This is a genomic window from Bariatricus massiliensis, from assembly GCF_900086725.1.
In the GTDB taxonomy this organism is placed as follows: domain Bacteria; phylum Bacillota; class Clostridia; order Lachnospirales; family Lachnospiraceae; genus Allocoprococcus; species Allocoprococcus massiliensis.
The window spans coordinates 2,501-233,186 of the sequence record NZ_LT574835.1; the positions used below are offsets into that span (position 1 = coordinate 2,501).

213 protein-coding genes, 1 tRNA gene, 3 pseudogenes, 1 riboswitch and 1 other annotated feature (1 of these 219 only partly in view) are annotated in these 230,686 nt (G+C 44.3%); of the genes and pseudogenes, 41 read left to right on the plus strand and 176 right to left on the minus strand.

The window, feature by feature from the left end:
- Nucleotides 1-341 precede the first annotated feature (341 nt).
- The 13 genes from BN6465_RS00405 to allE form a co-directional block, all read right to left on the minus strand.
- A complete protein-coding gene (locus tag BN6465_RS00405; protein ID WP_066730633.1) occupies nucleotides 342-866 on the minus strand; it encodes a nitroreductase family protein in 525 nt (174 codons plus the stop codon).
- A gap of 100 nt (nucleotides 867-966) precedes the next feature.
- The gene (locus tag BN6465_RS00410) at nucleotides 967-1,947 is read right to left on the minus strand and encodes an electron transfer flavoprotein subunit alpha/FixB family protein (protein ID WP_066730634.1); all 981 of its coding nucleotides are present in this window, start codon (nucleotides 1,945-1,947) and stop codon (nucleotides 967-969) included.
- Entirely contained in the window at nucleotides 1,947-2,741 is a 795-nt protein-coding gene (locus BN6465_RS00415; protein WP_066730635.1) for an electron transfer flavoprotein subunit beta/FixA family protein, read from the minus strand. Before BN6465_RS00415 ends, BN6465_RS00410 begins: the two co-directional genes overlap by 1 nt.
- Before the next feature lie 28 nt (nucleotides 2,742-2,769).
- On the minus strand, nucleotides 2,770-3,930 hold the full coding sequence (locus BN6465_RS00420; RefSeq protein ID WP_066731090.1) for an NAD(P)/FAD-dependent oxidoreductase: 1,161 nt from the start codon (nucleotides 3,928-3,930) through the stop codon (nucleotides 2,770-2,772).
- A gap of 8 nt (nucleotides 3,931-3,938) precedes the next feature.
- Nucleotides 3,939-5,201, minus strand: a complete 1,263-nt coding sequence (locus BN6465_RS00425; RefSeq protein ID WP_066730636.1) for a Zn-dependent hydrolase — start codon at nucleotides 5,199-5,201, stop codon at nucleotides 3,939-3,941.
- Nucleotides 5,202-5,346: 145 nt separating this feature from the next.
- Nucleotides 5,347-7,017, minus strand: coding sequence for a PucR family transcriptional regulator (locus BN6465_RS00430; RefSeq protein ID WP_066730637.1), 1,671 nt, complete (start codon nucleotides 7,015-7,017; stop codon nucleotides 5,347-5,349).
- A gap of 140 nt (nucleotides 7,018-7,157) precedes the next feature.
- Nucleotides 7,158-8,399: a M20 family metallo-hydrolase gene (locus BN6465_RS00435; RefSeq protein ID WP_066730638.1), complete on the minus strand. Its 1,242-nt coding sequence runs from the start codon at nucleotides 8,397-8,399 to the stop codon at nucleotides 7,158-7,160.
- A gap of 23 nt (nucleotides 8,400-8,422) precedes the next feature.
- Nucleotides 8,423-8,629, minus strand: coding sequence for a hypothetical protein (locus BN6465_RS00440; protein ID WP_066730641.1), 207 nt, complete (start codon nucleotides 8,627-8,629; stop codon nucleotides 8,423-8,425).
- A gap of 18 nt (nucleotides 8,630-8,647) precedes the next feature.
- Nucleotides 8,648-10,261 carry an L-lactate permease gene (locus tag BN6465_RS00445; RefSeq protein WP_066730643.1) on the minus strand — a complete coding sequence of 538 codons (1,614 nt, stop codon included), beginning with the start codon at nucleotides 10,259-10,261 and terminating at the stop codon, nucleotides 8,648-8,650.
- Nucleotides 10,262-10,295: 34 nt separating this feature from the next.
- Complete coding sequence (gene arcC / locus BN6465_RS00450; RefSeq protein WP_066730644.1) at nucleotides 10,296-11,231, minus strand: carbamate kinase; 936 nt, start codon at nucleotides 11,229-11,231, stop codon at nucleotides 10,296-10,298.
- 22 nt (nucleotides 11,232-11,253) lie between these two features.
- Entirely contained in the window at nucleotides 11,254-14,259 is a 3,006-nt protein-coding gene (gene fdrA / locus BN6465_RS20050) for a bifunctional FdrA/YlbE family protein (protein WP_074017749.1), read from the minus strand.
- 12 nt (nucleotides 14,260-14,271) lie between these two features.
- Nucleotides 14,272-15,324, minus strand: coding sequence for an ureidoglycolate dehydrogenase (gene allD / locus BN6465_RS00460; RefSeq protein WP_066730646.1), 1,053 nt, complete (start codon nucleotides 15,322-15,324; stop codon nucleotides 14,272-14,274).
- A gap of 503 nt (nucleotides 15,325-15,827) precedes the next feature.
- Nucleotides 15,828-16,616 (minus strand): (S)-ureidoglycine aminohydrolase, encoded by a 789-nt coding sequence (gene allE, locus BN6465_RS00470; RefSeq protein WP_066730649.1) that lies wholly within the window; start codon nucleotides 16,614-16,616, stop codon nucleotides 15,828-15,830.
- Nucleotides 16,617-16,872: 256 nt separating this feature from the next.
- Between allE and BN6465_RS00475 the strand changes: the two genes are divergently transcribed.
- Nucleotides 16,873-17,751 carry an alpha/beta hydrolase gene (locus BN6465_RS00475; RefSeq protein ID WP_066730651.1) on the plus strand — a complete coding sequence of 293 codons (879 nt, stop codon included), beginning with the start codon at nucleotides 16,873-16,875 and terminating at the stop codon, nucleotides 17,749-17,751.
- A gap of 60 nt (nucleotides 17,752-17,811) precedes the next feature.
- Here the strand turns inward: BN6465_RS00475 and BN6465_RS00480 are convergent, their stop codons facing one another.
- The 5 genes from BN6465_RS00480 to allB (BN6465_RS00500) all read right to left on the minus strand — a co-directional run bounded on the left by BN6465_RS00480 (nucleotide 17,812) and on the right by allB (BN6465_RS00500) (nucleotide 23,958).
- Nucleotides 17,812-18,042 carry a hypothetical protein gene (locus BN6465_RS00480; RefSeq protein ID WP_066730653.1) on the minus strand — a complete coding sequence of 77 codons (231 nt, stop codon included), beginning with the start codon at nucleotides 18,040-18,042 and terminating at the stop codon, nucleotides 17,812-17,814.
- Between the two features lie 347 nt (nucleotides 18,043-18,389).
- Nucleotides 18,390-19,757: an NCS1 family transporter gene (locus BN6465_RS00485; RefSeq protein ID WP_066730654.1), complete on the minus strand. Its 1,368-nt coding sequence runs from the start codon at nucleotides 19,755-19,757 to the stop codon at nucleotides 18,390-18,392.
- 32 nt (nucleotides 19,758-19,789) lie between these two features.
- A complete protein-coding gene (allB, locus tag BN6465_RS00490) occupies nucleotides 19,790-21,163 on the minus strand; it encodes an allantoinase AllB (protein ID WP_066730655.1) in 1,374 nt (457 codons plus the stop codon).
- 13 nt (nucleotides 21,164-21,176) lie between these two features.
- A complete protein-coding gene (locus tag BN6465_RS00495; RefSeq protein WP_066730656.1) occupies nucleotides 21,177-22,526 on the minus strand; it encodes an NCS1 family transporter in 1,350 nt (449 codons plus the stop codon).
- 28 nt (nucleotides 22,527-22,554) lie between these two features.
- Nucleotides 22,555-23,958 carry an allantoinase AllB gene (allB, locus tag BN6465_RS00500; protein ID WP_066730657.1) on the minus strand — a complete coding sequence of 468 codons (1,404 nt, stop codon included), beginning with the start codon at nucleotides 23,956-23,958 and terminating at the stop codon, nucleotides 22,555-22,557.
- Between the two features lie 207 nt (nucleotides 23,959-24,165).
- Between allB (BN6465_RS00500) and BN6465_RS00505 the strand changes: the two genes are divergently transcribed.
- Complete coding sequence (locus BN6465_RS00505) at nucleotides 24,166-24,981, plus strand: DUF2877 domain-containing protein (protein WP_066730658.1); 816 nt, start codon at nucleotides 24,166-24,168, stop codon at nucleotides 24,979-24,981.
- A 91-nt stretch (nucleotides 24,982-25,072) separates the two neighbouring features.
- Here BN6465_RS00505 and radA read toward each other — a convergent pair whose 3' ends face one another.
- The 5 genes from radA to ald all read right to left on the minus strand — a co-directional run bounded on the left by radA (nucleotide 25,073) and on the right by ald (nucleotide 31,125).
- Complete coding sequence (radA, locus tag BN6465_RS00510) at nucleotides 25,073-26,428, minus strand: DNA repair protein RadA (RefSeq protein WP_066730660.1); 1,356 nt, start codon at nucleotides 26,426-26,428, stop codon at nucleotides 25,073-25,075.
- A 65-nt stretch (nucleotides 26,429-26,493) separates the two neighbouring features.
- Nucleotides 26,494-26,904, minus strand: coding sequence for an endosialidase (locus BN6465_RS00515; RefSeq protein WP_066730662.1), 411 nt, complete (start codon nucleotides 26,902-26,904; stop codon nucleotides 26,494-26,496).
- A gap of 84 nt (nucleotides 26,905-26,988) precedes the next feature.
- Entirely contained in the window at nucleotides 26,989-29,436 is a 2,448-nt protein-coding gene (locus tag BN6465_RS00520; protein WP_066730664.1) for an ATP-dependent Clp protease ATP-binding subunit, read from the minus strand.
- 37 nt (nucleotides 29,437-29,473) lie between these two features.
- Nucleotides 29,474-29,848: a GntR family transcriptional regulator gene (locus tag BN6465_RS00525; protein ID WP_066731094.1), complete on the minus strand. Its 375-nt coding sequence runs from the start codon at nucleotides 29,846-29,848 to the stop codon at nucleotides 29,474-29,476.
- A gap of 164 nt (nucleotides 29,849-30,012) precedes the next feature.
- Nucleotides 30,013-31,125, minus strand: coding sequence for an alanine dehydrogenase (ald, locus tag BN6465_RS00530; protein WP_066730666.1), 1,113 nt, complete (start codon nucleotides 31,123-31,125; stop codon nucleotides 30,013-30,015).
- Between the two features lie 272 nt (nucleotides 31,126-31,397).
- Here ald and BN6465_RS00535 point away from each other — a divergent pair, with 272 nt between their 5' ends.
- Together BN6465_RS00535 and BN6465_RS00540 are read left to right on the plus strand one after the other, a co-directional pair.
- Nucleotides 31,398-32,255 (plus strand): MurR/RpiR family transcriptional regulator, encoded by an 858-nt coding sequence (locus tag BN6465_RS00535; RefSeq protein ID WP_066730668.1) that lies wholly within the window; start codon nucleotides 31,398-31,400, stop codon nucleotides 32,253-32,255.
- A gap of 117 nt (nucleotides 32,256-32,372) precedes the next feature.
- Nucleotides 32,373-32,720: a helix-turn-helix domain-containing protein gene (locus BN6465_RS00540; protein WP_066730670.1), complete on the plus strand. Its 348-nt coding sequence runs from the start codon at nucleotides 32,373-32,375 to the stop codon at nucleotides 32,718-32,720.
- A gap of 152 nt (nucleotides 32,721-32,872) precedes the next feature.
- Here BN6465_RS00540 and glmM read toward each other — a convergent pair whose 3' ends face one another.
- The 6 genes from glmM to BN6465_RS00570 all read right to left on the minus strand — a co-directional run bounded on the left by glmM (nucleotide 32,873) and on the right by BN6465_RS00570 (nucleotide 39,404).
- A complete protein-coding gene (gene glmM / locus BN6465_RS00545; protein ID WP_066730672.1) occupies nucleotides 32,873-34,219 on the minus strand; it encodes a phosphoglucosamine mutase in 1,347 nt (448 codons plus the stop codon).
- Nucleotides 34,220-34,382: 163 nt separating this feature from the next.
- Nucleotides 34,383-35,471 carry a tryptophan--tRNA ligase gene (gene trpS / locus BN6465_RS00550; RefSeq protein WP_066731096.1) on the minus strand — a complete coding sequence of 363 codons (1,089 nt, stop codon included), beginning with the start codon at nucleotides 35,469-35,471 and terminating at the stop codon, nucleotides 34,383-34,385.
- A 285-nt stretch (nucleotides 35,472-35,756) separates the two neighbouring features.
- Nucleotides 35,757-36,614: a putative manganese transporter gene (locus BN6465_RS00555; protein WP_066730674.1), complete on the minus strand. Its 858-nt coding sequence runs from the start codon at nucleotides 36,612-36,614 to the stop codon at nucleotides 35,757-35,759.
- 122 nt (nucleotides 36,615-36,736) lie between these two features.
- The gene (gene amrS, locus BN6465_RS00560) at nucleotides 36,737-37,570 is read right to left on the minus strand and encodes an AmmeMemoRadiSam system radical SAM enzyme (protein ID WP_066730675.1); all 834 of its coding nucleotides are present in this window, start codon (nucleotides 37,568-37,570) and stop codon (nucleotides 36,737-36,739) included.
- Between the two features lie 51 nt (nucleotides 37,571-37,621).
- Nucleotides 37,622-38,968 carry an AmmeMemoRadiSam system protein A gene (gene amrA / locus BN6465_RS00565; RefSeq protein WP_066730676.1) on the minus strand — a complete coding sequence of 449 codons (1,347 nt, stop codon included), beginning with the start codon at nucleotides 38,966-38,968 and terminating at the stop codon, nucleotides 37,622-37,624.
- Nucleotides 38,969-39,053: 85 nt separating this feature from the next.
- A complete protein-coding gene (locus BN6465_RS00570; protein WP_066730678.1) occupies nucleotides 39,054-39,404 on the minus strand; it encodes a PadR family transcriptional regulator in 351 nt (116 codons plus the stop codon).
- A gap of 171 nt (nucleotides 39,405-39,575) precedes the next feature.
- On the opposite strand from BN6465_RS00570, the gene BN6465_RS00575 reads away from it, so the two are divergent.
- Nucleotides 39,576-40,808 carry a fibronectin type III domain-containing protein gene (locus BN6465_RS00575; protein WP_066730680.1) on the plus strand — a complete coding sequence of 411 codons (1,233 nt, stop codon included), beginning with the start codon at nucleotides 39,576-39,578 and terminating at the stop codon, nucleotides 40,806-40,808.
- A 92-nt stretch (nucleotides 40,809-40,900) separates the two neighbouring features.
- Here BN6465_RS00575 and BN6465_RS00580 read toward each other — a convergent pair whose 3' ends face one another.
- From BN6465_RS00580 to BN6465_RS00655, 16 genes are all read right to left on the minus strand, one after another.
- Complete coding sequence (locus BN6465_RS00580; protein ID WP_066730682.1) at nucleotides 40,901-42,769, minus strand: heavy metal translocating P-type ATPase; 1,869 nt, start codon at nucleotides 42,767-42,769, stop codon at nucleotides 40,901-40,903.
- Between the two features lie 71 nt (nucleotides 42,770-42,840).
- Nucleotides 42,841-43,059 (minus strand): cation transporter, encoded by a 219-nt coding sequence (locus BN6465_RS00585; RefSeq protein WP_066730683.1) that lies wholly within the window; start codon nucleotides 43,057-43,059, stop codon nucleotides 42,841-42,843.
- A gap of 168 nt (nucleotides 43,060-43,227) precedes the next feature.
- On the minus strand, nucleotides 43,228-44,220 hold the full coding sequence (locus BN6465_RS00590; protein ID WP_066730685.1) for a LacI family DNA-binding transcriptional regulator: 993 nt from the start codon (nucleotides 44,218-44,220) through the stop codon (nucleotides 43,228-43,230).
- A 78-nt stretch (nucleotides 44,221-44,298) separates the two neighbouring features.
- Entirely contained in the window at nucleotides 44,299-44,934 is a 636-nt protein-coding gene (locus tag BN6465_RS00595) for a dihydroxyacetone kinase family protein (RefSeq protein WP_256278631.1), read from the minus strand.
- A 13-nt stretch (nucleotides 44,935-44,947) separates the two neighbouring features.
- The gene (locus BN6465_RS00600) at nucleotides 44,948-45,958 is read right to left on the minus strand and encodes a dihydroxyacetone kinase subunit DhaK (RefSeq protein ID WP_066730687.1); all 1,011 of its coding nucleotides are present in this window, start codon (nucleotides 45,956-45,958) and stop codon (nucleotides 44,948-44,950) included.
- Nucleotides 45,959-45,970: 12 nt separating this feature from the next.
- The gene (locus BN6465_RS00605) at nucleotides 45,971-46,453 is read right to left on the minus strand and encodes an ureidoglycolate lyase (RefSeq protein ID WP_066730689.1); all 483 of its coding nucleotides are present in this window, start codon (nucleotides 46,451-46,453) and stop codon (nucleotides 45,971-45,973) included.
- Nucleotide 46,454: 1 nt separating this feature from the next.
- Nucleotides 46,455-47,435 carry an ABC transporter permease gene (locus tag BN6465_RS00610; RefSeq protein WP_066730691.1) on the minus strand — a complete coding sequence of 327 codons (981 nt, stop codon included), beginning with the start codon at nucleotides 47,433-47,435 and terminating at the stop codon, nucleotides 46,455-46,457.
- A 12-nt stretch (nucleotides 47,436-47,447) separates the two neighbouring features.
- Nucleotides 47,448-48,446 (minus strand): ABC transporter permease, encoded by a 999-nt coding sequence (locus tag BN6465_RS00615; protein ID WP_066730692.1) that lies wholly within the window; start codon nucleotides 48,444-48,446, stop codon nucleotides 47,448-47,450.
- On the minus strand, nucleotides 48,436-49,941 hold the full coding sequence (locus tag BN6465_RS00620; RefSeq protein WP_066730694.1) for a sugar ABC transporter ATP-binding protein: 1,506 nt from the start codon (nucleotides 49,939-49,941) through the stop codon (nucleotides 48,436-48,438). Before BN6465_RS00620 ends, BN6465_RS00615 begins: the two co-directional genes overlap by 11 nt.
- Before the next feature lie 153 nt (nucleotides 49,942-50,094).
- Nucleotides 50,095-51,135: an autoinducer 2 ABC transporter substrate-binding protein gene (locus BN6465_RS00625; RefSeq protein ID WP_154670167.1), complete on the minus strand. Its 1,041-nt coding sequence runs from the start codon at nucleotides 51,133-51,135 to the stop codon at nucleotides 50,095-50,097.
- 371 nt (nucleotides 51,136-51,506) lie between these two features.
- Nucleotides 51,507-52,898 (minus strand): NAD(P)/FAD-dependent oxidoreductase, encoded by a 1,392-nt coding sequence (locus BN6465_RS00630; RefSeq protein WP_066730698.1) that lies wholly within the window; start codon nucleotides 52,896-52,898, stop codon nucleotides 51,507-51,509.
- Between the two features lie 167 nt (nucleotides 52,899-53,065).
- Complete coding sequence (locus BN6465_RS00635) at nucleotides 53,066-53,626, minus strand: TetR family transcriptional regulator (RefSeq protein WP_066730700.1); 561 nt, start codon at nucleotides 53,624-53,626, stop codon at nucleotides 53,066-53,068.
- Between the two features lie 68 nt (nucleotides 53,627-53,694).
- A complete protein-coding gene (locus BN6465_RS00640) occupies nucleotides 53,695-56,757 on the minus strand; it encodes a glycoside hydrolase family 2 (protein ID WP_066730702.1) in 3,063 nt (1,020 codons plus the stop codon).
- 119 nt (nucleotides 56,758-56,876) lie between these two features.
- The gene (locus BN6465_RS00645) at nucleotides 56,877-58,055 is read right to left on the minus strand and encodes a phosphoribosylaminoimidazolecarboxamide formyltransferase (RefSeq protein WP_066730704.1); all 1,179 of its coding nucleotides are present in this window, start codon (nucleotides 58,053-58,055) and stop codon (nucleotides 56,877-56,879) included.
- 16 nt (nucleotides 58,056-58,071) lie between these two features.
- Nucleotides 58,072-58,785, minus strand: coding sequence for an IMP cyclohydrolase (locus BN6465_RS00650; RefSeq protein WP_066730706.1), 714 nt, complete (start codon nucleotides 58,783-58,785; stop codon nucleotides 58,072-58,074).
- Nucleotides 58,786-58,859: 74 nt separating this feature from the next.
- Nucleotides 58,860-59,366 (minus strand): YitT family protein, encoded by a 507-nt coding sequence (locus tag BN6465_RS00655; RefSeq protein WP_082891547.1) that lies wholly within the window; start codon nucleotides 59,364-59,366, stop codon nucleotides 58,860-58,862.
- 209 nt (nucleotides 59,367-59,575) lie between these two features.
- Between BN6465_RS00655 and BN6465_RS00660 the strand changes: the two genes are divergently transcribed.
- From BN6465_RS00660 to BN6465_RS00685, 6 genes are all read left to right on the plus strand, one after another.
- A complete protein-coding gene (locus BN6465_RS00660; RefSeq protein ID WP_066730708.1) occupies nucleotides 59,576-60,937 on the plus strand; it encodes an MATE family efflux transporter in 1,362 nt (453 codons plus the stop codon).
- Nucleotides 60,938-60,961: 24 nt separating this feature from the next.
- Entirely contained in the window at nucleotides 60,962-61,684 is a 723-nt protein-coding gene (locus BN6465_RS00665; RefSeq protein WP_066730712.1) for an AzlC family ABC transporter permease, read from the plus strand.
- Nucleotides 61,674-61,985 (plus strand): AzlD domain-containing protein, encoded by a 312-nt coding sequence (locus tag BN6465_RS00670; protein ID WP_066730714.1) that lies wholly within the window; start codon nucleotides 61,674-61,676, stop codon nucleotides 61,983-61,985. Before BN6465_RS00665 ends, BN6465_RS00670 begins: the two co-directional genes overlap by 11 nt.
- 13 nt (nucleotides 61,986-61,998) lie before the next feature.
- Nucleotides 61,999-63,264 carry a sensor histidine kinase gene (locus tag BN6465_RS21115; RefSeq protein WP_066730716.1) on the plus strand — a complete coding sequence of 422 codons (1,266 nt, stop codon included), beginning with the start codon at nucleotides 61,999-62,001 and terminating at the stop codon, nucleotides 63,262-63,264.
- Complete coding sequence (locus tag BN6465_RS00680; protein WP_066730718.1) at nucleotides 63,264-64,121, plus strand: response regulator; 858 nt, start codon at nucleotides 63,264-63,266, stop codon at nucleotides 64,119-64,121. The genes BN6465_RS21115 and BN6465_RS00680 overlap by 1 nt, the downstream gene beginning before the upstream one ends.
- A gap of 158 nt (nucleotides 64,122-64,279) precedes the next feature.
- Nucleotides 64,280-65,314 carry a PTS sugar transporter subunit IIC gene (locus BN6465_RS00685; RefSeq protein ID WP_066730720.1) on the plus strand — a complete coding sequence of 345 codons (1,035 nt, stop codon included), beginning with the start codon at nucleotides 64,280-64,282 and terminating at the stop codon, nucleotides 65,312-65,314.
- Between the two features lie 113 nt (nucleotides 65,315-65,427).
- Here BN6465_RS00685 and BN6465_RS00690 read toward each other — a convergent pair whose 3' ends face one another.
- From BN6465_RS00690 to BN6465_RS00900, 46 genes and pseudogenes are all read right to left on the minus strand, one after another.
- Complete coding sequence (locus BN6465_RS00690) at nucleotides 65,428-65,925, minus strand: CarD family transcriptional regulator (RefSeq protein WP_066730722.1); 498 nt, start codon at nucleotides 65,923-65,925, stop codon at nucleotides 65,428-65,430.
- A 351-nt stretch (nucleotides 65,926-66,276) separates the two neighbouring features.
- Nucleotides 66,277-67,335, minus strand: a complete 1,059-nt coding sequence (locus BN6465_RS21120; protein WP_066730724.1) for a GH25 family lysozyme — start codon at nucleotides 67,333-67,335, stop codon at nucleotides 66,277-66,279.
- 2 nt (nucleotides 67,336-67,337) lie between these two features.
- Nucleotides 67,338-67,754, minus strand: a complete 417-nt coding sequence (locus BN6465_RS00700) for a phage holin family protein (protein ID WP_066730726.1) — start codon at nucleotides 67,752-67,754, stop codon at nucleotides 67,338-67,340.
- 85 nt (nucleotides 67,755-67,839) lie between these two features.
- A complete protein-coding gene (locus tag BN6465_RS00705; protein WP_066730728.1) occupies nucleotides 67,840-68,025 on the minus strand; it encodes a CD1375 family protein in 186 nt (61 codons plus the stop codon).
- Nucleotides 68,025-68,153 (minus strand): CD1375 family protein, encoded by a 129-nt coding sequence (locus BN6465_RS21310; protein ID WP_275539634.1) that lies wholly within the window; start codon nucleotides 68,151-68,153, stop codon nucleotides 68,025-68,027. The genes BN6465_RS00705 and BN6465_RS21310 overlap by 1 nt, the downstream gene beginning before the upstream one ends.
- 21 nt (nucleotides 68,154-68,174) lie before the next feature.
- The gene (locus tag BN6465_RS00710) at nucleotides 68,175-68,435 is read right to left on the minus strand and encodes a hypothetical protein (RefSeq protein ID WP_066730730.1); all 261 of its coding nucleotides are present in this window, start codon (nucleotides 68,433-68,435) and stop codon (nucleotides 68,175-68,177) included.
- Nucleotides 68,432-69,505, minus strand: a complete 1,074-nt coding sequence (locus BN6465_RS00715; protein WP_066730731.1) for an RNA-directed DNA polymerase — start codon at nucleotides 69,503-69,505, stop codon at nucleotides 68,432-68,434. The genes BN6465_RS00710 and BN6465_RS00715 overlap by 4 nt, the downstream gene beginning before the upstream one ends.
- 386 nt (nucleotides 69,506-69,891) lie before the next feature.
- Entirely contained in the window at nucleotides 69,892-71,973 is a 2,082-nt protein-coding gene (locus tag BN6465_RS00720) for a hypothetical protein (protein WP_066730732.1), read from the minus strand.
- Nucleotides 71,973-72,212: a hypothetical protein gene (locus tag BN6465_RS00725; protein WP_154670168.1), complete on the minus strand. Its 240-nt coding sequence runs from the start codon at nucleotides 72,210-72,212 to the stop codon at nucleotides 71,973-71,975. The genes BN6465_RS00720 and BN6465_RS00725 overlap by 1 nt, the downstream gene beginning before the upstream one ends.
- A gap of 5 nt (nucleotides 72,213-72,217) precedes the next feature.
- Entirely contained in the window at nucleotides 72,218-72,376 is a 159-nt protein-coding gene (locus BN6465_RS20610; RefSeq protein WP_154670169.1) for a hypothetical protein, read from the minus strand.
- Nucleotides 72,377-72,393: 17 nt separating this feature from the next.
- On the minus strand, nucleotides 72,394-75,024 hold the full coding sequence (locus BN6465_RS00730; protein WP_066730735.1) for a phage tail spike protein: 2,631 nt from the start codon (nucleotides 75,022-75,024) through the stop codon (nucleotides 72,394-72,396).
- The gene (locus BN6465_RS00735; protein ID WP_066730737.1) at nucleotides 75,024-75,716 is read right to left on the minus strand and encodes a hypothetical protein; all 693 of its coding nucleotides are present in this window, start codon (nucleotides 75,714-75,716) and stop codon (nucleotides 75,024-75,026) included. Before BN6465_RS00735 ends, BN6465_RS00730 begins: the two co-directional genes overlap by 1 nt.
- A complete protein-coding gene (locus BN6465_RS00740) occupies nucleotides 75,716-78,010 on the minus strand; it encodes a phage tail protein (protein WP_066730738.1) in 2,295 nt (764 codons plus the stop codon). The genes BN6465_RS00735 and BN6465_RS00740 overlap by 1 nt, the downstream gene beginning before the upstream one ends.
- Before the next feature lie 17 nt (nucleotides 78,011-78,027).
- Nucleotides 78,028-78,327, minus strand: coding sequence for a hypothetical protein (locus BN6465_RS00745; RefSeq protein ID WP_066730740.1), 300 nt, complete (start codon nucleotides 78,325-78,327; stop codon nucleotides 78,028-78,030).
- Between the two features lie 11 nt (nucleotides 78,328-78,338).
- Nucleotides 78,339-78,746 carry a hypothetical protein gene (locus BN6465_RS00750; RefSeq protein WP_066730742.1) on the minus strand — a complete coding sequence of 136 codons (408 nt, stop codon included), beginning with the start codon at nucleotides 78,744-78,746 and terminating at the stop codon, nucleotides 78,339-78,341.
- A 2-nt stretch (nucleotides 78,747-78,748) separates the two neighbouring features.
- Nucleotides 78,749-78,931, minus strand: coding sequence for a hypothetical protein (locus BN6465_RS00755; RefSeq protein WP_066730743.1), 183 nt, complete (start codon nucleotides 78,929-78,931; stop codon nucleotides 78,749-78,751).
- A gap of 16 nt (nucleotides 78,932-78,947) precedes the next feature.
- Nucleotides 78,948-79,532: a hypothetical protein gene (locus tag BN6465_RS00760; RefSeq protein ID WP_066730744.1), complete on the minus strand. Its 585-nt coding sequence runs from the start codon at nucleotides 79,530-79,532 to the stop codon at nucleotides 78,948-78,950.
- A 3-nt stretch (nucleotides 79,533-79,535) separates the two neighbouring features.
- Nucleotides 79,536-79,910: a hypothetical protein gene (locus BN6465_RS00765; protein ID WP_066730746.1), complete on the minus strand. Its 375-nt coding sequence runs from the start codon at nucleotides 79,908-79,910 to the stop codon at nucleotides 79,536-79,538.
- Nucleotides 79,907-80,323: an HK97 gp10 family phage protein gene (locus tag BN6465_RS00770; RefSeq protein WP_066730747.1), complete on the minus strand. Its 417-nt coding sequence runs from the start codon at nucleotides 80,321-80,323 to the stop codon at nucleotides 79,907-79,909. The genes BN6465_RS00765 and BN6465_RS00770 overlap by 4 nt, the downstream gene beginning before the upstream one ends.
- A complete protein-coding gene (locus tag BN6465_RS00775) occupies nucleotides 80,316-80,741 on the minus strand; it encodes a hypothetical protein (RefSeq protein ID WP_066730750.1) in 426 nt (141 codons plus the stop codon). The genes BN6465_RS00770 and BN6465_RS00775 overlap by 8 nt, the downstream gene beginning before the upstream one ends.
- On the minus strand, nucleotides 80,741-81,268 hold the full coding sequence (locus BN6465_RS00780) for a hypothetical protein (protein ID WP_066730752.1): 528 nt from the start codon (nucleotides 81,266-81,268) through the stop codon (nucleotides 80,741-80,743). The genes BN6465_RS00775 and BN6465_RS00780 overlap by 1 nt, the downstream gene beginning before the upstream one ends.
- 32 nt (nucleotides 81,269-81,300) lie before the next feature.
- Complete coding sequence (locus tag BN6465_RS00785; RefSeq protein ID WP_066730756.1) at nucleotides 81,301-82,203, minus strand: N4-gp56 family major capsid protein; 903 nt, start codon at nucleotides 82,201-82,203, stop codon at nucleotides 81,301-81,303.
- A gap of 24 nt (nucleotides 82,204-82,227) precedes the next feature.
- Nucleotides 82,228-82,854 carry a phage scaffolding protein gene (locus BN6465_RS00790; RefSeq protein WP_066730758.1) on the minus strand — a complete coding sequence of 209 codons (627 nt, stop codon included), beginning with the start codon at nucleotides 82,852-82,854 and terminating at the stop codon, nucleotides 82,228-82,230.
- Nucleotides 82,855-83,005: 151 nt separating this feature from the next.
- Complete coding sequence (locus BN6465_RS00795) at nucleotides 83,006-83,929, minus strand: phage minor head protein (RefSeq protein ID WP_066730760.1); 924 nt, start codon at nucleotides 83,927-83,929, stop codon at nucleotides 83,006-83,008.
- Complete coding sequence (locus tag BN6465_RS00800; protein WP_066730762.1) at nucleotides 83,922-85,388, minus strand: phage portal protein; 1,467 nt, start codon at nucleotides 85,386-85,388, stop codon at nucleotides 83,922-83,924. Before BN6465_RS00800 ends, BN6465_RS00795 begins: the two co-directional genes overlap by 8 nt.
- A 2-nt stretch (nucleotides 85,389-85,390) precedes the next feature.
- Nucleotides 85,391-85,702, minus strand: coding sequence for a hypothetical protein (locus BN6465_RS00805; protein ID WP_066730764.1), 312 nt, complete (start codon nucleotides 85,700-85,702; stop codon nucleotides 85,391-85,393).
- A 17-nt stretch (nucleotides 85,703-85,719) separates the two neighbouring features.
- Nucleotides 85,720-86,985 (minus strand): PBSX family phage terminase large subunit, encoded by a 1,266-nt coding sequence (locus tag BN6465_RS00810; protein WP_066730766.1) that lies wholly within the window; start codon nucleotides 86,983-86,985, stop codon nucleotides 85,720-85,722.
- Nucleotides 86,957-87,217 carry a hypothetical protein gene (locus tag BN6465_RS00815; RefSeq protein ID WP_066730768.1) on the minus strand — a complete coding sequence of 87 codons (261 nt, stop codon included), beginning with the start codon at nucleotides 87,215-87,217 and terminating at the stop codon, nucleotides 86,957-86,959. The genes BN6465_RS00810 and BN6465_RS00815 overlap by 29 nt, the downstream gene beginning before the upstream one ends.
- Nucleotides 87,207-87,638: a terminase small subunit gene (locus BN6465_RS00820; RefSeq protein WP_066730770.1), complete on the minus strand. Its 432-nt coding sequence runs from the start codon at nucleotides 87,636-87,638 to the stop codon at nucleotides 87,207-87,209. Before BN6465_RS00820 ends, BN6465_RS00815 begins: the two co-directional genes overlap by 11 nt.
- A 132-nt stretch (nucleotides 87,639-87,770) precedes the next feature.
- On the minus strand, nucleotides 87,771-88,148 hold the full coding sequence (locus BN6465_RS00825) for a DUF1492 domain-containing protein (RefSeq protein WP_242868054.1): 378 nt from the start codon (nucleotides 88,146-88,148) through the stop codon (nucleotides 87,771-87,773).
- 431 nt (nucleotides 88,149-88,579) lie between these two features.
- Nucleotides 88,580-88,987 carry a hypothetical protein gene (locus BN6465_RS00830; protein ID WP_154670170.1) on the minus strand — a complete coding sequence of 136 codons (408 nt, stop codon included), beginning with the start codon at nucleotides 88,985-88,987 and terminating at the stop codon, nucleotides 88,580-88,582.
- Nucleotides 88,988-89,026: 39 nt separating this feature from the next.
- A complete protein-coding gene (locus BN6465_RS21100) occupies nucleotides 89,027-89,170 on the minus strand; it encodes a hypothetical protein (RefSeq protein ID WP_180958621.1) in 144 nt (47 codons plus the stop codon).
- Nucleotides 89,170-89,505, minus strand: coding sequence for a nucleoside triphosphate pyrophosphohydrolase family protein (locus BN6465_RS00835; RefSeq protein WP_066730772.1), 336 nt, complete (start codon nucleotides 89,503-89,505; stop codon nucleotides 89,170-89,172). Before BN6465_RS00835 ends, BN6465_RS21100 begins: the two co-directional genes overlap by 1 nt.
- 2 nt (nucleotides 89,506-89,507) lie before the next feature.
- Nucleotides 89,508-91,409, minus strand: a complete 1,902-nt coding sequence (locus BN6465_RS00840; RefSeq protein ID WP_066730774.1) for a DNA primase family protein — start codon at nucleotides 91,407-91,409, stop codon at nucleotides 89,508-89,510.
- A 28-nt stretch (nucleotides 91,410-91,437) separates the two neighbouring features.
- Nucleotides 91,438-93,240: a hypothetical protein gene (locus BN6465_RS00845; protein ID WP_066730776.1), complete on the minus strand. Its 1,803-nt coding sequence runs from the start codon at nucleotides 93,238-93,240 to the stop codon at nucleotides 91,438-91,440.
- A gap of 19 nt (nucleotides 93,241-93,259) precedes the next feature.
- Nucleotides 93,260-93,715, minus strand: coding sequence for a DUF669 domain-containing protein (locus BN6465_RS00850; RefSeq protein WP_066730778.1), 456 nt, complete (start codon nucleotides 93,713-93,715; stop codon nucleotides 93,260-93,262).
- Nucleotides 93,716-93,735: 20 nt separating this feature from the next.
- A complete protein-coding gene (locus tag BN6465_RS00855) occupies nucleotides 93,736-94,062 on the minus strand; it encodes a hypothetical protein (RefSeq protein ID WP_066730780.1) in 327 nt (108 codons plus the stop codon).
- Entirely contained in the window at nucleotides 94,062-95,807 is a 1,746-nt protein-coding gene (locus tag BN6465_RS00860; RefSeq protein WP_074017750.1) for an AAA family ATPase, read from the minus strand. Before BN6465_RS00860 ends, BN6465_RS00855 begins: the two co-directional genes overlap by 1 nt.
- Nucleotides 95,808-95,888: 81 nt before the next feature.
- Nucleotides 95,889-96,260: a hypothetical protein gene (locus BN6465_RS00865; protein ID WP_066730781.1), complete on the minus strand. Its 372-nt coding sequence runs from the start codon at nucleotides 96,258-96,260 to the stop codon at nucleotides 95,889-95,891.
- Between the two features lie 4 nt (nucleotides 96,261-96,264).
- Entirely contained in the window at nucleotides 96,265-96,729 is a 465-nt protein-coding gene (locus BN6465_RS00870) for a hypothetical protein (protein WP_066730783.1), read from the minus strand.
- Between the two features lie 23 nt (nucleotides 96,730-96,752).
- On the minus strand, nucleotides 96,753-98,039 hold the full coding sequence (locus BN6465_RS00875) for an SNF2-related protein (RefSeq protein ID WP_082891549.1): 1,287 nt from the start codon (nucleotides 98,037-98,039) through the stop codon (nucleotides 96,753-96,755).
- Complete coding sequence (locus BN6465_RS21125) at nucleotides 98,032-98,337, minus strand: hypothetical protein (RefSeq protein WP_242868055.1); 306 nt, start codon at nucleotides 98,335-98,337, stop codon at nucleotides 98,032-98,034. Before BN6465_RS21125 ends, BN6465_RS00875 begins: the two co-directional genes overlap by 8 nt.
- Nucleotides 98,338-98,463: 126 nt before the next feature.
- Nucleotides 98,464-99,096, minus strand: a pseudogene (locus BN6465_RS21680) (DUF7666 domain-containing protein); the annotation flags it as partial.
- 15 nt (nucleotides 99,097-99,111) lie between these two features.
- Nucleotides 99,112-99,291 carry a hypothetical protein gene (locus BN6465_RS00890; RefSeq protein ID WP_066730790.1) on the minus strand — a complete coding sequence of 60 codons (180 nt, stop codon included), beginning with the start codon at nucleotides 99,289-99,291 and terminating at the stop codon, nucleotides 99,112-99,114.
- Entirely contained in the window at nucleotides 99,288-99,479 is a 192-nt protein-coding gene (locus BN6465_RS00895; protein WP_066730792.1) for a helix-turn-helix domain-containing protein, read from the minus strand. Before BN6465_RS00895 ends, BN6465_RS00890 begins: the two co-directional genes overlap by 4 nt.
- Nucleotides 99,480-99,483: 4 nt before the next feature.
- On the minus strand, nucleotides 99,484-100,296 hold the full coding sequence (locus BN6465_RS00900; RefSeq protein WP_066730794.1) for a phosphoadenosine phosphosulfate reductase domain-containing protein: 813 nt from the start codon (nucleotides 100,294-100,296) through the stop codon (nucleotides 99,484-99,486).
- Nucleotides 100,297-100,552: 256 nt separating this feature from the next.
- Here BN6465_RS00900 and BN6465_RS00905 point away from each other — a divergent pair, with 256 nt between their 5' ends.
- The 4 genes from BN6465_RS00905 to BN6465_RS00920 all read left to right on the plus strand — a co-directional run bounded on the left by BN6465_RS00905 (nucleotide 100,553) and on the right by BN6465_RS00920 (nucleotide 103,770).
- Nucleotides 100,553-101,230, plus strand: a complete 678-nt coding sequence (locus tag BN6465_RS00905; protein ID WP_066730796.1) for a LexA family protein — start codon at nucleotides 100,553-100,555, stop codon at nucleotides 101,228-101,230.
- A complete protein-coding gene (locus tag BN6465_RS00910; RefSeq protein WP_066730798.1) occupies nucleotides 101,230-101,964 on the plus strand; it encodes an ion transporter in 735 nt (244 codons plus the stop codon). Before BN6465_RS00905 ends, BN6465_RS00910 begins: the two co-directional genes overlap by 1 nt.
- Nucleotides 101,965-102,346: 382 nt before the next feature.
- Nucleotides 102,347-103,399, plus strand: coding sequence for a tyrosine-type recombinase/integrase (locus tag BN6465_RS00915; protein ID WP_066730799.1), 1,053 nt, complete (start codon nucleotides 102,347-102,349; stop codon nucleotides 103,397-103,399).
- An 11-nt stretch (nucleotides 103,400-103,410) separates the two neighbouring features.
- Nucleotides 103,411-103,770, plus strand: coding sequence for a hypothetical protein (locus tag BN6465_RS00920; protein WP_242868056.1), 360 nt, complete (start codon nucleotides 103,411-103,413; stop codon nucleotides 103,768-103,770).
- Between the two features lie 149 nt (nucleotides 103,771-103,919).
- Here the strand turns inward: BN6465_RS00920 and rpsI are convergent, their stop codons facing one another.
- From rpsI to BN6465_RS00940, 4 genes are all read right to left on the minus strand, one after another.
- Nucleotides 103,920-104,312, minus strand: coding sequence for a 30S ribosomal protein S9 (gene rpsI, locus BN6465_RS00925; protein WP_066730804.1), 393 nt, complete (start codon nucleotides 104,310-104,312; stop codon nucleotides 103,920-103,922).
- A gap of 27 nt (nucleotides 104,313-104,339) precedes the next feature.
- A complete protein-coding gene (rplM, locus tag BN6465_RS00930; RefSeq protein ID WP_066730806.1) occupies nucleotides 104,340-104,768 on the minus strand; it encodes a 50S ribosomal protein L13 in 429 nt (142 codons plus the stop codon).
- Between the two features lie 234 nt (nucleotides 104,769-105,002).
- Nucleotides 105,003-106,364: an alanine/glycine:cation symporter family protein gene (locus tag BN6465_RS00935; RefSeq protein ID WP_066730808.1), complete on the minus strand. Its 1,362-nt coding sequence runs from the start codon at nucleotides 106,362-106,364 to the stop codon at nucleotides 105,003-105,005.
- A 29-nt stretch (nucleotides 106,365-106,393) separates the two neighbouring features.
- Nucleotides 106,394-106,816 (minus strand): hypothetical protein, encoded by a 423-nt coding sequence (locus BN6465_RS00940; protein ID WP_066730810.1) that lies wholly within the window; start codon nucleotides 106,814-106,816, stop codon nucleotides 106,394-106,396.
- A 156-nt stretch (nucleotides 106,817-106,972) separates the two neighbouring features.
- Here BN6465_RS00940 and BN6465_RS00945 point away from each other — a divergent pair, with 156 nt between their 5' ends.
- Complete coding sequence (locus BN6465_RS00945; protein WP_066730812.1) at nucleotides 106,973-108,283, plus strand: alpha-amylase family glycosyl hydrolase; 1,311 nt, start codon at nucleotides 106,973-106,975, stop codon at nucleotides 108,281-108,283.
- A gap of 44 nt (nucleotides 108,284-108,327) precedes the next feature.
- Here the strand turns inward: BN6465_RS00945 and BN6465_RS00950 are convergent, their stop codons facing one another.
- From BN6465_RS00950 to BN6465_RS01010, 13 genes and pseudogenes are all read right to left on the minus strand, one after another.
- A complete protein-coding gene (locus BN6465_RS00950; protein WP_066731108.1) occupies nucleotides 108,328-108,936 on the minus strand; it encodes a Maf family protein in 609 nt (202 codons plus the stop codon).
- Between the two features lie 65 nt (nucleotides 108,937-109,001).
- Entirely contained in the window at nucleotides 109,002-109,508 is a 507-nt protein-coding gene (locus BN6465_RS00955) for a flavin reductase family protein (RefSeq protein WP_066730814.1), read from the minus strand.
- Between the two features lie 63 nt (nucleotides 109,509-109,571).
- Complete coding sequence (gene tyrS, locus BN6465_RS00960) at nucleotides 109,572-110,792, minus strand: tyrosine--tRNA ligase (protein WP_066730816.1); 1,221 nt, start codon at nucleotides 110,790-110,792, stop codon at nucleotides 109,572-109,574.
- A gap of 102 nt (nucleotides 110,793-110,894) precedes the next feature.
- Entirely contained in the window at nucleotides 110,895-111,512 is a 618-nt protein-coding gene (locus BN6465_RS00965) for a DUF3267 domain-containing protein (RefSeq protein WP_066730819.1), read from the minus strand.
- Entirely contained in the window at nucleotides 111,490-111,735 is a 246-nt protein-coding gene (locus BN6465_RS00970) for a hypothetical protein (protein WP_066730821.1), read from the minus strand. The genes BN6465_RS00965 and BN6465_RS00970 overlap by 23 nt, the downstream gene beginning before the upstream one ends.
- Nucleotides 111,736-111,837: 102 nt before the next feature.
- Nucleotides 111,838-112,088 (minus strand) — a binding site (T-box leader).
- A 613-nt stretch (nucleotides 112,089-112,701) separates the two neighbouring features.
- Nucleotides 112,702-113,433 (minus strand): annotated as a pseudogene (truA, locus tag BN6465_RS21540) (tRNA pseudouridine(38-40) synthase TruA); the annotation flags it as partial.
- Between the two features lie 9 nt (nucleotides 113,434-113,442).
- Nucleotides 113,443-114,267 (minus strand): energy-coupling factor transporter transmembrane component T family protein, encoded by an 825-nt coding sequence (locus BN6465_RS00980; RefSeq protein WP_066730823.1) that lies wholly within the window; start codon nucleotides 114,265-114,267, stop codon nucleotides 113,443-113,445.
- Nucleotides 114,264-115,133, minus strand: coding sequence for an energy-coupling factor transporter ATPase (locus BN6465_RS00985; RefSeq protein ID WP_066730825.1), 870 nt, complete (start codon nucleotides 115,131-115,133; stop codon nucleotides 114,264-114,266). The genes BN6465_RS00980 and BN6465_RS00985 overlap by 4 nt, the downstream gene beginning before the upstream one ends.
- Nucleotides 115,118-115,969 carry an energy-coupling factor transporter ATPase gene (locus BN6465_RS00990; RefSeq protein WP_066730827.1) on the minus strand — a complete coding sequence of 284 codons (852 nt, stop codon included), beginning with the start codon at nucleotides 115,967-115,969 and terminating at the stop codon, nucleotides 115,118-115,120. The genes BN6465_RS00985 and BN6465_RS00990 overlap by 16 nt, the downstream gene beginning before the upstream one ends.
- 109 nt (nucleotides 115,970-116,078) lie before the next feature.
- Nucleotides 116,079-116,263, minus strand: a riboswitch (FMN riboswitch).
- A gap of 63 nt (nucleotides 116,264-116,326) precedes the next feature.
- Nucleotides 116,327-117,145: a hypothetical protein gene (locus tag BN6465_RS00995; protein ID WP_066730828.1), complete on the minus strand. Its 819-nt coding sequence runs from the start codon at nucleotides 117,143-117,145 to the stop codon at nucleotides 116,327-116,329.
- Nucleotides 117,146-117,341: 196 nt separating this feature from the next.
- Entirely contained in the window at nucleotides 117,342-118,727 is a 1,386-nt protein-coding gene (locus BN6465_RS01000; protein WP_066730832.1) for an aminopeptidase, read from the minus strand.
- A gap of 19 nt (nucleotides 118,728-118,746) precedes the next feature.
- Nucleotides 118,747-119,904 (minus strand): DUF819 family protein, encoded by a 1,158-nt coding sequence (locus tag BN6465_RS01005; protein ID WP_066730834.1) that lies wholly within the window; start codon nucleotides 119,902-119,904, stop codon nucleotides 118,747-118,749.
- An 18-nt stretch (nucleotides 119,905-119,922) separates the two neighbouring features.
- The gene (locus tag BN6465_RS01010; RefSeq protein ID WP_066730838.1) at nucleotides 119,923-120,603 is read right to left on the minus strand and encodes a cysteine hydrolase family protein; all 681 of its coding nucleotides are present in this window, start codon (nucleotides 120,601-120,603) and stop codon (nucleotides 119,923-119,925) included.
- A 191-nt stretch (nucleotides 120,604-120,794) separates the two neighbouring features.
- Here BN6465_RS01010 and BN6465_RS01015 point away from each other — a divergent pair, with 191 nt between their 5' ends.
- Both BN6465_RS01015 and BN6465_RS01020 read left to right on the plus strand, forming a co-directional pair.
- Entirely contained in the window at nucleotides 120,795-121,538 is a 744-nt protein-coding gene (locus tag BN6465_RS01015) for a response regulator transcription factor (RefSeq protein WP_066730840.1), read from the plus strand.
- Nucleotides 121,525-122,739 carry a sensor histidine kinase gene (locus tag BN6465_RS01020; protein ID WP_066730842.1) on the plus strand — a complete coding sequence of 405 codons (1,215 nt, stop codon included), beginning with the start codon at nucleotides 121,525-121,527 and terminating at the stop codon, nucleotides 122,737-122,739. The genes BN6465_RS01015 and BN6465_RS01020 overlap by 14 nt, the downstream gene beginning before the upstream one ends.
- 62 nt (nucleotides 122,740-122,801) lie before the next feature.
- On the opposite strand, the gene BN6465_RS01025 is transcribed toward BN6465_RS01020, so the two are convergent.
- Nucleotides 122,802-123,578 (minus strand): SDR family NAD(P)-dependent oxidoreductase, encoded by a 777-nt coding sequence (locus BN6465_RS01025; protein WP_082891551.1) that lies wholly within the window; start codon nucleotides 123,576-123,578, stop codon nucleotides 122,802-122,804.
- A 21-nt stretch (nucleotides 123,579-123,599) separates the two neighbouring features.
- Nucleotides 123,600-126,203 (minus strand): oxidoreductase, encoded by a 2,604-nt coding sequence (locus BN6465_RS01030; RefSeq protein WP_242868057.1) that lies wholly within the window; start codon nucleotides 126,201-126,203, stop codon nucleotides 123,600-123,602.
- A gap of 308 nt (nucleotides 126,204-126,511) precedes the next feature.
- Here BN6465_RS01030 and BN6465_RS01035 point away from each other — a divergent pair, with 308 nt between their 5' ends.
- Nucleotides 126,512-128,041, plus strand: coding sequence for a PucR family transcriptional regulator (locus tag BN6465_RS01035; protein ID WP_066730844.1), 1,530 nt, complete (start codon nucleotides 126,512-126,514; stop codon nucleotides 128,039-128,041).
- A 245-nt stretch (nucleotides 128,042-128,286) separates the two neighbouring features.
- Here the strand turns inward: BN6465_RS01035 and BN6465_RS01040 are convergent, their stop codons facing one another.
- The 7 genes from BN6465_RS01040 to proC form a co-directional block, all read right to left on the minus strand.
- Entirely contained in the window at nucleotides 128,287-128,805 is a 519-nt protein-coding gene (locus BN6465_RS01040; RefSeq protein WP_066730846.1) for a peptidylprolyl isomerase, read from the minus strand.
- Between the two features lie 83 nt (nucleotides 128,806-128,888).
- A complete protein-coding gene (locus BN6465_RS01045; protein ID WP_066730847.1) occupies nucleotides 128,889-130,004 on the minus strand; it encodes a 4-hydroxybutyrate dehydrogenase in 1,116 nt (371 codons plus the stop codon).
- Nucleotides 129,979-130,638, minus strand: coding sequence for a hypothetical protein (locus BN6465_RS01050; protein WP_066730848.1), 660 nt, complete (start codon nucleotides 130,636-130,638; stop codon nucleotides 129,979-129,981). Before BN6465_RS01050 ends, BN6465_RS01045 begins: the two co-directional genes overlap by 26 nt.
- A gap of 15 nt (nucleotides 130,639-130,653) precedes the next feature.
- Nucleotides 130,654-131,532 carry a DMT family transporter gene (locus tag BN6465_RS01055; protein WP_066730849.1) on the minus strand — a complete coding sequence of 293 codons (879 nt, stop codon included), beginning with the start codon at nucleotides 131,530-131,532 and terminating at the stop codon, nucleotides 130,654-130,656.
- 9 nt (nucleotides 131,533-131,541) lie between these two features.
- Nucleotides 131,542-132,453 (minus strand): DMT family transporter, encoded by a 912-nt coding sequence (locus BN6465_RS01060; RefSeq protein WP_066730850.1) that lies wholly within the window; start codon nucleotides 132,451-132,453, stop codon nucleotides 131,542-131,544.
- 52 nt (nucleotides 132,454-132,505) lie between these two features.
- Entirely contained in the window at nucleotides 132,506-133,087 is a 582-nt protein-coding gene (locus BN6465_RS01065) for a TetR/AcrR family transcriptional regulator (protein WP_066730854.1), read from the minus strand.
- 133 nt (nucleotides 133,088-133,220) lie between these two features.
- Nucleotides 133,221-134,015, minus strand: a complete 795-nt coding sequence (gene proC / locus BN6465_RS01070; RefSeq protein ID WP_066730856.1) for a pyrroline-5-carboxylate reductase — start codon at nucleotides 134,013-134,015, stop codon at nucleotides 133,221-133,223.
- A gap of 287 nt (nucleotides 134,016-134,302) precedes the next feature.
- On the opposite strand from proC, the gene BN6465_RS01075 reads away from it, so the two are divergent.
- Complete coding sequence (locus tag BN6465_RS01075) at nucleotides 134,303-134,944, plus strand: GntR family transcriptional regulator (protein ID WP_066730860.1); 642 nt, start codon at nucleotides 134,303-134,305, stop codon at nucleotides 134,942-134,944.
- Between the two features lie 129 nt (nucleotides 134,945-135,073).
- On the opposite strand, the pseudogene BN6465_RS01080 reads toward BN6465_RS01075, so the two are convergent.
- Together BN6465_RS01080 and BN6465_RS01085 are read right to left on the minus strand one after the other, a co-directional pair.
- A pseudogene (locus BN6465_RS01080) lies at nucleotides 135,074-137,155 on the minus strand (ribonucleoside triphosphate reductase); the annotation flags it as partial.
- Between the two features lie 168 nt (nucleotides 137,156-137,323).
- Entirely contained in the window at nucleotides 137,324-138,046 is a 723-nt protein-coding gene (locus tag BN6465_RS01085) for an anaerobic ribonucleoside-triphosphate reductase activating protein (RefSeq protein ID WP_066730862.1), read from the minus strand.
- A gap of 108 nt (nucleotides 138,047-138,154) precedes the next feature.
- On the opposite strand from BN6465_RS01085, the gene BN6465_RS01090 reads away from it, so the two are divergent.
- The gene (locus tag BN6465_RS01090) at nucleotides 138,155-139,036 is read left to right on the plus strand and encodes a YitT family protein (RefSeq protein ID WP_066730864.1); all 882 of its coding nucleotides are present in this window, start codon (nucleotides 138,155-138,157) and stop codon (nucleotides 139,034-139,036) included.
- A gap of 1 nt (nucleotide 139,037) precedes the next feature.
- On the opposite strand, the gene BN6465_RS01095 is transcribed toward BN6465_RS01090, so the two are convergent.
- The 4 genes from BN6465_RS01095 to BN6465_RS01110 form a co-directional block, all read right to left on the minus strand.
- Nucleotides 139,038-139,766 carry an ABC transporter ATP-binding protein gene (locus BN6465_RS01095; protein ID WP_066730865.1) on the minus strand — a complete coding sequence of 243 codons (729 nt, stop codon included), beginning with the start codon at nucleotides 139,764-139,766 and terminating at the stop codon, nucleotides 139,038-139,040.
- A 17-nt stretch (nucleotides 139,767-139,783) separates the two neighbouring features.
- On the minus strand, nucleotides 139,784-140,329 hold the full coding sequence (locus BN6465_RS01100) for an FtsX-like permease family protein (RefSeq protein WP_066730867.1): 546 nt from the start codon (nucleotides 140,327-140,329) through the stop codon (nucleotides 139,784-139,786).
- Between the two features lie 2 nt (nucleotides 140,330-140,331).
- A complete protein-coding gene (locus tag BN6465_RS01105; RefSeq protein ID WP_066730868.1) occupies nucleotides 140,332-143,073 on the minus strand; it encodes an ATP-binding cassette domain-containing protein in 2,742 nt (913 codons plus the stop codon).
- Nucleotides 143,074-143,253: 180 nt separating this feature from the next.
- Nucleotides 143,254-144,156 (minus strand): LysR family transcriptional regulator, encoded by a 903-nt coding sequence (locus BN6465_RS01110; protein ID WP_066730872.1) that lies wholly within the window; start codon nucleotides 144,154-144,156, stop codon nucleotides 143,254-143,256.
- A 213-nt stretch (nucleotides 144,157-144,369) separates the two neighbouring features.
- Here BN6465_RS01110 and speB point away from each other — a divergent pair, with 213 nt between their 5' ends.
- Entirely contained in the window at nucleotides 144,370-145,320 is a 951-nt protein-coding gene (gene speB, locus BN6465_RS01115) for an agmatinase (RefSeq protein WP_066730876.1), read from the plus strand.
- A gap of 32 nt (nucleotides 145,321-145,352) precedes the next feature.
- On the plus strand, nucleotides 145,353-146,804 hold the full coding sequence (locus BN6465_RS01120) for a YjiH family protein (RefSeq protein WP_066730878.1): 1,452 nt from the start codon (nucleotides 145,353-145,355) through the stop codon (nucleotides 146,802-146,804).
- Nucleotides 146,805-146,868: 64 nt separating this feature from the next.
- Here BN6465_RS01120 and BN6465_RS01125 read toward each other — a convergent pair whose 3' ends face one another.
- The 4 genes from BN6465_RS01125 to BN6465_RS01140 all read right to left on the minus strand — a co-directional run bounded on the left by BN6465_RS01125 (nucleotide 146,869) and on the right by BN6465_RS01140 (nucleotide 152,985).
- Complete coding sequence (locus BN6465_RS01125; RefSeq protein WP_066730883.1) at nucleotides 146,869-148,110, minus strand: aminopeptidase P family protein; 1,242 nt, start codon at nucleotides 148,108-148,110, stop codon at nucleotides 146,869-146,871.
- Nucleotides 148,111-148,254: 144 nt separating this feature from the next.
- Complete coding sequence (gene hypD, locus BN6465_RS01130) at nucleotides 148,255-150,630, minus strand: trans-4-hydroxy-L-proline dehydratase (RefSeq protein WP_066730885.1); 2,376 nt, start codon at nucleotides 150,628-150,630, stop codon at nucleotides 148,255-148,257.
- 4 nt (nucleotides 150,631-150,634) lie between these two features.
- Nucleotides 150,635-151,543, minus strand: a complete 909-nt coding sequence (locus BN6465_RS01135) for a trans-4-hydroxy-L-proline dehydratase activase (RefSeq protein WP_066730887.1) — start codon at nucleotides 151,541-151,543, stop codon at nucleotides 150,635-150,637.
- 167 nt (nucleotides 151,544-151,710) lie between these two features.
- On the minus strand, nucleotides 151,711-152,985 hold the full coding sequence (locus BN6465_RS01140) for a glycosyl hydrolase family 18 protein (protein ID WP_074017752.1): 1,275 nt from the start codon (nucleotides 152,983-152,985) through the stop codon (nucleotides 151,711-151,713).
- Between the two features lie 208 nt (nucleotides 152,986-153,193).
- Here BN6465_RS01140 and BN6465_RS01145 point away from each other — a divergent pair, with 208 nt between their 5' ends.
- The 4 genes from BN6465_RS01145 (at nucleotide 153,194) to hydF (ending at nucleotide 157,291) form a co-directional block, all read left to right on the plus strand.
- Nucleotides 153,194-153,451: a TM1266 family iron-only hydrogenase system putative regulator gene (locus BN6465_RS01145; RefSeq protein ID WP_066730890.1), complete on the plus strand. Its 258-nt coding sequence runs from the start codon at nucleotides 153,194-153,196 to the stop codon at nucleotides 153,449-153,451.
- A 15-nt stretch (nucleotides 153,452-153,466) separates the two neighbouring features.
- Nucleotides 153,467-154,516 (plus strand): [FeFe] hydrogenase H-cluster radical SAM maturase HydE, encoded by a 1,050-nt coding sequence (gene hydE, locus BN6465_RS01150; protein WP_066730892.1) that lies wholly within the window; start codon nucleotides 153,467-153,469, stop codon nucleotides 154,514-154,516.
- 21 nt (nucleotides 154,517-154,537) lie between these two features.
- Nucleotides 154,538-155,959: a [FeFe] hydrogenase H-cluster radical SAM maturase HydG gene (hydG, locus tag BN6465_RS01155; RefSeq protein WP_066730894.1), complete on the plus strand. Its 1,422-nt coding sequence runs from the start codon at nucleotides 154,538-154,540 to the stop codon at nucleotides 155,957-155,959.
- Nucleotides 155,960-156,061: 102 nt separating this feature from the next.
- A complete protein-coding gene (gene hydF, locus BN6465_RS01160) occupies nucleotides 156,062-157,291 on the plus strand; it encodes a [FeFe] hydrogenase H-cluster maturation GTPase HydF (protein WP_066730895.1) in 1,230 nt (409 codons plus the stop codon).
- Nucleotides 157,292-157,306: 15 nt separating this feature from the next.
- Here the strand turns inward: hydF and BN6465_RS01165 are convergent, their stop codons facing one another.
- From BN6465_RS01165 to eno, 3 genes are all read right to left on the minus strand, one after another.
- Nucleotides 157,307-158,398 carry a KamA family radical SAM protein gene (locus tag BN6465_RS01165; protein WP_066730898.1) on the minus strand — a complete coding sequence of 364 codons (1,092 nt, stop codon included), beginning with the start codon at nucleotides 158,396-158,398 and terminating at the stop codon, nucleotides 157,307-157,309.
- A 97-nt stretch (nucleotides 158,399-158,495) separates the two neighbouring features.
- A complete protein-coding gene (gene glf, locus BN6465_RS01170) occupies nucleotides 158,496-159,614 on the minus strand; it encodes a UDP-galactopyranose mutase (RefSeq protein ID WP_066730900.1) in 1,119 nt (372 codons plus the stop codon).
- A gap of 82 nt (nucleotides 159,615-159,696) precedes the next feature.
- Complete coding sequence (gene eno, locus BN6465_RS01175; RefSeq protein WP_066730902.1) at nucleotides 159,697-161,004, minus strand: phosphopyruvate hydratase; 1,308 nt, start codon at nucleotides 161,002-161,004, stop codon at nucleotides 159,697-159,699.
- A gap of 207 nt (nucleotides 161,005-161,211) precedes the next feature.
- Between eno and BN6465_RS01180 the strand changes: the two genes are divergently transcribed.
- Nucleotides 161,212-162,054 (plus strand): YitT family protein, encoded by an 843-nt coding sequence (locus BN6465_RS01180; RefSeq protein ID WP_066730904.1) that lies wholly within the window; start codon nucleotides 161,212-161,214, stop codon nucleotides 162,052-162,054.
- A gap of 445 nt (nucleotides 162,055-162,499) precedes the next feature.
- On the opposite strand, the gene BN6465_RS01185 is transcribed toward BN6465_RS01180, so the two are convergent.
- From BN6465_RS01185 to BN6465_RS01260, 16 genes are all read right to left on the minus strand, one after another.
- Nucleotides 162,500-163,900, minus strand: coding sequence for a lipopolysaccharide biosynthesis protein (locus BN6465_RS01185; RefSeq protein ID WP_066730907.1), 1,401 nt, complete (start codon nucleotides 163,898-163,900; stop codon nucleotides 162,500-162,502).
- 53 nt (nucleotides 163,901-163,953) lie between these two features.
- Nucleotides 163,954-165,036 carry a polysaccharide pyruvyl transferase family protein gene (locus BN6465_RS01190; RefSeq protein WP_082891554.1) on the minus strand — a complete coding sequence of 361 codons (1,083 nt, stop codon included), beginning with the start codon at nucleotides 165,034-165,036 and terminating at the stop codon, nucleotides 163,954-163,956.
- Between the two features lie 26 nt (nucleotides 165,037-165,062).
- Nucleotides 165,063-165,347 (minus strand): glycosyltransferase, encoded by a 285-nt coding sequence (locus tag BN6465_RS01195; protein ID WP_066730908.1) that lies wholly within the window; start codon nucleotides 165,345-165,347, stop codon nucleotides 165,063-165,065.
- Nucleotides 165,313-165,717: a hypothetical protein gene (locus BN6465_RS01200; RefSeq protein ID WP_066730909.1), complete on the minus strand. Its 405-nt coding sequence runs from the start codon at nucleotides 165,715-165,717 to the stop codon at nucleotides 165,313-165,315. The genes BN6465_RS01195 and BN6465_RS01200 overlap by 35 nt, the downstream gene beginning before the upstream one ends.
- A gap of 468 nt (nucleotides 165,718-166,185) precedes the next feature.
- A complete protein-coding gene (locus BN6465_RS01205; RefSeq protein WP_066730911.1) occupies nucleotides 166,186-167,322 on the minus strand; it encodes an acyltransferase family protein in 1,137 nt (378 codons plus the stop codon).
- Entirely contained in the window at nucleotides 167,306-168,532 is a 1,227-nt protein-coding gene (locus BN6465_RS01210) for a glycosyltransferase (protein WP_066730913.1), read from the minus strand. The genes BN6465_RS01205 and BN6465_RS01210 overlap by 17 nt, the downstream gene beginning before the upstream one ends.
- Nucleotides 168,533-168,548: 16 nt before the next feature.
- A complete protein-coding gene (locus BN6465_RS01215; protein ID WP_066730915.1) occupies nucleotides 168,549-169,760 on the minus strand; it encodes a hypothetical protein in 1,212 nt (403 codons plus the stop codon).
- 35 nt (nucleotides 169,761-169,795) lie between these two features.
- Nucleotides 169,796-170,629: a glycosyltransferase family 2 protein gene (locus BN6465_RS01220; RefSeq protein WP_066730919.1), complete on the minus strand. Its 834-nt coding sequence runs from the start codon at nucleotides 170,627-170,629 to the stop codon at nucleotides 169,796-169,798.
- A gap of 12 nt (nucleotides 170,630-170,641) precedes the next feature.
- On the minus strand, nucleotides 170,642-171,361 hold the full coding sequence (locus BN6465_RS01225) for a glycosyltransferase family 4 protein (protein ID WP_242868058.1): 720 nt from the start codon (nucleotides 171,359-171,361) through the stop codon (nucleotides 170,642-170,644).
- Between the two features lie 351 nt (nucleotides 171,362-171,712).
- Nucleotides 171,713-172,687 (minus strand): GDP-mannose 4,6-dehydratase, encoded by a 975-nt coding sequence (locus BN6465_RS01230; RefSeq protein ID WP_066730922.1) that lies wholly within the window; start codon nucleotides 172,685-172,687, stop codon nucleotides 171,713-171,715.
- Nucleotides 172,688-172,691: 4 nt separating this feature from the next.
- Nucleotides 172,692-173,351: a D-sedoheptulose-7-phosphate isomerase gene (locus BN6465_RS01235; RefSeq protein ID WP_066730923.1), complete on the minus strand. Its 660-nt coding sequence runs from the start codon at nucleotides 173,349-173,351 to the stop codon at nucleotides 172,692-172,694.
- A complete protein-coding gene (gmhB, locus tag BN6465_RS01240) occupies nucleotides 173,348-174,688 on the minus strand; it encodes a D-glycero-beta-D-manno-heptose 1,7-bisphosphate 7-phosphatase (protein WP_330384710.1) in 1,341 nt (446 codons plus the stop codon). Before gmhB ends, BN6465_RS01235 begins: the two co-directional genes overlap by 4 nt.
- Nucleotides 174,689-174,694: 6 nt before the next feature.
- On the minus strand, nucleotides 174,695-175,702 hold the full coding sequence (locus tag BN6465_RS01245) for a GHMP family kinase ATP-binding protein (protein WP_066730925.1): 1,008 nt from the start codon (nucleotides 175,700-175,702) through the stop codon (nucleotides 174,695-174,697).
- A gap of 15 nt (nucleotides 175,703-175,717) precedes the next feature.
- Complete coding sequence (locus tag BN6465_RS01250) at nucleotides 175,718-176,722, minus strand: NAD-dependent epimerase/dehydratase family protein (protein ID WP_066731117.1); 1,005 nt, start codon at nucleotides 176,720-176,722, stop codon at nucleotides 175,718-175,720.
- Between the two features lie 189 nt (nucleotides 176,723-176,911).
- Complete coding sequence (locus tag BN6465_RS01255; RefSeq protein WP_066730927.1) at nucleotides 176,912-178,102, minus strand: zinc ribbon domain-containing protein; 1,191 nt, start codon at nucleotides 178,100-178,102, stop codon at nucleotides 176,912-176,914.
- Between the two features lie 251 nt (nucleotides 178,103-178,353).
- Nucleotides 178,354-179,184, minus strand: coding sequence for an MBL fold metallo-hydrolase (locus tag BN6465_RS01260; protein WP_066730930.1), 831 nt, complete (start codon nucleotides 179,182-179,184; stop codon nucleotides 178,354-178,356).
- Nucleotides 179,185-179,377: 193 nt separating this feature from the next.
- On the opposite strand from BN6465_RS01260, the gene BN6465_RS01265 reads away from it, so the two are divergent.
- Complete coding sequence (locus tag BN6465_RS01265; RefSeq protein ID WP_082891563.1) at nucleotides 179,378-180,133, plus strand: GTP pyrophosphokinase; 756 nt, start codon at nucleotides 179,378-179,380, stop codon at nucleotides 180,131-180,133.
- Between the two features lie 45 nt (nucleotides 180,134-180,178).
- Here the strand turns inward: BN6465_RS01265 and BN6465_RS01270 are convergent, their stop codons facing one another.
- Nucleotides 180,179-181,210, minus strand: a complete 1,032-nt coding sequence (locus BN6465_RS01270; RefSeq protein ID WP_066730932.1) for an asparaginase — start codon at nucleotides 181,208-181,210, stop codon at nucleotides 180,179-180,181.
- A gap of 193 nt (nucleotides 181,211-181,403) precedes the next feature.
- Between BN6465_RS01270 and BN6465_RS01275 the strand changes: the two genes are divergently transcribed.
- Nucleotides 181,404-182,768: an MATE family efflux transporter gene (locus BN6465_RS01275; RefSeq protein WP_066730934.1), complete on the plus strand. Its 1,365-nt coding sequence runs from the start codon at nucleotides 181,404-181,406 to the stop codon at nucleotides 182,766-182,768.
- A gap of 81 nt (nucleotides 182,769-182,849) precedes the next feature.
- On the opposite strand, the gene BN6465_RS01280 is transcribed toward BN6465_RS01275, so the two are convergent.
- The gene (locus BN6465_RS01280; RefSeq protein ID WP_066730936.1) at nucleotides 182,850-183,386 is read right to left on the minus strand and encodes an HD domain-containing protein; all 537 of its coding nucleotides are present in this window, start codon (nucleotides 183,384-183,386) and stop codon (nucleotides 182,850-182,852) included.
- Between the two features lie 125 nt (nucleotides 183,387-183,511).
- On the opposite strand from BN6465_RS01280, the gene BN6465_RS01285 reads away from it, so the two are divergent.
- Nucleotides 183,512-184,246 carry an SDR family NAD(P)-dependent oxidoreductase gene (locus tag BN6465_RS01285; RefSeq protein WP_066730938.1) on the plus strand — a complete coding sequence of 245 codons (735 nt, stop codon included), beginning with the start codon at nucleotides 183,512-183,514 and terminating at the stop codon, nucleotides 184,244-184,246.
- Here BN6465_RS01285 and BN6465_RS01290 read toward each other — a convergent pair.
- Nucleotides 184,243-184,992, minus strand: a complete 750-nt coding sequence (locus BN6465_RS01290; RefSeq protein WP_066730940.1) for an InlB B-repeat-containing protein — start codon at nucleotides 184,990-184,992, stop codon at nucleotides 184,243-184,245. The two genes, BN6465_RS01285 and BN6465_RS01290, sit on opposite strands and share 4 nt — an antisense overlap.
- A 157-nt stretch (nucleotides 184,993-185,149) precedes the next feature.
- Between BN6465_RS01290 and BN6465_RS01295 the strand changes: the two genes are divergently transcribed.
- Nucleotides 185,150-185,809: a VanZ family protein gene (locus tag BN6465_RS01295; RefSeq protein ID WP_066730942.1), complete on the plus strand. Its 660-nt coding sequence runs from the start codon at nucleotides 185,150-185,152 to the stop codon at nucleotides 185,807-185,809.
- Nucleotides 185,810-185,830: 21 nt separating this feature from the next.
- Here BN6465_RS01295 and BN6465_RS01300 read toward each other — a convergent pair whose 3' ends face one another.
- Both BN6465_RS01300 and truA (BN6465_RS01305) read right to left on the minus strand, forming a co-directional pair.
- Nucleotides 185,831-186,583, minus strand: coding sequence for an exodeoxyribonuclease III (locus BN6465_RS01300; RefSeq protein ID WP_066730943.1), 753 nt, complete (start codon nucleotides 186,581-186,583; stop codon nucleotides 185,831-185,833).
- Nucleotides 186,580-187,335, minus strand: coding sequence for a tRNA pseudouridine(38-40) synthase TruA (truA, locus tag BN6465_RS01305; protein WP_066730946.1), 756 nt, complete (start codon nucleotides 187,333-187,335; stop codon nucleotides 186,580-186,582). Before truA (BN6465_RS01305) ends, BN6465_RS01300 begins: the two co-directional genes overlap by 4 nt.
- A 147-nt stretch (nucleotides 187,336-187,482) precedes the next feature.
- Between truA (BN6465_RS01305) and BN6465_RS01310 the strand changes: the two genes are divergently transcribed.
- Nucleotides 187,483-188,223 carry a 3-oxoacyl-ACP reductase family protein gene (locus BN6465_RS01310; protein WP_066730949.1) on the plus strand — a complete coding sequence of 247 codons (741 nt, stop codon included), beginning with the start codon at nucleotides 187,483-187,485 and terminating at the stop codon, nucleotides 188,221-188,223.
- A 102-nt stretch (nucleotides 188,224-188,325) separates the two neighbouring features.
- A tRNA-Ala gene (locus BN6465_RS01315) sits at nucleotides 188,326-188,398 on the plus strand.
- 62 nt (nucleotides 188,399-188,460) lie between these two features.
- On the opposite strand, the gene BN6465_RS01320 is transcribed toward BN6465_RS01315, so the two are convergent.
- The 7 genes from BN6465_RS01320 to BN6465_RS01350 form a co-directional block, all read right to left on the minus strand.
- Nucleotides 188,461-189,060 carry a cytidylate kinase-like family protein gene (locus BN6465_RS01320; protein ID WP_066730951.1) on the minus strand — a complete coding sequence of 200 codons (600 nt, stop codon included), beginning with the start codon at nucleotides 189,058-189,060 and terminating at the stop codon, nucleotides 188,461-188,463.
- Nucleotides 189,050-191,455 (minus strand): hybrid sensor histidine kinase/response regulator, encoded by a 2,406-nt coding sequence (locus BN6465_RS01325; RefSeq protein WP_066730953.1) that lies wholly within the window; start codon nucleotides 191,453-191,455, stop codon nucleotides 189,050-189,052. The genes BN6465_RS01320 and BN6465_RS01325 overlap by 11 nt, the downstream gene beginning before the upstream one ends.
- A gap of 143 nt (nucleotides 191,456-191,598) precedes the next feature.
- Nucleotides 191,599-192,363 (minus strand): type III pantothenate kinase, encoded by a 765-nt coding sequence (locus BN6465_RS01330; protein ID WP_066730954.1) that lies wholly within the window; start codon nucleotides 192,361-192,363, stop codon nucleotides 191,599-191,601.
- Nucleotides 192,364-192,366: 3 nt separating this feature from the next.
- Nucleotides 192,367-193,038, minus strand: coding sequence for an ECF transporter S component (locus tag BN6465_RS01335; RefSeq protein WP_066730957.1), 672 nt, complete (start codon nucleotides 193,036-193,038; stop codon nucleotides 192,367-192,369).
- Nucleotides 193,039-193,096: 58 nt separating this feature from the next.
- Nucleotides 193,097-194,296 carry a bifunctional phosphopantothenoylcysteine decarboxylase/phosphopantothenate--cysteine ligase CoaBC gene (coaBC, locus tag BN6465_RS01340; protein WP_066730960.1) on the minus strand — a complete coding sequence of 400 codons (1,200 nt, stop codon included), beginning with the start codon at nucleotides 194,294-194,296 and terminating at the stop codon, nucleotides 193,097-193,099.
- 54 nt (nucleotides 194,297-194,350) lie between these two features.
- A complete protein-coding gene (gene nrdR / locus BN6465_RS01345) occupies nucleotides 194,351-194,800 on the minus strand; it encodes a transcriptional regulator NrdR (RefSeq protein WP_066730962.1) in 450 nt (149 codons plus the stop codon).
- A 116-nt stretch (nucleotides 194,801-194,916) separates the two neighbouring features.
- A complete protein-coding gene (locus BN6465_RS01350; protein ID WP_066731119.1) occupies nucleotides 194,917-195,189 on the minus strand; it encodes a PRC-barrel domain-containing protein in 273 nt (90 codons plus the stop codon).
- Between the two features lie 191 nt (nucleotides 195,190-195,380).
- On the opposite strand from BN6465_RS01350, the gene BN6465_RS01355 reads away from it, so the two are divergent.
- The 3 genes from BN6465_RS01355 (at nucleotide 195,381) to arcC (BN6465_RS01365) (ending at nucleotide 198,197) form a co-directional block, all read left to right on the plus strand.
- Nucleotides 195,381-195,932, plus strand: coding sequence for a prolyl-tRNA synthetase associated domain-containing protein (locus BN6465_RS01355; RefSeq protein WP_066730966.1), 552 nt, complete (start codon nucleotides 195,381-195,383; stop codon nucleotides 195,930-195,932).
- Nucleotides 195,933-195,948: 16 nt separating this feature from the next.
- Nucleotides 195,949-197,157: a metallophosphoesterase gene (locus BN6465_RS01360; RefSeq protein WP_066730968.1), complete on the plus strand. Its 1,209-nt coding sequence runs from the start codon at nucleotides 195,949-195,951 to the stop codon at nucleotides 197,155-197,157.
- A 110-nt stretch (nucleotides 197,158-197,267) separates the two neighbouring features.
- Nucleotides 197,268-198,197 carry a carbamate kinase gene (arcC, locus tag BN6465_RS01365; protein WP_066730970.1) on the plus strand — a complete coding sequence of 310 codons (930 nt, stop codon included), beginning with the start codon at nucleotides 197,268-197,270 and terminating at the stop codon, nucleotides 198,195-198,197.
- Nucleotides 198,198-198,261: 64 nt separating this feature from the next.
- On the opposite strand, the gene BN6465_RS01370 is transcribed toward arcC (BN6465_RS01365), so the two are convergent.
- The 10 genes from BN6465_RS01370 to BN6465_RS01415 all read right to left on the minus strand — a co-directional run bounded on the left by BN6465_RS01370 (nucleotide 198,262) and on the right by BN6465_RS01415 (nucleotide 206,611).
- Nucleotides 198,262-198,681 (minus strand): DUF3788 domain-containing protein, encoded by a 420-nt coding sequence (locus BN6465_RS01370; RefSeq protein ID WP_066730975.1) that lies wholly within the window; start codon nucleotides 198,679-198,681, stop codon nucleotides 198,262-198,264.
- Nucleotides 198,682-198,786: 105 nt separating this feature from the next.
- Nucleotides 198,787-199,446 carry a hypothetical protein gene (locus tag BN6465_RS01375; RefSeq protein ID WP_154670171.1) on the minus strand — a complete coding sequence of 220 codons (660 nt, stop codon included), beginning with the start codon at nucleotides 199,444-199,446 and terminating at the stop codon, nucleotides 198,787-198,789.
- A gap of 117 nt (nucleotides 199,447-199,563) precedes the next feature.
- Nucleotides 199,564-200,169, minus strand: a complete 606-nt coding sequence (locus tag BN6465_RS01380) for a sugar O-acetyltransferase (protein WP_066730978.1) — start codon at nucleotides 200,167-200,169, stop codon at nucleotides 199,564-199,566.
- A 186-nt stretch (nucleotides 200,170-200,355) separates the two neighbouring features.
- Complete coding sequence (locus BN6465_RS01385; protein ID WP_066730980.1) at nucleotides 200,356-200,946, minus strand: HD domain-containing protein; 591 nt, start codon at nucleotides 200,944-200,946, stop codon at nucleotides 200,356-200,358.
- 16 nt (nucleotides 200,947-200,962) lie between these two features.
- Complete coding sequence (locus BN6465_RS01390; protein ID WP_330384713.1) at nucleotides 200,963-201,451, minus strand: GNAT family N-acetyltransferase; 489 nt, start codon at nucleotides 201,449-201,451, stop codon at nucleotides 200,963-200,965.
- Nucleotides 201,452-201,454: 3 nt separating this feature from the next.
- The gene (locus tag BN6465_RS01395; protein WP_066730982.1) at nucleotides 201,455-202,606 is read right to left on the minus strand and encodes a toxic anion resistance protein; all 1,152 of its coding nucleotides are present in this window, start codon (nucleotides 202,604-202,606) and stop codon (nucleotides 201,455-201,457) included.
- A gap of 14 nt (nucleotides 202,607-202,620) precedes the next feature.
- The gene (locus tag BN6465_RS01400) at nucleotides 202,621-203,895 is read right to left on the minus strand and encodes a 5-bromo-4-chloroindolyl phosphate hydrolysis family protein (RefSeq protein ID WP_066730984.1); all 1,275 of its coding nucleotides are present in this window, start codon (nucleotides 203,893-203,895) and stop codon (nucleotides 202,621-202,623) included.
- Between the two features lie 43 nt (nucleotides 203,896-203,938).
- Nucleotides 203,939-204,490: a nucleotidyl transferase family protein gene (locus BN6465_RS01405; RefSeq protein WP_066730986.1), complete on the minus strand. Its 552-nt coding sequence runs from the start codon at nucleotides 204,488-204,490 to the stop codon at nucleotides 203,939-203,941.
- A 94-nt stretch (nucleotides 204,491-204,584) separates the two neighbouring features.
- Nucleotides 204,585-205,871 (minus strand): sensor histidine kinase, encoded by a 1,287-nt coding sequence (locus tag BN6465_RS01410; RefSeq protein ID WP_066730990.1) that lies wholly within the window; start codon nucleotides 205,869-205,871, stop codon nucleotides 204,585-204,587.
- A gap of 2 nt (nucleotides 205,872-205,873) precedes the next feature.
- A complete protein-coding gene (locus tag BN6465_RS01415; protein ID WP_066730992.1) occupies nucleotides 205,874-206,611 on the minus strand; it encodes a LytR/AlgR family response regulator transcription factor in 738 nt (245 codons plus the stop codon).
- A 276-nt stretch (nucleotides 206,612-206,887) separates the two neighbouring features.
- Between BN6465_RS01415 and BN6465_RS01420 the strand changes: the two genes are divergently transcribed.
- Entirely contained in the window at nucleotides 206,888-215,050 is an 8,163-nt protein-coding gene (locus tag BN6465_RS01420; RefSeq protein WP_066730994.1) for a cadherin-like beta sandwich domain-containing protein, read from the plus strand.
- 137 nt (nucleotides 215,051-215,187) lie between these two features.
- On the opposite strand, the gene BN6465_RS01425 is transcribed toward BN6465_RS01420, so the two are convergent.
- Nucleotides 215,188-216,936 (minus strand): S8 family peptidase, encoded by a 1,749-nt coding sequence (locus tag BN6465_RS01425; protein ID WP_066730996.1) that lies wholly within the window; start codon nucleotides 216,934-216,936, stop codon nucleotides 215,188-215,190.
- Nucleotides 216,936-217,952 carry a glycosyltransferase family 2 protein gene (locus BN6465_RS01430; protein ID WP_066730999.1) on the minus strand — a complete coding sequence of 339 codons (1,017 nt, stop codon included), beginning with the start codon at nucleotides 217,950-217,952 and terminating at the stop codon, nucleotides 216,936-216,938. The genes BN6465_RS01425 and BN6465_RS01430 overlap by 1 nt, the downstream gene beginning before the upstream one ends.
- A 163-nt stretch (nucleotides 217,953-218,115) precedes the next feature.
- On the opposite strand from BN6465_RS01430, the gene BN6465_RS01435 reads away from it, so the two are divergent.
- From BN6465_RS01435 to BN6465_RS01445, 3 genes are all read left to right on the plus strand, one after another.
- Entirely contained in the window at nucleotides 218,116-219,336 is a 1,221-nt protein-coding gene (locus BN6465_RS01435) for a 6-phosphofructokinase (RefSeq protein ID WP_066731001.1), read from the plus strand.
- Nucleotides 219,337-219,537: 201 nt separating this feature from the next.
- Nucleotides 219,538-221,892, plus strand: a complete 2,355-nt coding sequence (locus tag BN6465_RS01440) for a PAS domain-containing hybrid sensor histidine kinase/response regulator (RefSeq protein WP_066731006.1) — start codon at nucleotides 219,538-219,540, stop codon at nucleotides 221,890-221,892.
- 13 nt (nucleotides 221,893-221,905) lie between these two features.
- Nucleotides 221,906-223,360, plus strand: a complete 1,455-nt coding sequence (locus tag BN6465_RS01445) for a GntR family transcriptional regulator (RefSeq protein WP_066731009.1) — start codon at nucleotides 221,906-221,908, stop codon at nucleotides 223,358-223,360.
- A gap of 205 nt (nucleotides 223,361-223,565) precedes the next feature.
- Here BN6465_RS01445 and BN6465_RS01450 read toward each other — a convergent pair whose 3' ends face one another.
- From BN6465_RS01450 to BN6465_RS01475, 6 genes are all read right to left on the minus strand, one after another.
- Complete coding sequence (locus BN6465_RS01450) at nucleotides 223,566-225,344, minus strand: Ig-like domain repeat protein (RefSeq protein WP_066731011.1); 1,779 nt, start codon at nucleotides 225,342-225,344, stop codon at nucleotides 223,566-223,568.
- A complete protein-coding gene (locus BN6465_RS01455) occupies nucleotides 225,329-226,885 on the minus strand; it encodes a hypothetical protein (RefSeq protein WP_066731014.1) in 1,557 nt (518 codons plus the stop codon). Before BN6465_RS01455 ends, BN6465_RS01450 begins: the two co-directional genes overlap by 16 nt.
- 326 nt (nucleotides 226,886-227,211) lie before the next feature.
- Nucleotides 227,212-228,468 carry a 6-phosphofructokinase gene (locus tag BN6465_RS01460; protein WP_066731015.1) on the minus strand — a complete coding sequence of 419 codons (1,257 nt, stop codon included), beginning with the start codon at nucleotides 228,466-228,468 and terminating at the stop codon, nucleotides 227,212-227,214.
- Between the two features lie 81 nt (nucleotides 228,469-228,549).
- Entirely contained in the window at nucleotides 228,550-228,915 is a 366-nt protein-coding gene (locus BN6465_RS01465) for a DUF1667 domain-containing protein (RefSeq protein ID WP_066731018.1), read from the minus strand.
- 2 nt (nucleotides 228,916-228,917) lie between these two features.
- Complete coding sequence (locus BN6465_RS01470) at nucleotides 228,918-230,189, minus strand: NAD(P)/FAD-dependent oxidoreductase (RefSeq protein WP_066731020.1); 1,272 nt, start codon at nucleotides 230,187-230,189, stop codon at nucleotides 228,918-228,920.
- On the minus strand, nucleotides 230,190-230,686 hold the 3' end of the coding sequence (locus BN6465_RS01475) for an NAD(P)/FAD-dependent oxidoreductase (protein WP_066731022.1). 955 nt of this gene lie beyond the right edge of the window; 497 of the gene's 1,452 nt are visible here — the last part of the coding sequence; its start codon lies beyond the right edge, outside the window; it ends in the stop codon at nucleotides 230,190-230,192. It abuts the gene before it with no gap.

A 230,686-nucleotide genomic window follows, 5' to 3' on the forward strand; every position in this document is an offset into this window, starting at 1 on the left:
TACGCTGTCAGAACTATATCTGGAATTTCAGGGTTGTTGTCTATTATTTAATTATCAAAGTTCTTTGTCCTGTCTCAGCGACAGCTCATTTATATTACCATAATTCGCCAGCATCTGTCAACAGTTTTTTTATTTTTCTTTTGCTGCCCCGGCGGCCTGTTTCCTGTCCCCGCGGTCAACGAATGTTATCTTACCATCTGGGATATGAATTGTCAACATTATTTTTATTTTTTATTTTATTCGTACAATTTTGACAATTTAGTCAGGAAAACCCTGCCGTTTTCTTCCTTTTTGTCGACAGGGTTTTTACTTGACACATATGCTTACATTATTTCAAAAAATTAAAAGCTTTCCTGATGTACCTTTTCCATGGGCAGCTTATCCAATTCATAAGCTTCTTTTTCTTCATTTGGCACTCCTATCGTAAGGATTGCCTGAAGTTTATAGTTTTCTGGGTAATTTAAGATATTTCTTACATATTCTTCCGCAGTTCTTCCATCCTCTGCTGTCCGCAGCCTGCCCTGTACCCAGCAGCTGCCAAGACCAAGGCTATGTGCCATCAAGTGCATGTTAGCCATTGCAACAGAGCAGTCTTCCGTCCATACATCTGTCGCGTCTTCATTTCCCAAGACCACAATCGCACATGCTGCTTCTTTGAGCATCTTTACTGAGCCGGCGCGGCAGCCTGCCATTTTCTCAAGCGTATCTTTGTTTTTCACAACAACAAAATCCCACGGGCGGATAGCCTTTCCTGACGCGGAAAGCAGACCTGCTTCAACAATTTTAGTAATATCTTCTTCCTGCAGGCTGTCCGGCTTGTAACTTCTGATACTACGTCTCGTTCTCATTACTTCTAATAAATCCATTCTTCTTCCTCCTTTACAAATCTCCACGGCAGAAAAGATACCCAAAGCGGATATCTCTTCATACCATATATTTTAAATTGTGATGGGGCATTCGTCAATCTTACAATGCCAGATAATTTTCCAAAACTTCTCTCAAATCAGCTACCATCCCATAATCAGCCACATTATAAATAGCCGCATGTTCATCTGTATTGATGGCGACAAAAAGTTTTGTGTCCTTCAATCCTTCGGTGTGCTGGATTGCGCCTGATACTCCGAGCGATATACAAATCCTTGGACGAATCGTATAACCGGTCTGTCCAATCTGATGGTCAAATGGAATCAGCTCCGAATCAACCATGGGCCTTGTACCGCCGATTGCCGCTCCTATTTTATCTGCAAACTGCTTTACCAGTTCAAAGTTATCATTTTCTACTGCGCCTCTTCCTCCTACTACCACGACTTCCGCCGAAAGTATACTGTCAGTTTCATCCTCTGAGGGCAGTACTTCCAGTACCTCAATCTGTGAATCCGGAACTTTTATGTCATTCATATAGATTACTTCGGCGGACGCCTCCTGCATCTCCGGCATAGTATATACACCGGGACGTACCGTCATCATCTGAGGATAACATCCTTCTTTTGTAACGATGGTGACAAACACATTTTCCCCGAATGATGGTTTATTCTGTTTAATATAGTAGGAACCGTCTTCTCTTGTCCCGACTAAAAGCTCTGTACAATCTGCTGTCAATCCACATTCCAGCTTCATGGCAACCCGTGAGAACAGAGAGCGTCCGACAGGCGTGGCCGGAATCAGAACGCTGGAAGGCTCAATTACTTTCAGCATATCTGCCAAAATCTGGCTTCCCGCATCGTCCTGAAGCAGAATGTCTTTCTCTGTTTTCACAACGTAGATTTTGTTTACGCCTAAGCATGTAAGTTCATCCACGATTGCATCACAGTCCTTTGCCATAACCACAGCGCTGATGTCTTCGCCTGTGGTTTCCCGGATAAGCTGTGCCGCAGTGACCAGCTCCGCGGCCGCCGGTTCTAATTTACCATGATAATTTTCTGCAAAAACACAAATTCCCTGCGCCATTATACCTTTCCTTTCTCCTCATCAATCAAGTTCTTCAGCATCTGCGCCAGTTCCGCTCCACTTCCGGTCAGCATCTGCGCCTTTCTTCCGTTCTCCGGCTCGAAGGAATCAATAACTTCCGTCGGTGAACCTGCAATTCCAACCTGATCGGCCGGCAGCGCAAGCTCTGCATTCGTGTAGGTCACAAGCGGTTTTGATTTAGCCGCACGTTTCGTCCTGAGTGTGGCAAGACGAGGGGTGTTACTTCCAAAATTCACGGAAACTACCGCCGGGAGAGTACATCCGACACGGATTTTGTCTTCGTGCATTTTTTTAACAACTTCAATTTTGCCAGCGAGGTTCTCGTCATATTTAATGCTCTGAATCTCCGAGACATGTGGAAGCCCTAACCTTTCCGCCACCATAGCGCCCACTTGTCCAGTAGCGCCGTCGGCAGAAAGTGCCCCGCTTAAGATAATATCGAATTGACCGTACATTTTTATGGCTTCGGCCAATACTTTTGCCGTGGCGATGGTGTCGCCGCCGGCTACCTGACGGTCCGTAATCAGACAGCTTTCATCACATCCCAGCGCCATCGCGTCCCGCAGCGCTTTTTCTGCGTCCGGAGGCCCCATGGTAAATACTACGACCTTACCTTCTGTCTGTTCTTTCAACACCATAGCTTCCTCAATTGCATTCAAATCCGCCGGATTGATCATCCCCTCCGAAGACGCACGCACAAGGGCATGGGTCTTCGGATCTACAGAGACATCATTGGATACCGGCACCTGTTTTATAAGAACCGCTATATTCATCTTTTCCTCCTAAATTCTACGTTGCCGATTAGCCCAACAGACGCTTGAACGCCCAATCCTCCAACAGCGGTGTGGACTCGCCTCTCATAATAAGTTTCGCAAGATCCCTGCTGGCTGCCGGTGCCTCGATAACGCCGTTTCCGCCGTAGCCTGTCGCCAGCATATAGCCTTCCATCGGAGTCTCGCCGAGAAGAGGAAGGAAGTCCTTCGGTTCTGCACGGTAGGACAGCCATGAGGAAACAAGTCCGCTGTCAACAATTCCGGGAACTTTCATCTCCAACTGCTCTAACAGGAAATCGATAAAGTAATCGTCCGTTCCGCCTGTTGCTGGAAGTTTGTCTGGATCCCACTGGCCTGCATGCATAGGATTGTTCAAGTCCATGGATAAGTGGGACTTACAGATGAAGATATTATCCCCTGCTCTAAGTCCATAGAATTCTGGGTATTTTAATACCGGGAATGTATAGTCAAGCTTCTTTCCCGGAGGAGACAGGAAGAATGCTTCCGCCTTTGTATGCCAAATCGGCACATCCATTCCAACCATTTCACCGGTGAACTTGCTCCACGGTCCGGTGCAGTCTACTACATAGTCAAATTCGTAGTCCTCTCCCTCGCTTGTCTTTAAGCCTGTCACTTTATTATTGTCAACTTTAATTTCCGTGACCTTCACACCTGTCTTAAGTGTACCACCGTTTTTCTGCATCTTCTTAGCGTAGGTATTGGAAATCATTGTCCCGTCAAAGAATCCATCATCCTGTGTATAGCCTGCCCCAAGAATATTTTCCGTAGAAATGTCCGGCAGAATCTCTTTAATCCTGTCTTTGTCTGTTATGTATTCCCCTGTGTATCCTGCTGCTTTTGTAAGCGCGATTCCAGTTTTGATAGTTGCTTCCACCGCCTCATTTGTAGCGACAACCAATGTTCCTGTCTTATCAAAGCCTGCGGAACCTTTTTCTTCTGCTTCCATCTTCAGATAAGACTCAAAGCCATAGAGCCTCACATCCCAGTATCTGTTTCTCAGTGAATCGTCAAACAGACATACTGTCCCTGCTGATTTTGCTGTAGAAGCACCACCTACCGTATCTTTTTCAAATACAACAACCTCTGCGTTGTCATAAAGACTCAGATGATATCCAAGACATGTTCCTGAAATACCTCCACCGATAATACCAATTTTCTTTTTCTCCATAACTTTACCTACCTTTCTTTTTTCAAACATGGTATCTCCATGCTGTCTACCTCTAAAACTGTATCCAATAATACGCTGCAGCCTCGCTTGATATCTTCCTCCATTGTCAGTTCATATCTGGAGTGGCTGATTCCTTCCACACTGGGGACAAATATCATCCCGGTGGGAAATACTTCTGTCATGAGCAGAGAATCATGGAATGCTCCGCTTGGAATTACCGTATACTCTGCCTTTTGCTTTGCCACCGCTTTTTCTATGGCCTGCTTCACCTGTGGGGACATAGGCGCCGGCGCGTGATAGGAGAGATGGATCCAAGTGAGTTCTTCTTCCATCTCGCCACAGATTGTCTCCAATTCTGCTTTTAACTTTTCTTCTATCAGTTTCATGACCTCTGCGCTCTGATCCCGGATTTCCAAAAGGAATTCACAATTTCCCGGGATAACATTGACTGAATTAGGCGTAACTTTCATGGTTCCTACGGTTGCCACGGTAAATTCATTGCCGTTTTCGGCAACAATCTTGGGCACGGCCGCGATAAATCTTGCGGCGGCCACAAGTGCGTCATGCCGGTCTTCCATTCTCGTGCTCCCCGCATGGTTGGCCTGACCTTTTACTTGTATTTCATAGCGGCTCACTCCCGCGATGGAGGAAACGATTCCCACGGGAATTTTATGTTTGTACAGAGAGACTCCCTGCTCTACGTGAAGCTCCAAGAAACAATGTACCGTTTCTGGATTACGTTTTGCCTTTGCTACATCAGAAACTTTGATTCCATATTTCTCGAACACTTCTTTTCTTGTCTGCCCGTACATATCTAAATCGGACTCTTGAATATGCAGGTCTTCCCCGCAGATTGCACCACTTCCCAGAAGCCCGTTTCCGAAGCGGAAGCCTTCCTCATCAGTGAATACGATGACTTCCAGCGGGTGTTTCAGCCGCTTTTTATTGGCAGCCAACATCTCGCAGACTTCAAGTCCCGCCACACATCCCAGAACTCCGTCGTACTTGCCTCCGTCCGGCACCGTGTCAAGATGAGAACCGATCAAGATAGCAGGAAGATCTTTGTTTTCGCCTTCCAGCCTTGCAATCATATTTCCGGCTTCATCCAGTCTTACAGGAATTCCAAGTTTTTCGAAATATCCCCTGAACTTCTGCCGGCCCTTGATATCTTCGTCTGAATAGGCCATTCTGGTAAATGTTCCGTCTTCTTTTTGTCCGCATAAATAGAGTTCTTCCAGACGGGTGATAATTCTCTTTATATCTACCTCCACCAAATCCCTCCTTTTTCTTTATCCATACCTCAATTCAACTGTATGGCTACATTATAGATATTTTTTTAACAATTTTCATCGGAGTATCAAGACAAAAAAAGGAAGACGGTTTATCCATAATGGATAAACCGTCTTCTGAACCATTTTATAGCCCTCTTTTATTATAATTTTCAATCATTTTATAGACCACAAGCCCTATCCGCACGGCCAGCATTTCATTGGCATTATCGAAATCCATTCCGGTAATCTTTGCAATCTTCTCAATCCTATAGGCTGCCGTCTTGTAATGCATGAACAAGTCTTGTGCCGTCTTGGACAGATTCTGGTTGCGCTCCAGATAAGTCTTGAGCGTTGTAATCAAATCCTCCCTCTGAGGTTTCTTGTAATCATACAGCTTCTGCAGTGATTCCGGTACATATTCTAAAAGCTGTTCCGGGTCGTCCAGCTGGCACAGGAGCTTAAAGATTCCCAAATCGGAAAACAGCATAATCTGAGAGCCGCCATCCTCCGCAATGTCTCCCGCAATATCAGCGAAAGCAAATGCGTCATTTGCCTCTTTATATGTCTCTGGAAGATGCAGTATGCCTTGAACCACTTTGCCGGCCCCGGCCTTTGCCTTCAGATATTTGTTCTGCTTCTCTATGTAAGACTGTACCCGCTCCAGCATCTCTTTTAGCTGCCCGCGCTGCTCTATCTGCGTGAAATCCGGATTCACCTCCTGAACCACCACCACCTTGTCAAGTTCTTTGTGGATTTTCACATCTCTTATCTGCCGCTCCAGCGCCTCTTCCAGAAGATTAATATGGCGGATCTTCTCATTGATATCCTTCTTTTTCTTTCCCTCATTGGTGACCCCGAACACCAGCACCCGATAGTAGCCGTCAATGTCAATCCCCAGCAGGCTCGTACTTTTCTTCAGCTCTTCAGCAGAGCTTACCTTGCCGCTTAATATATTGCACAGAATATCATTCTGGAACTTTTTCTCCAGCTCGGACACTGCAAATTTTCTAGAAAACTCATATTGAAGCGCCACTATTGCACTTTCCACGGCGATGCAGTCCATAAGGTTAAACGTAGACACTTTCTCTGTAATAACAAGATACATCTTCACACCTACATTGAGATGTATCTGAACAATATACTGGACATGCTCCCCTTTTTGGCGCATATATCTGTAATTAGTAAAAATACCCGGCTCATACTTTTTCACATTATCCAGCAGTTCAAATTCTGTAATCTCCTCGCTGCTCGTCCCACAGCAGGACATATTCTGATTAAAAAGCGCTACCGGATTGCGGATCAGCTTGTCCAGCATGTCCAAAATATCCGCAACAGGATTAGTTCTCGTATCACCCGAGAGGGACAGCGCCATAAAGTTATCGTGGGTCGTCTTATAATATTTCAGCTGCGTAACTTCTTCATTAAATAACCGCTCCATAATCAGGCACATGATAGCCTGAAATGAAATCTCAAAGGGCACTTCAAACACTGGTATGGCGTTGGCCTCCGCGAATTCTTCCAACAGGGCAATCTTGTCGTCCACCTGCTCGACCACTCTTCCCCTCTTCAGAACAAGACCACTGATTTTCTTTTTCTCCAGCTCATAAATATATCCCCTGAATTCATCGACCGTACAGGACTTGAACGCATACAGCCCGGTCAGCAGCAATTCTCCCCCATTGATGAATTTCACAATATCCGGAGCTTCAATAATCGTTACCCCTTTAATCTCATTATTCAGGCCCTTTTCCCCACACAGCAGAGTCATCTTCTCAAATTCTTCTGTCTGCAAAAGCTCTTTTACGGTAAATCCCATCTTTTCACCTCGTCCGTACATTTGTTAAAATCAATACTATTGTATCATAAACAAATAAGACCGTGCCATAACATTTTGTTATGGCACGGTCTTATTCATTATAATTGTGTTAATTCACACCTTTGTAAACTTATGATACTCTATTCCGTCACTAATTTTTCTGCAAGCTCTGCCGCAAGGACGGATGCCTTTGCAAAATCACTGTACTTAGAAAATTCAACCGGACAATGGCTTCGTCCGTCTTTGCTCGGCACAAAAAGCATGGCGGTAGGAATGGTCTGGCCGATTTCTAACGCATCGTGCCCGGCTCCGCTCGGCAGATATTTATAACTGATTTCGTGCTCCTGACAACTCTTCTCCATCACTTTCAGCATATCCATAGATAGCTGTACCGGTGTGATAGTCAGTTTGTTGTCCATCTCGTAGCTTCCGCCCATCTGCTTCACCTCGCGGTCCAGCGCCGCCCGGATGCGTCTTGTGATGTCGTTGATATTGTCATTATTTTTAGAGCGGATATCTACGGTGAACTCGCACTTTTCGGCAACAATATTCATTCCTCCCGGAACTGTGTTGATATATCCAATCGTGGCTACTGTCCCGTCTGCTTTTTCTCTCGCCCAGTCCGGAATCTTGGAAATGACTTTAGTTGCTGCATCCACGGCATCCATACGCATATCCATAGGGGTCGTTCCTGCATGGTCTGCTCTTCCGTATACGGTTACCATATAGCGCTGGATTCCTACGATACAGTCCACAAGTCCGATTTCAACGCCCTCTGCATCCAAAACCGGGCCCTGCTCAATATGTACTTCTAAAAAGTGTCCGATAGAGCCTTCTTTCCATTTTGCGTCCCCGATTTTTTCCGGATCCAGTCCGTACCCCTTCATGGCCTCATAGATAGAGATTCCATCTGTGTCCTTGAACTTTCTACAATACTCTACGTCACGGTCTCCCAGCATGGCGCCGGAACCAAAGTATCCTGTCCCAAAACGCATTCCTTCTTCGTCACAGAATCCCACTGCCGCAAAATTACGTTTTGGTGTAACACCCTTTTCCTTCAGCTGTCTCGCCACTTCGATGGCACAGACCGCTCCTGCGATTCCGTCAAAATCTCCGCCGTTTACAACAGAATCATAATGGGAACCCATCATTACACATGGCGCCTCTTGATCCTCCCCTTTCAAAATGCCGATGACATTTCCCGCCGCATCCTCGTGAACCTCGAGCCCGGCTTCCTCCATCAGGCTTCTTAAATATTCCACCGCTTCTTTCGCTTCTTTGGTGAACGGCAGCCTTGTGCACCCCTCTCCCGGCGTTGCGGTATATTTTTTCAAGTGCTCTAAATCTCTCGCAACTCTTCCAATAACTTCTTCAATAGCCATATATCTTTCCTCTTTCTTAACGATTATTTATTCTTTTTCAAACGGTCGAACACATACACTTTAAACGGCGAATAAAGCATCGCGATAACGATAATGGCAAATCCAATCAGACACAGCATATTATTAGCGCTGCCAAGTCCGGCCATAATTATGGCGAATGCGATGATAATTGCGATAAAAGCAACCGTCAGTCCGCCTTCTTTTGTCTGAAAAAAGCTTTTCTTTTCCATTTTTCTCATCTCCCGCTTTTACTGAATTCCGATAATAATGAACGTAATCAGGCCGATAACAATGGTGACCGGAACAGTTACGGACATGATTTTTTTCAATACTTTTCCTTCGCTGCCTAAGATATTGGCAGTCGTTGTCCCTAATATGATTTTACTTGGACTGACCGCGCTTCCAATTGCGCCTCCTGCAGACTGTGCCCCTAAAATCACAGAAGGATCTACATTCAACAGATTGGCAGTTGTCATCTGGAATCCTCCGAAAAGAATATTAGAACTCATATTACTTCCTGTCATAAAGGTTCCAAGCAGGCCCACAAACGGCGCCAGAACTACGTAAATCTTTCCCAGCACATTGGCGATTCCATTGGCCAGAACTACCGTCTGTCCTGTCCCGTCCATAATCTTTGACATAATCACAAGCCCGATGACCGCAATTCCTGAAGGCATGGTCATGGCTACAGATTTCGCAAATACCCGCTTTATGCCGCCTTCTTTAATCCATCCATGTTTTTTGTAGTATACAAGTCCAATCAAGGATGCCGCCAGCAGGAACATACTGGCATGGGTAAACGGCGCCAGCGGCGAAAAACTTTCACTTGCCGCATTGACATATCCGTATCCCGTGGACGTCTCGGGAAATGCAAATCCGAACTTGAACTGCCCGAGAAATTGATTGATTGGCTTCACGACCAGCACAATCATCGTGATTGCAGACAATAGAAAATAAGGTACGAACGCCTGTATCAGCGTCATATCTTCCGGCACATCGACAGCGGCGTCCTCGGTGAAACTGTGCTCCATAATACCACTGTCTTTCAGGCTCCATTCGTCTCTGTAAAGCTTCGTTCTTCCGAGGAGCAGCACCACGACCAGCGAAATACAAGATGGCACAAAACAGGAAATCGTGGTGTTTACCTGCGTGAGCAGAAGCTGCCCGCCGCCTTGAATCACCGACATGATAAGCACTGCTGCCAATCCTTTTTTGACCGCTCTTCCTTTACCATAGAACCAGCAGAGCGCTATGCCGCTGATTGCATTCCACATCCAGATAAATACAGCCGTCCACAGGGCAGTTGCCAGATATTCCTTACTGCCGACGGCCAGATTGGTACTCATTGCCAGCGAATCCCACGCCGCGCCCAAGGTGCCGAACGTATTGCCCCACGCCTGGCCAAACAGCGGGATAATGACAGCCCACATAGGTTTCACACCGATTCCCATCAACAAGGGAGCACCCACCGCAACCGGCACGCCGAACCCTGTAATACCTTGAAGAAAGCTCTCGAAAATCCAGCCCATCGCAAGTACCAAGAGAAGTTCGTTGGGCAGAAGCTTTCTCATGCCGTTTCGTATCACCAGAAAGGCCTTTGCCTCGTCGCCTACCTGATACATCAAGATAGCAGTCCACACTATCAGCAAAATGATAAACGCATTCCAGATTCCCTTCGCGCTCTCTGCCGCAATCAGCTTGATATCCGCCTTAAACAGCACAACTCCCGTTATAACGGTAATCAAGAGCCCTATCGGCGCGGCTTCTGTCGCTCCCCACTGGAACTTAATCATCAGCACCAGCAGTACGACAATCGGCAGAAATGCCATTGCCCACATAAACAGATTAATTGGTATATTCATGTCTTATCTCTTCTCGCTTTCCTTTAGGTTGTTATTAATAATGGATAACAGTCCCTGTCTCCCCTGCAATTCCTGCCGCAGCTTTATCCAGCAGCGTGATTAAAGTCTTCCGTCCTTCGCCCGACTCCGCAAACCGGATAGCCGCCTCGATTTTCGGAAGCATAGAGCCTTTTGCGAACTGATTTTCCTCAATATATTGCTTGGCCTGTTCCACCGTGAGGTCTGAGAGCCATTCCTGATTCTCTTTGCCGAAATTGATAGCCACCTTCTCCACGGCTGTCAGTATAATTAAATAGTCGGCTCCCAGCTGTGCCGCCAGAAGGCTGCTGGCGTTATCCTTGTCGATAACCGCGTTGACTCCCTGCAGTCTGCCGTCTCTGTCGACAACGGGGATGCCGCCGCCTCCACAGGTAATCACAATATGTCCCGCTTCCACCAGCGTGCGGATAGTTCCAAGCTCCCGGATTCTCTTTGGCATCGGGGACGCCACCGCCACGCGGTAACCTCTTCCCGCATCCTCCATAACGTGGACGCCGCCTGCCTCCATCTTTTTAGCCTCTTCTTCTGTGAGGAAGCGGCCGATTGGCTTTGTCGGGTTTTCAAATGCTTTGTCCGCCGCGTCTACCTCCACCTGAGATAAGATGGTAGATACTTTTCGGTCCATGTTTCGTTTATATAACTCATACTTGATTGCATTTTGCAGATCGATGCCAATATAGCCCTGACTCATTGCCACACTTGTAGGAAGCGGAATCTGCTTGAAGTTCTCATATTTGACCATGAGATTATCCATGGCGTCCTGTATCATCCCTACCTGCGGTCCGTTACCGTGGGTGATAATCATATCCGCCCCCTGCTCCGCCAGATCGACAATAACCTTCGCTGTCTTTTCTACCGCCTCTTTCTGCTCTTCTACGTCTTTGCCGAGGGCGTTTCCGCCCAGAGCAATGACAATCTTTTTCTTTTCCATGATACACTCCTGTTCTCTCTGTCTACAGAGTGAATCCCAGCTTCTTCGCATAGGCAGCAACCGCTTTTTCAAAGCATTCTACCGGCGGATGTACCGTACCTGCGCCAATCTGTCCATATCCCGCTATCTTATGAGCAATTCCTGTGTTGATGACCGGGGTGATTCCCTTTTCTACAACAAGTCTCGCATCGATTCCAAGGCAGATTCCCTGAAAATTCCAGTTGGGAACGATAAAGTTCGGATTACGGTCAATCGTAATCTCCGTCATCTCCGTGCTGGTGCGCAGCGCGTCTTCATAGCCGCCTGCTCCTACGAATCTCGTTACAGCCGGAGCCGCTATCATCGCCATCCCGCCTACGCCGAAAGTCTCCGTGATGGCGCTGTCGCCCATATCCGGGCAGGCATCCTCGCCGTCATAGCCTGTAAAGTAAAGTCCCTGCGGAACATTAACCGGGCCTGTGAACCACTCATCTCCCATTCCAGCGATACGGATACCGAATTCCACGCCGTTTCTGCACATTGCCGTGACAATGGTTCCCTCGGTGAGTGTTCTCGCTCCGTCCATGACAGCCTTCCCTGACGCCATCATGATATTCAAGAAGAACTGGTCTGTATCGGAAAGGAACTTGATTACGTCGTAACGGTCCTTTTCATCCATCTCAAGCTTGGTGATAACCGGAGCCACTTCCTTTAAAAATGCAAGAGACGCCGCAATATTTCTCTGGTGGAACTCGTCGCCCATGGCGATTGCCTTTGCCACCAGCGGATTGACATTGATGCCGCCCAGCTCCTGAATCGCTCTTCCAAGTGTAGGTCCAAGGATATCCCGCATCCAGCGCAGTCTCTCCACAACTTCCTCGGAATATGCACCGAAACGCAGTACTTTTCCGATTCCTTCGTTCATTGTACAGTAAGCCTCGTTGCCGTCCGTCACATTTTCCACCACGAACACAGCCATATTTGCAGACGTAATACCACCCATAGGTCCGACTGCCTTCACATGGTGGCAAGGGATGAACTTCACTTCCCCTGACTCCAGAAGCTTTCTTGCATCCGCTTCGTTGTCTGCCCATTCTTCAAAAAGAACAGCTCCCACACAGGAACCCTGTACCGGGTCAGGCATATTCTTATATTCAATCGGCGGGCCTGCGTGAAGGATTACCTTTCCTTCATTCAGCTCTTTAATCACTGTTTTCGCCAAAACTACATTCTTGATGACCGGCTGGCTCGCAACTACCTTTGCAATCACGGCGCGGTTCGCCTCATCAATATCAAATCCCTCATAATTTCTCAGGAAATTCAAGGTCTTAATCAGCTCTACATTTCCTCCTGCCGGCGGCATCCAGTCATACTGCACCGCCTCGCAGCCAAACTGCTCTGCCACTTCCGCAAAACTCTTCAGCCCGATGTTGATGATTTTCGGTTTCTCGGACAACATCTTAAGCAGCTTTTCGGACGGTGTTCCCGGAGTCACATCTGCCGCCTGTTTCGGGCGGATTTCTTTCTTCGGCTCGGTAAAATCAAGCCCAATCGCCTGAATTGCCGTGCGTACCGCAAGCTTATTTGTCTCGCACACGATAACGCCTGCCGCCTTCATCTTATTGACCGCCTCGTCATAACCCTGATAGTCTCTTCTCGTACCACAGACCGTTGCCACAAAGAATATCTTTCTTCCCTCTGCTTTTGCCTTCTCCTGAAGTTCCTCAATCGCCGGAAGCAGCGCGCCTGCCATATCCTCGTGAGAGCCGTAGCCCAGCATAATGTCTAATAACACAACACCGGTAGAAGCATCGTCCATCGCCTCTCTCATACATTCGATACGCTTTGCCGGATCGATCATCGGATGAGGCTTGCCCTGTGTATATACATCATCGCCCAAATCTACTACGATATGGCCGTCTGTGTTAAGCATAAAGCCTTCTGCCTTCTGAGGCGGAACCTTCATATCAAGCGCTTCTTTTATCAGCATGGCGGCCTCCCCCGCCAGTGTACCACCGGAGTAATAAGCCTTAATCGTCTTCTTCGCCTCAGCCGGATAGAATTCAGATTTATCTACCTCGACCTCGCCTTCCTTCACTTCCTCGCCCCGCACGAGACTTACCGCAAGACGCGCAGCCTCGTCCAAAGTGTAAGTGTGGTAGAAGTTTTCCTCGTGATATTCCGGCTTTTCTCCTAAGAACAATGTGATGACCGGCTTTTTGAAGACGCTAAGTCTCGCGGAAATCTTCTCTCTGACTTCCTTTGCCGGCGGCTTGGAGATAACTATCAGCACCTTGACAGAGTCATCCCCCTCCATGGCGTCGATCATATCCAGCATGGTGATTCCGCCCACTTCCTTTGACAGGTCACGCCCGCCAGTTCCGATGGCGTTCTTTACACCCTCGCCGAGACGGTCGATGATTGTGGTAAGCTCCTGTATTCCAGTTCCGGACGCCCCGATGATACCGATAGAGCCGGGTGTAACATTGTTGGTAAACGCAACCGGTACGCCCTGAATAATACTGGTTCCACAGTCAGGCCCCATCACTGCAAGGCCTTTTTTATGTGCTTTTTCTTTTAAGCTTTTCTCATCTTCAATTGAGACATTGTCGCTGAACATAAAGACATTCATTCCTTCATCCAGCGCGCGGTCCGCCTCAAGCGCCGCATAGGCTCCCGGAATAGAGATAACTGCCAAATCCGCATCCGGCATCTTTGCCAGCGCTTTATCCCATGACTTCACGCTCTCTGCGCCTTTCTTGCCTTCGTTTGCAGTAGACTGTTTCTTAAAGAACTCATCCACCTCTGTCATAATCGTATCTAACAGACTGTCATCGTTGACATCCGCAACCACGACCATATCGTTTGCCGTCGATTCCATCAGTTCTTCTGTGTCCAGTCCGCTCTGTTTGAAAATATCTTTATTGGCCGGTGTAGCCATCATGATGGACACCTTATTTACGCCTTCAATTGTTGAAATCTGATTTGTCAGAAGCATCAATACGACCGAGTCATGATAGCTCCCTTTTTTTACAACTGTCTTTAACATTTTCTTTTCTCCTTAATCTGCAAATCTATTTTTGTGGTCATATCTGTTGTAGTGAATATCATCGCTTTTCAAATACTCATAGATATCGTCCACAATCTCGACACCGCCTGTCGCATAAGTTTTTTCCTTGCGGAGAACTGCTCTCTCTCCCGGATAGTATACCTTGTCGTATCCCGGAGCCGTAGGCATGGCATTCAGCTCATCGCAAGACTGAGACATACTCTTCTTGAACTGCTCAATCCCCACAAAACGATTCGGATCCATAACGATGTGCATCTGTCCAAGCTCTCTTCCCTTGGAACAGTCATGATACATAGAGCTTACGTGTTTGCCGAAAGGAACCCCGGTAAGAATCCCGGAAAATACGTCCACCATCATCATAAGTCCGTATCCCTTTGCCCCGGCAATCGGTACCAGCGCATTTACCAGACTCGGGTCAGTGACCGGATTCCCCGCTGCGTCCACCGCCCATGTATCAGGAATAGATTCTCCTTTTGACCTCTTATCCAAAATCTTGCCCCACGCCTGAACGGTCGTAGCCATATCAAAGACTACCTTTCTGCCGTCAGCTGTCGGCGCCGCAAAAGAAATCGGGTTGGTTCCGTAATACGGCTCTGTTCCGCCTGTCGGCACCGCCATCGGGTCTGACTGGCAGAAAGAAATTGCCACCATATCTTCATCCGCAGCCATCTCCGTGTAATAGCCCAGAGAGCCACTGTGAGAAATATTTCTCAAACCTACCACCGCGATTCCGTTTTTCTTCGCCATCTCAATCGCTTTTTCCATAGCCAGCTTTGCAGCCACATAACCACATCCATTATCCCCCTCGAAAATAGCGGAACAGGGGCCAGTCTCCTTGAACTCAAATTTAGGGGCCACCGTGATTCCCCCTTTTGAAATCCTCTCACAATAATACTCTACACGAACTGCTCCGTGAGAATGATATCCCCTTTCATCCGACCACGTCAGCACTTCCGATGTGATATCAGCATGCTCCTCGCTGAGTCCTGCCTGCATCAGTTTGTTCTGCATCAGGCTTTTCAATTCTGTTCTTGAAAGCTTCATGTTTCTTACCATCCTTTTTGTCTGAATCAGACTGTTAATTAGTTTTAAAAAAATATGTGTGTCAACCAGTTTTATAGGTTAATTATCACAATTTACACCTGTTTTTTCAACCACAAGACTAGATAAATGAGGTACGGTTTTTTATCCTTTTTTTTCACTATTGTCAATTTTTTCACGGACAGTGACAACAAAGTGTGCGGCTGCGGAGCAGCTTTCCTCTGCACATTGTGTGCATCCCCCCGAAGGGGTCTTCATAACATAGGAAACGAGGACTCCTATGTCATAACAAAGTGGACAAGGCCACTTCAGCTCCCTATATCCTTCACTCATGAGGGACTTGTACACTTTGCGCGCCAATGTGCGGCTGCGGAGCAGCTTTCCTATGCACATTGTGTGCATCCCCCCGGAGGGGTCTTCATAACATAGGAGACGAAGCCTCCTATGTTATGAAGAAAAATCCGTCACATGGAGGGCATATGACGGATTCTTCTTGTTAACCTATTTTATAGTTTTACATCTCTGTTGCAGTCTTTGGAATAAATGTAGGTGAGGTCTTCATCTTTTCCTACTGCATAGCACGCCTGCGGGCAATATGCATCCAAAAATACATAATCGCCTTTTTTTACCGGAACCCAATCGCTGTCCAGTCTGTACATGCCCTTGCCTGTGAGGAAATACATTCCATGTTCCTGTATGTGTGTCTCAATATATCCATGGGAAGCTCCCAGATGGAATTTTAAGATGTGGAAATTCATGTCAAAACCGAAGTCTCCCGCCGCTGGAAGGAAATCCTTGATGTAACAGTTCTCCATACCTTCGTAGGCAATCCACGGAAGGTCGTCGGCATTTCCCATAACAGTGTGGGCACTGTATCCCTCAATCGCTTCATATCTGCGCTTGTAAATATATAACTTGGCATCGCCTTCTCCCACGTTCGTGAAAGAAACCGTATTGCTTACCGGTGAGTAGATATAACCGCCCTCTGTAAGTGTTGCCTCGCTGTCAGCATTCTTCACCGCAACCTGTCCTTCCAAAATATAAACAAAAGTCTCCAGACCTTCTCCTCCAAAGGCTTCATTCTTTCCACCCTTATGAGCTGTAACAATGTAATCCGCAAAAGACGCGCCCAGCTCCGGAGAACCAAGAATTGTCACATCACAGTCTACATATCCCGGAATCGCATTTTTCACAATTCCATCCGGCTCCAGCAATACATAATTTTCCTTTTTAACAACGGAACGTGTTTCCAGCAAATCTTCTCTGTATCCTATCTGTCCATTCAAATAACTCATTTTTAACTCTCCTTTTTTACTGTTAATTATTTCTATCAGCCAACCAGTTTTATAATACATATTATCCTTGCTCATGTCCTTTTTTGCAATCGGAATTTTGGATAAATGAGCAGATAATTTTTATCCACTTTTACCCCCATATCCCCCCGCCCCTTTCATGATATAATGAGTGCAACGGACACTGAGGGGCGTAAGTCCCGAAGTGGGCGTTCGTCGCGGAAGAGAACGTGAATTATGACAAAGGAGATACCTACTTATGACAGAACAAAAAAATATAATTCTAGGGCGGGAGCCATATTTTAAACAGGCCACTATTTATTCCAACCCTCAGATTTCCCCAAAGGCCTGTATTCTTTATTTTCACGGCGGAGGCCTGCTTTACGGTTCAAGGGAGGATTTGCCAAGGCTGCATATAAATATGTTCACGGACGCGGGATTTCTCATTATTGCTTTTGATTATCCGCTGGCTCCCGCCGCAAAGTTAGAATTCATTCTCTCTGATGTCGTAGGCTCTATCAACGATTATATTCAGTCCTGTGAAAAATATTGCAGAGTTAAGCTTCCCTATTTTCTCTGGGGACGGTCGGCCGGAGCCTATCTGTGCCTGCTCGCCGCCGCGTGTGAAAAAGTTGCCCAACCGCCGCTCGGAATCCTCTCTTACTACGGATACGGCTTCCTTGACGGTAACTGGTTCAATATGCCCAGCAACTATTATTGCTCCCTTCCAAGTGTAAGTCCCTCCTGCTTGACTGCACTTCCTCCGGAGATTCATGCCACAGGAGACCTTGACACCCACTACAGCGCCTACGTCTACGGCCGGCAAAGCGGGACATGGAAATCACTTTTTTACGAAGGAAGAGAAAAATATTTTTTTCTAGACTATTCCCTTCGAACATGCAATATGCTTCCCTGCCCCCTATTCTGCGCGCACAGCATCAACGACACGGATGTACCTTACTCCGAATTTTTAGAGTTATGTTGCAAATACAATGCACAACGGTTCGTGGCCTCAAGAGATACCCACGATTTTGACCGCTTTGAAAAAGACTCCGTTACTTTGCAGCTTTTGCAGAACAGCATAGAATTTATGGAAAGTCATTTAGACAGGCAAACTGTTTCTCATCCCAAAATATAGCCTTGCATAAAATCCCCCGCTTCATACAAAGCGGGGGATTCAAAAATATTTCTTTTATTTCTATTTCTTTTCTTCTGCAAGTTCCCTTGCAAGAGTTTGTACAAGCTCTAACGGTTCCTCCAATATGTCAGCAATCTCCTCCGGAGTATTTCCCTTAGCGAGCTTTTTACCAATAAGCTCTTTTAATTTCTGCTCTATTCCCTGTTGAAGCCCCTCTTCCCATCCATCCTCACGGGCCTCTTCACGCATCATACGCATGACTTTTTCTTCATCATATTCATATATGCTCACTTTTTTCGCCTCCGTTCTATTTTTCTGATAAGTGGTTTTTCCATAAAGTGTCCTCCTTATTCAATAAATGTCGTTTGCAGGAGGTATTCTTTCGTTCACTTATCTAACGGGAACCTCTCTGCTGTTAATGGATGAAATAAAGCATTGAGATTCCTGAATCGTTTATATAGAAATGATAAACAGTATGGGGGGTGCCCCTTAGAATTTTAGAATAATAATGCTTTTCAATATTTTACCACACAATCCGGAGCTGTTGCAGTAATAAAGAAATTCTTAACAGAACAACGTTTACTATGTTATGAAAAAATGAGGCCTCGTTGTGCGTAGGCCTCATTTTCATGTTATCATTATTTCTCTGTAAATACGGTCCCTGTCCGGAATGATTTTGCGCTCTTCATATATTTCATGAGCAAGTAATATATGATTCCTGTCGGAATAAGGCTCACATACCATGACAGATCCACCACGACAAGAGAGCAAAGGGAACCTGCTATAATAGCAATTACTGCCGCCCAGTTAATACCTTTAAATGGCCCCTGCTTATCATACATATGGTTGATATCCAGCTTTTTCTTACGCAATATGTAATAGTCCACGACCATGACCGCGAAAATCGGCCCTAAAAAGGCGGAATATACTTTCGTGAACAGGGATAGCCCTGCCGCAGAGTCTGAGGTTACAAGTTTCCACGGGAAGCAGCACACGGAGAGAAGTCCGACCGCGATTGTACTATGTGACCATTTCAGATGGAAAGATTCCATCAAAACATAAGCCGGCGGAACAATATTGTTCAATACGTTAGTCGTCACCTGTGCAAACGCGATGAACAGAAGCGTTACAACCGTCAATACCTTACTGCCCATAGTTGTTGAAAATACTACTACCGGATCGCTGTTGCCCGTGGCCGCAGTTACCAGAAGTCCAATCAGTCCCATAAAAAGTGTAACAGGAAGTATCGCCACTGTATAAAGACTTCCCGTCATCGTCGGCCCCACTTTTTCCTTCACGTTACGGGAATAATCGGAAGCATTGATAATCATGGTCGAATAAATGCCCAAGAAGGACGTTGTAGCTGCCCAGAAAGGCAGTCCCCATGAACCTTTTACGTCTGCGAATACCGCTCCGATTTCCACCGCGAACTGTGTCTTAACAACATACAGCATGTATATCAAAATGCCGATGATAAACACGCATGAAATATTTTCCAGCCATTTGATAGAACTGAATCCTTTGATTGCCAGCGCCACCTGCAATATAGTGAATAATGCATAAATCACTGGAAGATTGTCAAAACCAAATAAAATCTTCAGACAGCTGTTTATCGCTCCGGCGCCTACCCAGCTCTGATAGCCGAACCAGATAATAGCCGGGATACCTCTTAAGAATCCGGGCAGCTTTACTCCGGTTGTGCCAAAACTACTGCGGAGCTGCACGGTGTATGGAATTCCATATTTGTGGCCACAGTTGCCAATCAACACCAATGCCACCGCGATAACTAGGCATCCGATTACCATCGCAAGAATCGCCTGCGGTACCGTCAGTATCCCGATGAGACTGGCGCCCATAGAAAAAGTCCCGATGGATACACAGCCGCCCATAAAGCTGGCCGCATAAGAAAGTGGGTCCATGATTCTCTGTTTGGTAGGCTGAAGGTCTGGGTCTACATTTTTTACAAGTTCCTGATCTAATATCTGATTATCTATTATATTACTCATATCTACTCCTTTCGGTCATGTCAAAGACTGGTTTAATTCAATCGTTCAACGAAACTTCCATATCCCTTTTCACCGGTTACCCTGCCGTCTTCGGCGACAACGGTTCCCCGGATAATCGTACATACCGGGAATCCTTTGCCTTTCATACCTACAAAAGCAGATATTTTATTGACATAATATAAGGAGTCTTCCGTAATCTCCCATTCTCTGTCCGGGTCGACAATCACGACATCGGCGTCAAATCCCGGTCTGATATCCCCTTTTCTCCCGTAGATTCCAAATGCCTGTGCAGGCTGCTTTGCCATCGCATTTGCCAGAATGGTCGGGCAGATTCCTCTTTTTACACAGCCTTCGTGGAACGCTACTTGAAAGCCGCTCTGGATTCCGCTGATTCCGCCCCACACGTCGAATACATTATCAATTTTCGTTCCCAGAATCTCATTGAATTTTTCATCATAGGAGCAGGGAGAGTGATCGCTGGCAATCCCGCTGAAAGTTCCGTCTTCCACATAGGACCACAGTCTGTCGACCTCCTCCTGAGAGCGCAGAGGCGGCGCACATTTGAACAATGGTCCGTTTGCGATCACATCCTTGTCGGTCAGGCTCAAATAGTGAGAACAAGTTTCCGCAGTAATGTCATACCCCTCCTGCTGAGCCTCTTTTATCTTCTGAGCCACGTCCGGGCTGCTGACATGGCATATATGGACCTTGCATCCGGTTGCCTTTGCAAGCTCGATCATATCAACCGTTGCAAGCATCTCTGCCGCCACCGGGCGGGAATCGAGGAATCCCTGCCAGTCAAGGCGGCCTTCCTTCTTCATGCGCTGCTCCTGCCATTTAATCATGGAGAAATCCTCGCAGTGGAAGCCTGCCCGTCCGTCAAACTCTTTTATTCTTTCCATAGCTTCATACGCCTGCCCATAATTGAGCGAGCTATAATCCGGTGAGACCGGACCGATAAAGGACTTAAAGGCCACACATCCCTTGTCGTGGAGTCCTTTCAAATCATCAAAATTATCCGGCACAAGACCTCCCCAGAAGCAGTAATCTACATATGCGTTTGCGTCCACGGCATCTATCTTTTTATCGAAAATATCTGCGTTGGTGAGCGCCGGCTCATTCTGAAGCGGCATATCAATAATGGTCGTGTAACCTCCTGCCGCCGCTGCTGCCGTGCCATGTGCGTAATCCTCACGCCATGTATACCCCGGATCGTTCAAGTGTGCATGGGTGTCAATGGCACCCGGAAATACATAATTCCCTTTTGCGTCAATCACCTTTGCCGCCTCCGGCTCGATGTCCTTCGCCAGTACTGCCGCAATTTTACCGTCTTTTACGGCAATATTTCCATCTGCGACCGTCTCTGCGGTCACAATCTTTCCATTTTTAATCAATAAATCATACATAAGCCTTCTCCTTCTATTCTAAAATAGTTCCTTTTCTAAACCGTTTACATGAAGGTATAAATTTCATACACAAATAATATACTAAAGCCGTCGGAATCGTCGCAGTCAAGAAAGAAATATCCACGTTGAACAATCCAATAACCGCGCCCACAAGTATGGCGATAATGGCAGCCCAATTGACTCCCTTGTACGGTCCGTTCTCATCATAGAGCAGCTCGATAGCCACCTTCCGTTTCCGCATAATATAATAGTCCATAATAAGTACTGCGAAAATCGGTCCAAAGAACGCCGTGTATATCAGAACAAACAAATCAAGTCCTGCAGCAGATTTGTCATTTGACAGAATCCACGGACAGCTGCAGACCGCCAGAACTCCAACGATGATTGCCGCTGTTTTGTGTTTAATCTTAAATGCGTCCATCAGCGCATATGCCGGCGGAATTACATTGCTTGCAAGATTTGTCGTCATCTGTGCGAACAAAATAAACGCCAGTGTGATTACGACAAGGAACTTGTTGTCCACCGCCTGTGAAAAGGCGTTGATTGGGTTTGCAATTCCTGTAGCCGTAGAAATCATAAGTCCGATAAGTCCCATAAGTACGGTCGCCGGAACCATGGCGATAAAATATGCAACACCTCGTTTCGGGGTACTGTAACCTGACCTTAATTCACGCGCATAGTCGCCTGAATTCAGCATTACCGTGATGTTTACTCCAAAAAACGCTACAATCGCACTGACAAACGGCATGCCCCATGTCCCTTCAATGTTCAGCAGCTTTTCACCGATAACATTTCCGTACTGTGACACACATACATAAAGCATGTAGAACAGTGCAATTACGATAACGCAGGCCCCGATATTTTCCACCCACTTAATTCCGTGGAATCCAGTGGTAGAAATGATAATCTGAAGCAGCTGAAACACGATAAAGAACAGCACTACATTGTCATACCCGAACAATGTAATTGAAATCTGGTTGATCGCATTTCCTCCAAGCCAGCTCTGTACTCCGTACCATACAATAGCCGGAAGGCCACGCAGCATGGAGGGAAGTACATTGCCCTTCAGTCCGAACGCACTTTTCAATTGTACCGCATATGGCGCTCCTGTCTTATAGCTGAACTGGTCATTCAGGCAAAGGCACACTATCAATATCAGGGAGCCAATCAACATGGCTGCAAAAGCCTGCACAAGGTTCAGACCTTTTTCAATCTGACCGGAACCAAGTGTAAATGTCCCAATTGAGATACAGCCGCCGAGCCACATGGCAAGATACGATTTCCAATTCATGGAACGCTCACTGTCAGACAGTGGCCGCAGCGAGCCTGATTCTTTTTTTACCTCACTATTCACTTCACTCATTTTTTACTCTCCTATTCTCTTACCCTCGTTATTTGACAGGTCTCACGAACTCTCCATAACCGATAGCTTCTTCTTTATACATACCGTCCTCGGCCACTACCTTGCCTCTAATGACAGTACATACGGGTGCTCCCTTTCCTTCTTCCTTGTCGAAGCAGGAAACATGTCCTTTGGTAAGCAGCTCTTCCTGACTGCATTTCCACGGTCTTTCTGGGTCCACAATAACGATGTCTCCGTCAAACCCAAGTTCAAAAGCGCCTTTTTTTCCGTACAGGCCAAATACTTTCGCCGGATTATAATCCATTACTTTCGCAATCAGGCTCGGGCTCAAACCTTTTTTATGTACGACCATATCAAACATCATAGGCAGGAAAAATTGGATAGAATTCAGGCCGCCCCATGCCTGCCAAATGTCTTTTGTCTCGTTGTCTTTCTCTTCGTCCGCTGCTGGAGAGTGGTCGCTTCCCACACAGGACAAAGTACCGTCGAGGACATAATCCCAAAGCTTCTCCATGTCTTCTTTACGGCGCATCGGCGGCGTACATTTAGCCGGCGCTCCTTTTTCAAACACGAAATCTTCTGTGTAGCCAAGATAATGAGGACAAGTCTCTGCCGTAATCGAAAGTCCCTCATGAATCGCGTCCTTCACAACCTGCGCCACCATCGGATGGCTTACATGGCAGATATGTACTCTTCCACCGGTTGCCCTGACCATATCGATTACATTTTTTGTCGCTACATACTCCGTCCATACATCATGAGAGTCAAGGAAATCCCGAATCTTTTCTTCCTTCGTCCTATTTTCTTTCGCTTTTGCTTCTTTTTCCCTCTCTAATACTTGCCCGAATTCTTCGCAGTGAAAACCGCACAATGCATTGTAAGGCTTCAAGATCTCCAGCGCTTTTCTCACATTGCCCATGTTGACTGTGGGGAACAGATCGCCGTTAGGGCATGTAAATCCTTTGAACGCTGCCACTCCACAGTTATGCAGATCCACAAGATCCTTCATATTATTTTTTACAGAACCCGGCTGGCTGTCATAATCGCCTACTATCCCGCCCCATAATGCAAAGTCAACCGCAGAATGTTTGCTGATAAGCCCCATTTTCATATCAAATATTTCTTTGTTCATCAGGGATGGATCATTGTTCAGCGGCATATCAATCAAAGTGGTACATCCGGCTGCTGCCGCGGCACGGGAGCCTGTGGCAAAATCCTCACGGTATTCAAATCCCGGCTCATTTAAGTGTGCGTGGCAGTCGATGATTCCCGGAAATACATAATTGCCTTTGGCGTCAATTATTTCTTTAGCCGGAGCATCGGAACCTGCCTGCAGAAACGCTGCATATACACCGTCTGTTATGGCAATGTCGGCTTCATAAATTCGGTCAGGAGTTACGAGCTTTCCATTCTTTATTACCAAATCGTACATCATTTTTCCTCCTTAAAACTAAACTGGCGACTCATATTTTTACCTAATATTAGATAATATTTCCTTTAAAAACAATGCAAAATAATGCAAAAACATTTTTTAATTTTTGTCCACTATGTATAATTTTGTTAATTTCAATTGTGTTTTTTTCTTACTTTTGGTAAAATTCACGATATACGAATATTTGAAGAAAGGACGGTTCGACTCATGCACTTTCCTATTACAATAATGTCTGATTACGCTGCAAAAATACTGGATTCAAACGTTAGTGGGAGCGTACATTCTATCTACCGCAAGACCGTAAACCTGCAGTTCGGCAGCTGTCTGTTATCCCTGCAGACAACCGGTTCTCCCCTGTCCCCGGTCAGCCTGATCACTCCTCTTAATCAGGCGGACATGGAGGCCTTGAAATTTGAAGCCGGCCAGCCTGTTGTGGCAGAACAGAATTCTATTGTCTTATCCGGACCTGAATCTTCCTATTCCTTTTCGTTTGCAGACACTCGTATCATAACTTTAGAGCTCAGGCATCCATTCCCACAGGTACAAAAAGCACTGATTGCGGAGGCTCTCAGACGCTCCCGCATCCGCGGCTTCGGAAATCAAGAACTGATACTCTCCGCCGCACGCCTGAGAACCGCCAACTGCGCACAATATTTCAGACAGGGTTCATACAAAATGGCGGCACAGGAACTGGCCCTTTTACTCGGACTCGGAATCGGCCTTACTCCAAGCGGCGATGATTTTCTCTGCGGTGTACTGGCCGGTCTCAATTTCACCGGAAATCATTGGCATCCTTTCTCCCGTGCTCTTCAAAGCACACTGCGCGCCCACTTGTCCGACACCAACGATATCAGCCGGACATTTCTCAGCTGCGCGCTCCATTCTTATTTCAGCTATGCCGTGATTACGCTTCCACAGGCCGCTTCACCGGAAGAAATACTAACTGCCTTCGAGGCCATCGGACATTCTTCAGGTATAGACACCTTGTGCGGAATTTACTACGGTATTTCACTCTTTTCATAATAGATTTATAGGATTTATATGGAACAAAAAAGCGGCGGAACTGGTTGACAGCTCCGTCGCTTTTCGTACTTTTATAAGGTATCTATTTCTTTTAAATCTGCTGAATTGCCTCGTTAATATTTCTCACCCCGATTATCTTGATTCCCTTTATATTTTTCACACTTTCACGGGAAACTTCCGGGATGATACATGTCTGAAAGCCAAGCTTCTTTGCCTCGGCAACCCTCTGCTCCGGCATATTTACGGCGCGTACTTCCCCGCTTAAGCCTACCTCCCCGAATACCATCGTGTCCTCGCTGACAGGCCGGTTCTTATAGCTCGAAACAATGGCCATAACAATCCCAAGATCTACGGCCGGTTCATTAATTTTAATACCCCCGGCAATATTGACATAGGCATCGTAATTGCCCAGATGATAACCGATTCGCTTCTCCAGAACCGCCATCAACAGGTTCACACGGTTATAGTCAGTCCCGGCAGCGGTTCTTCTAGGCATTCCAAAGTTGCTCTCACAGACCAGCGCCTGAATTTCTAATAAAATGGGCCTTGTCCCTTCCATGGAACAGGCGACCACCGAGCCGGAGGCATGCTCCGGTCTCCCGTCGAGCATGAACTCAGAAGGATTCTTCACCTCACGCAGCCCGTTCTCCCTCATCTCAAAGACGCCGATTTCATTGGTCGAGCCGAACCGGTTCTTTACTCCACGTAAAATGCGGTAGGATGCATGACGGTCTCCTTCAAAATAGAGTACCGTGTCGACCATATGCTCCAGAACTCTTGGGCCTGCCACCGTCCCTTCTTTCGTCACATGTCCCACGATAAAAATGGTGACGCAGAGTCCTTTGGCCAGCTGCATCAGCGTATTTGTCGCCTCCCTGACCTGCGATACACTGCCCGGCGCGGAGGTCACGTCCTCACTGTACATTGTCTGAATGGAATCAATCACGACGGTATCGGGCCTCTCTTTTTCTATGACGCTTCGGATTATGTCGAGATTGGTCTCGCAGAGCAGAAGAAGCCTGTCACTGAACTCCCCCATCCGCTGCGCTCTCAGCTTAATCTGGCGCAGCGACTCTTCACCGGAAATATACAGCACCTTCTTTTCAGCCTTCTCCAGCTGCTGGCACACCTGCAGTAAAAGCGTCGATTTTCCAATCCCCGGATCGCCGCCCACCAAAATTAACGAGCCGGGAACAATCCCCCCGCCCAAAACCCGGTTAAGCTCCTCAATATTCGTACTAATGCGTTCCTCATTTTCCATCTTGACTGCCGACAAGGGGACAACCTGCGATTCTTTTACTGATTTGGTCGAGGATGTCTTCGCCACCGTGACCTTCTCCTCCACAAAAGTATTCCACTCTTTGCACATGGGACACTGCCCCAGCCACTTGCTCTCCTCATGCCCACAGTTCTGACAGAAAAATACCGATTTTTTAGCCTTTGCCATATCCGCTCCTTAGCAAAGGGGACAGGTCCCAACGCGTTGGGACCTGTCCCCTTTGAATATGTAACTTATTTTTTCACAATCTTTACAGCCACTTTTTCCTTGCCAAGCTCAGCGCTTAAACTGAGCTTGGCACTTAAGTTCGTAGACATATCTCCCACATTCACATCATTCATATAAACCGTATATTCGCTGTCCGCCTCCAGCTCCAGCGTAATCTGTGCGTCTTCCGGACCAGATACTTCAAAAGATACGCTGTCTTCAGTAACTTCAAAATGCTCTACAGCAGTTCCCGGTACAGATTCATATACAAACATCCCATTCCGCTCCAGCTTGGTAATCTCCTTAAATGTCTTTACTTTATATAAATCTCCCTGATATTCAAACCCATCCAACTTGGTCTTGGAATCCAGTGTGTAATCCCCAAAACTTAATGTTCCATCTGCTTCACTTTTGATAAGCTCTTTGACTGCTGTCATTTTTTTTACTCCTCCTAATGGTATTTCTCATCTGAGTATCCTCAAATTTGTTGTTTTCATTATATAATAAAACCTGCTCTTTTGCTAGTCGTTTATTCCCTTTGTGACAAATTTTATTTCTTTTTTAGAAATACCAGCCTCTACTTTTTCTCCCCTTTTTATCTCACCGCTCAGAAGCGCCTCGGCAAGCTTATCCTCCAACTGATTCTGTACCGCGCGGCGCAGAGGGCGTGCTCCGTACTTCTTATCCGTTCCGGTCTCCACAATATGTTTCTTTACAGAATCCCGTATGACCAGTGTAATATCCAGCTGTTCCTTGGCCCTCACGACCACTTCCCTGCACATCAGTCCTACAATCTTCTTCATGTCCTCATTATTCAGCGGATGGAATACGAGTATCTCATCTATACGGTTCAAGAATTCCGGTCTGAAAAGCTGCTTTACCTCATCCATAACGTTGCTCTTCATACGGTTATAATCCCCCGCCACATCTTCCACTCTCGTAAATCCCAGCTTCTTCGGCTCAATGATCGCCTTAGCCCCCGCATTGGAGGTCATGATAATCACCGTGTTACGGAAATCCACCTTTCTTCCTTGTGAATCCGTAATGTGGCCATCGTCCAGAACCTGCAGCAGTATATTAAACACATCCGGATGCGCTTTCTCAATCTCGTCAAATAAAATAACCGAATACGGATTGCGCCTGACTTTCTCACTGAGCTGTCCTCCGTCCTCATGTCCTACATATCCCGGAGGGGAGCCAATCATCTTTGCCACGCTGTGCTTTTCCATATATTCCGACATATCGACGCGGATCATGGACTCTTCATTACCGAATAAAGCCTCGGCAAGCGCCTTGGAAAGCTCTGTCTTTCCGACACCTGTAGGCCCGAGGAACAGGAAGGAACCGATTGGGCGGGTGGGATCTTTTAACCCGACCCTTCCTCTCTTCACCGCCTTGGCAAGCGCACGCACTGCGTCCTCCTGCCCGATGACCCGTTTGTGCAGCGTCTTCTCAAGATTCCGGAGACGTACGCCTTCCGACTCATTCAGACGGCTCACCGGGATTTTCGTCCACGCGGAAATGACCTCCGCCACATCCTCCTCCGATACGGAGACTTTCTTCCCGGCATTGTTTTTTTCGAAACGCTTTCTGGCTCCGTCAAGCTTCTTCTGTGCCTCCTGCTGTTCCTTATGGAGAAGAGATGCCTCTTCCAGATTTGCTGTTCTAAGAGCCTCCTCTTTCTTGACAGACAGCTCGTGTATCAGAGACTCCAGTTTCATAATATTCTCCGGCACTTTGAACCCACGCAGATGCACACGGGAACAGCTTTCATCCAGCACATCAATGGCCTTGTCCGGCAGAAACCGGTCATTGATATAACGGCACGATAAATGTACCGCCGCCTGAAGCGCTTCATCATCCACAGATACATTGTGGTGCGCCTCATATTTAGGCCGCAGCCCTTCCAAAATCTTCAGGCATTTCTCTTCATCAGGCTCCTCTACCGTCACTGGCTGGAACCTGCGCTCAAGGGCCGCATCTTTTTCAATATATTTACGGTATTCCACAATTGTAGTCGCACCGATCAGCTGCATTTCCCCTCGTGCAAGAGACGGCTTCAGGATGTTGGATGCATCGATAGCGCCTTCCGCTCCTCCCGCCCCGATAATCGTATGGAGCTCATCCAAGAACAAGATTACGTTTCCCGACGCTTTCACTTCACGTATCAGCCTTTTCATGCGGTCCTCGAACTCTCCCCGGTATTTGGAGCCGGCAATCATTCCCGGCAGATCCAGCACAAGAATCCGCTTATCCTTCATGCTGTCCGGCACGATTCCCTGTGCGATTTGAATCGCGAGTCCTTCTACAATCGCAGTTTTTCCAACCCCCGGCTCCCCTACAAGACAAGGGTTGTTCTTCGTCCGGCGGCTTAATATCTGCATGATTCGGTAAATCTCTTCGTCTCTTCCAATTACAGGATCCAGCTTGCCCTCTCTGGCCTCTTCCGTCAAGTCCGTACTGTACTGCTCCATGATGCCGCCCTGAGCGTCGCTGTCCTTCTGATTCTCGGCATATTCTTTTGGATCCACGCCCATAGCGGTCAAAAGATCCTGCATAATCTTTTGAATATTGATATTTAATGTCATTAACATTCTGGCCGCCACACAGTCAACGTCCTTCAACATGGCAATCAGCATATGTTCCGTCCCAATTTTTTTAGATTTAAACCGGGCCGCTTCGTTCCTGCTCTCTTCTAATATATAATTAAGCCTCGGACTTCTCTCGACCGGCTTTTTCTTCGGCACATCTGTCTCAGGCATAGATACAAGCGCATCCATTGTGCGGCGTATCTCAGCCTCATCTACCTTATTCATATCAAGCACCTGCCCCGCCACACCGGTAAATATCCGCTTAAGTCCCAGCAAGAGATGCTCCGTCCCAATATAAGGATGATTCAGCTCCTCAGCTATCTTTCTTGCCATATTCAGCGCTTCCTGCGCTTGTCTGGTATATTGATTCTCCGCCATATTCTAATAAGTCTCCTTTAAGTCTGATTTTCCTGCATTATCTGCCTTCATAAACGGCATATATTTCATCTACCAAGTTGTGCACTTCCTCCTTGGTAATATTCTTGCAGCGCCCTTTCGCAAGCAGCACCGTCATCTGTTCCTTCATATCCTCCAGCGCCTGCAGCTTATCCACATCGATACAGATAACCGCTCCCCTTCTCCTGTCCAGCTGGAGAAAGCCTTCCTGACGCAGTACATTGTATGCCTTATTCACTGTATGCATGTTAATGCCGATATTATCTGCCAATTGTCTGACCGACGGCAGCGTATCCCCTTCTTGAATGGAAGAAGTGGCAATCCCCATGATAATCTGATTCCTCAACTGTATATATATTGCTTCATCACTGTTAAAATCAATCTCAATGAACATAAAAACACCTCTTTTTTCTTTCGCCGTCTTTGTTATATACATGTTAGCACAGATGCGCCGCTTTGTAAAGGAGGCTTTCGCCCCTCTCCCCGCCACTTCCGGACGCTAAAGCAGCCCCGTACGAGACTGCCTTCTCTCATACGGGGCTGCTTGCAGTACTTCTTCTAGAACATTTCCTTAATATCACTATATTCTATCCCGAAGCTGTCTGCCACATTCTTACAGGTCAATTTTCCATCGTAGGTATTAATCGCGGAATAAATCACGTCATTTTCCCGACAGGCTCTTTCCAGACCTTTGCCAGCAATCTCAAGACCATACTTCAAAGTCGCATTGGTCAACGCGATGGTAGAGGTGCGTGGAACCGCTCCCGGCATATTTCCTACGCAGTAATGAATAATTCCGTCTACTTCGTAAATCGGATCGTCATGATAAGTTACCTTTGTCGTCTCACAGCATCCACCCTGATCAACGGCAACATCTACAATGACGGCTCCCGGCTTCATTTCCTTCAAATACTTAGCTTTCACAAGCTTTGGCGCCGCAAGTCCAGGTATCAGTACACTACCGATTACCAAATCCGCCTCTTTCACAGCATTTTCAATATTAACGTCGGTAGAGTACAGAGTCTGGATTCTGGCGCCGAAGATATCGTCCAGATACGCCAGTCTCTGGATATTCATATCAATTACCGTGACATTAGCTCCCATGCCGACTGCAATCTTGCACGCATTGGTTCCCACACTGCCGCCGCCAATGATCACGACATTAGCCTTCGGGGTTCCCGGCACACCGGAAAGCAGGACACCACGGCCCCCAAAAATCTTCTCCAAATATTTAGCGCCCTCCTGCACGGACAAACGGCCGGCAATCTGGCTCATCGGCGCCAACAGAGGCAGGCTTCCATTTCTCTCCACAAGTGTCTCGTACGCAACTCCCTTGACCTTCTTGCTCAGCAGGGCGTCGGTCTGCGGCCGGTCTGCCGCAAGATGTAGGTAAGTATAAATAATCAGTCCTTCATGGAATAATTCATATTCTGCTTCCAAGGGTTCCTTAACTTTGACCATCATATCTACGGTATCCCACACTTCTTTTGCCGTGTCAAGAATCGTGGCTCCCGCTTTTTCATATTCCTCCGTTGTAAATGCTGACCCAAGTCCTGCATCACGCTCCACATATACCTCATGCCCTGCGTTTACATAGCTTTTTACATTATCTGGTGTCAGTCCAATACGATACTCGTACTTTTTAATTTCCTTGACAGTTCCAACTTTCATTTTCTAATACCTCCTAATTGCTTTGGCGTTTCCCCAATTTTCTTATTGAATATTTTTCTTCTTTATTTTCGTTCTGTGAAGAATATTATTCATTTATCTGTTTTAATGGTAACATAGCTCTATACGCATTTCAACAAAAGATATTTTTTTAACAAAACTTTTAATTTAAGCACATTTTCTTTTATTGTATTTACAATTACCGGTTGCTTTTTATAGTTTTTCATGCTTAAATAAACTTATGAATAAGTAGCGAAATAGCTTCGGAGGTAGTTATGAAAGAATTACGTGACTTGATTGCGGGGTCAACTTTAACAAAGACTCAGACTCTTATTGCAGATTATGTTCTGGATCATGCCGCAGACGCATGCTTTATGACATCTACCGATTTGGCGATCACCATCGGTGTCAGCGAGTCTTCTATTATCCGTTTTACCCGTACACTTGGTTTTGATGGATTCATGGATTTTCAAAAAGCTCTGCGGGAAGGTTACCAGCGGAATGTACTAAATATCTCAAGTCAGATAACCGTGCCGTCCCAGCGCGTCCTGAAGCGCTCTAAGCTGAAGTCCGATTCTGACTATATCAACAATCATTTTCAAAATGTAGTCAGCAATCTGGAACAGGCTCTCCTAAACAATCCACCTGAAACCTATGAGTCTGCCGCAGAACTGCTTGTGAAAAGCCGGCGCAAATTCATCGTTGCCTCGCGTGGAAACGCCGGACTTGGCGCGTATCTGCTTCTCTATCTGTCGCAGATGCTTCCGAGCGTGAGCGCTACCGACTTTATCAGCACGGCCCCCATGGATCACATGTGCCACCTGTCAAAGGAGGACTGTATTATTTTTGTCAGCCTCCCCAGATATTCATCTTTGGACAAGCTGTCTGCAGATATGGCCAAAAAAAGCGGCGCCCAGATTATCGTGATAACAGATAAGCCAAGCGCCCTGCTGGCAGGATATGCTGACATTTTATTTACAGTGCCTGTAGATAACAATAACTTTTTTAATTCTCTTGTAGGCGCCCAATTTATAGTGGAAGAATTGTGCGAGACACTGAGCCACAAGGTAAAGGGGCTGGAAAAGCGGCTGCAAAATATAGACCGTTATATCAGTGAGCTGGGGATTTACTAAAGTCCCTCCTAGTTCTCCAGCCTTATATATTGCGTATTAGTAAAGTAAACTTGCGTTTCTATGAATTCAATTTAAACTTAATACCTGTTAAAATTTATACCAACAGGAGGAGTTCATATGGACGCTTTATTGAATGAAAAAATCGGAGCACGGATTCGTACAGTCCGTCAGTCAAAAAAATTAACGCAGGAGAAGCTTGCAGAAGAGGCGGACCTTTCTCCAAGTTATATCAGCCGGGTGGAAAATGGAGACAGCGCCGCAAGTCTGGACTCCCTCTATCATATTGCTCTTGCGATGAATGTCGGCATTGAAGTTTTGATTTGTGATTTATTTCTTACCTCTCCCAAAAATGAGACAATTAAAGAAATCAATATCACGGCATCGTCTTTGACACCCAAAAAGCAAAAAATTGCACTACACTATCTGCAGTATTTATCATCTTCAGATTTAGATTTAGACGAATAAAGAACGTGCCTTGGCACATTTTTGCGTCGAGCACGCATCCGCCGGAGGGCTTGCTATTTCATTGGACGAGCTTTCCTAAAAAGTAACAAAAACGCATCTGTCCTCAGAACTGATTGTTCTCCTCAACAGATGCGTTTTATTATTTTAAATCTTTAACCTACAATCAAGCCCTGTTGTTCCATGACATCTATCACCTGATTTACATATTTCGCGCAGAGCTCATCCGTGGAAGCCTCTACCATTACTCGAATGACCGGTTCCGTGCCGCTTTCACGTACAAGAATCCGTCCGTCATCTCCCAGACACTCTCCAACCGTTTCCACAGCTTTCACTACTTCCGGGTTTTCTCTCGCCGTCTTCTTATCAGATACACGTACATTTTTCAAGAGCTGAGGATAGATTTTTACCTCTTCCGCCAATTTGCTCAAGGTCTGCTTTTTCTCCATGATTACTTCCATGATCATCAGCGATGTAAGGATTCCGTCTCCCGTTGTGGCGTGTTTACTGAAAATAATATGGCCGGACTGTTCTCCGCCTAATGAGAAGTTGTTCTGAACCATATTTTCATATACATATTTGTCGCCAACTTTTGTTTTCTCATACTTGATGCCCGCTTTATCACACGCTTTATAGAGTCCCAAATTGGACATAATCGTTGTGACAATCGTGTCCCCGTTCAGGCGGCCCTGCTCTTTCAAATATTTTCCGCAGATGTAGAGCACCAAATCACCGTCTATAACATTTCCCTTATCATCCACTGCTATGCACCGGTCCGCGTCACCGTCATAGGCAAATCCTACGTCCAAACCCTTTTCTTTTACAAACTCTTGAAGCACATGAATGTGCGTAGAACCACAGTCTGTATTGATATTGATACCGTTCGGCTCATTGTTGATAACATATGTCTTCGCACCCAGCGCGTCGTAGACACTTTTCGCAATCGCGAACGCACTTCCGTTTGAGCAGTCCAGACCAATTTTCATATCCTTAAACGAGCGGGTTGCCAGAGAAATCAGATGCCCGATATAGCGGTTTCTTCCTGCGGCATAATCTATAGTCCGGCCGATATTTTCCTTCTGGGCCAGAGGCAGTTCTTCGATAAGGCCATCAATATACGCTTCGATCTTATCCTCTACCTCCGCCTCAATCTTGTGTCCTTTTCCGTTAATTAGTTTGATTCCATTATCATAGAACGGATTATGGCTCGCAGAGATCATGATGCCACAATCAAAATCCTCTGTTCTTGTCACATACGAAACACTCGGCGTTGTGGTAACATGCAGAAGATAAGCGTCAGCCCCCGAAGCAGTAAGCCCGGACGCCAGCGCATACTCAAACATATAACTACTCCTTCTTGTATCTTTTCCGATGACAATCCTCGCCTTGTGCTCCTGACCATAATACCATCCAAGATAACGTCCAACCTTAAAAGCATGCTCTACAGTTAAATTCACATTAGCTTCCCCACGGAAACCGTCTGTACCAAAATATTTACCCATTTTTATTGTCTCCTTTTATGTCCTTTTGACATTTCGACCGTTTTTTTTGCACTATCAGTCTATTAACGGATATATTATATCGGTTTTTTAGTATTTTCGCAATACCTTTTTATGCAATGGGGACAGGTCCCAACGCGTTGGGACCTGTCCCCCTCTACAATTTTTAAAGTTGTCTGAATCTTTCAGCCTGTTCTTGAATCAGTTCCATATCATCAAAATAATTGATTTTCATTGCGGCTTTCACCTCTGCCAATGTTTCAGCGGCCGCTTCTTTCGCAACGATGCTGCCCTTGCGGAGAATCTCATATATCTCTGGAATCTGTTTTTCTAATTCTTTTCTTCGTGCGCGGATCGGCGCAAGTTCTTCCTGAATTACAGAGTTGAGGAATCGCTTTACCTTAACGTCGCCAAGCCCACCTCTGGAATAGTGTGCTTTCAGTTCATCTAAATTCTTATAGTCCGGTAAATATCTCTCAAAATGTTCATCCTTACAGAATGCGTCTAGGTAAATGAATACCGGATTCCCTTCCACTTCACCCGGGTCGGAGACTTTCAGGTGGTTCGGGTCGGTAAACATGCTCATAATCTTTTTCTGAACCTCTTCTTCGCTGTCTGAAAGGTATATACAATTGCCCAGAGATTTGCTCATCTTGGCCTTTCCGTCTGTTCCGGGAAGCCTGCAGCAGCTTTCATTTTCCGGAATCAAGGCCTTTGGCATCACCAGTGTATCACCGTAAACGCTGTTGAATTTGTGCACGATTTCCCGGCACTGCTCAATCATCGGGAGCTGATCGTCGCCGACCGGCACCGTCGTAGCCTTAAATGCCGTGATATCCGCCGCCTGACTGATTGGGTATGTGAAGAATCCAACCGGTATGCTGGCCTCGAAATTCCGCATCTGAATCTCAGACTTCACGGTCGGATTCCTTTGAAGACGAGATACTGTGACCAAATTCATATAGAAGAAACTGAGTTCTGTCAGCTCCGGTACCTGAGACTGGATAAACAATGTTGACTTTTCCGGATCCAGACCACATGACAGATAATCTAAAGCCACCTCTATTATATTCTGACGCACCTTCTCCGGATTATCTGCATTATCCGTCAATGCCTGCGCGTCCGCAATCATTATAAATATCTTATCATATTCACCGGAATTCTGTAATTCGACCCTGCGCCTTAAAGAACCTACATAGTGTCCCACATGGAGACGTCCGGTAGGTCTGTCACCTGTTAAAATAATCTTTTCCATATTAGTCTTCCTCTCTGAGTTTTGGCTGATTTTACATATAGATATAGTATAGACAGAGCTTTTGCCGCTGTCAAGAAGAACGGTAACATTCGCATACATCAGAAAAAATGAAACAAAAAAGAGAAGGTACATATGCCGTCGGGAACATATCTACATTCTCTTTTTTAATTATCTCTGTATGGGAGGTCAGAGATGACTTATGCAAATGCATTGTCAATACTATATTAAATTTTTATAGTCCCTTGTTCAACACTTTTACCATTATCGGGAAATTTCTACCAACATTTAAAACAGAATCTGTGCTATGATTCCCCCTGCCACACTAACCCCATATAAAGAGGCTAAAATCATTGCATTCTTCTTCCAATCCCTGTTCGTGCGGAACAGGACCAAAAGCCCGATACCGGCACACGCCAGCAAGCCAGCAAACATACAGCCGACACTGAGCACCCCTTCCAAGTACAGCTTGGTGATTGTAACAGAAGCTGCGCAGTTAGGAATCAAACCAATCAAACCGGCCACAAAAATGCTAAAAACAGGGTATCTTGATACCGTGCTGACCAGTTCTTCCATACCAATGAACTCCACCGCAATATTCAATAATAGCGAGATTAAAAATATAAAACCTATAATCTCAATAGAATGCGAAAAAGCAGAACGCAGGATACTGCCCTCCTCGCAGTGGCAATGTTCACGCTCACACATCTCGTGAATGTGCAATTCTCTCTTTTTACTACTGCCCACGATGCGGACCACCATATCTGCCAAAATTCCGGCAGCCACACCTACCACAATCTTGGCTCCAAGAATTATGACGACCGTCTCTGCCTTAGCCCGTTCCGATATGAGGATAGGAAGCATCTCATCCGATGTGGAAAGAAAAACTGCCAGCAATGTTCCCACGGTAATAACACCGCCAGAATAAAGATTGGCCGCCGCTGCCGAGAAGCCGCACTGGGGAAACACCCCCAAAATTCCACCGATGACAGGCCCCTTCTTGCCTGCATTGAGTAACATATCAACGGTTTTCTCCCCCGCCTTGTTCTCCAGATACTCCATCGCCAGATAAGTCAAAAATAGAAATGGAATAAGTTTCACAGTGTCTGTCGTTGTATCTAGTAAAATATCTAAAAACAAATCCATGTACCTGTCTCCTTTTATTCCGTATAGTACTACTGTTCGGCGTTTAAATCAAGGGGTTATTTTTGTCGAACTTTCCCGCTGCCGAGAGTAAGGAAAATGTCAGGCTCCTACATCTTCATCTACTAACAGTTACCGGTATATACATATTCTAAATACTTTTCTGCAATTTCTGCAAGACGGTATACATCCTCCACCTTCGTCGGCGCCCTGTCACTCATCTTCCTTCTCGGGAAAAAGCGTGTCACATGCAAGGGAATCTTCCTGCTCAAACTGGCTATCCATCCCGCCAGCTCCCTCATCTCATCCGGCGCATCATTTTCTCCCGGCACAATCAAAGTCGTCAGCTCCACATGGCAACGCCCCGCAGCAGCGGCTATAAAGCGCTTGACCGTCTCCAAGTCCCCTCCCAGCTTACGATAATACTCTTTCGAAAAGCCTTTTAAATCAATATTCATCGCATCTACATAAGGCCCTATTTCCGCCAGTACTTCTTCCATGAACGAGCCATTTGTAACCACGATATTTTTCATTCCGGCTTCATGAACCAGCTTCGCTGTATCCCTCACATATTCCCAGCCGGCCAGCGGCTCATTGTAAGTATAAGCAACACCTATATTTCCCCGGATTTTCAGCTCTTCGGCCCTCCTGCACAGCTCCTGTGGAGATACATACACAGCATTTTGCTTTCCCTTCTCCTCCGCTGTCATTGATATCTCATGATTTTGACAGAAAGGACAGCTCAGATTACATCCAAAGCTCCCGACCGACAGAACCATATTTCCAGCCATAAACCTCCTGAGAGGCTTCTTTTCCACCGAGTCCAGCGCCATAGAGGTAACCCATCCATAATTCCCACAGATGATATCACCCTGCTGATTTTTTCTGGCACCGCATCTTCCGATCTGCCCCTCTTCCAATATACAGCGGTGCATACACGTCGTACATACTTTCTTCATACTGCCACCTGCTTTCTATGCCCCTTTGGCTTTTCTCACCTACAGCATCGATTATTGATGTCTTATCACCTCGAAGCGCTCCAAGGTCATTCCCTGCGCATCCCATATCCCTGCTTTCTGCATAGCGATTGCCACCTGTTCTTCTACCGTGTCTATCCCTTCCAGATTGGGTAAGAGCAGCCCTCTGCGATATCCTTTGGTCACTATCACACCATACCGCTTCACATCAAGCTGCTCCGGCCCGGCAATGCGCTCTGCCTCGCCCAGCACATCAACACTATAGACAAGTTCCGGCAATTCCTCTTCTACGACCGGCGCAAATCTCGGGTCATATACTCCAGCGCTGACTGCATTCTCCATAATCTCCTCCGCAAGGTTACGCTGCACTCCTTGAATCGTTCCGATGCACCCCCGCAATTTACCCTCTTTTTTTAGGGAGACGAAAGCCCCCGCTCTTTGGGTCAACATTTCTTCCGGAAGTTTGGCTTCCAGCTCCTCGGTGAGTTTTAACTTTTTTCCAGAACGAACATATGTCTCTAATGACAATTTTGCCAGCGCGGTATAGTCATCCCGATAAGCAGACGCAGCATCATCTCCCGCCGCTGTTCCAAAGGTACAGACCCCATATCCTACGCCGAACGTTCCCTCATAAGATAGTTTCTCCGCCCTCACCTTACTGTCCCTCAGCACACCGGCCAGCATGGCAAATGTCCGATGTCCACATTCCGCTGCGTCTGTCAGCATATCTTCTTTAAAATCAAAAATCTGTTCAAATGCACCTTCCCCCATAATCTTCATGATTTTACTGTCATACTCCGGTCCGGAAGGATGATATCCATAGGGACCGTCCTCCCTCAGGCGGTGGGACAAATCCCCGCTGGCAATGAATGCTATCCGCCTGTCAAGCTTCTTGGCTGCCTGTCGGATATAGTCTCCCAGCCTTTCATGCTCTCTCAAGGATAACCCCGAGATTCCGATACGCACCACCTTGTAATTATGACAATACTTATTTAAAAAATATAGTGGTATCATCGTACCGTAATCCAGATTCGGATTCCGCTCCCCCGCTGTACCCGCTGGGAACTGTTCTGCTGCGCAAATTCTGCACAGCTCCTCAACAAGCTCTGTGTCATAATTTGACTGGATACACACATTCTCTGCCCCGAACTGTCCAAAATCCCCCTCAGCATATTCTCCCGGCGAAATGTGAAAATAATCTGCATACATGATGCTGTGAGGGGTGGCGACCACAACGCTTTCTGGCTGCCACAACGCAAGCTGTCTGGCCGCCTCCTCATAGGCCCTAATCGTCAGCGATATCTCCTTTTCTTTTCCACGTCCCACCTCCGGAATAATCAACGGCGGGTGAGGAACCATGATTGCCCCTGCTATTGACATAATAAATCACCTCCTGTTTTTTTCACCAAGTGTCACTTCTTGTCCACTATTTTCTACAGCCAACGCAATCCCCAGCCTTTCTTCCCTACTCAGCCTCTTCATGCTTCTTTCCTCCTTCCCTTTTAAAAATGCAATCCATCGCAGCCTCCACCTGCTCCCAGCACAGTATAAATTCTTTTAAATACTGTTCTCCTTCCACCGTAATTTCATAGTATTTTCTACTTGGTCCTAACGGCGACGGACGGAACTCCGATATGATATAGCCTTTCTTTTCCAGCCGTACTAAAAGAGGGTATATCGTCCCTTCTCTAATATCCTGAAAGCCGTACATGGTCAGCCTTGATACAATCTCATACCCGTACGTCACCTCTTCTGAAAGTATTTTCAAAATGCATCCTTCCAATGTCCCTCTCATTAATTGAGATTTGTCATACATAAGCTCACCTACTTTGCGTTGTATAGTAGTTCTTTACTATATTGTTTCACATAGTAGTTAGTTTGTAAAGACCTTTTTATCATCTATTCACACCAGCCAATGACCAACTGAATTTGGGAGACATATACTGTTATGAAGACTACTTATAGCCTTTACGAAAGGAGCAATACTATGGAAGAACAAGAAAATAGCAAGATTGGCGTTACAGCCATTACAGATGCGCCTGCAAATGTAACCGCAGGCACAATAGATACTTCGAACATTCAAATTACGTGGGATATGGTGACTGGCGCAGCCGGCTACTATGTATTTCGCGGCGTTACAGAAAATGGGCTCTACGCACAGGTCGGCGATACTCCCAACACTTGGTTCACCGATACACACTTGGCGCCTAATACCACTTATTATTACAAAGTGGCGGCGTACAACGGGGATGATACCGGCCCACTGTCAGCGTCAGTCCACGCCACAACGGCCTCGGCTCCTGATGCGCCGCAGAATTTGAGGGCGGAAGCCGCAGGCCCGATACAGATCAATACAGTATGGGATTCGGTAAACGGTGCAGAACGGTACAATGTATACCGCAGCACCTCCCCCTCTGGCCCTTACGAATTAGTCGGCCTGACGGCATCGCCTTCCTATATTGATGTAGGGCTGACGCCAAACACCGTCTACTATTATCTGGTGACCGCAGTAGCGGAAGGAGCGGAAAGCGCGCATAGCAATGTCGCATCTGCCGTGACGGCCCCCGACATCCCGATGCCGGCTAACGTGACAGCAACTGCAGTAAGCCCCACTCAGATTAACACGGCGTGGGACACTTTGCCAAACGCCACTGCCTACATGGTCTACCGCAGTACAACTCCGGACGGGACATATCAGTACGTCGGTACAACGAACGATTCCGTCTATAGTGATATGGGCCTGATGCCTAACACCACCTACTATTACAAAGTGAGCGCCATTGTTGGAGGTGTGGAGGGAAGCCCGAGTGCTTATGCCGCTGCAACAACATTTCCGGTACTCCCCGTGCCGCAGGCTCCGGAAAATGTGCGTGCACAGGTGTTAAGCTGTACAGAAATCCTTGTCACATGGGATTTATCCGCTGGTGCGGAGGGATACCAAGTGTACCGCAGTAAGACGACTGACGGTCCCTACCAGCTTGTGGGAATAACCACTACTGTTCCTTATATTGACACTGGCCTATCTCCATGCACCACCTATTACTATTTTGTGCAGGCATACGCCGCCGGACAGTTCAGCGCACAGAGCACACGCGTCAGTGCAGTGACTCCTTCATGTGGAGCGCCCGTTCCACCATGTCAAAATTGCTGCTGCCCCCGCTGCGGCTGTCATCCATGCTGCTGCCACAGGTCACTCAGCACGCCCCGCAGTTGTAAGTAAGCAGGGAAATGTTCACGAAAATTAAAAACGGGGCGTCAGATATGATGTTATCTGGCGCCCCGCCTTTTAATGAAATTCAGTATTAACTTCTCCTACTTAGCACGCAGGGTCCGCATTGCATTTAATATGGCAATCACCGATACCCCGACATCGGCAAAAACAGCTTCCCACATGTTGGCCATTCCTATCGCTCCGAGAAGAAGAACAAGGACCTTCACTGCAAGTGCGAAGACAATATTTTGCTTCACTATCTGCAGTGTCATTCTGGCAATGCGCATCGTATGTGATATCTTTGTGGTGTCGTCATCCATTAAAACAATGTCGGCAGCTTCAATGGCAGCGTCGGAGCCCATGCTTCCCATCGCAATTCCGATATCAGCGCGTGTAAGTACCGGAGCGTCATTGATTCCGTCCCCGACGAATCCAAGTCTGCCCTTGCCTTTTACCTCTTCCAGAAGAGCTTCCACTTTATCCACCTTATCTCCCGGAAGCAAATCTGTATAGACCTGATCTATTCCCAGTTCCTTAGCCACTGCTTCCCCTACAGCTTTACGGTCCCCGGTCAGCATAACTGTTTTTGTCACGCCATTTTCTTTCAGCTCCTTAATTGCATTCTTCGCTTCCGGTTTCACTGTATCAGATATTACGATAGAGCCAAGATACAAATCTTCTTTTGCCAGATAGACTACCGTTCCGATATCATGATTTTCCTCAAACCAGATACCCTCTTTTTCCATCAACTTTGCATTTCCGGCATAGACCGTCGCGCCATCTACCGTCGCCTTGATGCCATGCCCCGGAATTTCCTGCGTGTCTGTGACCCGCTCCATTTCCAGTTCCTTTTTATAAGCTGCTTTTAAAGCCCCTGCAACTGGATGTGCAGAATACCCCTCCGCCAGCGCCGCTATTTCCAAAAGTTCCTTTTCACCGACTCCATTGGGATATAGCTTAGATACCGTGAATTCTCCCTTTGTCAATGTCCCTGTCTTATCAAATACGATTGTTTTCATCTCTGACATCACTTCTAGGTAATTGCTGCCCTTGACTAGTACCCCTTGTCTGGATGCAGCCCCGATTCCTCCAAAAAATCCGAGTGGCACAGAAATAACAAGAGCACACGGGCAGGAAATAACCAGAAAAATACATGCACGGGCAACCCATTTTGAAAAAGGTTCTCCAATAAGAAGGGGTGGTATGACTGCAAGCAGTGCAGCCGCGCACACCACGATGGGTGTATAGTATTTAGCGAATTTAGTTATAAAATTCTCCACCTTTGCTTTTTTGCTGCTGGCATTCTCCACAAGCTCTAAAATCTTTGCCACTGTAGAGTCTTCGAATTCTTTCGTAACCCTCACTTTGAGAAGACCGCTTCCATTTACACATCCACTGATAATATCAGAACCTTCTCCTACTTCTCTAGGTACAGATTCCCCTGTCAGTGCAGATGTATCTATAAAAGAGCTGCCTGAAATCACCACGCCATCCAGCGGGATACGCTCTCCAGCCTTAATAACAATAATATCTCCAATATTTATCTCATCTGGGTCGACCTGCACAAGCTGCCCGTCTTGTTCTATGTTCGCATATTCAGGGCATATGTCCATCATATCGCTGATTGACTGCCGGGAACGGCTGACCGCATAGCTCTGGAACAGCTCTCCCACCTGATAGAACAGCATGACCGCCACCGACTCAGAATACTGCTTTACGCCGATTGCCCCAAAGGTGGCGATGCACATCAGAAAGTTTTCATCAAATACCTGCCCATGGCTGATATTTCTGATGGCACGGTATATGATATCCCATCCTATTATAACATATGGTATCATGAACAACAAAAAACGGACGGGAACCTGCGTGTCAAATTCCAGCATTTCTTTGTGGTCCATAACAAAAAGCGGTATATAAACTATAGCTGCAAGAATAATACGGTATAACATCGTTTTCTGTTTTTTTGTCATAATCCACCTCTCAGATTTATATGTAAAATTAACGACTCACCTCTGCCCCCTCAGGCATCTGCTTTTATCTATTACATTTGAATAACACAGTCCGGCTCTACCTTCTTACATACAGCTACTACTTCTTTCATAATTTCTTCGAACCTGCTCTCCTCGGCCTCAATCGTCAACTTCTGAGTCATAAAACTTACAGTCGCATCACCAACTCCATCAATCTTTTTGATAGCTTCCTCCATCTTAGCCGCACAGTTCGCACAATCCAAATCTACCATTTTAAATTTTTTCTTCATATTGAATTCCTCCTTGAACTCTTCTTGTTCATTCACTTTTTCATATGAACGATTGTTCATATGTTTATATTACAACCCACTTTCAAAGATGTCAATAGGAATTGTCAAAATTTTTTCAGAATTGTAGATGGGGACAGGTCCCAACGCGTTGGGACCTGTCCCCATCTGCTATTTCTGAGTGCTGTGGCGAATAATAAGTTCTCCGCCCACCCTAGTTTTTTGAATAGCGTCAATGTCATTATTTATTTTCATCAAAAGCTGTCTCAAGGCCAAAGAGCCTATTGCTTTTTTGGGCACTCTCATGGTCGAGAGTGTAGGCGAATTGATAGCTGCGAAGGGAATATCGTCAAATCCAATCACCGCAATGTCTTCCGGTATCCGGTATCCCGCCTTTTTCAATGCCTTCATGGCGCCTATCGCTATCGTATCATTATCTGCGAAGACGCAGGCAGGCAGTCTGGGGTTATCCCGAAGATAATCCGTCATAGATTGGAAGGAGCCAAGCAGTGTCGGCACCATTTTAAATTCATGAACCTTCTCAAATGAAAAACCAAATCTACCAGAATATTTGTAAAACGCATCCGCACGCTCAATGAAGTTCTGAATTCTTATATTGCTGCGAAAATACGCAATCTCCTTGTATCCTAATTCTTTCAAGTGTGACAGAGCGCCATAGACAATCTCAAAATTATCAATTGCAATTGCGGAACAGTCAAAATGAGGCATCACGTTATCCACTACCACATACGGAATCGGAATCTCGTTCAACAGAGGATATGTGTTCTCATCCAATTCTGTCCCTAAAAATATAATTCCGTAAAAATTATCGTAGTCTATCTCAGAAAGTGTTTTCTCCAGTTGGTTCTCCGAAAGCACAATACTCAAGGTATACCCCTGCGCCCGGCAGTCATTCTCAATCGAATCCATGATAGTGGAAATAAATCCTGCATTTTCCTCAACAATCATTCCATGCTTAATATATTTTAAAAATAAAATATTTTTCGCTTTCTTTGTAGATGACATTCCTTTGTAATTCAGCTCTTCCGCCAGCTTCATGACTCGAGCCCGTGTCTCTTCTCCCACACCTGGTTTTTCATTCAGTACAAGCGATACCGTAGCCGGAGATACCCCCGCCGCCTCGGCCAATTCTCTTATATTCACCTGTGCACACCCTTTCTGCAGCCTCTATTTGTTCCCCCTGCTATCTAAATTGTATCATGTATTTTTGCAGAAGCAAAGTTAAAAAAGTGATTCTGCCGCTTTGGCAAATGCCTGCATCATCAGCATGGCAACTGCCGCTCCGGGGTCCTCAAGTGTGCGTGACGCCTCTCCCCGTGTGGCTGCTCTGCCGTGCACCGCGATCATTGTCGTCGTCCGTCTAAATCCCTCCTCCGCAGCTTTTTCAGCCTTCTGTGCCGCAAGCAAAAGGCTGTCTCCATTTTCCAAAGAATGGCTCAGCTTTACGACAGCCGGATCCATTCCATCCAGAAATGTCTTATCACCTACTTCGGCTTTCCCCCGCTTCCGCACACCCTCTTCATAGGCCGCAAAAAGTTCTGCTATATCACCGTCCGCGAGCTCCGTTTTACCTTTCAAGACTTTCCCCGCCTGCATAAATCCTGATGCCATAAGCGTGCCCATAGTGGACGGTACTTTTATGGACATTGCTTTTCCGGCGCTGTAAAGCAGCTTTCCGGTATCCGTCTCCCCGCTGTCCCTGACCGCCTCATATGCGGCCGTAAATCCGTCCCCCATAGTGAGGCCAAGGTCTCCGTCGCCCACCACACTGTCAAGTTCTATGAGATACTCCCTTTTATCATTCATCACTTTCTGCAGTTCATTAAGAAAGCAAATTAAAAATTGATTATCCATCATCCGTTCCCCCTCCCTACAGCTGTACAAAGAATGGGGTCTGTGCCGGTGCGTCCAGATACCCTTTCAGTTCATCGTCCAGCTTTAACAGAGAAATCGAAAAACCGGCCATCTCGATAGATGTAGCATATTCCCCCACATAATAACGGTGTACCTTGATTCCCTTTTCTTTTAAATAAGAATCTATTTTTCTTGTTACGATGTACTGTTCGTCCAGCGGTGTCGCGCCAAGTCCGTTCACAAGTACTGCCACCTCATCCCCATTTACGTATGGAAGATCCGCTACAATTTTATCCATCATCTCTTCCACAATCTGGTCCGCCGGCTCCAGCTTTCCACGACGGATGCCCGTCTCTCCATGGATGCCCATACCGATTTCCATCTCGTCGTCACCGATCTCAAATCCCGGCTTTCCAACCCTCGGGACCGTACATGGTGTCAAGGCCACTCCCATAGTCCTTACATTTGCGGCAGCTTTTTCCGCCACCCGTTTTACTTCATCAAGACTTAGCATAGCGTCCGCAGCCGCCCCTGCACACTTATAAATAAATATAATACCTGCAACACCTCTTCTGGTGTTCTTTTCTCCCGGTGCAGCCGGGCCTGCGCTGGCAACATCTTCACCTGCAACTACGCTTTCCACCTTGATATCTTCCTCAAAATCTGCCTGCTCCGCCGCCATATCAAAATTAAAAATATCTCCATTATAGTTCCCATAAATATAGAGCACTCCCGCACCGGAATCAATCTCCTTGGTGACCTTAAGCATCTGGTCCGGACTCGGTGACTGGAATACATCGCCTACAGAACATCCGTCCAGCATTCCTTTTCCCACGTATCCTAAGAACAACGGCAGATGCCCACTTCCTCCTCCTGTCGCGATTCCAACTTTACCCGGTTTTTTATTTACAGATACCAGACAATGCACATCGTCCCCTGTGTAAGTAATCAAATCCGGATGAGCGATATACAGTCCCTCCATCATCTCTTTCACGTAATCTTCCGGTTTGTTAATAATTTTTTTCATGTTATATCCTCCTTATAATTGAATTTCTATCCAGTCCTCTTCCTTATATTCCACAACAATACAATCATTTACATACGTTCTTTCCGGAAGCAAAATCATCACCTGCGCTTCTGCCTCATGAACCGGGAGCGCCGCCAGATGCCACACACCCGGATTTAGGCGGATAAATGTCCCCTTCGGTACATAGAACGCTTCTGTCAACTCCGGAACCGGCACGTCGGAGGCCGGCGCAACATGAATCACTACATCGTCATTCAGACAGCATATCCCCTCGCTGGTTTTATTGTGGTACTCTGCTTTTGTCACCCGCATAGGCTCTATTCTTTCTGATTTAAGAGCGCTTATTCCAAGGGCCATCTCTCCTGAGACAGGAAAACCTACACGGTCCGGGTAAAAACCTCCAAGCCCGTAACCATTAGGCGACGTAACATCCGTGTAGCTCCCATATTTTTCAAATTCATCCTTTGAGAGTTGTTTTGCTTTGATTATTCTCATTTCACTGGCTCCTCCGTTCTTTTTTATTCTCAAGCAATTTCATGGATACCATGACTGCCAAAAGAATCATTCCCCATACAAACGTCTTAATAAATGCATTGATTCTTAAAATATTAAATGCACTGCTGACCAGTTGCAACACAATAATGGAAAGGGTAACCCCCGCAACTTTTCCGCGTCCTCCGTCAGGGTTCGTCCCGCCGAGCACTACGATTAAGAGAGTCAGCAATGTATAAGATGAACCATAGTCAGATTTAGCTGAATTATAATGGGATGCCATCAGGATACCTCCAACGCCTCCCAAGATTCCCGAAATCCCGTAAGTCATCATTGTTATTTTCAAATTCTGTATACCGGAATATCTGGATGCCGTAGCATTCGTTCCCATAAACCGCACATGCTGTCCGTACACCGACGAACGCAGCAGAAAGCTCACGCCTAACACCACAAGTGCAAAGACTATAACGGCTATCGGTATCAACGCCACAGTTCCGCCCGCTATCATGTTAAATGCTGGCGGCAGGTCCGTAAGCGCCGGTCCTTTTGTGACTACAAGACCTAACCCAGTAAACAGCTGAAGACCACACAGTGTCACCAACATTGGCGGGATTCTTAAATACCCAATCATAAATCCGTTGAAAAGTCCGCAAATACCGCCCACAGCCAGCGCTGCCAGCACGCCCGCTATGATAGAAGCATTACTGCTGCCAAGCTTAATCATAACGGCTGCCCCTGCAATACTAGCAAAATTTGCAATACCAACGAGAGACAGGTCTATTCCGCCCGAAATCATGGCAAGCATCATGCCAAATGCCAGCACACCAAACTCAGCAAACTGTATGCACATTCCTTGAAGATTCGTGATTCCGAGAAATGATTTGGGAGCAAGTATCCCCATAGCTACAAATATAAGGATTGCTATCCCCAAAAGTGCCGTAATGTTTTTATCTGCATTTTTGATTGATTTTTTCATCTTTTCCATCTTCCCGCCTCCTTAGACCTTCGCACTGTTGGATATTTTCTTAGCCCGCAGGGAAGTGATAGACGTACCGATAACAATGATAAGCCCCACTACGAACGTCTGAAAATGGGTCGGCACTCCAAGCATAATCAGGTTATTCTGCACCAGTGCAATCAGGATGACGCCGAACACGGTTCCAAGCACACTGCCATGCCCGCCGGTAATCCGCGTTCCTCCCATAACCACCGCGGCTATAACCATCATTTCACTTCCCATAAGTACAGACGGGTCGGCCTGCCTCATCAGTATCATGTATGCTATACTTGCGATTCCTGCAATGCTTCCGGCAGACATATAGACAATAAATTGTATTTTTTTGACGTTAAATCCTGCAATCCGGGCTGCGTTGGCATCGCCGCCCACCGCGTAGATTCCTCTGCCAAGCATAGTAAATTTCAGCATAAAAAATGCAAGCAGGCATACTGCTATAGGTATCAAAATCAATATGGTGAGGGAAAAGCTCATTCCATCTTTTGTGGTGAATGTAAATAAATACATTCTGGATACCGCATCTATTTTATCGGGTATATTGGAAATGACGTTCGTTCCCAAGAACGCCAGTGTAGCGCCATTCGCCACACTGCTGACTCCAAGAGTGGCAATCAGCGGGGGCAGCCGGAAAATTGCAATCAGGACTGCATTCAACGTGCCAAACATAAGGCCAATCACCGCAGCAATCAGGAATACGACAAACACATTATCGATATTGAATGCAAGCGCAATTTTCAAGGTCGCATACATACAGATACTGGCTACGGCCGGAAATGATACGTCGATTCCTCCTGAGATAATAACAATCATTTCACAGATTGCAAAGGTAAGCGTCACCAAAATTGCCCTCGAGAGTGTCACTACTGTGGAAACGCTGAAAAAGGAATGGTTCACTATACCTATCAGCAAGGACAATCCGATTATAATGTAGACAACAATGGCTTCGTTCGATGCCAGAGTATTTTTTATTTTACTGTTCATGCTCTGCCTCCTCACTGCCGCTCAACAGTCCGGCAAGCTGTGTCTCATCGAGTTCCTCCGCCCTAATCATCCCGGAAGAGCGGCCGTTTTTCATAATCACTATCTTGTTGCAGTTCTGAATCAGTTCCGATAAGTCGTCAGAAATGACAATGACCCCTACACCCTTTCCTGCCAATTCGTGTAGAATTGCATGGATATCTGATTTGGAACCCACATCCACACCGACTGTAGGGCCGTTTAATATCAGTAGCTTTGGGTCTGTATTGAGCCATTTTGCGATGACCATCTTTTGTGCGTTTCCACCTGACAGAGTGCGGATATTCGGCTCTGGAGAAGGTGCATTACAGCCAATCTTCTCAATCCAGTCTTCCGTCACCCGATACATTTCTGTATAGTCCAGTCTGCCTCGATGGAGATATTTAGGGATGGATGCCGCCACTGTGTTGTCTTGTATAGAGCGGTCAAGGAACAGCCCCTGTGTCAGACGGTCCTCAGGTACATACCCAATCCCCGCTTTCATAGCTTCTGACACTGAATTAATCTTAATCTGTTCTCCGTTCAGCCACACCGTGCCTCCCTGCGCAGGAGCAAGTCCAAACAGGGCATCTCCGATTTCTCCCCGCCCGGAGCCAAGTAATCCGGTGATTCCAAGCACATCACCCTTGTTCATGGAAAAGCAGACTTTTTGGAACGCACCGTTTCTCGTATAATCTTCTACCCTTAGAATCTCCTCATCCGAAGCCTCGGGCCGGTAGTATTCTTCGCTGATACTTCTTCCCGTCAGCGCTTTGATAAACCGTTCCCTGTCAAATTCCTCTATCATACCGTGAGCCACTGTCTCACCGTTTCGCAGTACAGTCAACGTATCGGCGATGGCATAGATTTCGTCCAGTTTATGATTTACGATTACAACCGCCATGCCTTTTTCTTTTAACCGCCGCAGCACCTCGTTTAACTTATGTACCTCTTTTGCCGTCAACGCTGTGGTCGGTTCGTCTAATATGAGGAGCTTCGCATCGGTGATAATCGCCCTGCATATTGCCACCATCTGCTTATTCGCCACAGACAGCCGTTCTACAGGTAAATCGGGATCCATGTGCGCCCCTATCTGGTCCATTGCTTCTACGGCTATCTTCTTTGCCTCTTTCCACTTCATCCGCTTTGCGCCGATCAGAAGAGACTTGTTCATGGCAATATTCTCGGCCACGCTTAAGTTGGGAAATACTGCAAAATCTTGATAAATCACTTGGATTCCCATATGGATTGCATCGATGGGCTGGATTTTTCCTACTTTTTTGCCCTCTACGAATACTTCTCCTTCTGTGGCGTCGTGTACACCGGATATTATTTTAATCAGGGTAGATTTTCCACAGCCGTTTTCTCCGGCCAAGGCGTGTATTTCACCGCGTTTCACTTCTAGCTCCACGCCTTTCAAGGCCTGAACACCGCCAAAGGACTTTTTAATCCCTTTTAATTTTAAAAACGCCTCTGACATATTTTTCTCCTTTCATCTGGGGACCGCAAACTGTAGCATTATCGCCGGCAGCCGCTGTCCATAACGCAGGCAGGCCCCGCCGGACCTCTCCTTGGGAGGCTCAGGCGGGGTCTGCCTGTATGTAAGTGTAGAGATTGTTACTTCTCTTGCTGCCTAGAAATTATATGCCTCATCGTCTACATTCTCTTTTGTGACATCAATCCATGCTTTTCCTGTAAGGACTTTTCCATCCATCGTCAATTCTTCATAACCTTCTTCTTCCAGATTGAGTCCTGATTCTATTTTTTCGCCGTCAAGTACGTTCTTAGCCAGCTTAATCATCGCTTTTCCTGCGATTGCCGGATCCCAGAAGGAAATCATATCGATTGTTCCGTCTTTGACATATTTTCCGGAAACGGATACCAGTGAAGTTCCAACGATTTCAACTTTGCCTGCAAGTCCCAGTTCCTGTGCCGCTAAAGCCGCACCTGCAACGTCTGCCATGGCAGAGCCCTGAATTCCTTTAATTTCCGGATTAGCGGTCAGAGCTTCTTTTACCTTGTCATAAGAAACCGACTGGTCGTCTTTTGTTTCAATCTTATCGCCGTACTGACTCATATTCGGGAACTTTTCTTCCTGAACTCCCTTAGATGCGTCTACCCACTGATTATGGGATGCACTGGTAAGGGCTCCTACTTCAAGGATATATTCTCCTTCTCCGCCAATCTTTTCGCCCATTCGCTCCATGAAATGTTTGCCATATTCTTCGTTGTCGAATGCTTCGATATCATAGTCAATATTTTCCATGCCTGCCGCCTCGTGTGATATTACAACGATGCCTGCCTCTCTCGCCTTCTTAAGAACCGGCTCCAGCGATTCTGTAGAAAACGGAACTACGCATATCGCGTCGACCTTCTGTGAAATCAAATCCTCTATTACCTGTGCCTGTAGAGCTCCGTCGCCTTCAGACGGACCGGTGTAAAATACATCTTCCCCCGTCTCCTTCGCGTATTCCTTTACGCCGACTTCCATTCTCTGGAACCAAGCGATACTTGTCATTTTGGGAACTACCGCAATCGTATAGCCGTCTTTTTTGTCCTCTGTCTTTTTTGTGTCTTCCTTCTTTTCGTTATTCTGCTTATCAACAGAACCACAAGCTGCAAGCGAAAATACCATCATTGCCGCCATCAATGTTGCCAAAAATCTTTTTTTCATATTTCTCCTCCTTCTTTGACAGTTGTTTAGTAATTGTTTAGTAACTTCAAACTGTCTTTTAATTTTTAGTGTTTTTCTTTAAACATATATTAACATTTTTTAAGTATAAGGTCAATTTATTTTGTATATTTCGTATGTTTTGCACTAATTATAATTTATTATTATGTGCATTAATTATATTTTTGAATGATTTTAAGGTTTTCTTGTTAACTAAATTCTACTAAACATTTTATTTGAAACCTCAATGGGGACAGGTCCCAACGCGTTGGGACCTGTCCCCATCGACAATTCCTGCCATATTCAGATAGTTCCTAAAATAATAAAAGGGACATCCCTGGAGTATGAGGATTGTCCCTTTTAAACCTTATAATTTAACTTAAAATACTTCTTGCCACAGCTATTCCGTTAGCGCTGGCCTGTTGGAGGCCTCTTGTTACCGAAGCACCATCTCCCATAGCACGAAGTCCCGGAATGTTTGTTTTAAATTCTTTATCTACCACGACTTTATTAGAATAGAATTTTACTTCCACTCCGTATAACAATGTCTCGTCACTGGCAATCCCCGGCGTCACTTTATCAAGCGCCCTTATCATCTCATCGATAGCGACCATAATTCTATGTGGAAATACCAAGGACAAATCCCCCGGAACTGCATCTTTTAAAGTAGGAACGATGTTGTTCCGCACCAGACGTTCTTCGGTGGTACGGCGCCCTCTATTAAAATCTCCATAGCGCTGCACTAATATCTTCCCGTCGCAGAGCATGTTGCCGAGCTGTGCAATCTGCTTCCCATATTCTATCGGTGATTTAAACGGCTCCGTAAAGTTTTTGGATACCAATAACGCAAAATTGGTATTATGCGTCTTCATGTCCTTTGATTTATATGCATGCCCGTTCACCACGGCCAGCCCGCCGTCATAGTATTCAGTTGCTACTTCCCCTGACGGATTTGTACAGAAAACGCGTACTTTATCGTCAAAAGTCGGCGTGTAATAAACAAGCTTCGCCTCGTAAAGTTTCTCATTTAACTCTTTCATTATCTCATCGCGGACTTCCACCCGGACACCGACGTCCACAGTACCATTTCTTGTCTCCACGCCATGCTCTTTGCAAATCCCCGAAAACCATTCAGACCCTTCCCGGCCTACCCCCGACACGATTTCCGGCGCATAGTACCTCTCACCCTTCTCGGTGACAATGCCTTTTGCCGCGCCGTCTTCTATAATGATATCCTTCACCATAGTCATGAATTTAATCTTTACCCCCTTCTCCAGAAGATATTCCTGAAGGCGGGTATAGATTTTATAGCCCTCTTCCGTTCCCAAATGCCGAATCGGACATTCAATCAATTTCAAGTTTGCGCGGATGGCCTTCGCCCGGATATTTTCTATCGCTTCCTGATCCTCAATGCCGTACACTTTTTTATCTGCCCCGAATTTCAGATAAATGTCATCGGCCTCCTTTAACAGAGCTGTTGTCTCTTCATATCCCAGTATTTCAGGCAGATTGCCCCCTACGTCCGGCGATAAAGAAAGTTTTCCGTCCGAAAATGCTCCCGCTCCGGCAAATCCTGTCGTAATCGAACACGGCTTACATCCTACACAAACCTTTGTCTTTCGCTTTGGACAGGCACGTTTCTCAATGGAACGCCCTTTTTCCACTATCAGCACCTTCATATCCGGCCTCTTCTCTATCAGCTCATGCGCACAGAAAATGCCCGACGGCCCGGCTCCTATTATAATCACATCATAATTATTTTCCATAATCATCCCTCGCTTTCGGGCATTTTACATCAATGCCCACAAAGTTAATCATAGCATTTAGACGCTGTCTTTTCAAGAATACCATTAGAGATTCTTTTTAAGTTTTATAACCTTTTCTAATAAATACAGGCAGATTATAAGAAATAATTTTAATTTCCTATATCTGCCTATTTAATAATATCAAGCAGTGAGTTGGACATTAAAAATACATAAAATTCCATAGCCTCATCCGCACTTAAATTGTGCTCTTTATCCATTATCCAATGTCGCAGTCCCCCTACAACAGTCAAGGCCTGAAATTCTACAAACACTTTTCTGTTCACAGGCCCCGGATACTTATCCACACTAAAATCATGATTTTTCAGGATTCCTTCCGCCAGCCGCTTTACCTGTTTGGTAAGAATTTCTTCAAAACCATTTTGTCCCCCTACTTCAAACGCTTTCTGATAATACAACCGGTCTTTCTCCATCTTTTTAAATACTACGTGAATCGCTTCTTTCTCCATCCCATTTTCCGCAAGCTCCATCACATTGCCAAAAATTTCCTCTTCCAGAAGCCATTCCATCACCTCATATTTATCCTGAAAATAGTGATAGAAAGTGGGACGGATCACCCCCGCTCCGTCAGTAATCATTTTAATTGTAATCTTATCAAAAGTTCCCCTTTTCAGAAGCTCTTTAAAACTCTCCCCCAATAGGTTCCTCGTCGATTCCCTTTTTCTCTCCATACACCTCACCTTACATCAATGGGGACAGGTCCCGATGCGTTGGGACCTGTCCCCATCGACAATTATAGCTATTTTCTGTCAATTGGTACTATTTGGAAGCGAAATGTTTTATCTTCGCTCCCCCTTACAATATAAGCATCGTGGGCCCATGCCCCCCAGCTATTGTCGCCGCCTACTCCCGTCTGTTCTGCGTTCAAGCGAAGTACGGAAGCGTACGGGCGTGGGAGTTCGTACAAGTGTCTTGCCTGCTCTAATTCGTGGCAGGTATAGGGCAGTACCGAAAATTCAAAGGGCTTTTCCGATTCTATCCTGATTCCGACGCCTTGTTCATCGGTAATCTCAAGCCATCTTACTGCCGTATGATTTCCACATTCCTGCGGAACCACATACCCCGGGAGCCCGGCTTCCGCCGTGGTCTCATAGACTCCCATGCGTCCACCGCACATCCGGTCTTGATATGTCTCTTCCGGCCCAAGTCCATACCAGCGCACGTGAGAAAACTCTCGTGGAAGCTTCCATGCCATTCCAAAGCAAGGCATATCTGGCAAACCTTCTTTTCCGGTAAAGCGCTCCTCCACCTGCATCACACCACTGCCGTTCACTTGATAATCCAGCTCACAGACGGCCCCGTCGCCAAGGCTATAAGCGGCACTGATACACGCTCCGCCTTCTACCGTTTTTTGTGAAGTTTCCAGAAGCTGGGGATACAAAGATGCCGTCTTCCACATCGCACAGCGCTCCGCCATATGATTTCCTTCATCATTGTCCGTTGGAGCTCTCCAGAAATTCGGAAGCAAGGTATTTTTTATGTCGTACACCAGCTCCCTGCCGCCAATTTTATAAGAAGAAAGTCTGCCCGTCAGCTTTTGAAACTGTACCTTATTTTCATCGCATACTATCGAAAAATTGCTGTCCCCATCAATGATGCAATTACTCTGTTCAAATTCCGCTCCGGTATTCCTTACACCTTGTCCTTTCACTTCCGACATCACGATATCCTGTCCAAAGCACAATTCCCAGTTCGCTTCGCCATATTCATTTTGCTCCGCTAGTACAAGGGCCGCCGTCCTTACATATTCTCCCGGCTCGGCTGGACATGCCAAATCGCATGCAAAAAATGCTTCTTTGCCCGGCGCAAGCTCGAACGGCATACTGCCGCTGCGAATAGTCTCACCTTCCCGCTCCAGCGACCAATTCAGCCGAAGATAGTTCCCCGTTGAGAACAACATCCTGCTCTCCACTCGTACACCTTGCTCTTCCGGGTACAGACGGTAAGGCTGATAAAGGTATTTGACCTCCTGCACCTTGGGCGATATTCCCCGGTCACCGTACACAAGCCCGTCTGTACAAAAGTTGTAATTTGTCGGCCGGTCCCCAAAATCTCCGCCATATGCCAGATACTCTTCCCCAAATACATCCTTCTTAAAAAGGGATTGATCGATATAGTCCCAGATAAACCCACCACAATACTGAGGATACTTGTCCAAAAGTTCCACATACTCATGGAGATTTCCACAAGAATTCCCCATGGCGTGCGAATACTCACATAGTATATATGGCTTTTCAGGATTATGCTTCAAATATGTCTCTGCCGCTTCCGGCGACGCGTACATATGGCTCTCGAAATCCGTAGTACCCGCCCACCTGCGGTCATGGCACACATTTTCATAGTGCACCGGACGGGACGCGTCCCTGCCGCGAAAATATTCACTCATGTCATACAGATTCTGGCCGCTCCAAGACTCATTCCCCACGCTCCACGAAAAGATACAAGGGTGGTTCTTATCCCGCTCCAGCATAGCCTCCGCACGGCTCAGACACGCCTCCCGCCATTCGGGGTAGTCCCCGGGAAGTGTATGCTCAAAGTTTTTCACATGCCACGTCCCGTGCGTCTCCAAATTTGCCTCATCCATCACGTAAATCCCATAGCGGTCGCACAGCTCGTACCAATATCTCTGGTTCGGATAATGACTCGTCCGCACCGCATTGAAATTATACTTTTTCAAGAAACAGATGTCCCACTCCATCTCTTCATTTCCGATGGCACGGCCCTTTCTGGCCGAAAACTCATGCCGGTTCACACCGTTTAAAATTAATCGTTTTCCATTTATATAAAGTACCGCGTCCTTAATTTCCACTTTTCGGAATCCAATGCCCTGCGTCACAGCCTCCACTACGCCGCCATTTTTATCAAGCACAGACAAAAGCAGCCGGTATAAGTTCGGTTCTTCCGCGCTCCACAACTCTGCATGCGGAACTTCACAGGACAGTGCAAACTGGTTTGTGTTGACAGAATCTGTCTCCACCCGTTCACAGAACCCGCTTAAAATTTCTTTGCCTTTCGGATTGTATAGGCTCCACCCCAGACTGCTCTGGTTCGCACCCGCTCCGTCCAGCATAATTTTCGCATTCAATATCCCTTTTGTATAAGACGCCTCCACATCTACCACAGCGTCAATATCTCGAATATGTACTTCGGGCAGGGCTGTCACTTTTACAGAGCGAATGATTCCTCCCATACGCCAAAAATCCTGATCCTCAAGCCAGCTGCCCGAAGAAAACCGATACACTTCTACCGCAAGCTTATTACGGCCCGCTTTGACGTACTCTGTTATGTCAAATACAGCCGGTGTATAACTATCCTCGCTATACCCTACATATTCACCGTTCAGCCAGCAGTGAAACGCGGTTTCCACCCCTTCAAAGTGGAGCTGCAGCCGTTTTCCTTCCATATGCCTCGGAATAGAAAAATACCGTACATAACATCCGGTTGGATTCTTCTCCTTTGGAATCTTATGCGGTTCTAACGCCTCATTTCCGTCCCACGGATAATCCGTATCCGTATACTGCGGATACCCATTCCCACATAACTCCATCTGCGCCGGAACAGGGATTTCCTCCCATCCCGTACAGGAATAGTCTTCTCGCTCGAATCCAGCGGGCGCCGCCTCCGGATTTGGTACATAAACAAATTTCCACGTCCCATCAAGACTTTTCGAAAGACTCATCCCCTTGTCCGCAAGAGCCTCATCCACAGATTCATACCAACGGTGATCCGAGACAGGCCTTAAGCGGTTTTCCGCAAAAAATTCCGGGTTCTCCAGATTCCACAGTTTTTTCTTTATATCCATATTGCCTACTCCTTATTTATACTTGACGCTTTATACAACTCACACAAATTGTCTGAATTGCGTCAGAATTGTAGAAGGGGACGGGTCCCAACGCGTTGGGACCTGTCCCCTTTAACCTTTTAATGGTGGAATAATCTGATTCCGGTAAATGCCATCGCCATGCCATACTTGTTGCAGGCAGCAATTACATTATCATCTCTCACAGAGCCCCCGGGCTGTGCCACATATTTTACACCGCTCTTATGTGCGCGTTCAATGTTATCACCAAAGGGGAAGAAAGCGTCTGAGCCGAGCGCCACATCTGTCATCTTGTCCAGCCATGCGCGTTTCTCTTCTCGTGTAAACACTTCCGGCTTTTCTTCAAATGTGTTCTCCCACACGCCGTCAGCCAGCACATCCATATATTCTTCACCGATATAAAGGTCAATGGCATTATCTCTGTCGGCACGTCCGATACCTTCTTTGAACTTCAAGCCAAGAACCTTCGGATTCTGGCGGAGCCACCAATTGTCTGCTTTCTGGCCGGCGAGGCGTGTACAGTGGATACGGGACTGCTGTCCTGCACCGATACCGATTGCCTGTCCGCCTTTTACATAGCACACGGAATTGGACTGGGTATATTTGAGTGTTATCATAGAGATTGCCAAATCAATTCTGGCCCCCTCCGGTATCTCTTTATTCTCAGTTACGATATTAGAGAAGAACTCCTCGTCTATCTTCAATTCGTTTCTCCCCTGCTCAAAGGTGATGCCAAACACATCCTTATGCTCCAGTGGAGCCGGTACATAATCCGGATCGATCTGAATCACATTATAGTTTCCTTTTTTCTTCTGCTTTAATATCTCCAGCGCTTCCGGCTCATACCCCGGAGCGATTACGCCGTCTGATACTTCTCTTTTAATGAGCTTCGCAGTGTCCACATCGCAGACATCAGACAGGGAAATGAAATCCCCGAAAGAAGACATTCTGTCCGCTCCTCTCGCTCTGGCATACGCACAAGCCAGAGGGGAAAGTTCTCCTAAATCGTCTACCCAGTATATCTTAGCCAGCGTATCTGTCAGCGGAAGCCCCACTGCCGCTCCGGCCGGGGAAACATGCTTGAAAGAAGTGGCGGCTGGAAGCCCTGTAGCCTTTTTCAGCTCACTCACGAGAAGCCAGCCGTTAAACGCGTCAAGGAAGTTAATATATCCCGGGCGTCCGCAGAGTACCTGAATCGGCAGGTCACTTCCATCCTGCATATAAATCCTAGATGGTTTTTGATTAGGGTTACATCCATACTTTAATTCTAATTCTTTCATCTTCCAGACTGCTCCTTTATTTGTTCTTATTGACAATTTTTGTCTCGTATTTACCAGTTGCAATATCGATATAGCGCACGAACAGTGATACCTTATTATCCGCGTTCAGACTGTTCCACAATGTGCCGGTAAACGCGTCCATATCGTCGGGTATGCCTATTACCTTAGGCTCCCCCTCAAAACTCGGAAGTGGATTGCCGTCGCACATATATGTATGGATAAAACGCCCTTCCCCTGCTTTAGGGCTCTCATAAGCATATGTAAAACGATTGCAGGAGGACGGATCACCGTTGTTACTCTTTAAAATAGACATTGCATAATTATAAGTTCCGTTCTCAATATGAAGAATTCCAGATATCCGAGGAGTATAATTTGGCCCGTCCGGCTCGAACTCCCGGCTTCTCAGCGACTGCTCGAATGTCATCTGCTTATCCATGCCTTCATAAATCGTATCCGTCTGGTCCCCATTTGTTACAATTGTCTTGTTGCCCAGCACTCTGACCGGTGCATAGATGATTAAACTTGGATCGGTGAGCTTGGATTCATCGAAAGCCTGTGTACGGATTCCTTCCCCGTCTTCTACAAATACACGGTTACGGCTGTTCTCACTTCTTCCCATGATAAAATAGGCGGTCACCGCCTTAGTACCGTCGGCTGACTTTCCAATAATAATTCCTCTTCCAGGATAAGAGTTGCCCTTAAGCTCTTGTTCAATTGATAACATTTCCATGCCTGATTCTCCTTTTATAATTTATCGCTTTTGATATTATAACCCGATTCTATGACATATTTCCAGTCTTTCTCCTAATTTTTTCTCAATTTACGCGAAAGCTGTCGTTTCAGCAGTGCATTTAATACAAATGACTGTACCGCCGAAAATGCGATACCAAGTATGACCGACCATACTCCGTATTGAAATATTCCAAGCAGCAGCACACTGGTGTTGATTCCGAACATCACCGCCGCCACATTGATGCGCTCATTTTTTTCGTGCAGAATCAGCGCCACTGTGTCAAAGCTCACCGCGGTCGCCCCTTGACTGATACAGAGATAGTACCCACATCCCACCATCACCGCCGCCAGTAGTGCTGCGGCCGGGCGAAATAGCGGCAAGTCCATTCCAAGTGCATGGAATCCACTAAAAAACACCATGTAGCAGATGCCGCCCACAATGGTGCCTTTGAAATATTCTTTTCCCAGAAAAACATAGCAGAGTATCAACATCAAAATAGTTATCAAATCAGCTATCACCGCAGTATCCCAGCCAATAAGCGGGGCCACGATCATAGAAAAACTGGTCACCCCCTCCATTCACAATCTTCTGCGGCACCGTAAGAAATGCATAGGCCGACGTCATAAGAAGATTTCCCATGATTATTTTCACATACCTCATCCTCTGTTCCCCCTGTTTTTTCTCTTCCCCTATTATACACGATTCAACGCTCTTTTTCACCACATTCTTGCTGTTAGGCCGAAGGCATGATAAAATGGTAAAGATATCAAAAAGGAAGTGAAGAGATTTGCATACAAATCAAGTAGACTTTTCCGGCGAAAATATCCGCCATAGCATCCTGTCCGTGGCCGCTCCCATGCTGACCGCGCAGGTGCTGAATCTGTTGTATAATATTATAGACCGCATATATATCGGAAAGATTCCGGGGGAGGGCACCATCGCGCTGGCAGGTCTGGGCTTGTGTTTTCCTATCATCACCATGGTCACCGCATTCGCCAATCTATTCGGCCTCGGCGGGGCGCCGCTGTGCTCCATAGCCCGTGGGCAGAACGACCTCCCATTAGCCAGAAAGATTATGACAAACGCATATTTTATGTTACTTACATGCGGGGTCCTGCTTACCGCTCTTGGAATCATTTTCCACAGGCCTCTGCTGTATTTATTCGGAGCCAGCGCCTCCACCTATCCTTATGCCTCCGGTTACATGGTTATCTACCTGCTGGGTACCATATTTGTCATGACATCTCTGGGGCTGAACCCCTACATTAACAGTCAGGGATTTGCCAAAATAGGAATGCTGACAGTCCTTCTTGGCGCAGTATCCAATATCATTTTAGACCCTATTTTTATTTTTGTCTTTCACCTCGGGGTGAAGGGCGCCGCAATTGCAACGGTTATCTCACAGCTCCTATCTGCCGTCTGGGTACTTGGTTTCCTGCGCGGAGAAAAGGCAGAACTGAGACTTCATTTCTCCGGATTTAGACCGGACTTTAAGTGCATCGGCCAGATTGCGGCACTCGGTACAGCCAGCTTCGTGATGTCCTGCACAGACAGCCTTGTGCAAATCGTGTGCAACGCGACACTTTCCATTTATGGAGGGGACATTTATATCAGTGCGATGACGGTAATCAACAGCGTACGCCAGATTGCCCAGACACCCGTCATGGCAATCAGCGACGGTGCCTCCCCTGTCATCAGCTACAATTACGGTGCAGGAGCCTACCAGCGGGTACGAAAGGCAATCCGCTTCATGACGCAGCTGGGCTTCGGCTACACCCTAATATTCTGGGGGCTTTTGTCGGCGTTTCCCGCTTTTTTTATCCGGATTTTCAACCGGGACGCTGGGCTGCTTGCAGTATCCGTCCCTGCCCTGCACATATATTTCTTCGGCTTTTTTATGATGGCTTTCCAATTTTCCGGGCAGAGCGTATTCAAATCTTTGAACAAGGCAAAGCATGCCGTTTTCTTCTCCATACTGCGAAAAGCTATCATCGTCATTCCACTGACATTACTGCTCCCCCGCCTTGGAAATCTGGGTGTGAACGGGGTATTTTTAGCAGAGCCGATTTCAAATTTTATAGGCGGCCTTGCCTGTTACATAACAATGCGTGCGACCGTCATGCCAGAATTAAGGCATCCCCATTCGTAAAACAACTATACAGGAGAGGTATTTATGGAGAACACTAGAAAAGATTATTTTACTGCCGGCATTCGTGACGGAATCCCCATCTGTCTGGGCTATATCGCTGTTTCTTTTACATTTGGCATTATGGCAAAAAATTCGGGCCTGTCAGCATGGGAAGCCGTGTTGATTTCCGCCTCCAACTTGACCAGCGCCGGGCAGTTCGCCGGCATATCGCTGATCACCGCACAGGCCGCTTATCTGGAGATGGCCTTCACCCAGCTGATCATCAACCTTCGGTACTGTCTTATGTCTTGTGCTTTATCGCAAAAATTAGACAGCCGTGCCCCCTTCTTCCACAGATTTTTTATTTCCTACGGTATAACCGATGAAATCTTTGGCGTTTCCGTATGTAAAGGCGGCAGTTTGAGTCCATTTTATAACTATGGGCTAATCAGCGTGGCTGCTCCCGGATGGGTGCTGGGTACATTTCTTGGTATCGTATCCGGCAATATACTTCCAGCAAGAATTATCAGCGCGTTAAGTGTATCGCTGTATGGTATGTTCATCGCAGTCATCATTCCTCCCGCAAGGGAAAATAAAGTAATAGCAGGCATTATCATAGTATCCATGATCCTAAGCCTAATGTTCACCAAGATTCCGGTACTGAATTCTGTTTCCCCGGGTTTTCGCATTATCCTTTTAACACTTTTAATCGCGGGGATAGCCGCTGCATTATTTCCTGTAAAGGAGGCCGAAACCGATGAGGCATAATATATACATTTATATTTTTATTATGGCAGGAGTCACTTATTTAATCCGCCTGTTGCCCTTAACATTGATACGAAAAGAAATCAAAAGCAATTACATTCGTTCTTTTCTGTATTATGTACCTTACGTCACATTGGCTGTTATGACTTTTCCAGCTATCCTCAGCGCAACAGCAAATATCTGGTCGGCGGCGGCCGGCTTTACTACGGCCCTCATACTCGCTTACCACCGGAGAAGCCTGATAACCGTATCACTGGTCTCGAGTGTCTGTGTCTTTCTCGCAGAACTGTTTACCGGACTGTAAAGGGGAGGTCTCTATGCAGAAAAGACATCAAACTACAACATTATTGTTCAGTATCATCATTGTGCTTGCCGCCCAAGTGAATATGAATTTGTTTATTAGTAACTTTAAAATTTCTATCGGTATTATCATGTTTTCAGTTTTCTTGTTGCTGACGGGAAAATATCCCATAATTCCCGTTACCCTACTGTCCGCTGCAGGCGTTTACGCCTCGAGAATTGCCGTGTATTGGTTTCAGCACGCTGCACTAGGCACTTCTCTGCAAAATTATTTTCCCGAGATGGTTTTCTATCTTGTCTACGGAATAAGTTTTTGGCTGTATTGCCGAAGTCAAGATTATGAATGGAGCCGTTTTGCGTTCCCTGTATTTTTTCTCTTTGACTATTTTTCTAACTTGACGGAGCTCCTTCTCAGATTGGGAGCCGGAGCATTTACCAGCAAAAATCAACTCAGCATCATACTGGTGGCCGCCATCCGTACTGTCATCATCTGGTGCCTTTATCTTGTACTGCGCTACTACAAGTTCAGCCTGCTAAAAAGAGAACATTCGCAGAGATACCAGCGTCTGCTCCTTTTAATCTCCAAACTGAACGGGGAAGTACTGTGGATGAAGAAAAATACGGGACTGATCGAAGAGACCATGAACATATCCTACAGGCTCTATCAGGATATGACGGAACAGGGTATCGACGAGGCCCTGTCAAAAAAAGCGCTTATAGTAGCGAAGGATATACACGAAATCAAAAAGGAATATGCATTGATTCTGCGCGGCCTGTCGGATGCCATGGACTTAAATCTAAACGACGAAGGAATGTATCTGGAAGATATCTTTCAAGTTCTGAAAAACAGTCTTACCGAATTTGAGGCGTCCGCCAACAGGAAACTGGATTTGGACATACGTCTGGAAGAGAATCTTTATACAGAAAACCACTATTTTCTTATGTCTATCTTCCGTAATCTCCTCACCAACGCCATGGAGGCTTCCTGCAAGGACACTGTATCTGTGAAAATACGGCAAGTTTCGGACAAAGACAATTGGCTCTTTACGGTTGCCGACGACGGGCCCGGCATCGCCTCAGAAGATTTGGAAGAAATATTCCAACCGGGTTTTTCCACGAAAATCAACTATGAAACTGGAGAAATCAACCGGGGGCTGGGTCTTAATCTGGTACAAGATTTAATTGAAAATCAGTGGAAAGGATGTATCCGTGCTGAGTCCCGTCCCGGCGAGACTGTATTTTCTATATGGATACCAAAAGAACAATGGAAGGGAACAAAATAATGAAACTATATGTAGTCGATGATGATAAAAATATTCAAAATATACTAAAAATGATTATTCGTGACAGGGCGCTGGGAACACTTTGCGGTATCGCCTCCAATGGGGCAGACGCCCTCGAAGATATGCCTGTCCTAAAGCCAGACATTGTCATTGTGGATTTGCTGATGCCGGAAATGGATGGCATTACTTTTGTCAAAAAAGCGCGTACGCTTCTGCCCTCCACCGCCTTTATCATGCTTTCGCAGGTGGCCTCCAAAGATATGATTGCGGGAGCCTATGAAAGCGGCATTGAATTCTACATTCAGAAACCGATCAACAGTGTGGAGGTGGAGACCGTAGTCCGAAAAGTTGGGCAGTCACTCAGCGCACAGCGGACGCTGATGCAGGTTCAGAATCTTTTCACCTCGCAGCAGCCTGCCGGAATCCAGCCTGCCTCCCCCTCCTCCCTTTCACAGGAACGCCCTCACATTGTGCGTCTGAAGGGCATTCTGCAGAAATTAGGTATCATCGGCGAACGCGGCAGCCGGGACATTATCCAGCTGGTCGATTATCTGGTGGAGCACAATATCAATATAGGAGAGGCGACCTTGACAGAACTCTGCAGTAATTTCAGCGACAATCCAAAGTCCGTCGAGCAGCGTATCCGAAGGAGCGCCAGCGCCGGCATGGTCAACCTAGCCAATCTTGGACTGGAAGACTATTCCAACGATACCTTCACCACTTATGCCAACACCCTCTATAATTTTGAACAAGTACGCCGGGAAATGGACTATATCCGCGGAAAGGGTTCTCGGCATGGCAATGTGAAAATCAAAAGTTTTTTAAACGCGCTCATGGTCGCATGTCTGGAGCCTTAAAGCCGGGGCATATTGCATAAGAAATAACAATACTTTTTGTAGTATACGTAGATTTTCCAGAGATTTTTGATACCATTTGTATCTTTCTGAAACCTCTTTGTTAAATTTTAATCAGTTAAATAACGTTGATGAAACGATTAAAATTTAAGGAGGGTTACATGTTAACAATTATCTCTGGAGTTGGACTTTTACTTTTAACACTGGCAGGCTTTTCTCTTTTTAGTCTCAAAATGCCCAAAGGACAGGCCGCAATGTCAGGCATGGCCAATGCGGCGATTGCAACATTTTTAGTAGAAGCTGTGCACCGTTATATAACCGGCGATCTTCTCAGCCTTTCATTCTTTCAGGAATTGGGCACCACCGCCGGAAGCCTCGGCGGAGTCGCAGCCGCTATAACTGTTCCGATTAGCATGGGGGCAAATCCGGTTTTTGCAGTTGTGGCCGGTGTAGCCGTTGGCGGTTATGGGATTCTTCCCGGATTTATCGCAGGCTATCTGGTAGGTCTCGTCGCCCCAGTAATTGAACAGAAACTTCCTGAAGGACTCAATATGATTGCAGGCGCCCTTATCATCGCGCCATTTGCGCGTATGATTGCACTGCTCGTCAATCCGGTAGTCAATTCTACCCTTGTCCGCATCGGTCAGACTATCTCTGCCGCCGCTGACCAGTCTCCTCTTGTAATGGGACTTCTTCTCGGCGGAATTATGAAAATGATATGTACTTCCCCTTTAAGTTCCATGGCTCTCACCGCCATGCTAGGTCTCGACGGCCTCGCCATGGGAATTGCCTCCATAGCCTGTGTAGGCGGTTCTTTCACAAACGGACTGATTTTCAGCCGTCTAAAGCTGGGGGACAAGAGTAATGTTATTGCCGTTATGCTGGAGCCCTTGACTCAGGCTAATATAATTACCGCAAACCCGATTCCCATTTTCTGCTCTAATTTTGTCGGCGGCGGACTGGCCGGAATGGCTGCCGCAGCGTTTGGCATTATAAACAATGCACCGGGAACCGCCTCTCCCATTCCGGGACTTCTGGCGCCGTTCGCATTCAATTCTCCTGTCAAAGTAGTATGTGCTCTGGCTCTAGGTATTGCGGGCGGGTGCATTGCAGGATATTTAGGTTCCGCTATTTTTAAAAGACGTTTCACAAAACCAGAGACAGCCCCTTTCCCGAAGGATGCTGTACTGGAATAATTCCGATACCCATCACACCCTTTCATTAGGAAAAGAAGTGCCGCAGAACAGTATCTTTCATCTGATCTGCGGCACTTCTTTTATAGTTTTTTAAGCCTTTTATCGGCGCTGTTTTAAACATTGTCCTGCGCCATCAGGACCTTCTCCACCTGCTCTGTGGCCTCATCTTTTGAGATACCGAGCGCTGCTGAAAATTCGGAGCCTACAAGTCCCTCTACACGGCTGAGAAACCTCTTATCACTTTCTTTCAAATGCTTTCCTTCCGTACTTCTTCTTGTCCGCTCAGAACAGATTCCCTTAAGCATCTCAAGCCAATTCTCCAGCTCACAAGAATTGACCATCTCTCGGAATTCCCGTTCTCTGACCTTATAGTCTTTGTGGTAACATGATTTAATCTTATACTGCCCCTTCAAAAAACCACCAGCCTGCTCTGCCGAAATAATCCGCCTCATGGACGGGCCGACCTTCACATAGACAATACTTCCTTCATAGACAAGAGAGCGAAGCTTGTAATAGTCCTCCCCGGTGTTCATAAATGCAGGAGTTCCAATTTCTTCTACCCGGCACACGCCGCCATTTTTATACACAACAATATCGTTTACATTATACATCCAATTACCTGCACTTTCTCTGTTTGACCAAAAGGGACATTTCCATTATAGCACAATTTGCATAAATAATCAGTATATTGTTCAATACTCTTTAATTATACGAGAAACAAAATACTTTTTCATAGGCGCCACCGCCATATCGCTATTTTTTCAAGTCAGTTTATTTCCTTAAAAATCACTTCAAAAAACCCACAAACATAGTGCTTGTGGGTTTCCATGCAATAAAAATATGCAATTGATTATCTCTTTGAGAATTCCAAAGGTTCATTTTATGCGGTTTTCAGTGCTGTTTGTTTCTATCCTGTTTCTAATGGACAAATCTTGAAAACAGTCTAAAATCAAACTTTGGACTTATTTTGAAAGCATTTCATTGACTTTCTTCTGAACAGCAGTTGCATCATAGCCTGCATTTTTCAGGCGGTTGATTCTATCCTGACCATTTCCCCACTTGCCCTGAATAACTTCTTTTGCAATGGTGTCAATGGATTTCTTGGAAGAAGATGAACCTGAAAGAAGACTGTTGACCTTTGCTTGAACAGCATTGTAATCATATCCTGCATCAGTCAATGCTTTCTTTCTTGCATCACCATTTCCCCATTTTCCATTGATGACTTCTTTTGCAATTTCATCAACAGATTTCTTTGCAGGTGCTTTATTTTCTGAAACAATATTGTTCACAATCTTCTGAATTTCAGAATAATTATAACCTGCATTGGTCAGTTTTGTTTTTCTGTCTTCACCATTTCCCCAAAGACCTTGAACAACTTCTTTTGCAATTTCTGAATTAGATTTCTTGGAAGAAGATGTTTCTGCATTACCAAAATACCAATCCATGTCAACATTCCCATTGATACCATTGACTTTTCCTGTGCTTCCGTACTGCTGAAAAGCACAAGCATATGCAGGTGTTCCTGATGTATAATGTGCCAACCAAAAGACATATTTGGAAATCAGGCTTGCATCATACATGTTTTTATAATAATCAATGTTGGAATAAATTCCTGCTTTATAACCAAGCTGTGTTACTTTTTCGCAAAATGCTTTTGTAAAAGCAATACATTCATTTTTACCAAGGGAAATTCCTTTTTTCTTTGCATAGTTTACTGTATCATATTCAAAATCAAAGAATACAATACAATTGTTTCCAAGACCTGCTTTTTTCATCTGTTCAATACAGAAAATAGCTTCTTGCTTTGCCTGTTCTGCATTAAGTGCATAACTAAAATGATATACACCTTTGATTTCAATTCCATTTGCTTTGCATCCTTTGACATAATCAAAGAATTTTCCATCAACGCTTGTTCCATAACCTTCACGAAGAATAGCAAATTGAATTCCATCTGCTTTTACCTTTTTAAAATCAACATTTCCTTGCCAATAAGAAATGTCTATTCCTTTAATTTTAGACATAATTATTCACCATCTTTCTTCTGTGTCAAAATATCAATTGCTTTACTGATAACAGCAGGAAGTGGAATTCCCATCAGACCTGCATTTTCCACAATACTGATTGTTTCATTTGCAATGAATCCAATAATGACTGCATCTCTGATGTAATTTGAACCAATTACAAGGTCAAGTCTATATGCGATAAGAACAAACAGAAGTGTCATTCCTTTTCTGCAAAGACCTTTCCAACCTGCCCTTGATTCCAAAGTTCCTGATTCAGTTTTCTTGCTGTTGTGAAATACACCTGCAACCAAAAGACCGCTGATGTAATCAATTGCCATAAAAATAATCAATGTCATCAAACCTGCATCCCAACCCCCAAATAAGGAAGCAATGAATGCACCAACAACACCAATACTTGTGCAGATTCCTTCTTTCATTTATCTGTACCATCCTTTCTGAAATAAGAATCCCCACAAGGTTATGATGAACCTGTGGGGACTGTGTATTGATTGCTTTTTTCCTTTACTGTGCATCTTCTGCAAGTTCAGGAAGGTCAAGGTCAATCAGAACCTGCTTCACCTGTTCCCTGATTCGTTCAGGAACATCACCAATGGTCTTTTTGCCTTTGATGATAAGTGTTGCATATACAACTGCCATTTCCATCACATCCTTTCCAAACAATATTCTGTATATGATAAACTGAAACATCAGTCATCACCTTCTGTTGCAATGCCCCAATTATTCAAAATCTGAATAACATCATCTTTCAACTTTGCAGGGACATCATCAATTTTCTTCACACCTTTTCTGATAAGGTCTGCATAAATCTTTGCCATAACTGTTCACCTGTCCTTTCATCAAGCAAGCATTTCATAAACATCACACAATGCAAGCTGTGTGTCTGTCATCTGCTGTTCAAGTTCTTCATTCTTTTCAGAAATAATCTTGATATATTCATCCTTGTCATATTCCACAAGGTTGAACTGATATTCCTGAACTTCCTGTTCATCCATGGTCACAGTGACCTGTTCAATGTCTGTTGCAACAAAGACCTTGCTTTCTGTGATTTCAACCGCCTTTGGTTCAACAGCACTTCTTTGAAGTCCATAATTTTTCATGATTGACAAACCGCCTTTCTTTTTGTTTTTATATTTGTTTCATAATATTTTTCAGCATGTGGAATCAATGGTTGAATATATTTCTGTTGCAATCTGAATGAATCACAGTGAATCAACCAACCTTTATATGAATTGATTGAACACCATTCAGAATAATTCATCATGTTTCCATTGCTGACTTTCTTCCTGATGTCTGTCATCTTCCTTTTCATCTGCTTGCATGTAGATTTGCGAAGCAGAATATAATTCATAAAAATTCTATATCCAAGGAAGTCAACACCCCTGACATATGTTGGGAACACCTGCCAATTGTCCTTTACTGTCAAATGAAGTTTTTCTTTGAAGTAAACATCAATTTCTTTCAATAATTGATGAAGTTCTTCCTTTGTTTCACCAAAAATCACAATGTCATCCATATATCTGTGATAATGCTTGACATGCTTTTCTTCCTTCAACCAATGGTCAAAAGATGAAAAATAGAAGTTGCCTGAATACTGTGAAAGATAATTCCCAATTGGAACACCTGTGTTTCCTTCTGTGGAATCAATAATTTCATAAAGCAACCACAACAAATCTTTGTCTTTGAAAAGTCTTGCATATTTTGCTTTCAGAATGTCATGGTCAATGGAAGGATAATATTTTCTTGCATCTAACTTCAAACAATACTGACACCCCTTGACATCTGTCTGCATATCATGCTGAACTCTTTTCAGTCCAAAGTGAATTCCCCTGTTTGGTATTGCTGAATAGGTGTCAATTGTCAGGTTTTTAATCAGTATAGGTTCAATCACCTGCAAGATTGCCCATTGACAAATCCTGTCAGGGAAATATGGAAGTTTATATATTTCCCTTTCTTTTCCGCTGTCATTCTTGATGAATGTTTCATATGGTGATGTGTGATAGGTTTTATATTTCAGTTGATTTTGAAGCAATCCCAAATAATAATCAGGATTTTCATTGACCATTAAAACTTCTTGATACCACCCTTTGCCCTTTCTTGCATTTTGGTGTGCTAATCTCAAATTATCCATGTCATAGATTCGTTCATATAAATTCCCAAATCTTTTCATGTTTTGATATTCTCTTTTCTGTATGCATTAAAGTCAAGTTTTCGCATCACAGAACACTGTGACCTACTAACACAACTTCCCTTTATGCCTGATTGGAAATCAGGACTTTTGTGTTTTGCCAAGTGGCAGGGTCAGACAATTCAGACTATATGAAAACAGGGACAACCGCCTTGGAAGTCCCTGTTTTTGATGAATTTAATGCATTTACTAACTGACTGCTGATATTCCGATTACGATTCCTGACACTATTATTCAAATTCCAATAGAAACTGCCTGCATTACTGCCATTATTCCAATTACTGCCTAATTGAGCAATCTTTTTAATGTTTGCTGTTGCAGGTAGTCACAACAGGCGAAAATCAACATTGTCTGACCCATATATTCAATTATGCGGTTGCAGTAGGAACATACACCAACCGACCGCCGATATGCCGATAACGAAACCCGACACCAGCATTCAAATACCAATAGAAACCGCCCGCATGACCGCCATCACTCCAAATACCGCCCAATAGAGCAAGCCTATATCCATTCAGGTTCTGTGTTACCCAATGATAATCACCAACAGGAAGGGAACTGTTTCCAAGACATTCAGAAGCCATGAATAACCAATCACAAGCTGTGGAATATCCCATTGCTGAAATATAACCACCTGCATTTGTGACAGTGAAACCTGCACCCTTGTAGTTGTCTGTTTTCTTATTTTCTGCAAAATTGAAATCATCACAATAGAATGGTTCACCACCACCCATTGCACCATTTCCCCAAATATTAGGGTCAATGATAAATTTCCAAATATTGCCCCAATCATTTTCAACACCACGATAAGACACAGAAGTCTTTCCATCTGCTGTTTCAGTAGTTTGAACACCACCTTTTTCATTGATGGTTTCAGTTGCCCTTCCTGTGCCATTTCCAAGGCTTGCAGTCGAACCTGTCAAAGATGCACAGTTGTATGAACTATTGTCTGAAATGCTAACAACACCCTGACCAATAGCAGTCTGAAAGTTCATTGTTCCCATTTCAATCATACAAAGAAGCTGTTCCATAGAAGCAATTTTTGAATTTTCAAGATGCCAATTTGAACCCCTGTTTTGTGCCATTGTTTCAATGTTTGGTCTTGTTAGATTTTGTGTCAGACCGCTTGCAGGTTTTACACCTGCAATAGAACAGAACTTGTCTTCACCAACAGTCATAACCTGTTCATCAAGAAGCAAATATGCACTTTCAGAAGTGTCATAAATAGAACCTTCATATGCACCAATAAGGATATAATCAAGTTCATTTCCATTTGCATCATAGAATGCAGGGTGAAGTCTAAATCCTGCCCTTGCTTTTTCACTGACATAATAGTTTGCTTTTCGCAGGTGATAACCAATTCCTGTGTCAATTGGGTCATATACAACAGGACATACAAGATAATAGAATTTCGGTTGATACACCATAACCTGACCATTTGAACCATCTTCTGCATAGTTATCATCACCATAATATGCTGTGATAGTTCCATCATCAGAAACATTGCATCTTTTTCTTCCACCATACATTTTGAACTTGTCAAAATCTGCACCTGCTGTCAGATTGACTGCACCTGCAATTCTTGTGAAGGTCTTATTTTTATAATCAACCTGCAATCCAAGAATGTCATCATCAGTCAAACCAAGATATGCACGAAGGTCAGCAACACCTGCAAGAATTTCCTGACTGTTGAAGTTTTCACTTCTTAATTCTTCAAGATTGGAACTTGCAGATGCATTTTCATTCTGTAAAGACTGATAAACACCATTTGCAGTTGCAACAGAAGAATCAAGATTTGATTTTGCTGTGTTTGCAGACACAATCACAGAAGACAAATCTGATTTGATTGAATCTGCATTAGAAATCACAGTTTCAAGCTGACTTTTCGCTGTGGTTGCGTTACTGATTGCAGTTTCAAGATTGGTCTTTGCAGTCTGACCTGTCTTTGTGGAAGTGTCCAAATTGGATTTTGCTGTGTTTGCATTGCCGATTGCAGTTTCCAAATTGGATTTTGCTGTGTTTGCTGTTGCTATGGATGCATCAAGATTTGTCTTTGCAGTTTCAGCATTAGTCTTTGCTGTGTTTGCGTTACTTGTTGCGGTTTCCAAATTACTTTTTGCTGTGTTCGCTGTGCTTGTAGCATTAGTTAAATTGGTCTTTGCTGTGTTTGCTGTGGAAGTTGCAGAAGTCAACTGTGACTTTGCTGTGTTTGCTGTTGCTGTTGCATTTTCCAATGCGGTTGTTACAGACTGTGCAGAAGCAACCTTTGCATCAAAATTTGCAACCTGTTCATCAACATCATCTTTTGCCTGAACAATTTCATTCTTGATGTCCTGATAACTGTTATTGTCATCATTGACTTTGTTCAGTGCATTGATAATGGAAGACCTGACTTCTTCACCATAAACTGCTTGTGCAATTTGGTCTGTGTACTGTTTAATATCTGCCATTATTCTTCATCCTGCCTTTCTTCTTTTTTCAGTTCTTCAAGATACATATTGAAATCATTTATCATTTCAATTTTTGCCTGTGATGTAACCTGTGAATGAATGTCTGCAATAATTCCTTCCATGATGAAATTTGGAATTCCACATTCCTGTTTTGCTTTATTGACCGCTGTCAGAATCATTCCTTTTGCGGTTTCCAATTCCATTGTCAAAGGTCTTGGTTTTTCTTCATCAAATTTCATAGCCATCATTCTTTTTCTTCCCTTTTCTGATTCTGTACTTGTGCAAGCATTGCAAGCACTTCTTCCTGTGTATATGTTTTTTGTTCAGAAGCCTGAACCAATTCAGATTGTTCAGGCTTCTTTTCTTCTGTTTCTGCATTGTTTCCATTGATATATATAGCCATTGACATCAATCCTTTCTTTATCCTGAATACCAAGTTCCTGAAATAAGAATTCCATTTTTGAATTGTAATTTACAATTATTTGACCAAGATGAAAGTTTTCCATCACTACTAATACCAAGAACCTGAACAAATGTCATTGTTCCTGTTATTCCACCACCTTCAAAGGAAGGATTCTTCAAAGTCCAACCATGCATGTCAATGTTACATCCTGCATGAAGTTCACCTGCTGTGTAATTTCCCCAACCTTTATTCTTCTGAACATATGTCCATTTCATTGTATAAACATTTGTAGAAGAAGAATCTTTGGAAGCCCATGTCATATATGAACCATTATATTCAAGGTCAAAATTTAATCCTTTTTTTGATGAATCACTTTGAAGGTTGTTTGTTCCGATTTTTCCAACATAATAATCATCACGATAAAAATGACAACCATTATAATTGAATTTTGAAACAAGTTTTTGTGATGATGTTACTGCACTGTCATAAATGCGAAGTTCACCACTTTCAAACTGAATATATTTGCTGATGTTATTCCATGCAACTTTCACAGAAGTTGCATTCTGCTGAATCTTGGTTGAAAATTCAGAAGCATTCAACTTCTTGTTAACTTCTGATGTGATTGCATCAGTTGTCACCTTAATTTGTGCAGATGTTGAATAATTTTTCAGTTTGTTGTCTGTGTATGCTGTTGCTGTTTCTTTTGCTGAAAGAAGGACAGCATCACCTGTGTTTTTGATTGCAGTTTCAACTTCTGTCTTTGTCCAATATGCTTTCAGTTGGTCATCAGTGTAACCTTCTGCATTGTCCTGTGCATCAGAAATTTTCTTTTCAACTGATGTTTTGTATGAAACATCAAGTTTTTCAGCAGAAACAGAACCACCAACAAGTCTGTCACCAACAATCTGTCCATCCATTGTGATTGCAGTTGCATATTGTCCATTGTAGCCTGTGGAACTATAACCAAGACCATTCAGATTCCACCGCCAAACCTTTCTTGCGGTTTCAATATCATCAGTGTCCATGATTAGAAGTTCATCAGCATTTTCTGTGATGACAACATGTCCATTCAATGCAGAATGAATCAATGATGTTGCATTGTCCACTGCCTGTTTCACTATGCTGTCAGAAGAAGGAATTTCATTGATTTTCTTCATGATTTCAGCATTAGCAGAAGAAGCTGAACCTGTCATTCCATTTGAAACACTTTGTCCAAGGGTGATTGTGTTCTTGGAAGGTGAATCAATATATATTGTCATCTTGGTGACAGGGAAGAACCTGTCAAGTCCATTTGGTTCAGATACAACCCTGATTTCATCCAACATTTTGATTCTTTCAATGTCCACATCCATCATGTGCAAGTCAACAGCTTTGACTTCAAGTGTGACATTTTCAAATTGAATGTCTTTCAGGTATTCTTCACCTTTGGTTTTCAGATTTGCAGGAACATTGACATCATCAAATGTTACTGTCCTATAAATCCAACCATATGTGTTGACCGCTGATTCTGAATAGATGAAATCACAGTCATTATTCACACTTTTGATTGTCAGTCTTTCTTCAAGACCTTCAATGGAACTTTCTTCAAGTCTTGCACCAAGTGGGATGACAGCAGTTACAATGTCAGTTGCATCAATGTCTTTTGTAAAATCAAGAAGATTCTGACCAAATTCAATGACCTGTGTGTTGGTGTTTGGATAATCTTGCAAATAATCAAGATACCTGATTCCATCTACTTTTCTAATTCGTAAATGTCCACCATAAGTGTCAAGCAGGTCTGACTTAATAACTGACATTGTGGTTTCCCAATTTGTATATTTATAAAGGGAATCATTGTTGTCAACAACTGTGACTGTTCCAAGTACAAACATCTTTCCAACTGTATAATTGGAAGGAATGGTGTGTGCATAATGCCAAAGAAGATTGCTTCCATTTTCATATGGATTGTGTGCAGTTTCAATGTCTGTTACATTTGACACATCCTGTGCTGTGTAATTTGGAAGGCTTGCTTTGCTTCCAATGATTGCTGTTGCATCTGTGATTTCAACTGAATCAATAGCAAGACCAAAATAATTGTTCACACTGCTATCTGTATGCCAATACAGATAGAATTCTGTTGAAGGAATAACAAATGTCTTTCCTGCAAGGTCATTTGCCCTTTTCCTTGAAAATGCAGAATAAATCTGATTATTCTTTACATAATACAAAGAAGCATAATCAAAAGAAGCGGATTCACCTGCACATTCTGCATTGAATTTGATTCCAAGATGAAGTTCTGCAATCTGTGCATTATGGACATTTATCAATGTTTGTAAATATCCCCTGACTGTTTGATTGTGATAAACAGCAGGTCTTTGAATAGAATCATTGAAATATCCAAGTTCACCTTCACAAGTTATCTTTTTTCTGTTACGAAAATCAACAGATTCATCAATCACCCTTCCACAAAAGATTTCATCTTCATTGTCCATCACCTGAATGACAGATTTCATTTTTTGAATCTTGTCATAATAGGGATGTGTTGGAAAGATGGTGAATTCAAAAGAACCTGCATTGTTTTCCTTCAAATCAACTTTTGGGGAATTCAACACAAGTTCTTCATCACGCAAATCAAACAATGGAAGGTTGTCACATAATACTTGATACATTATAGACTTCCCCCCTTATAATCAATTGTTATTGTTCCATTTCCTGTGAATGTCACAAAGTTGTCACCTTCTTGAAGCCTGATTCCAAGAACTGTTGTTGTTCCTTTTGGAAGGTCATATGTGACACCATTATGATTCACTTTCATGTTTGCGGTTGTGGTGAAAGTAGGGGACACAATCTTTCTTCTGTTCAGAAGATTGACTGTTGCTGAACCGCTGACTGTCACTGTGTTCAGATAGATGATTCCATCAATGAAACTGAAAGTGTCCCAAATCCAAGGTGTTGAACTTGAATTCACTTCAAGTTTGTATGGGTCAACTTCTGCATCAACCACAATTGTTGCAAGTCTTTTGTTCGTTTTGAACTGATTGACCTTGCATCTTCCTTCATAATAATAGTTTTTGTCCCAATCAAGCAGAATCCGAAGTCTTCTTCCATGAACATAATTTGTCACTTCTGAAAGTGTTGCAGACCATGCATTGATTGGGTCAATAACTGTAAAAGTGAATTGCAGTTTCCGCTGTTTATATTTGATGTCATCAGTCAAGACTTCTGTCAGGTCAATAACACCATCAGCACCTGTCAAATCCACTGTTTCTGTTTTCGGTTCAGGAAGACCAATGTCTTTTGAAGTCAGAATCAGTCCAAAATCTCTATATGAATTTTTTGTTCCAAAAGTGACTGTGTTCATTATTGTCTTCCTTTCCTCTTGAATATCTTTCCAAGTTCTTCATCCATCTGTGGTGCAGTTTCAGCAACCAATGCACCTGTGTCAAGAACAAGGTCATATCCCATATTTTCAAGAACCTGTGGGAAGAAATCTTCAAGCAGTGCAATCAGTTTTGTGAAGAACTGAATCAGGATACTGTTTTCACTGTTGACTGCTGTCTGAATCATTTCCATCAGATTCTGTGTTCCAACTACTGTTTCACTTCCTGCTTCACCACCTGCAAGGAAATTCTGTGATGCAGAATCATAACCAAAGATTGTTGGTTGATTCATAATCATTCCCTTGTCCATAGCTTTTGCATACCATTCAATTCCAAGTTTAGGAATAGAACCTTTTAACAAGTCCCCAATCTGCCATCCTGAAGGACTGATTCCGAAGTGTGGAAGTTTGATTTTAGGAAGTTCAACTTTGAATTGGAAGAATCCCTTGATTTTATCAATAGCACCCTTCACAACATTTTTTACATTTTCAAAAATGTTACTGAAAGAATTCTTGATTCCATTCAGCACATTTGTCACAACATTCTTTGCACCATTCAGACCATTGGAAATTCCTGTCTTTATACCATTGATGACATTTGTGACAGTAGTTTTGATTCCATTCCAAACATTGCTGAAAGTTGTTTTCACACCATTCAAAATATTGCTGATTGTTGTTTTTATAGCATTGAAAACATTGGAAATTGTTGTTTTTATACCATTTACAACATTTGAAACTGTTGTCTTGATTCCATTCCATACATTTGAAATGAATGTCTTGACCGCATTGAATACAGTTTCAATCACTGTCTTAATTGCATTTATTACTGTGCTAACAGTGTTCTTGATTCCATTCCATACATTTGAAATGGTGGTTTTAATACCATTCATCAAGTTTGACAGGAATGTTTTGATGCCATTCCACACTGTTTCAGCAACAGACTTGATTGCATTCCAAACTGTTGTCAGAATGTTCTTCAATCCTGACCAATCACCGCTGATTGCATCAACAACCGCTTTCACAACTGTTCCAATTGCTTTGAAAGCAACACCAAGAACATCACCAAGGACTGTTGCAAGTGCTTCAATGACAGGTTGCAGGACACCAACAATGACCTGAACAACTGCTGTGATGACCTGAATCAATGGTGGAAGAATCAAGTTCAGAAGTTCAATCAAAGGTTCAAGAAGAACCATCAACAAATCAATCAGCGGTTGCAATAATTCAAGAATAGGTTGCAACAGTGGAAGAAGTGCTGTGATAAGCTGAACCAATATTGGAAGCACCATTTGCACAATCTGAACTATTGGTGGAAGCAACATCTGAATCAACTGCACTATGATTGGAAGTATAGCCTGAACAATTTGTGTCACAGGTGGAATCAACTGTTCAATCAAGTCCATCAGAATTGGAAAAATAGTTGATGCCAAATCCATCAAAGGTGGAAGCAGACTGTCCAACAGGCTTGTAATAATTGGTGACAATCTCTGAATCAATGCTTGAATTGAAGGAAGTGCTTGCTGAATATAATCAGAAGCCTGTTCCACAATAGGCATCAAAGAAGCACCAAGCTGTGTTCCTATGCTCTGAAATGCTCTTTTTGTTTGGTCAAGTGAATCTGTCAAATTCACACCATTGTCAATCAATTCATCATCAAGAACAAGACCAAGGTCATGTGCTTGTTTTTTCATTTCTTCAATAGAACCTGCTTCACCATTCAGAAGTGGCATAAGTTCAGTTCCTGACCTTCCAAAAAGTTCAGTTGCAAGTCTTGCTTTTTCTGTTTGGTCTTCCATTCCCTGCAATGCTGAAAGTGTGTCCCACATCACATCTTCCTGACTTCTGAAAGTTCCATCAGAATTTGTGACAGCAACACCAAGTCTTTCAAACTGTTCCACATTTGCTTTTGTGCCTGACTTTGCACCATCCATTGCAGATGTCAATGATTTCATTCCTGCTTGCAGGGTATCAACAGAAGTTCCGCTTTGTGAACATATGAAATCAAGTTCCTGATAGGCTTGTCTTGAAATACCAATCTTCTGTGACATCTTGTCAATGTTGTCTGCTGTGGATGCAGATTTTGTTGCAAATCCAACCAATGCAGTTCCTGCAACAGTTGCACCGCCAACAATAGCAGTTCCCCATTTTGCAACAGTTCCAATTCCTGATGACAGTTTGGAACTGAATGTGGATGCTTTTTCAGTTGTTCCTTCAATCTGACTGTTTGCTTCTGAATTGTTTATTGCTATTGTTCCAACAAGTTTGAACAAATCCATGTGTCAGTTCCCCCTTTCTAATCAGGAATAAAATTTTCCATCATGGAATATGATTCTTGAATGGTTGTTTCAATGTCTGACCTATTCCATGATGCTGTGTTCATCAGTTCAACAGTTGTCTGTTCCTGATTTTTATATTCTTCAAGGTAGTCAGACCAAGATTTTTCATATATCTTGTGCAACCAATGTTCCCACTGAACCTTTTCTTTGTGTGATTCAAGGAATTGGTCAATCCAATCAGTGAACCTTCCTGATGCAATGACAGCATCAAGCAAAGAAAATGGACTTGCATATTCTCTGAACAGCAAGTCCATCATCTTCATATCACCTAATTGAACAATTTTGAAACAACCCCAATAAAATCCTTGAATTCATCCTTCTTGAAGAATGCAACAATCATTTCAGTGAAGGTCACCATGTCAAGTTCTGCAATTTCCTTTTCAGTCATTCCGCTGACCTGTGCAAGTAAAGAATAAATTTCCTTTTTGCAGGAAGGAAGATTGCAAATAACAATCTGTGCAAGGTCAAGAATGACACTGAATCCAATAGAATAAATCAGGTCATCACCTTTTACACCTTCATTATCTGCTTTGAATGCAGTTGCAATCTTTCCAAGTGTTGCAGGGTCAAGACTTTCCTTGATTTCCTTCAATCCAATTTTGCTGATAATTTTGAACATAGGGAAAACATCATCAGATTTGAGTTTCCGAAGTTCAAAAGTGGTTGTTTCACTCATAATCATTCACCTTTCTTTGTTTCCTGCACCTTCTTTGGTGCATCCTTTTCAATAACTGTGACAAGTCTTCTTCTGTTGGACTGAATTTCTTTCAGTCTTGCTTCATCACATTCAAAAACTTCACCGACTTCATGAATTTTGGAAGTGTGCTTGTCTGTGAATTTATTGATAACTTTTACTTTCATAAACAATCACCTTCCTTTATGCGGTCACCTTTGGATAATAAATGTGATAGGGAAGGGTGTCCAAATCACTTTCAAGGTCTGCATGACATTCAAATGTATATTTGCCAACAGCACCTTCTTTGTTCTTTCCTTCTGCTTCAAAACCGCTTGTGCAAAGTGCATTGTCCATGATGACAATGATGTTCCTTCCTGCAAGATTCTTTCCTACAAAGGCAATATTGTCATAATAATCACCTTCTGCAAGGTCAGCCCTGCTTTCAATAAGGTCAAAGTTTGTGTCTTCTGATACACCATCTTTTGCAATAAGTGCATCCTTGATGATTTCTTCTGTTAATTCAAGAAGATTGATTTCCATGGATGCAGTTTCACCTGTCTTGACCTTCAAGCCTTTAACAAGAACCAATGCACCATCAGCTTCAACATCAGTGAATTCAGGTGTAATGGTTATTTTTGAACCACCCTGTGTTGCACCAATGCAAGATTCCACAAAGTTCCAACTTTTACTTGAAGAATCATAAGCAAGACCTTTGTGAATAGTACCTGCACCGAACATGATATTTTTTGGTGTGTCTTTGCTGACACCTGTTTTTCCTGTTTTCATGTGTTAAACTCTCCATTCTTTGATATTCAGGTTTATTTGAATTCTATTCAGTCCCTGTTCACCTGTTGGAACAGGAAAAGCTGTGGAAAATGAAACAGCAATCCCTGAACCACTTTCAAGAATTGCTGTTTTTCCATCAGAAGGAAAGAATTCTTTTAATTTTTCCTTGATAGATTCAAGTGTTATATAGTTTTTATTTGTTGTGCCTGTCAGAATCAATGTTCCTTGTTCCATTCCATCTTCATCAGGTGATTCAACTTCTGTGTATTCACCTATAAAATACGGAAAAGACAGGTCTTTTGTCCATTGCATAAATTCATAAGGAATGGACAAGGATTCCATGCAGTCATTTATATAACCTAATGCTTCACTTGTCATCCTAATCCACCAAACCTTTCTTCTGCTATCTGTTGAATTTTAGATTGCAAGGATTGAAATGCATTCCACAACATCCGCTTTGGATGTTTACCAAAAGTGACATGTTTTTCACCTTGTTCATCATAATATGTCCAAGGAACATCTTTTCTTCCATCACCATTTACTGCATAGATGCCTGTTCCAAATTCTTCCCAAATAGCATTTTCATAATCTGAACCAACAGCAACTGTCAATGAACTTTCATCAACTGAATGCTGAAATGAACCTTTTGTTTTTCCTGACAAAACAGCACAATTCCTTTTGGTCTGTGCTTTAAGTTCACCACCTGCTTCTTCAAGAAATGCAAGTGCTGTGTCCTTGATTGCAGTCTTGACCTGAATTGAATAATCATTGAACTGAACACCATTAGACACCAAGACCACCCCCAACATATTTCAAATATATTTCAAGGTGTTTGTGCATCCGCATTGGGTCATCAATCAATAGAATGTCATAAATGTTTCCATCTATAACCATTCTTGCATTTTCTGATGTCAAATCAACTTTTTCATCCTGTGATGTTGACTTGATGACACCATTGATGAAATTAAAAGGATTGCAAACCCATTTCTTTGAAAGTTGCTTGCAATTCTGAAAACCGCAAATGAAAACATGTGTGGTTTCCTGAACCTTTGCATCATAAGTGGAATATGAATTTTGACCGCCCTGATAATCTAACCAACCAAGAAAGTCAATCACATCAGTCCATTCATGTTCCCTTTCACCAATAGCATTTTTCTTTCCTTCATCTTTCACCTGAATCAATGCTGTGACATTTCCACCAATCATCATCAGAACCTTGCTTTCTTGTATGTTTCCAAGAACCCAAGCAGGGACACAGGAAATCCCATGACTTGATTGTTTTTGTCTTGGTCAAAGTAGGTCACTGAATGCCTTGAAAGTGTTTCTGATTTGATTCCAATTCTGTTCATGCTTTCCACTTCCCACTGTAACATTTTGATGACACCCTGCTGAACATCAACAGGATATTCAACTTTTGTCACAAGATTGTGGTCAACAGGGAACAGTTCTGAATTCACCCTGATGAAATCATCACCAATTTCTGTGATGACATATAAACCATCATTGACATTACTTTCAGAAATCTGAATGGTGTCATCCACCCTGATGAATGGATGACACCCTTTGATTCTGTTTCCAAGGCTTGAAGCGGAAAACCTAATGTGTCTATTCTGAAAATTGTTATTGGTGTACTTCCTGATAAGAAGTTCAAGTGCATCAAGTTTTTTCTGCACCTGTTTTTCATCCATGTGCATGAATTCAGGAAGTGACATCACATCTTCAATTTTAACAATCATCTGATTCACCGCCTTTCAACTGATTGTAGGAATTATTCGCTTGCAGGTGCAGTCACAAGGAACTTTGCAAGACAAATCTTTTCCTGATTGGTGATTGCAACACCATAAATCTTGTCAACACTGATGTCAGTGGTTCTTGAAAGTGTCTGTCTTTCAGTTTCCACATTAGTGTCCCTTTTAAGGAAGACAGTCAGTGCAGATGCATCATCTTCTGATTCAGTATCATTGTTCAACTTGATAATAGGACAGTTGTAAACTGCATTGGAAGAACTTCCTGTGGTCTTCACTCTCTTTGAAGGAACAATTCTGACACCTGCAATCATACCGATTTCACCACGCATCATAACAGCATTGTCATACTTGTCAGCAGAAATGAAATCTTTGTCAAGGCGAAGCTGTGTGACCTGTTTCGGATGAACAAACATAACCTTGTCAGACTGCACTTCTTCTTCAAAAGTATCAACTGCATTGACGATTCCTGCATAACTGATGATTGCACCTGCTGTATAGGCCTTCTGAACCCCATGTGGTGCAGAAGAAGCATTGTATGCAACAGTCAGTGCATCCATTGCATCAGAATCAACCTTGGATGCAATAGCCTTTGCAAGCTGTGTGGTTGCTTCACCAACAGGATTTCCATAGCCTGAAAGAACTGCTTCATCAGTCAGGGAAACAGCCTTCATTGCCTTCTTAATACCAAAGGTTGTAGAAGAAGCGGTCAACTGACTTGCAGTGACAGAAGCACCTTCTGCAACATCATCTGCATCACCAATGTAATTGAATGCAGGAACTGTCACAGTGTCACCTGCCTGACCCTGCAAAGTAGTATCAACCTTTGCAAAAGGTGTGACAACAATCTTCTTTGTGACTTTTGCAGAAATCATGTCTGCCATGACCTGCGGATTGATAAGATTTTCAATTTTTGTTACTGCCATAATAATTCACCTATACCTTTCAAATTAGTTGGTTTTGTTTCCTGACAATTCTGCATAAAGTTCAGGATTGTCATTGTAAATTTTCAGCCTGTCCTGATAACCCATCTTGTTGAATTCTTCCTGACTGATTTTCTTGGTGTCATCTGCATCAGGAAGTTTGTGTTCATCAATCTTCTTTTGGGAATCAGTTTCAAACTGTGTTGGAAACTGTGTCTTCAAACCTGCAAGCATGTCATCAATTCCCTTGATGTTGCCTTGGTCATCCAACTTGATTTCCCCTTTTTCTTTCAGCTTGAATGTGAGATAATCAACATCTTTTGCTTTTGCTGAAAGCAGTGCAACCTTGATTGCACTTTCCACCTTGGTCTGTTCCAACTCTGACTGCAATTCAGCAACCTGCGTTTCATAAGCAGTAATTTTGGATTGCAACTGTTCATTACCCTTTGAACCCTTTTTCAGTTCTTCAATCAATGTAGTTGCTTCACCATGCTGTTTTGTAAGTGCATCATGGTCATCCTTTAACTTCTTATATCTGATACCAAGATTTTCTTCATCAGCAAGAAAAATCTTGTTCTGTTTCATTTCACCTGTTACCTTTTCAATCTGTTCATCAGAAAGACCCTGTGATTTCAAAATTTCCTGTAATGTCATTTTTATTTCCTTCCTTTCAATACAATTTTTACATGTTATGTCATGTTAGATTTGAAGCGGATGTTTTACATCATCCCTGATGTTGTGACATACAAAAAGAACAGTTTATTGTCTTATTCAGGACATGTGGTTTTACATTCCACCAAATGAATCAACCACCAACCGCTTCAAAGTATGCATCTTTGAATGATTGATAATTTTTTTCTTTGAATTCCACCAAAAGACCTGATTCATTGTCCAATTTTGTTGCATCATAGTCATCCATATTCCAAGATGCCCTTTGAAGTATGCAACACCTGCAATTGCAATCTTCTGATGGGTCACCAAAACCGCCTGCATATAATGCCCTTGCACCTGTGGATGGAATGACAAATTCTTCATCAATTCCAACAACTTGTCCATCAAGTTCCCTGTGGGTGTCCCTTGTGTTTCCATCCAAAGTTGAATCCCACTGTTTCACTATTGATGCACCAACTTTCACTGCTTTGTGCATTGCATCAAGTGCAGATTGGTTCTGAATTCTGTGACCTTCTGTTCTGACAATTCGCAAGGCTTTTGAATAATCACCATTTATCATCCATTGAAGATTTCCTGCAATCCTTTCAAATGACAAACCGCTTGAAATTCCCCTTGCAATTTCATCTGATATTCTTTTCTTTAACTCATTGACATTGACCCCCATTCTATTATAAAGACCATGACTGATTTTTGAATCAAGTTGAACCGCTTTGACCGCTTGATTTTGGTCAATAGGAAATGCAAGTGGAATTCCCTGACCTTGAAGGTCATACATTGCACCAACAAATCCTTCTTTATAGCATCCATTCAGATATGCTTGCACTGTCTGATAATTATTTGACCGCATATTGTCAAGAATTTTTGAAACCTGCTGTCTTAATGCCAATTGATATTCCAATTGATATATTTTTGATTGTGTCATTTCACTTGCTTGAAGAACCTTGATTCTTTCATTGATTTCTGCAAGTGCCTTGGAATATTCATGTTTCAGTTCTCTGATGACTGCTTTTTCATCCTGCACAAACTGTTTCTGAACAATCAACTGTCTTTTATTCATTGCCATCACCGCCTGAATCATCAATGTCATCATCAGGTGTCATTGAATTCAGCATCTGTTCAGCCTGTTCTGTTTCATCCTGTTCCTGAACTTTCATTTGAACTTCTTCAAAGTCAAGTTCCAAGATTTCACAGATTGCTTGAAGAACAGTTTCATTGTCCAATGCCTGTGCAACATTCAGGATGCTATTCAGCTTGATTTGCTGTGTTTCAGCATCAGTCTTTTCAATCAGTGCATTGTCAGAAGCATTGGTCATGACTTCTCTTTGGAAATCAAACCAAACATCTTTCATTTGATAATCTGTTCCATCAATTCTGTTGATTTCAGCAAGAACAACCTTCAAGATTTTCTTCAAGAACTGTTTCAGCCTGATTTCAAGTTTGTTGCATTTCAAATCAAGAAGTGCATATCTTGATTTGATAACAACATTTGTGACATTTCCATCACCTAACTGTGCAGAATTGAATCCCATTCCAAATCTGTAAATGTTCTTTTCATCTTCCTGCATCTTTGTCAGTCTTGCCTGATATGGTATATCAACAGTGTGAACTTCAACACCACCATTTTCATCAACACCAATCATCTTCTTGGTTTTCAGATTCTGTTGCAGTTCTTCCAAGTTGTCACCCTGAAAACCTTTGACAACATGAAGCGGATGGTCAAAGTCTGCAAGGTTATTGGAAAGACCACAAGACATCATGTCATAATCATCAATCAATGATTTGATTGGTTTCAGACCTGACCACTGTTTCTTGCAGTTGTCCAAGCGGAAGAAGGGGATGAAACCAAAGTTTTCATAATAGGTTGCATCATCACCATCTTTGTGATATGTGATGTGTGGTCTTGGATTCAGCTTTTCTTTTTTATCAAGAATCAGTTTTCCTTCTTCTTCCTGAACATAGAATGTTGTTTGCTGTGAATCCCAAACCTGAATCCGCTTGATGACTTTGTTTTCCTTTGCAATTCTGTCAACATACCAATAAATGACATATTCACAACCATCATCTGTGTCTTTTGCCCTGACTTCAACAACACCCATTGAATCAGCATGTTGAAATGCAAGTCTTCCTTCTGAATTCATGTATGCATACATGTAATCAAAACCTTTGCTGACTGCACCTGTCAGAACATCATTCAATTCTGAATTAAAGTCATCATCAAAGTATTCATCAAGCCTGTCCTGCAATTCAGGAACATCTGTCTTGATGAATCCATCCTTTCCTGAAAGCATATATTGAACTTCTTGGTCAACCAATTCTGTGAAGAAGGGATGTGGAATCTTGATGTTGCTTCTTGTAGTGTCTTCCACAAGTTTTCCATCAGCATTGTAATAGAAAACCCTATATTGCAGAATATCATGTTCTGCTTCATAGTATTTTTGACCTATTTTTGCAAGGCTTTTCTTTGTTGACACCTTGTCTTCATTGATAAATTGAAGAATTTCAGCTTCTGAAAGCATTCCTATTCACCCCTTTCTTTCATGAATTTATCTGTCAGGTCAAGAATTGCATCTGCGTGACTTCCAAACAGATTGCAAACAGCTTCTTCATCATATGATTCAGCACAAAAACCAAAGGAAAACAGGAAGCAGTGACACAGTTCATGAATGACTGTGCTTCTTGTCAATTCCTTTGTCATTCCTTTCCTGATTGATATTGTTTGATTGACATATTCAGTCAGACCAAGAATTGTGTTTCCATTCTCATTCAGAAAAGCCTTGTCTGCATCAGTAAATGCCATTGTCCATTCAAGGTTGTTCACTGTGAATTTCATTTTGTCTGACCGCCTTTCTAATATAACCACTTGTTTCCAAGTATAAATTTTTCAAGTGCATAACGCATTGCATCCATCAGGTGATTGAAGTCATCAATTGGAACATTCAGTTTCTTTCCAAATTTATCTGTGTCCCAAGTGTAATTGCTGATTTCTGTCAGGAAATTCACACATCTTGGATGCACAATGATTTCAAATTCCTGAATCCATTGGATTCCATTGTTCACACTGTCCTTTCCTTTTTTTGCACCTGTGACATGCAGGTGGAAGGTGTTCAGTTCATCAATGGACTTTGGTTCTGCACAATCTGCTGTGATTCTTTCTTTTTTGAATCCCATCTGTCCAACCTTTTCTGCAATTGCTTTGTTGGACAATCCTTTTTCATAGAATTCATCAAACACATAAAGTTTTTTATGTTCCAAATCCAATGCACCACAGAAGAATGCAGAAGGGTCATTTGTATAACCAAAATCAAGACCAAATGCAAACTTCAAATTGTCCTTGATGACACCTGTCTGACCTTCATCAGCTTCTTTCTGTGTTATGAAATTGAATTCTTCTTCCTTCCAATTTTCAAAGACAAGACCTTCAACAATTCCCCATCCACCAAGACCTGCAACAGCATATCTTCTTGGATTGTTCTTTTTCATCCTTTCAAACAGATTCAGGTCATTCTTGTCCAACCATTCATTGCATAAATAATTGGTTGTGATTGCAAGTGTGTCTGAATCAGGCTTGTCAAAGAATCTTTTCTTCAACCAATGTCTTTCATTCCATGGATTGAATGTCAATGTTACCTGCTTGAATAATGGTTCAGGACATTCACCCCTTATGGATTCATCAAGCATGTCAAAATCATCTTCTTTCATGATTTCATATGCTTCTTCAATCCACATCCAACAAAGAACACCAACATCAACTGTTATGGAAGTGACTTTCAAAGGGTCATCAAGACCCCTGAAATATATCTTTTGCCCTGTGGGAACATAGGTTGCTTCAAGTGGTGATTCCTTGAATTCCCATAAGTGGTCAACATGAAGTCTGTGAACCGCCCATTTCAATTCAGTGAAGCAGGAATCTTTCAGTGTCCTGAATGTTTTCCTGACAACCAAGGTGTTTGCATCCTTATACTTCATCATGTTATAAATGAACCACAATGCAGTTGTCTTTGACTTCTTGGATGCTCTTGAACCTTTTACAACTCTGTATCTTCCTTTGAAGTTCCAAAATTGTTTATAGCCTTTTCCAACAACATCAGGAAGATTGATTTTCAGTTTCTTCATTCTGATTCACCTTCCTGAACCTTGGACACTTCCTTTTTTCACATCTGTGTATATCACACAAACCTTGTGTCATATATGCACCATGATATTTGCAGAATGCAACAGGATAAAATGAATAATTCCCATCAATCAGAAGAACTTTTTCTTCTGCCTTTGGTGGTCTGTTTTTCAGTCTTTCCTTTCTTCTTTTCCGCTGTGCTTTTATGTTCCCTTTTCCATGATTATTCTTCAAGGTCTTCTTCACCACTGAACACAGGGATGACAAGATTCACATTGGTTGAAGTGTCAAACAGACCTTGCATCTTTGCCAATGTTTCAATTGCTTTTATAGCATCCCTTGTGGAAGGTTTCTTTTTCTTGATGACTGCTTCACTGATGCCATCACCGCAACCTTCAACAACAATCACTTCTTCATCAAGTTCCTGTCTGATGATGGAAGTCAGGACTTCCTGCATTTCTTTTGCATTTGCTATCTTTTGACTTGCCATCTGTTCAGCTAATTCTTGAAGGAACTTTTGAATGTCAGGTTTTGTCAAGTTTTCCTGACCAATGCTTCTTGCAGTCTTCTTGGAATAACCTGCTTTGATTGCAGATTCCGTTGCATTGCCTGAACTTGCATATTCAAGACAGAACTTCTTCTGTTTTGGTGTCATCCTGAAACCCCCTTTCATCAGATTCTTGGACAACAAAAAATCCTGTCAAGGGATTCTTGACAGGATTCTAACTATATCAATTTTATCATATATACATAGGCATTCAATCGCATACTGTGTCATAGTGTGTCATTATTTTGGAACTTGCAAATTGTTTAATGCGTTTCCATGTATTCTATGAACTGTACGCATTGACACATTCATTTTTTCAGCAACTTCTTCCCATGTCATAAAAAATATGTATTTATAACGCAACAACAATTTTTCATCATTGTTTTTTAATTTATTGATTGTTTCCCTGATTTCATTCTGCAAATCAACATATCTATCAATTTCAGATTTGATTTTCTGTTCCATTTCAATAATTCTTCCTACATATTTTACAAATGGTGCTTCTGTGTTTCTGCTTGCTGAATGTGGCATATCTGAAAACTGTGATGAAGAAATACTACTTGCAAGGTCACGCAACCTGTCAAGTTCCTGCACATCACTTTCAATCAGTTCATTCAATCTGTATGCCTGTTTCAAATATTGTTTTGCATCTATATCAATCACCTTCTTTCAAATCGGTTCTTGCTTGAACCTTTGACCTTGAACCGCTTCAAACCCTTATAAATAAAGGGAAAAACACAACAGATGTTCTTGCAGTTCTTGGTGAACCTGCTACTTCTATATTCTTTTATTTTTATAAAAAAATTTTTTTCTTATATCCTTTTTTTTATAAATTTATTGAAAAATACAGTTTCAGCAGGTACACCAAGAACCTACCACCACAAAAGCCTTATAAATAAAGGATTTCAAGCGGTTCAAGGTGCTTGTTTTTACCAAGAACCAAGCAAGAACCAAGCAAGAACTTTAATCATCATCTTCACTTGACATCTTCATCAATGCCATTACAAATGTTGCAAAAATAGAACCAACAACCAAACCTGCAATGAACATCAGCATTTCAAACCGCCTTTCTGAATGACAATCTGTGCATTCACTTTTGCTTTCTGTGCAGTCTTTGAATATCTCTTGAAAGACTGTTCCAAATCATGCACCAACTTCTTCTGTTCTTTCAGGTCAGCTTTTGCATCCTTCACTTCCACCTTGGAAAGCGGAACACCATTTGGATGTTTGCAAGAAGAAATCATTCTTTCAAGGTCTTTCATCTTCTGAAACTCATTTCCAAATTGATGTTTGATTTCCTGCTTCTTTTCTTCTGCTTCCTGTTCCAAATGTGTCAGGAACTGCAACATCTGATGCAGGATTTCATCTTTGTGTTCCCAATCAAGGTCAATGGTTTTCATCAGAACATTCAGCTTGTTCTGTGTGGCAGGGAAGAAGGCTTCACAATTTATGGTCATGTTTCCTGTTTCCCATTTAATATGTAATTGCATCAAATATCACCTTTCTTTCTCATAATAAACTTTGATATAATTTTCAAAATCTTTATCTGACATTTTCATAATTGCAGGAATATCATACTTTTGAATTATCCCTTTTATCATCAAAAATTTTAATAATCTTTCAATGATTTTGTTATCCATCAAATATCACTTTTCTTTCTATGCTGTGATTTTTCAGGGTCAAATCCGTCAGGGTATCTTGACCGCAACTTGTCCACATTCATCTGCATGACAGTTTCCAAATCATAACCTATGGAATAAGCGGTCACTGCAAGATACCATGCAACATCACCAAGTTCTTTTGCAAGATGTTCTGCATCAAGTTCATGACCTTGGAAAATGTGTTTCTTCACAATGTCTGCACATTCCCCTGATTCACCGCAAAGACCAAGAACACCATTTACAAACATTGGAAGTTCCTGATTCATTCCGCTTGCTGTTCTTAATGCTTCCATCTGATATTCATTTATTTTCATATTCAATCATCCTTTCTGACAAAAATTCTGCACTTTCTTCCTTTGATTTTCTTATCTGCAATCTTGCAGTCCAAGTGTCTTGTTATTTCCTTGCTGAATGTCTGCATTGCAACTTTTGTGAATCCATTTTCATGACAGAAAGTGTCATATCTTGCAAACACTTCCTTGGTTTCATTGTTCAGAATTTCATAATCTTCAACTTCTTCAAGGAACAGAAGAATTGGATTGTTGTCCCTTTCAAAACTTTCAATTTCCTTCTGAACAGCTTCTGATGTTGTGAATCCCTGATTTGCAAGAACCCTTTTCAGACCTTGAACACCAATCTGAATCAGATATTCAGCAACTTCTTGTGTCTGCAAGTCCCACTTTATTCTTGCATTGAAATCAGGGTCATCTTTGCTGAATTTTGCATTAAATGGAATTATTACCAATCTTCTTTTTATTGCTTCAAATCCTTTGTTCCTGACCCTTGGAATCTCATTTGCAGAAAACAACAATTTGACAGTTGGCTTGAAGAAATACACATCTTGACCCTTGTTTTCTGCTTTTATGTCATTTCCTGAAACAATCTTCTTGAACTGACTGATTGATTTTCCCTGCAAGAATTCATCACTGATGTCATCACCTATGTTTGCAAGTTTTCCAAACATTGTTGTTGTGCTGAATTTTTCTGCAAGTTCATCAAGGTCAAGTGAAACATAGTTGTCCCTTCCAAGAACCCATTCCACCAAATCAAGGAATGTTGATTTTCCATTTGCACCTGTTCCTGTCAAAATGAATGATTTTGAAAGTTCATTTTCTCTGAAAAAACAATATCCAATACATTCTTCAAGAATGTTCCTGATAGATTGGTCACCGCAAGCAATCTTGTTCAGTGTCTTGTCCGTAACTTCTGAATATGCATTTGGATTGTAGTCCCAAGGAATAATATTTGTGATTATGTATTCAGGACTGAATGGAAGAAGTTCCATTGTTCTGATGTTCAAAATTCCATTCCTGAATGCAATGAATTTTGCATCAGACACAGGTGCATTCTTTGGTGTTGTCACTTCCAAATATTTCAATGTTTCTGTTCTCTGCGTTGCCTTTAATGTTGGAATGACTTCAATCATCTTGGATTCAATCATTTTATATCCTGAAACATAAATTCCTGCATCATATACATGCAACTGACCATTGATTCTTTTGACATGGAACTGTGATTTCATATAGTTTCCAAACACATTGTGAAGAAAAGTTTTTCCATGATAAAAAACAGGTTTTGCAAAGGCTTCATCCCTTGTGATTGTGTCAATTTCATCATCAGAAAGTGGTTCAGAAAGAACATATTTATTCACCATCTTGATTGTGTCCCTTGCTTCATCAACAGAAAGACCTGCTGACTGCAAAACAAGTTCATAACCAAACAGACTGCTGTTTCTTCCTTCACCTGCTTCCATATCCAAGAATTCCATTTTGGATTTCACAGGTTTCAGGAAATATGGAACTTCCTGATATTCAACACCTTCTTCCACATCCCATTCAATCCATCTTTCTTCACCATTAAATTTCAAAATTTCATAACTGTTTTTTACACCAACCTTGATGTCTGCTGTCAGACCGCAAGCAATCTTGCAATGTGTGAAGCATTGGTCAATGTCAGTATTTTTGAACAAGAAGTGTCTTCCCCTTGTGGTCACATAAACCCTGCAATCAAGCTGTCTGTCTTCCACAATCTTCATCAATACTTCTGACTGTTCTTTGTCATCAATATCAATCAAAACTGTGTCTTGACCAAGTATTCCTGCATATTCAGGAAGGTCTTTCACTTCATCATATGTGTGAAGGTCAGATGCAGGAACATTCTTGAATTTTTCTGTGCATTTCTTGTCTTTTGTTTTCACATATCCCTTGAACAGTTCCAAATCTTCACCTTCTTTCCGCTGTTTATTTTCATAATGTCACACCAAATCCTTTCAGTCTGTCTTTTGCAACATCCACATACCACTGTTTGTCAAGCAGTTCAGGACAGGTGACACCATTGACTTCATCATTGAAGATGAAGCAGTGTTCAGGACAATTTTCAATCTTTGCAACACCGCCTGTGATAGAATGTTTTTTATAAAGTGTTCCATCAGGGTGATTCAGGCTTGCAAACACCCTGACACATTTTTCCTTGATGGTAATTCCATCATTGTTGTAAACCTTGACTTTTCTTTTTGACCCTGTTTTGCTTCTGACCTCTTTGGTGCTGAAAGTTCCACCATGAAAGATGCAGTCATATTTTCCTGAAATCTTTTTGACCTGCTGAAATTCTTTCAGGTCATTACATTCAGAAATTGTTTTTTCAATTGGAACACCTTTGGTCATATAATCAACCAATGCTGTGTTCACAATAGGAAGGTCATAGTCAAGTGTTCCAAGACCTTTCACATATGCACCTTTTGATTTGTAATGTCCCCATTCATCCATAATCAGATAATTGTTGACATCTTTTTGGAATATTTCACCATAACCATAATCATCAAATTCAAGGGACAAACCTGTTCTTTGTTCCCATTCATAAGCAATGTCATCAATCAAATCATAATCTTCATAACTGTGCATTTTAATCAGAATACCATCTGTATTCACCTGAATGATTTCACACACACCTTCCAATCTTTCAAGCAAGTCCACACCAACCAAAATCTGACCAAACACACAGGTGTTATTTGCACCCCTTGGGTCATATAATTTATTGAACTTGTCCTTCATAGCACCATAAGTTCCATTCAGAACAATCTTGAATGGTGCTTGTTCCTTCTTCTTTCCTTCTGCTTTCAGTTGAAGTCTGAACCGCAAAATTTCTTTGTACCTTTCAAGACCTTTTTCAGGAACAGACCTTGAAAAACAATATTCAGGATATAAGCAGTCAAGTGTTGGATAAAGTGAACCAACATCCATGTTGATGAAATAACCCTTGTCATGATAGGATTCTTTTGCACCATGAACACCGCCCCAAGCAAATGTCATTGGTATTCCTGCCATGATTTTTTCAAGTTTGTTTGCTTTATTTCCTTTCTTGTATGTGTGATTTTCAGGATTCATGAACCATTCAGGAACATCTGTGTATTTTTCCACCCTTGCACATGGTGGAAGTGAAATGTCAAATTCATCATCATAGTTGTGTTTTGTAGCACCAAGAATTTCTGCTGACAATTGCACTTTTGTCTTGTTTATATATGACAAAGGCATGTTATACATTTTCAGAAGTTCCATTTGTGCTTCAAAATCAGATTTTCTTTCAATGAAGACCAACACAGTCTGTTCAACATCATGTCTGCAATAGAAAACAGTCTGTTCAATTTCTTCATCAGTCAGTTTCCTGTCAATATCGAAGGGGACTGATGTTTCTTTGATATTGTTCCCCATGAAACCTTCAAAGACTTTCAGTCCCCTGTCAATATTTTGCATCACATCATAATTATTCAAAGGGAACTTCCTGAATTGACCTGAAAAACTATAACCCGATTGACCTTTCAGGATAATGTGGTCATTGCATTCTTTGGGATTCAACCCACAAAGGATTGATTTCAGGATAAATTGGTCATATCCCCTTGAATTGAATCCCACCCAAATGTCATTGACATGTTCCTGATAGAATGCTTCAAGTTCAGAAGAATTGTTGATGATGACATGTTCTTTCTGATTGTCCATGTCCAAAATGACAACTAACCAATCATATTTGAACACTTCAAAATCATAGAACACCATCTGTCATCAACCCCTTTCCTTAACTTTCATAAACTTCTTTGATGGTATAAACAGGGAAGTCTTTCTTGTTCTTCTTGAACTCAATCAGATATTCAAGACCTGCTTCATCAATTGCTTCCATGATGTCCATAATCAAATCATTGTACTGTGCATAGTCCTTGAATTCCACTTCATCAACTGCATCCAAAGAACGAAGGAAGCGGTTGACATTTCCAATCTGAAATCCCTGTGTAATAACTGCATTCATGAACAGAAGCTGATTTTCATATTCACCATGCAGGATTCTGAACCAAGCTGAAAACATTGGGTCACCCTTGGAAGATTCTTTCAGTTCCATCTTCTCAATCTTGATTTCATATGTACCAACAGGAATTTCCGCATATTCGCCTGTTCCACCATTGGCTTCAACTTCCTTTGTGTCTTTTGCAAGACCTTCCACATCAATTGCTTTGTTCCACTTATCAAATACTGACATATTATTCACCTATACCTTTCTTAATTTTTATCATTAAACAGTCCACTGAATGCGGAACTGAATGCATCAACAATCTGTTCACTTGCCTTTGCAAGTGCTTCACCAAGTGCATTGACCTTTTCAGGATTGAAAATCTTTTCTGCAATAAATTCATGAAAGATTTCACCACATACCGCATTTACTGCACATTCATGTGCTTCTTCAAGGAAAATATCTTCCAAATTTTCATCCTTGCTGATTTCATATTCAAGAATTTCAGCAATGTCTGCGTCAGGATTCTTTTCAAGAACCTTCATGATGCTTTCCTTGATTCCTTTTTCTTCAAGTGCTTTAACAAACTTGTCCATTATTCTGTCCCCCTTGCTTTTCTTGTCCTGCGTGTTCTTGCAGGTTTTTCTTCCTGTGCTTCTTCTGCCTGTTCAGGTGGATTCATAGCACCATCAACAGGATTTTCTTCTTCCTGACTATCATCAGCTTCCTGTTCCTGTGCAGGTTCTTCTTCCTTCTTTGTTCTGCTTGTCCTGCGTGATGTTCTCTGTGGCTTGTCCTGACCGCTTTCATCATCAGAAGGGGAATTGTCCACCTGTTCCTTTTTCGTGTCCTGTGGCTCTCTGTGGATTGTCTGTGAACCTGCATTTGCTTCATCATAGACTTCACAAAGTGCTTCCCAATCCAAAGGAATCTGTGTCTTGGTGATTCCCTTTAATCTTCCACCACCAAAGATGACTTCATTTGACTTGAAATTCAAAGTTCTGCTGTCATCATCTTCCACAACAACCCTTGCAACAATATCAACCATTCCTGCAATCTTATTTGCAACCTTGTCAGCAATGTTTGGTTTTATTGCTGTGATTTTATCACCTGACTTCTTTGTGATGTCCTTGGTTGTGTCTTCATGTGAAATCAGAACAATATTTTCATAGTCCAAATTCATCAGTCTTCTGATTGTAGACAAGAATTCAGTTCTGACCTTATCCCATGCCCTGAAACTGTCATCAGATTCATGTGTGATTCCAAGTTTGTCATACATGTAAAGTCTGCATGATTCATATGTGTCTTCAAGCAGGTCAACAATTATGGTTTTGAAATCATTGTCCTTCTTTTCAAGTTCATCAATGGTCTTCTTGAAATTGTCCCATGCAAGAACCTTCTGTCTTCCTTCATAAGTGTCTTTGATAGGAAGATACTGCTGTGTAACAAACTGGATATTTCCATCAGTGTTCAGGTTCAGTGGCATTGGTGCAGAATCCATGAAAGTTGTTTTTCCGCTGAAAGCACCACCATAAATCCACAATTTTCTTTTGGTTGTCTGTCCAACCTGTCTTCTTTCTGCCTTTGGTAAAATCATAAAATCATTTCCTTTCAAACAATATTCTTTGTATTCACACCATTCACACAGGTATGATTGACACTTTGGAAAGTCCTGTGCAAATTGAATGTTCATGCAGGTTTCCATGAAATCAATGACCTTTTGTGGGTCATATTCCACTTGCTTCACTTCAACATCAAGTTCCTGCATTTCTTGTTCAATCCTTTTTCTGAAATCTTCCAAGGATTCTGTTTTCTTCTGCTTGATGCTGACCTTTGGAACAAACACGAAGAACAAGTTCCTGATTCTTTTTCCTGTGATTTGTTCGCAAAAATACTTGTAAACATGCAGTTGTCTTGATTCCATATAGTGCTGTTGATTGTTGGAATATTTGAAGTCATACAAATCAAACTGACCATGTGGAAGGTCTGCATCATGTTTGGTGCATGGAACAAGCAAGTCCATTGTTCCTTCATACCAATTTGATTGCATCTGCACTTCATGAAGTCCATCAGGAATGACTTCTTTGACCCTTGGAATCCAATGTTGAAGTTTAAATGCTTCATTTATATGGTCATCTGTGATAACAGGATATGACATAAAATATTCATGCAATGCTGTTTCCACATCTGTTTCCACACCCCTATGAAGTGCAGTTCCAATTTTCAATGCATTTGCAGGGTCATCAGATTCCAAGGTTTCCAATCTCTCACCATATCGGAAAAACCACCTTGCAGGACAATTTTCAAAACATTCTGCTGTTGAAAAATGAAATCTGTCCATGCAATCATCTGTCCTTTCTGTTGTTGCTGTGTCTGTTGTTTATCCATGAAAGAATAATCAGGGTCACGCAAATAATTAAAACTACCTGTGTAACTTCACCCATTGTGTCCACCACCTTTCTTTTAATGTTTCATAATTCTCTGTGATACTTTCTTCCAAATCATCAGAAATGCATCTGACAAGTTCCTGAAACAGTTCAAACTGATTTGGATATAACAGAACTGCAAAACCGCCTGATTCATCAATCTGATGAAGATTGTGAAGTTGCAAAGGTGAAGGTTTTCCATTTGGTGCTTTGATTTCAATTCCAAAGAAAAAACCATGAACGCAAGCAAGAACATCAGGAACACCTGCTTTGGTAAATTCACCACCGCCCCAATACTTGATGAAATAACATCCTTCATCTTTTAGGAACTTCTTCACCTTGTTTTCAAAATTCTTTTCAGATGCCAAGGAATCACCCCTTCACACTGATTCTGACTGATGCACTGACCTTGGAAGTCTTGCTATACTTTTCAGCAAGGTCAGGATGGTCTTTTTTCAGCTTTGCAGAATCAATTGTGGTTCTTGTGCTTTCAGCAACATATGTAATTTTCAAAATGTCATTTTCCACATTCTTGACACCATAAATGTTCATCACATCTGTCAATTGTTTCCTGATTTCTTTGTCCTGTGCTTCCAAGGCTTTCTTCTGCCTGTCCAAATCTGCAATCTTCTTCATGATTGCAACCGCTTTTTCATCAGAATTGAATGCAGTCAGGCTTGTTTCTTCTGTGACTTCAACTGCATCTTCACATTCAGAACTGTCTTTCAGTTCATCAAGCAAAGAACAAGCTGATTCACAAGTTTCTTTCATATCACAGTGGAAACAACAGATGTTCTTTCCACATTCCGCATTTTCAGACTGTTTACACTTAATCATTTATTTACCTTCTTTCTTTAATTTCAGCATTCTTCAAAAAGTTCATCTGTAAAGTCTTTTCTTTCTTCCAAAGTTTTCAGAATCCTTTCTTCAATACTTCCCCTGCATAACATCAGATAATAGAAGCATGTCTGTTCCTGACCAATCCTGTGAATTCTTTTCTTTGATTGTTCAAAATCTTCTGATGACAATGGAAGTGTGAAATATATAATTCTGTTGCACTTTTGCAAATTCAAACCTTTGCTTCCTGCTTGATACTGAACCAATGTCACACTGTTGGATTCATATTCATATGCAGTCAAATCTTTGATGTGTCCATTTACTTCTGAAACAGGCTTTTCACATTCTTTGCAAACCGCTTTCAATGCATCCAATTCTGAATTGAATGAATAGAACACAATCAATCTGTCTTCTGTGGACTGAATCAAATCCCTGAATGCTGTCAGCTTTTCTTTGTTATAAACACCACACAACTGTCTTGCATAAAGCATTTTTGTCAGTGTGGTATCACCAACCAATTCAGTGTCATCAACATAAACAATGCAATCTTTCATGAAAGTTGAATATTCCTTTGACTTGTCCACTTTGATTTTTGTGAAAATCTGTTCAGGAAGGTCAAACACTTCTTCTGTCTTCATAAACACTGCACCATGTTCACGCATTTTCCGCTTCAACCTGTCTGTGTTTTTGTATGGGTCATCTTTATCAACAATCCAATGTTTGATTCCACCTGCATCAATTTGTTTCCAATTGACATATTGGTTTTTATACATCTTTTCAGTGATGTTCCATCCAAGCAAATGAAGCTGTGACCAAAGATTTTCATATTTACCACCAACAGGTGTTCCTGAAAGCAGAATCACATTTTCAGGATGCAGTTGAAGAATAAACTTTGACTGTTTTGCAGAAGTATTCTGAATCAGTGATGATTCATCCAACATTAGTGTGAAATTTTCAAGGTTCATCAATTCTTTTGGTCTTCTCCAAGCAAGTTCATAATTGATTACACCAATTCTGACCTTGTATCTTGAATGTGTGAACATATCCAAGTTCTTTGTCAGGTCATAACACCATGCACCACTTTCATCACATTTCATCTTGTCTATGTAATAGGTGAAAAAGTGTTCAATCCAATCATGAATTTTTGATTTCTGACAAATAATCAAAATATCTGTTCCCATATTCATTGCTTTTTCAGCACCAACAAATGTCTTTCCAAGTCCCATGTCAAGATAATATGCAACCTTGTTCTGACCTTCTGTTTCAGTCAAGGCTTGCTGTTGGTGCTGAAACAGTTTCAAATCATTCAATGTGAACCCCTGTGACCTGTTCAAAGATTTCTTCATCAAAGTTCGGAAGTGCTTTGATAACATCCTTTTCATGGTCTGATAAGCTATTCCACCAAATCTGACCACATTCAGATTCATCAAGTTCTTTCAGATAACCACCTGTTGTTTCATATTCAGGATGCTGTTCTTTTTCTTCATCAGTCATGTCATCAGACCAAATCCATTCAAGAACATTGTGCTGAATCTTGTTCAACAGATACCTTGCTTCTGAATTCCACCAATCCCTGAAAGTCCAATCAGAAGGTTTATTGAACATCAAAATCTTTGATTCCTTGGTATTAAAACAACCACTGGAAAAGTTGGTCTTGTTCCAATCACCGCTGTTCCAATCACCGCTGTTGCGATTACCGCTGTTGCAATCACCGCTGTTCCAATCACCGCTGTTGCGATTACCGCTGTTCCAATCACCGCTGTTGCGATTACCGCTGTTCCAATCACCGCTGTTGCGATTACCGCTGTTGCGATTACCGCTGTTGCGATTACCGCTGTTGCGATTACCGCTGTTCCAATCACCGCTGTTGCGATTACCGCTGTTCCAATCACCGCTGTTCCAATCACCGCTGTTGCGATTACCGCTGTTCCAATCACCGCTGTTGCGATTACCGCTGTTCCAATCACCCCTGTTCCAATCACCGCTGTTGCGATTACCGCTGTTCCAATCACCGCTGTTCCAATCACCGCTGTTGCGATTACCGCTGTTGCAATGTCCTGCGTTGGCTTTTCCTATATTGACCATTTTCAGAACTTCTTCCCATAAAATTTCACGAACAATTTTAATTTTGTTTGTGCAGTGCTTGCTTCCATCCGCTTCTGCATCAATTTCACCAAGTGCTTCAATTTCTGCAACCTTGTTGTTTGGGTCAAAGGAATAATAATTGAAGCAGTCCTTTAACTCTGTGCAAAAATGAAATCCTCTGTTGCAACATGAAGGTGTCACATCTTCTTCAAATGTTTCACCAACTGCATATTGAAATCCCCTGCATGTCCAATCAGGTTCAAAAACTTTATATCCCTGCATTCTTTACAATCCTTTCTATACTTTGATACCTGTGCATTCTGTGAATTTAATGGGTGAAATCCAATAGGTATATTTTGAAGAAGTCTTCACTGCATATCCCCAAGGAAATAAACCCTGTTGCAAACCCCTTCTGATAAACCATTCAGAAGCACCCATCAATTCAGCAACTTTCTTGACTGTCAATCTGTTCTTCATGCACTTCCACCTGCATCAGACAGGTTCAGGAAATCCTTGATTCTTGCAATCTGTTCTTCATTGTTCCGCTTTTCTTTGATAAGGTCTGAAACATATGAAAGAGAAATTCCAAGTGCTTCTGCAAGGTCACCCATTGTCATGTTGCGGTCAATCAGTGCTTTTTTTACTTGCTTTTCAAATTCTGACATCTGCCTAACCCCTTTCTTTTAATTTTTCTTTTAATGCTTTTCTGAAATCAGCATTGTGACCATTGATTGAAAGCCCTTTTGCTATTCTTTCATCTTCAAGCTGAAATCTTTTTTCAAGTTCTTCAACAGAATAATCAGACCTAAATTTTCTCCAAGTCTGCTTGTCCATTTCATTCAATTCATTCCATAGTTCAGGATAGAATTTTCTTAAATTTCTTAATTCTTCCAATGATTGAAGTGGACAACACCAACATGACACCCTTGAAAAATGTTCATATAGACCTTTCCAATCAAAACCTTTTTGATAGCAATAAGACAATGCTTTTGCTTCATCCCAACTCCAATCAACAAGGGGATGTTGATGATTCTTATTGCTCTCTTTTTCTAATCTGTACTGTTCATCAGAAGCAAGACCAACATATTCAATAACATTGAATTCAGCTTCAAGTTCTTGCTTATATTTTCTTAACAGTTCAGTTTTCAATTTTGAAGTACACCATCTTGAACGACTTCCTGCCCAAGAATATCCAACAGGATTTCCACCAAGTTTTTCAATTGTGGATTGTCTTCTTTCAGCAGGATGTTCCAACATTAAATATTTGAAAGACTGTGGATTTTTCAGTGTTACAAACTTAATTCCTGCATCTTCAACAATCTTCTTGACCTTTTCCACATGTCTATACATTGCAGGAAATTCCATCCAAGTGTCACAATACAGAACAATATCAATTTGCATTCCAAGTTCCATCATGTGAAGCAACATTGCAGTTGAATCTTTTCCACCTGAAAATGAAACAATATGTAAATCAGGATTCATTTTCTTCACTTCCTTTCTTAATATATTTGTCAGAATAAATTCAGCGAAAATTATTGACATTTGCTGAATTAAATACTATAATATGAAGTGCCAACAACAATTACAGATTTTATTCTGCGGTTCTTCTTGATTTCCGCTGAACTTATTCACCTGACACTGTTTATTATAAGTGAATAAGTTCACTTTGTCAAGTAGTTTCGCTGAATTTATTCTGCAAAAATTTTTTGAACAGATTTTGAAAGAAAGGTGAATCAGTATGGAACTATTAGACAGAATCAATGAACTGTGCAAAGAAAAGGGAATTTCAAGAAGGCAAATGGAAAAAGAAGCAGGACTTGGGACAGGTTCAACCTCCAAATGGAAAGGTGGATTCAGACCAAATCAGGCTTCTATGAAGAAACTGTCAGATTTCTTTGGTGTGTCTGTCGCATACCTGCAAGGGGAATCAGATTTCAGAACTGAACAGGAAGCAATTATTCAGGGATGGAACAAGACAATTGACACACAAGTACTTGCAGATGAAACAAAGAAATATGAAAAAGGTCAGTTGATTCCTGTCCTTGGAACAGTGGTTGCAGGAATTCCGCTTGAAGCAGTTGAAGAAATTCTTGATTGGGAAGAAATATCTGTTAAGTTAGCAAGAACAGGTGAATTCTTTGGATTGCAAATCAAAGGGGATTCAATGTCACCAAGAATGATTGAAGGTGATGTTGTAATCGTCAGACAACAAGCAGATGCAGACACAGGTGACATTGTGATTGCAAAAGTCAATGGTGATGATGCATGTTGCAAGAAACTGATTAAACATGAAGATGGAATCAGCCTTGTTTCTTTCAATCCAAACTATGAACCAATGTATTTCAGCAATCAGGAAGTTTTGGACAAACCTGTTACAATCATTGGAAAAGTGGTTGAATTAAGGGGAAAATTCTAATGAAGAAAAAAATATACAACATCACAATTTGCATTCTGTGTGTTGTATCTGTAACATTTGCAATTATTGACTTCACCAAAGGTCTGACTACTGTTCAGCAATGGATTGACAATATTATATATGGAATATTTGTAATTGATTACATAGTCAGATTTTTGATTTCTGATGACAAAAAGAAATTTTTCAAAGAAAATATTTTTGACCTGATTGCAATTATTCCATTCAATTCTGCTTTCAGGATATTCAGAATTTTGAAGTTCAGCAAACTTTTGAGATTTGCAAAATTCACCAAACTGTTCAGAATCGGTTCATTATCTGCAAGAATGATGACAAAGGTCAGAAGATTCATGAACACAAATGGTTTCAAATATGTCCTGATGCTTTCAGGTGCATCAATTCTTTCTGCAACAGTTGGAATGATGTACTTTGAACATATGAAATTTGCTGATGCTCTTTGGTGGTCATTTGTTACTGCAACAACTGTTGGATATGGTGATTTGTCACCTTCAACCAATGCAGGAAGAATCATTGCATCATTGTTGATGATTGTTGGAATAGGTCTGATTGGTTCATTGACTTCTTCCATCACTTCATTTTTTCTTCACACTGATGAAGAACCAAAGAAATTCAGTTCAGACAAGGTTGAAATGGTCTTGACTATGTATGAATCATTGTCTGATGAAGAAAAACAAGCGGTCAAGCAGGAACTGCAAGAACCCACATTGAACCGCTGAAAAGCCTTTATTTATAAGGAAAAATTGAAAAAAAGTTCTTGCAGTTCTTGGTGATGTTCTTATTTTTCAAAATATTTTAGATAAATAAAAAAAGGATATAAGAAAAAATTTTTTTACAAAAAATAAAATAATATAGAAGTATATAGGACACCAAGAACCGATTGAACTAAAAAACCTGAAAAACCTTGATTTCACTGATGTTTCAGCGGTTCAAGGTGAACAGGATGACCAAGAACCGCAAACAAAAAAAAGACCACCCTGAACTGCAATTCAGAATGGTCTTTGTGAAAATCCTTGGGTGTGATAGTCCAAGAACCGCAAATCTTATTATATCACATCCCTTTGATTTTTGCACCAAAATTCAGGAAGGATGTGATTTTTTATGAAATTACCAAATGGATTTGGAAGTGTTTACAAACTTTCAGGACACAGAAGGAATCCTTGGTGTGCAAGAAAAACTGTTGGATGGAAAGATGACCCTGTGAAGCAAAGGTCTTTTCCAATATACAAATTTGTTGGTTTTTATCCTACAAGACAGGAAGCACTTCAAGCACTTGCAGATTATAATGCAGACCCATTTGACCTGCACATTGAACAGATGACACTTGAAGAATTATATGACAAGTGGTCTGAACATCATTTTGAAGAAATATCACAATCAAATATCAATGGTGTAAAGGCTTCATGGAAGCTGTGTGAAAAAATAAAAGACATGCGATTGGTTGACATCAAACTTGACCATTTTCAAAAAGTCTGTGATGAATCAGGAAAGAATTCACCAACTTTGAAGAAATTGAAGGTCACACTTGGTCTGATGTATGATTATGCTGTCAAACATGAAATTGTGTCCAAGGACAAAAGGGATATGATAAGATATATTGATATTAAGAAAGCAGGAAATCCAAACGCATATGACAGAAAGCCTTTTTCCAAGAATCAGATTCAGACTGTGTGGAAGAATCAGGAAGGGAATGAATATGTTTCTGTCATCCTGCTTCTGATATACACAGGTGTCAGGATTGGTGAACTTCTTGACCTTGAAAAAAAGGACATTCATCTTGATGAAAGATGGTTCTTTGTAAAAGAATCAAAGACAGAATCAGGAATCAGGGAAGTTCCGATTGCAGAAAAAATTGTTCCATTCTTTGAATATTGGATGCAGAAAGATTGTGACCATCTGATTTGCACACCTGACAATAAATCTTTCACATATAGAAATTATTATGATTCATATTGGACACCGCTGATGGAACAAATGAACTTGAAGCACCGCCCACATGACACAAGACACACCTGTGTGTCCTTGTTGACAGAAGCAGGTGTTGATGAAAGAATAATCAAAAAGATTGTTGGTCACAAAGGTCAGGGTGTCACAGAAACTGTTTACACACATTTGGAACTTCCAATCAAACTTGAATCAATCAACAAAATCTGAAAGAAGGTGTCATGATGAAGAAAACAGAATATAAAAATAAATTCAATGAAGAACATTATGACAGAATACATCTTGCAGTGCCAAAGGGAATGAAGGAAGTCTTCAAGACACTTGCTTCTGAAAAGGGAATGTCATTGAATGCATATATCATTGAGCTGATGCATCAAGACCAAATGGGAATGTTTGATTCTTTGCAGATTGCAGAAAAGAACAAGGAACAAATCAGATTATTGACAGGAAATACACATGATGGATATGACATCACATTCAAGGATGGTCACAAAGTTCATTGCAGAACCAAATTGGAAGTCAGGAAAGCGGTTATTTCATATCTTGCACAAGATTCCAAAAGTCTTGCACAAGACCAATGATTCTGTGTTACTAATTTGTTTCTATCGTGTTACTAATAGACAGATTTTCAGGTGTTTGCAGAAGTTGTTCAGCAGTCCATAAAAAAAGAAAAAGCCTTGGAAACATTGCATTTCCAAGGCTTTTGTGTTTTGTTCTCTGAACCTTTGAATTATCTCTTTGAGAACTGCGGAGCTCTACGAGCTGCTTTGAGTCCGTATTTCTTACGTTCTTTCATACGTGGGTCACGAGTGAGGTAACCAGCTGATTTTAATGTAGGTCTGTATTCTGCATCTGCTTCCAGAAGTGCTCTGGAGATACCATGACGGATAGCACCAGCCTGTCCTGTGTATCCACCACCCTTAACTGTAACCAATACATCAAATTTATCACTAGTCTCTGTCGCAACGAGCGGCTGACGAACTACAACTTTTAATGTCTCCAGTCCGAAATAGTCGTTGATGTCTCTTTTATTAATAGTAATGTTACCTGTTCCAGGTACCAGATATACTCTTGCGATTGATTTTTTTCTTCTTCCTGTTCCGTAGAATTTTGCTTTAGCCACTTTTATTTCCTCCTTTCAAACCTCTAATTAAAATGTTAAAACTTCCGGCTTCTGAGCCTGCTGTTCGTGTTCTGGTCCAGCATAAACGTGAAGTTTTTTGATCATCGCTCTTCCTAAAGGTCCTTTCGGGAGCATCCCCTTAACAGCAAGTTCGATAACTGCTTCCGGTTTCTTAGCCATCATCTCTCTCAGTGTAGTCTCTTTCATTCCTCCAACATAGTCTGAATGATGATAGTAAACTTTCTGATCCAATTTTTTACCTGTAACATTAATCTTCTCAGCGTTCACAACTATTACATAGTCACCTGTATCAACATGCGGTGTGAATTCCGGTTTATTTTTTCCTCTTAAAACTTTCGCAATTTCTGCACAAAGACGTCCTAATGTCTGGCCTTCTGCGTCAACTACATACCATTTTCTTTCAATCTTATCTGGATTAGCCATGTAAGTTTTCATTGGTTGACCTCCTATGAATTTTCATTTTCCTAATTTGTTATTGATATTTCTATTTGGAAAGCAGCTCACTCCGGGGCTTTGGTGTAAACTGTTTCATCCTTACGTCATACTTTATCATTATATTATGAGCTTCATTTCATGTCAACCATTTTTTTCAAGTTTGTATACATTTTTTCAACTACGTAGAAAGAGGATTTCCATCGTGATGAAATCCTCTTTCCCCTGCTATTTCAATTATTTTTTATGTTTTAAATCATATTCGTCACTTACTTTGACGACCATACCGGTCAGTGCCAGAAGGGCAATCAGGTTTGGAATTACCATCATTCCGTTGAACGCGTCCGCCATATCCCAAACTAATTCCACCTTTAACGCAGAGCCAACAATAATCATTACACACACAAGCACCGCGTATATCTTAACCGCTTTCTTTCCAAAAAGGTATTTCACATTGGCCTCTCCAAAAAAGTACCAGCCAATTACAGTCGAAAATGCAAAGAAGAACATACATATCGCAATAAATATATTCCCAAATTTGCCAAATACGGAGCTAAATGCAGCCTGCGTAAGCGCCGTACCGATAAGGGAACCATCCGGCCTGACAACTCCGGTCGTAATGACTACTAATGCGGTCATAGTCAAAACTACGAATGTGTCAATAAATACACTCACGATTGCTACACATCCTTGATCGCCCGGATGTTCCACCTTGGCAATTGCATGGGCATGAGGAGTAGACCCCATACCGGCTTCATTTGAAAACAGGCCGCGGGCAACACCGTATCTCATTGCCTTTTGAACAGTGACGCCAATCACACCTCCGGCAAGAGCCTGCGGATTGAATGCCCCTACGAAAATGCTGTAGAATGCATCCGGCACCGCTTTAAAATTAACTCCGATAACAATCAAAGAACCAATAATATAGAAGAATGCCATAAACGGAACAAGCTTTTCGGTTACCGTCGCAATTCGGCTTATTCCTCCCGCAAAAATGAAAAAGGCAACCAATGATACAATCACACCGATGATAACCGGATTAATGCCAAAGGCTGTTGCAAATGCATCACCGATAGAGTTTGCCTGCACTGCATTTCCCATAAATCCAAGAGCAAATATGATGAGCACGGAAAATATTGCAGCCAGAACTTTGCCGAAGGTTCCTTTGAACGCACCTCTTATGTAATATACCGGGCCTCCGGTTATCTGCCCTTCCTTCACCGTCTTGAATTTCTGGGCCATCAGCGCCTCAGAGTAGATAGTGGCCATTCCAAAAAACGCACTGAGCCACATCCAAAAAATAGCTCCCGGTCCACCTGCCGCTATCGCTGTTGCAGCGCCTGCCAAGTTGCCGGTTCCTACTTGCGCCGCTATTGCTGTCGTAAGCGCCTGAAATGATGAAATACCGTCAGAATCTGCTTTATCACCTTTTTTGAACAGGCCGCCAAAAGTCTTATTCCATCCGTCTTTAAACCTTCTAATCTGTACAAATCGGAGTCTGAATGTAAACCAAATGCCTGTTCCGCACAACAAAAATAGAAGTGCATAATCCCAAAGAATTTTGTTAATCATCTGCACAATATTCGTAATCAATTCCATATTTAATTCTCCTTTTTCTGTTTTATCTATTATGAATAGTTACACAGAAAAAGAACATCTTTTTTTCCATCCCACCTATGCAGAATATTTAATATATTTTGAAAAAATGTCTGAAACTGACATGAGGATTGTTCTTGCTCCCCTCTTTTTATCTCTATGGTAAATGCAGCAAGAATTATCAGAACCAAAAATACCGCCCCTACACGTAATCTTTCCGGCATATTCCGTAACAAATGCGAAAGAATAGCGCGGGAATTCAAGGTCTGTCTCGGCTGGAACTGCTCGATTAAATGGAGGACCGAATCGGGAGTCTTCACCACCGTCTCCGTCTGATTTTGTGAAGGAACATTGTTTACCGCTTTATATTGATAGTATGTGGTCTCCCCCAGAAGAAGGCACAAAAAGAACAGCATAATCAAAACGCTTACAACTCTTTTTCTCTGCTGTCTCATGCGAATCCCCCCTTCTCATGATTTATATACATTATACACTTTTTACTGTTAAAAATCTATCAAAACTTACACTTCTATAGTATATCTATTCAATTTTTGATATAATATAAAAAGCTGAACAGCTGATTATATTGACAAGAAAGCAGGTACTTGATTATGTGGGCTTATAACGGTATATTTTACCAGATTTACCCCCTTGGCTTCTGTGGAGCTCCGACAGCCAATGATGGGAAAACAGTTCCGAGAATTACGAAATTGAAGGAATGGAGCGATTATCTGGAGAATCTTGGTATTACTTCTATTCTATTGAATCCAATTTTTGAATCTGATAATCACGGATATGACACAAGAGATTTTACAAAAATAGACTGTCGGCTTGGGACAAATGCTGATTTTGCAGATGTCTGTAAGGATTTGCATGCGCACAATGTAAAAATAGTTCTGGACGGGGTGTTCAATCACGTCGGGCGTGGTTTTTGGGCTTTTCAGGATGTGAAGGAAAAGAAGTGGGACTCTCCCTACAAAGATTGGTTTTATGTCAATTTTGATGGAAATTCTTGTTACGACGACGGTTTTTGGTACGAGGGCTGGGAGGGGCATTTCGAACTTGTGAAACTAAACCTTGCGAATCCCGCGGTAGCAGACTATCTTTTAAGCTGTGTCCGTGGCTGGATTGAAGACTTTGACATCGACGGCCTGCGGCTTGATGTGGCTTACAGTCTGGACCGGAATTTCATGAAGCGTCTCAGGGCCTACTGTCAGGAGTTAAAGGAAGACTTTGCGCTGATAGGCGAGGTTCTTTTTGGTGACTACAACCTAATCGTCAACGACGAGATGCTTCACAGCTGCACAAACTATGAATGCTACAAGGGGATTTTTTCTAGCTTCAACAGCATGAATTTATTCGAAATCGCGCATTCCCTAAACCGCCAGTATGGTTCCGAGCAATGGTGCCTGTACCGCGGCAAGCATCTCATGTCCTTCGTAGACAACCATGATGTCACACGGATTGCTAGCATACTGACGAAAAAGGAACATTTACCTCTGGCCTATGGATTGCTCCTAGGAATGCCCGGCGTTCCCTGCATCTATTACGGCAGCGAATGGGGAGAAGAGGGTGTGAAGGGCACCAGCGATGATTATGCACTCCGCCCCTGTTTTGAGGCACCCAAGCCCAACGAATTGACCGAATTTATCACACAACTGATTCACATACGCACCCAGAGCGACGCACTCTGTAATGGCTCATACCATAACGTAGTGATTACCAATCACCAACTTATATTTGAAAGAAAATCCGACACCGAGCGAGTATTAGTCGCAATCAACGCCTCCCCTGATGCGTTCACTGCCAACAGCCAAGAATTGAACGGAAGCTTCCAAGACTTGCTGACGGAAGAAACTCTCGAATCAAACGGACAATTGGCTCTTTCCCCTTATAGTGTCAGATATTTCAAAGAATTGTAGATGGGGACAGGTCCCAACGCGTTGGGACCTGTCCCCATCGTCTTCTACCACACTTTTATCTCATGATAAATTCTGGCAATGGGAAGGCCTACTATATTGTTATAGTCTCCTTCAATTCCTCTGATATGGACGGCAAATCGCCCCTGTATCCCATAGGCTCCTGCCTTATCCAGCGGCTCTCCTGAAGCGATATATTCGTAAATCTCTTTCTCACTTACCGGATATACCTGAACATTGCTGCACTCATAGAACGATTTTCTAAGTACTGCGCCATCCTCGTATCTAATCAGCGAAACGCCCGTATATACTTGATGTTCCCTTCCCTGAAGCAAAGAGAGCATGCCAAACGCATCCGTTTCATCTTTCGGCTTTCCCAGTATTTTCCCGTCCAGTGCGACGACCGTGTCTGCTCCTATAACGAGAAAATCTTCTGTCCTATGCTCCCGCAGATATCTCTGATAAACCTCCCAAGCCTTCTGCCCCGCCAATTCCTGCACTACATCCTGTGGAATATTTGACTTGATAATCTCCTCACATTCAGAAGGCATAATTACATGCTCGATACCTGCCTGTTTAAGCAATTCCGTTCGTCTCGGGGATGCCGAAGCTAAAATAACCTCTTTTGATGTCAAAGGGGACAGGTCAAATCGCATCGGGGACAGGTCCCGATGCGTTGGGACCTGTCCCCGATGAGTCTCCCTTTGAGTCTTTTCACTCATCATTCTTTCACCAGTACTTTCACGATTTCTCCCAGATACATGGTATGAAAGTCTCCGTCGGAATACCACTTGTCTATGTTGGACTTCAAATCAAAGTTCTCCGGCCCCATATATTGGTGGTATACTTTTTTGCAGACAAATATCATCTTGGCCTCTTCGAATGCTGTAGTGCCGTCGATGTAATACGGTGTCAGTCCGGCTTCTTTTATCTTGTCGCAGTCTCTGCCCGACACTGTTCCGCAGAGATTCAACGCTTTCCTGTATTCTTCCCCAAAAAAGGATAAGGTAAAATATTCCGCATTGTCCACAAATTCTTTCGTGTATCTAGAGTCTCTGATATATGCGGTAGCCGTCGGCTTGCTCCACATAATACCCACACCGCCCCAACTCGCGGTCATCGTGTTGCATTTTTTCTCATCACCTGCAGTCACCAGCATCCAGTCACTCGCTATCAGATGAAACGGATTCTCTTTTACTGCTTCTGCTTTTACTTCTCTAAAACTCATTGCGACTCCTCCTCTACGGTTTTTCTTTTATTATCTCACAATCTAACCTCAAGGAACAGCATATTACACTAAAACTTTTCTGAAATTCTTCTTTCCACGTCTGAGGACTTTTCCTTCTCCTTCAAAATCTTCCTTTGCAAATGTCGCCGCAATATCGGTGACCTTCTCGCCGTCGACTGCCGCGCCGCCCTGCTGAACTGCACGTCTTGCCTCGGATTTGGATGGTACGAGACCGCTCTTTACAAGCAGTGTTAAAATATCGATCTTACCGTCCGTGAAATCCTCGTCGTTCAATTCTGCCGTCGGCATATCCGCAGCGTTCCCTGCGCTGAACAGCTCACGAGAACCTTTTTGAGCCTTTTCCGCCTCTTCTTCACCATGGACAAGCTTTGTCAGCTCATATGCAAGAATCTCTTTTGCCTGATTGAGCTGCGCCCCTTCCCACGCATCCATTTTGTCAATCTCCTCCAGCGGAAGGAACGTCAGCATACGAATGCATTTGAGCACATCTGCGTCAGCGATATTTCTCCAGTACTGGTAGAACTCGAACGGTGAGGTCTTGTTCGGGTCAAGCCATACGGCGCCGGACTGGGTTTTTCCCATCTTCTTGCCCTCCGAATTGAGGAGCAGAGTGATTGTCATGGCGCTGGCGTCCTTGCCAAGCTTCCGGCGGATAAGCTCTGTACCGCCCAGCATGTTGCTCCACTGGTCATCCCCGCCGAACTGCAGGTTACATCCGTACTTCTGGAATAACATATAAAAGTCATAGCTCTGCATAATCATGTAGTTAAACTCTAAGAAGCTAAGCCCCTTCTCCATACGCTGCTTGTAACATTCCGCTGTCAGCATTCTGTTTACGCTGAAATGAGGCCCTACCTCACGAAGCATTTCCACATAATTCAAATCCAGCAGCCAGTCAGCATTGTTGACCATCAACGCCTTCCCCTCTGAGAAATCGATAAACTTACTCATCTGCTCCTTAAAGCAGTCACAGTTATGCTGGATCATCTCCGGCGTCATCATAGAGCGCATGTCCGTTCTTCCGGATGGGTCGCCGATATATCCTGTTCCGCCTCCCAGCAGCGCAATCGGCTTATTTCCTGCCATCTGCAGACGTTTCATCAGGCAGAGCGCCATAAAATGTCCCACGTGAAGGCTGTCTGCCGTCGGATCGAATCCGATGTAAAATGTCGCCTTTCCGCTGTTAACCAAATCACGGATAAGCTCCTCATCCGTCACCTGTGCAATCAAACCTCTTGCTTGAAGTTCTTCATAAATTCCCATGATATAATCTCCTTTTCTTTATTAAATATAATGATATTGGGGTCAAAACACTCTTTGACCCTGATGTCTACGGATTTCTCCGCACTCCGTGCTACCAAAATCCTAAAAACATTCGAAAGCCGCAAAACCGCACTCTGTCGGGTGGTCCAGCAAATACGCATTTCTATACTTAAAGACATGAAGCATTATTGCCAAATCGCCTCCTGCTCCCAGAATATTAAACAGGCTCAGCCATAATATCAGCAGACTGTCCGTCGAAAAGGCCAATACATAAAGCCCTATCCCTAAAACAACAAACGGGAGCAGCCCGCCGAACATATACTTCCCCGGCGTGAGCGGTTCTTTACAGTGGCAGTATGGTGTAAGCGACTCCCACATAACGCCTAGAAAAATGCTTTTCCAGCCTTCTTTTGTCCAAATGCTCCAGCCTAGGCCGTGCAGAACCTCGTGAAGAAACATAGTTCCAAAATATAAGAGCAAAAACCAAATTCCGTCAAATATGCTGAAAGAAAAAGCGCCGTGCTTCTTTGTTACACCCCAAAACACGATTCCTGCGATTACCAGCGGCAGTGCAGTCACAAAGACCATCAAATTGGCTTTTAATATCGAGATGATTTCAAGTCGTTCCTCGTATCCCTCTTTAATAAGCATCTGCCTCTGCATCTCATAATTATCTATTATCCTCTGCTTTGCAGGACTAATTTTCTCCTTCTTTGCCATAGACTCCTCCCTTCCATTTATTATTCAGTTCCCGGCGAAAGAACAGTTTCCGCCGTGCCTGCCACCTCGAAGCAAAGCTTCTCGGTCGCGGGGCTTCGCCCCATGCCAGCTCCGTAAGTCCTTTAAGTGTGTAAACACACTTAAGGCCTTGCACTCTTCTCTGAATTCCCGCCGTGCCTGCCACCTCGAAGCAAAGCTTCTCGGTCGCGGGGCTTCGCCCCATGCCAGCTCCGTAAGTCCTTTAAGTGTGTAAACACACTTAAGGCCTTTCGGAGCTGGCGCACGGCTCAGTTCTTACGCGCAAAAAACCCCGTCCTTACTTTCACGTAAGGACGGGGTATATTCCCGTGGTACCACCTTATTTCGCAGCGGGCTCACACCTGCTGCCTCTGTCAGTAACTAGCATTACTGGGGCATCTTAACGTCTGCCAGTCCGTCGCAGCCTACTTGTCTTACCCTCGTTCGGTGCGCAGCTCCAAGATGTATTCGTGAATCGTTCCTTCATGCGCCTCTCATCTGCCGGCTGCTTTCTGTATGGGTGTCTTCATCACTACTTGTTCTTTTCCAAGCCTTTTTCTCTATCTGACTGAAATACTACCGTATACTGCAGAATTTGTCAAGACTGTCTTTAACAATTTACAGCATTAAACTCTCCCCCGCCTAATTCCTTCCACATTACAAGACGCTGTTTTCCTCCATATTTTATGGCTGCCGCCGCTTTTTTGCAGCCCAGCTTTTCCATATTGTAAAGGCTGTATTTGTTCTCAGGATGTACCGTGGCCATCAGATATTTATATGGCCCGCCTTCCAGCAGCTCTTGAGCTTCGAGGAAAAGTTGGTACTGTAGCTTTCTACCGCGGAACTTCTCGGCGACCACCGCAGTCTCCAAATGTGCCACGCTGCTCATGTCTTCTTCGGAAAGCTCCAGATATGTTCCCAGATTGTCCTCTGCCTTTCCCGGAAAGCGTACAATCAAGAAAGCGGCAGGTTCTTTCGAATTTCCGCAAACATGCTCGGCCAGCAGAATGAATCCTTCTTTTTCCACATGCCGTCTGACCGTCTCCTCGTCATCCACCGCAAACCAGTCCGGGTTCGGCAGCCCGGAAACTGCCGCATCCATCATCCGCATAACCGCCGGAATATCTGCATCCTCTGCTCGGCGGAACACTATCTGCTCCTCCGGGGCCCCGTATGCGATTTCCACTAGGAATAGCCCTTGTGCCGGCGCCGTCACGGCTTCCCTCGTCCGTTCTCTGCCGTCCAGAATCTCTTTTACCTTCTCCGGTTCATAGAATCCTCTTCCAACCCGAATCAGTATTCCCGCGATAATCCGCACCATATTGTAGAGAAATCCATTTCCCGTGACCCGGATTACAATCTCATCTCCCTGACGGTGAATCTGCAGATCCGTAATTTTGCGCACCGTAGTCTTTGCGTTCGTACGGATACAGCAAAAGGACGCAAAATCATGCTCTCCCAGAAGACAGGCCGCGCCTTCCCGCATCCGCTCTACATCCAATTCAAAACCGACAAAATAATGGTACAGCCTCTGTGTCGGTAGCTGTAATCTGCTATTGATGATGTGATATTCATAAGTTTTCAAACTGTCCTGATAGCGGGGATGCCAGTCAAGGGGCACCTCCTCTGACTTTACAATCAGAATGTCCTTCGGCAGTCTCTGATTCAGTGCATAAGAAAAGCGCTCCGCCGGAATCCTGCTCCCGGTGTCGAACACAGCCACATTTCCAAGCGCATGAACGCCGGAATCCGTACGGCTTGCCCCAATCACAGTGGTCTCAGTTCCGGTCAGGGCAGTGATTGCCTTATTCAAAACTTCCTCTATCGTAATCCCATTGGGCTGTATCTGCCAGCCACAATAATTCGTACCGTCATAGGCAACGGTCAGCTTGATCCGTCTCATGAAGCCTCCTTAAAATATCCAGATTTTAAACGGAATATACCTTCCTGCCACAAATGCAGTGATGACATAGGCAAGCACTATCCCGTAAGCAATCCTGTCACTGCTCCTGTACACCAGCGGTTTCATCTTAGTTCTTCCCTCGCCGCCCCGGTAACAGCGGGCCTCCATGGCCATGGCGAGGTCGTTGGCCCTGCGGAATGCCGACACAAACAAAGGTACCAGAATCGGCACCATAGCCTTTGCCTTCTGTATAATGTTGCCGCTCTCCAAATCAGCTCCCCTTGCAATTTGAGCCTTCATAATCTTATCCGTCTCCTCCAAAAGAATCGGGATGAAGCGCAGCGCAATGGACATCATCATCGCGATCTCATGTACCGGTACATTGAGCCGGTTGAGCGGCCGCAAAAGGCGCTCAATCCCGTCTGTCAGCTGATTCGGTGTGGTGGTCAGCGTCATAAGGGAAGAACCCATGATGAGATAAATCAATCTTATCCCCATATAGACCGCCGTCCGCAGTCCCTGCTCTGTTATTTTAAACACGCCTGCATGGAAGAGAAGCTTCCCTCCCGGCGTCAGAAATAAATTAAATACAACCGTAATCATGAGCAGGATGATAATTGGTTTTAGTCCTTTCACGATGAACTTAAAAGGCACCTTGGACATCCTGACACAAAAAAACAAAAATAAGGTAGCCAAAGCATAGCCGATGATGCTTTTAAATGTAAACAGTGAAATCAGATACAACAGTGTACTTACAATCTTAACTCTCGGATCCAGCTTATGAATTCTACTGTCCGACGGATAGTATTGTCCAATCGTAATATCTCGAATCATTTGTCCCGCTCTCCTTTGCCGCCTGATAGTGCCTTCATAATCTCGTCCGCCGCTTCCTCCACAGTAGTTGCCTCTGCAGACACAGCAAGTCCTTTCTCTTTAAGCTCGTGCATAATATAGGTGACCTGCGGTGCCGCAAGGCCTACACGTTCCAACTCTTTATAGTGTGAAAATACCCGTTTCGGGATGTCATCATACATGACCTGCCCTTGGTTCATCACGATAATCCTATCCACATATTTCGCGATATCCTCCATACTGTGTGAAACAAGAATGACTGTCATATCGCTCTGCTTATGCAGGTAGGCAATTTGATCCAGAATCTCGTCCCGCCCTTTCGGGTCAAGCCCAGCCGTAGGTTCATCCAGCACCAGCACTTTAGGCCGCATTGCGAGAACGCCCGCAATGGCCGCCCGCCGCTTCTGGCCGCCCGACAAATCGAAGGGGGAACGGTCATAATATTTTTCTTTCAGCCCCACCAGCTGAAGGGCTTCCCGCGCGCGCACCTCGCATTCTTCATCAGACAGCCCTTGATTCTTCGGGCCAAAGCAGACATCCTTCATCACGTCCACCTCAAATAGCTGATGCTCCGGATACTGGAATACAAGCCCTACCTGATTACGCAGTTCCTTCATCTTATATCCGTCCGCGTAAATATTTTCCCCATTATAATACAGCACGCCGTCCGTGGCCTTTATGAGACCATTAAAGTGCTGTATAAGTGTGGATTTCCCAGACCCGGTATGACCAATGATTCCGACAAACTGTCCGTGTGGAATCTCAAGACAGATATCCTTGAGCGCATGCTTCTCGTATGCTGTCCCCTCGCTGTATATATAATTGACATGCTCTAATTTAATTGACATAATGCTTCCACCAACTCTTCTTTTCTCAAAATGCCTGACGGGATATCAAGCCCCCGCCGCTTCAGTTCATCTGCCAGAATCGTAACCTGCGGTACATCCAGCCGATACTTTTTAAGCAGTTCCACCTGCGAAAATATTTCCCGGGGCGTCCCCTGCATAACGATATGACCATGGTCCATGACAAAGACCTGATCTGCGTCAATCACTTCTTCCATATAATGAGTAATCAAAATGACTGTCACTTTCTCCCGCCTGCGCAGTTCCTCCACCGTGCGGAGCACTTCCTTGCGCCCATTGGGATCCAGCATGGCTGTAGGCTCGTCCAGCACGATGCATTTCGGTCTCATGGCCACCACTCCCGCAATCGCCACCCGCTGCTTCTGCCCGCCGGAAAGCTTGTTGGGCGAGCTTTTACGATACTCTATCATACCCACCGCCTTTAAGCTCGCTTCCACCCGCTCCCAGATTTCGTCTGTGGGAATCCCCAGATTTTCAGGGCCGAATCCTACGTCTTCTTCCACTACCGTTCCAATAATCTGGTTGTCAGGGTTTTGGAATACCATGCCCGCGCTCTGTCTGACATCCCAAAGCGTCTCCTCCTGTCTGGTATCCTTGCCGTCCACCCACATCGTTCCTTCTGTCGGCACCAATATTGCATTCATATGCTTGGCAAGCGTTGATTTACCAGAGCCATTGTGCCCTAGGATAGCGATGAACTGCCCCGGCTCTATCTTTAAATCCACTTCATCCACGGCCCGGTTCATGCCGATGACCTTGCCCTCTTCATCACGCTTTTCATACTCAAATATCAATTTTTTCGTCTTAATCATACTCATGTCTGTTCCTCACAATTCGATAAGTAAAACGCACCTGAAAAACCGAAGTCTCTCAGGTGCAAAATCATCCGCAGGACTAAACATAGTATCTCTGCCGTCCTTTTATTTCATGCATCTTCTTCCATCCAGACTTTACTGTTGGTTCCGGAATCCTCTGTCACAATATCTTCCCTGATAGAGGAAAATAAAGAGAGTCACCAAATCTGCGCCTTGCGCTTGCGGACTTTACCGCCAGTCGGGAATCCCGTTTGCCAGACCTGATATCTGGAACGTCACCCTGCCCCGAAGACTTTTTATATTCTTTTAAGCAATTATAACTCGTTATGCCCTATTATACAAATAATATTTTTTGCATATTTAATTTTTTGTGCTGTAGTACAGCTCTTTTACTGGATATACCTCTTCATCCACAGCCGCTTCCAGCCTGAGAAGCTGCCTCTCCTCCTGCCACGAGACCCTGCTGGCCCTGCCGGGAAGATAGATAGTTTCATGATAATTAGCCCCGTACTCTATCAGGCAGTCCCCGCCCTCTGTGTGGCACAACATCCACGCACATTGCTTCTTTGTATGAAAAAATAACCGTCGAGAAGACACCTCGTATTTTCCCCAATGATAGTCCGTTATCTTCTCCCCCAGACGAAACGCCGCCTCGCTGTAACTGTAGAGCGCATGATCATCATGAAGAAGATGCTCCGGTCTGGGATGTTCCTTCATCCTCTGGGAAAAAGTAAATTCTTCTTCCAATCCCAGCGCCATATTCAAAAATGGAAGAAACAGATACTGCACCGCCTGATTATAAGGAAGCTCCGCTCTTTTCATCTGCCCGTTCTCCCGATAGAAGAAGCGGTATTCACAGTTGAGCATATATTCTAAATCTTGAATGTAGACGATATCCTTAGCCGAAAAAGATATTTGGCAGATTTTCCCATTCTTCTCAGGCTTAAGCAGTATGATTCTGCCGTCAAAATGTATCCCCAGATACTCGTAGGAATCACGCTCGTAACCTTTGGACGGAACCCAGACCATAGCCGAAAGCGGCATCCCCTGTTCTCTCAAAGAATCTGTGAAGCCGCGGTAATATTCCGGCACTTCCTCCCATGACCAAATTTTTTTAGGCCACTCCCGCAAGGTTGCCCCATAGTCTATGATTTCCTGCTGATTTTTTAAGCGTCCCATCCGCGAACTCCTTCTCGTATACTGACTCTCATAATAGTCCCGATGCCATTCCGCTGTCAAGAGATTCCGTTTAATATAGCCTTTGAATTCGCTGAATTTCTAAATATCTGTCATCATAAAAGAGAGACCAAATCTCTTGATTTGCTCTCTCCTTCTATAAATATATATACAATATTTTGCGGTATTGTACCGTGCGTTATGCTCCTTCTTCCCAAAAACTTCTATATGCCTTTACCGTCATATAAATATCCGGCTTGCTCGTAAGCTCATATGGTGCATGCATACTAAGTACCGGAACTCCCACATCTACCACATTCATATTATGATTTGCCATGACGTAGGCAATCGTTCCGCCTCCGCCCTGATCGCATTTCCCCAGCTCTGCCGTCTGCCACACAATATGATTTTCATGAAATATTCTTCTGATATAACCTAGATATTCTGCATTGGCATCGTTTGCCCCTTCCTTTCCATTTGCCCCGGTATATTTAACAATAGAAATTCCATGTCCTATCACAGCCGCATTCTGTCTCTCCAGAATTTCGGGATGGGTCGGGTCCATTGCAGCCGCCACGTCTGCAGATAATACATTACTCTTTGTAAGAAGCCTTCCAAGACGCACATCACAGTATTTTTCATTCTCCTTGAACAGAAGCTCCGTGAGTACGTTCTCGAAAAATCGAGAATGCATGCCGGTTGCTCCGACATTTCCTATTTCTTCTTTATCCACGAAAAACGCAACTGCTGTTTTTCTATTATTATTAACATTCAATATAGCCTCTAACGCTGTGAAAGCACACACTTTATCATCCTGCCCATAAGCCGCCACCATACTTCTGTCAAATCCCACATCTCTTGCCTTTCCGGCGGGCACAGCCTGAAGTTCGGCAGACAGAAAATCCTCTTCGCAAATCCCATATTTTTTGTTAAGAATATTCAATACCTGTCTTTTAAATCTATTATCCTTCCCATCTGCCGGAAGACTTCCTACAATCAAATTCATATCTTCACCCGTGACAGCCTGCTCCAGAGATTTTATATTCTGGTCTTTTCCAAGATGGGGCAGAATATCTGAAACATAAAATACCGGATCGTCCTCCTCATCACCAATCGCTATCTCCAGCTTCTCCCCCCTGCCGGTAATCACAACCCCGTATAATGCAAGCGGCAAAGCAACCCACTGGTATTTTCTCAGCAGCCCATAGTAATGCGTTTTCATAAGCGCCATACCATCCCCTTCATACAGCGGATTTTGTTTTATGTCCAGTCTGGGAGAATCCAAATGACATCCGACCACATTGACCCCTTCCTCAAGGCTCTCCTCTCCGATAACGGCCAGTATCACATTCTTTCCACGATTCTCACAATATATCTTCCTTCCTGCTTTCAGCGCTCCTGCCTCTTCTAAGGAGACGAACCCATGTTTTTTTGCTTCTTCAATAATCGCCTTTACACCGAACCTCTCTGTCTTCGCAGCGTCCATAAAACTCTTGAATTTTTCTCCAAGTGTAAATACCTCAGCTTTTTCATCCGCTCCAAGCTGTTCCCATACATTTCTTTTTATGTATAAACCATCATCCATCTTTACGCCTCCTGTCAGTCTACAAAATCGCCTGTAGTAAGTAGGCAATACCAATTCCAAGATAATTACCTACCGCATGTCCAATCACTCCTAAAATCACCGATATCCCTATCAGGCTCTTCCACTGTGCACCTGCTGCCACCAGTGCAGATGTGGGGCCATCCCAAATCGCAGCTACGATAGCGCACACTACATACTCATATTCGATTTTGAACAACCTGCACAGTAACAGATGTATCACAAAACTGCTTCCACAGATTAAGAAACACAAAAGCGCAATATTAACTGCTGATTGAAGCAGCACAGGTATGCTGACCATGAATCCGATTATGACCAGATAATATAATGCAAAGAACATGCCCAAATCCATGCTTCCCTTTATCTCTTTGACCGGTTTGAACTGTGCCGCGATAATGGCCAATGTAGTTACACATAATACGGTAACTGCCTCTGATATGGATTCTGGTACAAAGGAGCCAAGAAAACGGGAAATCTCACAGATAAGTAATGAAAGCGCAATGCTTTTCGCCACATCAAGTACGCTCCACTCTTTATCTCCCATCAATTCCTTTTCATCACCCTGCTCCAGCTTTTCCTTCGGAAGCGTGTAAGGCCAATGCTTCTGAAGCCACTTCGATTTTTTATAGAATGCAGGCATACTAAATAAGATAAGAACCATCGGCATACCGATTGCATAGTCTGCAGCATTTGCCGCCGCCAAAGTATTACTGGATGCTTTTAAAGCATAACCGATTGCTGTCAAGTTTGCACTGCCTCCCGTGTAAGAGCCCACATACATCCCGGAAAGTTTCCATCCTTCTTCTACACTTCCGCCAAGAATAAGACCGCCAAGTATAGCGCCTATAGAAATGGCGACGCATGCCAGTATCATGGCGAGAAGTGGTTTCCTTGATAGCTTCATCATCGCTTTAAAGTCCACGTTTAAAAGCATCATAACTATTGATACATAGACTGTATAACTCATAATAGAGTCGTAAACCGGAGCCGAGCTGGGAACAATTTTCAGATTGACTAATAGTATCCCTATCAACACTGCGGTGACCGGTGAGCCCATCGATTTAAATACGGGCAATTTTTGACTTGCAAAGATCGAGAAAGCTACAATAATCGAGATAATTGTCAGCAATACTCCCTCTGACTGAAACAATGCTTCCATTTATTTTCCTCCTTTTCCTCAATTGATCGCATCCAACAATTCGTCCGTATTTATGACATGACAATATATATTGTTGAGCGCAGTCAGTTCATTGTCCTGCAGCTCCTGTGTCGCCGCCATACAGGCGTCCTCGATGAGCCACACTTTAAAACTCTCATCCGCAAGGCTTCTAACGGTTCCCGACACACACTGGTCCGTCAGGACACCGGTTACGACCACTGTATCAATTCCCATATTAGTCAGTGTCAGACGAAGATTTGTGCCGGTCAGAACACTGTCCGTTGTCTTCGTAACCACTATCTCATCCTCCGCTGGTGTCAATTCCGGTATAATCTCCGTACGTTTGTCTCCCGGAAGCAGTAGCAATTCATTATATCCGGTAGCCTTTTGATCAATAGACCTATCCATGCCATTCTTCTTCTGCCCTTGGATTTTCGCAAAGCAGACCTCCATGTCTTTTTTTCGAAAACATTCTAATATTTTCACATTATTAGGTATTACCCGGCTGTCAATAATTTGATAGAACGGCTCCCACCTTTCTCTCTCTCTGTCAACCCCCCTTACAGTATCCGGTCTAGACACAAATGCATGCTGCATATCGACAATCAGCAACGCTGTTTTCTTTTTGTCGATTATGATTTGTTCCATATCCAAATCATTTTCATAATAAAATGAAAGATATCTATCATTTACTCTCATAACAATCCCTCCTTCTGCCATCATTATATTAAATTAAATTTTCGTCTTCTATAGTCTCTAACCGACACATAAAATTTTGCAAAATTTATCTTAACAAAAGACAAATTATTCTTAATTTCCTGTATAGACTTTTCATTTTTTATGCTTTATAATTAAAAAGATAAAATTATCAGTATAATAAAGGATGAAATATGTATAGAGTTTTACTTGCCGAGGATGAATATATCGAGCGGAAATACTTAAGAAAAATATTTAAAAAACATAGTGACCAATTTGAAGTTGTCGGTGAAGCCTTGAATGGGAATGATGCAGTCAAGAAAGCAGGACTGCTGCACCCGGATATTATAATTATGGATATCAATATGGCCGCCCTGAACGGACTAGAAGCCGCTCGTGCCATAAAGGATACAGCTCCCACTACTATCATTATACTTAATACTGCTTTTGCAGAATTTGAATTCGCCCGTCTGGCTCTGGAATATAAACTGGATGGTTATCTTTTAAAGCCATCTAGTGAAACGGATATTCTTGCATCAATAGAAAAATCAATAAGAAGCACTGGCTCTTCTGATACTTGTCCAAACCATCAGAAATCGGGCTCGGAAAATATTGTAACACAAGTTCAAGATTACGTTGATTCATACTATTCCCGGCGGCTTTCCTTGGAAGAGATTGCGCAGTCCGTCCATTTCAGTCCGGCCTACATTTCTTCATTATTCCGCAAGGAAACCGGCATGACCATAACCGATTATATCCGCAAAGTCCGCCTTTCCCATGCCCTCACGATGCTGGAACAGTCTCCATCAGCGGTAGGGGAAATTGCCAAGGCATGCGGGTTTTCCAACATCTCACATTTTAACCGAGTCTTTAAAAAGTACACCGGAAATTCTCCTATGGAATTAAGAAAGAAGATGCATGCTGATGACTCCAATTGATTTACACGACATTGTTACCGAATCATTTCAACAAGAAATCCAAGACTCTTTTGCCTATGCAACGGGATTTGGAGTTGTTTTTCTCGACCGCGCGGGAAAGCATATCGGCCCCGGAAGTAATTTCACCAAGTTCTGTCGATGTATAAATGCCCGCAAGGACGGAGCGCATTGTTGCACTCTTTCCAATCAGCACGCCATCAGCTTGGCATTAAAATCAAAAAAACCTAGTATTTATGTCTGCCATGCCAACTTAATCAATATTGAAATTCCATTAATTTACAAAAACTACTATGTCGGCGCTATCACAGCCGGTCAAGTGCTGTGCCCCGAAATGGATTTTTACCCTAAGGACGCCATATCTGCCTCGGTGAATTGGCTTGACGATCCTCAACTGGCCGAATACTATAAGGAAATCCCTGTTTTATCGCGCCAGCAGATTGAAGCCGCTACAACAGCACTTATGAATCTCTCTAATTTTATTATTCAGAGCTTTGCTTACAATCAAGTAGTAAAAGACTACGCCGACAACCGTGAGAAACTGCTATTAGCAGAAAAGCGGCAGCTTAATCTGGAGCACCAGCTAAAGTTAGCCCAATTGGACGCACTGCAGAAGCAAGTAACTCCTCACTTTATGTTCAATGTTCTAAGTTCTATTTCACGCTTATTGTCTCTCGGGGAATATGATACCGCCTCGAAGATGGTCGACTCCTTTGCCCATATGATGCGCTATAGTCTGTCAGACATTCATACGGGAGTTACACTGGAACAAGAAATGACTTATATTAAGAATTACCTGTCCATACAAAAATATCGTTTTGGCGATTTAATCCACTACCGCATAAGCTGCGACGAAAAAGCAAAAAAAGTACAGATTCCTTTTTTCGCATTACAGCCGCTGGTAGAGAACTCTGTGGAACATGGGATTCTAGCAAAAGCAGAAGGCGGAACCATCACTGTCCATGTGACCTGCACAGCCGCCAGTGTGCTGATAGATATCTCTGACAGTGGTGTTGGCATCTCTAAAGAAAGTCTTGAAATGATACAAAAACAACTTGTAAAAGACAATTTGCCGGACACATCCCATGTGGGGCTCTATAACTGTTACCGTCGTTTCATGCTTTTTTATAAAGATAACGCAGACTTCCAGATAGCAAGCAAAGAAAGTCAAGGAACCCAAATTAAGATTAGAATACCTTATTGACCCATGAAAAGGCGGAATCTGCAGCTGCAGATTCCGCCTTTTCATTCTAAATACATTACAAATTATACAATCGCACCGCCGCCGTCGACAATGATGAACTGTCCTTGTACGTAACTGGACGCGTCGCTCGAGAGGTAGAGTACGGTTCCGTTCAGCTCCCCTTTCTTCCCGGGACGTCCCGCCGGATTCATAGCCGAATATCCTTGGAGGAACTGTTCCGATTTGAATAATGTCCCCTGCGTCATCTCGGTCTCAAACAATGCCGGCCCTATGGCATTCACAGTGATTCCATATCTTGCGTAAGAGCATGCCATTCCTTTTGTCAGCCCAAGCACAGCGGATTTGGATGCGTTGTAAGAATGCCGTATGAACATATCGTTCTTGTCTGCAATAACCGCATTTACAGAGGCAATATTGACAATCTTTCCATATCCCCGCTCTTTCATCTGCGGCACTACGTATTTGGATACGAAAAATATACCTTTTACATTTGTATTGAAGGACTTATCCCAGTCCTCCTCTGTCATAGAGTCTACGCCGCCCCGGACAGCAACTCCCGCGTTATTCATGAGAATGTCGATGTGCCCGAATGTATCGAGGACGGTCTGTATTGCCACTTTGACGCTTTCCTCATTTGTCACGTCACATGCCACGGCAATGGATTTTCTGCCCAGCTTCTCAATCTCTTCTTTCACCCCGTTAATTTTTTCTGCACGGCGCGCGAGAACTGCCACATCTGCGCCCGCTTCCGCATATGCAAGGGCCGCGTCTGCGCCAAGTCCTGAGCTGGCCCCTGTCACTACTGCTACTTTTCCTGTTAAATCAAACAAATTTCCCATACTTACTGCCTCCTTATGAAATTATATCCTTCCTGTTTCCATGAACGCGGTCCGGTCATACCAGCCGGTCAGCAGATACGGCACAATCGTATCCGCATCCAGCTCTTCCGCTAAGTTTAATTTATGTACCAGCAGGCTGTTTTTAGAATAGGCTCCGCCGATAATCGTATTGATTGGAAGCTCCGCCCAAGGATCGTCTATACTGGATTTTAACTGAAGATTTACAAATCCCGGCTCCCATGACTGATAGTTGTATTCACATTGGTTCATTAGCAGCGCTCCATTTTCAAAGTGCGCAGTCCCTTCCTTATCCGGCCGCCTGTCAAAATGATAATAGAACCCGCCTCCAAATGTCTTCTTTCCTGCAGCCGGCGCCTGATACAGTACATGTGTGAGAGGACTGTTGTATTCTCCCAGCTCCATACTGGCCTCCACGAGCTGTGTCCCTCTTCTGGCCACTTCTGCGGTCACTACTGCTCCGTTCCTTCTGATGACGAACTCTGCGCCCATTTTTTTCGGAATACTGCCGTTGTCTCTTCCACACTGTACCGCCATCTCTGCTCCCGGGCCTCCAAGCACGAGCCCCAGCGGGTAGAGTCCCAGCGTCTGCCCGTAAGTCGCATAGACACCTAGGATTGCCTCATAGTAGTCGTCCGCGAAGGTAGGCCTATGGATATGGCACACTGACAGTGTGACCACCGGCATGGAAAATGGTTTGAGCGGCGGCGGTAAAATCCGAGCAATTGCCGCAGGCTCTGTCAGGTAAGCCATGTACAGGCCCTCCTGCTCATCCATCAACGATACCTTTCCAAAGTTTGCAATGTCTTGAGCCGGTATATGAAAACTTGTAAGTTTCTTTTTATGCTCAAAAAGTTCTCTTCCGGCTTCATATCCCATCCGAACCGCCGGAGCAATCGTTCCGTCCTTTACCGCGCTTCCCACGATTCTTACTTCCACACCCTTTTCCCGAAGGGCCTTGGCCAGTGTATCATCCGGGCGGTACCCCAATGAGAGTACGACCGCGTCTGCCGCTACTTCCTTGACCTGATGGTCTTCCACCTGCTCGACTATCACGCATCCTTCCCTTATTTCTTTCAACGCATGACCGAGAAGATAGGACGCCCCATACTTCTTCAGCCTTCCGCACACGTCCGCCACATTGGTATGGTTGGCGCCCGGCGCAATCTCCCCCAGCATGTCGATGATAGTGACCCGGTTTCCTAAAGCCGCCACATATTCAGCAGTCTCAAGACCGGTAAGTCCTGCACCGATAACCGCTATTGTTTTATCCTTCCATTCCTGCTTTCCATCAAGGACTTCCTTCACAGAATAGACATTTTCTCCGTGAATCCCCGGTATCTTTTCCGGCACGATAGGCACAGAGCCCGTCGCCACGACAACCGCATCCGGATTGTACGCCATCACAGAGTCCACATCGGCAGCTGTTCCAAGCTTCACTTCCACATCCAGCTTTTTGAACGCTTCCCGGTAATAATCTGCCACCCATTCCATCCGCTCCTTCAGCGGAGGCTTTTTGGCCAGATTTACCGTTCCACCCAGTTCCTGCCCCTCATCCATAAGAACCACATGGACGCCGCGTTTTGCCAGTGTCTCCGCCGCACACATGCCGGCCGGCCCGCCGCCCGCCACAACGGCTGTATGTTTCATGGTATCGCAGGGAAGCTCTCTGTACTTAAGCTCCTTTGCAAGCCGCGGGTTCACCGCGCATTCCGGCGGCAGCCCTGCTGCATTGTATTCGTTCAGGCTCTCAAAGCAGCGAAGACAGGAAATACATTTCCGCAGTTCGGATTCCTGTCCTTCCTGCACCTTCTTTCCCCATTCTTCATCCGCCAGCCATGCCCGGCCCAGAGATACAAAGTCTACCACGCCCTCCTCCAGAAAGGCTTCCGCAGTCTTCGGCTCCCGGATGGCGGACACGCCAAGGACCGGGATAGTGACATGAGCCTTCACTGCGGCCAGCATATCATGCCGCCAGCCTTGCGGGTAAGAAATCGGCTCTACACAGGTGATTCCCGTCTCATACAAGCCACAGCTCACGTCAAGGAAATCAATTCCCGCCTGTTCAAGGGCGGCCGCTATACGGATTCCGTCCTGAATATGAATATAATCTTCCGTGACTCCCGTCTGGTCGAGGAATTCTTCCACCGAAAGCCGGACTCCTATAGGAAAGTCAGTCCCACATTCCCGGCGGATTCCTTCGATAATTTCCAAGAGAATCCTCATACGGTTTTCAAAATTCCCTCCGTATTCGTCCTCACGCTTATTTGTGTAAGGAGATAAAAACTGCTGAAGCAGATATCCATGGGCCGCATGAAGCTCTACCCCGTCACATCCCGCCTTTTTTACCCGCACGGCCCCGTCTGTGAACTGCTGGACTAGTTGCTTTATTTCCTCTATTGTTAATGCCCTTGTCTCCTGCTGCAGATATTTACACGGAATGGGTGAAGGCGCCGCCACCGGCTGCCCCCCGATAAGAGCGGACACGGTCTCCCTGCCCGGATGATGAAGCTGAATAAAAATGGACGCGCCGTGCCGGTGAACCGCCTCCGCCAGTCTGGACAGTGGCTTGATATGGCGGTCCTTTGTCACAGACAGCTGACGCATAAGCCCTGCCCCATGTCTGTCTCTTTTAAACATCTNAAGTTTGCCAGCCCAATCCCCATGGGCGACATCACCAGCCTATTCTTTATAGTTACATTTCCGATACGTCCGGTCTCAAATAATTTTTGATACATTCGTCTGCCTCCTTTTCCGATACTACTATCTACATCCAAAATATACTAAATCCATATTTTTTTCATCGTATACGGTGGATGATTCACAATTGACATTTTGTGCACAGTGCACTATACTGTCCTCAAGTAATACAGACTACAGCACTCCCTAGTGTCTTCCTAAGAAAGGTGAGAGAAATGAACTTTACAAAATTGACCGATTATCTAGGAAAAACCTTACATATTCATCTTGTTTCCAACTGTGCAGACTGGGAAATCCAAGACGTGGCCCTTCTGGACAACCGCCAGCTTCATTATAACAAAAATACGCTTTACTTTGGTTATTATGAACAGTTAGGCCAAAAGCCCGGGTGGCCACCCCAATCTATTATAGCCGTACCTGATATTTCTGATACGGCAATAGAATCGTTGGGCTTTGTCACGGACGCCTCCAATATCGCGCTTGTCTTGGAACAGGATTTATTTGCCCTGTTTAACCAGACCAAAAATGTCATAGAAACTACCAGAAGCAGCAGCCTCTACGAAGAGCTCACCTCGCTGGCCGCACAGACCAAATCGCTGGATTCCGTGCTTAATTCAGCTTCCATACACTTGGGGAATTCTTTGATTTTTAGTGATATGTCATTTAAAATAATCGCAAGTTCCACCTCCATCCCTGTGACCGATCCTATCTGGAAGGAGAACATTCGGCAGGGATACTGCAGTTATGAATTTATCAGTGCGGTTAAAGAGTTGGAGCCGGTTAAAAATGCTTCATTGACCACCGATGCCATTGAAGTGTCATGCAGTGAATCACCCTACCGCAAATTGAGCAGTAAAGTATTTCACAACGGGGTTCAAATTGGCTTTCTTTTAATGATTGAAGGGGAATCTCTGTTCATGCCTTCCCACAGAGAAATGCTAAGTACGGTAAGCCATGCGGTAAGTTATACCATCACCCGTTATATGCCGGATCTGATCGAGGGTGTCAGCCCTTACCAGCAAGTATTGTACGACCTGCTGATCGGCACGCCCTCCAAAGAAGTACTGCCAACCCTGAGCAAGCTCGTCTTCCCTTCCAGAATGGCCGTTGCCTATCTGCGCCCGGCCCAATACCTTGGCAGGCGCCACTTAAAAGAGCATACTTCCAGACAGCTCAAAACACGGTTTCCGGGAAGCCATGTGGCCTATCATCAAAATGGGATTGCAGCCTTGCTCCCATTAAAAAATGCAGTCCATATAACCGGCGGGCTTTTGCAGGAATTAAAGGAATTTGCCGACACCGAGCATATCCGGATCGGAATCAGCAACGCATTCTCTAATATGGAAAGCTTTGTCATGCACTATGAACAAGCTTACGCCGCTATGGAATTGGGGCAAAAGTTCTCTGCTCAAGAGATTGTCTACTATTACCTTGATTACCAGATATTTGACTTATTCTCCGAGACAAAAAACCCCGAAACTCTAGGACGCTTCTGTCATCCTGCCCTTGCGCTTCTCCGCCAGTATGACCACAAGAACAACACACAGCTTTATCATACTCTGCAAGTATTCCTGCATTGCACCGGAAGTATAAAACTGGCCTCCCAGCAGCTGTTCATCCATCGGAATTCTTTGGTCTACCGCCTGAACCGCATAACCGAAGTATGCCAAATCAATCTGGAAGATCCGGACACCTGCCTGCTCCTAAGGCTATCTTATCTAATCGACCAATACAACGGGCTATGACATTGGAATAAATTTTCCTGTGTTATAACAAAGTGGACAAGTCCACTTCAACTCCCTATATCCCTCACTCATGAGGGACTTGTACACTTTGCGCGCCAATGTGCGGCTGCGAAGCAGCTTTCCTCTGCACATTGTGTGCATCCCCCGGAGGGTTTTTGTCATATAGGAAAGTTCAAAGGACTTTCCTATATGATAAAAGACCCCCGGCAGAATCTACATTCTGCCGAGGGCCCACCACAAACCGTCTACGCTTTTTCTGGCTCCGGATACGCTTCTCCGAAGGTCTCTACCGTCACTTTTTTCATTTTCTGCTCTTCCAGCGGCCTGTCGCTGTAATCGGTTGCCGTCTCCGCAATCTTATTCACGACATCCATTCCCTCTGTAACCTGTCCGAATGCTGCATAAGAGCCATCCAGATGCGGGGAATTCTTGTGCATGATAAAGAACTGGCTTCCTGCTGAATCGGGGTGCATCGCTCTTGCCATGGACAACACGCCCGGCTCATGCTTGAGCTGATTTGCAAAGCCATTCTGCTTGAATTCTCCTTTGATATTGTACCCCGGCCCGCCCATTCCTGTGCCGTCCGGACATCCGCCCTGAATCATGAAACCGCTGATAACTCGATGGAAAATAAGTCCATCATAGTATCCTTTCTTTACCAAAGACACAAAATTATTTACTGTGTTTGGCGCTATCTCTGGATATAACTCTGCTTTGATGATATCACCATTTTCCATTTCAAATGTAACAATTGGATTTGCCATTAGATAATCTCCTTTATTTCTTTAATCTCTGTTTGTTTATTGTAACGAATCTTTCTAGATTCGTAAATAGTTTTTAGAGAAACTTAATATAGTTCCCGGTAAATTTCCGCCATCTGTGCCGCGTCAAATTTAATATAGCTTTGGTTCAAAAGTCTTTGCTGGCTCTTCTCTACGCTTTTCGCGAAGCTCTCCGTCTCCGATTCCTTCATTCCATATTCTCTGAGCGGCTTTCTGCCTATGATCTGGTCCAACAGACACTCCAGCTCCCGGTACACATCTTCAGGGGCACAGAGCAGAGCTTGTGCGAGAATACGGTCAAGTTCTGTAATCCTCCCCTCCGGCTGCAGCTCTTTATATTTTCTGAATACCGCTGTCAGGAACTGGTAGTTGGCTTCTCCGTGGGCCACATGGTATTCCCCGCTCAGCGGATAGCTCATTGCGTGGACCGCACCTGTTCCCGCGTTGCCGAAGGCTATCCCGGCCAAGTCACTTGCCACAAGAAACTCTTCCAGCAGCTCAAAGCGGCTTTCCAGCCCCTCCGAGGCAATCCTGCGGAAACCATCCAGTATCATCCGCACCGCCTTCTCACTGAACATCTGTGTATAAAGGCTCGCTTTCGGTGAAACAAAAGATTCAATCCCGTGTATCAACGCATCGATAGCGCTGGTCGCAAAAAAAGAGTAGGGAAGCTCTCTCAAAAGTTCCGGTATGAGAACTGCATAGTCCGGATAAAGAGCATCGTCCGCCAGTCCCATCTTGGAGCGTCGTTCTGTAAACTCTGCGATTGTCACATTGGAGGATTCGCTTCCCGCCCCACAAGTCGTGGGAACCGCTATCAATTCTCGCTCCTTTTGAAGGGGAACCTGACGTCCAAAAATCTCCTCCGCACCGGCGTCTGTCCCCAGTACGAGGAGCTTTGCCATATCGATGACCGCGCCTCCTCCAACTGCGATGACCCGCTTACAATCGAGCCGGCGGAACTCTTTCAAGAGTGCGTCGATCATCCCGTCAGTTGGCTCTCCCGCCCCGTATTCACTCTTAAAACGCACCACCGCGCCGCTGCACAGTCCCTTCATATACGTATCGTAAATCGATTTACTGGCCAGTATAAAATCTCCCTCACCCACTGAAAATGCCTCTAGGAACGCTTTCATTGTATCAAACTTCTGTACCTCAGGCCTCTGCTGAAACAATTTCATAACCAATCATTCCTCCTTTTTCTTCGACTCCGGTATTCCAAATTTCGCTCAAACAGAACCACGTCTCCTCGCCATAAGTGGCAGCCTTAATATAGAATCCATCCATACGCTCTTCGTACCCAACGACCAGAAACCAATGCCAGATAAAATCTTTAAATTTGTCACGGTTACTATGTTGAAGCATAAGGTAAGGGACAGGAAGTTGTCTATCTAACTGCGTCTTAAGAAACTTTTCTGCTTCTTCTTTAGAATGAGTTCCCGAGAACTCCATCATCTTTGCAGACAGTCTGCCATCCCCGTACTCTACACCCGTTTGCGCCCTAGCTCTACTGTATACATTGTCCAAATATTTTCCAAATCCTTCTGTGTACATCCACAGCTTACACACGCCCCGCACTCTAGGCTTCAAAAAAGGCTTCATCATCTGGCTGAACTGGACATACGCTCTCTTGCTCAAGTTATCTGCGTCAAATGGATACAATTCTTTCATCCCCCACCTCCGAGCCAGATAGACGCAAGTGTCACAGGCGGCCGCAGCAGCACATCCTCCGATATGCATCACCACATTGGTAAACCAGTCCTGATTTCCTCCAAACTCTCCATCAATCGTAAAATAGTCTAATTCTATTTTCAATGCCGCACCTCTTCTCTACTGCTTTGATGAACACATCGTAGAATAAAATACTACTCCAAGAATTACAACGCCTCCAAGAATCTCCCGTTTTCCCGGCACTTCCCCCAAGACAAGGAACGCTCCCACAATACCATATACCGATTCCAAGCCGGAAATGATGCCCGCAGTCCGCACCTTGACCGTGCGCAGGCCGCTGATAAACAGAGAATGGGAAAGCCCCGTAAATACTACTCCCAGTACAATCAAAACTCCGATATCCGTGACCGTAACCGAAGGACGGAGTATAAAAAGAGACGGGAGCAGCACGACTGCTGCCGCCGCCTGCTCATAAAAAGCCGTAAGCGTTCCTGAATACCGGCTGGACAACCAGCGGTTCATAAGCGACAGCACCGCATAGGTAAGCGCACTGAACAGCCCCCACAGCACTCCCTGAGTCATCTGATTGCCCAGCCTGAATTCCGGCACGATCAAAACAACGCCGCCAAGCATTATGGCAGCACAGACAATATCAGAAATCTTAAGCTTCTCCCGAAAAACATAAGGCTCCAAAAAAGTCACGAACAACGGGAATGTGGAGAATGTAAGCGTCCCGATAGCCACTGTAGAAGTCTGTATGGACTGCATGAAACTGGTCCAGTGAAGAGCCAGTACAATCCCAGCGCCGACCATCCAGAGATAATCCTTCTTTTTCTCAAGACGGATTTTCTGCCTCCTTACCGCCAGAAACGTCCAGAGAAAGATAGAGGAAAAAAATACCCGTCCGAGCACAAGGATAACCGCGGGAAGATTTACCAGTTTGGCAAAAAGTCCCACGATTCCAAACAAAACTACCGCCACATGGACAGCCGCCAGATTTTTTATATTATTATTTTTCTCTTCATATACTCTTTTCATACTTATACGCTATGCGGTCTCCTTTTTAGGCAGTGACAACATGACCACAGCCCCGATAATACATACAAACCCGGCCAGATCCATTTTCACGAACGCAACATTCATGAACAATACCGTCGCAATCGTCGCCGTAAGGGGTTCCACCGATGCAAAAAGACTTGCCCTTGCCGCCCCGATCAAACGCACCCCTTCCATGTAGGTGCCGAAAGATAACACGGTCCCCACGATGATGACCGTCGCCATGCACGCGATGGTCTGCCAGTCCCAGATACCTTCCACATGCCACGGCTGGATAATCGCGCAGAGGAAGATGCCGCCGATCAACATCCCCCATCCAATGACAGAAAACGTTCCATAACGCTCCATCAGTCCCCCCGGGAGTAGATTATACAGCACCATTGCCACAGCGGATGCCAAGCCTAATATCAGCGCAGACCGTGACATTGTAAGTGATGTCACATGTCCGTGTGTGGCCAGCAGAAAGGTACCGCCCAGAGCCAGTACTAAAGCCGCCATCTCTATGGCCGAAGGGAGTTTCCGGCTCCTGAACGACAGATATACCATAATCATAACCGGCGCCGTATACTGCAGCACCGTAGCCGTGCCCGCATTGGACTGCTCCACCGCCATATAGTAGGTCAGCTGGCAGAATGCCATGCCAAACAAGCCGAATGTAATCAAACGCACGGCATCTTTTTTATTTTTCCAAATATTAAACATTTCTTTCTTTTGCTTCGCATAAACCGTAGACAGAAGCAAAAGCCCGGCCAGCACAAGCCGGACGCTCACCAGCCACTTGGCCGACATATCTTTGTGTACGAACAAATATTGTCCGAACACCCCTGCAAGTCCCCAGAAAACGCCGCCCAGCAAAGTCAAAGCCGTGCCGCGCAGCGCTTCTCTACGTTCCATATGTCCCATAATCTCTCTTCCTAATTTATCTTATTTGTATTTGTAAACCCATGATAGTATCTTACCGTACCCTGAAATGCTCCATCAAAATCGGCATATATTCCTTACTGTACTCTGCCAGAGAATAATTGGCCCTGTTCAGGCACCAGTCGGAAACAAGGGCCCGTTCGCACAGAGAATAATACTTTGTAATCTCCTGTATCGTTTTAGCCCTGCTTATCTGTCCTCTCACATGTCCCTCTTCCACGATTTTACTAATCAGCTTGTAATATTTCCGGTTCTGGTCGAGAAGGTTCCTGCTTCCCTTGCAAATCAACTGTGTGGAGTAGAGAGATGCCAGCAGCTGGATATCTATCTTTGTCTCCAAAAACAGATGGGATTGATAATTTAAGTACATCAACTTCTCAAAGCTGTCCATCTCCGGGTCAAGCTCCTCCTCCAATTTTGCGTAGTTCTCATCCAGAACATCGGAAAGAGTATCAAGAAGCGAGTCCTTGCTGCCGAAATAATAGTAGAAAGAACCTTTGGATGTCTCTGACAAACGTATAATATCCTCCACTGTCGTATCGTCATACCCCTTCTCGTAAAACAGCTCCCAAGCCGCATCCACAATTCTGCTCTTCACATTCTGTTTTGCCGCCACTTGCCCTACACCTCCTAATTTATAATGGAAAAGCGGCCGTTTCACACCATATGGTGCCCTCGCCGGCCGCTTTCGACGTTCACTTTGAACACTTGCTTAAGCATCCATAGCTCTACGCTTTAGTATACATGAATTACATCCCTTTTGCAACATCTACGCAGGCCTTCATGGCTTCAAATACTGCGCTTCTGAATCCTCTTTCTTCCAAGACACGCACTGCTTCGATTGTAGTCCCGGCAGGTGAGCAGACCATATCTTTCAATTCTCCCGGATGCTTTCCTGTCTCAAGAACCATCTTTGCGCTTCCGAGAACTGCCTGCGCCGCAAATTTGTAAGCCTGTGCTCTTGGCATACCGTCCGCAACTGCCGCGTCTGCCATCGCCTCAATGAACATAAATACATAAGCCGGGGAGCTTCCGCTTGTTGACACAACAACATCCATAAGGTTTTCAGATACTACTTCAACTTTACCGAAACTGGAAAGAATCTTGCATGCGTAATCCAGTTCTTCCTTGGTCACATATTGATTCGGGCAGGCCGCAGTCATGCCTTCGCCTACCATAGCCGGTGTATTTGGCATCGTACGTACGATTTTCACTTCTCTGCCGAACTTTTCACCCAGCCATTCCAGTGTCTTACCCGGTGCGATCGTGATAATCAGCTGTTCCGGTGTAATAGAATCTTTAATTTCATTGATAACGGATTCATAATATTGAGGCTTTACAGACAATACAATCACTTCTGCACTTTTTACTACTTCCATATTGCTGTCTGTCACATGAATTCCATATAAAGACTGAACTTTCTCTCTTCCGGGTGCAAATAGGTCTGCTCCTATAATTTCTTCTGGTTTGAAGACATTATTCTTGATGATTCCTCCCATCATAGCGCCTGCCATATTACCTGTTCCGATAAAACCTAATTTCATCTTTACTTCCTCCTGATTTTAAACTCCTCGACATATCTGTCCGTGAATTTTTATAGTTTTTCAAGAAAGCTGATTGTATACATTTTATCGATTTGTATACAATTCTTCCATTTGCATACAATGTAACACTTCTGGCCATAAATGTCAATATCATTTACTCAAACAATTTTAAAATAAAAGAAAACCTTGAAATTACGTGTATAGTTGTATACAATACCATTAAATGTATATCCTGCTAAATATTGAAAATTTAAACAGGGTGGAACAAAATTGATAGGAGGAAGCATATGGCTGCCAAAAAATCTCTTGCCGATCAGGCATACGAGACAATCAAAACCAGAATCCTTAATCTCACCTATCCCCCGGGGATGCCTTTGACCGAAGCAATGCTCACCGACGCGCTTGGGATGAGCCGCAACCCGGTCCGCACAGCCCTCAAAATGCTTCAGTCGGAAGGACTTATCGTAACTGACTACTATAAGTCCATGACCGTCAAGGAAATCACTGACAACGATATTCAGGAAATATACCAGCTCCGGGAACTTTTTGAAGGCGCCGCCTTTAAGTTGATCTTCGATTCCGGGCGGGCCGAAGAATACTCCTACCGCATCGAGGCAAAGCTGGTGCAGATGTGTGCGTCGGCAGGCAATATCTATGAGTGGGAACTCGCCGACACAAATATGCATCTGGAAATTGTAAGCATATTCGAAAACCAAAGAATTACCAAGTTCTATGAATCTAATCTTTCTGAATTGATTCGGATGGGGCTCTACTCCGTAAAAAATGGTATGAGAATCGAAGCCACAAACGCCAATCTCAAAAAGATGATTGAATTTATGCGCAAGAATAATTATGAAAAAGCTTTTGAAATATTAAGAAACGATCACTTTATAATTGGAAAAGATAAGGCTCTAGGTTGGGTGGAATAAAATGCACGCAATAAAGCCGGAGTTCCCTACACGTTGGCGTTGTAGGTACTCCGGCTTTTTGTCTCACATCTTAAGCATAAACTTATATCATTTACATTCACGCTGATATGTCCAGAATTATGCCAGCTTCTCAAGGGCGCTGCCATCTACATTATAAGTTCTGCGCTCCTTGAATTCTTCTGCCTTGCCGTCGTTCCAATTCTGTACCGGCCGGTAATATCCGGTGATTCTGCTGTATACCTCGGTTGCTGCTCCACATTCCGGACAGATATACTGTTCGCCGGAGAGGTATCCATGTTCTTTACAGATAGAATAGGTGGGTGACATCGTATAATAAGGCAGTTTATAATTCTCTGCGATCTTCTTTACCAAATTGGCTGCGGCCTTCCATGACGGCAGCTTCTCGCCCAAGAACGCGTGGAATACCGTTCCGGATGTGTACAGTGTCTGCAGTTCATCCTGTATATCCAATGCTTCAAAGATATCCTCTGTATATCCGACTGGCAGATGGGAACTGTTGGTGTAGTAAGGTGCTCCCCCCTTTTCTGCCGCGGTGATGATATCCGGGAACTGCTCTACGTCATGTTTTGCAAGGCGGTATGCCGTAGATTCTGCCGGCGTCGCTTCCAAATTGAAAAGGTCTTCATATTCTTCCTGATAGTCTGCCAGACGCTCCCGCATATGATTTAAAACTCTTTTCGAAAACTCTTGCGTCTCTTCGTGAGTCATATCCTTTCCGATCCACTTCGCGTTCAATCCTGCTTCGTTCATGCCCAAAAGACCGATTGTGGAAAAGTGGTTCCCAAAACCGCCGAGATACCGCTTGGTATATGGATACAGTCCTTCATCCAGAAGCTTTGTTATGATTTTTCTCTTTGTATTCAATGAGCGGGCAGAGATATCCATCATTCTGTCCAGACGGTGGAAAAATTCAGCCTCATCCGCAGACTGGTAAGCAATTCTAGGCATATTGATAGTGACCACCCCGATAGAACCAGTGCTCTCTCCACTTCCGAAAAATCCACCGGACTTCTTGCGAAGCTCCCGGAGATCCAGACGCAGACGGCAGCACATACTCCTGACGTCGCTAGGCTCCATATCGCTGTTGATATAGTTAGAAAAATAAGGAGTACCATATTTTGCTGTCATTTCAAACAACAATCTGTTATTCTCTGTGTCAGACCAGTCAAAGTCACTGGTGATAGAGTAGGTAGGAATCGGATACTGGAATCCACGCCCGTTGGCGTCACCCTCGATCATGGTTTCAATAAATGCTTTATTGACCATATCCATCTCCGCCTTACAGTCTCCATACGTAAAATCCATCTCTTTTCCGCCGACGATGGCCGGAGTATCCGCTAAATCATGTGGCACTGTCCAGTCCAAAGTAATATTAGAAAACGGCGCCTGTGTCCCCCAGCGGGAAGGAGTATTCACACCATAAATAAACGCTTCGATACATTTTTTCACTTCCGGATAAGTCAGGTTATCCACCTTAGCAAACGGGGCAAGATAAGTGTCAAAGGAAGAGAACGCCTGCGCCCCCGCCCATTCGTTCTGCATAATGCCGAGAAAGTTTACCATCTGATTGCAGAGTACGCTTAGATGTTTGGCCGGAGCAGAAGTAATCTTGCCTGAGATTCCGCCAAGCCCTTCTATAATCAGCTGCTTTAAGGACCAGCCTGCACAGTATCCGGTCAGCATGGACAGATCATGGATATGAATGTCTGCATTCTTGTGCGCGTTCGCGATCTCATTGTCATAAATCTCCGACAGCCAGTAGTTTGCCGTGATAGCTCCGGAATTGCTTAAGATAAGCCCTCCCACTGAGTAAGTCACCGTAGAATTCTCTTTCACGCGCCAGTCACTTATCTTCACATAACTATTTACTATGTCCTTGTAATCAAGAAGCGTAGAACGCATATTACGAATCTTTTCTCTTTGTTTTCTATAGAGGATATAACCTTTCGCTACGTCTGCATATCCTGCCTTGATCAAGACCTCCTCAACACTGTCCTGAATATCTTCTACCTGAATAAAACCGTCTTTAATTTTATGTTCAAAATCCGATGTTACATTTAAAGCCAACAGATCGATTACGGTCGGATGGTACTCTTTTTCCTGAGCCTCAAACGCTTTTCTTATTGCTTCACTAATCTTAGATATGTCAAACTCTGACACCTTTCCGTCTCTTTTCGCTACTTGATACATTTACCCAAGTTCCCCTTTCCTTTGTTTATCGAATGTATCTCTAATGATATCACCGCTTCCAGATGTTGTCAATAAAATCTACAAGATGTAGTGCAACGTTTTTCTCCCATTCTACATATTGTTGATTTTACTGTTATTGAATCGTTTTTACCAGTTTTATCTGATTATTCAATCTATTCCTCTTAAAGCAGTAAACGGAATCTTTGCTTTTAAAACATTTACCCATTCTTTTACCGTCTCTTCCTCACATGCGTGCAGGCCGGGCTGAATCAAATCCCCCGAATCCACGAACTGCTGCAGGTAATATTTACCAGCACCCGCAATCCACTCTCCAAGCGCCCTCATTGATTCCTCATTGTGGAATTCTCTGGTCACCGTTGTCCGGAATTCGTAGGGTACCGTCCCCTTCATTAAAAAAGAAACACTCTCTTCGACAGGCGCCGTATCATAACCTTCTATTCCTATCGTCTGGCCATATCTCTCCCTGCTGTTCTTAATATCCATGGCTACATAATCTAAAAGCCCCTTTTCTGCCAAGTCTTTGAGTTTGGAAGGGAAACTTCCGTTCGTATCTAATTTTACCAAATACCCCAGCTCTTTTACCCTGACGATAAAGTCTTCGATATCCCTTTGCAGTAATGGCTCTCCTCCCGTAATGCACACACCGTCCAGCACACCTCGGCGTTTTTGTAAGAATGTAAAAATCTCTTCCTCCGTAAACCCATGGTAATCCTGCCTGCCGATCGGTATCACTTTGCCTCTTTCTCCTACGACGAGGGATGCGTTATGGCAGAAGGGACAGCGGAAATTGCACCCACCAGTAAAGATAGTACAGGCCACTTTTTCCGGATAATCCAATAGTGTCAATTTTTGCAATCCTTGTATGTTCATTGTCTCACTTCCTATACTCTAAATTTTTGTTGCTTTTTTTATCATCTTTTTCTATACTCAAATTAATAGGCATAAATTTGCATATATATTACGAAAGGGGATTTCCAAATGTCATTTACATCTCAGCAAAAGCAAAATCTGGCTGGTCTTGGTACCTCAGCCCTCGGTGCTGTCCTGTTTGCTTTCGGACTCAACGTTTTTATCATCCCATTATCTTTATATAACGGCGGTTTCATGGGTATTGCCCAATTACTGCGGACATTTTTGGTTCAAGTATTCAACTTGTCGCTGGGCCACACCGATATTGCAGGTTTTATCTATCTGTTGATTAATGTCCCTCTGATTATTCTGGCATGGTCCAAGATGGGCAAGAATTTTTTCTTCCGCTCTGTTGTTACTATTGTTATCCAGACGATAGCCATGACGGCTCTGCCGGTTCCTGAAGTGCCGATTATCGACGATTATCTGACTGCGTGCGTCATCGGCGGCATTATAGCGGGAGGGGGGTCCGGCCTCACTCTGCGCGGAGGCAGTTCCGGCGGAGGACAGGATATTCTCGGCATCTATATGACGCAGAGATTTCCGGGGTTCAGCGTGGGCAAGGTATCCTTGATCATCAATATTTTTGTTTACGGCATCTGCCTCTTCATGTTCAATATAGAAGTCGCAATCTACTCTCTGATCTACGGTGTCATCTACTCTCTGGCCTGTGACAAGGTGCATGTACAGAACATCAATGTGAGTATTATGATATTCACAAAAAAACTGGGGATTTCCAGAGCTATTTTGGAGCAGACCGGGCGGGGAGTCACCAACTGGGATGGCGCGGGCGCCTATACAAATGCTACTTCCTATATACTGCTCTGTGTTGTATCCAAATATGAGGTGAACCAGATAAAGCGGATTGTCAAAACAATAGACCCAAATGCATTTATGATTTTAACGGAGGGCTGCTCTGTAGCGGGCAACTTTGAGAAGCGCCTTACATAATTTACAGCTCTGTCATTTTGGACAGAATCTGCTGATAAAATTTTTCTGTGCCGCTCTCTCTTTGGAGCTCCTCCAGTATCACTCCGTCCTTCAGCAGAATGATACGCGTGCAGTGGCTTGCCACCTGAGGATCATGCGTGACCACAAGAATTGTTTTATTCATTTTTTTATTAATATTTTCCATCACATCCACTACGATTTTCCCCGATTTGGAGTCCAAATTTCCCGTCGGCTCGTCGGCAAAAATCAGTTGTGGATTGTTGATAAGCGCCCTGCAGATTGCCACTCTCTGTTTTTCACCCCCCGACAACTCACAGGGTTTCTTACTCAGCAAGTGAGAGATTGCAAATTGTTCAGCCAATCTTTCTGCACTATCCATACACTTTTTTGCTTCTGCTTTGTCCAGAATCATCGGAAGCATAATATTTTCCCTCACAGAAAGACTGTCCATCAGGTAAAAATCCTGAAAGACAAACCCAAGATCTGTCCGGCGGATGTCAGAAAGCTCATCCGCCCATAACTGTTCCGTATCTACTCCTTTAAAATAAACATTTCCTTCTGTGGGACGGTCAATCATTCCCAAAGTCCTTAAAAGGGTTGTCTTTCCGCATCCTGACCGCCCCATAATGCCGACAAACTCTCCTTCTTCCACGGTTAAATCGACTCCTTTTAACACTTCATCATCCGCTCCGTAACTCCGGAACAACTGTTCCGCTCTGATAAGCTCCATCCTGATTTCCCTCCCTGCTACTTTTTGACCTTAAGTTTTTTGGGCAGATATTCCTTCACACGGAGAGCCATAATCATGATTGCCACCACAGCAGCACAGAAGTCAATTCCCAAAACCGTCCAAAACTCTCTGCCTCTGATTCCCATAGTAATGCTTTGAAAACCGGTAATCTGTCCCTGAAGCTGCTTCTGGAACACCGCCGATGTCAGCGCTCCCCCGATCAGGCAGCCTGATAGAGCTGCCATCACCAGCGGTATCATCAGTTCCATGCTAAACTGTGCCAGCAGGAAAATCCAGTCCACCCCCATTGAGCGCAGAATCCTTATCTCATAATCTCTGTTCAAAAGGGTGCGGCGAAGCTGCAAAGCCAGAATAAGCGCGGCTATCCCTGCCGACAGCACAATGATAGTTCTGGCAGTATCGTTAGAAAGAACTAAACTGTTTTGTCTTACTTTCAACACCCCAATTACTACAAACGAAGCAGCAAACAAGGTCATAAACAGATACCAATATCTGCGTGATTCTGTTTTTAAATTATAAAAAGCACGTCTCCAAACTCCCATTCTCATTCCTCTTTTCTTATGACTTGCCGGATTAAAAATCTTCTCATAACAATGATTCCGATTATCTGTACCGCAGAGAATAAAATAGTATACGGCACGGCCAGTTTTAAGTAAGTCCTCCATTCGCTCATTGTATAAAATCGCATATGCAAGGTGACGCCCGTGAAGACTGCCGCCAGAATAAGCGCTAAAATCAATGGCAGCATCCAAAACGCAGAAATTTCTTTGCCAAGCAGTTTTTTCTGTTCATGAAGCCCCATACCTACACAGTTCAACATTTCATACTTTCTCTTTAAATACGGGATATCAGAACACAGTTTCTGATACGCTATGAAAAAGTTACTGAACGCAAATGCCAGAAAGAAAAATATGTCTATAGCAATTTTCAAGAAGTTCTCCGACCTTCTTGTCTCGATTTTCTCAGTTTTGCTGTAAAGACTTTTTATCTGGCGGTTAAACGCATGAACTGGAAGGTTATCCTTGGCAAACTTAGTAAGGCCGGCGTTCACTTCTACAGCATACTCCTTTGGTACGCGGATGAGCACCAGCATATTGCCCTCATTGATTTCCTGAAAATATGCATCCGAAAAAACAACGATATTTTCATGCATTCCATGCCCAAACACCCCTATATCTATCTGTCGTTTCTGGCTGACCAGAGGATAATCCTCTGAAAAAATATTTTTTTCGCTGAACACATCATATTTTCTGGCTGGCCCCAGACGAATCGCAGGCTGGTCTTTCAGGTTTGTCCAATCCAGAGGGTGCGCCTCCTGGGCCTTGCTTTCCTGAAATACCACCTCAATTTCTTTTCCTTTTAAATGTCTTTCCGTTGAATTTTCTCCCTTTAGTTTTAAATAGGAGCTCTCGGAAAGGCCTATATTTTCTCCCTGATTCCATATCTTTGTATAGTCCATCGGATGCGCGCTTCCCTTTGCCACATTCAGTTTTACCGCCGGCAGCGCTATATATTTTACTTGATACTTTTGGGATAATTCCTGTACGTAATCAAGCTGTTCTTCCCCACAGTACATCATGTAATCATAGGGGTACTCTTCCTCCAATTTCATAGGAAACATTGTGAAAATCTGAACCGGCAGATAAAACAAAAGCAGAAACTGCAGTATGAAAAGAAACAGCATACTTTTTGCATTGCTCTGAAAGCGGTAATAAAACTGATTCAAAGACAACAGATTGCGATAGTAGTATTCTCTCTTTGCACGAAGTCTTATCAGAATCTTCATCCCAGCATTCTTCACCATGAGATAAACTCCGAGTAAAAATGTCGCCAGAAAATACCACAGCTCACCAGTTCCTCTTCCTGCATAGATAATCAACGATCTCCACACCAGAATAAGGCCTAAAATCATCAGCCAGTTCCCTGATCTGCTAGACATTTTTTCCTTCCGTATCCCCATCTGCAAGGATTTGACCATTTCCACTTCCACATAGTATTCCTGCGTAATAATATAGGACAGAAGAAAGATTACCGCCGAGACACCAGCCGCCGCCAGATAGACCGAGGCCGCGGGATATGGTAGTTTTATATTTTGCGGATAAGTTCTGATCAATATCTGCCTGAAAATCAGCACAGCCACATTTCCCAAAAGCAGTCCCACCACAACAGAGGCGAGAAAGCTTCCAATATACTCTACCGCCATCATAAAATTAATGGTCCTTGACTGAATACCGACAATTTTGAAAACAGTATAATCTTTCATCCTGTTCCGTATGTAATTCTGCTGGGAGAACATCATTAAAAACATGGTCAACACGCCGATCACAGTGATTGAGGACATAATCATGCCTCCCATGCCTTCATGAAGCGCGTCTCCACCTTCTCGGTTATAGAACCCCTTCAGCATATATTGAATGGAAAACGCCGCAAAGACCATGGCTACAGCAAGCATTGTACTGGAAAAGAACTGTACAAAACTTCCCCAGCTGCTCTTAAAATTCTTAAGCAATACTTTATAAAGAAGACTAGAATTTTTCTGTTTTACCTGCTTTCGTTCGTAGCGTTTGCCCAGATGCTCTCTTGTAAGCCTCTGCCCCTGCGTCTCTTCTTTTCCTTCTTCTATCAAATTCTGATCTTTAATTTGAAGGACAACATCCCCCTGACCGGCCAGCGTCTTGTCAGCGGTAGTAAAAATAACACACTTATTATTTTCTCTCGCTGTTTTTTTCAGCAAATGAACGATTGTACTGGCTTCTTCGCTCTCCAGTCCTTCAACCGGCTCATCCGCCAATATAATCTGTGCGCCGGATGCCACTGCTCTCGCAATGGCAACCCGCTGTTGCTCTCCTTGCGTCAATTCACTGATATGTTTCAGCGCTGTTTCCTGTCCAATTCCCATGCTTTCCAAAAGCTTTATGACAGTCTCTTTGCTTTCATACTCTTTATTACCGGAAATTTTGGCTGCCTCCAGAACGTTCTGAAGCGCGTTGTAATACAGGAGCAAATTGTCCTTCTCCTTTATAAGAGAAACATAATACTTCCTGTACCGGGTACCCCCAATTCTCCATATCTCCGTGTCCAGATAATACATCATTCCGACGGATGGCACCTCCAGTGCACTTAAAAGCAACAATAATGTTGTTTTTCCCGCTCCCCTCTCTCCGTAAACTGTATACATTGTACCGGCAGAAAATTTATAGGATACATGATTGAATATCCATTTCGTTTTGCCCTTCCCTTGATAGGCAAAAAGAATTTCTTTCAATTCCAGAATACTGTTATCCATTGACTTGTCCCCCACTTTCGCCACGGTATTCCGGCGAACTCATACTACTTCGATTGTAGCACTGCCATAACAATTAATCAATCCCACGGCAGAAATGCCCCCACAGTTTGACTGGGTGCAAAAAATCTCCCGTTTTCACTGAAAAGTAAATACGGGAGACCCCTTTTATCTCTACTGACTTTATTTTAATGTTTTTAACTTCTCTTTTATATATTTTATAAACCGGTATTCACGGGGACTTAGACAGTAAGGCTTTTGTTTCATCATATAGACCCCCAGAAAAGAATCCAGACCGCATATGGGAAGTGACACACAGCCAGTCTCTTTGCCGGTCTGAATTCCTCCCTTCATGATTACCGACAGATACCCCCCTTGGCGGATGGTGTCCACAAGTCCACCCCGGTCATAAATATAAGTTATATTCCGTCCATTCTTAAAGCCCAATATATGCAGCCAGTCCTCAAAGGGGAAGTCCTCGTATGTCACAAAGCGATACCGTGTAATATCTGAAAAAGGAATGCATGTCTCCTGCAAAAGAGGGCTTTGGGCAGATAAAATCAATTCGACCGGAAGCCCTTCCATCAATGTCAGCATCTCTAAATTATATTGTTTTGCCATCTCTTGGTAATGCTCTTTGCGCTCTTCAAAACAATAGAATAGAGAAAGTCTGTACCGACGCTCAATTACATCCGATATCGTCTGCCGAAGCCCAGTTTCCTTAAAGTAATCCCGGCTGGATTCTTCTGGAAATTTTTCTTTAAATGAGATAAACGTTTTCATAAAAAAAGCAGAATTAGTACAAGATACAGAAAGATTTTTATATTTAGTGAAACGGAAAGGTATCTTTTTTATATTTTCTACCTCATTAAGAATATTCTGGGCAGACTGTATAAAAAGCTTTCCTTCCTCCGTCAGTTCTACGCCCGTACTTTTTCTTTTGAATATATCGAATCCTAATTCCATCTCCACATTACGGATAGAAAGGCTTAAATTAGGCTGGGATATATACAGATTCTCTGCCGCTTTGCTGATAGAACCGCTTTTCCAAACCTCTACAATATTATAATAATTCTCCAATCTCATGTTTTCCGCACCCTTCAGTATTTACTATTCGACTCCTTCCGACTCTCATCTATGTTCAATTATAAATGATAGTGAATAAAATAACAAGGTCGTATGCCATATGACTATTCATATGCCCATATCGTTTCTCATATAACAATATTACCGTCCTCAATGCTATCATTAGAAACAGAAACGAATAGAAAAAAGTGATGATTAAAGGAGGGTTTTACTATGAGTAACACAAAACAACCGGCAAGTGCATTATCTTCACCACGATTTTGTAACATGGGTACCTTTATGCGGATGCCAAAGTCAGAGACTGCGGAGGGACTGGATTTTGCGATTGCAGGCGCACCATTTGATACAGCCAGCTCTTTCCGCTCAGGCTCCCGCTTTGGCCCAAACGCCATCCGTAATATTTCTGCCATGATGAAACCAAATAATGTACTTCTTCAGGTAAACATCATGGACAGCTTAAAGGGCGCAGATATGGGGGATTTTAATGTTACACCGGGTTATATCCATCCAACGTATGATGCCATAGAGGCAGGTGTCACAAGTATTTTAGAAAAAAACGCAACTCCAATCATTCTCGGTGGTGACCACTCCATTACTTTGGCTGAACTGCGTGCTGTGGCAAAGAAATATGGCCCTGTGTCCCTTGTACATTTTGATTCCCATTCCGACTTGTGCGATGAAGTATTTGGTCAGAAATACAACCATGGGACTCCGTTCCGCCGGGCGATAGAGGAGGGGCTGATTGATCCGGCACACTCTATTCAGATTGGCATGCGTGGTTCGTTGTATGACCCTGATGAACACAAATTGGCGGCCCAGCTCGGAATGCTTCTGATACCGGCACACAAAGTCCGGGAAATGGGATTCGATGCTTTGATCCATACGATATTAGAGCGGGTAGGTGACACGAAGTGCTTCTTGACCTTTGACATCGATTTCGTCGACCCAGCTTACGCTCCGGGCACCGGTACCCCTGAAGTAGGCGGGTTCACCTCCTATGAGTCTTTGAATCTTGTCCGCAGTATCAAGGATTTGAATTTTGTAGGGTTCGATATCGTAGAAGTGCTGCCGGCATATGACCACGGTGAAATCACTGCGTATCTGGCGGCTAACATCGTGTTTGAATACTTATCGATTCTGGCAGTTAAGAAAGAAAAACAATGATGCCATTACCAGAGCTGAAAGGAGGAACGCCTATGGAACGCTCAAACAATACTGCCGTAACTTATGACAGTGATATGCAGTCTGCCGATTTGGACCATCTGGAGTTGGATTCAGCTCAAAAGAAAATCGGTCTTTTACGTTTAATCTTGTGCTCTGCCATTGGTATATTTGTGTTTTTCGTATCGGTACCGCACAATGGAGATACCGAGATTGTTTTCAGTATTATATATAACAAATTGGTCGGATTGATGGGAAACTTTGCCTATTGGGTTCTTGTTCTCATCATCGCCGCAAATTTTGTCTGCCATTTGTATTACAAATACATAAAAAAAGGAAGCTGTCAGTCTGCGTTTGCAAAGGTCTATGATAACGACAGTGTTCTACACACCTTGCTCTACGCGCTTGGACTTGTATATGTTGTTCTATATGCCATGAAGGTCAATATCCCGGGGTTCGAGGGACCGGAGATCATCGTGGGCGCCGCCACCGGTGAAAGTGTCATGCCTTCCATTGTTCTGGGCGTACTTGGAATTATTATTGTCGGCGCTTTGTTTATGCCGTTTTTATTGAACTATGGAATTCTTGAAATCATCGGCGCGCTCTTAGAGCCATTGATGCGGCCATTGTTCAAAGTTCCGGGAAAGGCAGCTCTGGATGCTGTGGCATCTTTTGTAAGCTCCTCCTCTCTCGGTGTACTTATAACCAACCGGCTGTGGCGGAAAAATGTTTACACGGAAAAAGAAATGGTGTCCATCATGACTGGTTTTAGTGCTGTCAGCATCGGATTTGCCTATCTAGTCATCAACACTGCCGGACTGGGACATCAATTTGTTAAGGTTTATGGCATCAGTTTCGTACTTGTCTTTATCATGGAAATGATTATGGTGCGTATCTGGCCTATAAAAAAGAAAAAGAATGTTTTCTACAACGGCCATGAGCAGACTGAGGCGGAGCGCAGGGAAGACACTAAGATGAGTCTGAGCCTGATACCGAAGGGCTGTACACGGGCCGTAAAAAGGGCCTATATTGCGAAAGGGGTTCCGAGCGAGGTTATCGCCAGCCTGAAGGACAGTTTTTTGATTCTTCCTCAGGTTCTTACCATGCTTTCCGCAATAGGGGTATCCGGTTTGATTCTGGCTAATTATACTCCCATTTTCAAATGGATCGGTTATATTTTCCAGCCTTTGTTAATACTCTTCCGGGTTCCTGATGTGGCTGCTATCGCACCGTCGCTGCCTGTCGGCATCGCGGAAATGTTTCTTCCTGTCCTGCTCATTTCAGGAAATATTGGAGCAATCAGTGTGAAGGCAAGGGCTTTTGTCACCATAGTTTCTATGGTACAGATTATTTTCTTCTCTGAGACGGCTACCGTTATGCTGGCCACAAAATCACCGATTAAATTCCGGGAGATTGTAATCTGTTTCTTGGAGCGCACGATTATCGCAATCCCATTGGCTGCAGCGGTGATACATTTATTTTTCTGATTATCAAAACAATACTTATCAAAAATGTTAAAAGGCAGGCGAAACTCGCCTGCCTGTAACTTTATTATTTACCCATAAACGCTTCGATTTCCTCAATTGTTCTTGGAATTGCTCTGGAAAGATTTTCACATCCGTTTTCTGTAATCAAGCAGTTGTCCTCCAAACGGAATCCGATTCCCCACTCTTCGTGGTAAATTCCGATATCGACGCAGAATACGACGCCCGGTACTGCAAGTCCTCTTCCATCCACGGCATCGTGTACATCAAATCCCACATGATGCGCTCCGCCATGCCACATATAGGTTCCGATTTCATCGAAGTTCTTACATACGCCCGCTTCTTTCAACTGTTCGAAATTGTATTTCCGAATCATATTGTCCACTTCCATAAGCGGCACACCCGGCTTCAGTGTTTTGAACATATACTCGGACGTGTTGTAAGCGCACTGGTATAGCAGCTTTTGGCGCTCAGAGAACTTTCCGTTGCACGGCCATGCGCGAGAAACATCGTTGATCTCGTAATCCCACACAGCGCCCACATCATTTAAAATCATATCTCCGTCTTTCGCCTGTCCCTTATACCCATAGTAATGGATGCAGAAGTTATTGTCACCTGCAGAGATGATTGATGGGAATCCCGGAGAGAGAACACCGTGCTGGGCGAGCGCATAATCGAATTCTGCCTTATACTGATACTCATACATTCCCGGCTTCGAAGCCTTCATCATCGCCTCGATTCCGGCCTTCGTAATCGTCTCCGCCTTCTTCATCGCCTCGATTTCACAAGATTTCTTAATCGTCCTCTGCGTGCGAAGCTTCGGATATACATTTTCCAGCTTCAAAAACGGAGCATGCTCTTTAATATAGCGTCCAAGTTCATAAGCTTCCTTGCCCGGCTCCTTCTCATATACACGGTCAAAATCAAGATATACCCTTTCCCTGTCCCAAGCAAACAACTCTTTCGAGAGATCATCCCGGAACTCATTCAAGAACTTATAATCCTGTATACCAGAAATAGCCTCCGCCTCATCTACTTTAATACGGCGGCCGTTCCATCTCTCCGCATGCGCGTCCGGCGGCAATATGTACAAGGTCTCTTTCGCCCCACTGTCCCCGACTACCGCCATCAAAATCGTATTCTCCTGTTCAACCCCCGTCAGATACAGAAAATTACGATTCGTAAAAAATGGATAATTTTCATCATTCGTCTTAATCGGCGCATGCCCACTGAACATAATCAATAAAGACCCCGGCTCCAAATTGCGGTATAACTCTTTTCTGTTCTCAATGTAAAATTCTCTTTTCATTTTCTCCTCCATAGGGGACAGGTCCCAACGCGTTGGTACCCGTCCCCTTCTACAATTTCTTTAATAATCTGACAACCGTTTAAATTGTCGACAGGGACGGGTCCCGATGCATTGGGACCTGTCCCTTTTGGATACTTTTGGATATTAGCAGAAGCTTTGTTCTGTTCTGTTAATAATTTCGTCTTGTAATGCTTTGCTTAGGTTACGGAAATGATCGCTGTACCCGGCAACACGCACAATCAAATCTTTGTATTCTTCTGGATTTTTCTGTGCTGCAATCAATGTCTCCCTATCGATGACATTGAATTGAATATGGTGTCCGTCCATGTTGAAGTATGCGCGCACGAGGTTTGCCATCTGGTCGAGTCCTTCTTCTCCGGCTACTACGCCCGGTGTGAACTTCTGGTTCAGAAGTGTTCCGCCTGTCTGAAGATGATCCATTTTAGCGCAGGACTTGATAACTGCGGTAGGTCCGTTCACGTCGGCGCCCTTTTCCGGGGAAATCCCTTCGGAAACCGGCACGTGTGCAAGACGTCCGTTTGCGCTTGCCATCATCACATCGCCAAAGTATACGTGGCATGTAGTCGGAAGCATATTGACGCGGTAAGTTCCGCCTACCATGTTCTTTCTGCCTGTCACTTCTTTTTGGTAGAAACCAAATACGCTCTTCATGATATCATCCGCATAATCATCGTCATTGCCGTACTTCGGTGAATGATTCTTCACTTGGTTGAGGATTCTCTCATATCCCTCGAAGTTGGCATCCAACGCCGCCAGAAGCTCTTCCATGGTGAAATTCTTTTCATCATAGACATTATATTTTACTGCTGCGAGGCAGTCCGTAATCGTACCGATACCCACGCCCTGTAAATATTTTGTATTATATCTGGCGCCGCCCGCATTGTAGTCCTTTCCATTCGTGATACAGTCATTTGTAATAATAGAAAGGAACGGAGCCGGCATATGCTCAGCGTAAATCTTTTCGATGACATTGCTTCCCTCAATCTTGATATCGATAAGGTATTTCATCTGTTTCTGGAAAGCTTCGAAAAGCTCGTCATATGTCTTGAAATCTGTGCCGTATCCCAGCTTTAAGCCAAGCTGCTTTCCTGTCATCTTATCAAATCCGTTATTTAATGTCAATTCAAACACTTTCGGAATATTAAAATATCCTGTCAAAATGTATGCTTCGTTTCCAAAGGCTCCTGTCTCAACACATCCGCTTGTTCCACCGCGTCTTGCGTCTTCCAGAGACTTTCCTGCATTCAAAAGCTCCTGTATAATCGCTTCTGTATTGTAGAATGCCGGCTGTCCCCAGCCCTTGCGTGAAATCTCGCAGGCCCTCTTCAAGAACTTCTGCGGTGTCTTCTTACTAATCTGCACATTGGAGCTCGGCTGCAGAAGCTTCATCTCATCCATGCAGTCAAGAATCAGATAACTTACTCCGTTGACTCCATTTTCCCCGTCCGGTGTGATGCCTCCGGTATTGATATTTGCAAAATCTGTGTATGTAGAACTTTCCTTTAATGTGATTCCAACCTTCGGCGGAGCCGGCTGATTGTTGAATTTCACCCACAGGCATTCCAGCAATTCCAGAGCCTTCTCATCGTTCAGGCTTCCGTCCTCTTTGCCTTTTTTATAGAACGGGTTCAAATGCTGGTCAAGACGTCCCGGAGAATATGCGTCCCAAGGATTCAGCTCGCTCGTAACTCCAAGATGCACGAACCAGTACATCTGGATAGCCTGCCAAAATGTCTCAGGCTTGTGCGCCGGAACCACGTCACAGTTTGCCGCAATCTGCAGCAGCTCCTCTTTACGCTTCTCATTCGTCTCCTTTGCCGCCAGCTCTCTCGCATATTCGGCATAACGTTTGCCGAGAACCATAATCGCATCACAGGACTTCGCCATACCACGCAGCTGGTTCCTCTTGTCATACGCTTCTGTGTCATTTATAAAATCAAGAGAATCGATGGACTTCTGAATCTCTTCCTTATAGTCTAAAAATCCCTTTTCGTAAATCTTTACAGAACCTACTGTATGCCCCGGCCCGCGCTGCTCCATAAACTCTGTGAAAATCCCTGCCTCATAGCAGTCTCTCCACTCCTGAGTCATATTGGCAATAATCTTGGAACGGATGGAACGTCTCTCCCAGTAAGGAATAATCACATCCTCCTGATATCCATAATCTTCTTCCTTCACCGAGAAATTGATCAAATCACGGTCGTTCATGACATGCATATCTTCTACCGTGTGGCAGCAAAGCTCCGGAAATGTAGGCGCAGCCTGAGGCGCATCCCCTTTTTCGCCGACTATCAGTTCCCCCTCTCCTATATAAAGAGTTTTGGTCGCAAAATAGTCGTAAAGCACCTGTCCTCTCAATTCAGGAACAGATAAGGTTCCTTCATATTTCTTGTAAGTTTCTGTCTCACTTTTTGCCCGTTCCAGATCGATATGCGGCTGTGTGCTTACGCTCAGCTCGCGAAGCGCCTGTATACGTTCATTCATACCTCTTTTTTCCATGATATTAGCCTCCTATTTTTGTGTGATGAAATCCTGCGTCATGAAACATAGCCATAAAATGTTCCATTTCTTCCTGCGTAGGTGTCTGCAGCTCTTCCCCTTCATATTTCCCTTCCAGTCTGGCATATTTACTGCTGCCCGTATTATGATAGGGAAGAAGGTTGACCTGCGCTACATTTATTTTGTGGGTCAAAAGCCAATCAATAATCGCATGCATACTCTCGTCATCGGCATTTACCCCCTTCACAGTCGGTATACGGATGTAAATCCGGGCACCGTCTGCACTAAGCTTTTCAAGGTTATCTAAGATTAAATTGTTGTCTACTCCAATGTACTTCTTATGTACATTGTTGTCAATTGCTTTTATGTCATAGAGAAACGTTTCCACATAAGGGAGTATTCTCTGGAAATTTTCGTACGGCGCATAACCACATGTATCGATCGTGACAGTGAATCCCCTTTTGTTCAGACGCTTCACTAACTTTTCTATGTAGTCCATATCCTGAACCATCACTTCCCCGCCGGAAAGGGTCACACCACCTCCGGACTGCTCGTAGAACATCTCATCCTTTTTACACTCTTTATGTAGTTCCTTGACTGTATATTCTGTCCCGGCCACTTCCCTCAAATTCATCAGGCAGAAAGTCACACAATTGCCGCAGCCATTACATTTCAACTGATCTGTGACCGCCTTTCCGTCCACCATAGAGATAGCTTTAGTAGGACAGACTTTCTCACAGGAGCCGCAGCCCACGCACTTCTCTCTGTTTGTCAGTATTTGTTTATGAAAACTCTGGGTTTCCGGATTGTGGCACCAAACACATTTGAGAGGACATCCTTTAAAAAATACAGTTGTACGGATTCCGTCACCGTCGTGAATGGAATATCTTTGTATATTAGAAACTAACGGCATTTTCCTTATCTCCTTTTTGGTTTTTAGACCGACGTTTGAACTTTGGTCTAATTATAACAAATTTTAACAATCCTGTCAATAATTTATCAACCTTTTTTACTGTAGTCAAAGTCAAAATAAAAGCAGGGCTCCGTATGGAGTCCCGCTCTCATTTTCCGAAACAATTTTCACAAACTTATTTTTGAATTGACCAGCAGCCAATTGGCACGGAACGGCCTCATCAAATTCCAATATCCGAATCCTTTGAATCCATATGAAACAGCCGTGTCTATCTTTACCTGCATGCTCCGTACATCCTCGAACCATACCTCGTGCTGCCGTCCTTCTGCCCAATAAGTAAAATAAGGACTCTGTGCCGTCTCATCGAATTGTATTTCGGCCCCGTTTTGAGCCGCAATCCGCACAGCCTCCACATTTCCTATCAGCTCCGCTCTTGTAACTCCCCTTTCATATGGTAATTGCCAGTCATATCCGTAATTTGGAATACCCATGATTATTTTTTCGACCGGTATTTCAGTGACTGCATAATCTAGGACCTGCCGTACCTTGTTGATTGGCGCCACAGCCATCGGCGGGCCGTATGTATACCCCCATTCGTAAGTCATCAGGAACACACGGTCTGCATTCTCGCCCAGAAGCCGGTAATCCATCCCTTCATACAGAAGACCCGGCTGATCCGCCGATATCTTCGGGGCCAGCGCAACCGATACGCTGCGCCCGGTCTCATTCATCGCGGTTCTGAGCCTGCCCACAAAATCCGCATATCCCACCCTGTCTTCCGGAAGGATATATTCAAAATCCACATCTACCCCATCGTAGCCCTTCTCCTCCACCACAGAGAGCAGATTGGCAATCAACTGTTCCTGCATAGTCCGGTCTTCTGACACCTCCTTCACCAGCTGATTGTTAAATCCCCCGGTCTCTGTAAATGGCGTCAGTACAAGAATGGGGCTTACTTGAAAGCGTCTGGCTTCTTCGATTAGCCATTCCTCATTGGCAAGAGGCGGAATCAATTCTCCCGCGGAAGTAAAACCATAGGAAAAAATCAAAAGCTTTTCTATATAAAGAAGTGCTTCTCTTAAGATATAGCGTGCTATAAAAGGATAGGCATACCCAATCACCTCCATAGCTGTCTTCTCCCCTTCCTCAAATGCAATCACGACCTGCTGTCCCGCAATCAAATAAGTCTGATCGATCAAAAATGGATTGTTCCGCAGTATCTGCTTTTCCTCTATTCCATATTGCCCGGCTACCTGCGCCAATGTCTCGCCTGCCTCAACCGTATGTATCGTCTCGGGAAATAAAATGAGAAGTGCCTGACCGGTGACCAGAAAATCTTGGCTGGTTATCTGATTGTCGTAAGCCAGCCTTATCGGCGACACCCCAAAACGCCGTGCGATGCTGTAGATATTATCCCCCGGTTTTACCACATATATTTCCATGATTATAATCCTTTTTTCTTTATTGTATGTATCCACGACTTATGATATACTGAATGAAATTACACGTACTGATTACAAAGGGTCACACCTGAGTGAAAAGGCGCATAGAACAGAACATTAAAAGGGGGATTTATACCCTTTTTTAAGCCTGCGCTAATGCGCAGGCTTTTCTTTTTATTCTGTATTTTTGAGAAAAGGAGGTTTAAAAATGTCGGAGCCAACTAAAAGAATTGCATTAATCGGAATTATACTCACAAGCCACGAATCTGTAGACCAGCTCAATTCTCTGCTCAGCGAATCCGGCGACTACATTGTCGGCAGAATGGGAATCCCTTATAGGGAAAAAGGAATTTCAATCATCAGTGTCGCGATGGATGCTCCCAATGATGTCATAAGCGCACTTTCCGGTAAAATAGGCATGCTGCCCGGTATCAGTACAAAAACAATCTATGCAAAAGCAACATAAAAGGATGTACACAACATGAAGGAATTAATCCAAAAGCTGGAAACTACCCAAACTCTCTCCTTCGATGAGTGGATTGCTCTTATCAACGGACGTACCGAGGCGCTGTCTGAATTTCTTTTTGAAAGAGCGAGGTTCGTGAGCACCCAGCATTACGGGCATGATATCTTTGTGCGGGGTCTGATCGAGTTCACAAACTACTGCCGGAATGACTGTTACTATTGCGGAATCAGAAGGAGTAACGCCAATGTACGGCGCTACAGGCTGACAAAGGAAGAAATCCTATCCTGCTGCCGAACCGGCTATGAACTCGGTTTTCGGACTTTTGTGCTGCAGGGCGGAGAAGATGCATGGTACACCGACGAGAAAATGGCAGATATCATTTCTTCCATAAAAGCTATTTATCCAGACTGTGCTATCACGCTTTCCATCGGAGAAAAAAGTGTCGTAAGCTATGAATTATTTTACAAGTACGGGGCAGACCGTTACCTGCTGAGGCACGAGACATGTAATGCGCTGCACTATGCCAGCCTGCACCCCGCTCCTTTGTCTGCCGCGAACCGGCAACAGTGCCTTCGGGAACTCCGTCGCATCGGCTATCAGGTAGGCAGCGGGTTTATGGTGGGCTCACCGGGACAGACAGCAGCGCATCTGGCGGAGGACATGTTATTTCTAAAGGAGCTGAATCCACATATGGTGGGAATCGGGCCTTTTATCCCCCACCATGATACGCCCTTTGCCCAAGAACTTCCGGGGACGTTAGAGTTAACTCTATTCATGCTCGGCCTGCTACGCCTCATGCTTCCTACTACTCTCCTTCCTTCCACTACCGCGCTGGGCACCATTGCGCCGGACGGGAGAGAGCTTGGCATTCTGGCCGGGGCTAACGTGGTCATGCCGAACCTGTCACCGGTGGCAAACCGTAAGGATTATAGTCTCTATGACAACAAAATCTGTACCGGAGACGAAGCAGCGGAATGCCGCAAATGTTTGGAAAAGAGGATGGAGCGTATCGGATACCGAATTGTGACCGCACGGGGAGATTCGTTAGTCGGTTCCCCAAAATGATATTTCAAAAGGAGAAGGAAAATGTATAATGTAAAATCAAAAAAAGCAACGGAATTTATCGACCATCAGGAGATTCTTGACACGCTGGCGTATGCAGACGCTAATAAAGACAATGAAGCCTTAATTGACCAGATTATCGAAAAGGCCAAATGCCGGAAAGGGCTGACGCACCGGGAAGCCTCCGTGCTCCTCGCCTGTCAGTCTGAGGAGAAAAACGAGGAAATCTACCGGCTGGCCGAGCAGATTAAAAAAGACTTTTACGGGAACCGTATCGTCATGTTCGCTCCCCTATATCTTTCGAATTATTGCATTAATGGGTGTACCTACTGCCCCTATCACATGAAGAACAAGCATATTCCCCGCAAGAAGCTGACACAGGAAGAAATCCGCCGTGAAGTCATCGCCCTGCAGGATATGGGGCACAAACGCCTTGCGCTGGAGGCCGGAGAGGATCCCAAAAATAATCCGATTGAATACATATTGGAAAGTATTAAAACCATTTACAGCATCAAACACAAAAATGGGGCTATCCGCCGAGTAAATGTCAATATCGCTGCCACCACCGTTGAGAATTACAGAAAGCTCAAGGAAGCCGGCATCGGAACCTACATTTTATTTCAGGAAACTTACCACAAGGACAGTTATCTGGAGCTCCACCCGACCGGCCCAAAGCACGATTACGACTATCATACTGAGGCGATGGACCGCGCCATGGAGGGCGGCATCGACGACGTAGGGCTCGGTGTATTATTCGGCCTTGATAAGTACCGCTACGAATTCGCCGGACTGCTCATGCACGCCGAACATCTGGAAGCTGCTTTCGGAGTCGGTCCCCATACTATCAGCGTGCCCAGACTTCGTGATGCCGACGATATCGACGCCTCCGCTTTCACAAACGGCATTGACGACGACATTTTCGCAAAAATTGTAGCTTGTATTCGGATAGCGGTTCCTTACACCGGCATGATCGTCTCTACACGAGAAAGCCAGAAATGCCGGGAGCGTGTCCTGCATCTCGGCATTTCCCAAGTAAGCGGCGGCTCCAAAACAAGCGTTGGCGGATATGCCGAGGCGGAGCCGGAGGATGAATGTTCCGCCCAGTTCGATGTCAGCGACACACGGACGTTGGATGAAATCGTAAAATGGCTGATGGACATGGATTACCTGCCAAGCTTTTGCACCGCCTGCTACCGGGAAGGACGCACAGGGGACCGTTTTATGGAGTTATGCAAAAAGCAACAGATTCAAAACTGCTGCCACCCCAATGCACTCCTGACTCTAAAAGAATATCTCGTAGACTATGCCTCACCTGCCACAAAAGCTCTGGGAGATGCCTTGATTGAAAAAGAAATCCTCAATGTACCCAACGAAAAAGCCCGTGCAGTCGTACAAGAACATTTAAAGGCAATCGAAAACGGGACAGGCCGAGATTTCCGCTTTTAACACCGTCGGGGACACACCGTCGGGGACAGGTCCCAACGCGTTGGGGACTGTCCCCCACTACAATTCTGAGAAAATTCTGATAATTTGGAAAGGAGTTTATTCATGAGTTTAAACAATACCCCTTCTTCTGAGCGAATCCACATTGGAATATTTGGAAGGAGAAATGCCGGGAAATCTAGTATCATCAATGCGCTCACCGGGCAGGATTTGGCTATTGTGTCGGATGTTCTGGGCACTACCACAGATCCTGTCCCGAAGGCTATGGAGCTTCTGCCTCTTGGGCCGGTGGTGATGATAGATACGCCGGGTCTGGATGACAATGGCGAGCTTGGGAGCCAGCGTGTCCGGAAAGCTTATCAGATTCTTAACAAGACGGACATTGCGGTTCTGGTCATCGATGCTTCTTTAGGTATGACCGATGAGGATTTGGATATTATGGACAAAATCCAAAAAAAGGGCATCCCATGGGTGGTTGTCAAAAATAAGGTGGATTTATGCGGTTTCCAAACACGGCCCGCAAAGTGCGATAATGAGCGCACAGAAAATACATTCCTTCTGGGCGAGACTAACTCTATCGAAGTCAGCACAGTGACCGGACAAAATATACATGAACTTAAAGAGTTGATTGCCCGGCAAGTCCCGGAGACTGACTGCCAAAAGCGTATTGTGGGAGACCTGCTCTCTCCATTGGATTTTGTAATACTCGTAATCCCCATTGACTCAGCCGCCCCCAAAGGCAGGCTGATACTACCACAGCAGCAGACCATCCGCGATATTCTCGAATCCGGCGCGGCTGCCATCGCGGTAAAGGACACCGAGCTCAAGGAAACGCTGGCCTCATTAGGAAAAGCCCCCCGTTTAATCATCACCGACAGTCAGTCATTCGCTAAAGTGTCTGCCGATATCCCGGAAGGGATTCCCCTCACGTCCTTCTCCATACTCTTTGCACGGTATAAGGGCAGCCTTGCCACAGCCGTAAATGGGGCTTATGCCTTAGATAAATTAAAGGACGGAGACCACATTTTAATCTGTGAAGGCTGTACGCATCACAGGCAATGTGAGGATATCGGAACGGTAAAGCTGCCGAGATGGATAGACCGCCATACCGGCAAAAAGCTCACCTACTCTTTCACCAGCGGAACAGAATTTCCACTGGACCTGTCCCCCTATACCCTGATCATTCACTGCGGGGGCTGTACATTAAATGAGCGGGAAATGCAGTTCCGCTTAAGATGTGCGGAAGACCAAGGTGTTCCCATGACCAACTATGGCACCGCAATCGCACACATGAACGGAATACTTTCCCGCAGCCTTGAACCCTTCGGCCTATAACGGCGGAGGGTTTCCTTATTCTATCCAGCAGTCATCCGGCCCCAGCGTCCTGACAAAAATCCTGCCCTTGTCTTCCTGCCGTTTTGCCTGATGAAATTTGAATATCATCTCATTATCCCCTGCACCTTTTCCCAAGATCTCTATCTTCCCCCGGCGCGTGGACATGATATACCGAAAACACTTTCCATTTCCATTCTGCATATTCTTCGCCTGCTCTACAATCTCATACCCTCGCAGCAAAGGCACTTGAAACTGATTCAGCACTCCCGTCACCGGACGGCATTGAAACACATAGTATGGAATGATACCCATTCTTGTAAAACACTTCAGCAGCTCTCCAAGCACTTCTCCACTGTCATTGACACCTTTTAAAAGTACCGTCTGATTCTTGACAATGATTCCTGCCTCCTGCAGACACTTCACCGCCGCCTCAGACTGTTCCGTAAACTCCCTTGAGTGGTTGAACTGTGTGATAACGTAAATCTGCTTCTTCTTCCCGTAACGACACAATAATTCCTTCAATTCCCCGTCTTCGGTAATCCTCTGTGGAAATGTGACCGGTGTCTTCGTCCCGAAACGGATATAATCCAAATGTGGAATTGCCGTTAGATTCTCAAGATATTCCTGCAGGACAGAATTTTCATTCAGAAATGCATCGCCCCCGGACACCAGCACGTTGGTAATCTCGGGATGCTCTCTGATATACCGGTAGACACTCTCCCTGTCCACGGCTGTCTCCTCCGCCACTTTGCCTACCATCCGTTTCCTGAAACAATACCGGCAGTACATCGCGCACCTGTCCGTGGAGAGCACAAGCGCCGTCTGGCTGTACTTATGCTGGAGCCCCTGTAATACCGTGTTCTCTCCCTCACCGCTGGTATCCATATCCCCCTCGAGATCCAGCTCACCAAAAGAGGGAACACACATTTTTCGGATTGGATCCTGTACATCATCTTTGTCAATCAGAGACAAATAATATGCCGGAATAGACACCGGGTATTTCCTGATCATTTCCTCAGTCCGTCTATCGCTCTGGATATCCGGAAAACAACATGCCAGCTCTTCACCCGTAGTTACATTTTTCTGAAGCTCTTGCATCCATTTCATTCTGCATCTCTCCCTCCTGAATATTAGTACCTGAGATTCATTATACAGAATAAAGACGCTTCATTCAATCGTTTTCCATTATTACATGCAAAAGAAACTAATTGTCCGACAATTCTTTTTTGACACACGCAAGAGCTTCTGCTACCACATGATGCATATCAAAATATTTGTACATCCCCAGCCGGCCTCCAAAAATTACATTCTTTTCCCTTTCAGCCAATTCCTTATATCTGCCGTACAGCAAATTATTCTTTTCATCATTCATTGGATAATAAGGTTCATCCCCTTTTTTCCATTCCGCAGGATACTCCTTCGTGATGACAGTTTTCAGACTACTCTCTCCCGACTGGCATCCGAACTCAAAGTGCTTGTGCTCAATGATACGCGTGTACGGCACTTCATACTCAGTATAATTCACCACCGCGTTCCCTTGATAATTCTCACAGTCCAGTTCTTCCGTCTCAAACCGCAGGCTTCTGTACTCCAGCTCCCCATAACAATATCCGAAATACTCGTCAATCATACCGGTAAACACGACCTTATCCGCCTGTGGGCAAAGCTCTTCTCGATGTGTAAAATAATCGGTATTAAGCCTTACCTCTATCCCCTCCAGCAGCTTTTCCACAATCTGTGTATAACCGCCCACCGGAATGCCTTGATATTTATCGTTAAAATAATTGTTATCATACACAAAACGCACCGGCAGACGCTTGATAATGAATGCAGGAAGTTCCGTGGCCCTTCTCCCCCACTGCTTTTCAGTATAGCCCTTGACTAACTTCTCATAGATGTCACGCCCGACCAGTGAAATAGCCTGTTCCTCCAGATTACGCGGCTCCGCAATTCCTGCCTCACGAATCTGCTCCTCAATCTTCTCTCTGGCCTCCGCAGGTGTCACCACGCCCCACATCTTACTGAATGTATTCATGTTGAAGGGCATATTATAAAGCTCGTCCTTATAGCGCGCCACCGGTGAGTTGGTGTACCGGTTAAATTCGGCGAACTGCTGCACATAGTCCCACACTTCCTTATTGCTCGTATGGAAAATATGCGCGCCGTACCGATGTACCTGTATTTGGTCCACTTCCTCCGTGTAAATATTCCCCGCAACATGTGCTCTTTTATCAATTACTACAACCTTTTTCCCCGCTTTATGGGCTTCATGTGCAAATACGGCGCCAAACAAACCGGCTCCCACTATTAAATAATCGTACATAGTCCTTGACTCCTTTTTCTTTTATGACTCCCATTATAAATAGTTTTGGCAGTATTTGCACGCCTTTTCCTAAAATTAGAATCTAAGAAAATCTTACGAAAGGATTCTCATACTTCGCAATTTCCCCCAGCCGTCCTTCGATACGCAGAAGCTGATTGTATTTTGCCACTCTCTCTGAACGGCAGGGCGCCCCAGTCTTGATCTGGCCGGTGTTGAATGCTACCGCTAAATCGGCGATAAACGGATCCGCCGTCTCACCGGAACGATGGGAAATGACCGCATTGTAACCTGCATTTTTTGCCATTTCAATCGCATCGATGGCTTCCGTCAGCGTACCGATCTGGTTGACCTTAATCAGGATAGCGTTGGCTATTTCCTTGAGAATACCCGCATTCAGCCGCTTCACATTCGTCACGAACAGATCATCGCCCACCAGCTGCATATCCCTTCCGAGGCGTGTTGTCAGAAGTTCCCAGCCTTCCCAGTCCTCTTCATCCAGTGCGTCCTCAATGGACATAATAGGAAATTCTCCCGCCAAGTCTTCATAATAATCAATCATTTCTTCGGTGGAGCGCACTACTTTATGCCCGTGCATCCTCCCCTCACCTTCAAACACATATTTCTTCATGTCTTTGTCGTAAAGTTCACTGGCCGCCGCGTCGAGCGCTATCACTACCTGCTCTCCCGGAAGATAGCTGGCCTTTCGGATCGCGTCCATAATAAACCGGAGAGCCTCCTTCGCGTCGGGCAGGTTCGGCGCAAATCCACCTTCGTCTCCCACCGCCGTCTGATAGCCCTGCTTGCTCAGCAGATACTTCAGCGCCTTGTATATCTCCGCACACATCTGCAGGCCTTCTTGAAATGATTTGGCCCCTACAGGCATAATCATAAACTCTTGAATATCAATGGTGTTGTCGGCATGCCGGCCTCCATTCATGATATTCATCATCGGGACTGGCATCTGTTTCGCGTTGGTCCCGCCCAGATATTGGTACAGTGGAATCCGGAGCGCTTTCGCAGCCGCGCGGGCTGCCGCCATAGAAACACCGAGCATCGCATTCGCGCCTAAATTGATTTTATTATCGGTTCCATCTAACTTAATCAGTAGCTGGTCGATTTTAGCCTGATCAAATACATTGACACCGATCATCTCCCTCGCAATACGGTCATTGACATGTTCTACTGCCTTGCGGACCCCAAGCCCTTGATAACGATGTTCTCCGTCCCTCAACTCGATTGCTTCATACTTGCCGGTGGACGCTCCGGACGGAACAGATGCCCTTCCCAAACAGTTCTCCCCCGCAAGAACCTCTACTTCCACCGTAGGATTCCCTCTTGAATCTAATATTTCTCTAGCGTATATGTCTGTAATCGGTAAATATTTATACATTGATTTCTTCCTCCTTTTGGGAGTTAGTATATCCGCTTAACAGGCAAAATACACACGCAAATTTTGTATCATCGTATACATTCAAGTTGATTCGAAAAAACTGTTGACATTCGAAAATAGTGGGGGTACAATGCGTTTAGAAATGTCGGCCTAGTCCACTTTTCTAAACCGTAAATGTTTCAAATACAAAACTTGGGGAATTTAAAAATGAAAAAAAAACTACAAAGTTTTATCATGATGACATTCGCAACTCTTATTATGTCCATCGGGACTTACTTTTTTAAGTTTACCAATAATTTCACCTTCGGAGGAATTACTGGTCTCGCTGTTCTCGTAGCCAAGACAGGCGTTATCTCGGCCGCAGATTTTTCGTTTATCGCGAACATGCTGCTGCTTGTTGTCGGAGCCCTGATTCTCGGCAAAAAGTTCGTCGCTAAGACTGCATACTGCAGTATCCTTCTATCTGTGACGCTCTCACTTCTGGAGCGTATTTACCCTATGACTAAGCCATTCACCGACCAGCCTATGCTGGAGGTAATGTTCGCCATAGCGCTGCCGTCTCTCGGCTCAGCAATTTTATTCAATATCGGTGCGTCCAGCGGCGGTACCGACATTATTGCAATGATAATGAAAAAGTATACCAGCTTCAACATCGGCCGCGCTCTTTTGCTCACCGACGTTGCAATTACCATAGCAGGTTTCTTCATCTTCGATATGAAAACGGGACTGTATTCCTGCTTCGGACTTGCCATCCGCTCATTCTTGATCGACAACTTTATCGAAAGTTTGAACTTGTCCAAATACTTTAATGTTGTGTGCAGCAGGCCCGATCCTATCTGTGACTTTATCGTCCACGAACTGCACCGGGGAGCTACCGTATGCGACGCGCAGGGCGCGTTTTCCGGTTCTAAAAAATATATTATTTTTACGGCGCTCAACAGACAGCAGGCCGTCAAGCTCCGTAATTACATAAAAGAAGAAGACCCAGCGGCATTCATCCTGATTTCCAACACAAGCGAGATTATCGGGAAAGGGTTCCATAGTATTTAATCCAGTAAAGACAATTGTCGTCCCCTCCATATAGGAAAATGGAGAGGACGACAATTTTATTTCTCGCAAATGGATTCAATTCTTTAATATTTATAAATATACTTTTCCTTTTATTCCCCTTCGAATAAGCACTGTTCATTGCAATAGCGGTTTCCAAGATAACTTTTAGCCATTCCTATTTACTTATAAATAACCTTTATTAAACGTTGCGTTCTCACGTACCTTCAAATCAGCCAGCGCATACAGACTGAATTCCCCGCATTCATTTTTATCTACAAATACTACTTCGTCACACGGGTACTAATTATTATTCAACAATGGAATATCATGCATAGTAAAAATTGGAATTCATTTCAACAATATTCTGGATAAGTGCCAATACCTCCCTGTAATTCTACGCAAATATTTCTTAATCATATACCCCTCCCTTTCCTAATAATGTACTCTATTTAAGTTTAAATCTCTTTAAAACCGTATTTACCACAGGGGCAATCAACTCTTGATTCAGCCAGAACAAATATGCTCCCCCGGCAATACACAATCCTAGACTAAGCAGAAGACTGTCCGTAAATATGACAGTAGCAATTAATAATATATTTAGAATTGTCAACCAGATAAACTGCCCCCAGTTAACCTTTAATATAAAATAACGCTTTGTATGCTGAATTCGAACTATAAACAGAAACAGGTATGAAACAAATGTAGACAAACTAGCCGCCTGCAAACCAATAAAATGAATAGCTCCTAAATTGACTGCTGCATTTATTAACGCTGCCAATACTGTTGTCATAACACTTCGCTTTGTCTCCTGAGAAATCTGATAGCCCATGCCAAGAAAGCTGCTTAATGCACTGAAAACCGCTCCCAGATACAAAAAACCTGTATAGATCCATGCTGTTTTATATTCAATGGATACAAATAATTCAATAACAATTTTTGTTGCCGGAATTGCACAGATACAAATAGAAAACAGTAAAATATAATATTTCCGAAAAATATTACTAAAAAAGACATTTCTGTTAGGCGAATTATATTCTTTGATTGCGGATTCCTGCCACGCCAAGTAAAAAATACTCGTTACAGTCGTCAAAATTGTTGGAAACTTATAAGCCACTGAAAAAAGCCCGTTATACGCTGCTCCTAGAAAAAAGAGAATAATGTATCGGTCAGATGAGTTTACAATCCACCAACAGATTGTATTAGGAACCAATGGTGCCGAATAATGAAATAATGTCCGAAAAACTGTTCTGTCAAACTTATTTTTCCACACACACCGCAATTGCTCTTCTTTTATAAAAAGCAGAATAATACAGGCAATGTTTGCGATTGTCTTAGATGCCAGCAATGCGGCCACGCCTAATTTCAACCCAACAAGTCCAATAACTTCACATATCAGCATACAAACACTGTTAAAAACACCACAAAACGCATATAGCTTACTATCGCCAAGTCCACGTATTGAATCCTGAAAATAAAGATATATCATGGTACTGGCCAGATACAGCGCTATTAGTCCTGTATATTCCAAATAGTGTATCGTTGAAAATATAAGCAAACAAATCTCAGCTACTACGGTCGTACAACAAAGGAATCTAAATCCTGTACTGAGGACACCCTCTTTATTGACTCCCTCAACCAAGAAACGATAAACACCATCATTCATCTGAAAAATAATGATCGGCTGAACCAAGGATACGGTTGTAAGTATCAAATCATAGTACCCCATCTCTTTCTGATCGATGAAATAGGTGTACACAAGTACCATTACATATGCCAGTATTTTAGAGCTAAAGTTGCCTATCGCATAAATTATTGTTTTTTTTACCAATGTCTTTTCTCTACTCATAAAGTCTTGTCTCCTAGACAACTAGTTTATCCATACATATGCTGTTTTACGTTTCAAACGTTATTGCAAATCAAGGTAATATACTGCTGCATTACTTTTATTTTATGTTCAATCAATTGATGTGATTTTTCAACAGGCTTCACGCGGACGAACATTTCAATCAAGTTGATGACCTTTTCTACACTGGTTCCAATCTCAATATTCGTTGCCAGAAACCCATCTGTTGTGCTTGACCTGCTGTCATGCTTAATCATAATACCCGGAATTCCTAATGACGCTGCCATTCCAATACCATGCACTCTTCCACCCAATACCAGATCAAACTGGTTATATATATCTGTGTAGTCTCTGGCATCGTAAGAATAGCAAATATCTGTGTTGGGGAACTCTTTTTTTGCTTGATCAATTTCATCTATATAATGACAGATAAGGCTAACATCATATCTTTTTATTATCTCAGGATATAATTTTAGCAGATATTTATGTAAATCCCCCGAAACATTATTTCCCTTAAGAGTTCGGTCAGTTGCATAAATTAACCCTATTTTTTCAACTTTCTCTACAAGACGATTAGATTGTGCTGCCAATAATGCTGGACAAGGTAGATATTTTGCATGATATTGTTCTAACAATTCTTCTGTCACCAAATCTCGTGTAGTAATTAATTTTGCTTTTTGAAGAACTCTATTTACAACTGGATTTGCTTTTTCAAATGCAGTACTGTCTCCTGCCCCAATTCCCAAGAACAAAGTTGGAATATCAGCCTGCTCAATCATTCTATACATTGGAAGGAGTCTCCTTCCATACCATTCTGGAGAGCCTGCAAATATTGCAATATCAATATTCTCCGCGTTCATGTCATCCTTGTATGAATTGTCATAATGTCCAATTCTCAATACATCCTGTAAAATCCCCTTACCCTTAAAGGTTTTCTTATCCCATTCATAGGTGTAATTCATCCGTTGAGTTTTGTTTCTTAATTTACTGCCACCTCTAATGTCCGGGCTGCGATTAAAGATAATTGGATTAATTACATCACCATATATTTGCTTCAATATATTAATGCATCCCAGCATAATAAATTCATCTCCGGGATTCCATTGCCTTGTTGTTGAAATCAATACATTAATTCTCATGTTTTCTCCTCTGCTATTGATAAAATTTACTTTTCTATATTTTCTATCATTTGAATATAATCTTCTACAGATTCTTCCAAGTTAAAATAATTAGTAATCAACATTCTTTGCTCTTGTAAGAGTTTCTTTTTATCAATTTCATCTGCTAAAAGGAGTCTTACGATTTGCTCATAATCTTCAGGCTCCGAACAATGAAAGTAATTTATCCCATTTTCAGCCGGAATTCCTTCTATACCAATGTCATTTGTAAGAACAGGGATACCTGCCGACAACGCCTCAATTACTTTTACTTTGATTCCTGTTCCGTTCAAAAGTGGTGATACGATTTTCCGCTACTATAAAACGAACATCAGTGACCACTAATAAAGGCATAACATTATCAATAAACCAAATTGCAGCCTCATAATTTTCTGGGCGATACATCGCGTCCCAAAATAAAATGTCACGATTTACCTGCTCTCTCTTTATAAGTGACATATTATGAAAGTAGGAAGTCAGCACATGGATTTTCTCTTTTGGGACACTGTTTTCTATCAATAATTTTTTATCTTTTTTACTCTGTGGCATAACTATATCACAAGCTGATATCGCATCAAGCTCTACCTCTTTTATTTTCAGATAATGCTTTTTAAGTCTATAGCGCTTTTTTATACTTCCAGCAGACAGCAAGAAATTTTCCATTCAAGCTGAATTACATCTGGCAGTTCATTTTCTCTTTCTAACTTTCGCAGATATTGTAATATTTTCACTTTTTTGTTAGTTAAAATATCTTTTCTTTTACAAGGAATTTCCCGAAACAATCCAAAATAGCAAGTTCAATATTAGATTTAAGCGTCCCACTAGACAGGATAAAAGTATGCTCAATCTTATATTCGTTTAAATCAGATTACATAAGAGTACTTCTTCTTCCAAATGCAACTAGTGAAAATTGAAAATCTGTTCTTTTTGCAAGGCATCTCAAATAATAATTAAAAATTTTTTCACTTCGTCAAAAGATACACAATATTCTTCACATCAATGTTATAGCGTTCTGTAATATAAACTATTAATGTTATACCATCCCCTTTTCTTTCAGGAAATGATATAGAGCATAGGTTTGTAACACTGCTCCATAGTTTGTTGAACAGCTCACTGTAATGAATGCCACTTTCATTTGTATCCCCTCTTTCTTAGCTCTAATCCTTTTATTTTTTTTGTTATGTATACCGGAAGTAATATTGATAATATAGAAATAATTATCACCACCACTAAATATATCAAATTCGGAACTTTCCAATCCACTAATATAAAAGCAAATCCCCACTTTAGTAAATAGATAAGTGGTAAATGAAATAAATATATTTCAAAGGAACTCTCTAATATTAGTTTTTTTATACCTTTAACCTCATAACGAATTAAGTAATTGGACATCCCAATAATTGATATACATCCCATTATAGCTGTAATAAATACAAAAATTTTACTAAAAACTTTAAGTATAATAATTATCAAAAATTCTTTACAGTATTGTTTTTTTACCAATATGTCTATCAGTTGACTTACTAGAAACATAGCTGAAAAAACACATAAATATTGTTTCCGGTATTTACCAAAATGCTTTGAAAGAGATTCCCGTCTCTTTTCAAATAAGATTCCTAATAAAAACCAAAATAGAAATTCAGCACTTCTCCCTATTTGAAACGGTAAATCATAAAGCTGTGGAGCAATTGCCCATAATCCCCATGTCAAAATCAGTACTATAATACATAATCCTTTTTTATCAAATATTTTAAATTTTTTTAAAATGGCAGCTAATATAGTCACTTGAAATAGCATTGGAAGAAACCACAAATAATTAATATCTCTTCCCCAAATAACATCCAATATAATTGCTTTTACAAAATTGATATCTAAACTATAGTAGCCCACCAAAAATCTGATTGGGATAAAGATTATTATAGCAACTACAAAATATGGAAAAATTAATCTTTTAATCTTTTTTTGAATATAATTTATGTTACATATTTTAAAGCTAAATTCAAAAACAGCGCCTGAAAGTAAAACAAACAATGGCATATGAAACGAATAAATAGTAATTCTTAGCATTTCTAAAATATCATCAATCCATATTTTGCTATAATCCATGTGCCTTTGATTTGAAATCACCTGCCCCTTGCAGTTCAACATCACTAATGTTGAACAATGCCCTATCACAACCAAAATCGTTACGATTATTCTTATATAATCATACAAATATATATGTTCATCTGCCTTAGCCTTTTTTATATTTTTATTTTTTTGTGGCATTTTTCTCCCCTAAATGTTTTATTAGTGAAATATAGTCTTTTGCTGATTTTTCCAAGTCAAAATATTTTTCTATTACTTGATACTGATTTTCCAGCAAACTGTCTTTCTCTATTTCTCCATTTAAGAATTTTTTTATAAAATATGCGTAGTCCTGTGCGGTCTCACAATGGAAATATGAAACACCGTCTTCTGCTGGTATTCCTTCAATTCCAATAGAATTTGTAAGAATTGGTATTCCCGCTGATAAGGCTTCAATCACTTTTACCTTTATCCCTGCTCCAGTCAATAATGGTGATACAAAACAAAGACTATTTGCAAAATATGGCGTTTCATCCTCAATAAATCCAGTAACAATAACCCTGTCATTACTTCTTATTTGAAGCTCTTTGGGCGGGCGATTTCCGGCTACTATAAAACGAACATCTGTGTCCTCTAATAAAGACATAACATTATCAATAAACCAAATTGCAGCCTCATAATTTTCCTGACGGTACATTGCTCCCCAAAACAGAATGTCATGATTTACTTGCTCCCGTTTTATATGGGACATATTATGAAAATACGCTGTCAATACATGGATTTTTTCTTCCGGAACATTGTTTTCCATCAACAATTTTTTATCTTTTTCATTTTGTGGCATAACTATATCACAAGCCGATATTGCATCAAGCTCCAATTTTTTTAATTTAAGATAACGTTTTTTAAGCCTATGGCGTACTTTCCCGTCTGCTTGTATATATTTTCTCTGTGCCCCGAGAAAACTGACATCATGTTCGGATGCAATAATTTTAGCATATGGGAACACCTTTTTTATTGATTTAACCAACAAAACCATATTAGTCCATTCAAGAATAATTACATCCGGTTCGAATCCCTCTTCATGTAACTGCTTTACTTCTTTTAAGATATAATATTTTTTAAAATATGATTGTTCAAAACACCTTTGAAACGTACATATTCCCCAAATGTCCATTAAAATTCTTTTTATATTCAATAATGATGTTCCCATAGTAAGTACAAACCGGCAGTCTATTTTTTCTCTTATTTCCTTAATAAACTGTCGCTCATCCGCTTTACATAAACCTATAACTTTCAAATCAATACCATCATTTGCGTTTGCGGCATTAACATAATAGTAAAATGTCTTTCCCCCTGCATGACAAATAGATTTATAAGGAATTGCATTTGTCAAATATAACAGTCTCACCATTTCTCAACAGCCTCCTTCAACTGGCCAAAGCAAAAATCAGTAAAATTATCAGTGTCACAAATATAAAATAAAGTACTCTTCTTCTTTGAGACATTTCCTCAATTCCTACACTTACCAAAAAAGCCAACGGATAAATAATCATTAATTTATGCCGTGGTTCTGAAACACTTCCGTAGAAAACACCATATAACATTGCAATATTTATAAAGATTACCCCCCATAACCCAATTTGTTTAAATTGTTTTTTTCGAATACACTGCACTCCTCCTAAAATGGCAAGCGGCATAATATATACATTCCAACAAGACAACATAAAATATATCCACTCCGTATTTCCCCCAAAGATAGCATGATAAGTATTTTTCATATGCATAACATTATATGATTGAGAAACAATATTAGGGAAAAAAATATATTTTACCATCTCAACAATATCAAAGTTATAAGAATATTCCCAAAAAACAAAAAAGATTTTAGCAAAATAGTCAATCAATGGTTGTGACACAAAAAAAATCCCTAGAAAACTAATAGAAGTAATAACTGCTGTTTTTTCTTTCTTTAATGCATATGCAATATAAATGGGTACTGTAATTAACAGCGAATATATTCTTAAAAGGGTGCTTAACAATATTAAAATAGAACAAAAAATATGATTCACTTTATGTTTTTGTACATTTTTCATTAATAAAGAAATAAAAAAAACTATCCAGATATCCCGCATCAAAACAGCAGACATTTGCAAAACAGCAGTACATGACAGTAATATAATGCACAGTATATTTCGATTTTTTTTATTACTTTTAACAAAAAAATCTGCTATATTCAACATAGCACATATTGCAACAATTGCTTGAATTACATACAATAGTTGTAAAGAAAATTGCACAGAAATTATAGTGGGCATAAACACAACAAATGCAATCATATACGCATATGCTATATATCCAAAATTATTAATTGAAATAATATAACGTGTACTAATTCTGGAAAGTTTATATATTGGCATCCCGTTAACAATAGCCTTTGCGCCCTCAAAATGTATTGATAAATCCGCACCTGGCACTCCATATTTCCAATGGTATACCGATTCCAAATATATATTTAAAATTATCGAAAAAATTATATAGAAACCAAGAGCACCTAATAACATTAGCACTGTCTTTCCTTTTTCCTGTTTTATCCTTTTCCAAAACAAGTTAAATGCAATTGCAAAAATGACAATCCCCATTATAGTCCCCCTATCAATTTATCAATTACTTTTCTTTATCCTCTCCAAATAATAATCAGTCCACGTACTGCTTTACAAACCAGTCTGGAAAAATAGTTATAATGCCTGTATTTTTTCAGATAAATATCCATACTCCTAAAAGTAGTCTTTAACCGCTTAATGCTTCTGTTGCCTTGTGTTTTTTTCACACTTTCAGATTCCATATGTATAATGCTGGTTTCCGGGTAATAAAAAGTATAGTACCCTGCTTTCAGCATCCGTTCCGCCAAAATATTTTCTTCCTCATATAAAAATGTACTCTCATCCATACAGTTAATTTGTCTCATCACACTATTCCTTAACAACATACAGCACCCATGTACACGGTACACTTTTTGAGAAATGCCACTTTGCTTTTTTCTTTTATATTTATCAAAAGCAATCCCCAATGTCATACTCCACAAATTAGGACGTGTACAATATGGTGAATACACAATGCCATCCAGATAATAAATTTGGGGTCCAACACATCCAATATCTGTTTTCATATCAGCTACTTCTACCATTTTTCTTAAAATATGCATGTCCTTGATAAGCACATCATTATTAAGAATCCATGTATACACAAAGCCATGAGAAATAGCATAACGAATACCGATATTGTTACCTGCTGCATAGCCGCTGTTCACATCATTTTTATAGAATATATAATTTTTCAATTCTGCCATTTCTGCCAATTTTACTGCCGATTCATTTGGTGAAGCATTGTCCACAACCATAATTTTATAATTAGGATATATCAATTTACCAAGCTCTTCGACTAACCGCAAAGTAAGCTGGTATGTACTATAATTCAAAATGACAATTAACGTTTTAGGATAACTTTTCATGAATTTTTCCTTTTAATATTTTGTTGACAAAATTGTACTTAAAAAACATTCTGCCACCGCCTCCGCCGCATATTTCTGATACCCGAACATATATGCATTATGGGAAAAATCATCCAGTTCCTCTGCTGAAAACTTATTAACTTTACTGATAACATTTGCAAAGCCTTTCACGTCTTTCTGTGGTACCAAAAAACCTGTTTCTCCCTCTTTCACTTGTTCGCTAATTGCTCCCACATTAAAAGCAATCACTGGTCTTGAATATTTGCATGCATCCACAATGACACCTGATTGAGTAGCTGAGGCATACGGTAATACAACCCAATCAGCACCTTTAAAATAATTTTCCATTTCTTTATCCGATACTTCTCTATCATCAACAAATACATTCGGATACTTTTTTAATTTATTAACTATTGCAATGCTTTCTTCATCCGGTTCACCGACAACCTGATATTGTATTTGAGGCGTTCTTCCTATAATCCCCTCTAATAAATCAAACCCTTTATACTTGCGAATTCGCCCAAAGCATAAAAATTTGCCGCTATGAGGGCTACACATCTCTGGTGGGAAATGTCTCCAAAGTTCTAAACAGGTTATCTCCCTTTCTGGTAAACGGTATTTTTCCGCCAGAACCTTTTTATACTTCTTGTTCCTCAGGATAATGTGGTCTGCCATTTTGCACGTAACAAAGTTACATGCGGCCATGGCATGATTCTTGTCATGTGGAATCACATCATGTACCGCGACCACCTTCACTGTACGCGGACACAACATCATCAAAAGCACATTCCACAAATGCATACTTTCAAAATAAAGATATTTTATTTTATGTTCCTTGATTGTTTTTGCAATTTTCCTCAGAACACGTAGCCTGAATGTTCCTTTTGTGATTCCGGGACGCAAAGGACAATCAAAATAAAAATTGTTGTCTGTATGCGGCGCTATCAGTGATTTGGGATTTTTCAAACCAACCGTATAAATCTTATGTTTAGGGTATAACGCCTCAAACATACTGTATACGACGTTCTGATGGTCCGCATTGTCAGAAAATGTAATCAAACAGATTCTTTCATTTGCCATTATCTATACTCCTTGTTTTTTTCTCCAGTAATCCAACATATCTTTAATTGTCTGCTCCATCGGAATCTTTTGACTCCATCCTGTGTCCTTCTTTAATCTGGTCACGTCTCCAACAATCACTTTTTCATCAGTCGGCCTGAGCAGTGCCTTGTCTACATAGACAGCAAACGTATGCCCTATTTGTGTCTCAATCATTTTTAGAATATCGCTTATTTTGTATATATGCTCTGATGAAATGTTATACACCTCGCCGGGAATACCTCTTTTTGCGAGCAGCAAAAGTGCCTCCACCAAATCTCTTTGATCCATAATTGCCCGGCGCGTCTCCAAATTTCCCACTCTCATTTCATAACGTCCAGTCTGCTCCGCCTGAATTGCCCGATAGGTAAAATCCGAGGTAACATCATTCACCTTTCGTGTTCCCGTAGAGTTGAAGATACGTGCACGGATACAACGAATATTATCATTCACATAATACTGAAATGAGAGTAAATCCTGCCCCACCTTACTGACACCGTAAGGATGCAGCGGCTGGAGCTGCGCTGTCTCTTTGACATAGATTTCTTTTCCCTCTATCTGATTAAGGGTTTCACCATATTCTGCGCTGGAACATGCCACAACGACTATCGGGTCGTATTTGGCATAAAAAAATTTTCTTACCTTTTTGATTGCTTCATAGACTGCAATCGTGCCGTTTACATTTGTGTCTATCGTTTCATAAGGGCGTTCCCATGAAACAGTAGGATAACTTTGTGCCGCCAGATGAAAGATTTGTTCCGGCTGGAAATCCAAAATAATTTTTTCTATATTCTGTGAATAGCGCACATCACACTCAATCATCTGTATCTCTGAAGGAATTTCTTCAATATCAGTAGTCGGCTTATAATATGTTCCAACCACTTCTTGTCCCTGACTATGTAACAATTCGACCATATGAGAACCGACCATTCCTCCGGCTCCTGTCACTAATACCCTCATAATTTTATTCTCCTCCAAAAAAATGTTCTTCAAGCATCAAACACCAGCAATGATATATCGGCAGATGCAATTCCTGAATCATATAAGTCTCTGTTGCCGGAACTCTGACTGTCACATCTGCTGCATTGGCAAGCTCGCCGCCGTTTTCTCCGGTCAATCCGATTATCTTAATTCCCTGTGCTCTTGCAACAACTGTCGCATTCATAATGTTCTTACTGTTTCCTGAGGTTGAGATACCAAGAAACACATCTCCTTCTCTCCCATAGCCAAATAACTGCTGTGCAAAGACACCCAGCCCATCCACATCATTGATATATGCCGTGGTCAATGCTTCATGTGCAACTAAAGGAATCGCCATAAGTGAACATTCCAGATTCTTAGCAAGCTCGGCTCCCCGCTTAGCATCAACTGCTTTTAAACTTTTGGCAAATTTCTCACTCACAGGTCTTGGTGTCTTAAATCTTTTCATTAATTCGCCTGCGATATGCTCTGCATCTGCCGCTGAGCCTCCATTCCCTGCAATAAGCAATTTTCCGCCCTTCTGGTAGCTTTCTTCCATAATAAGATATGCATTCACAATATCTTCTCTAACTGCATCAAGCATCGGATACCGTTGCAACAGTAACTCAATATGTTTATCTAATTTGTTATTCCATACATTCATAAGTTTCCTCCGCACCTAGTCTCGTTTTTTGAAGCTCCGGCCATTACTGTTTTCGCAAACTCTAAAAGAGAAGACGTTGTAATCTGTTGTCCATAATCTTTCCCTCCATCTCCCAGCAGTGCGGTATGACACCCGGCTCTCATTCCGGCCTGTATATCGTTTTCACCGTCCCCCACCATCCACGACTGTGCCAAATCAATATGGAATTCGTGTGCCGCTTCAAGTAGCATTCCCGGTCTTGGCTTTCGGCACTGACAGTCAATCTTATATTCGACTCTCTCACCCTCATACCCTTTATGAGGGTGGTGCGGGCAAAAATATATTGCATCCAGATATGCTCCCTTTTCTCCAAGAAGCGTTTCCATCTTATTGTGAATCTCTTCCAAGCCTTCGAGACTTACTTCACCACGTGCAATAACCGGCTGATTCGTCACAACGATTGCAAGATAACCGGATTCATTGATTATCCTTATAGCTTCAGCTACACCATCTATCAACTCAAATTCATCCTTGTCTCTGAGGAATCCTACATATTTATTGATAGTCCCATCCCTATCCAGAAAAATAGCTTTTTGCAAATAGTACAGATTTTTTTGCTTTACTTTCCCCGACGCAAAATCATCACATACAGCACCGTAACGTTCCGGTGTTCCCATATCCTTTACATATTCAGGACTGTCATAAACAAACATTTTTCCCTTGCCTGCCAGCGGCTTCAGTAGTTGGCGGTCTAAATCTATTTTAGATGTATGAATATCAGTTTTTAAAATCTCAGGTGACATGACATGAAGACCGGCGTTTACCCTGTTCTTGTAATATCTAGGACGTTCATCCTCCTTGGCCAGCCATCGCTGTACTACATTCTCTTTGTCTGCAATAATCAGTCCACTGTCATGAGGGTGATTATTGGGGTGTGTGAACAACGTAACCAGTCCGCCTTGTTTCCTGTGATATTCTGTAAATCTATTGAAATCCACATCAAACATTGCATCTGCATTCAGCAGCAGAAAATCATCCCAAAGCCTGTCCTTGATTTGAAACAAAGCTCCTGCATTTCCAAGCGGCTCATTCTCAACAAAATATTCAATATGAACACCAAATGTTCTGCCAGTAACAGGCGAGATATTGCTACCATCACCAAAGTAATCCATAATAATGTTTCCCAGATGACCAACGGTTAAAATAATATCCGTAAATCCCTGAGCACATAGACATTCTATTTCATGTTCCAAAACAGGTTTCCCCTCAACTCTAATCATTGGTTTGGGGATATTACTTGCAATAGATGATATTCTTGTCCCTTTTCCGCCAGCCATTATCACAACTTTCATCTTCATAAGTCCTCAATCTTCTTCCTGCGGGACATAGTTTTCCGGTGTATAATGAATCACTCTTGTCCCTCCATCTTCAAACTCAAACGGCACATACATGAGATTATGCATTGCCTCACGGACTGCATTCTGTTTATCCTGTGGAACATAAAAGACAAAGAACCCGCCTCCTCCGGCACCAAGCAATTTACCTCCAAGAGCGCCAGCCCGCATAGCTGCTTCATATAATGTATCAATATTATTAGTAGAAATGTTACTTCCTGTCTGACGCTTTAATTTCCATGTAACATCTAAAAGACGACCAAACTCATCCAAATCGGCATACTTATCACTGAGCACGTTTTCTGCTGCATCAACAAGAGAAAGCATTTCCTGCAATTGCGCCCTTTTTTCACCGGCAGTTATTTGATTTGCCTTTTGCACATCTGAGGAGAATCGGGTAAATCCGGTAAAGAACATCATCAGGTTACTATTCAATTGTTTTTTTCGCTCCGGTGAGATGATGACTGGTAAAACATCATATCCTTCTGCATTAAAATTAATACGGTTCAGCCCACCATATGAGGCCGCAATCTGGTCCTGCCAGCCTCCTGCTTCATGGCAGAGTTTTCGCTCTAAGTAGATGGCATCATCAGCTAGTTTCTTTTTATCGGCATATTTTCCTTTCAACGCATAGAATGCGTTCAGCATTCCTACTGCGAAAGAACTGCTTGTCCCCAGACCGGAACGAGCGGGTAAATCAGCTTCATATGTAAGCCGAATTTCATGCATATCCAGATATTCCATTGCATTTCTAATTGCCGGATGCTCTATGTTCTCGACTGAAGATACTCGTTCAATTCTGGAATATGTAAGTTCCGTAGAATACTCAAAGAAACGTGGAAGGTGGCGTACGTTTACATAACAATATTTGTCAAAAGTTGTTGAAAGAACAGCTCCTCCATTTTCCCGGAAGAACTCTTCCATGTCTGTTCCACCGCCAAAGAATGACATTCTAAAGGGTGTCTGTGTTATAATCATTTTCCTTTGTTCTCCTTACTTCAATCCTCTGCCATCACAGTCCTTATACCAGTCTCTTAATGATTCTTCAAAAGTGTAGTAAAATTGGTATCCGCTTGCAGCAAGCTTTTTCCCGCAGATATTAGTGGAAATCATCAGCTTTTTTACTCTGGCCGGATGTAGCCCGACCTTTTTCCCGCCAATTGGTCCTAGAATGGTTGCTGCACTCATTAATATCCATGCCGGAACTAACGGAATATGGCGCCTCATGTTCGTTGCTTTCTGCATAGTCATGCATATCTGTTCAATTGTGTAAGCGGGCTCAAATGTACAGTTGAAAATATCGCTTCCCGGAAAATCATTATCAATCATCCGATATTTGAAAAACCGAACCAATTCTTTCACGTACATGCACGCTTTAACGGTATCTTTGCGTCCCGGATAAAAGAAATATCGCTTTCTCTGCCCCCAGTAAAGACGTGTGAAATTACCATGTTCGCCCTTACCGTATACAACGCCCGGTCGTACTATTGTCAATTCTCGATCTGCCTCTTTTTCCTGCCATCCTATATGAATTGTCTCTGCTACCAGTTTGCTGATACCGTATGGGGTGTTGGGCGTTGGCAATGTGTCTTCTTTCTTTGATTCCTCTGCCGCTCCATATGGCGCAATAGAACTGGTAAACAAAATCCTCTTTATTCCATATTTATCGGCAAATCTAGTTATATTTTCTGCTCCACGGATATTGGTTTCAAAATACTCATAATCAGGGTGACCCGGTGTGCGATGCACTGCTGCCAAATTGAAAATGACATCCTTTGCAGAGGGCTCATACTCAAATTCGATAGGCTTACGGACATCCAGACGGATATATTCCACTCCGTCAATATGCTCAACCTTCCCCGGAACAACGCCTTCTTCTCCGGGCATTACAATATCAAGATTAAGTATCTTATCACCCAAAGCCACACATTCTTTCTGAAGCAGTTTAATCAAATGGGTTCCGATAAAACCGGAACCACCAAAAATAATATAATTCATCTCTTGTCTCCCTTGATAAATTCCTCCAAACACAAAAATAAAAAATAACTTCGAATGCTCTCCGCCTGTAAACAGGCGCTTCTTTGACGACCCGTGAAAGTGGGCCGCCCGGCGGCATTCAACCGGAAAGCAGAAGCTCATGGCCTCTGCTTTCTTATACAGTTTCCTGTATCTGTATAAAAACAGCGGTCATACCGCCTGTTTTTCAAAGCTCTTCAGACACTTTCTTCCCAGATTCACAGCAGAATTCAAGTAACGGCTGCCTCTGTGTCCTTCCTTACATATGTACTCTGTGCCATTCTTCTGTATCTTCTGCCCGCAGACTGCACATTTAGAACTAATACCGGCCGCCTCTGTCTCCAGCACTATGATTCCTGATTTCCACGCCTTATATTTCAGTTTCTCTCGAATCTGACCGCTCAAATGAAGCACAGACCAATTCCCAACTGCATTCATTACATACTTTGTATACGTTTTCGAATAAAGAGGAAGCACCAGAATTCCCGCCTGTTGCTCATTACAATATTCCACAATATCTTTACTGAACTTATGAGAGTAATATTCGTTCAAATGTTTCAGCTTCATCCAATATTTTTTATTGCTGTGGTGGCTCTCTTCATATCCGGTTGCTTTTTCGGATTTTTCAATTGCTGTCAATATCTTTTGACACTGACGCTCATACACTGTGCCTCCTTTAAGGAAATGCACAGCACACTGGTTACCCTTTGCATCCAGTATCGCAATGACGGCCAGCCGATCTCGATTAATAAACTGAACCGCCGCTATCTTCTCCTGATCCTGTATCCTGAGCTTTGCTTTTCTTCCATCTGAAACCACAGACTTAACCGGGACATGAAGCTCCGCCTGCTTTTCCTTCAGAACCACCGAGGGTGACAGTTGTTCTTCCCCCTTTGAAAATACATTTCCAGAAATTCGGCAATGTAACCATGTCCACATCTCACCGCTCCAGACTTTCAGTTCCACACTTTTTTCGTTGAGGTTTCTGTACATTCCTTTATAAAATGTTACGGATTTTGTGAATGTTTGTGTTCTTTGCTGCTGCTCGTCTCTTGAGAGATAGCTTTTTCCCGCCGCAATAGCTGCGTTAATTGCCGCCCGGCGAAAATAAAGTGGAACTTTACACCACGGTAGCGGATAGAGGACCTCCTGCTTATCTCTTCCCACAATCGTCAGCTTCTCCAGCTCTCTCATAACTCTCTGGCCGCCCTCTTCATGAAAATCCGACATTTTCAGATACAGATTATAATAAAACGCCAATATTTCATTGTAGAATATCTGGGTCTCGACCAACCAGTCCTGATGCTTTGTACGAAGGATAAATCTTTTCGTTGTTGTTGCATAATAAGTTTTACTTTCCATGCTTCAACATCCTTATTTCCTTTCAATATTTCGTAGAGTATTGTACTCTACGAAATATTTATGATGATTTTTTGTTAGATTTTAATTCAGAGATTCTTTTTGACCTAAAATGTCACCATTTATTGTCAAAAACAATGTTCTGACCTTTACAACAAAATTGACTTGTGTTAAGATAATTAAGAATTTGATGAAAATAAACACAAAAATATCGTGAAGTACAATACTTCACGATATTTTTGTGTCCGTCTTTATTACAGTTCTATCGTCTTCCCCGTCTCCATATACTCAATCCGCTCTCCCAGCGTCTTTTTCATAATCTCATACCCCTTCGTCCCGGTACAATGCCCTGTATAGATATGCTCAATGTCTTCCTCGAGAAGAAGCTGTGCCAGCTTCTGCACTTCACCGTCCGTATAGGCCAGCTGCTCCGGCGTATGTCTCATCAGATGGAAACCACCCAATACGGCATATATACTCTTGTCGGGAAATGTTTCTTTCACTTCCCTTATAATCGTATCAATTCCCGCATGGCTGCAGCTATTTATCAGGACCATCCCCTTTAGGGTGTGGAATACCATGGTCTGTTCGTGCGCAAATGTGTCCGGGCGGTCGCCCTTTGAGGTCTTGACGAACATCCCCGACTTCTGCGTGCGTGCCTCACAGTTGATTTTGTGGGGTATCAGGTAGACTCCTTTCGCCAAAGAGTAATCTCCCCCTATGTAATGAATCCGTTCGGACCACTTCTTCAAAAATCCACGGGGAATGCCGATATATTCCTCTCCCTTTGTCACCATGCTGTAACAATTCTCCTTAGTTCCCGCCCGCAGGTAAAGGCCGGCTCTCGTGTTATATTTCAGCAGCTCGTCGAACCCGCCACAATGGTCATAGTGGGCATGAGACAAGACCGCTTCATCCACCTCCTTTAAATCCACATTCAGGAGCTTTGCATTTTCCATAAATTTAGCGGTGCTGCCTGAATCCAAAAGATATTTCCGGCCGTCATATTCAATGTAAAATGACAATCCATGCTCCGTCTCCAGTTGATCCGGCCCTCTGTTTTCTATAAGAACGACTATCTTCATCTTATCCCTTCTTTCTTGCTCTGTTTGAACTCTAACGAATGAAATACAGTATAGTTATATTCTAACACAAAATGTTCCTTTCCTGTCAAAAATATGTTATGATTGTACATAGAATGCATGGACCGGAAGCCGGCCGTAATACGAATGACAAGGAGGAAAATGCATGGAAACATTAGACTATAAGACAGCCTCAATGGAAGCCGACAATCTTGAGGCCCAATGGCTGAATTCAGAAAATCCGGAAGATTTTATCCGAAATAATAAAAATTTCAACCGGCTGATGATGAAATACCGCTGTGCCATCCGGGAGCTGCAGACCAAGCTGGAAGTTCTTGACGATGAATTTTCCGTTGCCAATCAGAGGAATCCTATCTCTTCTATCAAGTCACGGATTAAAAAACCGGCCAGCATCTACGATAAGCTGCGCCGCCGCGGTTTTCCATTTACAGAGGCAAGTATTGTAGAAAATTTAGATGATGTTGCAGGTGTACGGGTCATATGCCCATTTATCAAAGATATCTATGAAGTGGCCAATCTGCTCACTTCACAGGATGACATTACCGTACTCAAGATCAAGGACTACATAGAGAGTCCAAAGCCCAATGGCTATCGCAGCTACCACATGATAGTTGAGATTCCCGTATTCTTCTCAGAAGGTAAGATGCCCATGAGGGCCGAACTTCAGATACGCACGATTGGCATGGATTTTTGGGCCAGCCTTGACCATCAGCTCCATTACAAAAAGGATATCGGCACCGGAGAAGCAATTGAAGCGATCGAATCCGAGCTTCGCAAGTGTGCAGAGACTGTGAATGAGACCGACCGCCACATGGAAGAAATCAAACGGATGATTGCTGTTTTTCAAACTACAGGCAGGCTGCCGAACGAGACGGTCAGCCAGCTTTCGGCCTATAGCTTAGACGGCCGTCCGCCATTGGAACATCGATAACAAAGAAAAGAGGCCCACCCGCTCATTAGGTGGAACCTCTTTTCTTTATTTAAAGGCCTTTTCTGCTTCAATACGCTTGGAGAAAAGAATATCGTGATTAATTTTTGTGAAAAACTTTTCCCGCATACTCTCATAGTCTGTCTCCGGCAGAGCCATAAGCCACATCAGCTTAGTGATAGTCGCCTCCAGCGTCATGTCATATGCTTCCATCAGGTTAAAGTCCTGCTTCACTTTCTTCCCCACTTCATAGACCGTCATGTTACTTCCTTCATTCGCCACCTGAGTAGTCATAACGACCAGCTTGCCCATAGCCGTCCACTTCTCCATCTCGGCGTAAAATACCTCTAACAGATTCTGTGGAATCCCGCCTACTCCAAAGCTCTCAATGACAAGACAGTCATAATGCTCGAATAAATAGGGAAGAATATCCGGCTTCATTCCCGGAATCAATTTCAATACATAAACGCTGTCCTTCATATCATAATAAAAGCGCACGTCTCCCTCACAGGGCGCCTCTGAAATATAGCGGACCAGCATGCCGTCCTGAATAACTGCAGGATACGGAAAATTAATGCTGGAAAATGCATTGTAGCTTTTCGCACGCTCCTTCTTTGCGCGGGTGCCCACTATGACCTTCCCGTCAAATACGATATTCACATTCTGCGACTCCTCGTCCGCCGCATAGATAAAACTATCCAGCAGATTTGTCTTCGCATCGGTCACATCCATGTTGATAGGCTTCTGGGCTCCGGTAATCACAATCGGCTTTCTTGAATTCTGAATCATGTAGGACAGGGCCGCCGCCGTATAAGCAAGCGTATCTGTCCCATGGCAGATGACAAATCCGTCATAGCTGTCATAATACTTTTCTACCGCCTCCACCATAAGCTTCCAATGTTCCGGCGCTACGTTGGTGCTGTCCAGATTGCACACCTGAATCGTGTGAACCTCACATACATCCTTGACTGCTGGTATGTAGGAAAGGATGTCCTCCGGCGATAAGCCCGGCGCAAGCCCCTGTTCCGTCTGCCTAGACGCTATTGTTCCACCCGTTCCAATCATTAAAATCTTTTTCATATGTTCTCTCCCTGACATTTCGTATTACGGCGCTGTATTCCCCAGTCCAGAACCGTTTTCCTTCTATATTTTACTATATCCGCCTCCATTCCACAACCCGGGGCTTTTGAAATCCAAAAAAATCTCTATAAAAATAAAAAACGGGATAGGCAAAACCTACTGGAAATGATATACTGGTTCGGGGTGTTTTACTATGAGAGGAAATATTGATTTACTGCACGGTCCTATTTTTCCGTCACTGACCAAATTAGCTCTGCCCATTATGGCGACTTCCTTTGTTCAGATGGCTTACAATATGACCGACATGATATGGATTGGACGTATCGGAAGCGGCGCTGTCGCCGCCGTAGGAGCTTCCGGTATGTATATGTGGCTTGCCAACGGCATTGCCACCATGCCTAAAATGGGCGGACAAGTGAAGACTGGCTATTCCATCGGCGCGGATGACTCTGAGGGAGCGGCATCTTATGCTAAGAGCGCGATTCAGATTGCCATATTTGCCGGTATTTTATATGGAATTATCGCTCTTCTGTTCTCCGGGCCTTTGATTGGCTTTTTTAACCTGCACAGCGGTGAGATTATCGGACAGGCTGAAATCTATTTAAAAATAACCTGTGGATTGGTGGTATTTTCTTTTACGAACCAAGTACTGACCGGAATCACCACAGCTATGGGTAACAGCCGTATCTCTTTTCTGGCGACCACTGCAGGCCTGATTATTAATATAGTACTGGATCCGGTTTTGATTTTCGGTGTGGGACCGTTCCCCAGAATGGGCGTTACCGGCGCCGCCATTGCAACAGTTATCGCACAGATGATTGTCACTGGCGTTTTCGCAGTTTACGCCATGCATGAGACCACGCTCTTTTCCCACATACATCTGTTGAAAAGACCGGAGGCCTCCCACATAGCAGAGATTGTTAAAATAGGGTTTCCGACTTCTATCCAAAGCATGACATTTACCGGAATCTCTATGATTCTGACAAGACTTGTCACGAACTTTGGAGACGCCGCCATCGCGATACAGCGTGTAGGCTCACAGATAGAGGGGATTTCATGGGTCACGGCCGAAGGCTTCGGAGCGGCGGTCAATTCGTTCTTAGCCCAGAACCTTGGGGCGAGAAGCCGCAAACGAATCGTGAGCGGTTACCGCGTCTCCCTGACCGTCACTTTCTTCTGGGGACTGATGTGCACTCTTGTGCTGATTCTCTTTCCAGAACCTATTTTCCGGCTATTTATCCCGGAGGCAGAACTTCTCCCTATGGGTGTCAGCTATTTGAAGATTCTCGGACTGTCTCAGCTGTTCATGTGCGTTGAACTGACGACCGCAGGCGCTTTTGCCGGACTTGGCAGAACTGTTCCACCGTCAATCGTAAGCATCGTCTTCACAGCCGCAAGAATTCCTTTGGCATTTCTTCTGGCGGACACTGTACTTGGTCTGAACGGTGTCTGGTGGAGCGTTTCTATCTCGAGCATTGTCAAAGGCTTCCTGATATGTATATGGTTCCTGTACTTTTTGAAAAAACAGCTGCATATATCTACCGATGAAGAAATATAATCTAGAATTGAAAATATGCTTTACCCGCATTGTTTTCTATAAAGAACCGGACGGCCTTATGGGCCGTCCGGTTCTCTTTATCTATTCAAAATTTTTCTGAATCAAAAGGCAGTACTCTTCAAATGCCGGCGTCTCCGCAAAGCTTTCCCGAAGCGCATCACGCACCCCCTTATAATACCAGCCTATCATTTCCTTATCTTTCATTCGGAAACGGTTCCACAGCTCCTCCCCGCAGACAGGATAATCCCTGTCAATATCCCGCATATTCGATAACTTGTCCGCAAGGCCAATCATCTGGACTTCGTGGGGCGCATGCCTCATATGCTCAATTGTCGCGCCTTTTCTTTCTAGCCATGACTTAGACTTGTCTTCACTTTCCTGTGCGACAAACGACGCGACACGCTGCGAAAATAATCGGGCAAGCTCTTCTGCGGTCACCTCCTCACAGTCTTCAATCGTATCGTGCAGTATCGCTGCACTGATGGCCTCTTCATCCCGGGTCATGGAAGCCACAATATCCCCGACTTCTATGGGATGCACAATATACGGTCTCTTCGTTCCTTTGCGGAACTGTCCGTCGTGTACTTTGGTTGCGAATTCGATGGCTTTGTCTACCATGATATTCCTCCTCGTATCTACTGCAGAATATATTTTATTTCTACATCTATCATATCATCTGGCACTTTAAATAACAACAAATAACGTGTATAATTAAAGAGAATAAAAAGAGGAGACTATAAGAGATGAATAAAAAAACTGTTCTGATTACAGGAGCTTCCCGGGGTATCGGAAAGGCCACCGCCCTCCTTTTTGCCGCCGGAGGATATCATGTTTTTCTGAACTGCAGGAAAACTTGGAAGGATCTGCATCAAGTAAAGTCGCAGATCGATTCCATGCAGCTGGGTTCATGTGAGATTGTCACCGGAGATGTGGGTAATCCCGAAGATGTGAGAGGTATATTTGATGTGATTTCGCTCTCATGCGCCGGGCTGGATGTTCTGATAAACAACGCCGGCGTCGCTTATATGGGACTTCTATCAGAGATGAGCGATGGAGACTGGAGCCAAGTCATAAGCACAAACCTCTCCTCCGTCTTCTACTGCTGCCGTCAGGCTATCCCACATATGGTCAAAGTAAAGAGAGGCCGCATCATCAACGTCTCCTCCATGTGGGGAACTGCAGGCGCTTCCTGTGAGGCCGCATATTCCGCATCAAAATCAGGCATACACGGCTTGACCAGAGCCCTTGCCAAGGAGCTTGCGCCCAGCAATATTCAAGTAAACGCCATCGCCTGCGGAGTCATCGATACCGCGATGAACCAGACACTTGATGAGACGGAAAAAGCCGCCCTCCGGGAGGAGATTCCAGCCGGAAGATTCGGCACTCCTGACGAGGCGGCACAGATGATTTGGGACATTGCCAACGCCCCTGAATATATGACGGGGCAGATTATTGGATTCGATGGAGGCTTTCTTTAAGCCTCCTTTTTCCATTTTGCATAAAGTGTAATTTCTGCTGCAGGCTTGTCCTTCCGCTGCAGATTACTCAGAATCTTCGTGCTCTCGTCCACCTCCGTATTCAGCAGTTTCTCCAATTCTTTAAATTTGCCTTTTTCCGCTAATTTCTTTGTCTCATCGGCTCTAACTTCCCCGTTCTTTGTCTCTATGTACCATCCTGCAAAACGATATCCTTCCCGCACCGGTTCCGGCATCACCCCTTCGCTCAACGCCAAACTGTTGCCGTATATTGTATAATCCGTGCCATACCGGCCGGAGACCTGCTTACTGTCTCCTTTATTTTGCAGTTTTGCACCGTCTCCCCTAGTATTCTTAAGCACAACATTCCCTAAATATGCTGTAGAATCTTTTGCTCGTCCCTTCTCCACTTCATCTTCCGGTATCTTCCCCTTCAGTGCGTCATAATGGATAATCGTATAAGGCGCCCAAACATAAGCCGTACCGAACACCTTGCTCTCCAGCCCTTCTCCATTTTTGTCGAACCGGAATCCATAGTGGTATTCTTTCCCGGCATAATAGTAGGTAAAGTATCCGGGAACCCCCGCAGGCGCTCCCACTTCTCTGTTCAGTGATTTATGGAGGTGAAAACGGATTAGTTCCACTCCCTCCGGATATTCCTCTGCATTTACCATACTGCTCGATGACATGCATAAAAACATGACTATCATGCACAAAACTGTGAGATATACATATTTCCTTTTCTTCATACTTCCCCTCCCCGCACAGACTATTACTATAATAGTGTATGTGGACAGGCCTTTAAAAAGAACTACTTTATTCCTAATTATTTATTAAGAATTTCTACAGAAAATGCCAAGCTTTATCCGTTATTCTTTTAGTAAGCTATTTAAAGGAGGATTATCTATGTTATATTCTGTTTTGTATTCATTAGGCGGTGCCTGTACCGATTTTTTGAAATCTCTGCTGTTGTTTGTCCCTCTGGAAATCATTTTTATATGCTATGCCAGAAAGCGCCGGTATCATATATCCGCGCGCCATATCACAGGCGTCTGCTTTTTTCAGCTTCTCCTGCTTTTCATATTTATACTCACAGGTGTCCCTTCACTGCGACAGCTGTTAGAAGATGGCCTCTATTTTTGGCCTGACTCTTTAAATTTAATTCCTTTTACTTACATAGGTGAAGATGTGGTTCCATATATTTTGAATATTGTTTTATTTATTCCTTTTGGTTTTCTGTGCCCTCTGCTTTGGAAATCAAAACGATTCTGGTATCGGACGGTGCTTGCCGGCTTCTCACTCTCCTTGTTAATCGAAGTAAGCCAGATTTTTACATTCCGTGTCACAGATATAGACGATCTTTTAATGAATACACTGGGAACATGCATCGGCTTTTTTGTCTTTGTCCTCTTCCGAAAACTGGCCCCCTACCTTTCCAATGCCTTCGCTTTGGAAAACGGAGGTGGCTTCCCCGTTTCTAAAGCATTAAGACGCGAGCAGCCTATATTAGTTACACAGGCTTTCCTCAGCTCTTTTGTTCTGCTCCCGTTCTTGGCAGCTTATTAATAACAGACATTTACCTGTAGATTATCTCATGTCCAATTCTACCGGACAGTGGTCGGAGCCCAGTACATCGGTCAATATTTTGGCGTCTTGAATGCGCCCCTCTAATGCCTGAGAAACGCAGAAATAGTCAATGCGCCACCCTGCGTTCTTAGCGCGGGCGCTAAAGCGGTAAGACCACCAGGAATAGATTCCCTCCATGTCCGGATAGAAGTAGCGGAACGTATCAATAAAACCACCCTCCAGAAGTTCCGTAAACCGTGCCCTTTCTTCATCCGTGAACCCCGCATTTTTCCGGTTTGTCTTAGGGTTCTTTAAGTCAATCTCTTTATGCGCTACGTTTAAATCTCCGCAGAATACCACAGGCTTGGCAGCTTCCAGCCCTTTCAAGTAAGTAAAAAAAGCCGTTTCCCACTCCATCCGATAATCAAGACGCTTCAGTCCGTCCTGAGAATTCGGGGTATACACTGTGACCAAATAGAAATCCTCGAACTCCAGTGTTATCACACGTCCTTCTTGGTCATGCTCTTCAATGCCGAGACCATAGGCTACGCTTAGCGGCTCTACCTTCGTAAATACAGCCGTCCCCGAATACCCCTTTTTCACAGCATAATTCCAATATTGGTGATATCCCGGCAATTCTAGCTCCAACTGTCCCTCCTGCATCTTTGTCTCCTGAATGCAAAATATATCAGCATCAGCCTCTCTAAAAAAATCTAAAAATCCTTTCTGCACACACGCGCGAATCCCATTTACGTTCCACGAAATCAACTTCATATCTGTTCCTCCATTTTTTCATAGTATACCTGCTTCAAAAATAATCCTCTTGCCGGAGCCGGAAATCCCGCCCAAGCCCTGTCTCCCGCCGCAATAATCACGGGTATCTGTGACGGGTACTTTTCCCCAGTCCCCATCTCCAGAAGGGTTCCTGTCAAAATACGTACCATATGGTATAAAAATCCTTCCCCGGTGAAAGAAAGCTTTATCTTCGATGCCTCCTTGACAATCTGTATATCATAGATTGTGCGGATGGTATCCATATTTCCCTTCAAATCTGTAAAGCTCTGAAAATTATGAGTGCCAATAAGAAGCCCGGCCGCTTCCTGCATCAAATCTATATTTAATTTCTTCGGAAAATGAAAGCAATATTTCCTCGTAAATACATCCGGTTTCTCACGTGTATCTATATAGTACTCATAGCACTTGGCCACGGCGCTCTTCCTTGCATGAAAATATCCCTTCATCTGAACAAGGCCTATGATCCGTATATCTTCTGGAAGCTGATTATTTAAAGCCGGCCAGACAAAAGGAATGTCAATGGCTTCTTTAAGAACCACGCTTGCCTCTTGGGCAAAAGCATGCACGCCGCTGTCGGTACGCCCCGCGCCACTGATATGAACACTATATCCCAATATCTTTCCCAGCGTCCATTCTATGATGCGCTGTATGGTGTTGTCTGTATTCATCTGTCTCTGCCAGCCCTGATATCTCGTGCCGTCATAAGAGATGGTTAATCTGTAAGTATACATAAACTTCCTCTCTGCCATTTCATTTTCCATTAATTGTTAATATATTCACATTTTAAATAATACATGTTATAATAAGATTACTGCAAGAAGAATGAGTGCGGCAGCATAATGCTCCCGTACTCATTATAACACATTAAAGGAGGTTTTATGATGTTAAAAGGAAAAACTGCCGTAGTAACCGGCGGAACACGCGGAATAGGTTTCGCGGTCGTAAAAAAGTATCTTGAGAATGGCGCCAATGTTGTCTTGACGGGTTCCCGGCAGGAGACGGTAGACAAAGCTCTCGAACAATTAAAAGAATACAAGGACCGTGTAATGGGCATCTGCCCCGATCTTGCCAGTCCCACCGAAATCGAGGCAGCATTTGCTAAGGTGACAGACGCCTTTGGAAGCTTGGATATCCTTGTGAACAACGCCGGCATTTCCGCCAGAGAAAGTATTTATGACTACAGTCCGGACGACTTCACTAAAATTCTTGACTTGAATCTGAAGTCAGTATTCATCTGCTCACAAGCCGCCGCTAAAATCATGAAAAAGCAAGGCGGCGGGGTGATTATCAACACAAGCTCCATGGTAAGCCTATATGGACAAGCTGCCGGCTGCGGATATCCCGCAACAAAATTTGCCGTGAACGGTCTGACAAAATCTCTGGCCCGTGAACTTGGACGAGATCAGATTCGTGTCAATGCCGTTGCTCCAGGTGTGACCAAAACTGATATGGTGGCTGCGCTTCCCACAGAGATGGTGGAACGTATCTCCTCGACCATACCACTCGGACGCGTGGGTGAACCGGACGAAATAGCGGATGCCTTCCTCTATCTGGCAAGTGATATGGCCAGCTATGTCACAGGAGCTATCCTGTCCGTGGACGGGGCAGCAATGACCTAAATTCTATAACAAAAAATTATAAATTCTCGGCAGGAAAGTCTTGTGTTTTTTGCTGAACATGATAGAATATATTCTATACGGGAGTCATACCGATTCCCGTGCGGGGTATTGGCGCAGTTGGGAGCGCGCTTGAATGGCATTCAAGAGGCCACGGGTTCAAGTCCCGTATACTCCATTTTATTATGGATTTAGAAATGGAGATAAGCCCTCTATTCGGTGTGAATAGGGGGCTTATCTTTATTTATCTACCACAGCTTCTATCATATCCACTATATGCTCAATTGTCATTTTGCTGCTGTCCACGCACACATCATACTGTCCTATATCATCCCAGCGTTCATCTGTGTGGTAATTATAATAGTACCGGCGCTCTTTATCTATCTTCTTGACCAGCGCCTCCGCTTCTTTTTCTCCGATGTCCGAACGCTCCATCACTGTTTTCACACGCTCGCTATAGGGCGCATATATAAACACGCTGAGATGTTCTTTCATATCCCGCAGCAAATAGTTAGCGCATCTGCCAATAATAATGCACGGCTCTTTATCGGCCAAATTATAAATCAATTCAGATTCTGCCTGAAACAGAACATCATTCATCGGCTCATACCGATATTTGCCCTGCATCTGATAAGCATCCTCCACAGGGTAACGCCATTTGCTCGCCGCTTTTTCATCCACTTTGATCAGCTCTTCATAAGGAATATCATAATTTTTTTGTACTAGATGCAATAAATCTTTGTCGTAAAAATGAACTCCAAGCCGATCTGCAAGCACTCTCCCGATAATCCTGCCGTTGCTCCCATATTGTCTATTGATCGTGACTATCCTATGTTTCATGTACCATACCTCCTTTTCCCCGTTTCTGCCTCCTCCATGAGCAACATTTGCGAAGTACGTTTTTTAACTTCTCCATATCTACAGGTTTTGACATATGGGATGTCATCCCCGCCATTTTTGAGCGTTTAACATCATCTGCAAATGCATTTGCTGTCATAGCAATAATAGGTAATTCATCTATACAAGGCTTACCGGAATTTCTGATTGCTTCTGTCGCCGCATAACCGTCCATAATAGGCATCTGAATATCCATAAAGATAATGTCATAATAATATTGCGGCTTTTCCATAACTGTCAAAACTGCCTCCCTGCCATTTTCTGCGATTTCCACATCGGCCCCCAAAAGAGTCAGCATCTCTTCTGCAATCTGTTGATTCAGCTTGTTATCTTCTACAAGTAGAACCCGGATACCCTCAAATTCCTCATCAGGCAATGAAGACTCATCCACTATGCTTTTGGACAATTCCTTCTTTTGTAAACAAAGGGTGATGGTAAAACACGAGCCTTTTCCGTACTCACTTTCTATCTGTATATCTCCGTCCATCATGCTAATGATATTGTGTACGATCGTCATTCCTAGCCCCGTACCTGATATTTGGCTGTCTCTATAATCCTCCGCACGGCTGAACGGCTCAAAAATGTGCTCCAGATAGTCTTTGCTCATGCCAATTCCGTTATCTGCAATGACAAACTGATACGTGCCAAACTTCTTTTCTTCTTTCTTCAACTCGTTTAAAGAAAAATGGATTTCTCCGCCTGCCCCGGTATATTTGGACGCATTTTCCAGAATATTGACCAAGACCTGTTTAAGCCGTGCTTCATCCGCCAAAACAATCCGATACATTTCCTCATCAATATCTATAGAAATATTCTGCTGCTTTTTCTCGGCAACAGGCATCACTATAAGTACTACTTCCCGTGCAAGGCGCTCCAAATCCACCTCCTGTTCATACAGTTCTAATTTCCCACTCTCTATTTTACTGACGTCCAACACCTCATTAATTAAATTTAAAAGATGTCTGCTAGAAACTTCTATATTTTCCAGATAATCATTCAGTTTCTCTTCGTCATTCGAATGAAGCTTTGCAAGGGTAGTCATTCCCATGATAGCATTCATAGGAGTTCGTATATCATGGCTCATTCTGGATAAAAATTCGCTTTTTGCAATATTAGCTGACTCTGCCTTGCGCAGTGCCTCTTCTAAAAGCTCTTTCGCCTTCCGTTCCTTTTCAAGCTCTATTTCCTGTTGACGGCGCTGTTCATCTATATTTTTTGATAAAGTAATCTCCAGCACATCCTCATTGTAAGGATTATGTACCTTCACCACCTGCGTAGAATTCCAGTGGTAAATGCCGTCATCTCCCAGCTGCCGGTGTTCAAGGCTTACCTGTCTCTCACCTGCTTCAAACGCTGTCAAAAGTGCTTCTCTTGAAAACTTTCTTACGAAGTCGCTCCTTTGTTCCGGGTGAATGGTGGACGCCCCTATCTTGATCAGCTCATCAAAGCATCCTTCCACGGGAGCTTTTTTTGTGTCAAAACGGTCATACTCCAACATATAGTAAGTATTCTGTGTGAGATTTGCAGAAATCAGCATCTCATATGCCCCTCTGGCCGCTGTCGCCAGCTGTTCTATCTCCATACTGCGTTTCTGTTCCTGAAGGAATTCTTCATTCACATCACGATAGACGAGAACACCCCAATATTCCTCCTCATCGTAGCTCTTGATTCTGGCCGCCGTAAATTCCACCATGTGATAGGTGCCGTCGCCCATCAGCCTTCTCATCTTTTTAATAATATGCTGCCTGCCCATCTTAAAATTGGCCAGCATAGCTTCCCTTGTAAAATATTTATTGAAAATATGTAAATCCTCAGGGTGTACCGCAGCAGCCGCATACCTTTGATTCATACGGGCAAAATCCCCCCGCTCGGGAATCGCCTCCCACACCTCATCCTTCTGACAGTTTACATAAAAGTCTTCACTAAGATTTACAATGATGCACTCACCAAATACCGTCACCAAGCTTCGTAAATACATTTTTTCGATTCGTCTTGGCTCCCGCTGTTCCTCATGGTTCATCTTATGGGGCATGACGATAATCGCATACGCCGGTATTCCATCCCATATCATTTTATTTGCCACAATATCCACGACCTCACCGAACGGATCGTTATAATGAATCCTGTGATTTGATTCTTTTTCACCGATGGCCAGTAACGGACAGTCTTCACAGGTCCCTGCCCAGACATCATCGCACCGCCTGCCGATTTCAACATCCGGCGACACCTCTTTTACCCGCTTATTGTAATAAAGGAGCCGGTGTGAATCTCTCTCTATAACATAGATACCAGCTTCTGCCAATGAATCCAGCATGACAGCCAAATTATTGTTCTCCATTCTCCTCACTCCTCTTTCAGAACTTATTTTGTGTGTCAATTATGCTATTTATTCTTTTATTATAACTAATATTGTCTGATATTTCCACAATATAATCTTAATATCCAAAACAGGAGCGGCCTTAAAAGCCGCTCCCGTCTACTTTATCTATTTTTATTATAAATTACCCTTAATCCCTTCAGCATTAAGTCGTCATCCAGAATAATCGGCATCTTACAATATGGTATTATCTTTTTAGCCAGTCCTCCCGTTGCTATGGACGTAGCCTTCTGTCCCAGTTCCTCTTCTATTCTCTGAATCAGCCCGTCCACACAGGCAGCGTTGCCATGGATCATACCACTCTTCATACATTCAATCGTATTCTTCCCGATGAGCCGTTTAGGGGCTTCCAGACTGATACCCTGAAGCTGGGATGTATTGGCCGTCAGTGCGTTCAAGGAGACTTGCATCCCCGGGAAAATCATACCGCCAATATAGTTCTTCTTTTCATCCACTACGCAGACTGTAGTTGCGGTTCCCAGATCAAAAATAATCAGCGGCGCTTGATATTCGGATATCCCAGCGACTGCGTCCGCGACCAGATCGCTCCCCAGCTGGGCCGGATTGTCCATCAGAATATTCAGGCCTGTCTTCACTCCGGGCCCTACTACAAGGGCTTCTTTCTTGATAATCTTCTCGGCCGCTTCTTTTACTACATCTGTAATCTGAGGAACTACAGAGCTTATGATAGCGCCTTCAATATCCTCCATGCAAATTCCGTGGATTTCCAAGACCATCTTGATGTCTATCGCATACTCCAGCTCCATCTTCGTGCGGACTGTGGAGAGGCGCTCAATAAAATAAGTCTTTTCATCGTCTATGCATCCGATAACAATATTGGTATTGCCTATATCAATCGCTAAAATCATATTCTACACTCCTAATCTTTCCTGTACTCCCTTTCTCATCAGTGTCTTTCCAAGAATGAGGGTGATAACTGCGGCCACTATAGCCTCGGGCACTCCGTTGATTCCGATAATGCCAAGTATAAATTTGTAAACGGCACTTGCCGCCACACCATTGGCAGACGCGTAGGCATCTCTGAAGAAGAAGAAAATCAGGTTCATGACAAGCAGCGTGTTGGTAAGTGCGCCGGCAAGTCCTGCCGCCACAAGCCCTGCGGATGATACGCCATCCTTTTTAGACATTTTTCTAATCAAGTGATATACATAGAATGGTACGACACCGATTAAGATTCTTGGCAGGAAACAGATGATAACACTCCCGATTCCTCCGCTGTACTCTCCTAAATTGTAAAATGGTGTAAATACAAATGACGTGACGGTGGGGTTAATCGTATTATTGATAAAACTGGTGAGTCCGAAAACGCCTCCCAGTACCGCCCCCTTCTTTGGCCCCAGCATCAGTGAGCCAATGATGACCGGAATATGAATGATGGTAGCCCTCGTGAATCCAAGCGGAATATACCCGATAAACGGTGTATACGCAAGTACTACAATGATGGCTGAAAAGATTGCCAGCTGAACCAGTCCTCTGGTCTTTGCCATAGATGTGCCTCTGTTAACTGTTGTTGTTTTGTTCATGTTGTTTTCCTCCTGTTACTATTCTCTTTCTCGAGATACAATACATTTGGTTGACGGGTTACTTATTCAGTTGTTGTAAAACTTTATCCAGAATGCGGTTTGCAGTCTCCTCTTTGCTTAACAGTGGGAGCTGAATCTCCTCATCCCTCGTAATCAAGGTTACCAGATTGGTGTCCCCCTTGAATCCGGCGCCAGCATCTTTCAAATTATTTGCCGCCACCATATCTAGGTTCTTTTTCTCCAGTTTTTTCCTTGAATTACTGACCATATTTTCTGTCTCCATGGAAAAACCACACAGAAACTGTCCCGGACGTTTGTGTTCCCCTAAATATTTTAGGATATCGTCCGTCTTTTCCATCTGAAGAGTCATCTCTTCTCCGGATTTCTTCACCTTTTCTTCTGCCACATGTGCGGGTCTGTAATCTGCGACCGCCGCCGCCTTACACACAATATCTGCCTGCACTGCCTCTTCTTTGACCACGTCGAACATCTCTTTAGCCGTTGTCACCGGAATTACCTTCGCAAACAGAGGCTTGGCAATCTCCGTAGGCCCGGTCACGAGAGTGACCTCGGCCCCCCTCGCCGCGCACACTTTGGCGATGGCGTATCCCATCTTCCCCGAGGAGTGGTTACTAATGAACCGCACCGGATCGATGGATTCCCTTGTGGGCCCAGCTGTCACCAGCACTTTCTTCCCCGCCATGTCCTTCTCAAAAGCAATCGCATGGTATATATATTCAAATAAAACATCCGGCTCCGGCATCTTACCCGCCCCGGTGTCCCCGCAGGCAAGATATCCTTCGGCAGGCTTGATAATCTGGTATCCGTATCCTTCCAAAATCCTCAGGTTATCCTGTACTACTGGATTCAGATACATCTCCGTATTCATCGCCGGCGCTATAATCTTTTTCGTCTCTCTGCAGGCCATCACCGTAGTTGTCAGCATATCGTCCGCAATCCCGTGGGCCAGTTTCCCTATGACATTGGCAGTAGCAGGCGCAATCATCACAACGTCCGCCAGCTTGGCAAGCGCTACGTGTTCCACACTGAACTCAAAATTCCTGTCAAAGGTATCTATCAGGCATTTATGCCCTGTCAGCGTCTCAAATACAATCGGATTGATAAAATTGGTCGCATTCTGTGTCATAATGACCTGTACATCATACCCGTTCTTTACAAGCATGCTGGCAAGACTCGCCGTCTTATATGCCGCAATCCCGCCGGTGACTCCCAGCACTACGGTTTTTGCATCTTTCATAAAGCTGCTTCCTTTCCTGCCTTGTTTCCCCTGCTTCCATTTGGGAAATCAAGTCTAACCTAGTATTTTCTTTAGTTCTGCCATAAAAGTATCTACGTCTTTGAACTCCCGGTACACCGACGCAAATCTGACATAAGCCACCGCATCCAGTTCTTTCAGCCGTTCCATAACAATCTCCCCGATGATACTGCTTGGAATCTCCTTTTCCTCTCTGCTGAAAATGTCTGTTTCGATAGAATCGATAGTTCTCTGGATATCCGCTGCCGAAACCTGACGTTTATAGCACGCGCGCAGAACTCCGCCTTCAATCTTAGCCCTGTCATACTGTTCCCGGCTGTTATCTTTTTTGATAATAATCAGCGGAATGGTCTCTACTTTTTCATAAGTTGTAAAACGCTTTCCACAAGTGTCACAGGAACGTCTCCTCCTGATTGAATTACCGTCTTCCGCAGGTCTGGAATCGATTACCCGTGTGTCGTCATTTCCGCAATATGGACACTTCATCTCATATCCTCCTTCAACACCAGCTTTTCACACAGCTGTGATATCAGTTATAGTATAAATGCTCGACATTTACTTGTCAAACGAAAAACAGTCTTGTCTACAACTCTATTGTTCTATTATTTACACTTCTTCAAGCATTTTTCCTCACAGATTTCTACCAGTATAATATCCGGCCCAAATTTGCGAATACATTCGAAGGGAATAATGTACTCTGCGTCATAACCTAAAAACCCGCATATTCTCCCCGGACCGGGCAGAATAATCGCCTCCACACGGCCGTCGCACATATTTAAAATCACATCGGTCACACAGCCAAGCCGTTTGCAGTCGCAGGCATTGATGACTTCCCTTTCTCTTAAGTCACAGAACCGGACAATCCCTTTTTCCATCTCTGTCACGCCTTTCAAAACCTTCTTATTCTCTATTATATGGTTCTTAACGCCAGAAAGAAAGTTGTCTTTTTCTTAAGAAGTGTTTCGGGATTCTTTCATATTTTTTAAAACAAATTCTCTTGAAAAGCTAAACAGTCATGTTATGATATATTCATATATTTTATGATAACTAACCGGAGGACTATATTATGGGAAAGATTTTTATCAATGATACACATTTTACGAGCAGGCCAGACTGCACCGGCCGCCTTGCAAAAGAAATCCGCGTCTACGATATGTTGGACAAGCTTAATATTTCATATGAAGGGGTCGACCATGATTTCGCGGATACCATCGAGGACTGCGAGGATATAGACAAAGCTCTTGACACGAAGATCTGCAAGAATCTGTTTTTGCGCAACCGGCAGAAGACCACGTTCTTCCTTCTGATGATGCCGGGGGACAAACAGTTTGTCACTAAAGATTTATCTCATCAACTCGGTATCTCCCGTCTTTCTTTTGCTGAGCCGGAATATATGGAAGAATTTCTTGATATCACACCGGGTTCTGTCAGTGTCCTTGGCCTGATGAATGACACCGATGAGGCTGTAGACCTTCTAATCGATGAGGACCTGCTTCAGAATGAATACATTGGCTGTCATCCCTGTATCAACTCGACCAGCCTTAAGATTAAAACAGAGGACATTCTGAAAAAGTTTTTAAAAGCAACCGGACATTCCTACCACGTAGTGCGGCTGTAGAAAGGGATTCTTACAAATGATTGCCATTTTATTATCTCCACTTTACCTTCTTTTAAATTTTTACATTCTGCGTTGGCTTATTCGCTGGATGGGCGCCTGCCACCATCATTTTAAGAAAAAATGGCCCCGTATAACCGTCATTGCCCTATATATATTTGTGTCTACGTCGCTCCTTACCGCATTTTTTCTGCCGGCCGGCAATCTCCGCCGTTTTATGAAACTGCTGAGCAACTACTGGCTCGGAACTCTGCTGTATATTATTCTCACGGTAATCATCGCGGATGTCATCCGTATGATTCTGCGGCGTTCTAAAAAGATAAATCAGGAAAAGTTACGTTCCCGCCGGACATTTGTGGCCTCCGGCACCGCCTGCATTATCATAATTGCCGCCCTTAGTATCTGGGGCGCCGTCAACGCCGGGGTCATACGGACAACCGGCTATGAGGTTACGGTCAACAAAAAAGCCGCCGGTATGGATTCTCTGAATGTCGTACTAATCGCGGACCTTCACCTTGGTTATAATATCGGAACTCCTCAAATGAAGCAGATGGTGAAAAAAATCAACCGCCAGAACCCGGATTTGGTGGTGATTGCCGGAGACATTTTCGACAACGAATATGACGCTCTGGACAATCCCGAAAAATTGATTTCTACTTTGAAGGGTATTAAAAGCAAGTACGGTGTCTATGCCTGCTACGGAAACCATGACATCGACGAAAAGATTCTGGCGGGTTTTACTTTCAGTCAGAAGGGCAAAAAGAAAATGAGCGACCTGAGAATGGATGAATTCTTGGAAAAAGCCGGAATCAGGCTGCTCTCGGACGAGTATGTACTGATTGACAATTCTTTTTACCTCTACGGACGTCCCGACTATGAGCGTCCCGGACGTGGAATCACTGCCCGGAAAACACCGAAAGAGCTGACTGCAGGCCTTGACCAGTCAAAACCAATCCTTGTCATAGACCATGAGCCCAAGGAGCTGCAGGAATTAGCCGACGCGGGCGTGGACGTTGACTTGTGCGGCCATACCCATGACGGCCAAATGTTTCCCGGCAATCTGACTATCAAACTACTCTGGGAAAATGCGTGTGGATATCTAAAGAAAGATGATATGCATAATATCGTCACATCCGGCGTCGGACTCTTCGGTCCCAATATGCGCGTCGGAACGAAAAGCGAAATTTGTCCAATCAAAATAAATTTTGCAGGCTCAAGCACCCCATAGTATACTGTGGGGTGTTTTGATTCCTTCATGAATCTATTGCATTTTCCTCTGAAAGATAATATAATTTTTCTATAAATGTAAGAAAAATCTGAGAAATAGAGGTAAATCATATGAAGAAAAAAGTTGTAGTTGCACTTGGTCATCGAGCCCTCGGTGCCACACTTCCGGAGCAGATGACTGCAGTGAAGAAAACTGCGGTTTCTATCGCGGATTTGGTAGAAGAAGGATATCAGGTCGTCATTACTCACAGTAATGCACCGCAGCTCGGTATGATCCACACTGCTATGAACGAGTTCGGCAAGACACACGAGGATTACACTCCCGCTCCTATGTCAGTCTGCTCCGCTATGACACAAGGATATATCGGATATGACCTTCAAAACGCAATTCGTGAGGAACTTCTGAACCGCGGCATCTTCCGCACCGTCAGCACTGTCCTCACACAGGTTACCGTAGATCCTTACGATGAAGCATTCTACACTCCGACTAAAGTGCTGGGACGTATCATGAATGCGGAGGACGCGGCTGCAGAGCGCAAAAAAGGAAATTATGTCGTAGAAGTTCCGGGACAAGGCTACCGCCGTGTTGTGGCGTCCCCGAATCCCGTAGATATCGTAGAAATCGACGCTATCCGCACACTCGTAAATGCAGATCAGGTGGTCATCGCCTGCGGAGGAGGCGGTATTCCTGTTCTCCAGCAGAACAATCATTTAAAGGGCGCCAGCGCCGTAATCGAAAAAGATCTCACCGCCGGGAAGCTGGCTGAGCAGATTGACGCAGACGAGCTGATTATTCTGACAAGCGTAGAAAAAGTATGTATCAATCTGGCTGCTGACAACGAAGAAAAGTTAGGCCAGATTTCTGTAGAAGAAGCGAAAAAATATATGGACGAAGGTCATTTCGGCGCTTATAATATGCTGCCGAAGTTCCAAGCTTCCGTTGCCTTTATCGAGAACCGTGAGGGCAGGAGCGCTCTGATTACATCTTTTGACAAATTGAAAGAAAGTCTCAAAGGACGGACAGGAACCGTCATTAAATAGCGATTTTCTAATGTTATGAAGAAAGTCCGTGCAGCTATAAGCTTCACGGACTTTCATTCCTTTTCTATTTCATCCTTACCTTTATCAATTCTTTTACATCATCTAAAATATCCGGAGAAGTCACATCAATCATGAGCCACCGTCCTCCATTGAATAAAGATGAGTTAGAATACAATCCCTGAAGATACTTTGTGCAGGACAAAAGAAGTATTTCTGTTTCTTCCGCCTGCTTTCTGCCGACAGATACCATACACGTAAAGTACCCGTCATTAGGGTAAAGCGTACAGATTGCCCTGCTGCCTTTTTTATACTTTACATTCCACCCCGGCGCCCCGCTGCATCTGCTATATTCTATTGACGGCGTGGAAGACCAGCCTTCTTCCACAAAATCACAAAGCTCTCTCCACAGTGGGGAGTGGATATAACTTGTAATCTCCTCTTCTGAGGGCTTTCTGCCCATCGGGTATTGCTCATTCCAGCTCATGTCTGTACCTCCTGCTCTTTTCTGCCTTTTATATCATTATACATTGTTAAGATGACAGCTATATGTCATGTATACAAAGAATTTTTGCCGAACTCTCCTTAAAACCTACCACGACACTGCCATCAGTATCATGAATACAATCGATACAATGATACCTGCTATAAATCCCTTTCCCAATCTGTATGGCCGCTCAAACGATTTCATTTTCTTTATCCGGTTCTGCTCCCAGAAAAGGGCCGCACAATCAATCACACAGATCAATATAATATATGCCGCACATTGTAACGCCGGCTCCGTATTATTTTCAATCCTTTTCCCGATAAATAAAGCAATACACTCGCCACAAACAGCTACTATAAGAAACAAAAAAATTGCGGAAGAAATCCATCCACAGCGACTTCTTTGCTTGTCAATTTCATACACAAAAATATCGTCAATGCTCTGATAGTTGAAGTACGCAATACTGAGTATGAATTCCAATATATATGCTGCCGACACGGCTACAATCATAACAGCCGATTCCTTTTCTCCCATCTCCGGCAGGAGCATCTGTCCCAGCGCGCCTGCAAAGAGCAGCAGCATACAGCCACACGACACGAGTCCTATATGCCGGTCTATACGAATAAGAAGCTTTTTCACCTCCGGAACATTGTATTCCGTCTTGGAGTCATACCCGGCAATCCCTCCGAAGTTTCCGCTTTTTACAGCACTGGAAAAATAGAGATGCACAAAGGCCTGCATCATGACTGCTGTCACAATCATCATAATGGCCGTTCCCATTTCTAACTGCCCATATAGTATTCCTAAAATGAAGTAGAATATCAATATCCCGATGGAAATTGCACAGCAGACAGACGGCAACCTTTGCCGCCACTGCTGGTTTCAAAGTAAATGTTTTTTAGAATCTTGTTCGGTTATCTTCCTGACAGGCCTGCAGGGAACTCCGAAAGCTACATATCCAGCCGGAATGTCTTTTGTCACTACACTGCCGGCCCCGATAACTGCCCCATCCCCGATATGTACTCCTCCAGTCACCACCACATTGGCCGCAATCCACACATTGTGACCAATATGAATCTCCTCCGCGAACTCCGACATCGACACATGGCCGTCCGGATACTGCATAGCCGTCCGTTCCTCTGCTATCAGCGGGTGGTTCGTAGCCATCAATGACACATTTGGCCCGAACATTACGTTATCGCCTATATAGATTCGCGCGTCATCCATGACTGTCAAATTAAAATTCGCGAAGAAATTATCACCAATATATGTATGCGATCCGTAATTAAATTGGATCGGTCCTTGAAAATAATATTTTTCCCCGATTCCTCCGATAAACTCCTTTATCAGTGGAAGACGTCCCCCGTCATACTCATCCATGGTATTATATTTCTGGCAAAGCACATGAGCCTTATGTTTGATGTTCTTCAGCTCCGGCGCCCGATTGTCAAACAAGCGGCCGGCAAATATTTTTTCTTCTTCACCCATTTCTATCTCTCCTATTTTCTTCGTCATTTAATGCTATCATATCACAGGAATGCAGGCCTTCGCAATATGTTCAAAATTGTGCAGTGAAACTGGATTTGAGGCTCAAAACGGCCGATGTCCTTCTGAGAAAGACACCGGCCGCACTCACCGTCAGATAATACCATGAACAAATGAGGAATTTTCTATTTAAGGAAAAAGCTTTTTCAGCTCCTCCTGAATGCTTTCCTCACAGGAACGCATGGCATATATCGTTTTTTCAAACAGTTCGCTCAGCTCCCATCCAAGGTTCTCCGCCCCTTGACGGATGACGTCTCTGGAACATCCTGCCGCAAACCGTTTGTCTTTAAACTTTTTCTTTACACTGGACACTTCCATGTCCATCACACTCTTGGACGGACGCATAAGAGCCGCTGCCCCGATAAGCCCTGTCAGCTCGTCCGCCGCAAAAAGAACTTTTTCCATCTCATGCTGTGGTTCAATATCTGAGCAGATTCCATAGCCATGGGAGCATATGGAGCGAATCATATCGTCTCCCACACCGGCCGCCCGCAGAAGCTCGGGGGCCTTCTGGCAATGTTCCTCGGGGTATCGTTCAAAATCAATATCATGCAGAAGCCCGGTGACAGCCCAGTAATCCCCATCACTTCCATATCCAAGCTCTCTGGCATACCAGCGCATCACACCTTCCACCGTCAAGGCATGCTGGATATGAAATTCTTCCTTATTGTATTTTCTCAGTAATTCCAAAGCTTCCTCCCGGGTCAGCTTACTATCCATTATGTAACTACCTCCTTCAAAATTCCAAATACATATCATACCAGACGGCGCCTCCATGCACCGATTCTGATATTCCCAGACTTTGATAGCCAAACTTCTCATAATAGTGAAGAAGCTTATCTTTGCATGTCAAAATGCAGCCCTTCCGTCCTTGTACCTTGGCGTCCGCAATCACTCTCTCCATAACTTTGGCCGCATATCCTTGCCGCCGGTATTCTGGAAGGGTATTGACTCCAAAAATGGTCTGCCACGCCCCCTCTTCATTGTGAAGGAGTGCATTCTCGAACATTTCATCCCGTATTGTCCTCTCATCGGTGACCATACCGTTAATAAATCCGATAATCTTCCCCTCTTTTTCCAGCACCCAAAAATGGTTTGGGTACACTTTCAACCTGTTTTCGAACTCGCTTTTAGGCGCCGCCTCCGCAGGCGGAAAGCAGGCGGCTTCCACAGCCGTCACTTGTTCCAAATCTTCCATTGTAGCTAATCTTATATTCAACATCATCTTTTATCCCTGTATCTGCAATAATTTTCCTTTTAGTTCATTTTCAAGACGCAGCATTTCCTGCTCTGCCTCGCGGCGCTTCTGGCGTCCCTCCTGCTGAATATGCATCACCTCATCCAGTGTGCTGATCAAGGACTCATTGGTCACCTTCAAGGTCTCCATATCCACAATTCCACGCTCAGATTCTTTTGCCGTCTCCACTGTTGCCACTTTCAACTTCTCTGCATTCTTCCTTAGAAGCTCGTTGGTCATATCCGTCACTTCCCGCTGTGCCGCGGCTGCCTGAGAAGAATGTTCCACCCCAAGCGCCAGCACCATCTGGCTCTTCCAAAGAGGAATTGTATTGACAATCGTGGACTGTATCTTTTCCACCATCAGAGTGTCATTTCCCTGAACTAGACGAATCTGGGGAGCCGTCTGGATGGAAATCATTCTGGTCAGCTCCAGATCATGTATCTTCTTCTCAAAGCGGCTGCACATGGAATCTAAATCTCTGGCAGCCTGCGCGTCTTCGGCAAGCCCTGTCCTCTGCGCCTTGTCCGTAAGTTCTCTCAGCTTAGTGGCCCTTATCTCGGACAGTTTTTTCTTGCCTGCCAAAATGTACATGGACAATTCTTTAAAATAAGTCAAGTTCAATTCATACATCTTGTCCAAAATAGCGATATCTTTCAAAAGCTGAACCTGATGAGACTCCAGAACCTTACAGATCTGATTAATATTTGTCTCCGCCTTCGCATATTTCGCTTTCATGGCATTAATCTTATTAGATGTCTTCTTAAAGATGCCAAAGAACCCCTTCTCTTCTTCCTCGTCGAAGTTCCTCAATTCTTTTACCACTCCGGAAAGCAGGTCGCCGACTTCACCCAAATCCTTTGTCTTGACATTCTCCAGCGCTGTCTCAGAAAAATCAGCCATTTTTTTCTGTGTCCCTGCTCCATACTGAAGAATCACTGCTGAGTTAGTTAAATCAATCTTTCCCGCAAAATCATCCACCATTTTTCTTTCTTCCGCCGACAGTATATTGTCATCAAAGACGGCTTCCTGCGCTTCTACAGCTGCGGGCGGCTGCGGCTCTTCCTTAAAAGGCTCCAGTGTAAGCTCTGGTTCCAGCGTAAGCTCCGGCGCCGATGCAAACTCTTCAAATTCGTTACTCATCCCGTTCCTCCTTTTTATTTTTCAAAATCATTTCCTGTAAGTCCCTCTTGAGCCAGCATCGTATGTAATACCGAAATATCCGACGCAACATCCCATGCCGTATCTTGGAACAAATCATCTAAAAGCTTTTCAAAAGCCATGTTCAGAGTATCCAATGTCCCTTCAATCTCTTTTTTTGATGAAAGAATATTCTCTCCCTGCACAGGCTGTGCATCCAAATCCTCGTACGCCTCGAGAAGTTTGACCGTTGTCGGCAGGTAATATTCCATGAGCCTCCGTATGTCCGATACGGTCTCAGGATTCTGCTCTACCCGGTCAAAAATCCGGTCTACCAGTGTTTCCATGCGTGATATCTTAGCGGAAATCTCTTCCCCAGGAATCGCATCATTGCACTGATGAATCTTTTGAATATACGCATCTCCCTCCCGGATGATCCGCTGTACCTCCTCCGGCATATCCGCATATTCCTGCTGCGTTTTGGCTCTGTCCGCCTCCCTCTGTTTTCTGAGGCGCTCTTCTTCCTGTCTGCTCTGTTCAGCCTGTTCCATCATCTGGACGTACTGCTTATATGTCTGGTGGCTTGTTATCAGGCAAGTCTGCTGGCGGTCAAGATGCCCTTGCCTGAACCAGCCTTTTGCTATCATACGCTCCACATCTTTCACGACAAACTGGGGCGATTTTCTTATATTCTGTGCCAGTTCTTTTATATTGCAGTAATCCTTTCCCGCCAGCGTCTGAAGATAAGCCCGGAACCGCTTCAGCCTGCCCAGCATAGAAGTACCTATCCCTGCGGTAATGCCGAACCCTGCCGTCAGTATCCCGAAAACCACGACGAGAATCTGAAAACCCAATCCAAAATCGTTCACAGTAAAACCGGTAATCATAAATATAATAAAAAGAATAAAGGAACAGGCACCAAGACTGTAGCCCACCGCCGCCATAATAACCGCCGCCACTTTGGAGGATGTGGTCTTGCCGTAAAGCATAGGAACCTGTGGCTGATATCCAAAACGCTCCTCCGTCTGTCCATACGCTCCACGTTTCCGTTCTTCATCCCTGAATTTATTTCGTCCTGTCATGCCTGCCCGGTCATCACCATGATAACCGTATCTACCGGCTCTGCCCATCACATCACCGACATTTTTCATCCCCTGAGCCGCACCGTCCACAGCCCTGTTAATCGTGTTTGTTATCGTCTGATTCAATCTCTCAAAGTCCTGAGAATCCACTGCATTCTGCACGGTGCGCCTGATTTCTTCCCCGAACCTTTCCCAATCCCTGTTAGCCATAGCTGCCTCCTGGTATCAGCAGATACTCCTATCTGCAGTCGCTCTATTTGGTAAATTTAATCCGATTATCGATTCCGTGTTCAATTACATATTCATAGACTGTTTTAGGAACCAAATCGCTCCACTTTTCTGCGGCGAGAATCCTCTGCCGGATCTGTGTGCCCGTCGTGCCCTTCTCTTCGGGCGCTCTTTTCCAAAGCACTTCCGTCTTAAAACCTCTGCTCTCAAATATCTTTTGATTTTTTTCTGTCCATTCGTCACAGATACTCAAGAAATAAGTGGCGTCCTTCGGCACATACTGCCAAAGATATTCCGGCCTCTCCAGCGGAAAAGGAACAATATCAAAGTCCTCTCTCGGTACTTTGAAGTCTAAAAGCGCGTCTCGGATCATCTCATATCTCTCCAGATACGTGAGCGGGTTCGCACTTCTCTTCGTCCGGTAATTCAGGTTATCCTCCTCTGCAGCCCGCATATCATCTTGAAAGACAATTCCTATATATAATTTTTTGCACCTCATTTTTGCTGCCAGAATATATTCCATGTGTTTCAGGTGCAGCACCTGAAATCTTCCGTATACAACCCCTATATCAACCATATATGTCTTCTCCTCTCTTCCTGCATTATTATACTTCATATTTGCTTATTTTAAAATACTTTTCTTATATGATAAAATCAAATTCCCAAATCCATTAAGTCGGACTGACTAACAGCCGGAGCCGGAACATGCTCTTGCCTGCCTTATAGTTCAAAACCCCATCGTACTTATCCACAAAAACCATAATACTCCTCGTTCCAATTCCGTGGCCCTGTTCCCTTGCCACCGGCATTCCCTGCTCGTCGAGCTGCACGTCTCCATCGTAAGTGTTGGCCACCTCCAGAACAAGATTCGGCGACGTAAGCACCCTCACGATAATCTTCTTCTCCGCCTTCTCTGGCAGCTTCTTGCAGGCGTTGACGGCATTCTCTATCGCATTGGCAAGCACCATCGCAAGCTCCGCCGCTTCCACAGGAAGCGCCTCCGGCACGCTGCAATTTGCCTCCACTTCAATCCCCGCCTCTTCAGCCTGCTGCAAATATAAAGTTAAAATTGCATTTACCGTGGGATTCTGGCAATAATTAGGAAGCTTTGTCCCTTTGCTGCGTTCATTGAAATCACCCAGCACCTGCAGTGCCTCCTCTGTATTGCCCTCCCGGAGCAGCTCCACCGCATTGCCTATATAGTGACGCATATCATGACGATAGATTTTCATCTGCTCCTCGCTGCGCCGGATAGCGTCACACTGACGCTCCAGCGCCTGCGCCTGTAGCTTCAACATCTGCCGCTCTTCCTGAAGCCTTGTTCTCTGAATATATTCCCTGAAGAAGATGAATATCATCCCGTAGGCGGCCGCTGTAATCACAAGTGCCAGCGCCGTCACCAGTAAGTTCTGCGTCGGATTCACCGCAGTATTCTTCATAAATAAAATATAGAAAATTGTATAAAAAGATAAGGGAATCACACACAACATTACCCACCCAAATCTCAGCGAGTTCAGAACCGCCATATACGCCGGGCGGAAATAACGGTAGACCAAATATATCAGAGGTACGCCTATCAGGACACGCACCGTCAGTTCCACGATAACTGCCTCATTCCCCGTGAAAAATCCCGCACAGAAACGTCCGGGGATACCGATGAGCGCACAGAGTTGAATCGCCGTCAGCACGTTGAAAGCCACGGCGGCCCACCTCTGCCGGGAGAAGAACAGAAGAAAGAGAAAGCAGGTAAAGTTCATAGTCAGCGGATATACCCGGGCGAACAGCTCCTTTCCGGCAAAGAACCATATCCCCCAGTTCGAGAGAGCAAAGACGCCCGTTCCCACCACAAACCAGAGAATTGTCGTACGGGCAGAATATCGGCGGTCTGTCAGAGCATAACAGATAAACATCGCCATGACAAGGCCCACGAGCCGGAAAAAATAATAGGTAAACTCCATCCTTATATTCCCCTCTCCAATAAGTAATCCATGTAAGTCTGTCTCGCTCCTGCGTAGGTACGGGATAAAGGCAGCGTCTCGTCATTCTTCAGTCTGAACTGCCGAGAACTGACGCCGCTGACATGCTGCATATTGACGATATGAGAGGCAGAGATTTTGACAAACCGGCCGTCCGCAATAAGTGGTGCGGCAAGCTGTTCAAAGGAGTCCCTCTGATAGATGCTCTCCACAATCTCCCCGTCCGTCCGATGAGCCATGAGCCTGTGCCGCGCATATTCCACATAGAGCAGATTGCAATAGGGCACAGCCCCCACGCTGCCCCCCGGCATCTGAATCACAAGTCTCCTTCTGTCCTCTGCATCCAGACGGGTAACCGCCCTGTTCAGAGCCTGAGATATCTTCTGTCCGTCAGGCGGTTTCAGGAGATATCCCTGCGCCTCCACCCCGTAGGATTCCACCGCATAATCCGGCGACGAAGTCAGATAGATAAGAATAGCGGCGCCGTCCTTCTGCCGGATATTAACCCCGACCTCAATCCCGTTCGCAATGGGCATAAGAATATCCAAGATATAAATGTCAAACCGCCCTCTGGCATCGATGGCCTCCAGTAAATCATAGCTAGACTGAAATTTCCTCACCGAGATATCCAGTTCCGGGTGATTCTCCCGATACCTTTCCACCAGCATATATGTATGCTCTAATTCCTTCACTTCATCATCACAGATTGCAATCTGTACCACCGCTTTTCCTCCTCTTTTCTCACACGTTCTTGATTTTGTGTCAATTAAGTGATGTGGGGTGTCAATTAAGTGATGACCCCCTCAAACTGAGTGTTTTTCATTATAATATTAGCACAACTTTAGCGTCGAAGAGCATGGTTTAATCTTCCGCGACGAACACCGCTTCGGAACTTGCGTTCGTCACTATGCGCTCATTGTATCAAAAAACTGTGCTTGGAGTCAAACTGTACTCCATGAACGGTTAATAAAAGTATAGAAGGATTAGGAGGAATGAAAATGTGTAAAATGATTGCACGAAACAAACGAAAGCTGCGCTCTCTGCGGCGTGTGGCGGCATTGTTGATGTCATGTATGATGGCGTTGGCCCAGATGCCGCTTACAGTGTTGGCCAGTGAGGGGGCTTCTGCTCTGACGGAGGGCGGTACTTATTACTTTGACTTATCCGGGGCAGGCTTGCCCGGTACGGTCAGTGGCTCTTTGCCTGATGCCGCGCTCAACTATGTGCCCTTTACCTATACGGCGCATGCTGATAATGGCGAGGGCGGAACTTACCCGCAATTCACAGCAGCGAAAGCCGTCACGGGAGGCGCCGGACAGAGTGAGTTGGAAAGCGCCGGTCTGATTGGCGGCAAGGACTACACCTACGGAGGCGCGGCGTATAAGCTGCAGGCCTCTGATACCGGAGACGGCCTCACTCCACTGCTGAAGCCTGCAGGCGGCGTATCTCTGCGGACGGTGACGCTTCACTTAAACGGGAAGAGCTTCCACGGCAGTGAGAACCTGCTTCTGGCAGCCGGGGCAGGGGCGGCTTTTACTGCGCCGGACAAGCCGGGTTCTATAACGGACGACTTCTATGGTTGGAATACATCGGCAGACGGAAGCGGCGAAGCCTACGCGGCGGCGGACAGTGTTCCTGCCGGTGTGGATACCCTGTATGCACAATGGAGCGAGCCTGCACCTAATGCAGGAGACCCTGACGGCAACGAGAAGGAAGCAAATACCACCGACGATACAGCCACCCTTGAAGACACCTCGGCGGCGAACAATGAGCTCAGCGAGACTAGGGGCAACAATCGAGCCGCCACCGGCAGGGCGGGCTTAATCCCTACAGAAGACGGACGCAGCGGCAGTTCCGCCGGTCATCCTAACAATACGACCGCGATTTACGCCGAAGGTCTTGAACTCAAACTGGTAGCAAGTACGGAAAAAGAGGGGTACACCCATATCTTCTACCGGAGACTGGGTTCCGGCGCTGATTACTCACCCTATTACCCCTCTTATATCCCGGGAGGTAGCCCGGAGACGGGTTATAACCTCTCTAATATTTCAATCTGTGGCGACAGTAAGGAGGCTTCTTCCACAGGCGATTCGATAAAAATTAATATGGAGGGCGGCACGGTCAATTCCATCCAAGGTTGTAAAACATCCACCACCCCCGTAACGATTACCCGCATCGAAATCAACATCACCGGCGGCACAGTTATAGAGGATGTCAGCGGCAACAGTAGCAATAGCGTCACGGGCGGCATCGATATCACGATTAAAGATGCTACAGTTAACGGAGCCATCTGTGCAAATATCGGCGCCAATAACGTCAAAGGCGGCACTAATATTACCGTCGAGAACAGTAAGATAGGCGGTACAATCATAGGCGGCTCAAAAAGGGGGACTCTTTCCGGTAACACAAACATCACCATAGCCGGCGGTAGTACCGTCGGCGGGAGCGTCTACGGCAGCAATACTGACGGCGGCAGTCTCACCGGCGACACCGGTGTCACCATAGCCGGCGGCAGCACCGTCTCCGGAGACGTCTACGGCGGCGGCAACGGCGGCATCCTTGAAGGCAGCACAAATGTGACTATAACAGGTGGCAGTACCGTCGCCCAAAATGTCTATGGCGGCGGATCTGGAAACAACAAGGTCACCAAAAACACGCAAGTTGTCGTAACAGGCGGCAGCACCGTCCACGGCAGCGTCTACGGCGGCGGCCGCTTCTCCTCTGTTCAGGATATTGCCACGGTACGCATCGACAATGAAGGCGGTACCGTAGACGGAAGTATCTACGGCGGCGGATATGAATTCCAAGGCTCCGTGTCTGAGACCGAGGTCACGGTAACCGGCGGCACGGTCACGGGCAGTGTATACGGTGGCGGATACAGAGGCGATGTCACGGGCGAAAACGGGACGACGGTTGCGATAACGGGCGGTACGATAAATACGAACGTCTTCGGCGGCGGCAGCTTAAACGGCACTGACGGCAAAGTCACAGGCAGCGCCAAGGTCACCGTCACAGGCGGAAGCATCAAAGGCAATCTCTTCGGCGGCGGCGACTCTGCTTCTAAAGCCGGCACGGGCACGGGTTCAAGCACCGTCACAGTCGGCGGCAGCGCTAAGATTGGTGACAATCTCATGGGCATCTGTCTAAACGGCGTCGATATCAAAAACGGCGTGGACAACTTCACCTTTGCACCAGATACACCGCTTACGAACGACAGTAAAATATTCGTTGTTCTGCCCTCAGACTTTGTCAAGGATACGGTCATTGCTACCGGAGCACGCCAAGGTGATGAAACCCACCTTTTCCTGACCGGAAACGGCGCCGGAAAGTTAGCCACGCAGTTTAACGCAGACGAAAACAGCATCACGGTCTTCGACCCGCGGGGCATAGTCCCCGATGTAGAGGGCAAAAATATATACGCCAACGGTACGGAACTCTTACTGGAACAGGGCGAGGATGACACCAAAACCATCGTCTCCTTCCGCCCGGCGGGGTCTGAAGAGCATACACCTTACTATCTCTTAGACGTAAGTGGAGCCACAGGTAATACAGAAACAGGATACGACCTCTCCTCCTACATGGTTTACGGCGGAAGCAAAGACGCCGACCTTTCAGGCGATACCACTATCACCATGAACGGTGGAAAAGTCAAATACCTCTACGGCGGCGGCATGGCAGCCGTCACAGGGAATACTAAGGTCACCATGGAGGGCGGCAAGGTAGAGGCAATCTACGGCGGAAGCAACGGGAAAAAGATAGATGGTGATACTTATGTGACCATTACAGGCGGCAAGGTCACGGACACTGTCTACGGCGGCGGTTACGGCTTTAACTACGACGCTGCGGTCACAGGCGATACCCATGTCACCGTCACAGGCGGCACGTTACAGTCCGTCTTCGGCGGCGGAGCCTTCTCCGACGTCAACGGTTCTACAAATGTCATCATCGATGCAAACGCTCCGACAGACGGCACAGCCAATGTGAGTACCCTCAATGGCGGCAATCACGGCAACGGTCTTTCAGGCGGCACAGTCGGAGCAACCAATATTCAGATGAAGAACGGCAAGATAACGAACATCTATGGCGGCGGGAGCACAAAAAAAACCACCGTCTCAGGGAAAGTCTCCATCACCGTCTCAGGCGGCGAGGTAAAGACAATCCGAGGCGGCGGAACCGACGACACCATCGGAAGCATCGAGATTGCCGTCAATGACGGTCAAATAAACAGCCTCTATGGCGGCGGCTTCGGCGCATCCACCATCTCAGGCGGCATCGAGATTACCGTCAATGGCGGCAAGATTACCGGCAGCCTTTACGGCGGCGGTTACGGCAGCAATACCGGCTCTAACACCATCACAGGCGGCGTTAAGGTAACCGTCGCAGACAGCGCTTCGGTTGCCAGTCTTTACGGCAACTGTTACTCCAAAGGCACGATTGACAACACCACCCTTCATATTACGGGCGGCACGGTCACCAATGTCTACGGCGGCGGTGGCAGCGCTACAGAAAGCGCCGCTATCCACATCACCGGAGGTGTCGTGACCAAAAGCGTCACGGCGGCCGGCGACAGCATCACCATTGGTAGAAACGCTCAGATTGGCGGTGTGACGGATTTCGGCGCATCCTTTGGTATCAACATCAAGAGCGATAGGATTCAAACCGGCGCAGACAGCTTTTCGATTGAAAGTCCTCTCACCGGAGACGACGGCTGCGTCTATGTCTCTCTGCCTGAGGATATTGCAGAAGATGCCGTCATTGCCACCGGCGATGCAAATGTGCTGGAGGCTTCCCTCGCCAAGCTTACTCTGATTGGCGGCGGCGCAGCGGATAAAAAGCTTATACAGGACGGAGATGTCCTCAAGCTCACTTCCTCCATCGTAACACCCACGGTGGATAGTAACAATAATCCAAAGGCCATCTACGCCAACGGACTGGACCTCAAGTTGACGGCAGGCGTGGTTGACGGCCATACCAAGGTATTCTACCGGCCCATGGACGCTGACACGGAGGCTTATACCCTGCTTGCGATAACCGGTGCAGACGGTTCCTTGGACAACGGCTACGACCTCTCTGGCTGGACAGTCTACGGCGGCGGCAGCAATAACGATTCCGACCCGATAGGCAAGACCCAAGTCACCATGGAGGGCGGCACGGTCAATACCATCTACGGCGGTGGCTTTGAGAAAACGGTAGACGGTGATACCACGGTCACCCTCACGGGCGGCGCGGTAACCAATGTTTACGGCGGCGGAAAGGAAGGTAGCGTTACCGGCACAAGAACCGTCGCCGTGGGCAGCTCTGCCAAGGTGGGAAACAATAACGGCGCAGGCATCTTCCTAAACGGCAACTCTGGCACAGGCGAAATCAAAAACGGCGTGGACAGCTTCACCATTTCCTCGCAGCTCACCGGAGACGACGGCAGCATATACCTCGTACTGCCCGAGAACATTGCGGCAGGTATCGTCATTGCCAGTGACACAAGCGGCGCAGCGGAAGCCAATCTGGCCAAGCTCTCCCTGACAGGCGCAGGCAAAATGGACAAGCAACTGGCGGCAGACGCAGACGGCAATATCAAGCTGATATCCTCCTACGCCGTCACTCCAACGGTAGGCGGCTTGAACAACAAAGATATCTATGCCAACGGTGCCGAGCTCAAATTGGTGGAGGGGGCAGACCCGGACAAGACAAAGCTGTACTACCGTCCTATGGGTTCTGAGAATGATTATGTCCTCTTTAAGGTAGCCGGTGCTACAGGCAGTTATTATGACGGTTACGACCTCTCAGGCTACAGCATCTTCGGCGGCAATGGGGACACGGAGCTGACCGGCGACACCAAGATTACTATGACCGGCGGCACGGTGAACCAACTCTGTGGCGGTGGTCTCCAAAAAACAAACGGGAGTTCCACTGTTTCGATAGAGGGCGGCACGATAAACAGCAATGTTTTTGGTAGTAGCCAATATAGTCCTCTCACCGGCGACGTCTCCGTCAACATCACCGGTGGTACGATAAAAAGGGACGTCCAAGGTGGCTACAAAATCGACGGCACTATCTCCGTCGACATCACCGGCGGCACGGTTGTAGGCAACGTTTACGGCGGCTCTTCGGGCGCTCCCGACAATCCGGGAGCACTCACCATCGGCGGCGACGCCAAAATCGGCGGCATTGACAGCGACGGCTATAACCACGGCATCAAGCTCAACGGCTCCGGCTGCGCCGACGGCGTGAATCAGTTTGTCATCGACGGGCCGCTTAGTGATACCGCCTATGTATCCATTGTAGTACCTAATAATGTGGGAGCAGGCAAGGTCATCGCCTCCGGCGCATCAGAGAGTGACCTTACAAAGCTTGGCCTGCTGGGCAACAACGCTGTGAACTTGAAAATGACGTTGGAGGACGGCAACATCATTCTTGCCGCTAATGACGTCATTACCCCCACGATAGTGGGCAAGAATCTCTATGCAAACGGCACCGACCTCAAGCTGGAAGAGGGAACAACTGCCGGTACCACAAAGGTCTACTACCGTCCCATAGATTCTGCGGATGGAGATGCTTACCAAATCTACGAAATTCCCAAGGCCATCGGCAGCACAGAAGCGGGTTATGACCTCAAAGATTATGCCATCTTCGGCGGTGGCTGGTTAATAAACAGCGTTAACACCAAAATCACCATGAATGGCGGTACCGTAAATACACTTTACGGTGGAGGCTCCAATGCGGATGTCACCGGGGATGCCGGAACCAGCATTATCATCCATGGGGGCACAGTGTGCGACAGTATCTATGGGGGCGGCAGCAAAGGTACCGTTAACGGCAACACCAACGTCACCGTCAATGGTGGTATCGTAAAGGATAGTGTCTATGGCGGCGGCAGAGTTCTTGACAGTCCGGTCAATGGTACGGCTTACGTCACCGTAAACGGCGGCGAAGTCTCCGACACTGTCTACGGCGGCGGCATATACAGCTCCGTTAGCAATGCGGTTGTTACCGTCACGGACGGCACAGTAGGCACCATCTACGGTGGCAGCAATGGTTACACCGGCACCAATGTCATCGACGCCATGGTCACCGTAAGCGGCGGCACAGTAACAGGCAATGTCTACGGCAGCGGTCAATCCTCCGATGCAGGTTCTGTCACCGTTTCCATAAGCGGCACGGTAAAGGGCAGCGTCTATAGCAGCACTAAAAACAGCAAAGTCAATACTGCCACAGTTACCGTAAGCGGTAATGCCCAAATCGGAGATGCCGGCGGCAACGGCATCATCCTCAACAGCACAACGGTCACCGCAGCCCCTGTTCTGAACGGCGTGAAAGAATTTACCATCGAAGCGCCGCTCACGAACAATGCTAAGGTGTATGTGGTACCGCCTGCGGACGCAGAAGCAGGAACTGCAATTACAACCAACGCATCGCCATCCGACCTGTCCAAGCTTGCTCTTACTGGCAACACAGCAGGCTTGACGCTGGCTTACCACATCGACAAGAGTATCCGCCTTGCCGACTCCAATGCTGTCACTCCAACCGTGTTCTACTTGAATATTCTTGCCAACGGCAATGATATCCTATTAGAAAAAGGGGAGGACGACAGCAAGACGAAGGTCTACTACCGGCCTGCAGGCTCCACAGAATTTTCCGCTTACACGCTCTTTGAAGTAAGCAATGCAATCGGCACTGCGGAAAACGGTTATAAGCTCTCCGAATACAAAATCTTCGGACACAACGTTACTACCGCCAACACCGTAATCACCATGAACGGCGGCTCCGTCGCCAGAATCTACGGCGGAAGGTACGATTCGACGGTCAGTGTCAATAACAAAACTGATATCGTCATAAATGGTGGTACAGTACGCGATTTCGTTTTCGGCGGCGGACATCAAGACACTATAGACACGGAAACCAATATTACCCTAAGCGGAGGCACGGTCGACTATATCTATGGAGGCAGCGAAAGTGGCACCATAAACGGCCAAACTAAGGTCACCGTCACAGGCGGCACAGTCAACTGCGACATTTATGGCGGCGGCTATAGAGGCTCTGTAAGCAACGGAACCAATATCACCATCACCGGCGGCGCCATCATCGGCAACGTCTTTGGCGGCGGTGAAAACAGCAGTACGAACGGAGCGAAGGCCCTCACAGTGGGCGTTGGGGCTAAGATTGGAGCAAGCGGCACAGGTATTGTAGTCAACGGCGGTGATATAACGAACGGCATAGACAGCTTCACCATTTCCCCGCAGCTCACCGGAGACGACGGCAGCGTATACGTGGTACTCCCTGAGAACTATCCCGGCGGCACGATTGCCACAGGTACCGCGGATGATCTGACAAAGCTTGCTCTCACAGGAGCAGGTGCGGACGACCAGACACTGACATTTGACAACGGTAATATTATAGCTAAAAAAATCGTACTGAGCGACGATGCTGCGCTCTCCGCTCTGAGCTACACCATAGACGGCCAGACAACGGACGTTCCCGGATTTACGGCCGACACGGTACAGTATCAGATAGAGCTGCCTTACGGCACCTCACCCGAAGCCGTCATTACCCTGAACGGAACGGTCAATCACAGCGGTGCGTCCATAACCTCCAATGCGGGAGTCACCCTCTCCGAGGGCAGCGTCACAGCCACTCTCACTGTGACGGCAGAAGACGGCACTACAACGAAAGAGTACAGCATCAGCTTTACAATCGCCAGCTCACCTGAACCTGTTGTCACCGGTGTAACCATACTCCCGGCCGAGGTTCAGATAGAGAAAGGCGATACCCAACAATTTGCGGCCACTGTTATCGGAAGTAATAACCCGGCACAGACCGTGACTTGGACTCTGGAAGGCAGCCATACCGACGGCACTTCCCTTTCCGACACAGGCCTCCTCACCATCGCCGCAAACGAGACAGCTAAGACCCTGACCGTCAGAGCCACCTCAACGGCCAACGCCGGCGTGAGCGGCACGGCTAACGTCACAGTGACCGATAAACCCGTCATCGATGATAACAATGACGGCGACAAGGGCAACGGCGATAAGAACACAGCCGGCAAAAACAATAAACGTCCCGGAGCGGCAGCTCCTACCGGGGATACAAATACCCCATGGACACTCCTGCTGCTCTCAGCAGCCATTGTCTCAGCACTGTGTCTCAAACGAAAAAGATATTGGTAACATTTAAAGAAGGGCGAAACAGCATTGCACAAATTGCTGTTTCGCCCTATCACCTATTACATATCCTCAAAATCCTCATCCTATGCGCGGTTCCATGGAGTAATATAATTCTTACAAAATGTGTGTGTTCTGGTCATTCATACCGGCAGACTGTCCCGCAGGCACAGCGCCCCGTATCCCACCACCGGGTTTGGATATTCCGTGAACGCCGGCAATGGCCGTGCGCCTCGCCGCAAATAGGCTTTCACCTTTTCCCCGTACAAAAACGGATCGTTCCCTTTCACAATTCCCCATTCCATCAAAAGCGCGCTGGCCCCGGCCGCGAACGGAGCCGCAAAAGAGGTGCCGGTCACCGTGACTGTTCCGCCTCCCACCGCAGTAGTAGTCACATTGACTCCGGGCGCTACAATATCTGGCTTCACTCTGTTCTCTTCTCTCGTAAATCCGCGCCCCGAAAAATCGGCATACGAAAATGTCAGAGAATTGTATGCGCCGACGGTCACAACACGTGATGCCGTGGAGGGAATCGTAAGCGTCGTATTTTCACTGGGATAAAGAAATCCTGTACCTACATTCAGCACATTTTCACTGGGAAGCCAGAGATAGTAATCTCCACGGACAATGCGGACCGGTGTAAGTACGATTTCCCATATCCCCGACGTAATATAGCTCTCAACAGGAAGAAAATCCAGATAAATTTCCTGCGCGGTGCTGTAAGGACTCGGCTTTCCATAATACAGCAAAATTTCCGTGCCGCCGATGCGGAACCGCTGTGGCCCAAGCACAGGGGACAGCGGCCCTACCCGGGCGCCGGACGGTGAGACAAGTGATATCTCCATATCATCCACATAAGATTTCCATATCTGTACATTGACCGTAGCCTGATTGGCCTGTATGGCCAGCTGAATCCTCGCCTCTTCATTCTCCCGCAGTATCCCCGCCGTATGCCCGGCCCCGGCCGCTTCATTGCCGGAACCAATACAGATGACACTCTTCCAAAAATTGGAGAGGTCATCGATAAAACGCTCCAAGAGAGAAGAACCGTCATGAGAGCCGTAGGTATTTCCAATGCTCAAATTTACCGCCAGCGGTCTGCCTGCTTTTAGCGCTTCCTCCACCGCATAATTCAGCGCCTGCATCAGCTCTGTAGTTCTTGGGAATCCTTCTTCTCTTGGCCTGCCCAGCTTCACGATCAACAACTCACTCTGCGAGGCCACGCCCCGGCTCTGGCTACCGCTTCCCCTGCCATTTCCAGCGGCAATTCCGGCGACGGCAGTGCCATGTCCCGACGTATCTACGCTTGGAAGAATCCGCCTTCTCTCCGCTTCCGAACCCGCGCCTAACGCCTCATTAATCTGCTCCCGGGTATACTCGCTGCCCAAGAAATATCCTTGCGGCGGATTTCCCGGGACTGTCTGGTCCCATAATCTGTGTATTCTGGTACTCCCATCCTCATTTCGAAAATCTTCATTGGCATAGTCAATTCCAGAATCAATGACCGCAACCAGTATACCCTCACCGAAAAGTACGTTAGAAGCCAAAGAAAGACGGGAACTCTGCACTTCGTTAATGCAGGACACCCGTCTTCCGTTTTCCGTCTGAAAAAACAACCGCTTCGGCTTTTCAATATACTCTATCTGCGGCGTGCGGGACAACCGCTCAATATCGCTTTCCCTCACAGTCAATACGGCATATTCATTTCTTAACTCTACAACTTGAAGGGCAAACTCCCTCACCGGGTCAAGGGAACCCGAATACTTTACGATAACTTCCCAGTCCCGTTCTATGGGATTAAAGCCCACATCAAGATTCAATGATTTTTCCCGCTCCTCCTCACTTGCGTCCAGCGCCAGATTCAAAAGGTTTTCTACATTTTGGTTTGTCATTAATTAAATCCTATCAGTCTTCTTGCCACATTATATGCGAGGGATGATATTTTTCTTCCTGGTTTTCCCGGCAGATTCATAGTCTGTCCCAGAATTCCATAGCGGATTTTCCAATAGGTCCTGTAGTTTTTCATTTTTAAATATTTCCAAAGTTCCTGCTTCTTCTCCAGATTCTCAGGTTTTTTTGAACGAATCAGCAGAATAGAGGAAACCGTCATCATAATCGCAAGGTAATTGGTCATATACTGGCGAAGCTTCTTGTTGGTAACCCGCTTCATATCATACATGTCTATCATACTTTTCGTAACAAATATCTGCTGGTCCACACGGCTTATCATCACCTTTTCATTGACAGACTGATTGGATCTTCCTATATAATAGCGGTAAAAGTCTGCATCCATATAGTAAATTTTTCTCACATGCGGCAGCGGATAGTATACATAAATATTGTCTACATAAAAAGTATGTTTAGGGAGCTTGAGCTGACATAACTTCAAGAACTCCGTCCGATAGATTACGGAATGCATCAAAATATACTGGTCAAGACGAAATCTGCCGATATCGCTCCAGCCAAAAATCTCATCCTGAGGTAGGACATTTTTATAATTAATTACTTTTTTATGCTCTACGCCTTCTTTTTCATAGACATAGTTGGCAACAAACATATCCACCTGCCGGTCCGTGTCCTCAAAGTTATGCAACACTTGTAGTATCTTGCTCAAGGCATCTTCATCCACCCAGTCATCGCTGTCCACTACTTTAAAATACTTTCCTTCCGCATAGGAAAGACCTGTATTTACCGCGTCCCCATGTCCGCCATTTTCCTTGTCAACCGCTTTGATTATGGTGGGGTATTTTTCTTCATATTGATGTGCGATTTCAGAAGTCCTGTCCTTAGAACCGTCATTTACAATTATAATTTGTACATCGTCCCCACCTGTCAGTATAGATTCTATCGCATGCTCCATATAGCTCTCTGAGTTATAGCAAGGGATCGCAAATGATATATATTTCATAAACGTTTTTTTCCTTTCCTTCTACTCTCGTATTTTTATTAGTATATCCCATTTCGTTTTGTTTTCCAACAAATATTGTAAATTTCTCATAATTCCGGTATAGTTATACTATACTGTCAGGCTTTGCCGCCTTACAGCAAGATATTAGGAGGAGGAATGATACATGAACAACAATTTATTGGTAGGACAATCAGGCGGCCCCACCGCTGTTATAAACGGAAGTCTTTACGGCGTCGTTTCCGAGGGACTGGATAACCCGGCCATCGGACAGGTTATCGGTATGGTAAATGGTATTGAAGGATTTTTGAATGGACGCATGATGGCTATGGAACCGCTGAGGGAAAATGGTGAATTAGAGTATATCCGCACGACTCCCGGCTCTTTTCTCGGCTCCTGCCGCTACAAATTACCAGAAGACCTAAGTGATCCCGTCTATCCAAAGTTATTCGAAATGTTTTCAGAAAATAAAATCGGATATTTTTTCTATATCGGTGGAAATGACTCTATGGACACCGTGAGCAAGCTATCCCGCTATGCCGCTTCCATCGGAAGTGACATTAAAATCATTGGGGTTCCCAAGACAATCGACAACGACCTTGTAGAGACGGACCATACGCCGGGATTTGCCAGTGCCGCTAAATATGTGGCCTCCACAGTACGTGAAATTGCCGTTGACGCTTCCGTATACGACAACAAACAGTCCGTAACTATTGTAGAAATTATGGGACGCCACGCCGGTTGGCTTACTGCTGCCAGTGTTCTGGCAAGGAAGTTCGAGGGGGATAACCCGGTTCTCATCTATCTTCCGGAAGTTGCCTTTGACACAGATGCGTTTATCAATAAAGTCAAAGAAAAACTGCAAAGCTGCAACAATCTGGTGGTATGCATCTCAGAAGGAATCAATGACGGGAAAGGCACATTTATCTGTGAACTTGCAAGTGATGTAGGCGTAGATAATTTCGGCCACAAGATGCTGACTGGTTCCGGTAAGTATCTGGAGAATCTAGTAAAAGAAAAACTAGGCATCAAAGTCCGCTCTGTCGAGCTTAATGTAAGTCAGCGCTGTTCTTCTTCCTGTCTTTCCGCCACAGACTTAGACGAAGCCGTAGGTTCAGGAAGATATGCAGTAAAAGCAGCGCTCGAAGGAGAAACAGGCAAAATGATCACCTTCATACGCAAATCTTCCGCTCCTTACAAAGTGGAATTCGGAACCGCAGATGTTGCGCTAATCTGTAATATGGAAAAGCCCGTTCCACTTACATGGATTACAGAGGATGGCTCCGACATCGGTGAAGAATTCATCGCGTATGCCGCCCCTCTTCTCATGGGTAAAGTAGACGTTCCGCTGGAGAACGGTCTTCCCAGATTCGCATATAGAAAATAATAAGCCTTCTGGCTATCTGCGCAGAATATTATGAGATGTGGACACTTTATGTGCTCCACATCTTTTTTATTGCTTTTGTAAACCTTATTAGATATAATATGAACAAGCTTAATTTTACCAAATGACAAAATTGCCGCTCCTATTCTTCATACGAATTTGCATGAAATCCGGGGCAGTCACTGCATAGAAGGAGAAACAAACATGGAACATGATAATCTAGAAAAGAAGGCCGGCTATTTCAAATGGATGCTGGATGAATACGCCGGTAATGCTTATGTGTCCGACATAACAACTTATGAGCTTCTATATCTCAACAAAACTTCTTGTGAGACCCTGTGTCTTCCGCCCAAAGAGGCGCTCGGAAAAAAATGTTATGAAATCATTCAAGGAAGGACTTCACCCTGCCCCTATTGTACAAACAAACTCCTCACGGAAACAGAATTCTATGAATGGGAATTTTATAATAAAACATTGGACCGCACTTTTATGATTAAAAACCGTCTCATTGACTGGGACGGCCGCATGGCTCGTCTGGAATTGTCCCATGACAATTATAGCCCTGAATATAATCTGGCCAAAAAAGAACGGGAAAGAGATGCCATCATCAGAACCATACCCGGAGGCTTTGCCCGTGTCGACGCCAGAGATATGCGTACCATTCTTTGGTATGGAGGCGGATTTCTAAATTTAATAGGTTATACTCCAAAACAATTCGAAGAAGAACTTCATTCCCAGTGCACCTATGTCCATCCTGAAGATTTAGACCGTGCAGTTGAAATCATGCAGAACGCAAAAGTTTCCGGCTCCGACACCTCATTTGAAACCCGTATCATCACACGCAGCGGCAATACTAAAATATTGACTATGACTTTCAGCTATGTCAGCAGCGAGGATAGCTGGGATGGTATTCCTTCTTTTTACAGTGTAGGTATCGATGTCACAAAAGAGCGGGAAGAGCAAGAACGGCAGCGGAAAGCTCTGGAGGAAGCTTATCAGGCAGCCCGTGTGGCAAGCTCCGCGAAAACGAATTTCCTCTCCTCTATGTCCCACGATATACGAACCCCTATGAATGCGATTATGGGGATGGCTGCCATAGCACAGGCCAACTTGAACTATCCCGAAAAAATACATGACTGCCTCAACAAAATCGGTACTTCCAGCCGGCACCTGCTCAGTCTGATCAACGAAGTACTTGATATGTCCAAGATTGAGAGCGGTAAGCTCGAACTTACACTGGAGCAAATCAATCTTCCCACTTTAATTCAGAGCATCACAGATATGTGCCGCCCCTTACTGTCAGAAAAACAGCATGATTTTCAAATCAGTATCGGACAGGTGCGGCATGAGAATGTAATAGCCGACGAAGACCGCCTGCGCCAGATTTTAATGAACCTCCTTTCAAACGCAATAAAATATACGCCCGAAAAAGGAACAATTATTTTAAGAATTAATGAATTACCTTCTCAGACTCCCAAAAAGAGTCAATACGAGTTTATCTGCATAGACAACGGTATCGGAATTTCCAGTGAATTCTTGCCCTCTGTCTTTGAACCATTTTCACGCGCAGAGGATCCTCGCATCAGTAAACTTCAAGGAACCGGTCTGGGAATGACTATAACGGAAAATATAGTACATATGATGAACGGGACTATCGAAGTCGAGAGTGAGCTTGGCAGCGGAAGCAAGTTTACAGTTTCCGTTCCTCTGGAATACTGCGCTGAGGAAGAGCTGAACAGTGATGAATTGACAGGGCTTCCTGTGCTTGTTGTAGATGATGATCAAATCACCTGTGAAAATGCAACGGCTCTTCTCAATGAATTAGGGATGCGGGGGTACTGGGTTCTTTCAGGTGCAGAAGCCGTGAGCCGTATTTCCGACGCACATGTACAGCATGATGATTTTTTCGCCGTTATCCTCGACTGGAAAATGCCGGAGATGGATGGACTTCAGACAGTCAGGGCTATACGGGGCAGGCTGGGGGATGATGTCCCTATCATTATTATATCTGCCTACGACTATTCAGAAATTGAAGAAGAATTCCTTCAGGCAGGCGCAGATGCCTTTATCACCAAGCCTTTATTCAAATCACGTATGCTGCAAGTCCTGTTGCTATTCGTCACAGAAAATAGAAGTGACGCAACGGAATCAATTTCTATAGAGACTTGCTCCTCCGCCATCGAAAAGCGAGTCCTTCTCGCAGAAGATAACGATATCAATCGTGATATTGCAGTGGAGTTGCTGGAAATGCAGAATATCCGCGTAGACGCCGTGGAAAATGGCCAGAAGGCTGTAGAAACATTTAAAGCTTCCTCACCCGGTGAGTACAGCGCGATCCTTATGGATATCCAAATGCCCGTTTTAAATGGCTACGACGCCACCTCAGCTATTCGTTCTTTAAACAGGGCCGATGCCCGGACAATCCCAATCTTCGCTCTGACGGCCGACGCTTTTACGGCCGATGTAGTAAAGGCCCGCAGTGTCGGAATGAACGAACACATTGCAAAACCAATAGACATCAAACACTTGATGACCGTGCTCCAAAAATGGACAGAATAAAGGAGGATCGACAATGTCTAACTTCAACAGTCAGGAACAGATGATTTACCGCAGCCTTGCCGGCCAGATACAGCTTGGTTTTTATCAAGACGGTGAACGATTCCCAACTATTCAGGAGATAGCCGACCGTTATGGAGTGTCATACTGCCCGGCGCAAAGAGCGCTCAAAGAACTGAAAAAAGACGGCCTTATAAAAGTTGCCAGAGGAAAAGAAACTGTCGTTCTCGACAAACCCTATGACAATTATTTGGAGAGCGCCGTCTTCTATCAGAGGCGTCCTGCCTTAAAAGATTTGTTTTACTCTCTGCAGCTCATCTCATCATCTATCTCCTTTCAGGGATTGTGCGCTGTCGAGGAAAAAGATATATCCAGGCTGCCCGGTATCGAACACTCCTGCCCCCCTTCCATGAAACGCTTGTACCAATTATTCAATATATCACTCGATGCTCTTGGAAGCCGGACAGTCAAAAGTCTATACTATGATATAGGGGCTTTTGCAGAAAGCTCTTTTCAAGACATATTGTATGCTATATATGGCAAGGAAAAAGCCGGTGCTTATTTCAATCAATTATCAGAAACGTTTCTGAGAAGCCTGAAAGACTGTCATGCGCATCATTATATTGAGGGATTCAACCTGTTAAAAGGAATAGAGCAGAAATTTTTCGAGGATTTAGAACACTATTTCACCGACTGTCCGGCCGATTCTTCCGACCAAATATATCAGCCATTTACATGGGAGCCCTACAAGGGCCGCGCCCGATATTGCGATATTATTGCCATGGATCTACTGCGAAAGATCAATCAAGGAGTCTACCCTGTGAATACACTCCTTCCCAGAAAATCCGCCCTAGCCGATATGTACCATGTCTCTAAAATTACAATACGCCGGACAATAGAGCTTTTGGATAAGCTGGAAATTACTCAGACTTACAATGGTATCGGAACTTCCGTAATCTGTAAAAGTGATTCTTCCATCCCTTATAGAATCAAAAGCCTGATGACCGATGACAGTTTCAAAATGTTTTTAGAAGCACTTCAGTTTCTTGTCATCACATGCGAGCCTGTCATGCAGTACACTTTTACATACTGTTCCCCCTCCTCGCTGGACACCATAGCCGCCGCCATCAGTACAGAAGAACAATTGGCTGCCCCCACGCTGATTACCGGAGCCTGTCTTCAAGCTGTAGTACATCACTGTCCTTTAGCCGCTATTCGTGAAATATATGGTAAGATTACCTTGCTGCTACTTAACGGAAGCATCCTGCATTTCAATGACAGTATCCCTATGCAGCTCCCCGATTGGCCTGATATCCGCCGGCAGCTGTCCCAGAGCCTTGACTCAAGAGAAAGCGGTAATTTCGCTGCCGCTTTCAAAAGATTATCTGGAGATTACTTTATACTTATGAAGAAGCATTTATTAAAACTAGATATTGCAGAGGTAGATAATATCTGTTGCCCTCGTTCATAGTTTGTTCATTTATCTTTAAAAATTCTTTCATTTGTTAAACATCTTTTCTTCACAACTATCTTCTATACTAAACTTATCAAATGAAAAACAAGCAACAAACCTTAAGACAATAACTAGTAATTTACTATTGGAATAAACTTTTTCATAATACATGCCGGGAACTGGAGAACAGTTACCCGGCATCCTCCCTTTTCTGGGGTACTTTTTATTTTTTCCTCTGTCTCCAGCCTATCAAATATATCCCTGCCGCGATACTGCCAGACAACAGAAAAACACCAAAGCCAAGTACTGTCCCCTCTGTAGTTTTTTTCTTCTCAGAACGTTCAGCTTTTCCGTTGCCCTCCCTCTTCCCATAATCTCCGCTTGAAAATATTCGTTTCATCGTGCTTTTTTCTTTTACTACCTGAATCCGAATCTCCTTTTCCGCCATATTTCCTGCCCTGTCCACGGCAGATGTTATAATTTCATAGGGTTTCTCTTCGTCTAAATTATACCTGTACACATTACTCTTATCTGATACCAGCTGTTTCTTCCCGTTGATCCGTATTTCTACAATCTTGTCCTGCACGTTTTCCGTCCGTATTTGAATGTCCGCCTCTTTCTCGAACTCCTGACCTTCTCTTAGTTCTTTCCGTCCATTCTGCTCTTCATATTGAATCACTGGAGGTGTGTTGTCAATCATGAATTCTGCACTGCTGAAAGCCTCGTTGCCGGCCGCGTCTTTGGCGGCCAGCTTCAGTATATGCTTTCCTTCCCTCCGTATGCGCTGCCCCGGTGCATACAGCCTGCCGTCAAGCTCTAGGTGGTAAGTATATGTAGTAAAGTCTTCGACAATATCCGCCACATCGTAATTCCAGCAGAATTCTTTCAGCCACTTGCCTTGAAAAAGTTCCACTCCACGTATGATAGGATTTGTTTTATCCAGAATGACCTGTCTGTACAGCTCGGTCTTATTCCCCGCCTCATCCGAAGCCATAAATTTAAACCGGTAAATTCCATCCTGCTCTAACCGTGCTCCTGTCACGTACCCGCCGTTCGCTGCCTGCCACTGTGAAAGCCGCTCTTCATTTTTTACACCTTCTGGGTTCTCCTGCTCCATGACAACTTCCATGCTCCCGCATCGGTTTTCTTCCTGAACTGTAAACGTAAGTTCTAAGTTCCTGCCAGATATTAAATAATTATCTGCACCGGAAATATCGAGTACCGGCGCTGTCATGTCGATATAGATAGCACGTTCCTCTTCCGTAATGTTGCCTGCCTGATCCTTGGCTCTCACCCAGATACGAATAGGCTTCCCTGCCGTGGATGCACTCTCCACCTTAAACCGGAGTTGTCCCCCACCATTCTCAAAGTATTTTTCTCCATACCCGCCATGCAGGCCTGCGATACCGCTCCCCTCATCCTCTGCCTTCACTTCTACTAATACCGCCTGACGGAACCAGCCCTCCCCTGCCGGTGACAAAAACTGTATCTTCGGGGGTGTACTGTCTACCTGCCATACAAAATTTTTCTCCCATGTCTTTAATTCCTCTTCGGAAAACTCAGGCAGTTCTTCCTCCGGTTCCTCGTTATCTGAGTCTTCCGGCTCTGTATCCGGCTTTTCCGGAATCTGTATCTTCTCCAGCCACACGGAAAGATGATAGGTACCGTCGCCCGCTGTTCCCTCCCAAAATAGATTTTCATTTTCTGTATCGAGCTGGCCCTCTGCCACCTCTCCATCCGGGCAGATTATGCGGTATTTGGTAATCAATCCTTCATCTTGATGAGAAAGTTCAAAGCGAGGCATGCTTTTATAAAATCCATTCTCCCCGTCCGGCTCGTCATACAGCAGCCGGTACCCTTTGATTTCCGTATATTCCGGCTCTTCCCCGCCCTCGGCCGCTAGAGTCATGAGTACGCCCCACGTTCTTGTGTACACTTTCTGACAGCAGCAAAGTACCGCAAACGTCAGTACAATCATCGTTGCCCTTATCTTCCGACACATACATTTTCTCCTTCCACCGTAATCTCATACTCCTTCTGCAGTTTTTGAAACTCCACATTATCCTTGATATCCGGCAGCATACTCAAAGCATTCTTAACGTATTCGGCGCAGACCTCTCTATCAATTTCGTTATCCGCACAGCACTGCTTAAGGTAACGCACCCATGTCTGTTCTGACTGAGGCATCTTCTCCGTTCCTTCTTTCAGTATCTGCCACACGTTTTCTTTCTGTCCCGCCCTCTCATATAGCCCTTCCAGCTTTGCGTATATTTGCTCCAGCGCGGCAGGTTCCTCCTCCAACTCTTTCACTGTCTCGTATTCTTCAATTGCCCGTTCATCCTCACCTGCCGTTTCAAAAGCTCCGGCCAGATAAGTCCTGACCTCTAATTCATGTTTTTTCCCTCTGTCCCTGCTTTTCCATGCATCACTTTCCAGTAGTTCCGCACAAGTATATATAGCCGCTTCTGCCGAAGATTTTGTATTCAGAAGCCCATATGCCCGAAGAAAGGGAATCTGATACAAGACCTGCTTTTGCTCCCACCATTCCTCAGCTTTTACTTTCTCTAATTCTTCGCTCCCCTTCTGAAGTGCCTGCTCCAATTCTCTTCCCGCATAGGTACCATTTTTCTCTCTCCCTATATAATGAATAATCTTTAAATAAATTTCTGCCAGCTCTGAGTACGCTGCAGCCTCTTCAAAGCAGGCAAGGCTCTGTTCCTCGTCCTCCAGCTCGGTCAAATAGAGTAGTCCCAGCTCAAGCTGCGTATGGATATGTTCATTTTCCTTGACTTCCTTCTTCTGCCCGGAAGCGGTAACCTCTTCAATCTCCGATGTCCGGGCCGCCCCATTCTTGTCCCCGGCTCTGGCCGTGGACGCCTTATTTCCGCCTCTGGCTGATACAATGATAACTGCCACAATGATAAGGAACGCCGCTGCCCCGAGAATTCTCCTGCGGTTGTGCCCCTTCTCCGGTATCTTCACCTCTTTATCACTCAGTTTTTTTAATTCCCGGTGAATCTCTTTCAAATCCTTAAGTTCTTTTTCCCGTTTATCCGTGCATTTGGATATTACCCGTCTGAGGCTTCTCTCCTCTTTTCTTGTGAATCCGGGCACTGTCACACATTTAGCCGCAAGAAATTGAATGGTCTTCCCTAAGCTGTACATATCATCATCAAACGTCATTTTCAGAGACAATACTCTCTCCGGCCGCATAAAGAAGGAACGCACACTTTTTTTCTGCATGAACCCTATTAATTCTTCATTTTCCTCGTCCTTTGTGTCAAGGAAAACCGGCCCCTCCTCTGTCAGTACTATCGCGTAAGGGTTAAAATATCCAAAGCATTCACCATCCTTCCACTTATAAAACTGCACCGCCAGCGCGCCTATCTTCGCAAGCCATCCAAAAAATATAGTTTTATCCGTCTTGGGATGCACTTTTAGATATTGAGCCAGAGAAGTCCCCTCAACATAATCATGAATCATATGGCAATACCCATTTTTATCCACAAAGCGCAGCACCGCATATTCACATCGTTGCTCCAATCTATCCCTCCTTATTTTTTTGTAAAATGAATGTAAATCTGGAATTTTAAAACGAGCCCCCGCCAACGGCGCAAGGTACATCTGATATTACTGAAACATTAGAATCCTGTCTTCCCAGACAGTGAATTGAATTAGAGTGATTCATATCTTACCCGATTTTTTTAGAAATGACAATAGGTTCTGTACAGAAATGTTACACAAAATTTTATGCCCGGCAGGGGATGATTCTCCCGCCGGGCACACTGGAAACCAGCTTATTTACTGGACTTCTTTCATTGTGAAATTTGCTGTTCTCATTACTTTCAGAACATGTTGACCTTAAAAGCCTAAGCTTCCGTCTTGTGTCCCATATGCCCCGGTTTATACAGATGTCTCGGAATACCGTCTACCATGACCGGTGAAACATCGCCCTGAATCAGCGGCTTTACATAAGTCACAAAATCGTCCGTCACATAAGTGCCTTCTTCATTCACCCATTCTCTCGGAACTAAACGTTCATCATTGGCAATTTTGTGCACGTCTTTCACTTCTGTTCCACACTGATAAGGATCGTCAGAAAGACGGACAAGGACTACCATCTTGCCTGAATCACCTTCATCCGCAGCCTTGACCGCGGCTCCGCCGACCTGATAAGCCTCCAAAATATCTACACGGGAACCGCAATGCGCAGCCGAACGCTGAAGCGTGCTAAGCTCAATCGCCCGGGTCTTGCATCCCACTTCTGCCGCCACATAATTCGCCAAGTATGCCGCTGTACCCGACAGTTGCTTATGGCCGAACGCATCCACAAAATCTGCGCTCTGCCCCAGTTCACATACATAACGTCCGTCTGCCAGCTTGATTCCTTCGGAAACAGCCACGACAACAGAAGTTTTCTTCTCCAGAAGCTTGTTGATCTTTTCCATGAACTTATCCAGATCAAATGTCAGTTCCGGCAGATAAATCATATCCGGCCCTTGACAGTCTTCTCCTTGGGCCAGCGCCGCAGCGCCCGTAAGCCAGCCGGCATTACGTCCCATAATCTCTACGATTGTCACAAGTCCCTTACTGTATTCCAGACAGAAACTGTCTCTGATAATCTCTTTTACAGAAGTACCGATATATTTGGCGGCGCTTCCGAATCCCGGCGTATGGTCTGTCAGGGCAAGATCGTTATCAATAGTCTTCGGGCATCCGATGAATTTTTGAGGATGTCCTTTAATGATGGCATAATCCGACAGTTTTTTGATCGTATCCATAGAATCGTTTCCACCGATATAAATAAATGCTTCTATCTCCAACTTATCGAGAATCCGGAAAATCTTATCATACAACTCCATATCCTCATGAATCTCCGGTAATTTGTACCGGCAGGAACCTAAATATGCCGCCGGCGTCCTCTTCAAAAGCTCCGCGTCAAGTTCATTGGTAATATGTTCAGAAAGATCGATATATCTCTCTTCTAAAAGTCCCTGAATACCGTGAAGCATACCATATACCTTTTTTGCCCCACGATCTTTTGCTGTACGGTATACTCCCGCCAGACTTGAGTTAATTGCTGCAGTCGGTCCCCCGGACTGACCTACAATGACATTTCCCTTCATTTTAGCTACCTCCGTATTACATTTACTGTCAATAAATCTATTTTAGTGCATAATGACGGATTTGTCCAGCATAACTATTTTCTAGTTGTCCATTTTTACATTTTTAGTTGCTTCCACGCTGACTCCGGTCCCAGCCACATCCTCGCAAATAATATCTCCAATTTGGATTGGCGCTTTCACGGTTACTTTTTGTAACTCTCTGACACAATCCATAATTTTATCCTTCGGTATGTCACTTTTTGTCTTTACAGAAACGACTGGGAGCATCCCACCCTCCACCCGGACAGTGGTCGTAACGATACGTGTCGGGCTCGTGACTTCCTTTCGGGCGTAGGCCTCCCCTCTGGGGCAGGTGTTGCCGGTAACGGAAAGAACCTCCTCTCCGGCCAGCTCTACCGTTACCTCACAGCCAAGCGGGCATCCGATACATGTCAGTTTTCTCTCCATCTCTACGCCTCCTCTACCTTTACCGTTATATTCTTCAAGCCATCAGCCAAAAGCAGCCACTCCTTTTTAAGGACAACCTTTTCCATCTCCCCGGGAGCCATCACCGGCCGTTTTCTGTGTATTACCCGGGAACCGTCAAGATATACACTGAGAAATGCATTCTTATAAATTGCCCCTACGCGAAACCGGAGGGTCACTTCCTTCTCCATTGTTTTTGGATTTATAAACGCAGGCACCGTATAGCGTACTCCGTTCTCCACGATGACCGGTACTTTTTTCTTTCCGCCCTTCCACTTCTCTTCTTTCCCTTTCACGAACTGGGCGGCATGCCTCCCCGCCAGCGCTGCTTCTTCAGACACATAGTCAACCAGATCGTGTACATGAAGCACATTGCCGCAGGCAAATACCCCTTCCACATTGGTGGCTAAACTGTCATCCACAACAGGCCCCGATGTCACAGAGCTCAGCTCAACACCCAGCTCCCGGCTCAGTTCATTTTCCGGAAGGAGCCCCACTGACAAAAGCAAGGTATCACAAGAATAGAACTTATTTGTCCCGGCAATCGGCCGTCCGTTTTCATCCACTTCCGAGAGTGTCACGCCCTCCACACGCTGCCGGCCGTGAATCTCCGTCACCGTGTGGCGCAATTTAAGCGGAATGTCAAAGTCGTCCAGACACTGTACAATATTTCGTTTCAGTCCGCCGGAGTAGGGCATCAGCTCCGCAACCACTTGTACATGCGCCCCCTCCAAGGTCATCCGTCTTGCCATTATCAGTCCGATATCCCCGGAGCCTAATATGACTACCTCCCGCCCCGGAAGGAAGCCTTCCATATTGACCAGACGCTGTGCCGTCCCCGCAGAATAGATGCCCGCAGGCCGGTATCCGGGAATATTAAGGGCCCCTCTTGGCCTCTCCCGGCACCCCATGGCAAGAATCACCGCCTCCGCCTGTATCTGACGCATCCCTTCCTTTTTGTTCATGTAAGTCACAATTTTATCACCGCTGATGTCCATAACCATGGTGTCTAATTTGTAAGCAATGCCTTTTTCTTCAACCTGCTCAATAAATCGTGACGCGTATTCCGGGCCGGTCAGTTCCTCTTTGAACGTGTGAAGCCCAAATCCATTGTGTATACACTGGTTCAAAATTCCGCCAAGCTCCCTGTCCCGCTCCAGAATCAATATATTCTCTGCCCCGGCTTCTCTCGCTCCCACCGCGGCCGCAAGGCCTGCCGGACCTCCTCCGATAATGATGATTTCATAATGTTCCATCTATTCGTCCCCCTGCCATATGTCCTTGTTTATCCCGCAGATGAGCGTCGAGTCTCCACCGCTCTTTGTTACTGCTTCCATCAAAATCCCTCGTTCTCTGGCCAGAATCTCCATCGTCTTCGGCGAACAGAATCCCGCCTGACATCTACCCATACCGGCCCGTGTCCTCCGCTTGACCCCGTCCAGCGACTTAGCCCCAAGCGGCCGCCTCACCGCATCGACGATTTCACCCTCCGTGACCATCTCGCATCGGCAGATAATCTGCCCATAGGCCGGTTCACGCTCTATCAATCTGTTTCGCTCTTCCAAGGGCAGCTTTGCGGGATTCAAAATCCCTTTCCTCCTGCCGCAAAATTCTGGATTTGCTTCCAGATTCATCCTAGTTCTCAGCATCTCCGCCACCATCTCACCGATGGCCGGCGCACTGGTAAGCCCCGGCGACGCAATGCCCGCACAATCGATAAATCCCGGCGCGTCCGGCGCCTCCTGAATGATGA

Excerpts from the sequence above, each read along its gene's own strand:
- BN6465_RS00405 (WP_066730633.1), bottom strand. The coding sequence starts at position 866 with ATGGATTTATTAGAAGTAATGAGAACGAGACGTAGTATCAGAAGTTAC.
- BN6465_RS00410 (WP_066730634.1), bottom strand. The coding sequence starts at position 1,947 with ATGGCGCAGGGAATTTGTGTTTTTGCAGAAAATTATCATGGTAAATTA.
- BN6465_RS00415 (WP_066730635.1), bottom strand. The coding sequence starts at position 2,741 with ATGAATATAGCGGTTCTTATAAAACAGGTGCCGGTATCCAATGATGTC.
- BN6465_RS00420 (WP_066731090.1), bottom strand. The coding sequence starts at position 3,930 with ATGGAGAAAAAGAAAATTGGTATTATCGGTGGAGGTATTTCAGGAACA.
- BN6465_RS00430 (WP_066730637.1), bottom strand. The coding sequence starts at position 7,017 with ATGGGATTTACCGTAAAAGAGCTTTTGCAGACAGAAGAATTTGAGAAG.
- BN6465_RS00435 (WP_066730638.1), bottom strand. The coding sequence starts at position 8,399 with ATGGCTATTGAAGAAGTTATTGGAAGAGTTGCGAGAGATTTAGAGCAC.
- BN6465_RS00440 (WP_066730641.1), bottom strand. The coding sequence starts at position 8,629 with ATGGAAAAGAAAAGCTTTTTTCAGACAAAAGAAGGCGGACTGACGGTT.
- BN6465_RS00445 (WP_066730643.1), bottom strand. The coding sequence starts at position 10,261 with ATGAATATACCAATTAATCTGTTTATGTGGGCAATGGCATTTCTGCCG.
- arcC (WP_066730644.1), bottom strand. The coding sequence starts at position 11,231 with ATGGAAAAGAAAAAGATTGTCATTGCTCTGGGCGGAAACGCCCTCGGC.
- fdrA (WP_074017749.1), bottom strand. The coding sequence starts at position 14,259 with ATGTTAAAGACAGTTGTAAAAAAAGGGAGCTATCATGACTCGGTCGTA.
- allD (WP_066730646.1), bottom strand. The coding sequence starts at position 15,324 with ATGAAGCTTTCAAGAACAGAATTGAAAAGCCTGATGCAGAACAAACTG.
- allE (WP_066730649.1), bottom strand. The coding sequence starts at position 16,616 with ATGAGTTATTTGAATGGACAGATAGGATACAGAGAAGATTTGCTGGAA.
- BN6465_RS00475 (WP_066730651.1), top strand. The coding sequence starts at position 16,873 with ATGACAGAACAAAAAAATATAATTCTAGGGCGGGAGCCATATTTTAAA.
- BN6465_RS00485 (WP_066730654.1), bottom strand. The coding sequence starts at position 19,757 with ATGAGTAATATAATAGATAATCAGATATTAGATCAGGAACTTGTAAAA.
- allB (WP_066730655.1), bottom strand. The coding sequence starts at position 21,163 with ATGTATGATTTATTGATTAAAAATGGAAAGATTGTGACCGCAGAGACG.
- BN6465_RS00495 (WP_066730656.1), bottom strand. The coding sequence starts at position 22,526 with ATGAGTGAAGTGAATAGTGAGGTAAAAAAAGAATCAGGCTCGCTGCGG.
- allB (WP_066730657.1), bottom strand. The coding sequence starts at position 23,958 with ATGTACGATTTGGTAATAAAGAATGGAAAGCTCGTAACTCCTGACCGA.
- BN6465_RS00505 (WP_066730658.1), top strand. The coding sequence starts at position 24,166 with ATGCACTTTCCTATTACAATAATGTCTGATTACGCTGCAAAAATACTG.
- radA (WP_066730660.1), bottom strand. The coding sequence starts at position 26,428 with ATGGCAAAGGCTAAAAAATCGGTATTTTTCTGTCAGAACTGTGGGCAT.
- BN6465_RS00515 (WP_066730662.1), bottom strand. The coding sequence starts at position 26,904 with ATGACAGCAGTCAAAGAGCTTATCAAAAGTGAAGCAGATGGAACATTA.
- BN6465_RS00520 (WP_066730664.1), bottom strand. The coding sequence starts at position 29,436 with ATGGCGGAGAATCAATATACCAGACAAGCGCAGGAAGCGCTGAATATG.
- BN6465_RS00525 (WP_066731094.1), bottom strand. The coding sequence starts at position 29,848 with ATGTTCATTGAGATTGATTTTAACAGTGATGAAGCAATATATATACAG.
- ald (WP_066730666.1), bottom strand. The coding sequence starts at position 31,125 with ATGAAAGTTGGAACTGTCAAGGAAATTAAAAAGTACGAGTATCGTATT.
- BN6465_RS00535 (WP_066730668.1), top strand. The coding sequence starts at position 31,398 with ATGAAAGAATTACGTGACTTGATTGCGGGGTCAACTTTAACAAAGACT.
- BN6465_RS00540 (WP_066730670.1), top strand. The coding sequence starts at position 32,373 with ATGGACGCTTTATTGAATGAAAAAATCGGAGCACGGATTCGTACAGTC.
- glmM (WP_066730672.1), bottom strand. The coding sequence starts at position 34,219 with ATGGGTAAATATTTTGGTACAGACGGTTTCCGTGGGGAAGCTAATGTG.
- trpS (WP_066731096.1), bottom strand. The coding sequence starts at position 35,471 with ATGGAAAAGATTATTTTAACAGGTGACAGACCTACCGGACGTCTCCAT.
- BN6465_RS00555 (WP_066730674.1), bottom strand. The coding sequence starts at position 36,614 with ATGGATTTGTTTTTAGATATTTTACTAGATACAACGACAGACACTGTG.
- amrS (WP_066730675.1), bottom strand. The coding sequence starts at position 37,570 with ATGAAGAAAGTATGTACGACGTGTATGCACCGCTGTATATTGGAAGAG.
- amrA (WP_066730676.1), bottom strand. The coding sequence starts at position 38,968 with ATGTCAATAGCAGGGGCAATCATGGTTCCTCACCCGCCGTTGATTATT.
- BN6465_RS00570 (WP_066730678.1), bottom strand. The coding sequence starts at position 39,404 with ATGTATGACAAATCTCAATTAATGAGAGGGACATTGGAAGGATGCATT.
- BN6465_RS00575 (WP_066730680.1), top strand. The coding sequence starts at position 39,576 with ATGGAAGAACAAGAAAATAGCAAGATTGGCGTTACAGCCATTACAGAT.
- BN6465_RS00580 (WP_066730682.1), bottom strand. The coding sequence starts at position 42,769 with ATGACAAAAAAACAGAAAACGATGTTATACCGTATTATTCTTGCAGCT.
- BN6465_RS00585 (WP_066730683.1), bottom strand. The coding sequence starts at position 43,059 with ATGAAGAAAAAATTTAAAATGGTAGATTTGGATTGTGCGAACTGTGCG.
- BN6465_RS00595 (WP_256278631.1), bottom strand. The coding sequence starts at position 44,934 with ATGATGGATAATCAATTTTTAATTTGCTTTCTTAATGAACTGCAGAAA.
- BN6465_RS00600 (WP_066730687.1), bottom strand. The coding sequence starts at position 45,958 with ATGAAAAAAATTATTAACAAACCGGAAGATTACGTGAAAGAGATGATG.
- BN6465_RS00605 (WP_066730689.1), bottom strand. The coding sequence starts at position 46,453 with ATGAGAATAATCAAAGCAAAACAACTCTCAAAGGATGAATTTGAAAAA.
- BN6465_RS00610 (WP_066730691.1), bottom strand. The coding sequence starts at position 47,435 with ATGGAAAAGATGAAAAAATCAATCAAAAATGCAGATAAAAACATTACG.
- BN6465_RS00615 (WP_066730692.1), bottom strand. The coding sequence starts at position 48,446 with ATGAACAGTAAAATAAAAAATACTCTGGCATCGAACGAAGCCATTGTT.
- BN6465_RS00620 (WP_066730694.1), bottom strand. The coding sequence starts at position 49,941 with ATGTCAGAGGCGTTTTTAAAATTAAAAGGGATTAAAAAGTCCTTTGGC.
- BN6465_RS00625 (WP_154670167.1), bottom strand. The coding sequence starts at position 51,135 with ATGAAAAAAAGATTTTTGGCAACATTGATGGCGGCAATGATGGTATTT.
- BN6465_RS00630 (WP_066730698.1), bottom strand. The coding sequence starts at position 52,898 with ATGGAAAATAATTATGATGTGATTATAATAGGAGCCGGGCCGTCGGGC.
- BN6465_RS00635 (WP_066730700.1), bottom strand. The coding sequence starts at position 53,626 with ATGGAGAGAAAAAGGGAATCGACGAGGAACCTATTGGGGGAGAGTTTT.
- BN6465_RS00640 (WP_066730702.1), bottom strand. The coding sequence starts at position 56,757 with ATGGATATAAAGAAAAAACTGTGGAATCTGGAGAACCCGGAATTTTTT.
- BN6465_RS00645 (WP_066730704.1), bottom strand. The coding sequence starts at position 58,055 with ATGAAAGAATTAGAATTAAAGTATGGATGTAACCCTAATCAAAAACCA.
- BN6465_RS00650 (WP_066730706.1), bottom strand. The coding sequence starts at position 58,785 with ATGGAAATGTTATCAATTGAACAAGAGCTTAAGGGCAACTCTTATCCT.
- BN6465_RS00655 (WP_082891547.1), bottom strand. The coding sequence starts at position 59,366 with ATGGAGGGGGTGACCAGTTTTTCTATGATCGTGGCCCCGCTTATTGGC.
- BN6465_RS00665 (WP_066730712.1), top strand. The coding sequence starts at position 60,962 with ATGGAGAACACTAGAAAAGATTATTTTACTGCCGGCATTCGTGACGGA.
- BN6465_RS00670 (WP_066730714.1), top strand. The coding sequence starts at position 61,674 with ATGAGGCATAATATATACATTTATATTTTTATTATGGCAGGAGTCACT.
- BN6465_RS21115 (WP_066730716.1), top strand. The coding sequence starts at position 61,999 with ATGCAGAAAAGACATCAAACTACAACATTATTGTTCAGTATCATCATT.
- BN6465_RS00680 (WP_066730718.1), top strand. The coding sequence starts at position 63,264 with ATGAAACTATATGTAGTCGATGATGATAAAAATATTCAAAATATACTA.
- BN6465_RS00685 (WP_066730720.1), top strand. The coding sequence starts at position 64,280 with ATGTTAACAATTATCTCTGGAGTTGGACTTTTACTTTTAACACTGGCA.
- BN6465_RS00690 (WP_066730722.1), bottom strand. The coding sequence starts at position 65,925 with ATGTATAATGTAAACGATATTGTTGTGTATAAAAATGGCGGCGTGTGC.
- BN6465_RS21120 (WP_066730724.1), bottom strand. The coding sequence starts at position 67,335 with ATGTCTAAAATTAAAGGAATAGACATTTCTTATTGGCAAGGAAATGTT.
- BN6465_RS00700 (WP_066730726.1), bottom strand. The coding sequence starts at position 67,754 with ATGAAAGAAGGAATCTGCACAAGTATTGGTGTTGTTGGTGCATTCATT.
- BN6465_RS00705 (WP_066730728.1), bottom strand. The coding sequence starts at position 68,025 with ATGTTTCAGTTTATCATATACAGAATATTGTTTGGAAAGGATGTGATG.
- BN6465_RS21310 (WP_275539634.1), bottom strand. The coding sequence starts at position 68,153 with ATGGCAAAGATTTATGCAGACCTTATCAGAAAAGGTGTGAAGAAAATT.
- BN6465_RS00710 (WP_066730730.1), bottom strand. The coding sequence starts at position 68,435 with ATGAAAAATTATGGACTTCAAAGAAGTGCTGTTGAACCAAAGGCGGTT.
- BN6465_RS00715 (WP_066730731.1), bottom strand. The coding sequence starts at position 69,505 with ATGAAAAGATTTGGGAATTTATATGAACGAATCTATGACATGGATAAT.
- BN6465_RS00720 (WP_066730732.1), bottom strand. The coding sequence starts at position 71,973 with ATGGCAGATATTAAACAGTACACAGACCAAATTGCACAAGCAGTTTAT.
- BN6465_RS00725 (WP_154670168.1), bottom strand. The coding sequence starts at position 72,212 with ATGAAATTTGATGAAGAAAAACCAAGACCTTTGACAATGGAATTGGAA.
- BN6465_RS20610 (WP_154670169.1), bottom strand. The coding sequence starts at position 72,376 with ATGGCTATATATATCAATGGAAACAATGCAGAAACAGAAGAAAAGAAG.
- BN6465_RS00730 (WP_066730735.1), bottom strand. The coding sequence starts at position 75,024 with ATGTATCAAGTATTATGTGACAACCTTCCATTGTTTGATTTGCGTGAT.
- BN6465_RS00735 (WP_066730737.1), bottom strand. The coding sequence starts at position 75,716 with ATGAACACAGTCACTTTTGGAACAAAAAATTCATATAGAGATTTTGGA.
- BN6465_RS00740 (WP_066730738.1), bottom strand. The coding sequence starts at position 78,010 with ATGGATTTGTTCAAACTTGTTGGAACAATAGCAATAAACAATTCAGAA.
- BN6465_RS00745 (WP_066730740.1), bottom strand. The coding sequence starts at position 78,327 with ATGATGGACTTGCTGTTCAGAGAATATGCAAGTCCATTTTCTTTGCTT.
- BN6465_RS00750 (WP_066730742.1), bottom strand. The coding sequence starts at position 78,746 with ATGAGTGAAACAACCACTTTTGAACTTCGGAAACTCAAATCTGATGAT.
- BN6465_RS00755 (WP_066730743.1), bottom strand. The coding sequence starts at position 78,931 with ATGAAAGTAAAAGTTATCAATAAATTCACAGACAAGCACACTTCCAAA.
- BN6465_RS00760 (WP_066730744.1), bottom strand. The coding sequence starts at position 79,532 with ATGAAAACAGGAAAAACAGGTGTCAGCAAAGACACACCAAAAAATATC.
- BN6465_RS00765 (WP_066730746.1), bottom strand. The coding sequence starts at position 79,910 with ATGACAAGTGAAGCATTAGGTTATATAAATGACTGCATGGAATCCTTG.
- BN6465_RS00775 (WP_066730750.1), bottom strand. The coding sequence starts at position 80,741 with ATGATGATTGGTGGAAATGTCACAGCATTGATTCAGGTGAAAGATGAA.
- BN6465_RS00780 (WP_066730752.1), bottom strand. The coding sequence starts at position 81,268 with ATGATTGTTAAAATTGAAGATGTGATGTCACTTCCTGAATTCATGCAC.
- BN6465_RS00785 (WP_066730756.1), bottom strand. The coding sequence starts at position 82,203 with ATGGCAGTAACAAAAATTGAAAATCTTATCAATCCGCAGGTCATGGCA.
- BN6465_RS00790 (WP_066730758.1), bottom strand. The coding sequence starts at position 82,854 with ATGACATTACAGGAAATTTTGAAATCACAGGGTCTTTCTGATGAACAG.
- BN6465_RS00795 (WP_066730760.1), bottom strand. The coding sequence starts at position 83,929 with ATGAATAAAAGACAGTTGATTGTTCAGAAACAGTTTGTGCAGGATGAA.
- BN6465_RS00800 (WP_066730762.1), bottom strand. The coding sequence starts at position 85,388 with ATGCTTTCAGAAGCTGAAATTCTTCAATTTATCAATGAAGACAAGGTG.
- BN6465_RS00805 (WP_066730764.1), bottom strand. The coding sequence starts at position 85,702 with ATGAAATTCACAGTGAACAACCTTGAATGGACAATGGCATTTACTGAT.
- BN6465_RS00810 (WP_066730766.1), bottom strand. The coding sequence starts at position 86,985 with ATGAAGAAACTGAAAATCAATCTTCCTGATGTTGTTGGAAAAGGCTAT.
- BN6465_RS00820 (WP_066730770.1), bottom strand. The coding sequence starts at position 87,638 with ATGACACCAAAACAGAAGAAGTTCTGTCTTGAATATGCAAGTTCAGGC.
- BN6465_RS00830 (WP_154670170.1), bottom strand. The coding sequence starts at position 88,987 with ATGACCATAAATTGTGAAGCCTTCTTCCCTGCCACACAGAACAAGCTG.
- BN6465_RS21100 (WP_180958621.1), bottom strand. The coding sequence starts at position 89,170 with ATGGATAACAAAATCATTGAAAGATTATTAAAATTTTTGATGATAAAA.
- BN6465_RS00835 (WP_066730772.1), bottom strand. The coding sequence starts at position 89,505 with ATGAAAATAAATGAATATCAGATGGAAGCATTAAGAACAGCAAGCGGA.
- BN6465_RS00845 (WP_066730776.1), bottom strand. The coding sequence starts at position 93,240 with ATGGTGTTCTATGATTTTGAAGTGTTCAAATATGATTGGTTAGTTGTC.
- BN6465_RS00850 (WP_066730778.1), bottom strand. The coding sequence starts at position 93,715 with ATGTCAGTATTTGATAAGTGGAACAAAGCAATTGATGTGGAAGGTCTT.
- BN6465_RS00855 (WP_066730780.1), bottom strand. The coding sequence starts at position 94,062 with ATGGACAAGTTTGTTAAAGCACTTGAAGAAAAAGGAATCAAGGAAAGC.
- BN6465_RS00860 (WP_074017750.1), bottom strand. The coding sequence starts at position 95,807 with ATGGACAGATTTCATTTTTCAACAGCAGAATGTTTTGAAAATTGTCCT.
- BN6465_RS00870 (WP_066730783.1), bottom strand. The coding sequence starts at position 96,729 with ATGATTAAGTGTAAACAGTCTGAAAATGCGGAATGTGGAAAGAACATC.
- BN6465_RS00890 (WP_066730790.1), bottom strand. The coding sequence starts at position 99,291 with ATGAAGAACAGATTGACAGTCAAGAAAGTTGCTGAATTGATGGGTGCT.
- BN6465_RS00895 (WP_066730792.1), bottom strand. The coding sequence starts at position 99,479 with ATGTCAGAATTTGAAAAGCAAGTAAAAAAAGCACTGATTGACCGCAAC.
- BN6465_RS00900 (WP_066730794.1), bottom strand. The coding sequence starts at position 100,296 with ATGAATCCTGATTTACATATTGTTTCATTTTCAGGTGGAAAAGATTCA.
- BN6465_RS00905 (WP_066730796.1), top strand. The coding sequence starts at position 100,553 with ATGGAACTATTAGACAGAATCAATGAACTGTGCAAAGAAAAGGGAATT.
- BN6465_RS00910 (WP_066730798.1), top strand. The coding sequence starts at position 101,230 with ATGAAGAAAAAAATATACAACATCACAATTTGCATTCTGTGTGTTGTA.
- BN6465_RS00915 (WP_066730799.1), top strand. The coding sequence starts at position 102,347 with ATGAAATTACCAAATGGATTTGGAAGTGTTTACAAACTTTCAGGACAC.
- BN6465_RS00920 (WP_242868056.1), top strand. The coding sequence starts at position 103,411 with ATGATGAAGAAAACAGAATATAAAAATAAATTCAATGAAGAACATTAT.
- rplM (WP_066730806.1), bottom strand. The coding sequence starts at position 104,768 with ATGAAAACTTACATGGCTAATCCAGATAAGATTGAAAGAAAATGGTAT.
- BN6465_RS00935 (WP_066730808.1), bottom strand. The coding sequence starts at position 106,364 with ATGGAATTGATTACGAATATTGTGCAGATGATTAACAAAATTCTTTGG.
- BN6465_RS00940 (WP_066730810.1), bottom strand. The coding sequence starts at position 106,816 with ATGAGACAGCAGAGAAAAAGAGTTGTAAGCGTTTTGATTATGCTGTTC.
- BN6465_RS00945 (WP_066730812.1), top strand. The coding sequence starts at position 106,973 with ATGTGGGCTTATAACGGTATATTTTACCAGATTTACCCCCTTGGCTTC.
- BN6465_RS00950 (WP_066731108.1), bottom strand. The coding sequence starts at position 108,936 with ATGCGATTTGACCTGTCCCCTTTGACATCAAAAGAGGTTATTTTAGCT.
- BN6465_RS00955 (WP_066730814.1), bottom strand. The coding sequence starts at position 109,508 with ATGAGTTTTAGAGAAGTAAAAGCAGAAGCAGTAAAAGAGAATCCGTTT.
- tyrS (WP_066730816.1), bottom strand. The coding sequence starts at position 110,792 with ATGGGAATTTATGAAGAACTTCAAGCAAGAGGTTTGATTGCACAGGTG.
- BN6465_RS00965 (WP_066730819.1), bottom strand. The coding sequence starts at position 111,512 with ATGGCAAAGAAGGAGAAAATTAGTCCTGCAAAGCAGAGGATAATAGAT.
- BN6465_RS00970 (WP_066730821.1), bottom strand. The coding sequence starts at position 111,735 with ATGGGGCGAAGCCCCGCGACCGAGAAGCTTTGCTTCGAGGTGGCAGGC.
- BN6465_RS00980 (WP_066730823.1), bottom strand. The coding sequence starts at position 114,267 with ATGATTCGAGATATTACGATTGGACAATACTATCCGTCGGACAGTAGA.
- BN6465_RS00985 (WP_066730825.1), bottom strand. The coding sequence starts at position 115,133 with ATGTCAATTAAATTAGAGCATGTCAATTATATATACAGCGAGGGGACA.
- BN6465_RS00990 (WP_066730827.1), bottom strand. The coding sequence starts at position 115,969 with ATGAGTATGATTAAGACGAAAAAATTGATATTTGAGTATGAAAAGCGT.
- BN6465_RS00995 (WP_066730828.1), bottom strand. The coding sequence starts at position 117,145 with ATGGGACGCTTAAAAAATCAGCAGGAAATCATAGACTATGGGGCAACC.
- BN6465_RS01000 (WP_066730832.1), bottom strand. The coding sequence starts at position 118,727 with ATGGATGATGGTTTATACATAAAAAGAAATGTATGGGAACAGCTTGGA.
- BN6465_RS01005 (WP_066730834.1), bottom strand. The coding sequence starts at position 119,904 with ATGGAAGCATTGTTTCAGTCAGAGGGAGTATTGCTGACAATTATCTCG.
- BN6465_RS01010 (WP_066730838.1), bottom strand. The coding sequence starts at position 120,603 with ATGAGAGTAAATGATAGATATCTTTCATTTTATTATGAAAATGATTTG.
- BN6465_RS01015 (WP_066730840.1), top strand. The coding sequence starts at position 120,795 with ATGTATAGAGTTTTACTTGCCGAGGATGAATATATCGAGCGGAAATAC.
- BN6465_RS01020 (WP_066730842.1), top strand. The coding sequence starts at position 121,525 with ATGACTCCAATTGATTTACACGACATTGTTACCGAATCATTTCAACAA.
- BN6465_RS01025 (WP_082891551.1), bottom strand. The coding sequence starts at position 123,578 with ATGGGAAATTTGTTTGATTTAACAGGAAAAGTAGCAGTAGTGACAGGG.
- BN6465_RS01030 (WP_242868057.1), bottom strand. The coding sequence starts at position 126,203 with ATGCGTCAGCTGTCTGTGACAAAGGACCGCCATATCAAGCCACTGTCC.
- BN6465_RS01035 (WP_066730844.1), top strand. The coding sequence starts at position 126,512 with ATGAACTTTACAAAATTGACCGATTATCTAGGAAAAACCTTACATATT.
- BN6465_RS01040 (WP_066730846.1), bottom strand. The coding sequence starts at position 128,805 with ATGGCAAATCCAATTGTTACATTTGAAATGGAAAATGGTGATATCATC.
- BN6465_RS01045 (WP_066730847.1), bottom strand. The coding sequence starts at position 130,004 with ATGAAATTGTTTCAGCAGAGGCCTGAGGTACAGAAGTTTGATACAATG.
- BN6465_RS01055 (WP_066730849.1), bottom strand. The coding sequence starts at position 131,532 with ATGAAAAGAGTATATGAAGAGAAAAATAATAATATAAAAAATCTGGCG.
- BN6465_RS01060 (WP_066730850.1), bottom strand. The coding sequence starts at position 132,453 with ATGGGACATATGGAACGTAGAGAAGCGCTGCGCGGCACGGCTTTGACT.
- proC (WP_066730856.1), bottom strand. The coding sequence starts at position 134,015 with ATGAAATTAGGTTTTATCGGAACAGGTAATATGGCAGGCGCTATGATG.
- BN6465_RS01075 (WP_066730860.1), top strand. The coding sequence starts at position 134,303 with ATGGCTGCCAAAAAATCTCTTGCCGATCAGGCATACGAGACAATCAAA.
- BN6465_RS01085 (WP_066730862.1), bottom strand. The coding sequence starts at position 138,046 with ATGAACATACAAGGATTGCAAAAATTGACACTATTGGATTATCCGGAA.
- BN6465_RS01090 (WP_066730864.1), top strand. The coding sequence starts at position 138,155 with ATGTCATTTACATCTCAGCAAAAGCAAAATCTGGCTGGTCTTGGTACC.
- BN6465_RS01095 (WP_066730865.1), bottom strand. The coding sequence starts at position 139,766 with ATGGAGCTTATCAGAGCGGAACAGTTGTTCCGGAGTTACGGAGCGGAT.
- BN6465_RS01100 (WP_066730867.1), bottom strand. The coding sequence starts at position 140,329 with ATGGGAGTTTGGAGACGTGCTTTTTATAATTTAAAAACAGAATCACGC.
- BN6465_RS01105 (WP_066730868.1), bottom strand. The coding sequence starts at position 143,073 with ATGGATAACAGTATTCTGGAATTGAAAGAAATTCTTTTTGCCTATCAA.
- BN6465_RS01110 (WP_066730872.1), bottom strand. The coding sequence starts at position 144,156 with ATGAGATTGGAGAATTATTATAATATTGTAGAGGTTTGGAAAAGCGGT.
- speB (WP_066730876.1), top strand. The coding sequence starts at position 144,370 with ATGAGTAACACAAAACAACCGGCAAGTGCATTATCTTCACCACGATTT.
- BN6465_RS01120 (WP_066730878.1), top strand. The coding sequence starts at position 145,353 with ATGGAACGCTCAAACAATACTGCCGTAACTTATGACAGTGATATGCAG.
- BN6465_RS01125 (WP_066730883.1), bottom strand. The coding sequence starts at position 148,110 with ATGAAAAGAGAATTTTACATTGAGAACAGAAAAGAGTTATACCGCAAT.
- hypD (WP_066730885.1), bottom strand. The coding sequence starts at position 150,630 with ATGGAAAAAAGAGGTATGAATGAACGTATACAGGCGCTTCGCGAGCTG.
- BN6465_RS01135 (WP_066730887.1), bottom strand. The coding sequence starts at position 151,543 with ATGCCGTTAGTTTCTAATATACAAAGATATTCCATTCACGACGGTGAC.
- BN6465_RS01140 (WP_074017752.1), bottom strand. The coding sequence starts at position 152,985 with ATGGAAATATATGTGGTAAAACCGGGGGATAATATCTACAGCATCGCA.
- BN6465_RS01145 (WP_066730890.1), top strand. The coding sequence starts at position 153,194 with ATGTCGGAGCCAACTAAAAGAATTGCATTAATCGGAATTATACTCACA.
- hydE (WP_066730892.1), top strand. The coding sequence starts at position 153,467 with ATGAAGGAATTAATCCAAAAGCTGGAAACTACCCAAACTCTCTCCTTC.
- hydG (WP_066730894.1), top strand. The coding sequence starts at position 154,538 with ATGTATAATGTAAAATCAAAAAAAGCAACGGAATTTATCGACCATCAG.
- hydF (WP_066730895.1), top strand. The coding sequence starts at position 156,062 with ATGAGTTTAAACAATACCCCTTCTTCTGAGCGAATCCACATTGGAATA.
- BN6465_RS01165 (WP_066730898.1), bottom strand. The coding sequence starts at position 158,398 with ATGAAATGGATGCAAGAGCTTCAGAAAAATGTAACTACGGGTGAAGAG.
- glf (WP_066730900.1), bottom strand. The coding sequence starts at position 159,614 with ATGTACGATTATTTAATAGTGGGAGCCGGTTTGTTTGGCGCCGTATTT.
- eno (WP_066730902.1), bottom strand. The coding sequence starts at position 161,004 with ATGTATAAATATTTACCGATTACAGACATATACGCTAGAGAAATATTA.
- BN6465_RS01180 (WP_066730904.1), top strand. The coding sequence starts at position 161,212 with ATGAAAAAAAAACTACAAAGTTTTATCATGATGACATTCGCAACTCTT.
- BN6465_RS01185 (WP_066730907.1), bottom strand. The coding sequence starts at position 163,900 with ATGAGTAGAGAAAAGACATTGGTAAAAAAAACAATAATTTATGCGATA.
- BN6465_RS01190 (WP_082891554.1), bottom strand. The coding sequence starts at position 165,036 with ATGAGAATTAATGTATTGATTTCAACAACAAGGCAATGGAATCCCGGA.
- BN6465_RS01200 (WP_066730909.1), bottom strand. The coding sequence starts at position 165,717 with ATGGAAAATTTCTTGCTGTCTGCTGGAAGTATAAAAAAGCGCTATAGA.
- BN6465_RS01205 (WP_066730911.1), bottom strand. The coding sequence starts at position 167,322 with ATGCCACAAAAAAATAAAAATATAAAAAAGGCTAAGGCAGATGAACAT.
- BN6465_RS01210 (WP_066730913.1), bottom strand. The coding sequence starts at position 168,532 with ATGGTGAGACTGTTATATTTGACAAATGCAATTCCTTATAAATCTATT.
- BN6465_RS01215 (WP_066730915.1), bottom strand. The coding sequence starts at position 169,760 with ATGGGGATTGTCATTTTTGCAATTGCATTTAACTTGTTTTGGAAAAGG.
- BN6465_RS01220 (WP_066730919.1), bottom strand. The coding sequence starts at position 170,629 with ATGAAAAGTTATCCTAAAACGTTAATTGTCATTTTGAATTATAGTACA.
- BN6465_RS01230 (WP_066730922.1), bottom strand. The coding sequence starts at position 172,687 with ATGAGGGTATTAGTGACAGGAGCCGGAGGAATGGTCGGTTCTCATATG.
- BN6465_RS01235 (WP_066730923.1), bottom strand. The coding sequence starts at position 173,351 with ATGAATGTATGGAATAACAAATTAGATAAACATATTGAGTTACTGTTG.
- gmhB (WP_330384710.1), bottom strand. The coding sequence starts at position 174,688 with ATGAAGATGAAAGTTGTGATAATGGCTGGCGGAAAAGGGACAAGAATA.
- BN6465_RS01245 (WP_066730925.1), bottom strand. The coding sequence starts at position 175,702 with ATGATTATAACACAGACACCCTTTAGAATGTCATTCTTTGGCGGTGGA.
- BN6465_RS01250 (WP_066731117.1), bottom strand. The coding sequence starts at position 176,722 with ATGAATTATATTATTTTTGGTGGTTCCGGTTTTATCGGAACCCATTTG.
- BN6465_RS01255 (WP_066730927.1), bottom strand. The coding sequence starts at position 178,102 with ATGGAAAGTAAAACTTATTATGCAACAACAACGAAAAGATTTATCCTT.
- BN6465_RS01260 (WP_066730930.1), bottom strand. The coding sequence starts at position 179,184 with ATGAAGATAGTCGTTCTTATAGAAAACAGAGGGCCGGATCAACTGGAG.
- BN6465_RS01265 (WP_082891563.1), top strand. The coding sequence starts at position 179,378 with ATGGAAGCCGACAATCTTGAGGCCCAATGGCTGAATTCAGAAAATCCG.
- BN6465_RS01270 (WP_066730932.1), bottom strand. The coding sequence starts at position 181,210 with ATGAAAAAGATTTTAATGATTGGAACGGGTGGAACAATAGCGTCTAGG.
- BN6465_RS01275 (WP_066730934.1), top strand. The coding sequence starts at position 181,404 with ATGAGAGGAAATATTGATTTACTGCACGGTCCTATTTTTCCGTCACTG.
- BN6465_RS01280 (WP_066730936.1), bottom strand. The coding sequence starts at position 183,386 with ATGGTAGACAAAGCCATCGAATTCGCAACCAAAGTACACGACGGACAG.
- BN6465_RS01285 (WP_066730938.1), top strand. The coding sequence starts at position 183,512 with ATGAATAAAAAAACTGTTCTGATTACAGGAGCTTCCCGGGGTATCGGA.
- BN6465_RS01290 (WP_066730940.1), bottom strand. The coding sequence starts at position 184,992 with ATGAAGAAAAGGAAATATGTATATCTCACAGTTTTGTGCATGATAGTC.
- BN6465_RS01295 (WP_066730942.1), top strand. The coding sequence starts at position 185,150 with ATGTTATATTCTGTTTTGTATTCATTAGGCGGTGCCTGTACCGATTTT.
- BN6465_RS01300 (WP_066730943.1), bottom strand. The coding sequence starts at position 186,583 with ATGAAGTTGATTTCGTGGAACGTAAATGGGATTCGCGCGTGTGTGCAG.
- truA (WP_066730946.1), bottom strand. The coding sequence starts at position 187,335 with ATGTATACTTACAGATTAACCATCTCTTATGACGGCACGAGATATCAG.
- BN6465_RS01310 (WP_066730949.1), top strand. The coding sequence starts at position 187,483 with ATGATGTTAAAAGGAAAAACTGCCGTAGTAACCGGCGGAACACGCGGA.
- BN6465_RS01320 (WP_066730951.1), bottom strand. The coding sequence starts at position 189,060 with ATGAAACATAGGATAGTCACGATCAATAGACAATATGGGAGCAACGGC.
- BN6465_RS01325 (WP_066730953.1), bottom strand. The coding sequence starts at position 191,455 with ATGGAGAACAATAATTTGGCTGTCATGCTGGATTCATTGGCAGAAGCT.
- BN6465_RS01330 (WP_066730954.1), bottom strand. The coding sequence starts at position 192,363 with ATGATTTTAGCGATTGATATAGGCAATACCAATATTGTTATCGGATGC.
- BN6465_RS01335 (WP_066730957.1), bottom strand. The coding sequence starts at position 193,038 with ATGAACAAAACAACAACAGTTAACAGAGGCACATCTATGGCAAAGACC.
- coaBC (WP_066730960.1), bottom strand. The coding sequence starts at position 194,296 with ATGAAAGATGCAAAAACCGTAGTGCTGGGAGTCACCGGCGGGATTGCG.
- nrdR (WP_066730962.1), bottom strand. The coding sequence starts at position 194,800 with ATGAAGTGTCCATATTGCGGAAATGACGACACACGGGTAATCGATTCC.
- BN6465_RS01350 (WP_066731119.1), bottom strand. The coding sequence starts at position 195,189 with ATGGAAAAAGGGATTGTCCGGTTCTGTGACTTAAGAGAAAGGGAAGTC.
- BN6465_RS01355 (WP_066730966.1), top strand. The coding sequence starts at position 195,381 with ATGGGAAAGATTTTTATCAATGATACACATTTTACGAGCAGGCCAGAC.
- BN6465_RS01360 (WP_066730968.1), top strand. The coding sequence starts at position 195,949 with ATGATTGCCATTTTATTATCTCCACTTTACCTTCTTTTAAATTTTTAC.
- arcC (WP_066730970.1), top strand. The coding sequence starts at position 197,268 with ATGAAGAAAAAAGTTGTAGTTGCACTTGGTCATCGAGCCCTCGGTGCC.
- BN6465_RS01370 (WP_066730975.1), bottom strand. The coding sequence starts at position 198,681 with ATGAGCTGGAATGAGCAATACCCGATGGGCAGAAAGCCCTCAGAAGAG.
- BN6465_RS01375 (WP_154670171.1), bottom strand. The coding sequence starts at position 199,446 with ATGATGATTGTGACAGCAGTCATGATGCAGGCCTTTGTGCATCTCTAT.
- BN6465_RS01380 (WP_066730978.1), bottom strand. The coding sequence starts at position 200,169 with ATGGGTGAAGAAGAAAAAATATTTGCCGGCCGCTTGTTTGACAATCGG.
- BN6465_RS01385 (WP_066730980.1), bottom strand. The coding sequence starts at position 200,946 with ATGGATAGTAAGCTGACCCGGGAGGAAGCTTTGGAATTACTGAGAAAA.
- BN6465_RS01390 (WP_330384713.1), bottom strand. The coding sequence starts at position 201,451 with ATGATGTTGAATATAAGATTAGCTACAATGGAAGATTTGGAACAAGTG.
- BN6465_RS01395 (WP_066730982.1), bottom strand. The coding sequence starts at position 202,606 with ATGAGTAACGAATTTGAAGAGTTTGCATCGGCGCCGGAGCTTACGCTG.
- BN6465_RS01400 (WP_066730984.1), bottom strand. The coding sequence starts at position 203,895 with ATGGCTAACAGGGATTGGGAAAGGTTCGGGGAAGAAATCAGGCGCACC.
- BN6465_RS01405 (WP_066730986.1), bottom strand. The coding sequence starts at position 204,490 with ATGGTTGATATAGGGGTTGTATACGGAAGATTTCAGGTGCTGCACCTG.
- BN6465_RS01410 (WP_066730990.1), bottom strand. The coding sequence starts at position 205,871 with ATGGAGTTTACCTATTATTTTTTCCGGCTCGTGGGCCTTGTCATGGCG.
- BN6465_RS01420 (WP_066730994.1), top strand. The coding sequence starts at position 206,888 with ATGTGTAAAATGATTGCACGAAACAAACGAAAGCTGCGCTCTCTGCGG.
- BN6465_RS01425 (WP_066730996.1), bottom strand. The coding sequence starts at position 216,936 with ATGACAAACCAAAATGTAGAAAACCTTTTGAATCTGGCGCTGGACGCA.
- BN6465_RS01430 (WP_066730999.1), bottom strand. The coding sequence starts at position 217,952 with ATGAAATATATATCATTTGCGATCCCTTGCTATAACTCAGAGAGCTAT.
- BN6465_RS01435 (WP_066731001.1), top strand. The coding sequence starts at position 218,116 with ATGAACAACAATTTATTGGTAGGACAATCAGGCGGCCCCACCGCTGTT.
- BN6465_RS01440 (WP_066731006.1), top strand. The coding sequence starts at position 219,538 with ATGGAACATGATAATCTAGAAAAGAAGGCCGGCTATTTCAAATGGATG.
- BN6465_RS01445 (WP_066731009.1), top strand. The coding sequence starts at position 221,906 with ATGTCTAACTTCAACAGTCAGGAACAGATGATTTACCGCAGCCTTGCC.
- BN6465_RS01450 (WP_066731011.1), bottom strand. The coding sequence starts at position 225,344 with ATGTGTCGGAAGATAAGGGCAACGATGATTGTACTGACGTTTGCGGTA.
- BN6465_RS01460 (WP_066731015.1), bottom strand. The coding sequence starts at position 228,468 with ATGAAGGGAAATGTCATTGTAGGTCAGTCCGGGGGACCGACTGCAGCA.
- BN6465_RS01465 (WP_066731018.1), bottom strand. The coding sequence starts at position 228,915 with ATGGAGAGAAAACTGACATGTATCGGATGCCCGCTTGGCTGTGAGGTA.
- BN6465_RS01470 (WP_066731020.1), bottom strand. The coding sequence starts at position 230,189 with ATGGAACATTATGAAATCATCATTATCGGAGGAGGTCCGGCAGGCCTT.